At 56.6% G+C, this 230,686-nt stretch carries 157 protein-coding genes (2 of these 157 cut by a window edge); 84 read left to right on the top strand and 73 right to left on the bottom strand.

Annotated elements, in window-relative coordinates:
• Window positions 1-452 carry the 5' portion of an exodeoxyribonuclease VII large subunit gene (gene xseA, locus ACIX8_RS03965; protein ID WP_223295459.1) on the bottom strand. 1,264 nt of this gene lie to the left of the window's left edge, so only the first 452 of its 1,716 coding nucleotides appear in the window; its start codon is at window positions 450-452; its stop codon lies off the left edge, out of view.
• On the opposite strand from xseA, the gene ACIX8_RS03970 reads away from it, so the two are divergent.
• Window positions 451-1,668 (top strand): potassium channel family protein, encoded by a 1,218-nt coding sequence (locus ACIX8_RS03970; RefSeq protein ID WP_014264030.1) that lies wholly within the window; start codon window positions 451-453, stop codon window positions 1,666-1,668. The two genes, xseA and ACIX8_RS03970, sit on opposite strands and share 2 nt — an antisense overlap.
• A gap of 151 nt (window positions 1,669-1,819) precedes the next feature.
• On the opposite strand, the gene ACIX8_RS03975 is transcribed toward ACIX8_RS03970, so the two are convergent.
• Window positions 1,820-2,563, bottom strand: coding sequence for a tetratricopeptide repeat protein (locus ACIX8_RS03975; RefSeq protein WP_044176132.1), 744 nt, complete (start codon window positions 2,561-2,563; stop codon window positions 1,820-1,822).
• Between the two features lie 385 nt (window positions 2,564-2,948).
• On the opposite strand from ACIX8_RS03975, the gene ACIX8_RS03980 reads away from it, so the two are divergent.
• Window positions 2,949-3,698, top strand: a complete 750-nt coding sequence (locus tag ACIX8_RS03980; protein WP_014264032.1) for a GvpL/GvpF family gas vesicle protein — start codon at window positions 2,949-2,951, stop codon at window positions 3,696-3,698.
• 61 nt (window positions 3,699-3,759) lie between these two features.
• Here the strand turns inward: ACIX8_RS03980 and pgsA are convergent, their stop codons facing one another.
• From pgsA to ACIX8_RS04005, 5 genes are all read right to left on the bottom strand, one after another.
• Window positions 3,760-4,413 (bottom strand): CDP-diacylglycerol--glycerol-3-phosphate 3-phosphatidyltransferase, encoded by a 654-nt coding sequence (gene pgsA / locus ACIX8_RS03985; RefSeq protein ID WP_014264033.1) that lies wholly within the window; start codon window positions 4,411-4,413, stop codon window positions 3,760-3,762.
• Window positions 4,414-4,673: 260 nt separating this feature from the next.
• Window positions 4,674-5,939 (bottom strand): Glu/Leu/Phe/Val family dehydrogenase, encoded by a 1,266-nt coding sequence (locus tag ACIX8_RS03990; protein ID WP_044177738.1) that lies wholly within the window; start codon window positions 5,937-5,939, stop codon window positions 4,674-4,676.
• Window positions 5,940-6,594: 655 nt separating this feature from the next.
• A complete protein-coding gene (locus tag ACIX8_RS03995; protein ID WP_014264035.1) occupies window positions 6,595-7,539 on the bottom strand; it encodes a hypothetical protein in 945 nt (314 codons plus the stop codon).
• A 27-nt stretch (window positions 7,540-7,566) separates the two neighbouring features.
• Window positions 7,567-7,995, bottom strand: a complete 429-nt coding sequence (locus ACIX8_RS04000; protein ID WP_014264036.1) for a hypothetical protein — start codon at window positions 7,993-7,995, stop codon at window positions 7,567-7,569.
• Between the two features lie 8 nt (window positions 7,996-8,003).
• The gene (locus tag ACIX8_RS04005) at window positions 8,004-8,417 is read right to left on the bottom strand and encodes a hypothetical protein (RefSeq protein ID WP_014264037.1); all 414 of its coding nucleotides are present in this window, start codon (window positions 8,415-8,417) and stop codon (window positions 8,004-8,006) included.
• Window positions 8,418-8,912: 495 nt separating this feature from the next.
• Here ACIX8_RS04005 and ACIX8_RS25835 point away from each other — a divergent pair, with 495 nt between their 5' ends.
• The 3 genes from ACIX8_RS25835 (at window position 8,913) to ACIX8_RS25440 (ending at window position 12,574) form a co-directional block, all read left to right on the top strand.
• Window positions 8,913-9,062 (top strand): hypothetical protein, encoded by a 150-nt coding sequence (locus ACIX8_RS25835; protein WP_014264038.1) that lies wholly within the window; start codon window positions 8,913-8,915, stop codon window positions 9,060-9,062.
• A gap of 54 nt (window positions 9,063-9,116) precedes the next feature.
• Window positions 9,117-10,631, top strand: coding sequence for an anthranilate synthase component I (gene trpE / locus ACIX8_RS04015; protein WP_014264039.1), 1,515 nt, complete (start codon window positions 9,117-9,119; stop codon window positions 10,629-10,631).
• Window positions 10,632-11,140: 509 nt separating this feature from the next.
• Window positions 11,141-12,574 carry a hypothetical protein gene (locus ACIX8_RS25440; protein WP_014264040.1) on the top strand — a complete coding sequence of 478 codons (1,434 nt, stop codon included), beginning with the start codon at window positions 11,141-11,143 and terminating at the stop codon, window positions 12,572-12,574.
• 369 nt (window positions 12,575-12,943) lie between these two features.
• On the opposite strand, the gene ACIX8_RS04025 is transcribed toward ACIX8_RS25440, so the two are convergent.
• Window positions 12,944-13,249, bottom strand: coding sequence for a hypothetical protein (locus ACIX8_RS04025; protein ID WP_014264041.1), 306 nt, complete (start codon window positions 13,247-13,249; stop codon window positions 12,944-12,946).
• 7 nt (window positions 13,250-13,256) lie between these two features.
• Here ACIX8_RS04025 and ACIX8_RS04030 point away from each other — a divergent pair, with 7 nt between their 5' ends.
• The 7 genes from ACIX8_RS04030 to ACIX8_RS04060 all read left to right on the top strand — a co-directional run bounded on the left by ACIX8_RS04030 (window position 13,257) and on the right by ACIX8_RS04060 (window position 18,647).
• On the top strand, window positions 13,257-13,838 hold the full coding sequence (locus ACIX8_RS04030) for an anthranilate synthase component II (RefSeq protein WP_014264042.1): 582 nt from the start codon (window positions 13,257-13,259) through the stop codon (window positions 13,836-13,838).
• A gap of 39 nt (window positions 13,839-13,877) precedes the next feature.
• The gene (locus ACIX8_RS04035; protein WP_150110484.1) at window positions 13,878-14,813 is read left to right on the top strand and encodes a nuclease; all 936 of its coding nucleotides are present in this window, start codon (window positions 13,878-13,880) and stop codon (window positions 14,811-14,813) included.
• Window positions 14,814-15,110: 297 nt separating this feature from the next.
• Entirely contained in the window at window positions 15,111-15,671 is a 561-nt protein-coding gene (gene efp, locus ACIX8_RS04040; RefSeq protein WP_014264044.1) for an elongation factor P, read from the top strand.
• Window positions 15,672-15,689: 18 nt separating this feature from the next.
• Window positions 15,690-15,971: an acylphosphatase gene (locus tag ACIX8_RS04045; RefSeq protein ID WP_014264045.1), complete on the top strand. Its 282-nt coding sequence runs from the start codon at window positions 15,690-15,692 to the stop codon at window positions 15,969-15,971.
• Between the two features lie 7 nt (window positions 15,972-15,978).
• A complete protein-coding gene (locus ACIX8_RS04050) occupies window positions 15,979-16,518 on the top strand; it encodes an adenine phosphoribosyltransferase (RefSeq protein WP_014264046.1) in 540 nt (179 codons plus the stop codon).
• A gap of 6 nt (window positions 16,519-16,524) precedes the next feature.
• Window positions 16,525-17,541 carry an energy transducer TonB gene (locus ACIX8_RS24335; RefSeq protein ID WP_014264047.1) on the top strand — a complete coding sequence of 339 codons (1,017 nt, stop codon included), beginning with the start codon at window positions 16,525-16,527 and terminating at the stop codon, window positions 17,539-17,541.
• A gap of 62 nt (window positions 17,542-17,603) precedes the next feature.
• A complete protein-coding gene (locus tag ACIX8_RS04060; protein ID WP_014264048.1) occupies window positions 17,604-18,647 on the top strand; it encodes an NAD(P)-dependent alcohol dehydrogenase in 1,044 nt (347 codons plus the stop codon).
• Window positions 18,648-18,721: 74 nt separating this feature from the next.
• Here the strand turns inward: ACIX8_RS04060 and ACIX8_RS04065 are convergent, their stop codons facing one another.
• Both ACIX8_RS04065 and ACIX8_RS04070 read right to left on the bottom strand, forming a co-directional pair.
• Window positions 18,722-19,885 (bottom strand): lactonase family protein, encoded by a 1,164-nt coding sequence (locus tag ACIX8_RS04065; RefSeq protein WP_014264049.1) that lies wholly within the window; start codon window positions 19,883-19,885, stop codon window positions 18,722-18,724.
• A gap of 52 nt (window positions 19,886-19,937) precedes the next feature.
• A complete protein-coding gene (locus ACIX8_RS04070) occupies window positions 19,938-20,384 on the bottom strand; it encodes a hypothetical protein (RefSeq protein WP_014264050.1) in 447 nt (148 codons plus the stop codon).
• Window positions 20,385-20,594: 210 nt separating this feature from the next.
• Here ACIX8_RS04070 and ACIX8_RS04075 point away from each other — a divergent pair, with 210 nt between their 5' ends.
• From ACIX8_RS04075 to ACIX8_RS04085, 3 genes are all read left to right on the top strand, one after another.
• Window positions 20,595-21,755 carry a DUF481 domain-containing protein gene (locus ACIX8_RS04075; RefSeq protein ID WP_014264051.1) on the top strand — a complete coding sequence of 387 codons (1,161 nt, stop codon included), beginning with the start codon at window positions 20,595-20,597 and terminating at the stop codon, window positions 21,753-21,755.
• Between the two features lie 407 nt (window positions 21,756-22,162).
• Window positions 22,163-22,909, top strand: a complete 747-nt coding sequence (locus ACIX8_RS04080) for a hypothetical protein (protein WP_014264052.1) — start codon at window positions 22,163-22,165, stop codon at window positions 22,907-22,909.
• A 50-nt stretch (window positions 22,910-22,959) separates the two neighbouring features.
• Entirely contained in the window at window positions 22,960-23,220 is a 261-nt protein-coding gene (locus ACIX8_RS04085; RefSeq protein ID WP_223295460.1) for a hypothetical protein, read from the top strand.
• 468 nt (window positions 23,221-23,688) lie between these two features.
• On the opposite strand, the gene ACIX8_RS04090 is transcribed toward ACIX8_RS04085, so the two are convergent.
• The 5 genes from ACIX8_RS04090 to ACIX8_RS04115 form a co-directional block, all read right to left on the bottom strand.
• Window positions 23,689-24,465 carry an SDR family NAD(P)-dependent oxidoreductase gene (locus ACIX8_RS04090; protein WP_014264054.1) on the bottom strand — a complete coding sequence of 259 codons (777 nt, stop codon included), beginning with the start codon at window positions 24,463-24,465 and terminating at the stop codon, window positions 23,689-23,691.
• A gap of 255 nt (window positions 24,466-24,720) precedes the next feature.
• Window positions 24,721-25,467, bottom strand: a complete 747-nt coding sequence (locus ACIX8_RS04095; protein WP_014264055.1) for a DUF6624 domain-containing protein — start codon at window positions 25,465-25,467, stop codon at window positions 24,721-24,723.
• Window positions 25,468-25,800: 333 nt separating this feature from the next.
• The gene (locus ACIX8_RS04100; RefSeq protein WP_014264056.1) at window positions 25,801-26,286 is read right to left on the bottom strand and encodes a nuclear transport factor 2 family protein; all 486 of its coding nucleotides are present in this window, start codon (window positions 26,284-26,286) and stop codon (window positions 25,801-25,803) included.
• A 580-nt stretch (window positions 26,287-26,866) separates the two neighbouring features.
• The gene (locus ACIX8_RS04110; protein ID WP_014264057.1) at window positions 26,867-28,408 is read right to left on the bottom strand and encodes an OmpA family protein; all 1,542 of its coding nucleotides are present in this window, start codon (window positions 28,406-28,408) and stop codon (window positions 26,867-26,869) included.
• Window positions 28,409-29,030: 622 nt separating this feature from the next.
• Window positions 29,031-30,581, bottom strand: coding sequence for a fumarate hydratase (locus ACIX8_RS04115; protein WP_014264058.1), 1,551 nt, complete (start codon window positions 30,579-30,581; stop codon window positions 29,031-29,033).
• A 505-nt stretch (window positions 30,582-31,086) separates the two neighbouring features.
• Here ACIX8_RS04115 and ACIX8_RS04120 point away from each other — a divergent pair.
• The 3 genes from ACIX8_RS04120 to ACIX8_RS04130 are packed head-to-tail and all read left to right on the top strand — an operon-like array spanning window position 31,087 to window position 33,976.
• Window positions 31,087-32,043: an ABC transporter ATP-binding protein gene (locus tag ACIX8_RS04120; RefSeq protein ID WP_014264060.1), complete on the top strand. Its 957-nt coding sequence runs from the start codon at window positions 31,087-31,089 to the stop codon at window positions 32,041-32,043.
• Between the two features lie 19 nt (window positions 32,044-32,062).
• A complete protein-coding gene (locus tag ACIX8_RS04125) occupies window positions 32,063-32,923 on the top strand; it encodes an ABC transporter permease (RefSeq protein WP_014264061.1) in 861 nt (286 codons plus the stop codon).
• Window positions 32,924-32,971: 48 nt separating this feature from the next.
• The gene (locus tag ACIX8_RS04130) at window positions 32,972-33,976 is read left to right on the top strand and encodes an NHL repeat-containing protein (protein ID WP_014264062.1); all 1,005 of its coding nucleotides are present in this window, start codon (window positions 32,972-32,974) and stop codon (window positions 33,974-33,976) included.
• 22 nt (window positions 33,977-33,998) lie between these two features.
• On the opposite strand, the gene ACIX8_RS04135 is transcribed toward ACIX8_RS04130, so the two are convergent.
• Window positions 33,999-35,012 (bottom strand): YpdA family putative bacillithiol disulfide reductase, encoded by a 1,014-nt coding sequence (locus ACIX8_RS04135; protein ID WP_014264063.1) that lies wholly within the window; start codon window positions 35,010-35,012, stop codon window positions 33,999-34,001.
• A 121-nt stretch (window positions 35,013-35,133) separates the two neighbouring features.
• Here ACIX8_RS04135 and ACIX8_RS04140 point away from each other — a divergent pair, with 121 nt between their 5' ends.
• Both ACIX8_RS04140 and ACIX8_RS04145 read left to right on the top strand, forming a co-directional pair.
• The gene (locus ACIX8_RS04140) at window positions 35,134-36,453 is read left to right on the top strand and encodes a hypothetical protein (protein WP_014264064.1); all 1,320 of its coding nucleotides are present in this window, start codon (window positions 35,134-35,136) and stop codon (window positions 36,451-36,453) included.
• Between the two features lie 64 nt (window positions 36,454-36,517).
• Entirely contained in the window at window positions 36,518-37,294 is a 777-nt protein-coding gene (locus ACIX8_RS04145; protein WP_014264065.1) for a tetratricopeptide repeat protein, read from the top strand.
• A 287-nt stretch (window positions 37,295-37,581) separates the two neighbouring features.
• On the opposite strand, the gene ACIX8_RS04150 is transcribed toward ACIX8_RS04145, so the two are convergent.
• A complete protein-coding gene (locus tag ACIX8_RS04150) occupies window positions 37,582-40,326 on the bottom strand; it encodes a DNA translocase FtsK (protein ID WP_014264066.1) in 2,745 nt (914 codons plus the stop codon).
• A gap of 202 nt (window positions 40,327-40,528) precedes the next feature.
• Here ACIX8_RS04150 and ACIX8_RS04155 point away from each other — a divergent pair, with 202 nt between their 5' ends.
• The 3 genes from ACIX8_RS04155 to ACIX8_RS04165 all read left to right on the top strand — a co-directional run bounded on the left by ACIX8_RS04155 (window position 40,529) and on the right by ACIX8_RS04165 (window position 43,277).
• Window positions 40,529-41,665: an alginate lyase family protein gene (locus tag ACIX8_RS04155; protein WP_014264067.1), complete on the top strand. Its 1,137-nt coding sequence runs from the start codon at window positions 40,529-40,531 to the stop codon at window positions 41,663-41,665.
• Between the two features lie 641 nt (window positions 41,666-42,306).
• Window positions 42,307-42,783 carry a PA2169 family four-helix-bundle protein gene (locus tag ACIX8_RS04160; RefSeq protein WP_014264068.1) on the top strand — a complete coding sequence of 159 codons (477 nt, stop codon included), beginning with the start codon at window positions 42,307-42,309 and terminating at the stop codon, window positions 42,781-42,783.
• Window positions 42,784-42,890: 107 nt separating this feature from the next.
• Window positions 42,891-43,277, top strand: a complete 387-nt coding sequence (locus ACIX8_RS04165) for a DoxX family protein (protein ID WP_014264069.1) — start codon at window positions 42,891-42,893, stop codon at window positions 43,275-43,277.
• Between the two features lie 306 nt (window positions 43,278-43,583).
• Here ACIX8_RS04165 and ACIX8_RS04170 read toward each other — a convergent pair whose 3' ends face one another.
• The gene (locus ACIX8_RS04170; RefSeq protein ID WP_014264070.1) at window positions 43,584-44,489 is read right to left on the bottom strand and encodes an undecaprenyl-diphosphate phosphatase; all 906 of its coding nucleotides are present in this window, start codon (window positions 44,487-44,489) and stop codon (window positions 43,584-43,586) included.
• Between the two features lie 113 nt (window positions 44,490-44,602).
• On the opposite strand from ACIX8_RS04170, the gene ACIX8_RS04175 reads away from it, so the two are divergent.
• The 3 genes from ACIX8_RS04175 to ACIX8_RS04185 all read left to right on the top strand — a co-directional run bounded on the left by ACIX8_RS04175 (window position 44,603) and on the right by ACIX8_RS04185 (window position 50,801).
• Entirely contained in the window at window positions 44,603-45,358 is a 756-nt protein-coding gene (locus tag ACIX8_RS04175) for a ZIP family metal transporter (RefSeq protein WP_014264071.1), read from the top strand.
• Window positions 45,359-45,548: 190 nt separating this feature from the next.
• Window positions 45,549-47,006, top strand: a complete 1,458-nt coding sequence (locus ACIX8_RS04180) for a DHA2 family efflux MFS transporter permease subunit (RefSeq protein WP_014264072.1) — start codon at window positions 45,549-45,551, stop codon at window positions 47,004-47,006.
• A 135-nt stretch (window positions 47,007-47,141) separates the two neighbouring features.
• Complete coding sequence (locus ACIX8_RS04185; RefSeq protein ID WP_014264073.1) at window positions 47,142-50,801, top strand: chemotaxis protein CheB; 3,660 nt, start codon at window positions 47,142-47,144, stop codon at window positions 50,799-50,801.
• A 133-nt stretch (window positions 50,802-50,934) separates the two neighbouring features.
• Here ACIX8_RS04185 and ACIX8_RS04190 read toward each other — a convergent pair whose 3' ends face one another.
• Window positions 50,935-51,348 (bottom strand): helix-turn-helix transcriptional regulator, encoded by a 414-nt coding sequence (locus ACIX8_RS04190; protein ID WP_014264074.1) that lies wholly within the window; start codon window positions 51,346-51,348, stop codon window positions 50,935-50,937.
• 339 nt (window positions 51,349-51,687) lie between these two features.
• Here ACIX8_RS04190 and ACIX8_RS04195 point away from each other — a divergent pair, with 339 nt between their 5' ends.
• The gene (locus tag ACIX8_RS04195) at window positions 51,688-54,174 is read left to right on the top strand and encodes a TonB-dependent receptor (protein WP_014264075.1); all 2,487 of its coding nucleotides are present in this window, start codon (window positions 51,688-51,690) and stop codon (window positions 54,172-54,174) included.
• Window positions 54,175-54,535: 361 nt separating this feature from the next.
• Here ACIX8_RS04195 and ACIX8_RS04200 read toward each other — a convergent pair whose 3' ends face one another.
• Window positions 54,536-55,483, bottom strand: a complete 948-nt coding sequence (locus ACIX8_RS04200; RefSeq protein ID WP_083836619.1) for an extracellular solute-binding protein — start codon at window positions 55,481-55,483, stop codon at window positions 54,536-54,538.
• Between the two features lie 532 nt (window positions 55,484-56,015).
• Between ACIX8_RS04200 and ACIX8_RS04205 the strand changes: the two genes are divergently transcribed.
• The 4 genes from ACIX8_RS04205 (at window position 56,016) to ACIX8_RS04220 (ending at window position 67,439) form a co-directional block, all read left to right on the top strand.
• The gene (locus tag ACIX8_RS04205) at window positions 56,016-59,510 is read left to right on the top strand and encodes a TonB-dependent receptor domain-containing protein (protein ID WP_014264077.1); all 3,495 of its coding nucleotides are present in this window, start codon (window positions 56,016-56,018) and stop codon (window positions 59,508-59,510) included.
• Between the two features lie 332 nt (window positions 59,511-59,842).
• A complete protein-coding gene (locus tag ACIX8_RS04210; RefSeq protein ID WP_223295462.1) occupies window positions 59,843-62,362 on the top strand; it encodes a beta-mannosidase in 2,520 nt (839 codons plus the stop codon).
• Window positions 62,363-62,599: 237 nt separating this feature from the next.
• Complete coding sequence (locus ACIX8_RS04215; protein WP_014264079.1) at window positions 62,600-66,004, top strand: DUF5107 domain-containing protein; 3,405 nt, start codon at window positions 62,600-62,602, stop codon at window positions 66,002-66,004.
• Between the two features lie 4 nt (window positions 66,005-66,008).
• Window positions 66,009-67,439, top strand: coding sequence for a sugar porter family MFS transporter (locus ACIX8_RS04220; RefSeq protein ID WP_014264080.1), 1,431 nt, complete (start codon window positions 66,009-66,011; stop codon window positions 67,437-67,439).
• A 290-nt stretch (window positions 67,440-67,729) separates the two neighbouring features.
• Here ACIX8_RS04220 and ACIX8_RS04225 read toward each other — a convergent pair whose 3' ends face one another.
• Window positions 67,730-69,967, bottom strand: a complete 2,238-nt coding sequence (locus ACIX8_RS04225) for an alpha-galactosidase (RefSeq protein WP_014264081.1) — start codon at window positions 69,965-69,967, stop codon at window positions 67,730-67,732.
• 160 nt (window positions 69,968-70,127) lie between these two features.
• Between ACIX8_RS04225 and ACIX8_RS04230 the strand changes: the two genes are divergently transcribed.
• Window positions 70,128-71,222 carry a LacI family DNA-binding transcriptional regulator gene (locus ACIX8_RS04230; protein ID WP_014264082.1) on the top strand — a complete coding sequence of 365 codons (1,095 nt, stop codon included), beginning with the start codon at window positions 70,128-70,130 and terminating at the stop codon, window positions 71,220-71,222.
• Window positions 71,223-71,236: 14 nt separating this feature from the next.
• Here ACIX8_RS04230 and ACIX8_RS04235 read toward each other — a convergent pair whose 3' ends face one another.
• A complete protein-coding gene (locus tag ACIX8_RS04235; RefSeq protein WP_014264083.1) occupies window positions 71,237-73,237 on the bottom strand; it encodes a glycoside hydrolase family 97 protein in 2,001 nt (666 codons plus the stop codon).
• Window positions 73,238-73,566: 329 nt separating this feature from the next.
• Between ACIX8_RS04235 and ACIX8_RS04240 the strand changes: the two genes are divergently transcribed.
• Window positions 73,567-74,520, top strand: a complete 954-nt coding sequence (locus tag ACIX8_RS04240) for an aldose epimerase family protein (protein WP_014264084.1) — start codon at window positions 73,567-73,569, stop codon at window positions 74,518-74,520.
• Between the two features lie 465 nt (window positions 74,521-74,985).
• Here the strand turns inward: ACIX8_RS04240 and ACIX8_RS04245 are convergent, their stop codons facing one another.
• From ACIX8_RS04245 to ACIX8_RS04280, 8 genes are all read right to left on the bottom strand, one after another.
• Window positions 74,986-75,402: a cupin domain-containing protein gene (locus ACIX8_RS04245; protein WP_014264085.1), complete on the bottom strand. Its 417-nt coding sequence runs from the start codon at window positions 75,400-75,402 to the stop codon at window positions 74,986-74,988.
• 57 nt (window positions 75,403-75,459) lie between these two features.
• Window positions 75,460-76,464, bottom strand: coding sequence for a zinc-binding alcohol dehydrogenase family protein (locus ACIX8_RS04250; protein ID WP_014264086.1), 1,005 nt, complete (start codon window positions 76,462-76,464; stop codon window positions 75,460-75,462).
• A 136-nt stretch (window positions 76,465-76,600) separates the two neighbouring features.
• Window positions 76,601-77,440: an oxidoreductase gene (locus ACIX8_RS04255; protein ID WP_014264087.1), complete on the bottom strand. Its 840-nt coding sequence runs from the start codon at window positions 77,438-77,440 to the stop codon at window positions 76,601-76,603.
• Complete coding sequence (locus ACIX8_RS04260) at window positions 77,440-78,078, bottom strand: TetR/AcrR family transcriptional regulator (protein WP_014264088.1); 639 nt, start codon at window positions 78,076-78,078, stop codon at window positions 77,440-77,442. The genes ACIX8_RS04255 and ACIX8_RS04260 overlap by 1 nt, the downstream gene beginning before the upstream one ends.
• Window positions 78,079-78,524: 446 nt before the next feature.
• A complete protein-coding gene (locus tag ACIX8_RS04265) occupies window positions 78,525-79,655 on the bottom strand; it encodes a lactonase family protein (RefSeq protein ID WP_014264090.1) in 1,131 nt (376 codons plus the stop codon).
• A 256-nt stretch (window positions 79,656-79,911) separates the two neighbouring features.
• Entirely contained in the window at window positions 79,912-81,363 is a 1,452-nt protein-coding gene (locus ACIX8_RS04270) for an efflux transporter outer membrane subunit (protein WP_014264091.1), read from the bottom strand.
• Window positions 81,360-82,565, bottom strand: coding sequence for an efflux RND transporter periplasmic adaptor subunit (locus tag ACIX8_RS04275; RefSeq protein WP_014264092.1), 1,206 nt, complete (start codon window positions 82,563-82,565; stop codon window positions 81,360-81,362). The genes ACIX8_RS04270 and ACIX8_RS04275 overlap by 4 nt, the downstream gene beginning before the upstream one ends.
• 14 nt (window positions 82,566-82,579) lie before the next feature.
• Entirely contained in the window at window positions 82,580-85,759 is a 3,180-nt protein-coding gene (locus ACIX8_RS04280) for an efflux RND transporter permease subunit (RefSeq protein ID WP_014264093.1), read from the bottom strand.
• 260 nt (window positions 85,760-86,019) lie between these two features.
• Here ACIX8_RS04280 and ACIX8_RS04285 point away from each other — a divergent pair, with 260 nt between their 5' ends.
• Window positions 86,020-86,922: a LysR family transcriptional regulator gene (locus ACIX8_RS04285; RefSeq protein ID WP_014264094.1), complete on the top strand. Its 903-nt coding sequence runs from the start codon at window positions 86,020-86,022 to the stop codon at window positions 86,920-86,922.
• A 24-nt stretch (window positions 86,923-86,946) separates the two neighbouring features.
• Here the strand turns inward: ACIX8_RS04285 and ACIX8_RS04290 are convergent, their stop codons facing one another.
• The 9 genes from ACIX8_RS04290 to ACIX8_RS04330 form a co-directional block, all read right to left on the bottom strand.
• Window positions 86,947-88,557: a glycoside hydrolase family 43 protein gene (locus ACIX8_RS04290; protein ID WP_014264095.1), complete on the bottom strand. Its 1,611-nt coding sequence runs from the start codon at window positions 88,555-88,557 to the stop codon at window positions 86,947-86,949.
• A gap of 527 nt (window positions 88,558-89,084) precedes the next feature.
• Complete coding sequence (locus tag ACIX8_RS04295) at window positions 89,085-91,814, bottom strand: TonB-dependent receptor (protein ID WP_014264096.1); 2,730 nt, start codon at window positions 91,812-91,814, stop codon at window positions 89,085-89,087.
• A gap of 90 nt (window positions 91,815-91,904) precedes the next feature.
• On the bottom strand, window positions 91,905-93,053 hold the full coding sequence (locus ACIX8_RS04300) for a PepSY-associated TM helix domain-containing protein (RefSeq protein WP_014264097.1): 1,149 nt from the start codon (window positions 93,051-93,053) through the stop codon (window positions 91,905-91,907).
• 174 nt (window positions 93,054-93,227) lie between these two features.
• Entirely contained in the window at window positions 93,228-93,677 is a 450-nt protein-coding gene (gene cynS / locus ACIX8_RS04305) for a cyanase (RefSeq protein WP_014264098.1), read from the bottom strand.
• An 82-nt stretch (window positions 93,678-93,759) separates the two neighbouring features.
• On the bottom strand, window positions 93,760-94,920 hold the full coding sequence (locus ACIX8_RS04310) for an NAD-dependent formate dehydrogenase (protein ID WP_014264099.1): 1,161 nt from the start codon (window positions 94,918-94,920) through the stop codon (window positions 93,760-93,762).
• 541 nt (window positions 94,921-95,461) lie between these two features.
• Window positions 95,462-96,373, bottom strand: coding sequence for a LysR family transcriptional regulator (locus ACIX8_RS04315; protein ID WP_014264100.1), 912 nt, complete (start codon window positions 96,371-96,373; stop codon window positions 95,462-95,464).
• Window positions 96,374-96,449: 76 nt separating this feature from the next.
• Window positions 96,450-97,694: an MFS transporter gene (locus ACIX8_RS04320; RefSeq protein ID WP_044176147.1), complete on the bottom strand. Its 1,245-nt coding sequence runs from the start codon at window positions 97,692-97,694 to the stop codon at window positions 96,450-96,452.
• Between the two features lie 204 nt (window positions 97,695-97,898).
• Window positions 97,899-98,819, bottom strand: coding sequence for a carbohydrate kinase family protein (locus tag ACIX8_RS04325; protein WP_014264102.1), 921 nt, complete (start codon window positions 98,817-98,819; stop codon window positions 97,899-97,901).
• Window positions 98,816-99,616, bottom strand: coding sequence for a GntR family transcriptional regulator (locus ACIX8_RS04330; RefSeq protein ID WP_014264103.1), 801 nt, complete (start codon window positions 99,614-99,616; stop codon window positions 98,816-98,818). The genes ACIX8_RS04325 and ACIX8_RS04330 overlap by 4 nt, the downstream gene beginning before the upstream one ends.
• A gap of 395 nt (window positions 99,617-100,011) precedes the next feature.
• Here ACIX8_RS04330 and ACIX8_RS04335 point away from each other — a divergent pair, with 395 nt between their 5' ends.
• Complete coding sequence (locus ACIX8_RS04335) at window positions 100,012-103,386, top strand: TonB-dependent receptor (RefSeq protein WP_014264104.1); 3,375 nt, start codon at window positions 100,012-100,014, stop codon at window positions 103,384-103,386.
• A 384-nt stretch (window positions 103,387-103,770) separates the two neighbouring features.
• Here ACIX8_RS04335 and ACIX8_RS04340 read toward each other — a convergent pair whose 3' ends face one another.
• Window positions 103,771-104,073: a hypothetical protein gene (locus ACIX8_RS04340; protein WP_014264105.1), complete on the bottom strand. Its 303-nt coding sequence runs from the start codon at window positions 104,071-104,073 to the stop codon at window positions 103,771-103,773.
• Between the two features lie 663 nt (window positions 104,074-104,736).
• Here ACIX8_RS04340 and ACIX8_RS04350 point away from each other — a divergent pair.
• The gene (locus ACIX8_RS04350) at window positions 104,737-105,684 is read left to right on the top strand and encodes a carbohydrate kinase family protein (RefSeq protein ID WP_014264107.1); all 948 of its coding nucleotides are present in this window, start codon (window positions 104,737-104,739) and stop codon (window positions 105,682-105,684) included.
• Between the two features lie 133 nt (window positions 105,685-105,817).
• The gene (locus ACIX8_RS04355; RefSeq protein WP_044176149.1) at window positions 105,818-106,987 is read left to right on the top strand and encodes a DUF481 domain-containing protein; all 1,170 of its coding nucleotides are present in this window, start codon (window positions 105,818-105,820) and stop codon (window positions 106,985-106,987) included.
• A 47-nt stretch (window positions 106,988-107,034) separates the two neighbouring features.
• Here ACIX8_RS04355 and ACIX8_RS04360 read toward each other — a convergent pair whose 3' ends face one another.
• Complete coding sequence (locus ACIX8_RS04360) at window positions 107,035-107,589, bottom strand: TetR/AcrR family transcriptional regulator (RefSeq protein WP_014264109.1); 555 nt, start codon at window positions 107,587-107,589, stop codon at window positions 107,035-107,037.
• A gap of 139 nt (window positions 107,590-107,728) precedes the next feature.
• Here ACIX8_RS04360 and ACIX8_RS04365 point away from each other — a divergent pair, with 139 nt between their 5' ends.
• The 3 genes from ACIX8_RS04365 to ACIX8_RS04375 all read left to right on the top strand — a co-directional run bounded on the left by ACIX8_RS04365 (window position 107,729) and on the right by ACIX8_RS04375 (window position 113,495).
• Window positions 107,729-108,529, top strand: a complete 801-nt coding sequence (locus ACIX8_RS04365) for an SDR family NAD(P)-dependent oxidoreductase (RefSeq protein ID WP_014264110.1) — start codon at window positions 107,729-107,731, stop codon at window positions 108,527-108,529.
• Window positions 108,530-108,770: 241 nt separating this feature from the next.
• Window positions 108,771-110,105, top strand: a complete 1,335-nt coding sequence (locus ACIX8_RS04370) for an alpha/beta hydrolase family protein (protein WP_014264111.1) — start codon at window positions 108,771-108,773, stop codon at window positions 110,103-110,105.
• Window positions 110,106-113,495, top strand: coding sequence for a glycosyl hydrolase (locus ACIX8_RS04375; protein WP_014264112.1), 3,390 nt, complete (start codon window positions 110,106-110,108; stop codon window positions 113,493-113,495).
• A 489-nt stretch (window positions 113,496-113,984) separates the two neighbouring features.
• Here the strand turns inward: ACIX8_RS04375 and ACIX8_RS04380 are convergent, their stop codons facing one another.
• Window positions 113,985-115,901, bottom strand: a complete 1,917-nt coding sequence (locus tag ACIX8_RS04380; RefSeq protein WP_014264113.1) for a M56 family metallopeptidase — start codon at window positions 115,899-115,901, stop codon at window positions 113,985-113,987.
• Window positions 115,898-116,281, bottom strand: a complete 384-nt coding sequence (locus tag ACIX8_RS04385; protein ID WP_014264114.1) for a BlaI/MecI/CopY family transcriptional regulator — start codon at window positions 116,279-116,281, stop codon at window positions 115,898-115,900. Before ACIX8_RS04385 ends, ACIX8_RS04380 begins: the two co-directional genes overlap by 4 nt.
• A gap of 799 nt (window positions 116,282-117,080) precedes the next feature.
• Between ACIX8_RS04385 and ACIX8_RS04395 the strand changes: the two genes are divergently transcribed.
• Window positions 117,081-118,094 carry a LacI family DNA-binding transcriptional regulator gene (locus tag ACIX8_RS04395; RefSeq protein WP_014264116.1) on the top strand — a complete coding sequence of 338 codons (1,014 nt, stop codon included), beginning with the start codon at window positions 117,081-117,083 and terminating at the stop codon, window positions 118,092-118,094.
• A 5-nt stretch (window positions 118,095-118,099) separates the two neighbouring features.
• On the opposite strand, the gene ACIX8_RS04400 is transcribed toward ACIX8_RS04395, so the two are convergent.
• Window positions 118,100-119,116, bottom strand: a complete 1,017-nt coding sequence (locus tag ACIX8_RS04400; protein ID WP_014264117.1) for a LacI family DNA-binding transcriptional regulator — start codon at window positions 119,114-119,116, stop codon at window positions 118,100-118,102.
• A gap of 536 nt (window positions 119,117-119,652) precedes the next feature.
• Between ACIX8_RS04400 and ACIX8_RS04405 the strand changes: the two genes are divergently transcribed.
• The 4 genes from ACIX8_RS04405 to ACIX8_RS04420 all read left to right on the top strand — a co-directional run bounded on the left by ACIX8_RS04405 (window position 119,653) and on the right by ACIX8_RS04420 (window position 132,598).
• A complete protein-coding gene (locus tag ACIX8_RS04405; protein WP_014264118.1) occupies window positions 119,653-123,291 on the top strand; it encodes a TonB-dependent receptor in 3,639 nt (1,212 codons plus the stop codon).
• An 81-nt stretch (window positions 123,292-123,372) separates the two neighbouring features.
• Window positions 123,373-127,506 (top strand): IPT/TIG domain-containing protein, encoded by a 4,134-nt coding sequence (locus tag ACIX8_RS04410; protein WP_014264119.1) that lies wholly within the window; start codon window positions 123,373-123,375, stop codon window positions 127,504-127,506.
• 147 nt (window positions 127,507-127,653) lie between these two features.
• The gene (locus ACIX8_RS04415) at window positions 127,654-130,257 is read left to right on the top strand and encodes a beta-mannosidase (protein ID WP_014264120.1); all 2,604 of its coding nucleotides are present in this window, start codon (window positions 127,654-127,656) and stop codon (window positions 130,255-130,257) included.
• A 106-nt stretch (window positions 130,258-130,363) separates the two neighbouring features.
• Window positions 130,364-132,598, top strand: coding sequence for an alpha-galactosidase (locus ACIX8_RS04420; protein WP_014264121.1), 2,235 nt, complete (start codon window positions 130,364-130,366; stop codon window positions 132,596-132,598).
• A 352-nt stretch (window positions 132,599-132,950) separates the two neighbouring features.
• Here ACIX8_RS04420 and ACIX8_RS04425 read toward each other — a convergent pair whose 3' ends face one another.
• Window positions 132,951-134,594, bottom strand: coding sequence for a uroporphyrinogen-III synthase (locus ACIX8_RS04425; RefSeq protein ID WP_014264122.1), 1,644 nt, complete (start codon window positions 134,592-134,594; stop codon window positions 132,951-132,953).
• An 834-nt stretch (window positions 134,595-135,428) separates the two neighbouring features.
• On the opposite strand from ACIX8_RS04425, the gene ACIX8_RS04430 reads away from it, so the two are divergent.
• From ACIX8_RS04430 to ACIX8_RS04450, 5 genes are read left to right on the top strand one after another with little or no spacing between them, the layout of a single operon-like run.
• Window positions 135,429-137,186, top strand: a complete 1,758-nt coding sequence (locus tag ACIX8_RS04430; RefSeq protein WP_014264123.1) for a NirA family protein — start codon at window positions 135,429-135,431, stop codon at window positions 137,184-137,186.
• 4 nt (window positions 137,187-137,190) lie between these two features.
• Entirely contained in the window at window positions 137,191-138,975 is a 1,785-nt protein-coding gene (locus tag ACIX8_RS04435; protein WP_014264124.1) for a diflavin oxidoreductase, read from the top strand.
• Window positions 138,976-139,003: 28 nt separating this feature from the next.
• Window positions 139,004-140,602 carry a DmsC/YnfH family molybdoenzyme membrane anchor subunit gene (locus ACIX8_RS04440; protein ID WP_014264125.1) on the top strand — a complete coding sequence of 533 codons (1,599 nt, stop codon included), beginning with the start codon at window positions 139,004-139,006 and terminating at the stop codon, window positions 140,600-140,602.
• Window positions 140,599-142,860, top strand: a complete 2,262-nt coding sequence (locus ACIX8_RS04445; RefSeq protein WP_014264126.1) for a molybdopterin oxidoreductase family protein — start codon at window positions 140,599-140,601, stop codon at window positions 142,858-142,860. The genes ACIX8_RS04440 and ACIX8_RS04445 overlap by 4 nt, the downstream gene beginning before the upstream one ends.
• 18 nt (window positions 142,861-142,878) lie before the next feature.
• The gene (locus ACIX8_RS04450; RefSeq protein WP_014264127.1) at window positions 142,879-144,159 is read left to right on the top strand and encodes a nitrate/nitrite transporter; all 1,281 of its coding nucleotides are present in this window, start codon (window positions 142,879-142,881) and stop codon (window positions 144,157-144,159) included.
• A 78-nt stretch (window positions 144,160-144,237) separates the two neighbouring features.
• Here the strand turns inward: ACIX8_RS04450 and ACIX8_RS04455 are convergent, their stop codons facing one another.
• Window positions 144,238-144,522, bottom strand: coding sequence for a hypothetical protein (locus tag ACIX8_RS04455; RefSeq protein WP_014264128.1), 285 nt, complete (start codon window positions 144,520-144,522; stop codon window positions 144,238-144,240).
• 45 nt (window positions 144,523-144,567) lie between these two features.
• Window positions 144,568-146,160 (bottom strand): DHA2 family efflux MFS transporter permease subunit, encoded by a 1,593-nt coding sequence (locus ACIX8_RS04460; RefSeq protein WP_014264129.1) that lies wholly within the window; start codon window positions 146,158-146,160, stop codon window positions 144,568-144,570.
• Window positions 146,161-146,352: 192 nt separating this feature from the next.
• Between ACIX8_RS04460 and ACIX8_RS04465 the strand changes: the two genes are divergently transcribed.
• The 3 genes from ACIX8_RS04465 to ACIX8_RS24345 all read left to right on the top strand — a co-directional run bounded on the left by ACIX8_RS04465 (window position 146,353) and on the right by ACIX8_RS24345 (window position 147,785).
• On the top strand, window positions 146,353-146,745 hold the full coding sequence (locus tag ACIX8_RS04465) for a hypothetical protein (RefSeq protein WP_014264130.1): 393 nt from the start codon (window positions 146,353-146,355) through the stop codon (window positions 146,743-146,745).
• A 51-nt stretch (window positions 146,746-146,796) separates the two neighbouring features.
• Entirely contained in the window at window positions 146,797-147,060 is a 264-nt protein-coding gene (locus tag ACIX8_RS04470; protein WP_014264131.1) for a hypothetical protein, read from the top strand.
• A gap of 101 nt (window positions 147,061-147,161) precedes the next feature.
• Complete coding sequence (locus ACIX8_RS24345; RefSeq protein ID WP_190273744.1) at window positions 147,162-147,785, top strand: TetR/AcrR family transcriptional regulator; 624 nt, start codon at window positions 147,162-147,164, stop codon at window positions 147,783-147,785.
• Window positions 147,786-147,894: 109 nt separating this feature from the next.
• Here the strand turns inward: ACIX8_RS24345 and ACIX8_RS04480 are convergent, their stop codons facing one another.
• Window positions 147,895-148,674: an SDR family NAD(P)-dependent oxidoreductase gene (locus tag ACIX8_RS04480; protein ID WP_014264133.1), complete on the bottom strand. Its 780-nt coding sequence runs from the start codon at window positions 148,672-148,674 to the stop codon at window positions 147,895-147,897.
• Between the two features lie 130 nt (window positions 148,675-148,804).
• On the opposite strand from ACIX8_RS04480, the gene ACIX8_RS04485 reads away from it, so the two are divergent.
• Complete coding sequence (locus tag ACIX8_RS04485; protein ID WP_014264134.1) at window positions 148,805-149,695, top strand: AraC family transcriptional regulator; 891 nt, start codon at window positions 148,805-148,807, stop codon at window positions 149,693-149,695.
• A 29-nt stretch (window positions 149,696-149,724) separates the two neighbouring features.
• On the opposite strand, the gene ACIX8_RS24350 is transcribed toward ACIX8_RS04485, so the two are convergent.
• The 6 genes from ACIX8_RS24350 to ACIX8_RS04515 form a co-directional block, all read right to left on the bottom strand.
• Complete coding sequence (locus ACIX8_RS24350) at window positions 149,725-150,522, bottom strand: class I SAM-dependent methyltransferase (protein WP_014264135.1); 798 nt, start codon at window positions 150,520-150,522, stop codon at window positions 149,725-149,727.
• Window positions 150,519-151,988, bottom strand: coding sequence for a B12-binding domain-containing radical SAM protein (locus ACIX8_RS04495; protein ID WP_014264136.1), 1,470 nt, complete (start codon window positions 151,986-151,988; stop codon window positions 150,519-150,521). The genes ACIX8_RS24350 and ACIX8_RS04495 overlap by 4 nt, the downstream gene beginning before the upstream one ends.
• A complete protein-coding gene (locus ACIX8_RS04500; RefSeq protein WP_014264137.1) occupies window positions 151,985-152,809 on the bottom strand; it encodes a class I SAM-dependent methyltransferase in 825 nt (274 codons plus the stop codon). The genes ACIX8_RS04495 and ACIX8_RS04500 overlap by 4 nt, the downstream gene beginning before the upstream one ends.
• Window positions 152,806-154,215 carry a B12-binding domain-containing radical SAM protein gene (locus ACIX8_RS04505; protein ID WP_014264138.1) on the bottom strand — a complete coding sequence of 470 codons (1,410 nt, stop codon included), beginning with the start codon at window positions 154,213-154,215 and terminating at the stop codon, window positions 152,806-152,808. The genes ACIX8_RS04500 and ACIX8_RS04505 overlap by 4 nt, the downstream gene beginning before the upstream one ends.
• A 71-nt stretch (window positions 154,216-154,286) precedes the next feature.
• Window positions 154,287-155,834 carry a B12-binding domain-containing radical SAM protein gene (locus ACIX8_RS04510; RefSeq protein WP_014264139.1) on the bottom strand — a complete coding sequence of 516 codons (1,548 nt, stop codon included), beginning with the start codon at window positions 155,832-155,834 and terminating at the stop codon, window positions 154,287-154,289.
• Window positions 155,828-157,354, bottom strand: a complete 1,527-nt coding sequence (locus tag ACIX8_RS04515) for a B12-binding domain-containing radical SAM protein (protein ID WP_014264140.1) — start codon at window positions 157,352-157,354, stop codon at window positions 155,828-155,830. The genes ACIX8_RS04510 and ACIX8_RS04515 overlap by 7 nt, the downstream gene beginning before the upstream one ends.
• 269 nt (window positions 157,355-157,623) lie before the next feature.
• Here ACIX8_RS04515 and ACIX8_RS04520 point away from each other — a divergent pair, with 269 nt between their 5' ends.
• Window positions 157,624-158,643 carry an aldolase gene (locus ACIX8_RS04520; RefSeq protein WP_150110486.1) on the top strand — a complete coding sequence of 340 codons (1,020 nt, stop codon included), beginning with the start codon at window positions 157,624-157,626 and terminating at the stop codon, window positions 158,641-158,643.
• An 89-nt stretch (window positions 158,644-158,732) separates the two neighbouring features.
• Here ACIX8_RS04520 and ACIX8_RS04525 read toward each other — a convergent pair whose 3' ends face one another.
• Window positions 158,733-159,275 (bottom strand): TetR/AcrR family transcriptional regulator, encoded by a 543-nt coding sequence (locus ACIX8_RS04525; RefSeq protein ID WP_223295463.1) that lies wholly within the window; start codon window positions 159,273-159,275, stop codon window positions 158,733-158,735.
• Window positions 159,276-159,574: 299 nt separating this feature from the next.
• Here ACIX8_RS04525 and ACIX8_RS04530 point away from each other — a divergent pair, with 299 nt between their 5' ends.
• Together ACIX8_RS04530 and ACIX8_RS04535 are read left to right on the top strand one after the other, a co-directional pair.
• Complete coding sequence (locus ACIX8_RS04530; protein WP_014264143.1) at window positions 159,575-160,327, top strand: SDR family oxidoreductase; 753 nt, start codon at window positions 159,575-159,577, stop codon at window positions 160,325-160,327.
• A gap of 92 nt (window positions 160,328-160,419) precedes the next feature.
• Window positions 160,420-161,175, top strand: coding sequence for an SDR family oxidoreductase (locus ACIX8_RS04535; RefSeq protein ID WP_014264144.1), 756 nt, complete (start codon window positions 160,420-160,422; stop codon window positions 161,173-161,175).
• A gap of 222 nt (window positions 161,176-161,397) precedes the next feature.
• Here the strand turns inward: ACIX8_RS04535 and ACIX8_RS04540 are convergent, their stop codons facing one another.
• From ACIX8_RS04540 to ACIX8_RS04570, 7 genes are all read right to left on the bottom strand, one after another.
• Window positions 161,398-161,922 (bottom strand): class I SAM-dependent methyltransferase, encoded by a 525-nt coding sequence (locus ACIX8_RS04540; RefSeq protein WP_014264145.1) that lies wholly within the window; start codon window positions 161,920-161,922, stop codon window positions 161,398-161,400.
• 41 nt (window positions 161,923-161,963) lie between these two features.
• The gene (locus tag ACIX8_RS04545) at window positions 161,964-162,716 is read right to left on the bottom strand and encodes a DUF899 domain-containing protein (RefSeq protein WP_014264146.1); all 753 of its coding nucleotides are present in this window, start codon (window positions 162,714-162,716) and stop codon (window positions 161,964-161,966) included.
• A gap of 132 nt (window positions 162,717-162,848) precedes the next feature.
• Entirely contained in the window at window positions 162,849-163,301 is a 453-nt protein-coding gene (locus ACIX8_RS04550; protein WP_014264147.1) for an SRPBCC family protein, read from the bottom strand.
• Window positions 163,301-163,678 carry an ArsR/SmtB family transcription factor gene (locus ACIX8_RS04555; protein ID WP_014264148.1) on the bottom strand — a complete coding sequence of 126 codons (378 nt, stop codon included), beginning with the start codon at window positions 163,676-163,678 and terminating at the stop codon, window positions 163,301-163,303. The genes ACIX8_RS04550 and ACIX8_RS04555 overlap by 1 nt, the downstream gene beginning before the upstream one ends.
• A gap of 54 nt (window positions 163,679-163,732) precedes the next feature.
• Window positions 163,733-164,467: a YqcI/YcgG family protein gene (locus ACIX8_RS04560; RefSeq protein ID WP_014264149.1), complete on the bottom strand. Its 735-nt coding sequence runs from the start codon at window positions 164,465-164,467 to the stop codon at window positions 163,733-163,735.
• Window positions 164,464-165,438, bottom strand: a complete 975-nt coding sequence (locus tag ACIX8_RS04565; protein WP_014264150.1) for a sterol desaturase family protein — start codon at window positions 165,436-165,438, stop codon at window positions 164,464-164,466. Before ACIX8_RS04565 ends, ACIX8_RS04560 begins: the two co-directional genes overlap by 4 nt.
• 154 nt (window positions 165,439-165,592) lie before the next feature.
• Window positions 165,593-167,668, bottom strand: a complete 2,076-nt coding sequence (locus tag ACIX8_RS04570) for a winged helix-turn-helix domain-containing protein (RefSeq protein ID WP_014264151.1) — start codon at window positions 167,666-167,668, stop codon at window positions 165,593-165,595.
• 249 nt (window positions 167,669-167,917) lie between these two features.
• Between ACIX8_RS04570 and ACIX8_RS04575 the strand changes: the two genes are divergently transcribed.
• Entirely contained in the window at window positions 167,918-172,522 is a 4,605-nt protein-coding gene (locus ACIX8_RS04575; protein WP_014264152.1) for an Ig-like domain repeat protein, read from the top strand.
• Window positions 172,523-172,822: 300 nt separating this feature from the next.
• The gene (locus ACIX8_RS04580) at window positions 172,823-175,171 is read left to right on the top strand and encodes a Kelch repeat-containing protein (RefSeq protein ID WP_014264153.1); all 2,349 of its coding nucleotides are present in this window, start codon (window positions 172,823-172,825) and stop codon (window positions 175,169-175,171) included.
• A 155-nt stretch (window positions 175,172-175,326) separates the two neighbouring features.
• Here ACIX8_RS04580 and phnX read toward each other — a convergent pair whose 3' ends face one another.
• The 3 genes from phnX to ACIX8_RS04595 all read right to left on the bottom strand — a co-directional run bounded on the left by phnX (window position 175,327) and on the right by ACIX8_RS04595 (window position 178,657).
• On the bottom strand, window positions 175,327-176,133 hold the full coding sequence (gene phnX / locus ACIX8_RS04585; protein ID WP_014264154.1) for a phosphonoacetaldehyde hydrolase: 807 nt from the start codon (window positions 176,131-176,133) through the stop codon (window positions 175,327-175,329).
• Between the two features lie 110 nt (window positions 176,134-176,243).
• Window positions 176,244-177,518 carry an MFS transporter gene (locus tag ACIX8_RS04590; RefSeq protein ID WP_014264155.1) on the bottom strand — a complete coding sequence of 425 codons (1,275 nt, stop codon included), beginning with the start codon at window positions 177,516-177,518 and terminating at the stop codon, window positions 176,244-176,246.
• Window positions 177,515-178,657 carry a hypothetical protein gene (locus ACIX8_RS04595; RefSeq protein WP_014264156.1) on the bottom strand — a complete coding sequence of 381 codons (1,143 nt, stop codon included), beginning with the start codon at window positions 178,655-178,657 and terminating at the stop codon, window positions 177,515-177,517. The genes ACIX8_RS04590 and ACIX8_RS04595 overlap by 4 nt, the downstream gene beginning before the upstream one ends.
• Window positions 178,658-178,884: 227 nt before the next feature.
• Between ACIX8_RS04595 and ACIX8_RS04600 the strand changes: the two genes are divergently transcribed.
• The 4 genes from ACIX8_RS04600 (at window position 178,885) to ACIX8_RS04615 (ending at window position 186,738) form a co-directional block, all read left to right on the top strand.
• On the top strand, window positions 178,885-180,177 hold the full coding sequence (locus tag ACIX8_RS04600) for an MFS transporter (RefSeq protein ID WP_014264157.1): 1,293 nt from the start codon (window positions 178,885-178,887) through the stop codon (window positions 180,175-180,177).
• A 174-nt stretch (window positions 180,178-180,351) separates the two neighbouring features.
• Complete coding sequence (locus tag ACIX8_RS04605) at window positions 180,352-183,849, top strand: carboxypeptidase regulatory-like domain-containing protein (protein ID WP_014264158.1); 3,498 nt, start codon at window positions 180,352-180,354, stop codon at window positions 183,847-183,849.
• Between the two features lie 20 nt (window positions 183,850-183,869).
• Window positions 183,870-185,618: an amidohydrolase gene (locus tag ACIX8_RS04610; RefSeq protein WP_014264159.1), complete on the top strand. Its 1,749-nt coding sequence runs from the start codon at window positions 183,870-183,872 to the stop codon at window positions 185,616-185,618.
• Complete coding sequence (locus ACIX8_RS04615) at window positions 185,605-186,738, top strand: 2-aminoethylphosphonate--pyruvate transaminase (protein ID WP_014264160.1); 1,134 nt, start codon at window positions 185,605-185,607, stop codon at window positions 186,736-186,738. Before ACIX8_RS04610 ends, ACIX8_RS04615 begins: the two co-directional genes overlap by 14 nt.
• A gap of 121 nt (window positions 186,739-186,859) precedes the next feature.
• Here ACIX8_RS04615 and ACIX8_RS04620 read toward each other — a convergent pair whose 3' ends face one another.
• The 5 genes from ACIX8_RS04620 to ACIX8_RS04640 all read right to left on the bottom strand — a co-directional run bounded on the left by ACIX8_RS04620 (window position 186,860) and on the right by ACIX8_RS04640 (window position 190,989).
• The gene (locus tag ACIX8_RS04620; protein WP_014264161.1) at window positions 186,860-187,498 is read right to left on the bottom strand and encodes an FMN-dependent NADH-azoreductase; all 639 of its coding nucleotides are present in this window, start codon (window positions 187,496-187,498) and stop codon (window positions 186,860-186,862) included.
• Between the two features lie 39 nt (window positions 187,499-187,537).
• Window positions 187,538-188,314 carry an alpha/beta hydrolase gene (locus ACIX8_RS04625; RefSeq protein ID WP_014264162.1) on the bottom strand — a complete coding sequence of 259 codons (777 nt, stop codon included), beginning with the start codon at window positions 188,312-188,314 and terminating at the stop codon, window positions 187,538-187,540.
• Window positions 188,315-188,628: 314 nt separating this feature from the next.
• On the bottom strand, window positions 188,629-189,501 hold the full coding sequence (locus ACIX8_RS04630; RefSeq protein ID WP_014264163.1) for an NmrA family NAD(P)-binding protein: 873 nt from the start codon (window positions 189,499-189,501) through the stop codon (window positions 188,629-188,631).
• Window positions 189,502-189,586: 85 nt separating this feature from the next.
• Window positions 189,587-190,360, bottom strand: a complete 774-nt coding sequence (locus ACIX8_RS04635; protein WP_014264164.1) for an SDR family NAD(P)-dependent oxidoreductase — start codon at window positions 190,358-190,360, stop codon at window positions 189,587-189,589.
• A gap of 41 nt (window positions 190,361-190,401) precedes the next feature.
• Window positions 190,402-190,989 carry an SRPBCC family protein gene (locus ACIX8_RS04640; protein WP_014264165.1) on the bottom strand — a complete coding sequence of 196 codons (588 nt, stop codon included), beginning with the start codon at window positions 190,987-190,989 and terminating at the stop codon, window positions 190,402-190,404.
• 102 nt (window positions 190,990-191,091) lie between these two features.
• On the opposite strand from ACIX8_RS04640, the gene ACIX8_RS04645 reads away from it, so the two are divergent.
• Complete coding sequence (locus tag ACIX8_RS04645; protein ID WP_014264166.1) at window positions 191,092-192,027, top strand: LysR family transcriptional regulator; 936 nt, start codon at window positions 191,092-191,094, stop codon at window positions 192,025-192,027.
• Between the two features lie 69 nt (window positions 192,028-192,096).
• Complete coding sequence (locus ACIX8_RS04650; RefSeq protein WP_014264167.1) at window positions 192,097-193,296, top strand: diphosphate--fructose-6-phosphate 1-phosphotransferase; 1,200 nt, start codon at window positions 192,097-192,099, stop codon at window positions 193,294-193,296.
• Window positions 193,297-193,318: 22 nt separating this feature from the next.
• On the opposite strand, the gene ACIX8_RS04655 is transcribed toward ACIX8_RS04650, so the two are convergent.
• Entirely contained in the window at window positions 193,319-194,230 is a 912-nt protein-coding gene (locus ACIX8_RS04655; RefSeq protein ID WP_263053387.1) for a carbohydrate kinase family protein, read from the bottom strand.
• Window positions 194,231-194,388: 158 nt separating this feature from the next.
• Between ACIX8_RS04655 and ACIX8_RS04660 the strand changes: the two genes are divergently transcribed.
• The 3 genes from ACIX8_RS04660 to agaR (ACIX8_RS04670) all read left to right on the top strand — a co-directional run bounded on the left by ACIX8_RS04660 (window position 194,389) and on the right by agaR (ACIX8_RS04670) (window position 197,896).
• On the top strand, window positions 194,389-195,570 hold the full coding sequence (locus ACIX8_RS04660) for an SIS domain-containing protein (RefSeq protein WP_014264169.1): 1,182 nt from the start codon (window positions 194,389-194,391) through the stop codon (window positions 195,568-195,570).
• A gap of 9 nt (window positions 195,571-195,579) precedes the next feature.
• Window positions 195,580-196,854 carry a D-tagatose-bisphosphate aldolase, class II, non-catalytic subunit gene (locus tag ACIX8_RS04665; RefSeq protein WP_014264170.1) on the top strand — a complete coding sequence of 425 codons (1,275 nt, stop codon included), beginning with the start codon at window positions 195,580-195,582 and terminating at the stop codon, window positions 196,852-196,854.
• A 280-nt stretch (window positions 196,855-197,134) separates the two neighbouring features.
• On the top strand, window positions 197,135-197,896 hold the full coding sequence (gene agaR, locus ACIX8_RS04670; RefSeq protein WP_150110488.1) for a transcriptional repressor AgaR: 762 nt from the start codon (window positions 197,135-197,137) through the stop codon (window positions 197,894-197,896).
• A 5-nt stretch (window positions 197,897-197,901) separates the two neighbouring features.
• Here the strand turns inward: agaR (ACIX8_RS04670) and ACIX8_RS04675 are convergent, their stop codons facing one another.
• Window positions 197,902-199,875, bottom strand: a complete 1,974-nt coding sequence (locus ACIX8_RS04675; protein ID WP_014264172.1) for a hypothetical protein — start codon at window positions 199,873-199,875, stop codon at window positions 197,902-197,904.
• Between the two features lie 165 nt (window positions 199,876-200,040).
• On the opposite strand from ACIX8_RS04675, the gene ACIX8_RS04680 reads away from it, so the two are divergent.
• Both ACIX8_RS04680 and ACIX8_RS04685 read left to right on the top strand, forming a co-directional pair.
• On the top strand, window positions 200,041-201,111 hold the full coding sequence (locus ACIX8_RS04680) for an amidohydrolase family protein (RefSeq protein ID WP_014264173.1): 1,071 nt from the start codon (window positions 200,041-200,043) through the stop codon (window positions 201,109-201,111).
• A gap of 95 nt (window positions 201,112-201,206) precedes the next feature.
• Entirely contained in the window at window positions 201,207-202,658 is a 1,452-nt protein-coding gene (locus ACIX8_RS04685) for a PQQ-dependent sugar dehydrogenase (RefSeq protein ID WP_014264174.1), read from the top strand.
• A gap of 162 nt (window positions 202,659-202,820) precedes the next feature.
• Here ACIX8_RS04685 and ACIX8_RS04690 read toward each other — a convergent pair whose 3' ends face one another.
• A complete protein-coding gene (locus ACIX8_RS04690; RefSeq protein WP_014264175.1) occupies window positions 202,821-204,020 on the bottom strand; it encodes an acyltransferase family protein in 1,200 nt (399 codons plus the stop codon).
• Window positions 204,021-204,366: 346 nt separating this feature from the next.
• On the opposite strand from ACIX8_RS04690, the gene ACIX8_RS04695 reads away from it, so the two are divergent.
• The 14 genes from ACIX8_RS04695 to ACIX8_RS04760 form a co-directional block, all read left to right on the top strand.
• On the top strand, window positions 204,367-205,719 hold the full coding sequence (locus ACIX8_RS04695) for a Gfo/Idh/MocA family protein (RefSeq protein WP_223295464.1): 1,353 nt from the start codon (window positions 204,367-204,369) through the stop codon (window positions 205,717-205,719).
• A 117-nt stretch (window positions 205,720-205,836) separates the two neighbouring features.
• Complete coding sequence (locus tag ACIX8_RS04700; protein WP_014264177.1) at window positions 205,837-207,255, top strand: DUF4832 domain-containing protein; 1,419 nt, start codon at window positions 205,837-205,839, stop codon at window positions 207,253-207,255.
• A gap of 198 nt (window positions 207,256-207,453) precedes the next feature.
• A complete protein-coding gene (locus ACIX8_RS04705; RefSeq protein ID WP_014264178.1) occupies window positions 207,454-208,635 on the top strand; it encodes an SIS domain-containing protein in 1,182 nt (393 codons plus the stop codon).
• A 106-nt stretch (window positions 208,636-208,741) separates the two neighbouring features.
• The gene (locus tag ACIX8_RS04710; RefSeq protein WP_150110489.1) at window positions 208,742-209,065 is read left to right on the top strand and encodes a class II D-tagatose-bisphosphate aldolase, non-catalytic subunit; all 324 of its coding nucleotides are present in this window, start codon (window positions 208,742-208,744) and stop codon (window positions 209,063-209,065) included.
• Between the two features lie 550 nt (window positions 209,066-209,615).
• Window positions 209,616-212,819, top strand: coding sequence for a TonB-dependent receptor (locus ACIX8_RS04715; protein ID WP_044176169.1), 3,204 nt, complete (start codon window positions 209,616-209,618; stop codon window positions 212,817-212,819).
• Between the two features lie 104 nt (window positions 212,820-212,923).
• A complete protein-coding gene (locus tag ACIX8_RS04720) occupies window positions 212,924-214,345 on the top strand; it encodes a Gfo/Idh/MocA family protein (protein ID WP_014264181.1) in 1,422 nt (473 codons plus the stop codon).
• Window positions 214,346-214,869: 524 nt separating this feature from the next.
• A complete protein-coding gene (locus tag ACIX8_RS04725; RefSeq protein WP_014264182.1) occupies window positions 214,870-218,112 on the top strand; it encodes a TonB-dependent receptor in 3,243 nt (1,080 codons plus the stop codon).
• 125 nt (window positions 218,113-218,237) lie between these two features.
• Window positions 218,238-219,359, top strand: coding sequence for an amidohydrolase family protein (locus ACIX8_RS04730; protein ID WP_150110491.1), 1,122 nt, complete (start codon window positions 218,238-218,240; stop codon window positions 219,357-219,359).
• 176 nt (window positions 219,360-219,535) lie between these two features.
• The gene (locus ACIX8_RS04735) at window positions 219,536-222,028 is read left to right on the top strand and encodes an alpha-galactosidase (protein WP_014264184.1); all 2,493 of its coding nucleotides are present in this window, start codon (window positions 219,536-219,538) and stop codon (window positions 222,026-222,028) included.
• A 128-nt stretch (window positions 222,029-222,156) separates the two neighbouring features.
• Window positions 222,157-223,503: an APC family permease gene (locus ACIX8_RS04740; RefSeq protein WP_014264185.1), complete on the top strand. Its 1,347-nt coding sequence runs from the start codon at window positions 222,157-222,159 to the stop codon at window positions 223,501-223,503.
• Between the two features lie 74 nt (window positions 223,504-223,577).
• Window positions 223,578-224,384 carry a glucosamine-6-phosphate deaminase gene (locus ACIX8_RS04745; RefSeq protein WP_014264186.1) on the top strand — a complete coding sequence of 269 codons (807 nt, stop codon included), beginning with the start codon at window positions 223,578-223,580 and terminating at the stop codon, window positions 224,382-224,384.
• Between the two features lie 130 nt (window positions 224,385-224,514).
• Window positions 224,515-225,840: an MFS transporter gene (locus ACIX8_RS04750; RefSeq protein WP_014264187.1), complete on the top strand. Its 1,326-nt coding sequence runs from the start codon at window positions 224,515-224,517 to the stop codon at window positions 225,838-225,840.
• 262 nt (window positions 225,841-226,102) lie between these two features.
• Complete coding sequence (gene agaR / locus ACIX8_RS04755) at window positions 226,103-226,894, top strand: transcriptional repressor AgaR (RefSeq protein ID WP_014264189.1); 792 nt, start codon at window positions 226,103-226,105, stop codon at window positions 226,892-226,894.
• Window positions 226,895-227,267: 373 nt separating this feature from the next.
• A protein-coding gene (locus ACIX8_RS04760) for a TonB-dependent receptor (protein WP_014264190.1) crosses the window boundary here: on the top strand, window positions 227,268-230,686 show its 5' portion. Its footprint extends 286 nt past the window's final position; only the first 3,419 of its 3,705 coding nucleotides appear in the window; the start codon lies at window positions 227,268-227,270; its stop codon lies off the right edge, out of view.

The raw sequence follows: 230,686 nt of genomic DNA on the forward strand, positions 1-230,686 counted from the left end.
CGCTCGACGAGCCCCCGCACCTCGCGCACGAGATCGCCGACGGTCCAGACGCGAGCCTCGGCCTGTGGGGTGCTGGCTACTGGCAGCGGTTCAGGGCGTGCGATTCGGATCGTCGTGTTCAGGCTGCGGGATTGTTCGGCGATGATGTCAGCCGCCGACACAGCCTGTTCCTGCTGCGGTTCGGCCATTTCGTTTGGGGCGTCATCGAATGCCGGCAGCGTGTCGAACAGCGAGAGGGCTTGTTCAGGCTGCGGGGACTTCGGGCGAGCGGGGCGGCGGCCCGCGCCGCGGCGCAGACTGGCAAAGCTCGGCATGTCGTCGGAATCAGACATCGTGAAGATGAGTTTACTCCGCCAGGCGAGAGAGCTCACTTGTGGAGAGCGCGATGAAAATCGATAAAGTTTCGCAATCCCTTTGCCGTCATGCGCTGGAGCCGTTAGAGTGAAATCCATGCACCCCACCGCAATTGTCTTCGGCTGCCTGTTTCTGGCCGGCGTCCTGCTGGATGCCTTCCAGACCATCATCCTGCCGCGTCGCCCGGTGGGCCGCTTCCGCATTACGCAGCTCTTTTTCCTCTTCACATGGCGCCCCTGGGAATACCTGATCGAACACTTCATGCCGCGCCGAAAGCGCGACCAGCTTTACAGCTTCTATGGGCCGCTCTCGCTGTTGATGCTGTTCGGCCTCTGGGCGCTGCTGCTGGTGACGGCCTATATGCTGATCTACTTCGGCCTGCATACGCCGTTCTCCGATCCTACCCATCCAACCACGCCCTTTGAGTATCTGCGCAGTTGTTTTTACGTCAGCGGAACGACCCTGTTTACGCTGGGCCTGGGAGATGTTCAACCCACAACGCAGATTGCCCGAATGCTGCTCGTGCTCGAGTCGGGAACGGGGCTCGGCTTCGTTGCGCTGGTCATCGGCTATGTGCCGGTGCTGTACACCGCGTTTTCACAGCGTGAAATCTCTGTCGCGCTACTGGATGGGCGGGCCGGTTCGCCTCCCGCTGCCGGGGAGTTATTGCAGCGGCACAACTTCAGCGGCGGTCATCAGGCGCTCACGCTTTTGCTTGCCGAATGGGAACGATGGTGTGCCGAGATGCTCGAGACGCATATCTCGTACCCGATTCTCTGCTACTACCGGTCGCAGCATGACAATCAAAGCTGGCTTGCCGGGCTTACCGCCGTGCTCGATACCTGCGCTCTGTTGATCACTACGATCGAAGGCCCCAGCACACGCCAGGCGCAGCTCACCTTCGCTATCGGACGGCATACGCTGGTCGATCTCGGGCACGTCTTTCGACTAGAGAAGAACGAGCAGCGCTATCGAGAGGCGCCTCCGGTCCGTCTTCGCGACGAGGAGTTTGCGCGTCTCTGCGAGATGCTGACAGGAGCCGGTTTCTCGCTCTGCGGCGATGTCGAGTCTCATGAGCGGCTCAGCGCGATCCGCAAGCTCTATGAGCCGCATGCCTGCGCCCTGTCGGATTATCTTCATCTGCCGCTTCCATTCTGGGCGCCCCCGCCCCCCGATCCCCTGCGCAAGCACGATGGATGGACGACGGTAGCCAGCCTCCGTACGCCCGCAGCCCTCGCCGACCGCCTGGCAACGCATGTCAGTGTGCGCTCGACGGCCTCGCAGTTGCACGACAATGAATTGCATCCGCTGTAGGAAAAGGGATTAGGAAACAGGGATTAGGGATTAGGGATTAGGGAAAAGCCGGCCCCTTGTGGTTTCGCCTATCGCTACAGCAACTGCAAAGGCCACCCGAAGGTGGCCTTTGTTGTAACTAATCCCTAATCCCTGTTTCCTTATCCCTGCTCTACTGTGGTCCACCTGGCTGGGGGTTCAGCTTCTCAGCGGCGAGTGCGCCGGCGGGGCCAGGATTGCCCTTGGCGTCCTTGTCTTTGTCCTTCAGCTTGGCGTAGATCTCTTTGGCCTTGTCGGCCTTGCCTTCGGCGCTGTACAGCTCGGCGAGCTGGATCTGAGCGAGGCCCGGAGGGACAGTGGAAGCCTTGCCGTTCGAAAGCTCGTTGTAGAGGTCGACGGCCTGGGCATCGCGGTTGGTCTGCTCATAGATCTGTGCGAGTGACATCTTTGCGAGAGCGGCGAGGTCGTGGTTCCAGCTTCCGGCAACCTTCTTGAAGGTGTCTTCCGCGGGACCGTTCTGGCCCTCTTCCATGTAGGTCAGGCCAGAGAAGTAGAGCGCGAGCTTGCCGGACTCCGTCAGGCCGTAGTGCTGGGCAACGCTCTGGAACTGAGTGTTGGCAGCGGCTGCGCGCTCACTGATCGAGGCATAGCTCTTGGTGCCCGGAGGCAAGGGTTGGCCGGGCATGGCCACAGGGGTCTGATAGGTCTGCATGGCCTCGCCGAAGGCCGTAGCGGCGGCCGTCGAGTGATGCTGGAACAGGACATAACCGCCGACGATGGCGAGGATCACCACTACGGCTGCAACGCCAGCGCCGATGGCTGTCTGACGATTGTTCTTGGCCCACTCGGCGCCGTGCTCGGTGAGGGTAATGAACTGGTCTGGCTGCTTCAATTCACGCTTGGTCGCGTTATCCACTTGAATTCCGTCCTTAAAAACATCTGCAAGAGATCGCGGGCCCACCGTCCACGCATCCATCCAGTCTAGCAGTTCGCGGAGCCTGGAGCCCCAAATTGGCGCAAAAGCAGGAAAACAGGGGAGGATAGGCGTTTGCTGCCAACCGGAGGCTATTGACACATTAGTTAATAAGTTTTTTATTCCCTCGGTAACGGTTTTCCAGCTCTTGCCAATCGTATGAATTAGGGCATAGTATCTGCTCGCAATCGGTTCAGTGCACAATTCCCAGGGCACGCGCCAGGTTGCGCTCGTTCACATGCTTTTTGCTGTTTTGACGTTTGAAAACAACAAATTACCTGACAGGGCACTTGACCCCCTCAGCGTTTTCAGGAGCGACATAAATTTTATGGCATGGTATGCCTACTGCATCGCCGAACGTAGTGCGTTTCCCGAACTGGCACGTCATCGCCGTCCGACCCCATTGACTGGAGTTACCGGTCTTTTTGGAAACCAAACCTTCCTTTTCCCAGCAGCCGATCTTGCGGTCGTCGTCTCCGAGCATCAGCCCGAAGACGCTGCCCGCATGGTGGGGGCCGATGCCCAGTTGGCGGCCCGCGACCATTGTCGTGTGATCTCCAGTTGTTTCGCCAAATCCACGGTTCTACCGTTCCGGTTTGGAACCACGTTTGAGGATGACGACGCCCTGCGCCGTTCCGTCCGTTCCAATCAGCGGCATTTCCTGGCTAACGTCGAGCGTCTGCGCGGCAAGGCCGAGATGCACATCAAGCTCCTGGTGGACGATATCTGTCCGGAGACCAAGGGGATGGGGCATCAGCCTGCGACTGTCGGTCAGCAGTATCTGTCGCACCTGCGCGAGTCGGCGAGCCGCCAGCGCGAGCGCCAGTCGCGCGCACGGGCGCTCTCCGTGCAGATGCACCGGATGTTCCTCCCGCTAGCCGAAGAGGTCACCTGCAAGCGCATGGACTCGGGCAAGATGCTGCTGGACATCGCTCACCTGGTGGACAAGAAGACCGTGGAGCGCTATCAGAACAAGTACAGCACCGCTACGCAGCAGATGAAGGACTGCAACATGCAACTCTCAGGCCCCTGGCCGCCGTATCACTTCGTGCATCGCGATCAGCGCACGAACGCGTAGGCTGTGATTCGACACACGCAAGAATGCCCCGGCGATCGCCGGGGCATTCTTGCGTGTGTTCTTAAACTGTTGGGGCGATCTCGCGTTTTTTGCGGCTCAATATCGAACTGCGGCGGCGGCGCTTGCCGGTAGAGGCGCGGTCGATCTTCTTCCAGAAACCGACGAAGTAGTCCACCGCCGAGATGATCGATACGATCGACATCCAGTAGATCGCGGTGACGGCGATCAGGTGCACGCCGATCGGGAAGCCCCACAGGTTCCAGTAGTCCCAGCGATGATTCAGGATCGCCGCCACGACCGAGACGATCTGGATGACGGTCTTCAGCTTGCCCAGTTCGCTGGCCTCGATGGTGAAGCCCTCGGAGGACGCAATCGATCGCAGGCCGCTCACGAGGAACTCGCGGCCGATGACCAGCACCGCAATCCAGGGGGGGACGATGCGGGGGTTGTAGGCCACCAGAACGATATAGGCGGCGGTTACCATCAGCTTGTCCGCCAGCGGATCGAGCAGGATGCCCAGTGTGGTGATTTGGCCACGCTTGCGAGCCAGGTAGCCGTCGAGGCCGTCCGTGATCGAAGCCAGAATGAACAGTGCCGAGGCAAAGAGCTCCTGCTCGCCGTGGAACCCCTGCAAGGGGAACTTCGGCGACAACGCCCAGATCAGCAGCGGGACGCTGGCGATGCGGGTGAGCGTGATGGAGTTGGGCAGGTTCACGGAAATGGGCCTACGGGTTCACGGAAATGAAGGGTGCGTGAACACTGTCATTCTCCCATACAGCAGAGTGTAGAGAGTAGAGGATAGCGTGTAGAGAAAAACTGCGCTGCTCTCTACACTCTATCCTCTAGAGCATTTTCCCTGTTGCTGGGAGTCCGAAAGCGGGCGTGCAGTGGCGTTTTCATTGGGGAAAACGCCCATAAAGATCGAGGCACCGCTCTACCCTACAGGGAAAATCCTCTACCCTCTACACTCTGCCTTTACGCGTAGATTCCGCGCTGTTTAGTCGTATAGGCTACGCGGTCGATCGCCAGCATGTAGGCGGCGATGCGGTTGTTGACCTCGTGTTTTACCGCGTATTGCAGAACGTCGTCGAAGCTGTCGATCATGATGCGCTCGAGCCGCTGGTTGACCTCGTCTTCAGTCCAGAAGTAGCCCATGCGGTCCTGGACCCACTCGAAGTAGCTGGTGGTGACGCCGCCGGCGTTGGCCAGGATGTCCGGGATGACGAAGACGCCCTTGTCGGCGAGGATCTCGTCGGCGACGGTTGTTGTCGGTCCGTTCGCGCCCTCACACAGGATGCGCGCCTTGATGCGGTCGGCGTTTTTGCTGGTGATGACGTTTTCCGTCGCGGCGGGGATCAGCACGTCGCATTTACGGGTGAGCAGGTCGTCCTTGTCGGCGGCGTCGGCCCCGGGGAAGCCGTGGATGACGCCGTGCCGGGCGCGATACTCCAGCAGTTCGCTGATGTCGATGCCGTTGGGGTTGAAGAGCGCGCCGTCGTACTCGCCGATGCCGATGACCTTATAGCCCTTGTCCCAGAGCAGCTTGGCGGAGTTCGAGCCGACGTTGCCGAAGCCCTGCACGATGACGGTCGTGCTCTCGGGGGTCATGTTCAGGTACTTCAGCGCCTGGTCGCAGACGATGCTGACGCCGCGGCCTGTGGCCTCGCGACGGCCGCGCGAGCCGCCGATATTAACGGGCTTGCCCGTTACCACGCTGGTTACGGTCTGGCCCATGTGCATGGAGTAGGTGTCCATGATCCAGGCCATGGTCTGCTCGTTGGTGTTCATGTCCGGCGCCGGCACATCTTTTTCCGGCCCTATGAACTCGATCAGCGAGGCGGTGTAGCGGCGCGTCATGCGCTCGAGCTCGCCCTGGCTCATCTTCTTGGGGTCGCAGATCACGCCGCCCTTGGCACCGCCGAAGGGGATGTTGACCACGGCGCACTTCCAGGTCATCCAGCTTGCGAGCGCGCGTACTTCGTCCAGCGAGACGTCCGGCGCGTAGCGGATGCCGCCCTTGGCGGGGCCGCGCGCCACGGAGTGCTGCACGCGATAGCCGGTGAAGACTTCAATGCTGCCGTCGTCCATGCTGACCGGAATGTGCACGATGATCTCGCGCGAGGGATAACGCAGCACCTTCCAGATTCCAGCGTCGAGTTTCAGTCGTGTGGCGGCTTCATCGAAGCGCGCCGCCTGCGCCTCCCATGGATTTGTCTCTTGCTCCAGCGTGAGCGTTTGCATCGTGTTTCTCTTCCTCTCGGTTACAGGTACCAGCGATTCCTCGGCCATTGCGCTCGCTCCTTGAATCCGTCTTTTGCACACTCAAGGACAGCATAGACCCGATAGGGTCTTTGGCCAGGCCGATCCGTGGCCAAACATTGGATCATAGGCCTGTATTTCAAGTACATGCAAGGCGGGAGGTGCTTCTTTTTGTTCACATTATCTTCCAGGGCGTGTCTCTAAAGTTGCAGCATCAGTCAAAGCTGGTTCGAAATATAAGCTGCTGGAAATGGTGGGGTGGCTCTCTTGCCCGTAAGAGTGCAGCTACGCGTTACGAGGCATCTTCTGCGACGCGCTGCTGCATGAAGACACGCCCGCCTTCATGGCAGCGATGAAGACACTCAAACCATTGGAGCCGCCATACCGAACCGTTCGGACAAGCAAGTTCTCCCCGCCGGGTACACCGTGAACAGCTGGACCTGTTGCCCGGGGACGGGTACAAGCGCATCCGGGGAGGCGACGATGCTGATGGACTGGGTGTGGATGTACCGGTAGAGGTCGCGCTAGAGCAAATTTCCTGTTACTGGGAAGTTGAATCGGGCGTGCAGTACCGTTTTTCTGGGGGAAAACAGCCATAAATGTCGCGGTTCCGCTATACACCTACAGGAAATTTGCGCTAGCGGTGGCCGCCGATGGGGGGTGAGGGCAAGGTGGACTGGATCATGTGGGCGGGGATGGAGCCGGTCTGCTCTGCGCTGGACTGGGCGTGGGGGTGGTTGCTGAAGAAAAGTTTGTGCGCTCCCCAGCCGCTGAACCAGCCAGCACCAGCACCGGCGATGGCGGCAACGGCAAGAAGGGTGAGACCGCCGGTTTCAGGGGCAAGGACGAGAAGGAGGGCGACGGTGCCCTCCGAGGCGAGGGCGCCACCGGCCCAGCTTGCGCCTTCGACGCCAGCAGTCTGGAGTTTTTCACCCTTGGGGGCTTTGTAGACGTTGTAAGCGGAAGCGGCGATGCCGAGGGGGAGGAGGATTTTGCCGCCGACGCGAAGATACTCGCCCGCGCGTGCGGCGCTGCCGCTAACGACGCTGTTGGGGCGAACGGAGCCGGAGATCAGCCACTCATCCATGGTGGCGCCGGACGCTTGGAATTTGGGGTTGCCGAGGGCTTTGCGAATAAGGTTTGCGTCAGTTCGACCACCGATGCCGTAGCCCTCAAAGCGCTTGAGGGCGGCAGGCATTTTCTGGGGTAGCCAGTCGCGGGCTTCAAGCGCGACGGTTGCGGCCGGGCCTTGGCGGATGCGGAGGCCACGTGCGATGCGGGTGCGCTCGGCGGTGGCCCACGGCGCGATTTCAGCGTCAGAGACGCCCGAGGCTCGTTTGGCGTCGATTTCGACCTTGAGCTGACCGACCTGCTGGTTGTAGCTGTCGCGGATCTTGTCGACGTTTGTGAGGAAGGTGGTGCCGACGCCGAGGGTGGAGCCACTGCCGATGGCCTCGAGTGTGCGGACGGCTTCGCCGTGGTCGCGTGCGGGAACTTTGATGGTGCGGGCGCGGCGGTGGTGGCTGTCGGGGTGGGCCTGGGCTATGGAGTTGGGCTGATGGTTGGGCTGCGGGGTCGGCATAAGGCTCCGGCTTCTGGTTGAGCGGGGTTACAAGGGCGTGGGCGGGAAGACGGCGGGGTCGAGGGGGCCCTGGAGCTCCCAAGGGAAGTCGGCTGTGGGGATGGATTCCGGGGGCGCGACCTTGGGGCCTGGGCTTTGGAGCATGCCGAGGATGCCGCCCGTCATCCAGCGTTTGGGCGGCCAGAAGATCTGCGCTTTGAAGTAGCCGCGATTGCCCTGAAGGTGTTGGGCCCATGCCTTGTGGGTGGGGAGGCCGATGTCGTCGGGGATGACCCAGAGGGCGTCGCCGAAGTCCATGAGGTCGAAGCGGCCGTCGTTACCGTGGAGGGGGGAACCGAACTCGACCTCAATGACCCGGCGGAGGGCGGCCAGGGGGCGCTCGGCAGCGATGCGCCCGTCGATGCGAAAGCGGATGAGGGGTGGGTCGTAGAGGATGGCAGGCGTTTGGGCGGCCATGGGATACGTTAGTTGCCCATAGCGACGTTGATGAAGTTTTTGCCGTCGAGGGCGGGCTGGATGCTAAGCGACAGGGTGTGATTGCCGCCGCCGCCGCTGCCGGTGGTGAAGTTGGAAATCCAGCCCTGGAAGGTGTAGGTACAGAGGGCGTCGGCCTGGTTTTCGTCCTGCCAGAACTCGATCTTGATGGTCTTGATCTTTTCGCGGGTGACGCCATTGGCCAGGTCGTAGAGGGCCTGGAGGGTGGCGTAGGTGAGGTTGACGGTGTCGTGCATGTCGGCGGTGCACTCGATGGCGCAGCGGGTGGAGCCTATCATGGGCATGCCCATGTCGTCGTGGACGGTGGCGAGGGAGACGTGGGCGGCGAGGGCATTGAACTTGTTGCCATCAATGGTGATGGTGGTGTTAGAGGGCTGAGGCATCGCGGAGAGGGTCCCCTTCGGGGTGGATTATACCCTGCCAGAAGGGGTTGGGTGGTCCGATTTCGTGCTTGGGGATGGAACGGGGAGCAGGAGGTTGCGGCATTCACTCCAGCTAATTCGACCAGAGTGCTCGTTCTGTCGACTTGTGACTGAAAGGGGCGAATGTTGTAGTCGTGCCATCGTAGTGCGTCATTCGTTCGTTGCAGAATGAGGGGCGAGCAAGCCTTGGGCCTTTTGTTCGCAGCCGAAAAAAGCCCGGGTCTAAAGGCCAATTTCTACATGGTCCTTATTCCGTAGCCTAAGGCTACGGCTATTCCGTCTTCTTGACGCTGAAGCGTCCGGGCGTGCGCTTCGCGCTGTGCTCGGAATGACAACCAGAAAAGCAAAAGCAAAAGCAGAGGTAACGCTTTGCGCAATTTGATGACAGGCCTACACCTGTTGTCTGCCTTGCATCTCACTGCATTGGGATACGTCCTGAACGAGGAGAGATACTGAATGACGAAACTGAAACCGCTTGCAGCCTTTCTTTTGGCTGGTGTGGTCATGCTGGGGCTGACGGGTTGCCCGCACCATCATCGCGATCATTACCCACCACCGCCTGATCACCACGATATCGATCATGACCACGACGGGGATCACCACTAGGTTCTTCGGAGTTCATTAGAGCGCCTGTGGGCATCTCCTCGGTATCATGAGGAGATGCCTACGCGCACGATTACGACACCGTCCCTCCGCGACTTCCAACGGCTTGCCCGAACCCACTCGCTGGTCCCCGTTACGCGCACCGTCGCCGCCGATCTTGAAACCCCTGTCTCGGCCTTTCTGCGTGTTGCCGCGAAAGAGCCTGAGGCCTTTCTGCTGGAGTCTGTCGAAGGCGGCGAGCATGTGGGCCGGTATACCTTCATCGGGATTCGACCCTACAAGAAGATGATTGCGCGCGACGGCCAGATCACCGTCATCGAAGGCCGCAAGCGGCGCACCTATGACGCCGATATCTTCAGCGAGTTGAAGACCGCTCTGGAAGGCGAGACGCCGGCCAAGCTGCCCGGTCTGCCGCCTTTTACCGCCGGTGCTGTGGGCTTCTTTGCGTATGACGTCGTGCGTCGCATTGAGAAGTTGCCGGAGCTGGCTGCCGACGAACTTCATGTTCCGGACGCGTACCTGATGTTCTTCGACGAGGTGCTGGCCTTCGATCATGTGAAGAAGGCGATCCATTTGATTGTGACGGCGGGGGCTCGGGCGCGGCTGAACACCGCGGCCTATGCCGATGCGAATAAGCGGCTCAACCGGCTGGAACGCCTGTTGAACACCGCGATTCCGAAGCTCCCTGTCTCCAGCGCGAAGGGAGCGCTCAAGCTGAAGCCGCGCACGAAGGCTGCCGACTTTATGCGCGCCGTCGAGACGACGAAGGAGTACATCACGGCGGGAGACATCTTCCAGTGCGTGCTCTCGCAGCGCTTCGACTGCGTGCCGGGTGTCGATGCGTTCGAGATCTATCGCTCCCTGCGCATCGTGAATCCCTCGCCCTATCTGTACTTTCTGCGCTTTGGCCTGGGAGGGGAAGGGAAGAAGAGCAAGAAGCGGGAGGCGCATATTGTGGGCTCGTCGCCGGAGCTATTGGTCCGTGTGCACGATGGCAATGTTGAGTATCGTCCCATTGCAGGCACGCGTCCTCGCGGTACGGATGAAGCCGCGGACCGCGCGCTTGAGGAGAGCCTGCGCTCCGACGCCAAGGAGGTGGCGGAGCATGTGATGCTCGTTGACCTTGGCCGCAACGATGTAGGCCGTGTCAGCGAGTACGGCACGGTGCGGGTAAAGGACCTGATGTTTATCGAGCGCTACTCGCATGTGATGCATTTGGTGAGCGCGCTCGAAGGCAAGCTACGCTCGGACCTTGCGCCGGTCGATGCCTTCCGGGCCTGCTTCCCTGCGGGTACGCTGAGTGGTGCACCGAAGATCCGGGCGATGGAGATTATCGAAGAGCTTGAGCCTGCGCGGCGCGGTGTCTATGGCGGCGCGATCTTCTATGCGGATTTCAGCGGCAACCTTGATTCCTGCATTGCGATTCGCACGTTGTTTATGGATGGGGAGAAGGGTTATATCCAGGCGGGTGCGGGGATTGTTGCCGATTCGGTGCCTCTGAAGGAGCATGAAGAGTGTGGGAATAAGGCTAAGGCTGTGGTGAGAGCGATTGAGCGGGCGAGAGGTGTGTGAGCTTTAGGGGTGGCGGTAATTCGTTCCCGGTTTAGCCAAATGGCTTTGAAGGGGCGGGGCTTCAGCCCTGCCGTTGAGATAGCACCTAAAGCGGCTTCAGCCGCAGAGGGTGGCAGGCGAGAAGTGCACGCTTATTCCAGCATCATTCCCTCAGTGGCTAAAGCCACTGCATATAGCGACTTCTAACGGCGGGGCTGAAGCCCCGCCCCTTCAAAGCAAAAGCGGGCTGTAGCCCTGAGGAGCGACCTATCGTGGCTGCACGATATACCGCCCCTTCAGGGCTCAATTTCCTTTACTACTTGACCCAGGGTTCCTGCACCGCAGCGAGCAAAGAACGCTCGCTGCGGATGCATCCACCCTGGGCTGGGATATACCGCCCCTTTGGGGCTTTACCCGTGGCTGTCTTTGCATTTTCCCCGTTGATCGAAATGACAGGCTTTGGTGGGTAGGTTTGTCAGTACATCGGTAGTACTAAAATGCATTCAGCGGCACGAGTACGAGAGGAATGAATGAGCGCCAACCACTCGCCTGTGCCCGCCGAGACTTTACCGGGACAACGCAAGCGGCACATCTTCGCGATCTTCTTTGCTGCTATCGGCCTGTGTTGGCCGGCGTTCCTCAATCGCTATCCGCTGCTGTATCCGGACTCCATCACGTATATCGGTGATGGCCGTGCTATCGCTGCTGCCCTTTTCCTGCATCGCTTCGGGCACTTCGGCTGGCAGCGCTCGGCTTTCTATAGCCTTGGCATTCTGCCGCTCCATTGGAATCGCTCGCCGTGGCCCATCGTCGGGCTTCACGCGCTGCTTACGGCCTGGGTGTTGTGGCTTGTGGTGCGTTCGATCGTTTCGCGAGGGCGCACTCGCAGTTACCTGTTGATCGTCTGCTTTCTCAGCGCGCTCAGTAGCGTCGCCTGGTTTGCCAGCTTTGTTGTGCCGGATATCCTTGGCCCCGCGCTGTATCTCTCGATCTATCTGCTGGTCTTCGCGCGTGAGACGTTGTCGCGCACCGAGCGTTGGCTGCTGGCGGCGCTCGTTTGGTGGGGGTGTCTCGCGCACTCCACGCATTTGCTGCTGGGAGTGTGCGTGTGCGTGCTTCTGGGGGGATTGCTCGTGTTGAGCCGGAGAGCTCGAATGCGGTTTTGGAGAGGAACGGCGCAGGTGAGTGCGATCGTTGTGCTCGCTGTCGCTTCGCAACTGGCGCTCAATCTTTTTCTGTTTGGAAGACTCTCGCTCGACGCCGGACGTCCGCCGCTGCTGATGGCTCGCGTGATCGCGGATGGTCCCGGCCGTCTGTACCTGGAGCAGAATTGTCCGCACCTGCCTTGGAGCATCTGCAAGCACGTCGCTAACCTGCCGGAATCCGAGGACGATTTTCTCTGGCTGCCGACGGGCATCTTTTCCGGTGCCACCGAGGCGGAGAAGCAACAGCTCAGGAGGGAGGAGATGCCGCTGGTGCTCGCTACCGTGCGTGCGTTTCCGCGGGAACAACTACGGGCCTCTTTGAAGAATGCATGGCAACAACTGCTCTACTTCGAGATTGCCGATTTTGGGAATAGTTCGTGGATGGAGAGCTCGTTGAATAGGGTGATGCCCGGGGCGGAAGCGAGCTATCGGCGTTCGCTGCAGTCGCGTAATGAGGTGCCTTCGGATTTCTTTTCGGATCTGGCGGAGTGGACGGTAGGGGGCTCGCTGCTGGTTGTCGTTGGCATGATGCCGCTGTTGTGGCGGTGGAGGGCCTGGCGGCTGTGTGGCATGGCTTTGATCGTTCTGCCAGTGATTGGGTTGAATGCCGTTCTTACGGGGGCGCTGTCGGGGATTGATGCCCGATATCAGGCTCGGGTAGTGTGGCTGGTGCCGTTGCTGGCGGTGATGGTGGTGGTGTGGGGGATGGAGCGGTATTGGGTGGGGCGTCGCGCGGCATCATCTAAGGGTGTTCGGTAGGGCGCTGGAAGGCGTGACCTATCGATAGGTGCCTGCTTTCTGATGTGATTACCTTGGCTTTTGCTTTTCTGGTTGTCATTCCGAGCGCAGCGAGCGAACCTGCTGTCTCCCGCTCTTTGCCAGTGTCTGCACAAACGATAGGCGTTAGTTCAGCTAAGCTAGGCTCACATATTTTCTGGGTGGTACGAACGAAAAACGGGAGACAGCAGGTTCGCTCGCTGCGCTCGGAATGACAACCAGAAAAGCAAAAGCAAAAGCAAAAGCAGATTCCCTGCGGGAATGACAAACCAGAAAGGCAAAGACAAGAACCCGCACGCCAGCAGAAGCCTTCGCTGCACTGGTTCGTATCGGTTCTATCTGATGTTCGCGCTAATCCGCTTCGTCTTGATGCAGCGCCCAGCAGATGCCGCCGATGATCTGCGCTACGCCAATAACGCGCGTCAGCGTAGGGCGGTTGGAGAGATCGCCCATCAGGGAGTGCCACAGCTTGGGACCGGTCTTCCAGGCCCTGGCGTCGTTCCTTGGGTTCACGATCGCCATGACGCCGTCGCCGATCAGAACCATCGCCGCAAAGTGTTTTGCCCGTTTTGGATCGCCTAGAAACATACTCAGTAAGAGCGCATCGGCCCTTCGTCCGTTGCCCGCAGCCGCCGCAATGCCGCTTCGCGCTACCATAAAGACTATGGTCTTCGTTCTCGACAACTACGACTCCTTTACTTACAACCTCGTGCAGTACATGGGCGAGCTGGGTGCCGAGGTGGTCGTGCGCCGCAATGATGAACTGACGCCGGAAGAGGTTGTTGCGATGAAGCCGGAGCGCATCCTGCTCTCGCCCGGCCCGTGCACGCCGCAGGATGCCGGAATTCTCATCCCGCTGATCCAGCACCTGGCGACGCTTCCGAAGAAGCAGCAGATTCCGGTGCTCGGCGTCTGCCTGGGGCATCAGGCCATTGGCGCGGCGTTTGGCGGCGAGGTGGTTCGTGCGCCGCAGCTCATGCACGGCAAGACCAGCGCCATCGAGCATGATGGCCGCACCTTGTTTCGCGGCATCCCGCAGCCGATGACCTGCACGCGCTATCACTCGCTGATCGTGGCGGAGGACTCCCTGCCCGATGAGCTAGAGGTCTCTGCGCGGGTTGCCGGCGAGTCGATGATCATGGCGCTGCGCCATCGCACGCTGCCGATCGAAGGGGTGCAGTTCCATCCGGAGAGCGTGCTGACCGATCACGGCAAGCAGCTCATCGCTAACTTCCTGAAGCAATAGGGCCTTTCTTTTTTCGTTCCCGAAGGGAATCTGCTTGTGATGCCGTTGACTAAGCAAAGCTTCATTCTCATGGCCGGAGTCGCAATGCTGAGCCTTCCTGCTGTCGCCCCTGCGGTGGCCCAGGATGTCCCGCAGAGCATGGGGTCGGTTGCGACCCATGATGCCCTGGTTACAGGTGGCCTCGAGGTTCGGGGGGAGAAGGCGAACCTGGTCTCGAACGCCTCCATTACGGCCTACGATCGCACGGCTCCGATTAGCCTCCAGAGGGGCGGTGAGGTTCTGGTGTGTTCGACCAGCCAGTTTCACCTGCTGCATAGCGGGAGCGGGGAGTCGCTGCTGTTCGGGCTCGATCGCGGTTCGATCGAGATTCACTCGCCCTCGCAGTCGCAGGACGTCATTCTGACGCCGGATCTGCGATTCACGCTGGTGACCCAGGGCAATCTCGATCTCCGCATCCGGGTCACGGGTAATGGCGATACATGCGTGGACAATGCCGGTGCCAAGGCTCCCGAGCTGCAGATCTCCGATGTGTTTTCGAGTGAGAGCTACCGGCTGACGGCGGGGCAGCATGTGCTGTTCGAGCACGGCAGCCTGCGCGAGGTGGTCGATCGCGAGAGCTCGTCTTGTGGCTGCCCGGAAGCGGTGCTGCCCGTTACTGAGGTCGCCGCGGCTTCGTCCGGAGGCTCTACACCGGCTGCGGTGGCTGCCCAGAACCCGTTTCCCACGGCGGTGAGCCAGGGGCTTGCGCCGCCTCCACCCCCTGCAAACTCTGCCCCGGTAGGAGTGGAGCATGTGCAGGTTTCGGACTCTCTCTCCTATAACGCAGGTCAGACGACCGCGGTTGCCGCCCCCGCGGCCCCACCGGTGAAGGCGGTGCCGGTCTCTATGGAGCCTCCGCCCTCTCCGCCGGGTGCCGGTGAGATCTTCCACGCGGTGGGGCGGTTCTTTCATAAGCTCTTCCACCCGGGGAGTTGATGGGCGGGGAATCGCCTTTGGTTTTTAGTATGTCGGGCGTATGTGTCGGGGGATTGAAGAGGCGGGCTATTGTGCCGTTGCCGATAGGTCGCCCCTTCAGGGCTCGGAGTTCTAATTGCCTGTAACCCAGGGCTACGCCCTGGGCTGGTATGACGTCGCCCCTTCGGGGCTTGGAGCAGTCGCCTGCTCCACCTCTACACCTCCAGGGGAATGCTCCAGCTGTCGCTGAGCTACAATCAAAAGGTTGGGCTGCGATCAACGCATGCCCCCAATCCACCGTATTTCAGGAGTTTTTCTATGGCGATTCCCGCCACGCAGATGCGCCCCGGCATGATTATCAAGTTCAAGGACGAGCTTCACCTCGTCTTCTCCGTAGAGCACCGCACCCCGGGAAATCTGCGCGCTTTCATCCAGGCCAAGCTGCGTAACGTCCGCACTGGCGGCATGTTCGTCGAGCGCTTCCGTTCGCCCGACCCCATCGAGCGCGTCATCGTCGACGAGATCAAGATGGAGTACCTCTACAACGACGGCGACGACTACTACTTCATGGACCAGCAAACGTTTGAGCAGACCAACCTGAAGCGCGAGACGCTCGGCGATGCCGTCGAATACCTCACGCCGAACCTGCTGATCTCCGTCAGCATTCATGACGGCAAGCCGGTCGGAATCGAACTGCCGACCTCGGTCGAGATGACGGTCGTCGAGACGGAGCCAGGCATCAAGTCCGCGACGGCCAGCTCGGTGACGAAGCCCGCCAAGATGGAGACGGGCCTTGTGGTGCAGGTGCCGCCGTTCATCAACGAAGGCGAGAAGATCCGCGTCGACACGGCTGAAGGCGCTTACATGAGCCGCGCGTAGTCTCGGAGCCTATCCCCGATGGTTGTCCACTTTCTCATCCGCGGGCGTGTGCAGGGCGTCGGCTTTCGCTGGTTCGTTCACCGCGAAGCCGCCGAGCTCGGCCTGCGCGGCTGGGTGCGCAATACCGATACCGGCGAGGTTGAAATCGTCGCCGCAGGCGATGCGGAGACGCTTGAAGATCTCCGCGTCGAGCTGCGCAAGGGCTCGCGCGGAAGCCGCGTCGATGCCATCGTCGAACACGAACTGGCCGAGAGCGAAGGTGAGTCGCTCGGAGCGTTTCAAATTGAAGGAGCCTGGTAAATACCGCATGTCTCAACCGATTAATTGTGAGCCGCTCAAGGCACTCGTCCGTGGTGTTCCCGATTTTCCCAAGCCCGGTATCCTCTTTTACGACATCACCACGCTGCTCAAGGACCAGACCGGCTTTGCTCAGCTGATCGATGCGTTTGCGCAGTACTACATCGACAAGCATGTGGATCTCGTCCTCGGTATCGAGGCGCGCGGCTTCATCTTTGGCCCGGCGCTGGCCTATCGTCTGAACGCGGGATTTGTGCCTGTGCGCAAGCCCGGCAAGCTACCCGCAGAGACCGCGACCATCAAGTATGACCTCGAGTACGGCTCGGACTCGCTGCAGATCCACAAGGATGCGATCCAGCCCGGACAGCGCGTCATCATCGTCGATGACCTGCTGGCTACCGGCGGCACGATGCTGGCCACGACGCAGTTGGTGAAGCAGCTTGGCGGCGAGATCGTGGGTCTGACGGTGGCGATCGAGTTGGACTTCCTGAAGGGACGGGCCAAGTTCCCGGATATGGATGTGTTCAGTCTCATGCACTATGACGAATAGAGGTCTATGCGTGCTTATTGCTTCACTGGTGTCATTTTTGCTTTGCTGTTTCCCGGGATGATTGCGCAGAGCTCTGCGCAATCGCCTGATCCACATCAGCGTTTCGATCAGTTGGTCGCTGCGACCTCTCTGGATAGAGAAGGCCAGCATCCATGGCATCTCCGCATGTCTTTCGACCTCTATGACCTGGAGGGAAAAAAGAAAGAGAGCGGTACGGCAGAAGAATGGTGGGTCTCTCCAAAGAGTCATCGATTGGTTATCACTAGTCCTTCTTTCAACGAGACAATTCCATCCGCGAAGAATGAGCCGGCGACTATAAACCGCGAGGCCTATTTAGTTCACAACCTGCTGGATCAGGCCATCCATCCTATTCCTCACTTTGGTGGGCCTACGAATTTAAAGGTGGAGGAAAAACCTTACACCGTTGGCAAAGTAAAGTTATCCTGCCTTGTCGTCACGTCATCCGTTGCTAAGGATAAAAAGGAGTCGGCACAGGCTAAACCCATCAATTCACAGTTCTGCACTGAGCCTGATCGTAATGTGCTCCGCATCCGCTTTGATGACGGTTATGGTCTTGAGATTGTTCGCAACCGTTTGGCGAATTTTCTGAATACTTCAGTGGCCCTGGAGAACGGTGTTTCGTACGGGAAGTTGGCGATTACGGGGCATGTCGATGTTCTTGAAACCTACGATCCTGTAAAGACGCCTGTTGAGCTCGAGACCTCTTCCAGAGAGCCTGAGAGGATTTCGGGTCTGGTCATTGCAGGGCATTCTTTGAGTAAAACTGTTCCCTCATACCCACAATATGCCCGCGATCAGCATATAAGTGGGACTGTAGTCCTCTGCGCTATTATTTCGAAGCAAGGAACGATTAGTTCGCTGGATGTTGTTGCCAGTCCTGATCCATCGCTTTCCCAATCTTCTCTCGAAGCTGTCAAGCACTGGACCTATTCGCCTTATCTTCTAGATGGGGTTCCAACTGAAATCGACACGACTATTACAGTGAATTACGCACTTCGATAACGTAACGTCTCGAATCTGCATTTCATTCCAAACATCCAATCGCTAAGGAGATCTTTACCCCAATGATTAAGACTCATGGCTATGCAGCCCAGTCCTCTACTACTCCTCTTGCGCCTTTCGACTACGAACACCGTAGCCCTGGCCCCAAAGACGTTCATATCTCCGTCGATTTCTGTGGCATCTGCCACTCCGATATTCACCAGGCCCGCAATGAGTGGGGCAATTCGCTTTATCCCATGGTTCCCGGTCATGAAGTACTCGGCACCGTCAAAGCTGTTGGCTCTGAGGTGACGAAGTTCAAGGTTGGCGATCTGGCTGCCATTGGCTGCATGGTCGACTCCTGTCGCGTCTGCGAGAGCTGCAAGGCTGGCGAGGAGCAGTACTGTAACAACCAAGCAACGGTGTTTACGTACAACTCGCGGGACAAGCAGGGCAACCTGACCTTCGGCGGCTACGGCAACAACATCGTTGCGGACGAGAGCTTCGTCCTCAAGGTGCCGGCGAATCTTGATCCCGCCGCAACCGCGCCGCTGCTCTGCGCGGGTATCACTACTTACTCGCCGCTGAAGCACTGGAATGCAGGACCTGGAAAGAAGGTTGGCGTTGTTGGACTGGGCGGGCTGGGCCACATGGCGCTCAAGTTCTCGCACGCCTTTGGAGCCCACACGGTGCAGTTCACGACCTCGGCCTCGAAGGTGGAGGACGCGAAGAAGCTCGGCGCGGATGAGGTCATTCTGACCAAGGAGGAAGGCTGGGCGGCCAAGCATGCGGGTAGCTTCGATCTCATTATCGACTGCGTCTCTGCGGACCATGATGTGAACAGCTATCTGAACCTGCTCAAGCGCGACGGTGTGCTCTGCACGGTCGGCGCGCCGGAAGATCCGATCAAGATCGCGGCGTTCTCGATCCTGGGCCGCAAGACTCTCACCGGTTCCATGATCGGTGGGATCGCCGAGACCCAGGAGATGCTCGACTTCTGCAGCAAGCACAACATCGTCTCCGACATCGAGATGGCCAGCTTCGACAATCTGGAAGAGGTCTGGGATCGCGTTGTCAAAGGCGATGTGAAGTACCGCTTCGTGCTCGACCTCAAGACGTTGAACTAACGCAATTCGATTGCACATAAGAACGCCCCGCTTATTCAGGCGGGGCGTTCTTGTGTGGCGTTAGAACTCCTGGCTTATATCCACTGCACAAACATGGGAGTGTCTGCGGCGAAGGTCTTGGGGGTCTCGCTGAGGCGTCCGGTTTTTGCGTCGTGTGCGAACACGGTCACGCTTCCGGGGGCAGTCTGGTTGCAGCTGACGAGCCATTTGCGGGTCGGGTCGAAGGCGATGATGCGGGGAATCTTGCCACCGCAGCTCAGCCGCTGTTGTTCGGTCAGCAGTCCTGAGGTTGCATCCACGCGGTAGACGATGATCTCGTCCACTCCGCGGGAGCAGGTGTAGACGAAACGGCCATCGTCGCCGACGATAATCTCGCAGCCGGAGTTGCCGGCGAGAGAGGTTCCAGGCGTGAGCGTGAAGACTGTGCTGCCTTCGCGCAGCTTCATCGATGCCGTATGTTTGTGCGCGCTCCAGTCGTAGAGGTCGATGGTCGCGTCGAGTTCGTGGACGCAGTAGACCCACTTTCCATTCGGGTGGAAGGCCACGTGCCGCGGTCCGGAGCCGACGCGTGCCTGCACCCGTGTCGGCACGCCCAGCGGAGCTTTCTTGCCCGGCGAGATGGGGAAGACTTCAATCGCGTCTTCCCCGAGATTGCATACCAGCAGGAACTTGTTGTCGGGCGAGACGGTGGTGCAATGCAGATGGGCGGCTTCCTGCCGGTCCGTTACGGGGCCGAGTACGCCGCAGGAGGGGTTGTTGCGGCAGTCGAGTCCGCCTGCGTCGCTGATCTCTCCTGCGGAGCCCAGCGTGTAGGCCGACATGCTTCCGCCGCCGTAGTTCGCGACGAAGGCGGTCTTGCCGGTGTGGTCTACCGATACGTAGCAGGGACCGTTGCCATGGGAGCTTACCCGTTGTACGAGTTCCACGGTTCCCTGGGCTGCGTTGACGCGAAAGCTGGAGAGGCTGCCATCGCCTTTGGCTGCTTCGTTCGCGGCATAGAGCAGGGGCCGCTTCGGATGCATCGCCAGGAAGGTGGGGCGTTCAGTTGCGACCGCGAGTTCTATGGCGCCAAGTTCGCCGGTGGCTGCATTCCAGGGCGCGCGGTAGATCCCTTTTCCGTCGCCGGTTCCGAGGAGGACCCAGCGGGGTTCGGTTGACGATTGCGCAAAGCTCCGCAACGCGAAGGGAAGGGCGGCGGAGGCGACGAGGAACTGGCGGCGTGTGGATTTGGTGAGCATGGGCAGCAGCTCCTCCGCGATGGAATGGCAGTGCGAATAGAAGAAGCTACAGCTAGATTGTCTCGGCCACGGTGTGCGGTTCGCCGGGGAGTTTGAAGTCGAGTTCGGACGGATGCGTGTCCTGGTTGATGACAGGCAGGCTGGGCAGGTTGTCGGTGCGGCCGGCCTCTTTCACCACGGCTGCGGCGTGGTCCAGGACCTCGTCCACCGTCATGGTGTACATCTCGCGGCCGTTGTCGTAGCCGCTTTCGATGGCGTGCTTGAGATAGCGTCCGGCGATCTGCGCGGCAAGGTAGTCAGTGATGACCTTGCCGTTGCGGCGCTTCTGTTCGACCCATGCCATGTTGGGCATGGCGACCCAGAGGGGACGGCCATTCACGGCGAAGCGAATGTCGGTTGCGTCAGCATGGCGCGTCGCGATGGCGACGACGGTGCCCTTCCAGACACAGTGCTGAGGTTCTCCAGTCCAACGGTCGGTTGCTACGAAGTCTTCATACATGGCCTTCTCAGGTTAGAGCATTTCTCCTGTTCCTGTAACCCGGATAAATTTCGGAGTTCGTTTTTCAGAAGAAATGGCAGTTTTTAGCGCGCAACGGCGGGGGAAACGGTCGAGTTGGTGGGGTGCGGACCGGGACGCGGTAGCGGCAATGACACTTGGAGAAGAGCCGACCGACGTTTATCCTAAGTGGCTAAAGGAGACGAACCCCCCTTGCGTCGATTCCCGGTCCTCTTTTCTGCTGCAATCCTCGGTTTATCCGGCCTGATCCAGGCCCAGGCCCAGACCCCCGCACCTAAGCCCACCCCCGATGTGTTGGTCTTCTCCAATGGCGACCAGCTGACAGGTAAGCTTGAACGCGTTGCCGGCGGCAATGCCGTCTTCAAAAGCGATATGGCTGGGGAGCTCACGATCTCCCTTGACAAGGTGAAGGAGCTGCGGTCCGGCGCGAAGTTCGCCCTGCTTCGCAAAGGCGTTCCGGTTACGAAGGCAGACGCCCCGACCGGAACCGTGGATATGGCGGGCGGCAATGTGGTGCTGACAAATCCCGGACATGAGCCCGATACCGTTGCGACCAAGGATGTCAATTACCTGATCGACAAGGACTCTTTCGACAGACAGATTGCGCGCAAGACGAAGTTCCTGCAAGGCTGGAATGGCACCGTCACCGGCGGCGCCACGGTGGTGCGCGCTACAGACAACGGGACCACGTTTACGGCGGCCGTCAACCTCATTCGGGCGACCCCCGTGGTGCCTTACCTTCCGCCGGATACGCGTACGACCGTTAACGTTGCGGAGAGCTACGGCAAGCTGACTACGCCGGTGATTCCGCCGACCGATCCACCCACGCCAGCTTCGGTCGCCAAGACGAGCATCTTCCATACCGATGCCGAACACGACAAGTATTTCAGCCCACGTTTCTATGCTTTGGCCGATCTCTCTTTCGATCACAACTTCTCGCAGGGCCTGCAGTTCCAGCAGGTCTACGGTGGCGGTGTCGGCTGGACAGCCATCCAGAAACCCAAGCAGCAGCTTGATCTCAAGGTCGATCTGCACTACGAGACGCAGCAGTTCATTCAGCAAGTGGGCGTTCCCAACGTTCCCAATGTGAACCTCATCGGTTCGACCTTTGCGGAGACGTATCACTACAACCTTCCGCACGGCATCCTCTTTACCGAGACCGGCGATGTCCTGCCGGGTTGGAATGACATGTCGGCGTACTCGGCGAATGGGACCGCGACGCTGGCTCTGCCGGTCTACAAGCGTCTGAGCGCCTCGTTCTCGACCACCGACAACTTCATCAATAACCCCCCGCCGTTCAATAAAAAGAACTCTTACCAGTTCGTCACCGGCGTCACGTACACCCTGCACTAGAGGCTGCTGCAATACTCGCAAGGAATGGCGGAAGGGCGTGGCTGAGGCCATGCCCTTCCGTTTTAGAGAAAAGGTGCAGAGGCTTCCGAGCGAGAGGGAGTATTGAAAGTACGATCCACAGAGCCATGGTGATATCGATAGATCGCGCTTACAGCGCTCTGCATCCTATGGCACTTTTACCCAGGGCTATGCCCTGGGCTGTTATGGGGTCGCCACTCCGGGGCTTGGAGGAGTCGCCTGTTTTCACTGAACTACCCTCCATTTGGGGCTTTCATGCCTTTGTGCTCCAAGGGATTCCCTACGTGAACCAATCCTGCGAATGGACGCCCTCTCTGCCCTCCAGAGATGTTCTAATGAAGGGATGCGGGCTTTCCTAGCCTGTGAGTGTTTCCAGGAGTTTGAGATCGATGTGTGATGTGCGGAAGTCTGTAGTGCGTTTGATGGTGATGGGGTTGGCAGCCGGGTTGTTCTCCGGAGTTTTGACTACGGCGAATGCCCAAACGAATAAGCAACAGCAGCAACGTCACGCTCGCCGCGAGACGAATGCCAGCCGTCAGGCCCGCATCCAGCGCACCATCGATTACACGTACTCGCATCGCTGGGAGGTCTTCGGTGGCGGCGGCTACCTGCGCTTCAGCAGCGGCGACCTGACCAAGAAGCTCAACGAAGTAAGCTGGGCAACGGCGGCCAACTACTATCTGAACCCCAAGTTCGCTATCGTGGGCGACGCCCGCGGCTCCTTCGGCAATGCGAAACCGCTCGATTTCAACAACAATATCAATCTCGCAGTTCACAATCCTCAGATCAACGAGTACACCTTCATGGGAGGCGGAAGCTACCGCTTCTATGCCCAGGAGAAGTACGCTCTTAGCGTGGAGGGACTCGGCGGCGTGGGCTGGGGTATCTTCGGCGGTGGTGCCAAGGGCTTCACCGGTCCCCAGGTCGGCTTCTGGCAGGACGGATTCAAGCCTGCTTTCTCGATCGGCCTCAATGCGGATTACAACGTCTATCCGAATATTGCTGTCCGTGTGACGCCTACCTATGTTCTGACTGACTTTTCTTCTCTGGACGTAACAACCAATAAGAGTTCTGGCAAAATCCAGAACAATTTCGGGTTCAATGCCGGAGTTGTTTATCGCTTTGGACGCCGGTAGGGAAACCGGCGAATTTCGGTTCTGGTAAGTTCGCAGCGTAAAATAGATTTATGTCTAAAGGCTGGGAATCGAAGAGTGTCGAAGAACAGCAGGCGGAGGCTGTGATGCCCAAGGCCGCCCGCCCAGAGGATGACCCTGCGGTCAAGGCTGCCGAAGCGGATCGCAAGCGCCGTATCCAGGCCCTGGAGATGACGCGCGAGCGGGTTCTTTCGGAGCGCACATCGAGCCCGCATCGTCGCAGTGCGTTGGAGCTTGCACTGGCGACGATCGAGCGCGAGTTGGAGCAGTTGGGCTGGTCGATTAAGCTTTAGGGTGTGGCTTCAGTTTTTTGTTTTACGTCTGCCCGCAGAAGCGTCACCCTGAGCGAAGCGTCCCGGTCCTTGGGGACGCGGAGTCGAAGCACCCCGAAGCTTGCAGCCCTGCCCATGTCCTTCGCACCTTTTCTACCTCAAGCGCCTGAGCCTGGATTTTCGTGCTGGAAACGATCCCAGCATCATGGGGAGATGAAGTCCCTCGGGGTCCTTCGACTGCGCACCTCGCAAAAAGCGCGAGGCGCTTCGCTCAGGATGACGATTCTGTGGGAAATATGTGATTCGTAGGTGCCGGGCAAGATTCTTGCATACGGTAGAGTTTGGGCTCGCTCCGGAAGCATTCCCTCGGCGGCTAAAGCCACTGCATGCAGCGACTTCTAGCGGCGGGGCTGAAGCCCGCCCTTTCAAAGCCCCCCGTTTCAAAACCCTACCGTTTCAAAACCCTGCCCCTTTCAAAGCACGGCTGGCTTAGCTCTTCCGTGTGAGAACGAATGGGTTGGCCTGGGAGACGCATGTCAGCACAACCGTCTGGATACCTACATGGGCTGGCCGGGTTGCGGCCCACGCGATCGCGTCGGCGATGTCTTCCGGCTGGAGCGGATCGATGTTCTGATAGGTCTTTGCCGCCCGCTCTTCATCTCCGCGGAAACGCACCTTGCTGAAGTCCGTCTCCACCATGCCAGGATCGATGGACGTCACGCGTACCGGCGTTCCGTTCAGGTCGAGGCGCAGGCCATCGCTGATGAAGCGTTCCGCGGCTTTCGTCGCGCAGTACACGCCGCCGTTAGGATAGGCCATATGCCCGGCGATCGACCCGAGGTTGATGACGTGTCCGCTGCCGCGCTGGACCATGCCGGGAACGACGATGCGGGTCACGTAGAGCAGCCCCTTGACGTTGGTGTCGATCATCTCCTCCCAGTTCTGAATGTCGTCCTCGTAGAGCTTGTTCAGCCCACGGCTGAGGCCGGCGTTGTTGACCAGGATGTCGATCTCGCTCCAGGAATCGGGCAGGGTCTGGAAGGCCATCTCCACGGCGTTGCGGCTCTGGACGTCGAGCTCAAAGCTGAAGACAGAGGCCGCGCCCGCCGCGAGTAGGCTGGGTTCCATCGTGTGCAGCAGGTCGCGCCGGCGAGCGCAGAGCAGAAGCCGCGCTCCAAGTTTTGCAAACTCCATGGCCGTTGCCGCGCCGATACCGGCGCTTGCGCCAGTGATCAGGACTACCTTGTTTTTTAGCGAAATGCCCAAACGAACCTCCCAGGCTTGTTCATCGGATGGATGCAGACCGAAGGATTCGCGGTCTGTGTGTCTTTATTAGTTTGTACGATTTTGCGGATATTTACTTCGTGCTCCGTGGTCTGTTGCTGCTCCTTAAAGATGACCTGGTGGTCAGCCCATTAGAAATGTCAGTATAAGTGCTTCTTGTTATGAGTAGCAGCGGACTATGGAAGGGGGAGACTGGACAATTTCGTTGTCCGGTCTTCAGCGTTTCCTGCCGGACCGTCATTTCGGGGATACGTCCGATGAAGCATTGGAGCTGTTGGGAGGGATAGTTTCGTTGCTGACTGGGATGTTGTATGCCGCGTAGAGCATCTGTTTATATACCTCTATGGGGGGAAGCATTGAATCAGTGCGTCGTGCGTCCAGCGTTGCAGGCTGTTCTACCGCATACATCGCTATATGCCCAGGAGTGAACTTAAACTGAGTTCCATACATTTGCAGCTTGCCGGATGCGACAAGTTCCTTATCGATCAGTAGCGCCAGCTGTGAGTTGTCGATCTTGCTCGCAGAGGCAAGTTTTTCGAGTGAGGGGAGCATCTGAAGTTGCCATGCGCGATCTTCTGAGTGGGTCAGAATTAGCATGGCTGCATGCGAAGCATCGAAGCCTACAAGATGAATGGTAGGCCAACCGGCGCGGGCGACAATCTCCTTCAGCTCAGATGTCAGCTTTACATCGGTAGCATGAAGTTGTGTCACATCGGGTTGTTTGCCCGCGACTTTTGCTGCCTGGACGACTTCCGTCCGGATTTTTTGATCGGCGTCCCCCATGTCCAGCAATTGAGCACGCAGAGAAGAATCTATACCAGGACCATTGAGATCGATGAGTTGTTGGTGACGATGGCCGATAGCATCCATCCAGGCGGATGTTTCAACTTCCTGGCTACTGCTTGTGGGCGTTGGCGCAGTGGCTTGAGCGTGGCCGACGTTTGTGATCGAGGTGAATAGCAAAAGCAGGCAGACTACCTTCATGATGTGATCCTTTTCTCTTCTAGACGATTACACGTAATGCATGGAAGTAGCTCTAATCTCTGGAGATCCACGATTGTCATTTAGGTTGAAGTCCAATAGCAATCAACAGAAGGATGAAGCCCAGTGTACATAGCACAGGAGCCCACGCTGCGGGGCGGGCGAGGTTCTGCGTGTATCCGTACCAACCCGGTTTAGCACCAGAATGGCTGAGTCCTTCGAGTTGTAATGCCAAAGTTCAGCAGATCGCTCCTACAGCGCTCTGCAGCCTATAGCACTCACGACCCAGGGCTTTGCACCCCAGTCCGGTATGGGGCGCCCCTTAGGGGCTGGAGTTTATTTTGCGCTCCCGTGGTCGTAGCTGATGACACGCGTTATCTGCCATACCCCGTCTTTGAGGCGCCAAAGATGAATGAACTTGGCCTCTCCGACGACATCACGGTCCTGGACGCCGATGTGGTGGAAGCGATGAACTCCAATTTCGACGGCTCCGTAGCCTTGAATCGGATAGACCTCAAGCGAGCCGGGTACCAGCTCCCGTTGGATCTTGCCACAGAGATTGTTCTTGATGCCGTCGACGACTGTCTTGCGTCCGTACTGCGGATCGTTCTTGTCGTGATAAAACTCCAGGTTTTCGGCAAATTTGCTTTCTACCGTGGGGAGATCGCAGGCGTTTACGGCGTTAAACAACACACTGTCTTGCGCGGAGATTGTCTGGAATAGCGTCTGGCCTGATTCTGGCGTTGATTGAGCAAAGCTGCGGGTGAACGGCATGATGCAGAGAATGAGAGCCAGACCGCGCAGGACGATGGGTGTGTTCATGAGGAATGCCTCTTTGAGATCGAGATGAGTGCAGTACGTGGGCAGAGGGAGGCAGGTTCCATGGGGAAGAGGGCAACGTAGGTGTGCTGCTCTTTGCGTCTTAGGCGGAGCCGGGTTTGAAGGGGGAAGTCTTGATCTTTAGGGCCAAGGGCCCGTTTCATCCCAGCCTGGGGTGGAGCGCAGCAGCGAGCGGTTTTTGCTCGCTGCAAGCGTAGCCCCAGGTACAGGATCAACTCGAAAGCAGAGGGCTGTAAGCCCGACTCATCTTCCATGCAGGGCACGATAAATCGGGCTTACAGCCCTCTGCTTTCTTCTCCTGCACTAACCTGGGGCGTCGCTCCCGGAGCTACCACGCTGTCGCGTGTTGACCCGGGTTCGCTTTGCCCCAGGCTGGGATGAAACGGGCCGTTGGCCCTAAAGATCAAATGAAGCCTTTTTTCGCAGCCTGTGAAGGCGTGCTCTTGCAGCCTGTGAAGGGCATGCTCTTAACGAAACAGAGTTATTTCAGCCAACTGCTGCTTAACGCACGAAGGCCGCGATCTGAATCGCGGCTTTCGTGGTGCTTCAAGCGGTGGTTCGCTTATTCGGGGTTGGTGGTTTGTACGCCGATCGCATCGCCTGAGACGACCAGGTTTACGCGGCGGTTCTGTGCGCGGCCAGCGGCTGTGCCGTTATCCGCTACAGGCTTGTTTTTGCCGTAGCCGGCAGCGGTTACGTTTGCCGCAGGAACGCCGTTCTGCACCAGGAAGTCGTGCACTGCGTTCGCGCGGTTCTCGCTCAGCTTCTGGTTGTACTCATCGCCGCCGACCGAGTCCGTGTAGCCCTCGACCTGTACCTTCAGCCCAGGATAGAGCTGCAGGATCGTCGCTACCTTTGCGAGGCTTACCTTGGTGTCGGGCTTCAGGGTGAACTTCGCGGTGTCAAAGAGCACATCGCTCATGTTGACGATCAGGCCGCGTGCGCTCTCACTGGTGGCGAGGACCGAGTTCAACTGTGCGCGCAGTTTCTCGCGCACAGCTGAGGCGTCCGCTTCGCTCTTCTGGGCATTGTGCTGCGACTCTGCCGCCTGAGCACGAGCGTTGGCCGCATCGGCCTCAGCGCGAGCCTTTGCAGCAGCGGCTGCTTCGGCCTGGGCGTTGGCGTTGGCGGCTGCAATCTGCGATTGCGCGGCGTCAGCCTGGGCCTGTTCCTTGTCTGCGCGCTCCTGCTGCTGGCGTTCGGAAGCCTGCTTGCGCAGAGATGAGATGCGGGCATCCTCGGCCTTCTGGACGGCTTCACGAGCGTAGGTGATCTCCATCTTCTGATCGCGATGCTTGGAGCTGTCCATTGTGTCCGCGTTCTGCAGGTCGGTTGCAACGTCCTGCATGATGTCGGGAGCGTACTTGTCCGCGTGGTTCATACGGGCAATGCGCGCGGCGTTGTGCGCTTCATACAGCTCGAGCGGGCTGTGCTCGTTGCGCGTGATGGGATTCAGCTCCGACTTCGATCCGCCGGTGTCGGCGTAGAGGCCGCGGGGCAGCAGGGAGTAATGCACGTTCACGTGTTCCAGCACGCCCTGCGTTTTATCGCTGAAGACGTTCTGCAGCACGATGACATCGCTGGGCATGGAGACCGAGAAGTACGGCTCAGCCGTGACGATCAGGCCGAACGACTGGAGTGACGTCGTTACCTCGATGTTGTTCTTTGTGCCTGCGGGAAGGACTTCTCCGAGGTTCTGGGGACGGCCGTCGGCGGAGATCGCCCAGAGGACGTAGGTCATGTACTCAGGCCCGAATCCGTTGGCCGGAGTGAGTCCTTTGAACTCCGCGGAGATGTGCAGACCGCCGCGTTCACTGACTACCTTGGCTTCGCCTTTGGCTCCGGGGAGAAGGTTCGTGCCTGTAAAGTTGATGTGCGTTGAGCCGCTGCGATGGAAGTAGTTCACGGCATCAAGATCATGTTCCACGACCTTGATGCGATAGACGTATGTGCCGTCCGGACCCTGTGCCGTTACCTGGCCCGTGCGGGCTCCTGGAGCGACGGTGGTTGGATTGGGTTCCTGGCCCGTCGCACTAAGGCACACGATTCCAAGAATCGCTGCGAATGAAGCTGCAGTTGTAGTTTGCTTCCACGTGCTGAGCATTGTCCCGTTCTCCTTGCTGACTGGCCGTTGCTAAAGATGCAACGGCTCTTGGCGATAAATCGCTACAACAAGGTCGGATGCCCCACATAGGACAAAAGGTATCCGCAAAATAAATGTCTAAATCAGGCAACCAAAGGGGTTTGCGTGGGGGTTGTATGGGTGATTGGGAAGGGTGAAGTTTTATGGGAGTGTTATTCAATCGCGCGAAGAGCGCAGCTGGATGGCATGTGCCCTGGAGGCTTGGCACAAAGCTAAGCCCCGCAGGGGCGACGCTATCACAGCCCAGGGTGAAACCCTGGGTAACAATGCCCCATAAAGAGGGGTAGCCCTGAAAGGGCGATCTATCTCGTTGGACATCGATAGGTCGCCCTTTCAGGGCTTTATTCTTTCTCTTCGCTACGGAACCCAGGGTTTCACCCTGGGCTATGATGAGGCCGCCCCTGCGGGGTTGGGTTCGGTGGCATGATTTGCCCCAATCGGGACTCCGTTGCTGTCTGTGGCTCATGGCAACGGTGCTGTGGCGACAGACAGCAGATTCCCTGCGGGAATGACAACCAGAAAAGCAAAGGCAACAGCAACAAAGGCAAAGACGACCTGCAACAACAAAAGCAAAAATGACCGGCTACTGCCCGAGAATCGGCACGCCGCCTACGGCCATGCTTTGCGCGATGCGTTCCTTCCACTCTGCGGGGCCGGTGATGTGGACGCTGGAGCCTTTGGTGTCGACCGCTACGGTCACCGGCATGTCGACGACTTCGAACTCGTGGATCGCTTCCATGCCCAGGTCCTCGAAGGCGATCAGACGGGAGTGCTTGATGGCCTTTGAGACCAGGTAGGCCGCTCCGCCGATGGCGATGAGGTAGGCTGCCTCATTGTCACGGATGGCGTCGATGGCCGCGGCGCCACGCTCCGCCTTGCCGATCATGCCCAGCAGTCCGGTCTGTTCGAGCATCTGGCGGGTGAACTTGTCCATGCGGGTTGCTGTGGTCGGGCCGGCGGGGCCGACGACCTCGTCGCGTACCGCATCGACCGGGCCGACGTAGTAGATGAAGCGGTTGCGGAAGTCGACCGGCAGTTTTTCGCCGCGGTTGAGCATGTCGGTCATGCGCTTGTGGGCGGCGTCGCGGCCGGTGAGCAGCTTGCCGTTGAGCAGCAGCACCTCGCCCGGCTTCCAGGTCTTTACCTCTTCGTGTGTCAGGGTGTCGAGGTTGACGCGCTTCGCGCCGTGCACGTCATAGGTCAGCTTGGGCCAGCTCTCGAGCGATGGGGGATCGAGCGAGACAGCGCCGGTACCGTCGAGCACGACATGCGCATGGCGCGTAGCGGCGCAGTTGGGGATCATCGCGACCGGCAGGTTGGCGGCGTGCGTGGGCCAATCGAGGATCTTTACGTCGAGCACGGTCGTCAGTCCGCCGAGGCCCTGCGCTCCAATGCCGAGCGCGTTGACCTTGTCGTAGATCTCGACACGCAGCTTCTCGATGTTGGTCTGGGGGCCGCGCAGCTTGAGCTCCTGCATGTCGATGTCTTCCATCAGGGCCTGCTTGGCCAGCAGCATGGCTTTTTCGGCGGTACCTCCGATGCCGATACCGAGCATTCCGGGAGGGCACCAGCCCGCGCCCATGGTGGGGACAGTCTTGAGAACCCAATCGGCGACCGAGTCCGAGGGGTTCAGCATGACGAACTTCGACTTCGCCTCGCTGCCGCCGCCCTTTGCCGCGACGGTTACGTCTACCGTGTTGCCCTTGACCAGGGATACTTCGACGACGCAGGGGGTGTTGTCTTTGGTGTTCTTGCGGCTGAAGGCGGGGTCGGCGAGAATGCTGCCGCGCAGCTTGTTGTCAGGATCGAGCCAGGCGCGGCGTACGCCCTCGTCGCACATCTCCTGCAGGCTGAGGGTGGCGGGGCCGCCGTCCTGGCTGACGAGGTGGCACTCCAGCCCGAGCTTGATGAAGATGGTGACGATGCCGGTGTCCTGGCAGATGGGGCGATGTCCCTCGGCGCACATGCGCGAGTTGACGAGGATCTGCTTCATCGCGTCCTTGGCGGCGGGGGACTGCTCCAGCTCGTAGGCGCGGGCGAGGTTTTCGATGTAATCGACGGGATGGTAGTAGCTGATGTACTGCAGCGCGCCGCGCACGCTTTCGATAAGGTCGTCCTGTTGGATAGTCACCATAACCAGAACATGATAGCTGCGCGGAAATCACGTTGTCCCGGAGGTGGCTCCGATAACCGCGCTAGCCGTGGGCTGGGTAGTGTCGGGACAACATATTTTGTTCCCTCCACAGGAACGTCATCCTGAGCGAAGCACCTCGCGTTTTTGCGAGGTGCGCAGTCGAAGGACCCCGAGAGGCTTGATCTTACCCTTGCTGTTAGGACCTTTTCCAGCACGAGAGTCCAGGCTCGAGCGCTTGAGGTAGAAAAGGTGCGAAGGACATGGGCGAGATGGAAACCCTCGGGGTCCTTCGACTGCGCGTCCCCAAAAGACGGGACGCTTCGCTCAGGATGACGATTTTGTGGGAGACGCAAAACAAAAACTATACGTGCGACGACCCTGATTCGTTCTGGAAGCGGGATCTCTGATTCATCAGACAGTACCTAACGGTGATGGTTGCGCGGCGGCCCAACTCACGGGCGCTCCTTATAATGGTCTGGATCACGGGCTGCGGGGGAAGAGACATTTGAGCGATACCATCGTTGAAATCAAGGGCCTGCGTAAGGTCTACAGCGGCAAGAACCCAGTCACAGCGGTGGATGGCATCGACCTGCGCGTGCCTGCTGGCGAGATCTATGGGCTGCTTGGGCCGAATGGCGCGGGGAAGACCACGACCATCTCGATTGCGACGACACGGTCGATACCGACTGCCGGTTCGGTGCGGATCGCAGGGATCGACGTTGTCGCGAACGCGGCTGTCGCACGGCGGTCGATCGGTGTGGTGCCGCAGTACAACACGCTCGACCGCTCCTGCACCGTGGAAGAGAACATCTTCTTTCACTGCCTTTACTTTGGGATGTCGCGTGCGGAGGCTCGCGCGCGCACGGCGCAGTTGCTGGAGCAGTTTCGTCTGAGCGACCGTGCGAAGGCGTATCCTCAGGCGTTGAGCGGGGGACTGGCGCAGCGTCTGCAGATTGGGCGCGCTATCGCACATCGTCCCAAGGTGCTGTTTCTCGACGAGCCCAGCGCGGGTCTCGATCCGCAGAGCCGCATCGCCATGTGGGAGGCTGTGAGCGGTCTGCGCGACGAGGGCATCACGGTTGTGCTGACGACTCACTACATGGAAGAGGCGGACGAGCTATGCGACCGGCTCGCGATCATCGACCATGGAAAGATTCTGGTGGAGGACACGCCGGCGGCTTTGAAGGCGAGTGTCGGCGGGGACAAGATCTATGAGCTGCGTCTGCAGGATGGCGACCGCAGCGGGCATTTGGAAGCGCGCTTGCGGGGGATAAGCGGCGTAAACGGTGTCGAGCCAATTCATCATGGAAGCGGGCTGCGTGTGCTCGCGAAGGCGCAGGATGGGCTGCTGGCGAGTGTTGTCACGACAGCGAATGAATTCGGGCTGCGCGATGTGACGACGGCTGAGCCGAGCCTGGAAACAGTATTTATTCGATTGACCGGACGCGATCTGCGCGAGTAACGATTTGAGGGTGAGCGATATGGCAGCAAGCGTTGCAGTGATGAGTGAGACAGGCATAAGCAGACGCACGAGCTACACGCGAGCGTTTGGCGGGCTGATGCTGCGTGATCTGCGTGTGTTGATGCGTGAGCTTGGGCCTTTCCTGGTTCGTGTGGCGATGAACCCGCTCTTGTTTCTGTTCATCTTCACGTACGTCATGCCGCACATGAGCGGCGGGGCGGCGCTGAATCCGACGGCCCAGATGGCCGGAGCTACCGGAGGCAGTTTTGGCACGGTCCTTCTGCCGGGACTGATGGCGGTGGCGATCATGTTCTCCGGGATCGCCGCGGTGGCGCTGCCACTGGCACAGGAGTTCGGCATTACGCGTGAGATCGACGACCGCGTGATGTGTCCCTTGCCGATTGCAGCAGTGGCAGCGGAGAAGATCATCTTTTCGGCGTTGCAGAGTCTGATCGCGGCGGCGGGCGTCTTTCCGCTGGCCTATTACATCCCCAGTACTCCTGTGATGGTGCATGTGTCGAACTGGTTCTTTCTGGCAGCGGTTCTGGTGCTGGCGAGTTTGCTGGCGGGTGCGCTGGGGCTGACGATCGGTACGTCGGTGCAGCCGAAACAGATTGGCCTGATCTTCGGCGTGGTGGTGATGCCGATTACGTTTCTGGGCTGTGTGTACTATCCGTGGGCTGCGCTTGCGCCGATTCGGTGGATGCAGCTTGGGGTGCTGGTCAACCCGATCGTGTATATGAGCGAAGGTCTGCGCGCGGCGTTGACGCCTACGCTGGGTCACATGCCTGAGGCGATGATTCTCTTGATGCTGTGCTTTTTCCTGGTGCTGCTGACGTGGCTGGGGATGAAGGGCTTTCGGCGGCGGGTGCTGAGCTAATCTACAAGAGATTTGCTCTAGCGCCAACTCGATTGAGGTCCCAAGGCTATGCTGGTTGATCGTTCGTCCGTTGGTCGTATGGGAGTGTTTCGAGGTGCTCTCCTTGTCCTGATCCTGGGAATGGCGGTACTGTGTGTGGGCTGGTTTTTAATTGCAGGCTCTCATTACATCGCTTACAGAATGGGACAGCGCGTTGTGGTCGATAAGGGTCTGTATTATCCCTACAGCGTAGCTGTTGATGGCCATGGGAATGTTTATGTCGCCGACTCTCGCCACAACCGTGTGTTGAAAGAGACGCCTTCCGGTGAGGGTTATATCCAAAGCAATGTCGTGGTTGGCCTGGCCCTCTCCTTTGGCACTGCCCTGGACAACGATGGCCATTTGACAGAAGGCGCGAAACGCGGCGAGGTGGATCGTCCCTATGGTCTTGCGGTAGATGGCGATGGAGATGTCTATATCTCCGACTACGGCAACGATCGTGTGTTGAAGGAGACGCCTTCCGGCCACACCTATACCCAGACCGTTGTTACGACCGATGTGCAGAGCCCCTATGGTCTTGCCGTAGATAACCACGGTTCGGTCTACATCGCGGATTATGGACGAAATCGTGTCACGAAGGAGTCACCCTCAGGGGGTAATTACGTCGAGAGTGTTGTAGCCGGTTCCGGCCTGAGAGGTCCCGAAGGTGTAGCGGTGGACCGCGAGGGGAACGTCTATATCGCCGACTCCGACAACGACCGCGTCTTGAAGGAGTCGGTGTTGGGCACAGGTTATGTGGAGAGCACGCTGGTTGACGATATGGCCAGTCCACGTGGGGTTGCCGTGGACGGCAGCGGGAATGTCTACATCGTCAGTTACGAAGACGGCAATGTGTACAAGGAGGCCTTCTCCAACGGTCACTATGTGCAAACCCGGTTAGCCACGATGGTGAGTCTGTATTATCCCCGCGGTATAGCCGTGGATGGCAGCGATCGTCTCTACATCGCTGACTCCGGACACCATCGCGTGGTGATGCAGCAGCGTACGCAGGGCTACGCGTGGGTCGCCAGGTAAGAACCGCGAGGGTGCTGCTCTGCTAATTCATCTTCGCAGCAAGATCTTTTGCAATCAGATCGCCGTGAAAGCGGCCGTTCTCGATGAAGATTTCGTTGGTGCGTTCGCCCGCAACGATGACGCCCGCGAGATAGATTCCGGGCACATTCGATTCGTGCGTTGCAGGGTCGCAGATAGGGCAGCGTGCGTTGGATTTATCGAGCCGCACGCCCAGTGATTCGATGAAGCCGAAGTCCGGGTGATAGCCCGTCAGCGCGAAGACAAACTGGTTGGGAATCACCTTCGGGCCGCCTGGAGTGAGCAGTGTGACGGCGTCTTCGGTGATCTCTCCGACTGTCGATGAGAGGTGCGCTGTGATCTCGCCGTTCTTGATGCGGTTCTCGATGTCGGGCTTGATCCAGTACTTGATGTGGCGATGCAGCTCCGCGCCGCGATGCACCAGCGTGACGCGAGCGCCATGCCGCCAGAGGTCAAGTGCTGCGATGGCCGCGGAGTTTTTGCCGCCGATGACCAGGACGTCCTGCGCGAAGAACGGATGCGGCTCGTGGTAATAATGCTTTACCTTGGGCAGGTCTTCGCCGGGGATGCCGAGGTAGTTGGGCAGATCGTAGTATCCCGTGGACACGATCAGCTTGCGCGCACGGTGCGTGAGCTGGCGGCCGAACTGGTCGGTCGTGTGAACGGTGAAATCGCCGTCTGAGCCGCCGATGCGGTCGACGTTCTGATACTGCCGGATGTCGAGCCGATAGTGCTCGGCGACCTTGCGATAGTACTCGAGGGCCTCGGAGCGCGTAGGCTTCTGGTTCGGGGAGGAAAACGGCATATTGCCGATCTCGAGCAACTCCGGCGTGGTGAAAAAGGTCATATGTGCCGGGTAGTGGAAGAGCGAGTTGGTGAGGCAGCCCTTGTCTACGAGAACAACGCGCAGACCGGCGTTCTGCGCGGCGATGGCACAGGCAAGGCCGGTAGGACCGGCGCCGATGACGAGAACATCTACGAGGCCATCGGGGAGAACGTCGTGGGGGGCTTCACTCATATCGTTGTTTTTTACTCATTCCTTTTCTTATTGTATGGATGCGCGAACCGGAAAGACGCTTCACGGGATTGCCGGAGAAGGATAAAGTAAGGGCCATGAAGGACATGCGGCGGTCGCCACGATGAAGACACTCCTCGCGCTGGTGGCGACGCTGCTCTTGCAGATGGCGAGCGTCTCCGCTGGCCCGGTCGCCGAGCCGCAGCACCTTCGCTATGAGCGCATGGTGGAGCTGCCGGGCGACGCTTCGGGGCAGGCCTGCGTGACGCTGGATTCCACGGTGTTTGCCCACGCTGCTACTGAGTCGCTGAATGATCTGCGGCTCTATGCGAAGAATTCGACGGTAGAGGCTCCCTTCACCCTGACGGAGAGTGAGCCGCAGCACCCGGAGGATGAGTCGGCCCAGGTGCGAAATGTAGCGGGTGGCAAGGGCGAGGTGAGCTTCGATATCGTGATGCCGCCCCGGCCTTATACGGCTGTGGTGCTCGATCTTGCGGCGAAGAACTTTTTTGCTACGGCACATGTCTCCGGCGCGGAGGGAATTGGGAAGAGGACAGAGCTGGGCAGCTTTGAGCTGTTCGATCTCAGCGCGCAGCATCTGTCGCGCTCGACGACCTTGCCGCTGCAGGAGTCGACGTTTTCGGAGCTGCACGTAGAACTGCACCTGACGCCTGCTCCAGGTTCGCGGGGTTCTGATTTTGGCCCGGCCATCGTGAAGGCGGCGAGCGTGCCGCCGAGCCGCGAGGCCCAGACGCTCTACACGACCGTTGCCGAGACGGATTCGATCTCGCAACGCGGTCACGAGACCCTCGCGAAGATCGCTATTCCCGCGCATGTCCCGGTAGAGCGCGCATCGTTCGTGCTGGACCCCGGCTTCGACAGGAACTTTGCGCGCGAGGTTCGGATTACGGCAACGCCGCGTGCAGCAAGGGATCGCGAGTCGATTGAAACGATCGAGGGAGAGATCTCCCGGGTGAAGTTGCCTGGCACTCAGTTCGGTGCTCCGATCGACAGCCGCGAGATGAGCGTCGATGCCGTGCTGGGAGCGAATCTCCGCAGCAGCGCAATGGTGGAACTCGCAGTTGCAGATGGCGAGAAGCCGCTGCCTCTGCGGTCTGTACGGTTGGAGATGCGGCAACGCAGGATCTGCTTCGATGCTGCTGCGAGCGAGGCTCCCTATACCCTGAGGTATGGCGATGCGATATTGCATGCCTCGCTCTATGACTATGCGCGCCGGTTTGTTCCTGCCGCGAAGCCGCTTGTGGCTACTTTGGGTGCGGAACGGGTGAATCCTGGTTTTGTCGCGCGTGTGGACAGACGGCCTTATATCGAGAGGCATCCCGAGCTGGTTTGGGTGGTGCTTCTGGCGGGGATTGCCGTTCTGGGCAGCTTTGCCCTGCGCAGTACCCGCAGGCATAGCCAATCAAGGTGGGAAGAGAAATAGACTCATAGGTGTCGAGGCTCACGAGTGGCAGTGCGCAGAGTCATTCAAATGAGGGATGAGAAGCATGCAGGTTGTTGGTCGGTTGATGGTGGCGATGATGCTGGCGGGAACGGTTGCGGCACCCACCCATGGAGCAGCACAGATGAGTGCCGCTCCGGCACAGAGCGCCCTCGTCGAAGGCAAGCGCGCGTTGGCGGCGAAGCAGTTCGTGCAGGCGAAGAAGATTTTTACGGAGTTTTTGCAGACGCATCACGATGACGTCGAGGCCCAACTTGGATTGGGAGATGCGGAGCTTGGGCTGCATGAGTATGAGGCTGCCGAACTGACGTATCGCCGCGTCGTCTCGGCGCAGCCGGAGCTGTGGAATGCGCACAAAAATCTGGTCATCGTGGAAGCGGCGCTGGCTCGGTGGGAGGAGTTCGACCGCGAACGCGCGCTGCTGCGTGGCGCTCGCGAACGGGGCGCTCCGGGGATCTCCGCTCGCGAGAGCGATGTGATCGACAGCTTCACGGTGCAGGGGCAGCACTGGGTGGTGCGCGAGTACTTCGAGCCGGTGGGGCGCTCGCTGACGCGGTACAACTTCGAGCACTTTTCACCCGATGGCAAGGCTGCGGAGTACATCTCGCTGGAGTCCGCCGAGGCTGCCCAGAAGGCGCTTAAGCCGGGAGATGTCCGTATCGGTACGGAACAGAGCAGCCGGTTGAGCGTTAAGGATTTTGCTCTCAACTGGTATACGAGCAAGGCCCATGGAACGGTGGCGCGCTATGCTGCTGGTGAGCCGAAGTATGAGCGGGTGCGTGCGGATGTTCTGCGATGGTTGCATCGCGCGGGTGCGAAATAGATTGTTCTTCTGGGAGCGTTAACCGTGACTGGGTGCCCCATCCTCGACGCGCGCTTTTGCGCGGCAGGGTGGGGTATAGACGCTAAGCGAATCCCACAGATCTTCGAAGCGCGCTCTGCGTCAGGGGTATCGTGCAAAGCACGAACGCCTTTGGCTTGTAGCGGCAATCGTGCCCCGATGAGGGAGTACGGTCGTTTGCTACCGCAAACGATACCCCACCCTGCCGCGCAAAAAACGCGCGTCGAGGATGGGGCACCCGGTTCTGTTGCGCTTCGTGATTTTGGAGCTTATCGCGATGCTGCGTCTACCTCGGCGAAGTAGCCGGGTGACTTGAGGATCTCGCGGGGCTTTGAGCCGTCGGCGGGGCCTACGAGGCCGTCGCGCTCCATCATGTCGATCAGGTGTGCCGCGCGGCCGTAGCCGATGCGCAGTCTGCGTTGCAGCAGCGAGGTTGAAGCCTTTCCGAATTCGAAGACCAGGCGCACGGCATCGTCGAACATGGGGTCGTTGTCCTCGCCGTCGTTCGCGCTTCCGCCGTCTGAGCCCTTCTCGTCTTTCGGCCCTTCGAGGAAGCCTTCGACGTACTCGGCTGTACCCTGTGCCTTCCAGAACTCGGTGACGGCGGAGATCTCTTTCTCGGTGACGAACGGCGCGTGGACACGCTGCAGCCGTGAGGTTCCGGGAGGCAGGAAGAGCATATCGCCGCGGCCCAGCAGGCTCTCCGCGCCGTTGGAGTCGATGATGGTGCGCGAGTCCACCTTGGTGGCGAGGCGGAAGCTCATGCGCGTGGGGACGTTGGCCTTGATGAGGCCGGTGATGACGTCCACGGAGGGACGCTGTGTCGCGAGCACGAGGTGGATGCCGACGGCGCGAGCCATCTGGGCCAGACGGGTGATCGCCTCTTCCACGTTGGCGCGGTCGAGCATCATCAGATCGGCGAGCTCGTCGATGATGATCATGATGTAGGGCAGCGGCTCCTGGTTTACGTCCTCAAAGAGGTAGTCGCTGCCGTGGTCGAAGAGCTTGTTGAACTGGTCGATGTTGCGGACGTGGTTGGCGGCGAGCAGCTTGAGCCGCCGCTCCATCTCGCGCACGGCGTTTCTGAGGGCGTTGGCGGCGAGCTTGGCCTCGGTGATGATGGGCGTGAAGAGGTGCGGGATGCCTTCGTACATGCCGAGCTCGACGCGCTTGGGATCGACCATGATCATCCGCACCTGTTCGGGGGTGGACTTGAAGAGCACGCTCATGATCATCGCGTTGATGGCGACCGATTTACCGGAGCCGGTCGAGCCGGCGATGAGCACGTGCGGCATGCTGGCCAGATCGCCGGTGACGATGCGGCCGCTGATGTCCTTGCCCAGAGCGATGGGCAGCTTCGACTTCGACTGTGCAAAGCTCTCGCACTCGACGACGTCGCGCAGCCAGATGGTCTCGCGATTGTGGTTCGGGACCTGGATGCCGACGGTGGACTTGCCCGGCATGCGCTCGATGAGGATGGACTCGGCGGCCATGGCGAGGCAGAGATCGTCGGCCAGACCGGTGACGCGCGAGTACTTTACGCCGGCGTCGGGACGGAACTCGAAGGTCGTGACGACGGGGCCGGGGTTGATCTGCTCGACGTTGCCGTCGACGCCGAACTCGGCGCATTTTTCGACCAGGGTGCGGGCCTCCTGGCGGAGCTCGTCCTCGCGTACCTGCGCGTGCTCCTCGCTGCGATACAGCAGGGAGCTGGGCGGCAGCTTGTAGCCGCGGATCGATTTGGTGGTCATGGCAACGGCGCGCATGTCCGCGTCGGCGCGCTTGCCGAAGGCGATGTTCTGCGCGGCGATGTCCTGCGTGGGTGAGGGCATCGGCGGGAGCGGCGGTTGTGCCAGTTGCGGGCGTGGCGTGGGGATGCGCGCCGGTGGCGGCTCGGGGATGTCGAACGCGGCCAGTGAAGGCTTCGCAGTGATAGGCGTGCTGCGCTCAGGAGCATCCAGCCAGCCGTCGTCGTGGGCCTGGGTCTTCCTGATGGGCGGATTGCCGGTGTGGGGAAGGTCGGGATCGCTGCCGGGGGTGCGCAGGGGGACGGACGCGGCGGCGAGCTGGGCGGCGTAGGGTGCGGCGGCAGCGGCGGCTGCGCTCAGGCCGGTCAGGGGCACCTCGTCGACCATGGTGCGCGGCATGGTCTGCCACATGGAGGGCGCTTCAGCGGCAAAGTCGGCGCGGTCGCGATCGTTCGGGTCTACATCAAGGTCGGAGCCATGATTTTTGCGGCGGCCAAACCAGCCCAGGAAGCTGGAGAGCAGGGAGGTGCTGGCCGGCTGAATTTCGCTGACGGCTACTGGGGCTTTCCCGGCGCGGCTGCGGGCCTTGGCGATGGCGCGCTCGCGCTTGGTCTCATAGGCGCTGACGACCTCTTCGGTCTCGTTCTTCTGGCGGCGTTCCTTCCACGCGGTATAGCGTTCGCTGGCGTTGCGGATGAACGCGAAGTGTGAGGTGAACCATTCGCGGGCTGTCGAGAGCGTGAACGTGGTCGTCAGATAGAGCGCGAACGCGACCATCAGAATGCAGAGGATGATGGTTCCGGGCAGGTTCACGAATTGGATCAGGCCATCGGAGAGCAGGCGACCCACTACGCCGGAGAGCGGCAGGGTATGTTTCCAGAGCGGATGCCAGGGGAGCAGGTAGATGGAGGCCGGGGCGAACATCAGCCAGAGCACAAGTCCGAAGACCTTGGCTTTCGTCGAGCCGACGGCCCGCGAACGCATCCACGAGAGGCCCAGCCGGATCATCACCAGGGGCAGGAAGAGCACCGAGATGCCGAGCGTCTGGAGCAGCACGTCGGAGACGTAAGCGCCGATCAGGCCGGTCCAGTTGTGCGCCGCATGGGGGCCGGTAGCTCCGCTCACGGTGTTGAACGAGGGATCCGTTGGAGTGTAGCTAAGGAGCGAGAGGAGGAGGAGGCCGGCGGCGACCAGGACGACGAGACCTAGCATCTCGTTGAGACGGCGGCTACGTGTGGGCGAATAAACGAGTCTCTGAGGCTTCATAGGTGGATGGACGCACACGATCACGTTCGCCTGCCGGTGCCAGACCTCGGCGCATGGACGGGGACAACGAGACCTGGAACCACCAGAGCACTTTTATTGTTCCATAGTGCGCTGTGCGGTGCGCAGAGGCTGGGGGTGGAACCATAGTGGTGACGGGTAGGCGCAAAACGTTAGGATGGAAGCGTTTGACAGGAGACTGCTTATGGTACGAGGTTTTTGGCTCGGATTAATGATCGTGATGGGTTTTACGGCCGCATCTGCCACGCCAGCCAGGGCAGATGCTCCCTGCGGGCAGCAACTATCACCGACGGTCTCCGGGCATGGAGCTTCGTGGGCGATCTTTCCGCCGGAGAGCCTGGCGGGGTTAAAAGCGCAGGCCGGGACAGAGACTGGCCGCAGCGTCGTGCGCATGGCCACGACGTTCCTCAGTGAGACGCCGCATCCCATGGCTCGCATCCACACCGAGGGAACGCTGCCGCATCATGGGATTCGCGACGAGAGCGTGGCGGCGGAGAAGGACTGGGATGGGATGCTGGCTCTCGGGCTGGCCTATCGCCTGACGGGCGACAGGAAGTATCTTGCGGCGGAGGACTGCTATCTTGGCGCCTGGACGGCGGTCTATCGCGTGAGCCTGAACCCGATTGATGAGACGAATCTGGACAAGTGGATGATGGCCTATGACCTCACCCGGGGCAGCCTTTCGGCAAAGACAGAAGAACAGGCAGCTGCTCTGTGGAAGGCGATGGCCGCGGGCTATATCGACTGGATGGAGAAGAACGGCCAGAAGGATACGGGGAACTGGTCGAGCCATCGGGTGAAACTGGCGGTGATGGCGGCTTATGAGGCTGGTGATTCTGCACTGGAGGCACGGGCGGCGGCGGTCTTCCGCGAACAGGTGAAGCGGAATATCCGGCCCGACGGCTCGGTGGAAGACTTCTACAAGCGTGATGCTTTGCATTATGTGGTCTACGATCTCGATCCGCTCCAGATGGCGGCACTGGCGGCGAAGGTGCATGGTGAGAGCTGGTTCCATGAAGGAGCCGGTGGGAGGAACATCGCCCATGGTGTCGATTGGCTGGTGCCCTATGCGGTGGGCCAGACGAAGCACATGGAGTTTGTGCACTCGACGGTTGCTTTTGATGCGGCACGCGATAAGGCGGGCGAGAAAGGCTACTCCGGCGAATGGGACCCTGCTGCTGGGGTGCAGACGCTTACACTGGCGGCGCTGCTCGATCCTCAGTATGCGTCGGCTGCGCGACAGTGCGTTGAGCATAGCGGACATAACCCTCAGGCCTGGCTGACGCTGTTCGGGGCTGTTGTGGGTGGTTCTGTGCAGTAGTGGGTGGTGTTCGGCTTTCGTCCGAAACGAAGATCGATATTTCCATAGTGCTTTGGTTTTATCCCACGGAATCGTCATCCTGAGCGAAGCGTCCCGGCCTTTGGGACGCGGAGCCGAAGGACCCCGAGAGGCTTTATCTTGCCCATACTCTTCGGACCTTTTCTGCCTCAAGCACTCGAGCCTGGACGTCCGTGCTGGAAAAGGTCCCAACATCATGGGCGAGATCAAGTCCTTCGGGGTCCTTCGACTGCGTAGCTCGCAAAGTGCGCGAGCTACTTCGCTCAGGATGACGATTCCGTGGGGATGTGAACAAGACCTGTGGTTGATGACGATTCTGTGGGAATGCGAACAAGACAGTGGTGAAAGTTGGTGTCAGGCATGACCTGACGGCTGCTCTTCCGCTGCCAAATTTTCTGAAATCTCGTGCAACCTTCAATTACGAAAATCACGAGCTAACGCGGGATGCGAGGTCTGCATCTAGTGGTGTGAATGGGATTGCGTAACTCTGCAAAGAGCAATTCCCGACACAGGGATTGGGGGAGCGGGATTTTCGCGATTTCTCCCGCTTGCTGCCGGTGCAGGAGAATCGCGCACAACCGGCAGACCCCGATCGCTGTCTAAATCACTCAACCGAGGACATTATGGCAAACAAGCTGGATGGATCGACTAAGAACCAGGAGATGGAGAGCGTACTCCTGGATTTGATCAAGTCGCTGCAGGATGGTCAAAAGGGCTTCGCCGAAATTGGAGAGCACTTGAAAGATGCCACCCTCAAACGTTATTTTCTCGCCGAGAGTCTGAAGCGCGCGAGCTTTCGTGCTGAACTTGAGGGCCAGCTGCATATCGCCGGTATGGCGGATGTGAAGGAGTCGGGTAGTGTGGCCGGTGCCTTGCATCGTTCCTGGGGCGAGTTGAAGGCGAAGCTGGGTGGCGGCGATCATTCGCTTCTCGAAACAGCCGAGAAGGGTGAAGACGAGGCAAAGGATGCCTATAAAAAGGCATTGGAACATGAGCTGCCGCTGCCGATCCGTAGCCTGCTCTCAGAGCAGCAGGCGCATGTGCTGACTTCGCACGACTATGTGCGGAACCAGAGGGATGCACTGGCAGCAGCAAAGTAGCCTGTCTGGATCTTTACTCTGTGCTGTGTAAGAGTTGTTGAACTCCCTCGTTATTGGCGATGCCATGCATTGTCGATAACGAGGGATACGACTTTAAGAGGGACTCAATGCGCGCCGGTCTAATCGTGATGGGAGTGTTTTACGTGGCAGCGGGTACGGCGCATTTTATTGCGACCCGCGTGTATGAGAGCATCATGCCCGCTTACCTCCCGGCGCATCACGAGCTTGTATTGCTGAGTGGAGTTGCTGAGATTGCGGGTGGGCTTGGCGTCCTCATTCCGAGGACCCGTCAGGCTGCGGCGTGGGGGATTGTTCTGTTGCTCGTTGCGGTGATGCCTGCGAATGTTTGGATGGCCCAGCACCCGGAACTCTATACGAATATTCCGCGTTGGGTGATCTGGTTTAGGCTGCCGTTGCAGTTGCCGTTGATCTGGTGGGCGTGGCTGTATACGCGCAGTTCTGTTGAGTTCGATTTATTGGCTCAGGAGCAATGAGGATTGCGAGTATCAGGGTGCGCCTCAGCGCATACCGAATCCCAAACTCCAGCCCCGAAGGGGCGGTCCCATCACAGCCCAGGGTGAAACCCTGGGTAACAATATCTAGCAAGAAGATGATGAGCCCTGAAAGGGCGATCTATAGGGCGCTGGCCTCGATAGATCGCCCTTTCAGGGCTCATCTTTGCCACGTTCCGCAACCCAGGGTTTCACCCTGGGCTATGATAGGTCGCCCCTTCGGGGCTGGGATTTGTGCCCTGACTGAATCATTTTGCAGGTTCATTACGAATGAAATTGCACTAATCGCTAATACCCGATGTGATGCAGATAGAACACCACGCAGCTCGCGACCAGGCAGTAGATCCCGAACAGATACCAGCGTCCGTTCTCCAACCACGAGCTCAGCCACCGCAGCGCGGCGAGTCCGGCGAAGAACGAGAAGACCATGCCGAGCAGGGAAGCGATCAGGCTGGCGTGCAGGTTGATCGGCATACCGGCGGCGGCAGCTTCGTGCGAAGCCTTCAGCAGGCGATGAGCTTCGACTGCGATCACCGGCGGAGTCAGGATGACGGCGAGCGCGAAGGAAAAACGTTCGGCACGCTCGCGGTTCGCTCCGGTTAGCAAGCCTGCGGAGATGGTCGCACCCGAGCGTGAGAAACCGCGGAACGGCATGCAGAGACCCTGCACGGCTCCCATCCAGCCTGCCTGCGAGAAGGTGACGTTATCGCCGGAACGGGTCACGGAGCGATCGTAGGCGGTGGTGCTGGCCGTCTCGGCCGCACGTTCTTTCATGCCTGCCCACAGAATGATCAGGCCTGCGGCAAAGAGCGCGTAGGCGACGAGGTCCAGCCGCGAAAAGAGCAGTTCGATCTCGGCCTTCGGGGCACCCTTGAACGCTGTCTTTTCGATGATCTTGATGATGGGATAACCGATCACGGCGGTCAACCCCGTTGCCCAGATCGCGCGGATGGCGAAGCGCTTGAAGGCGTCGGCGGTGGCGAAGTAGGCACGTTTCCACTGCGCCCAGAAGTAGAAGATGACGGCAAACATGGTGCCGGTATGCAGCATCACGAGCACCAGGGTCATCTCTGGCGAGGAGGGATCGAGCCCCAGCAGTTTTTCCGCGACGACAACATGAGCGGAGCTGGAGACAGGCAGGAGTTCGGCGAGTCCCTGAACGATGGCCAGGATTAAAACCTTCAGTAGAGGCATAAGTAAATTCTAAATTGGTTCCAAATTCCCTGTGTTGCTGGACGCGATCCACAAGGATGGTGTTCTGAAGTACAATCACGGATGTAATTATTGAGAATGTATTATCAATTGTGATGCATTTTGCAAATGAACCGATTCCTCTTTTACTTCTTATCGTTCCTGTCTTCGCAACTCTTCTCGGCGGTCTCCTGGCACTTCAATTTCGCAGGTCTTTAGCGCTGTTGATGGCGCTGGGGGCGGGCCTGCTGCTGGGAGCCGCTTTTCTCGATCTCCTGCCTGAGGCCCTCTCTCTGGGGGCGCTGGTAGAGATACGTTCCGCCGATATCCTGGCGCTGGTTCTGATCTCCTTTCTTCTTTTCTGGAGCATCCAAAGCGGATTGGATGGATTGGCTGCACGCTGGGGTGGAGGATCGGATGGCTCGGGGAGGACGCTCGGGAAGATCGGCGGCGGCATGCTCATCTTCCACAGCCTGCGAGATGGCATGGCCATTGGCCTCTCCTATGCGGCCTCGCATCCGGCGGGCTACGCGGTCGCTGTGGGCATCGCCGCGCATGATATCGGCGACGGCATGAATACGGTCATCCTTACGACAAGCGGCGATCGACCGAGATTGAGCGATTATCTTTTTCTGGCTGCCGATTGCCTCGCTCCTCTCGCGGGTGGTCTCCTGACGGTCTGGTGGACATTTTCTTCAGGGAGTTCGGCGATGCTTCTTGCCGTGGCCTCCGGCTTCTTCCTTCAGATGGCAACCAGCGATTTCCTTCCGGAAGTGCGTCAACACAAGGGATTGAGATACATGCTCCCCACGGTGCTTTCAGGCTCCGCGCTCATCTATGTGGCCAATCTGTTGGTCGACCGCTTTCACTAAGTCCGAATGGTTTGCTTTGAAGCTTGCCGGGTGGCTGGCGTTGGCAGCTTGCCTGTTCTCGATCTCGTTGGTGTGACTTGGAAAGAACCCCGCGCGAGTGTGCACTTGTTTGCGTTGGTCCTTTAAACTGCATCGAATGGAAAGCGTTGCCGTGTTTTCATTGATCTGAACCTTCTTTCCCTCTTCCCCTATGAATGTGCCCGATTCGATCACTGCTCCCTCGCCGTTTTTTCATCCCTCCGAAGCCAGCAAGCGGCTTTTGCCGTGGCTGGTGGCGGTCGCATTCTTTATGGAGTCGTTGGATACAACGATCCTGAATACGGCGGTGCCAGCGATCTCCTCCGCGCTCAAGGTGGCGCCGCTGAGCATGAAAGCCGTGTTGGCCAGTTACACGTTGAGTCTCGCGGTTTTTATCCCTATCAGCGGCTGGATGGCAGATCGCTTCGGAACTCGGCGGGTCTTCGCATCGGCTATCGGCCTCTTTACGCTTGGATCGTTTCTCTGCGGTATATCGAGCAATATCCATGTCCTGGTAGCGTGCCGAGTTTTGCAGGGCTGCGGCGGGGCCATGATGGTGCCGGTGGGCCGGCTTACCCTGGTGCGAACGTTCGCGAAATCGGACCTGCTGCGAACCATGAGCTTTGTGGCGATTCCGGCGCTGGTGGCTCCCATGCTTGGGCCGATCGCTGGTGGGTTGATCGTCGGCTACCTGCATTGGCGGTTCATCTTCTTTCTGAACCTTCCGATTGGCCTCGCCGGCTTGTTGATGGTCTACCTGCATCTGCCGGACTATCGAGAAAAGAATATTCATCCTCTCGACATCGTCGGACTGATTCTCTTCGGGGCCGGTGTGGCGCTGCTGTCGTATGTGCTGGAGATCTTCGGGGAACATGCTCTGAGCTCACGCGAGATTTCGGGGTTGCTGGTGCTTTCGCTCGTCCTGCTTGCAGGCTATGGGCTCCATGCAAAGAGCATTGCTTATCCGCTGCTGGAGTTGAGTCTCTTTCGTATTCGTACCTTCCGCGCCTCGGTGAGCGGCAGCTTCTTCACGCGCCTGGGAATCGGTGGTGTGCCCTTTCTGCTGCCGCTGCTCTATCAGGTCGGGCTTGGTTTCACGCCGATTCAATCGGGGTTGCTCATCATGCCGCAGGCCGTGGCCGCGATGAGCATGAAGCTGGTCATGCCTCGCCTCCTGTCCTTCTTTGGCTATCGTGGGGTGCTGATCTCGAATACCGTGATCCTCGGATTTCTGTTACTGCTATTTGCGACCATTGGCATACATACGCCTGTCTGGCTCATCGTTCTGCAGGCGTTCTCTTATGGAGCGTTTACGTCGCTGCAGTACACGAGCATGAATACGCTCGTCTATGCCGACATCACGGAGGAAGAGACCAGCAACGCCAGCTCCATCGCGAGCACGATGCAGCAGATGTCGATCAGCTTCGGTGTTGCAGCCGCTGGACTGGCTACGGCTTTCTTTATTCCTGACAGCGTGCGATCTAATCCAGCGGGGATGATCCATGGGATTCATGAGGCGTTTCTTGTGCTCGGTGGGTTGACCATCCTCTCTACGATCGTCTTCCGCAGCTTGAAGCGTGGCGATGGGGATGCGGTGAATCAGCAGAAGATCCTTCACCCTGGTGGATGAGGCTTTCGCCCGCAAAACGGCTGCTGTCAGGGCTTCACTTCAGGGGTAGCGTACACTTGGGACGGCCATTGGTTGAAGAAAGATCAAGCCGAACCGTTTCGACGGACGATATCCCCGGAGGGATTCCGGTGCCGAATGCCCTCTTCTCCCGTACAGAGACCGCCCCCGAAGAAGACATCCCTGGAGATTCCAGTCGTAGCTATTGGGGCTTCGGCAGGCGGGCTGGAGGCTCTTACGGCGATTCTGCGGGCTCTTCCCACAGACATCGCCATGGCGTTCATGCTGATTCAGCACCTCGACCCTAAACGCCACAGCATTCTGCCCGAACTGCTTTCAAGAGCGACCAGAATTCCCGTGTTGGAAGCCGTCGATGCGATGAAGGTCGAGTCGAACCACGTCTACGTTATGCCAAGTAACGTGGATATCTCGATTACAGATGGCCACTTCGGGCTGGCTCCGCGCGCCGCTGACCACAAGCAGCATTTGCCCATCGACATCTTCATGCGTTCTCTGGCAGAGGTTCGCAAGAGCAAGGCGATTGGCGTCATTCTCTCGGGTACAGGATCGGACGGCACTGCGGGGATTAAAGCGATTCGCGCTGAAGGAGGGGTAACCTTCGCGCAGAGTACAGAGACCGCCAAGTTCGATGGCATGCCTCGGAGTGCGATTGAGTCCGGATGCATCGATTACGTTCTATCGCCCGAAAAGATTGCGGCGGAGCTGGCCCACCTGAGCAGCCATCCTCAGGTGCGGCAGAGGCCGAAGGTTGCGCGTGAAGAGCCAAAGTCCGATAGCGACGTATTCGATTCAATCCTGAACCTGGTTAGTATTTCGCAAGGCTCCGACTTCACAAAATACAAGCCCAACACGATTCATCGGCGAATTCAACAACGCATGGCGGCTCTGCGGATTCTCTCTCTCTCTGCTTACCTCACCTATCTAAGAGAGCATCCGGAAGAGGTGGCAAAACTCTCTCATCATGTCCTGATTCCTGTGACCGAGTTTTTCCGCAATCCGGAGACCTTTGAAGATCTCGCGAAGACAGTATTCCCAGCGATGATTGAAGAGAAGGCCGGAGAAGCGCTTCGGTTATGGGTGGTCGCCTGCTCCACCGGAGAGGAAGTTTATTCGCTGGCGATTACGTTGCTGGAGTTTCTAGGGACGAGAGCCGAGGGGATGCGCATCCAGATCTTTGGCACGGATATTAATGAGAAGGGGATCGCGAAGGCGCGCTCCGGCATTTACTCCGAAAGCGCGATGAAGAACGTCTCAGCAGAGCGCACTGCAAATTTCTTCACGAAGGTGGCGGGCGGATACCGGGCCAACAAAGTCATCCGTGATCTGTGTGTCTTTGCACGCCAGGACGTCACCAAAGACCCACCCTTTTCGAGCCTGGATCTTATCTCCTGCCGCAATTTCCTGATTTATGTCGAGCCGGAGTTGCAGGAGAGGATTATCTCGACACTGCACTACGCTTTAAATCCATCCGGCTTTTTATTGCTGGGCAATGCCGAGAGCGCAGCTTCTTATCCGCAGATGTTTACGCCATTGAATAAGAAGAGCAAGATCTATTCGAAAAAAGTCGGCGATCATCGTCAGCAGCGTACGTTCAAGACAAGTCGGGCTCCCTTGCAGGCGATTGACTCCCCCATAGAGAAAGCGCTGCCCATCAGCCGTGCCAGTCAGAATGAGCAGGAGTTGCAGCAACTCGCAGATCGAATGGTGCTGAGGGAGTGTGCGCCGCCGGGCGTGATCGTGAATGACGCGCTTGAAATTCTTCAGTTTCGCGGGCGAACCAGCCCTTATCTGGAGCCCGCATCCGGACGCGCGAATCTCAATATTCTGAATATGGTTCGCGAGGAGTTAGCGATTGCTCTGCGTACCGCCATCGCTTCGGCCAGAAAAAAGGCCGCTCCGATCAAAAAGAAGAACGTCGCCTTTGAACATAACGGTAAAAAGCGTGTCGTGCATTTGTCCGTAGTTCCCATGGACGAGCTCGTTTCAGGAGTGGGCAGATGCTATCTCATCCTCTTTGAGGATGTAGCTTCTCTGATTGATCCGAATGGCAAGGCGGACCGGCCATTACCTCTGCAACCAGGCGATCTTTCCCGGAGAACACTTCTTGATCAGAAGCGTGAGTTGCAGGCGACACGCACTCTGCTCAAAGAGCACACACGCGCGCAGGAAGCGCTTCGCGAAGACTATCAGTCTGCGAACGAGGAGATGCTCTCCGCAAACGAGGAGCTGCAAAGTACCAACGAAGAGCTCGAGACTTCTAAGGAAGAACTGCAGGCTACGAACGAAGAACTCAACACCGTCAACGATGAGTTGAACAGCAATAACGCAGCTCTGCATCTATTGGGGAACGACCTGAAGAACCTGCTCGAAAGCACGGTCATCCCCATCGTGATGGTGGATGGCAACCTCTGTATCCGTCGCATGACCCCAACGGCAGAGGCTGTCTTTAAAGTGCTTCCGTCCGACATTGGACGACCTATCACCGATATCAATCCGGATCTCAATATTGATTTGAAGCCTTTGCTTACCACTGTCCTTCGGGACGTCGTGAGCCTTGAACGAGAGGTACAGGACCAGCAGGGGCATTGGTATCGATTGCAGGTAAGGCCCTATGAGACGCTGGATAATCGCAGCGATGGTGCGGTCCTGGTTCTTATGGATATCGATGTCATCAAGAAGCGCAATCAGGAACTGGTGCTTGCGAGCGAGTTCACCAAGTCCATTATTGAGACCATGCCGGAACCTGTGCTGGTGTTGAACGCGAACTTGCATGTGCTGATGGCGAACTACTCCTTCTATAAGGCCTTTGAAGTAACACCAGAGGCAACATTGAACCGGTTCGTGTATGGCCTTGGGAACGGGCAGTGGAATAAACCCGACCTGCGAACCCTGCTGGAAGAGGTTCTGCCGCACGACAGGGATTTCCTGAATCATGAAGTGATCTATGATTTTCCCGGCATCGGCTGGAAGTCTTTCATGCTGAGCGGACGCTATATGGTGCAGGAGCCGGAGGCTGCGCCCCTGATTCTCCTGTCGCTTACCGACATGACCAAGCGCAAGAAGATTGAAGCAGCGCTTGTCCAGGCGGAGAAGCTCACCATTGCGAGCCGCCTTGCCGCGACCATTGCGCATGAGATCAATAATCCGCTGGAAGCGATTACGAATCTTCTTTATCTCGCCTCAACCGGCGACGACGCCGCCGCGGCAAAGACCTATGCTGCCCAGGCGCTTGAAGAGGTAGGACGCGTGTCGCACATCACGCAGCAGACGCTCAAGTTCTATCGGCAATCAACTGCTCCATCCTCTGTGCAGGTCTCGGAGATTCTTGATTCACTGCTGGTGCTGTATCACGGAAAACTTCTGGCGAATAACATCACGGTCCATCGCCAATACAGAGAGGGTCCCTCGATCCTTTGCCTGGCGGGAGATCTTCGTCAGATCTTTGCGAACCTTCTCTCAAACGCGGTCGACGCGATGAGGTTTGGAGGTTCGCTTACGATGCGGGTGAGCAGCTCCTACGACTGGCGCAATCAAGAGCGCCGTGGCATACGGGCTACCATCTCTGACTCCGGTACGGGAATGACTCCCAAGACGCTCAGGAAGATCTATGAGCCGTTCTTTACGACTAAAAATGAGACCGGCACGGGGCTTGGAATGTGGGTTTCTGCTCAACTCGTCGATCGCTTGCAAGGCGATCTAAGGGTGTCCAGCACGATGCGCCGGGGTAGGAGTGGGACGACCTTTTCTTTGTTCCTGCCGCTTGAGCTATCGGCGTAGCGCAAGAGCTCAGGCGGGAGCGTCGAGAGCAATCTCCTGTTACTGTGAAGTGGTATCGGGCGTGCAGCGCCGTTTTTCTGGAGAAAAACGGCCATAAGTGTCGTGGTTTCGCTATACACCTACAGGAGATTTGCTATAGCCGTTCAATCATGACGTCGGTGGATTTGATGAGCGCTGCTGCTGCATCACCCTTTTTCAGCCCAAGCTCTCGAACGGCGCTTGCCGTAATGATCGCGGTGAGATGGGTGTCCCCGGTGCCGATGATGACTTCTGCAAGAAGACCCTCGATGCGGATGCTGACTACTTTTCCGGAGATCTGATTTCTGCCGCTTACGCGACGGTAGCGCTCTCGCGATTCCGCAGAGGGCTTCGTCTTGTCTTTGGCTATAAAAGGCTTCAGCGCTGATTCAGAGATGCGATGATGGCCGCCTGGAGTCGGGTTGGTCTTCAGCTTACCCGCCAGAATCCATTGCTTGATGGTGGGATAGCTAATGCCCAGCAGTCGAGCTGCTTCGCGGGGAGTCAACATGGGATCGAGTTTTGCCATGGACTATAGATTTAGCACCTTTGCGTGAGATCTGCATCGCAGCCTGCTGCGTTGTCCTGCTTGTCTCGCGGTTTCTCAGAGAGCAGTTCGGCGCAGGGACGATTTGGTGAAGCAGCCTTGAATCTAGTCCGCTAAACGGATTGTGAAATTGACCCTACGTTTTGATTCGTATAAATTCAAGAAATTAGAACTATTGTCCTTATAGGCAAACGGAGTAGCGGCTCTGTGCGCGTGTAGCCGTCTAGCTACAGAAGATAGTCCCTCACCACCCAGCTTCTCCAAAGTGGTCTTACGCTTTAGATACGTCGAGACCGGGAGAGCCCACTCTTAAGGAGCCCGATGTATCGCCACTCCGTTCTTCCCCTGCCCTTTTGCAAGAGCATTCGCTTCCATCTTTCGTCCTTGGCCTTGTTTTTGCTGCTGGTATCCTTGCCGGCTTTGGCCCAGTCAGTTCAAGTGAGCGGTACGATCAAGGACCCTGACCAATCGGTGGTGGGCAACGCTGTTGTGTCCCTGGAAAACCTGCAGACGACCCGCACTTTCCAGGCGACTACCAATGAGTCAGGGCAATATATCTTCCTCTCCGTGCCCCAGGGAACTTACAGGCTTGAGGCGCATAAGCCGGGGTTTGCGGCGATTGTTCTTCCTTCCCTGGCGATCTCTGCCGGACAGAATCTTACGCGGGATCTTTCATTTGCTTTAGCTGGAACAAGCGCGTCCGTTACCGTCAATGCGGGACAGACGGGCACGGCGGCAGAGGGTTATTATGTGGACCACGTCAACCAGGGCGTCCTGGGCAATGCCCCCATTGTGAACCAGCCCTATACGATCACGGTGCTTCCAGCCGACCAGATCGTCAATACCCAGGTGAAGAGCTTCCGCGATGCGATGAAGTATCTTCCGCTGGTCTCGTTCACAGAGCAGCAGGGCTCGGAGATCCTTCGTCCGGCGACGCGCGGTGTTCAAGGCAGCATTGCGCAGAACACTCGCATGGATGGCATGGCTATTGCCATCACCGGCGGCAACGCGATGGAGCAGTACCAGAGCCTGCAGGTGGAGAACGGCCTCGGCGCCTCCATGTACGGCCCGGCGAATCCTTCCGGCATGTTCGATTTCGTGCTCAAGCGCCCCACCGAGGAACGCTTCACCAATGTCTATCTTGAGCAGGACAGCAGCTCCATCGGCACGATCTACGCCGACACAGGCGGAAGGCTGGGACCGCACAAGATTTTCGGCTATCGCAGCAATCTGCTCTTCGGCGATGGAACGGCCTTCGTGGACCAGAGCCGTCTTCGCCGCCGATTGGCGGAGTTCGCTTTCGATCTCCGGCCTACCGATCGGACCGTGATCGACGCCCACTATAGTGCGTACGACATTATTCAGCGTGGTTATCCGGGCTGGTTTACGTATGGCCCGGACAAGAGCGACAAGACCGATACTCCGCCGCGTACGTTGCTGTTACCCGCCGCACCTGACCCCACGCGTGTGGGTTATGGACAGGCCTATGCCGGTGTGAACCTGACCACGCAGAGCACCAGCGTCCGCCTTCTCCACGACTTCTCTCCGAACTGGCATGCCATGGCCGGTGGACTGGCACAGCGGCTTGATCGCTTCATCGATACGCCGGTCAACAATCTGACGGATAACACCGGGGACTACAGCACCTCTCTGGCTACTGGATTTGCACCGCGCTTCGGTGTGGAGAGCGATCTCGGCTACATTACCGGAGTGATTCAGAAGTGGGGCATCAAACAGGACGTTGTTGCCGGCAGCGAAGGTTACCGGTTTAACCAGTACGCTTACACCTCACCAGCGGCTGCCAGCGTTCTTCTCGGTACGGCGAACATCGCGAATCCAAAGATCTTTGCTCCACCTGTCGTGGGCCTTCCTCAGAATAAGGGGCTGTATCAGTCCTCCGTGGTGCATCAGCAAGGCTTCAATCTCGGCGATCTGGTTTCGTTCCGCAATCGCTTTCTCGTGCGTCTCGCTGCCAGCCAGGACTGGATCGGTGTGGATAACAACTCGGCAAATGCGCGTACGAGTGGTTCGAACAAGCAGGGAATCAGCCCTTCGGCCAGCGTGATGTATAAGCCGACGAACTGGTCGACCGCCTATGCCACGTACGCGAGCAGCCTGCAGCAGGGAGACATTGCTCCCGGCGGCGCAACTCTCGTGAATGCGAACCAGGCGCTCGCTCCCTATCGCAGCAAGGAGTGGGAGCTGGGCTTCAAGACGGATGCGCATCCGATCGCGTTTACGACCGCGTTGTTCCGGTTGGAGCGGCCTTTTGCGGATACCATCCCATTCAATAACAGCCCTACCCAAACGATCTTTGCGATCGTCGGCCAGCAGGTCAACTATGGCGCCGAGATCTCCGGTCAGGGCACGCTCTTCCATAGCCTGCTGCTGGATGGCGGCTTCACCGCACTCAATGCGCGGTTGAACAATACCAACGTAGCTTCGACCGAGGGTAAGCGCTTTGTCGGTATTCCCGACTATAAGTCGAACCTGTTGGCGGAGTATCGTGTGCCGGGCGTCGCGAACCTGAATATTACAGGCGATTGGCAGTTTGTAGGCCAGCGTCCGCAGGACGATCAGAACCTGCACACTACGGTTGGCTACAACACGTTTGATTTCGGCTTCCGCTATTCGCACGCGCTCTTCACGAAGGTGGCAACGCTGCGATTCACCTGCGACAACATTACCGACACTCGTTACTACTCGACGATTGCTGCCGGCGATATCACCGGAACCAATGCGAGCAGCAATACCGCTCACCTGGGCGCGCCGCGAACGATCTCGACGTCCTTGCAGTTCGCGTTCTAGAGCCTGTGATTAAACTCGCATGTTCACGCAAGTTCTTGCTTTGAAGGGGCGGGGCTTTCAGCCCCGCCGTTAGAAATCGCTATGTGCAGTGGCTTTAGCCACGGAGGGAATGATTCCGGAGCAAGCCTGCACTCTTCCGCCTGCAAGAGTTCTTGCAGGGCACCTACGATGGTCTTCTTGAATCGGAAGAAGGCAGGCTTCGATCTGCGGGCCGAAGATATCTCGAGGGACAGATTGCTGGATAGGCATCGTTCCCTCCGCGGCTAAAGCCGTTTTTGAGGTTGTTCCAACGGCGGGGCTGAAGCCCCGCCCTTTCAAAGCAAGAACTTGGAACGAAGTTTGATGACACACCTAGCAGACCTTATGCGTGGAGTGCGGTCGCGCTTCCCGGTGGATCGTATTGGCTCTGCCGGAACAAGGCCTGAGCCTCGTTTCCTTTGAGCCAGGCTGTAAATGCTGCAGCGCCCTTTGGGTTGGCGGCGTTCTTTAGAATCGCAGCGTAGTAAACCAGCGGTTCTGGATAGAAGGTCTTGCCGTTGAGGGACAGGCGTACATTCGGATGCTCCTCGTGGACGTTCTGGCCGCTCAGGTTGATGTCGCTGGGCAGGGTGATATAGGGCAGGTGAGACTCGCCGGGCCCGATTTTGTAAGAGGAACTGGCGTCTAACTCGCCGCTTTGCAGGCGTGCCTGATTGTTTCCTCCCGTAAGGATCTGTTCGGGATTAAGGGTCGGACCGAGAACTTTCTCCACCAAGTTCGGCTGTTTGTATTTCTTTGCGGCCAACATCATCGTGAAGATGATGTTGCGTCCGCCCGGATCGCCGGCAGGATTGCCGCGCGCGAAGCGCAGGCCTGGTTCCTGCAAAATCTCCCACCAGTTCACCTGGCCTTTGGCGGCTGCGTCGAATCGGGATGCGAAGCGGCTCTTCGGACTGTAGACGAGGACCATCTCCGTGCGGGCTATTGGTTGTGCAACGTCGGCCTTGCCGGCGCGCATGACCGTGTACATCGGGCCAGGAGTGATGGGGATGAATACGTCGGCGTGCAGGCTGCCATCCACAATCGACTGCGCTACGGCATCGGCTCCCTGGGCGTGACTGTGCAGGTCCAGCTTCAAGGCTGTTGCTATTGACGCCTTGATGGGGTCTTCCAGAATGGGGCGAATGGAACCAGCAGAGGCAACGTCGAGCACCGTCAACTCTTCAGCCAGCAGGCGAGCAGGAATTCCAGCGGCGATGGCTCCGGCGACAAGAGCACTGCCGCCTATCAAAAGCTCTCTCCTGCTAAAGCTGTTTCTCTGGCGTTGCATCGTGCTCCTTCTTTAGCTCTGTCGCAAACAGTAACGCGAGATAACGATTTTATACGAGTAAGAACGATATTTCTGGTTCCTGTATTAGAGCTGGCGAGATTGCTGGGAGCGGCAATCTGGCTTCGCCCGTCCAGATCGCATTCGCACAGGCGAGGTTATGGATTTCTTTTTCGGTGGACGTACACGGAAGGGATGGCCATGTTTCTGGTCATTATCTTCCGATACCCCTTTCTCGATATTTCATCGTGAACTTGGGAGACTAGAGTGTTTTTGAGTGCCAGGCCAGGAATTTTTCATTGGTGTGACAATTCCCGCTTGACAATGCATTGCGCAGGCGTCTAGTGTGAATTTCCGGTAACGTACACGAAGTTCGTGGATGGGTCTACAAGCCATCGCTCACAGTTCGCCTGTTCGGCGGGCCAGCGGTTTCTTGCGCCTTACTGAGTGTTCCACCGATTGAATATTCGATTCCGAGGGGCCAAAGGTTATGAGAGCAAAGAAAACGAGATGGATGGATAGAAGGAGCACTGAGATGACGGAAAAGAATTCGCAAAAGGGTTCTGCACGAGCCCGATATTATTCGCTGTTGTTGATCTTCCTGCTGGCCCTGACCTTTACCGGCCAGAGGGCAATGGCCCAGGTAGACCAGGGCGCTATTACAGGTGTCGTACAAGACGGCACAGGCGCGATCGTTCCCGCGGCTAAAGTCGTTGTGAGGAACATCGACACGGGGTTGGTGCTGGAAGGCACGTCCAATGGAAGCGGCGTCTATGTGTTTTCGCCTTTGAAGATCGGAAACTATACGGTCAGCGCGACAGCGAAGGGTTTTCAGACCACCATGCAGGAAAACATTCACCTCGATGCTCAACAGAGGCTGAATATTGTCATCGCCCTTCAGCCTGGTGTTGTGTCGGAAACTGTAACCGTCACGACCGCTCCCCCCTTGCTTGAGACTCAGACCAGCGAAGTGGCGCAGGTGATCAGCAGCGAGACCATCAACAACACACCTCTGAATGGCCGTAACTTCGTTTATATCGCCCAGTTGACCGCCGGCGTTGCACCTCCTTTCGGAAACACTCGAGGCGCAGGCACCGGCGACTTTGTCGCGAACGGACAGCGGACATCGCAAAACAATTTCATCCTGGATGGAGTCGACAACAATACCAACCTGGTCGACTTCCTGAATGGGTCCAGCTACGTTGTTCGTCCCCCGCCTGATGCCTTGTCGGAGTTCAGTCTGCAGACGAGCAATTTCAGCGCGGAGTTCGGACACTCTGCCGGCGCTGTTTTGAGTGCCAGCATCAAATCGGGTACGAATCAGATTCACGGAAGCTTGTGGGAGTACATCCGCAACACGGACCTGGACGCGACAAACTGGAATGCGCTGACCACACCGCCGTACCACCAGAATCAATTCGGAGCTACGCTCGGACTGCCGATCTGGAAGGATAAGCTCTTCTACTTTGGCGATACAGAAGCCAATCGAATCGCTTACAGCAACCCCGGCACCTATAGCGTGCCTACCGCCCTTGAGCGGCAGGGAAACTTTACGGAGCTTCTGGATGCGAACCTGAATGGTCAGAGCGTTCAGCTCTATCAGCCGAATTCAGGAGGCGGCGCAGCCAATAAGTTGTCTTGTAACGGTCAAAATAACGTGCTTTGCCCTGGGCAGATCGACGCGGTGGCCCAGAATATTTTGAACCTGTACCCTGCAGCCAATGCGAATGGCGGGAAGACCTTCAATAACTACACGGTCAACACTCCCACGCATAACAATACGTATCAATGGGACCAACGGCTCGATTGGAACATCAGTGCCCGGGACCAGGCCTATGCGCGTTACAGCTATGTGCACCAAATTACAGTGAACGGACTTCCTCTCGGCAACCCGCTTGACGGCAGTGGATATGGTGGAGAAAATGACGTCAATCTGGCGCAGAATTTTGTCGGCAGCGAAACGCATTTTTTCACCCCTACCCTCACCAATGAGTTCCGCTTTAGTTTCAATGCAGGGCGGTTCTCCTTCCTTCAGCCAAATGCGAATGTCGACCTGGCCCCAACTTTAGGTCTGGGTGGTGTTCCTTTCACTCCGAACGAAGGCGGATTGCCGCTTGGCAGTGTTACCGGTATTAGTAACTGGGGCTCGCAGGGTACATCGAATGAATCGCAGAATGTTTACCAGATCCTCGATAACGTGTCGAAGACGCTGGGTAACCATTCTCTGAAGGCCGGCGTATCCTTCCAGGCGATTCGGTTTTTCTACAGGTACGCTCCGTCAAACCTCGGGAACTATTACTTTACCGGTCTATACACAAGCGATCCTGCTGTAAGCGCGGTGACGGGCTCCGGCGTGGCCGATTTTCTTGCCGACCAGATCAACACCTCTGCCATCTCCAGTGCTCCGAACGTGAACGATGCCTTGTGGTATAACTCGGCATATTTTCAGGATGACTGGAAATTGACCCCACGGCTGACACTCAATCTGGGGTTGAGGTATGACTACTACCAGCCCTACAAGGAAAATTCCGGTAGCCAGGAGAACTTTATCCCTGACGAAAGCTCGCTTGGAGTAGGGACTGGATCCGGCACTTTGATCCTGCCCAAGAAGATTCAGAACTCAGTTTCTCTTGGCAGCGTCTTCCCGGGGATTCTGGCTAAGGACCATATCGGCATTCAGTATGTCGACAATGAACGTCTGGCTACAGGTCAGAAGACGAACTTTGCGCCGCGTGTGGGAGTTGCGTATCAGGTGGACCCACAGACGGTGCTTCGCGCCGGCTTTGGTATTTTTTATGGCGGCCTGGAGAGCAATGGCGGCAACAATCTGGGGGATAACTTCCCTTTCAGAGGGCAGATCAATATCAACCCCAAATCCTGTACGTTGGGTAATTGCCCTTCGAATGGAACTACGTTGGAGACAGGTCTGTCAGCCTATCTTGGCAACGGCATTCTGGATGCTGTCAATACGCCGGGATTCCATGCTGTTGATAGCCAGATCAAGACCCCGTACACGATGAACTACAACGTGTCGTTCCAACAGCAGCTATCGACCAATATAGCGACAACCATCAGCTATGTTGGAAATGTGTCGCGCCACCTGGGTACCTACATCGATCCGAATACTGTTCGCGCGCTCTATCCGGCCGGCACGAGCACGCAGCAGTTGCAGCCGTTTCCCGATCTGGGTGGCGTCGGCACGATCCACTATGGCGGGGTAAGCACTTATAACTCACTGCAGTTGAAGGCGGAGAAACGGGCCTCTCACGGCTTGAGCTTCCTGGCTACTTACACCTGGGCGCACTCACTGGATGACACCGGCTCTGCTGGTGGCCTCTCAACCGGAATCGGAGACCGGCAACGGGCGATTATTCCGATCATTGAGGAGTACACCAATTCGGTCTATGACGTTCGAAATCGCTTCACGCTGAATGGCAACTATGTTCTGCCTTTTGGCAGAGGACAGGCGTTCTTGAATCGTTCGGGATTGTTGGACCGGGTTGTTGGTGGTTGGTCCAGCAGCTTGACCTTCGCGGCTCAGAGCGGAACTCCGTTTACCGTCAGCGCCAGCAATAGTGGGCCGGCTGGGTCGACAGATACCAGGAGAGCGATTCAGATCGCGAATCCCTTCGCCTCTGGTGGAGGCCCCGGATGCCCCACTGAAACCAGGACGAAGTTGCACTATTACAACCCGTGCTCCTTTGCAGATCCTCTGTCCGGCAGCCTTATCACTACGCCGATCACGGATGCTGCAACAGCAATTCAATATCTCGGCGGAAGGGATAACCAGATTTATGGACCTGGATACTACGGCGTGAATATGTCGATCTTCAAGAACTTCACGACGTGGCACAAGCAATACTTCCAGTTCCGTGCTGACTCCTTCAACGTTCTCAATCACCCAACTCTCGCGAACCCCTCCAGCTCGAGCGATAGCTCAAGCGGCGGCCAGATCACGGGACCCAAGACGTTCCAGAACAATACTCCAGATGCTCGATTCTTCCAGCTATCGCTGAAGTACGAGTTCTAACCGCAGGAGAATGGCGATTGTAGCGAGGGAATAACTTTAAGGGACGAAGGGAACTGTATAGCACAGCCCTTCGTCCTGCCTCGCTGCAAGCACGCTATCGGGGGGTGAAACTCCAGCGCTGAATTATGATGGCTGGTACCTATTGAGTCCGCTCATGGATCTCAATTGCGCCTATCTTCCACCTTGATGCTGAAGGGATATTAATGGTCAGTCGCGGTCGAGTACTTCTCTGTCTTCTTGCCTGTGCGTTGGTTGCCCCGAGTTCCTGGGCTGCGACAGAGGCACGACCTCGAGTACGAGTTCCTCTCGACAGTCAGTGGACCGTTCGTCAGTTGCCGGATGACGGTCTGGCGGCGAGCCGGGATAGCAAGCCACCTCAGGTGGATGGCGGCTGGCTTCCGGCAACCGTGCCGGGTGATGTTCACCTGGACCTCCTCCATAACGGCAAGATTCCAGATCCGTTCTATAGAGACAATGAATCCAAGCTGCAATGGATTGAGAAGGTAGGCTGGGAGTATCAAACTTCTATCCATGCAACACCGTCAGTTCTGTCACGTGAACACATAGAGCTGGTATTCGAAGGACTCGATACGGCATGCACGATCTTTCTTAACGGGCAACGTGTTGCTTCCCCTGACAATATGTTTCGCGAATGGCGGATCGATGTTAAGCCGCTCCTTCATGCCGGCTCGAACGATCTGCAAATCGTTTTTCCAGCGCCCATGAAAGCGGCGGAAGCTGTAGCGGAAAAAGATCCCTGGCACTCACGCACCCACACCGACCCCAAGGGATATATCAGGAAGGCCGTCTATGAGTTTGGCTGGGACTGGGGGCCGCGGTTCGGTACCAGTGGTGTATTTCGGCCAGCCTATCTTGAGCTTTGGGACGATGCGCGCGTAGACGACATCTTTGTCGAGCAGGAAAATATAGCGGCGGGGTCCGCACACCTGGATGTACATACGGATATTCTGGCCTCCAGCCAGATCAAAGCGCTGGTCAGCATTAGCTATGGCACAGGCAAGACGGAGCTGCATGCGGATCGTGCTGTAACGCTCACTCCCGGCAACAATCGAATTTCGATCCCGATAGAGATTACTCATCCGCAGCTTTGGTATCCGTCGGGCTATGGCGCTCAACCTATCTATCACTTTCATGTTTCGGTGAAGGAGAATGGGCGCGAGCTCGATGCCAAAGAGGCAAAGACCGGTCTGCGGTCGGTTGTCCTGCGGCGAGATCTGGATAAGTGGGGACGCTCCTTTGAGTTCGTCGTCAATGGCATTCCTGTGTTTGCCAAGGGCGCGGATGTCATTCCATTCGATAGCTTCCCGAGCCGGGTTACCAGCGCGAACTATCGGCGCATCCTGCAGTCGGCGAAGGACGCGAACATGAACATGGTTCGTCTGTGGGGCGGCGGATATTACGAGACGGAGGAGTTCTACAATCAGTGTGATGAGCTGGGACTGATGATCTGGCACGATCTGATGTTCGGCAACAACTGGCAGCCCGGCACCTACGCGTTCAAGCAGGATATTGAGAAAGAGGCGGAGTATCAGATGACGCGCCTCCGCAATCATCCAAGCATCGTTCTCTGGTCGGGTAACAATGAGACCGAGTTACTGCGGGACTGGAATGGGAACGGACAACTCCCAGCCCCGGTCCACGAGCGTATCTGGGAGGACTACCTTACGGAGTTCAGCGGAATTCTTGCCCGGGCCGTCGCGCGTGTAGATCCGCAGACGCCCTATTGGCCCAGCTCGCCCAGTGCCGACTACGAAGAGCTCAGCGATACCTATCAGAGTGGCGACAATCACGACTGGACGGTGTGGCACGGGAATGCGGACTTCAGCGAGTATGAAAAACGCCCCTGGCGCTTCGTCTCAGAGTATGGCTTCCAATCTTTTCCTGAACTGAAGTCGGTAGAGTCTTTTACTCTGCCGGAGGATCGGACCAGTATCTTCACACCGGTCATGTTGATTCATCAAAAGAATAATGATGGCAACAAGATCATCCACGATTACATGACGCGCTACTATGGCGAGCCGAAGGACTTCCCGTCCTTCCTCTACGCCAGCCAGGTACTGCAGGCGGAAGGCATCAAGGTGGGAGCGGAGAGCTTCCGGCGCAAGAGGCCTGAGACGATGGGCTCGATCTTCTGGCAGCTTAACGACTGCTGGCCAGTGGCCTCATGGGCAAGCATTGACTACTACGGACGCTGGAAGGCCCTGCAATACTACGCGCGCAGATTCTATGCGCCGGTGCTGGTTTCGCCGCACGTTGAAGACGGCACGCTGGCGATCTATGTTGTCTCTGACAGGACGAAATCCGAGTCCGCCAACCTCCATCTTCGGATCATGCACTTCGATGGCAGTGTTGTGAAAGAGATCAAGCAGGCGGTGGATGTGGCGCCGTTGGCTTCAGCGGTCTATCTCAAGGTTCCGCTGGCAGAGCTGAAGGAGCAGGACGGAAAGAGTGTGGACCTGACGAAGGTCTTTGCTTCGGTAGAACTTTCTGCTGAGGGTGAAACACCCTCTTCGAACCTTGTTTATTTTGCGCCCACGAAGCAGATCAAGTTGCCGCAACCGGACATCAATACCGTTCTGACGAAGGATGGCACCGGCTATGATCTTGAATTGAAATCGGCTGTACTGGCGCGAAGCGTGTTTGTTTCGTTCGACCATCTGGATGCCCAGCTATCGGACAACTACGTCGATCTGTTGCCAGGACAGGCTGTGCGGCTACATATCAAGAGCGATGCGGGGCTCAACCAGGTCAAGTCGGAGATGAAGATCATCTCGCTGGCAAACGCCTTCGCACCGCAAGCAGAGGGACATGTGGTCCGTTCCGGACGTTAGTGTTAGTTTACGGGCTGTAGCGAATGAAACGCGCTGCATCCCTGTGGCAGGCGAAGTCGAGTTGTTGGAAGTATTTTCGCAGAGGGTCAATATCTTAATTCGGTAAAGTCCTGAGAGTAGCTTGTAATCTGCTCAAAAGTCCTTTACGGTAACGTACACAGTCGGTACGACGCATAGTCGCAGCCGGAATCTTGTCCCGCCGCTCAGGCGGGTACGGAAGCCATTCCTGGAGAACACATGGTGCTGGACGAGATCATCGACAACAAGGGGCGCGCCGAGGGTGTAGCTGCGGCAAAGCTGGAGCTGCCGATCGCGCCTGTATCTGAACAAGGCCCCGTCAAAGTGTGGGAAGAGCCGGTGACGATGCTCACCTATACTCCTGCGCCTCCGGATAAAAATCCTCTTTTCCTGGAGAAACGCGTGTACCAGGGCAGCAGCGGCCGTGTGTATCCGCTGCCCGTCATCGATTTTATTGAGACGAAACCGCATCCGCACGAGTGGAAGGCGGTCCATCTGGAGAACGAATTTATTCGCCTGATGGTATTGCCGGAGATCGGTGGCCGCATCCACATCGGAGTCGATAAGAGAAATGGCTACGACTTTTTCTATCGGCAGAATGTCATCAAGCCGGCGCTGGTCGGTCTGGCGGGGCCGTGGGTGTCGGGAGGCGTGGAGTTCAACTGGCCCCAGCACCATCGGCCGGCGACTTTTATGCCGGTCGAGGTGTCGATCGAACGCGACGCCGATGGCTCGGTGACTGTCTGGTGCTCCGATCACGATCCGATGGCGCACATGAAGGGGATGCACGGCGTGTGCCTTCGTCCCGGCAAGGCGTTTCTTGAGGTGCGCGTTCGGCTCTACAACCGTACGCAGGACACGCAGACCTTCCTGTGGTGGGCGAACGTGGCCACCCGCGTTCATGAGAAGTATCAGTCGTTCTTTCCGCAGGACGTCCGTTTTGCCGCCGACCATGCGAAGCGGGCCGTTACGGAGTATCCGCTGAGCCAGGGTTCTTACTATGGCATTGACTATGGAGAGCGCGCGCGCCATGGAGTGCCGAAGGAAGAAGAGCCCAGCAACTTTGTTCCGGATGGGTCTTATGCTCCGAACGATCTGAGCTGGTATGCGAATATTCCGGTGCCTACCAGTTACATGATCGTCGGCTCTCGGGGGGACTTCTTCGGTGGCTACGACCATAAGCATCATGCGGGCACGGTGGCTATCTCGAACCATCACATTGCCCCTGGCAAGAAACAGTGGACGTGGGGCAATCACGATTTTGGCTATGCGTGGGACCGAAGCCTTACCGACTCCGACGGGCCGTACGTTGAGTTGATGTCGGGCGTTTACACCGATAATCAGCCGGACTTTTCTTTCCTTGCTCCGGGCGAGACGAAGACCTTTAGCCAGTTCTGGTATCCCATCGGCGATATCGGCGTGCCGGATCTCGCGAATCTCGATGCGGCATTGCGGGTGGAGAGAATAGACGCAAGTGTGCGTGTGCATTTTCAGGTTACGAACGCGCGGCCGCAGAGCACGATCGTTGTGCGCCTTGAGGGTAAGGAGATCGGCCGCTGGCAGGGAGACCTGCAGGCGGAGGAGCCCTGGCACCACGAATTCTCGACAGGAACGGGTACAGGCTCTTTGCAGGTATTGCTGGAGCAGGGAGACGATGTCCTGTTACGGTATGTTCCCGCGGAGATCATTCCGGTGGAGTCGTGCGATGTTGCTACCGAACCTCCACTGCCGGAGGACGTTGCCAGCAACGACGAGCTCTTTCTGAACGGGCTTCACCTCGAGCAGTACCGCCATCCGACGCGGTCGCCCGAGACATATTGGATCGAGGCTATCCGCCGCGATGCCGGTGACAGCCGCTGCAACCACGCGCTTGGCCGCTGGCATCTGCGGCGGGGCGAGTTTGAAGAGGCGGAAAAGTATCTGCGTGCGTCGATTGCGCGGCTTACGCGGCGCAATCCGAATCCGTACGATGGCGAGCCTCACTACAACCTCGGCGTAACACTGCTTTATCGGCAGCGCACCGTCGAGGCTTACGAGGCCCTTTATAAGAGCACCTGGAATGCAGCCTGGCGTGGGCCTGGGTATCATCGCCTCGCTGAGATCGACTGCAGCCGCCATGAGTGGAAGACGGCACTGGAGCATCTCAACCGCTCACTGCGTGCGGAGGCTGACAACCTCAACGCGCGCAACCTGAAGGCTGTCGTGTTGAGTAGACTTGGCCGCAAAGAAGAGGCGGTTGCGCTTCTGGAAGAGACACGAGCGCTTGATCCGCTGGATATATTCAGCCGTCTTCTGGCGAAGAATGAAGTGCCTGCGGAGGGGCAACAGCGGCTCGACCTGGTGTTCGATTTAATGCGGGCAAGTCTCTTGGAGGAGGCCCTTGCGGTGTTGTCGGCTTCGCCTTCGAGCGTGAAGGATGGCACGGAAGCCTTGCTGCTCTATGCGCAGGCTGAGGTGCTGCAGCGCCTGGGGCGCAAGCAGGAGAGCCTGGAGATCTACCGGAAGGCTGCGGCGGCTGATTCGGACTATGTCTTCCCGAGCCGGCTGGAAGAGATGCTCCTGTTGCAGAACGCCATCCTTGCTAATCCGGAGGATGCACGGGCGCCGTACTATCTCGGCAACCTGCTCTACGATCGTCGCCGCTACCTGGAGGCGATTGCACTCTGGGAACGCGCGACGGAGCTGGATCCATCGTTCCCCACAGCATGGCGCAATCTTGGCTTTGGCTATTACAACGTGTTGCATGACCGCACGCGTGCGCTGAAGGCCTTTGAGAGTGCCCGCGCTCGCGCACCGCAGGACGCACGCATCCTCTATGAGGAGGACCAGTTACTCAAGCGCACGGGAGAATCGCTCGAACAGCGACTGTCACTCCTTGAAGCGCAGAGAGAGCTTGTAGAGAAGCGCGACGATCTGTCGGTTGAACTGGCTTCGCTGTACAACAGTACGGTGCAGCCTGAGAAGGCGCTGGCGATTCTGCTCTCGCGGCAGTTCCAGCCCTGGGAGGGCGGTGAGGGACTCGTGCTCTCACAGTACGTTCGCGCCTACATCCTGCTTGCTCAGCGCGCGCTGCACGCAGGCGATGCACAGGGTGCCCTGCAATCGTTGCAGGCTGCGTGGAATCCGCCGCATAGCCTGAGCGAAGCCAAGCACTTGCTCATGAATCTGAGCATGATCGACTACTGGCTCGGCGTGGCTTATGCCGAAGGTGGCGACCAGGAGAAAGCTGTCGCGCACTGGGAGCGTGCGGCCAATCAGAAGGGCGACTTCCAGCAGATGCAAGTGCAGTCCATCTCGGAGACGACTTACTGGAGTGCCATGGCTCTTCGGAAGCTCCATCGCGAGCAGGACGCAACGGCGCTCTTTCATCGGATCTTCGACTATGCCCGCTCGCTGGAAGGGCAGACGCCGAAGATCGACTACTTCGCGACTTCCTTACCTGCCATGCTGCTGTTCGACGAAGACCTGAAGGAGCGGCAGACGATTACGGCACGTTTCCTGAAGGCGCAGGCTATGCTGGGGCTGGGCGAAGAACAGAAGGCATTGAGTTTGCTCCAGCAGGTTCAGGAGCTGGACCGCAGCCACACAGGCGCTATCGATCTGGTAAAGACATTCACAAGGTGAAGCAATGCAGGGACCGATGATCACAGGGGCGCAGTCTGCCTCCACGCCCGCTGAACGCACGACCTACGTCTGGGGCATCGCGATCGTCGCTGCCCTGGGCGGATTGCTCTTCGGTTACGACTGGGTAGTCATTGGCGGCGCGCGGCAGTTCTACGAACAGTACTTTCACCTGACTTCACCGGCGCTGGTGGGCTGGGCAAATAGCTGTGCGTTGGTAGGCTGTCTGATCGGCTCACTGGCGGCGGGTTTCTTTGCCGACCGGTATGGGCGACGCCGCGTGCTGCTGGTTTCGGCGGTGCTGTTTGCCGTCTCCTCTGCGCTTACGGGGTGGGCCTACTCGTTCAACAGCTTTATCGTGTGGCGCATTCTTGGGGGCACGGCTATTGGGCTTAGCTCCAATGTTTCGCCGCTGTACATTGCGGAGATCAGCCCGGCTGCTATTCGCGGTCGCCTGGTCAGCCTGAACCAGTTCGCGATTGTCATCGGAATTCTGCTGGCACAGGTCGTCAACTGGCTGATCGCGAGGCCTGTGCCGGCCAATCTTTCCGCGGACGTTCTCCTGCATTCGTGGAATGTCCAGTATGGCTGGCGATGGATGTTTATGGCGGTTGTCGCTCCTGCCATCGTCTTCACGATTGCCTCTCTCTTCATCCCTGAGAGCCCTCGCTGGCTGTTGACGCGCGAGCGTGAGGCGGATGCTCGCGAAGTCCTTCAGCGTATTGGCGGGCAGCTCTACGCGAGCGCAGAAATTGAGAGCATCGAACGGGCGATCCGCGCCGAAGCCGATACGGAGCCTTCGTCGTGGCGAGAGCTATTGCGGCCTTCTGTTCGGCGTATCGTGCTTGTCGGTATTGGGTTGGCCGTGCTGCAGCAGTGGACGGGGATCAATACGCTCTTCAACTATGCGGCGGAGGTCTATCGCAGTGCCGGGTATGGGGCGAACGATATTCTTCTCAACATCGTGATTACCGGCGCGATCAACCTGGTGTTCACGGTGCTTGCCATGCTGCTGGTGGATCGTCTCGGCCGGCGCTGGATGATGCTCTTTGGTTGCGTCGGCATTGGAGTCTCGCACCTGCTCTGTGCCTTCGCTTATCGGGCTGGATGGCGGGGAAGCGCTGTGCTGGTGCTGACGCTCAGTGCGATTGCCTGCTATGCGTTGACGCTTGCGCCGGTGACGTGGGTGTTGATCTCTGAGATCTTTCCGAATCGGGTGCGCTCGCATGGAGTCTCCGCGGCTGTAAGTGCGCTCTGGGCGGCATCTTTTGCGCTGACGTATACCTTTCCAATCTTGAATCGGAGTCTTGGCACCAGCGGTATTTTCTTTTGCTACGGCTTGATCTGCCTGCTTGGATGCGGGTTGGTGGCGATGTTTGTTCCTGAGACGAAGGGGCGGACGTTGGAGCAGATTGAGGCGAGTGTTACGGGTGGTTAGGGTAGGGCAGGTTGTCTTTGCTTTGCCTTTCTAGTTGTCATTCCGAGCGTAGCGAGGAACCTGCTGTCTCCCGTTTTTCGCTTGTGCTACCGCAAATGTTATAGATCAGCTCAAGTCAGACCTCAGCTCTATCCCATATGTTTCCGGGTAATGCGAACGAAGAGCGGGAGACAGCAGGTTCCTCGCTGCGCTCGGAATGACAACCAGAAAGGCAAAAGCAAAATACAGGCACAGCCACTCTGGGCTGTGCCTGTAACGTTCTTTCGAGGCTGAGTGTGATGGAATTCTCTCTAATTGCTCCGCGTCAGCGTAAACGCCGCTGCCTGAAAGTCGCCACGCAGATCGAGATCGAGGCCGTGGTGCATCCAGTACGCGCCGCTGGCTTGGGCAGGAGTATCGCCAGCCAGCTTGCCTGCGAACGCATGAGCGCTGTACATCGCGTTCTCATCGAGTCCACGCAGGAAAATGCGCGGGAAGGATGAGTACTCGGTGCTGGAGTGAAGAAACGCAAAGGTGACCGCCTGCTTTCCATCGCGTGAGACGGTCTCCGTGACGGATTGCTCGCTGTTGTTCTCGGGCGTGATCAGGCGATAGAGCTCTCCGCGCTGCACTGTTTCGCGAATGGATTTGTACTGCGTCACCATCTGCGTGGCCTTCGTGAGCTCTTCGGGAGTCCACTTGTTGAGGTTGGCTCCGATGCCGAGTGAGCCCTGCATCGAGGAGAGGAACCGATACTCCAGCGAGAGCGTGCGGTTGTTCACCCAGGTGGGAGACTCCGTCACCCAGGCCATCATGACTCCCGGCGTATACGGATAGCTGAAGCCATTCTGGATCTGCAGACGGTCGTAGGCATCGGTGTTGTCGGAGGGCCAGACCTCGTCGGTGTACTGCATCACACCCAGGTCGACGCGGCTGCCTCCGCCGGAGCAGGACTCGATCTCTACGTTCGGATGATTCTGCCGCAACTCCGCAAGGATCGAGTAGAAGTTACGAGTGAAGTCGACATAGACATTCTTCTCCTGGTCCTGCGGAACAGCGGGCCAGCCGGGTTCGGACCAGTTGCGGTTGTAGTCCCACTTGAGAAAAGAGATGTCATTTTCCTTGAGCAGCTTGTCGAGAAAGCCGTAGACATACGCCCGCACGTCAGGCCGGGCGAGATTCAACACGAGCTGGTTGCGTCCCTCGGTGCGTGGGCGGCCGGGGAAGTTCAGCACCCAGTCCGGATGCTTGCGATAGAGGTCGCTGTCCGGGTTGACCATCTCGGGTTCGACCCATAGGCCGAAGTCCATGTTGAGTGAGTGCACTTTGTCGATCAGCGGCTTGAGGCCGTGCGGAAACTTCTGCGGGTTCACATACCAGTCGCCCAGTCCCGCGTGATCGTTCTTGCGTCCGCCGAACCAGCCGTCGTCCATCACGAAGCGCTCTACACCAAGGCTCGCAGCCTTTTCTGCAAGCGCGATCTGTCCTGGCTCGTCAACGTCGAAGCCGGTGGCCTCCCATGAGTTGTAGAGCACAGGACGCAGCTTCGGCGTGGGATGATGCGGCAGCAGGGAATCGATCTCAAAGCGGTGCAGCAAGCGAGAGGCGCCACCGATTCCATGAGCCGAGTAACCGCCATAGAAGTAGGGTGTGGTGAACTTCTCGCCCTTCTTCAGCAGGTATCCGAAGTCGAAGGCATTGGGGCCGCCGGTTACGCGCACCTGCTGCTTCATATCCTGTTCGATCGCAATCTGCCACGAGCCGCTCCAGCCGAGCGCGCCAAACCACACGCTGCCCTCGTCCTGGTCCGCGCTGACATTGTGGTCGATAGCAAACCACGGATTGTTCTGGGCCCCCGTGGTGCCGCGGCGGCTTTCAAGAATGGTCTTGCCGGGCTGAATGGGTCGCTCCTGGAGATTCCACTCGGCGGCCCAGCCGCCGGTGAGATAGCGCAGCCGGTAGTCGGTGCCGTGCGGCAGGTTCCACGTGCCTGCGGCAACCTGCTCGATCGTGAACGGCGCATCGGTACGATTCTCGATGGTGGCTGAGCGCCGCAGGATGCCGGTCTCCGCGTCAGGCTGATACTCGAGCGTGACATAGACTTCGCGTGAGATGTCCTTCATGACAACCGAGAGCATATTGCCGTCGATGCGGTGCGAGACATACTTCAGCACCACGTCGCGATTGCCGTCCGGAAAGGTGATCTTCAGATCGGGCTCAACGGTGAGACCTCCGCCCCAGCTAACAAACTCCTGGGGCGTGTTGGAGGTCGAGAGATCGAAGCCCCCACCGGACGTAGCTTTCGCGGCTGGAAAGGGATCGTTCGCGGTGAGCCGCTTTCCCCAGTAGAGTGTCTGCAGTTGACCGTTTTCGTTGATGCCGAGGACGTACGTGCTGTCCGCGGCATCGATACGAAAGACCCGTGACGAGGCGTCGTATTGGGTGGTGGCTGGCGCCGTCTGGGCCACTACGGTTGAGGCGCAAAGGCTAGTTGAAACAAGAAATGCACAGGCGATCAGGCCCCATTTCGTCTTCGATCGGTCTTTCATTGGTCTCCTTAAGAAGCTGTCAAAAATAGAGGTGGAAGGTTTCAGAGGCTCAAAGGGATGAAGATGACTTTTTCCATCCTCGATGAACAAGATTCACCTGTGCCGCAGAGATGAGAGAATGGTGCGGTAATCTTCGTGTTGAAACCACGCAAGGCAGGCCATGCAAAACGGAAACGCCGGAATCAAGGATATTGCAAAGGCACTGAAGATCTCGATTGGCACGGTCGACCGGGCATTGCACGAACGGCCTGGTGTAAGCGCCAAGACGAAGGCGCGCGTGCTGCAGATGGCCGAGCAGCTCGGCTACAAGCCGAACCTCGCGGCGCAGGCGCTTAAGCTGAATCGCCGGCTGTCGATCGGCGCGGTTCTGCCGAAGCATATCTCGCACTTCTTCGATCCTCTGCGTGCCGGCATTCGTGCTGCCGCCGCCGCTGCTGTTGGAATGCAGGTGAGCCTTACGTTCCACGAGTATCCCCGGCTTGGCGTCGGAGATGTCGAAGCGATCGAGAAGGCTCTGCGGCAGCACTATGACGGGATTATTTTTCTGCCGGGCGATACCCGCAAGTTCGATCCGTTGATCCGAAAGCTCTCTCGCAGCGGAACGGCGATGATGTGCGTGGGGAGCGATGCTCCGAATACGGATCGGGTCGGCTCCGTGGCGGCCCACGCCTATGTCAGCGGCGCGATTGCGGCGGAGCTGCTGGCGCATAAACTTACACACAAGGCGAACGTGGCTGTCTTCAGCGGCGAGCTGTTCACGCTGGATCATGCCGAAAAGCTTCGGGGTTTTGCGGCGACGCTGGCGGTGCAGGCTCCTCATCTGACTCTGCTGCCCGCTCTCGAGAGCCACGAACGGCCTAAGGAGGCCTATCGTCAGGCGCTCACGCTCATGCAAAGCAAAGACCGGCCGGAGGGCCTTTACCTGAGCACCGCGAACAGCATGCCGGTATTGCGCGCCCTCGATGAACTCGGACTTCTGGGCAAGGTTCAGATCGTTACGACGGACCTCTTCCAGGAGCTGGTGCCGCTGATTGAGTTTGGGAAGGTGCTCGCGACGATGTACCAGCGGCCCTACACGCAGGGCAAGGTCGCCTTCGAGAGCCTGTTGGCTTACCTGAAGGAAGAGAACAAGCCGAATCCCGTGATCCGGCTTGCTCCTCATGTCATCTTTCGCAGCAACCTGTCGCTCTTCTCCGGTCTTATCATCGACACGGACGAAGAGCTTGAAACAGAGTTCAGGTCGCGCAAGAGTTAGGGACTCCATACGAATTACCGCAATTTCCTGAGCGGCAGGAAACGAATCGCGCATCCGCCTCCCTCGGCAAGCTTGAGGGTGAGCGTCTGGCCTCTGCGCACGGTCTGTTTGCGAATCACGACGTGCTTCGGATTTGTATTGGCGTCCGCACCGTCTTCATACAGCTCTGCCGTAAATTCCCCCTCCGGAAGAAAGCTGAGAGGGACCTGCAGCGTGCGCGAGGTCCAGTTCGTCATGCTGCCCAGGTACCACTCATCTCCGTGCTGGCGTGCGATCGTGACGAACTCGCCCGGCGTTCCGTTCAGCACGTGGGTGCTGTCCCATGAGGCAGGAACGTCTTTGATGAACTGGAAGGCGGGCTGGCCTGCATACATCTGCGGGCTGTCGGAGACCATCTGGATCGGGGTCTGGAAGATGACATACAGCGCAAGCTGCTGCGCTCTCGTGCCCATCACCATGGGGCTGGTGTCCTGGGGGAGGAAGCCGTCTTCCGTTGCATTGTTGAAGCCGCCGGGGGTGTAGTCCATGGGGCCTACGAGCAGGCGGGTGAAGGGGAATACGGACCTGTCCACCGGGCTGTCGCGACGACCCATCTTATTGTTTTCGAGGCCCAGCACGCCTTCGTAGCTCATCACGTTGGGATAGGTGCGCTCCAGGCCCCACGGAGTGCGCGTGCCATGGAAGTCCACCATCAGATGGTGCTCCGCGGCCTCTCGTGCTGTGTCGTAGTAGAACTGCACGCCCTCCTGATCGTCGCGGTTGATGAAGTCGATCTTGATCCCCGCTACGCCCCATTTTTCAAAGACGGGAAAGGCCTCTTTCATCTGGTTCTTTACCGCTTCGGAGTAGCACCAGATCCAGACCTTCACATTCTTCGTTGCCGCGTAGCGCACTAGCTCCGGCACATCGACCTTTCCGTTTAGATGGGAGAGGTCACGCCCTGACCAGCCCGCATCCAGCATCATGTAAGGAAAGCCAGACTGCGCGGCAAAGTCGACGTAATGCTTCATATTCTCAGTTGTAAAGGAAGGCTTGTTGTTTTGATCGACATCGTTCACCCACCAGTTCCAGGAGGCCTTGCCGCCTTTGATCCAACTGGTGTCCTGCACGCGGCTGGCAGGATTGAGGTCGTACTGAATAGTCGATTCCACCAGCCTGCCTGGATCGTCGGCTACCAGCAGCACACGCCAGGCAGAGTGATGGGGAAGAGTGCCCACCACTGCATACTCCGGTTGATCGGCGCGGGGAGCGAGTTTGGAGACGAACCAATGTCCAGCCCAGTTTCCGGAGGGGTTGGTGACGTACATCGAGCTGTTGCCTTCAATGTCGGCTTCCATGAGAGCCAGCCAGGCTGTACCGGGTTCGTGCATGAGCAGCGGCAGGCCGATCAGGAAGTTGCTCGAAACGCCACCCTGGTTGCTCAGCGCGGAGGTCACCAGCTTCACATACTCGCTCTCATAGCTGCTGCGATAGTTCGGCAGAGCCAGCAGCCAGTCCGTCGCATCCGTGGTGAGCTTGAACTCCGTGTCTTCCTGCTTCAGGTGGAACTCTTTCTCCGAGCCCTGCTCAGGCAGCACATAGCGGAACCCGATGCCGCCGTTGTAGGCGTGTGCCTCGATGTCCATCGTGCGATGTCTGGCGCCTTCTTCGGCAACATGCAGCGTAAGGCTGTTGTAGGCATCGTGCACCTTGCTGGTCTTCTGGTTCTGCAGGGTGTAGTCATCCACTCCCTTTGCCGAGTCAGCTCCCGTGATGCGCACGTCGGAGCCCAGTGCCGGTTCGTCCCCCAACTCCAGGGCCAGCGCGGAATCGGCGAGCACGGGTTTGCCGTGGAACTCCAGGGAGTACACCAGCTTCCCGCTGCCATTGGTGCTGTTCTTCTCCGGCGACGTTTTGAAGTGCATCACCAGTTGTTGATCTGGAGAAGAGAGAGTCACAGGCGATGTCTGGCTGTACGAGTGGGAGGGAAGGACGAAAGCCACGCTGGCGACGAGCAAAGAGCTGCAAATCTTCACGGTGGTATACCTCAAACAAAGTTGAATGGACGAACTTGGTGAATCGGAAGAAGGAGCTATTATTGTGTACGTTACCGGAATCACAGTAGGCGTTTCAGGCTGATATTGTCAAATGATTTATTGCATTACGTGTACGTTACCTATTGGTGTTTTATGTATGAAAAACTTGATCCATCGAAAAGACCGATGTGGGGGATTTCGCTAAAATTACGGTGCCAGCTGTGGGGTAAAGTCTGTATTCGTAATCGGTCTAAGCCGTCGTTCTTGCTGCTTCAGAGACGATAGAAACGACAGTCAGGTAGCCTGAAGAAGGCTAGAGAGAGAAAGTGATGAGCCAACCGGAGACCTTCCTGCTGCAGAATGCTGAGCTTGCCGTTACCGTCCTGCCGGCCGAGGGCGGGCGTATCGCCTCGCTGGTAAGCCGGCGCTCCGGGCTTGAGTTCCTTACGCAGGCTCGTGTCGATCGCACACCTGTTACGCCCAGCCTGAAGGCAGCCTTTCGAGACGGGCCATGCGCAGGTATAGAAGAGTGCCTGCCTACGATTGGAGCTTGCGGAGAAGAGACAGAAGGCGGGGCTGCTCCGGACCACGGCGACTTCTGGCAACTTGGCTGGGATATAGACGGAGCCCCAGATCAAGAACATCTGCGGCTCCAGGCAACAGGATTCAGCCGTCCCCTGCGGTTCTCGAAAGAACTCTCTCTGGAGGGCAGCACGCTTATAGTACGGTACCGCGTCGAAAATCTCTCTTCGCTACCAACCTCCTTTCTCTACGCGTGTCATCCGCTGTTTGCCGTCTCCGAGGGAGATCGCGTGGTGCTGCCGGAGGAGATTCGGGAACTCGAACTGTATTACTCTCTTGGCGATCGTCTCGGCGCACCGGGCACGGCAATCTCATGGCCCCAATCTGTAGAGGGAATCGATCTTTGTGTTGTCGGTGCTCGTAATGCTGCAATCGCAGAGATGCTCTACACCGATCGGCTGCAGCGAGGCCGTTGCGGTCTGTATCGTGCTGCCGCAGGGCAGGGGCTCATCCTATCCTTTGACGCGGAGCAGCTGCCCTATCTTGGTCTATGGCTCTGTTATGGCGGATGGCCCGATCCTGGCGTGGAGCCTCTCCAGTACGCCGTGGCCCTTGAGCCTACCTTTGCGCCTCTGAATACATTGCTGGGAGCACAACGGGCAAATCTAGCCCCCGTGCTTGCCGCAGGGGAGAGCCAGGAGTGGAGCATCGCCTTTCAGATCACTACACCCGGCATCCAACTGGCAGACTTTTCGCTTTAGGACGTGTCATCAAACTATTGTTGAAATGAAGTTGAGCTATGCGAACAGTTTGTTGAGACACGAATCGGAAGGGCCCGGTTTCAACCGGGCCGCAAAAGGCAGCATTCAACGCTCTTCCTTTCTGCCGAAGGCTGAAGCGGAGACATAGCCGGAGCGACTGAATTGCTTTCTTCGATTGCGGCGAAATGGCTGGCCACATCCTCGAATGTGTCCTCGGATGGTGCTTGTGCAGCCTGGGCCGTACGAAGGAAGGCAATTCAGTCGTTGCGCCCTGCGGGCTTCACTCCGGCCTTCGGCAGAGTGGAAAGGGTCTGTAAACGCTGCTTTTGCGGCACGGTTGAAACCGTGCCCTTCGGATCTGTGCCTCAACAAACTGACTGCACACTTCGACCACACTTCAAGTGCAATTTGATGACACGCCCTAGGATTGCTGACTTTAAAGAAGATTATTTGCTGGCCAGATCCTTAGCTCTTCCCACGAATAAAACTCTCCGGCGTGCCGTCTTCAGGATTTACGAAGATGATGTCCGTAGGATTGCGCCTGGGAGTATCAACCGAAAAGAAGACGACAGGTCCTTCCAGAATGCGGGGCAGAGCGTGAACGACGCCGCGTTTGAAGAAAAGAAGATCGCCCGGGGCAAACTCTGCTCCGTTCGAGGCGTCGCCCATCCAGAAGCTTCCTCTGCCCGATAGAACATAGAGATACTCATCCGAGCCTGCGTGATAGTGGGGCGGGGTCTCTCGATAGACACGAAAGACGCGAGCACTTGCAGCCTCTTCGTCGGTCAGATAGGTGTCGAGCAGTAAGGTGTCGGCCGTATCGGGAAAGGCTTGCGCGATTTCATTTAGCTTGAAGCGTTGGAAGCTTTGCTTTTCTTCCATGAGGTTTCTCCTGGAGTTAGATCATTTAAATCGCTTGCTTCAATTGCACCAACCGAATCAAAAGCCTTCCAGCACGAGTTTGCCGCGTGCCCGGCCGCTTTCAAGCAGTGTGTGCGCCTTTTTCAGATTGGCGGCATTGATAGTGCCGAGTGTGTCGGCAATGGTGGTGCGAATGATCCCGCTATCGACAAGGTCTGCAACCTTATCCAGCAGCTGATGCTGCGCGATCATGTCGGGCGTGCCGAAGAGCGAACGCGCGAACATGAACTCCCAGTGCAGGGAAGCGGCTTTGCGCTTGAGTGGCTTTGCGTCGAGGGCTTTGGGGTCGTCAATGATGCCGATCTTTCCCTGTGGAGCGAGCACTTCCACCAATGCGGGATAGTGCATCTCGGTGGCTGTCAGGCTGGCAATGTACTCGACCTCTGGAGCGCCAAGAGCACGCAATTGCTCCGCCAGGGATTTGGAGTGGTCGATGACATGATGCGCGCCGAGATCAAGGCACCACTGTTGTGTCTCCGGCCTCGAGGCCGTCGCGATCACCGTCAAGCCGGTGAGCTTGCGTGCGAGTTGGATCAAAATAGATCCCACTCCACCCGCTCCTCCAACGATCAGTAAGTTGGCCGGGTGATCAGGAGTAACTTCCAGGCGATCGAACAGCAGCTCCCATGCGGTGATCGTAGTCAATGGCAGCGCTGCGGCGTGGGCGAAGTTCAGGGTTCGCGGCTTCTTTCCTACGATGCGCTCATCTACCAGGTGCAGTTCCGCGTTCGTGCCGGGACGAGCAATGGAGCCCGCATAGTAGACCTCATCGCCGGGCTTGAATAGCGAGGTCTCAGGGCCAGCCTCTTTCACTATTCCCGCTGCATCCCAGCCGAGGATCTTATATTCACTGCCCTCGGGTTTTCCGCTGGCGCGTACTTTTACATCCACCGGATTGACGGAGATGGCCTTGACCTCGATCAGGAGATCGCGCCCTTTCGCGTGTGGCTCAGGAAGCTCGATATCGAGTAAGGATTGTGGGTCTTCGATAGGCAGTGGTGTCTTGTATCCAATGGCTTTCATGCTTCCCCCTGAGAAAGAGCATGACAGAACAACGATGAATGTGTCAGTAGGCACCTGTTTCCCAGGCCGTGTCCAAAAGTGAAGCATGGAGCGGACAGAATGATCTTCCGCTCCATGCTTCGAAGACGAGCCGATGTTAAATCGCGTCGAAGTCGGTGGAGATCGAGAGCGAGCGGTATGCCTCGATCTCAGCCTTGAGCGAGTCGAGCTTCTCTTCGACGAGCTTCACTGCATCCGGTCCAAGCAAAAGATGCGCGGGCGGATTCGGGTCCGCGAGGATCGTCAGCATGGCTTTGGCTGCCTTCACTGGATCGCCGCTCTGCTTACCATTGCGCTGCTGCCTTGCTTCACGCTGCGGCTCGAACATCTCGTCGTAGTCGGGGATGGTGCGTGGAGCGCGGCTCAGCGATCGGCCTGCCCAGTCGGTGCGGAATCCACCTGGAGCAACAGCGGTTACGAAGATGCCGAAGCCGCGGACCTCCTTGCCCAGAGTCTCGGAGAGGCCTTCCAAGGCGAACTTGCTTCCATGATAGATGCCGACACCGGGAAACGTGATCAGGCCACCCATCGATGTGATGTTGAGGATGCGTCCTGAGCGGCGCTGGCGCATGAAAGGCAGTACTGCCTGCGTGACGGCCAGGGCTCCAAAAACGTTGACCTCGAACTGCCGCCGGATCTCCTCCATCGAGGACTCTTCGATGGGGCCCTCCATGCCGTACCCCGCATTGTTGACCAGGACCTCGATGCCGCCGATGGTCTTCTCTACTTCGGCAACAACCTCCGGGATGCGAGCGTACTCCGTCACGTCGAGCACGCGGGCGAACGCTTTGCCCGGTGCCGTGGCCGTGAAGTTCCTGGCGGCTTCCTCATTGCGCACTGTGCCGACCACGGTCCAACCCTGTGCCAGGGCCTCTTGTGCCAGTGCGAGCCCAAGCCCGGAACTGACGCCTGTAATCAGAATCGTTTTGTCTGCCATTATCTTTTTCCTTTCACTGTTGGGCGGGCCGGCTCTTTGCCGACTCCGCGAAAAGCTCCCGCTATCAAGGCATCCGCTTGCGCATCGCTGAGAGGGGCATGGCCCGTCAGAAGCCGAAAGATCATCGGCCCACTGATCAGGTCGAGGACTGTATCCATCGCCAGGTCAGACTTGATGTCTCCACGATCGACGCCACGCTTCCAGATGCTCTCTATGACCTCACGGCGTGGCATAAGGAAACGTTGGAGGAATACCTCTCCGAACTCAGGATCGTTCTGTCCTTCGGCCAGGAGCTGCCGAAAGGTACGTCCGACCGGACCGGTATAGAACCGGATGACGGAACGAAGATGTAGAGCGAAGTCTCTTTCCGCCGAGCCGGTGTCCGGCGGCACAACGTTCTTCCGCATGGAGTACATCACCGCGTCGAGAGCCACGTAGGCCTTCGAGGGCCACCAGCGGTAGATCGTAAGTTTGCCGACTCCGGCCTTCCTGGCGATGGCCTCAATGCTCAGGTCACGCAGAGAGGTCTCCTTCAACAGCTCTGTCGTGGCGGCGAGAACGGCTGCTTGCGACGCTTCGCTGCGAGGCCGTCCCCGGCCTGAGCCGGAGTGTACTCCTTCACCGATCTCTGCGAGCATAGCTTCCACGTTTCTGTAGATTCATTTATTTACGAAACGATTCGTATTATTTATAAAGATACCATCAACAGCCAGCTTACTTCGATCGATCGCCGGCCAGGTATTGGCTTGGCGAAGTGGGTAGGTAGTGTCTGACGGATCGACGACTACGCTTTTGTTGTTATCTCTGAGATGGGTCCGGGCTTTAGCCCGGGCATTACAGGATAGACATGAAAGGGGCTTCAGCCCCTGAGACATGACTTCCTCCCCTTGGCATTTCTGCTCGTGGAGAGGAGGGCATATCCCAGGGGCTAAGCCCCTTTGGATCGGTCGTCGAGAATGTCCGGGCTAAAGCCCGGACCTATCTCAGAAGCAAAGAAAAAAGCAAAACCACTATCTCCAATTTGTCAGACACTACCTAACATCTGTGGCTGCGAATTGGATATTCGCAGCCACAGATAGGATGTTTACAGTGCTGCTATGCCGTTGAAGCCTGCGGATTTTGCGAAGTCTCCCGCTGTGCCGAGGTTTATGAGAGCGCCATCCTGACGGATACCGAAGACGCCAACATTGCCTGTGGCGGAGTTCAGCGTGTAAAGGTACTTGCCATCAGCGCTCACTGCGATGTCCAGATTGGTAGCGCCTTCAGGATTGTTTCCGACCACTGTTCCACCAATAGGCGTCAGAGCTCCGTTGCTGCCGATGGCAAATCCGGAGATGGTTGCGCTACCCGCGTTTGAGACGTAAACAAATTTGCCGTCCGGTGTAACTACATTCCAGCAGTTCGCAGATCCAAAGGTCGGGACGCTCTGGCTGATGGGAGATAGTTTGCCGTTTGTGGTGATCTTGTAAGAAGAGATCGCCGAACCATTGGTCGCTCCAGCTGCACCGGTTTCCGACACAATCGCATTTCCTTCAGGAGCAAAGTTGACTGAAAAAGCTCCGGGAGCAGGGCTGGGATTGACGATGATCGGGCTTAAGGTGCCGTTGGGTAGAACGTGGAAGATATCGATATTGTTAGCCAGTCTCTCTGTGACAACAAGAAACTTTCCGTCGGGGCTGAAGGCCAGCGAGGCCCCGCCGGTAACGGTAGCAGTCAAGAACATGGTCGAATCTTTAATCTGTTTCAACTGCCCGCCGAAGTCCAGCGTAAAGCCCACTACACTTCCTGCTCCACCCGAATTGAGGACGTAGACGAGGTTCTGGTGCTCCGCTACAGCTACCGGTTGGCTTCCGCCTGAAGGAACCTTGTTCAGAAGAATCAGAGCAGAATGCTGGACACTGAAGACCGATATATTTCCGCTGCCAGCATTGGCTGCAAAAAGTATTGAATGGTCCTGGCTGAGAGTCAGAGATCCCTGTGCCTCTAGCGGATCGGTGGTGCCGCCGCTTCCCCGGCCTTCTGTAGCGTAGTGCTCTCCTCCGCTCAGGAGTCCGTTCGTAGCACGTTCGTAAGAGATGATCTCGTTTTTATCGGCATTATTTGTCATGACGAATAATGCTCCATCATGCGCACGCGATTGGGCGACGGTAGGGGTTGGCGATACCAGACTAATTACCGCCGCGACCAGAGACAGACCACAAGTTACTTTGAACATTCCCAGCTCCTTGAAACAGATTGCACAATGCCGCGAAGAAATGGATCTACTCTCAAGAGAGACTTTGGCCATGCTTATTGGATCGTGCAACCGTTAGAGCTACGACGTCAGAGAAGGTTACAGCCTTCGAATTGATTAATCTGCGGTACATCTACGGATATGCTGCCCGATTAAATCGACATACATTTTGCTGTAAACTTTTTGCCGGGACAACTCTTCTCCGATCTATTGCATCGTGAGGCAGTCTGCCGGTTATTTACAGCTTAGGTAAGGTCGCAACATCCCAGCCTCCACCCAGTGCCTTGATCAGAAGGACATTGGCTTCAAACTGTCGCCGCATAATATCGATGTCGTTTCGCTCATTCGCCAGGGCTGTTGTTTGCGAAGTGACAACTTGCAGATAAGTATCGACACCGCCCTCATAGCGGTTTTGAAATAGCTGAAGGGCTTTTTCAGCAGACCCTGTAGCCTCATGCTGCTGTGCCGATTCTGTCTGGAGCACGTGCAGGACGACGATGTTGTCCTCTACCTGCTGAAAGGAGGTCAGCACGGTCTGGCGATAGTTGGCGACAGCGCCGTCGTAGCCTGCCCTGGCTGTGTCCGTGGTTGCCCGGCGTCTGCCTGCATCGAAGAGGGTCTCCGATAGTCCTGGACCGACGGCCCAAAAACGGCTGGGCCAGTTGAACCAGTTCAACAGGGAGGAGCCTTCAAAACCGGCCGCTGCTGACAGATTAAGCGTTGGATAGTAGGCAGCCTGTGCGATTCCAATCTGCTCGTTCGCCGCCGCCATGTGGCGTTCGGCAGAGGCGATGTCAGGACGTCGTTCGAGTAGTTGCGCAGGGAGAACGACAGGAATAGATGGCATAGCCGGAGGTCGCAAATTGAGAGGGATCGGCTGCAGGTCGAAGGCTGCGGGAGGCTTCCCGATGAGAATGGCCAGGGCATGTTCGTACTGCGCTCGTTGAACTGTAATCTCTGAAGCCTGAACGCGGGCGGCATCGAGTTGGGTCTTTGCCTGTGCGACATCGGACTCGGGCGCCGCACCACCCTCGAAGCGATTCACTGTCAGTTCGAGTGCCTGGCGATAGGCGGCGACAGTATCGTCGAGAAGCTTCTTCTGCGCATCCGCGCTCCGAACTTCGAAGTAGTCGATGGCAACTTCGGCATGGAGACTCAACCGCGCTGTCTCAAGATCGGCGGCGCTCGCCTGGGCCTGTTCCCTCGACGCGGTGACGGTGCGGCGCACCCTGCCCCAGAGGTCGACCTCGTAGTTGAGGTCGAAGGGGAGTGTGAAACTTCCCGTGCCGTTGTTTGCCAGGCTGGGCGAGAAATAGGGCTGGTCGGCTGAGTCGCGAACCGCTGAGATGCTGGGCGCTGTCCCAATCGTTGGAGCTTCAGCCGCGCGGTTGAAGCGGATCGCAGCCCGGGCTTCGCGGAAGTTCGCTTCGGCAATCTTCAACGACTGGTTCGAAGGTTCTACCTGCTCTTCCAACTCATTCAATTTCGGGTCGCCGTAGAGCTCCCACCACTTTCCTCGAATCAGCGTGCTATCCGGTTGGGCGACCTTCCAGCCATCCGATTCTTTCCAGTTGGTCAACTCCTTGAAGTCGGGTGCCAGGGGAGCTGTTGGCTTGGTGTACTTGGGGCCAACCATGCATCCGGATAACAACAATACGGTGGCGCTTAGGGGTAGAAGATACTTATTCATTGTCGTGCTCCGTCTGCCGGCTTCTGGGCGATCTGAACGGCGGCTCCATTCGCAAGGGAGTCCGAAGGGTTTACGATGACGGCATCCTGCGAGGAGAGGCCGCTGAGCACCTCTACGGAAGCCCCATAGTCCTGCCCAATCGTGATGGGAGTTAGCTGTATGTGACCATTGCGCACAACGCCTGCTCTTAATCCCTCAGAGCGGAAGAGCAACACATTGGTCGGAACGGAGACGGCGCTGGTGCTGGCCGGGACTTTGAGATGCACAAAGGCGTAAGCTCCCGGCATCAATCGTCCCGAGGGATTCGCCACGTCAACCTCTACGTTCAACGTGCGTGAGTTCGAGTCGATCGCGTCGGCATTTCGTACCAGCGTTCCCGTGAACTTCTCTCCCGGAAAGGCATCCAGAGTTACTGGAACCTGCTCTCCCGTCTTGATGGAGGAGGCATAGACCTCAGGGACGGGGATGTACACGCGCAGCTTCTGAACGGCGGCGAGGTGAAAGAGCTCTTTGGGGCCAGTGTTATCACCGGCCTGGATCAATGCTCCGATATCCGTGTTACGGGCCGTAATCACTCCGTCGAAGGGCGCGGTAATCCGCTCAAAGGCTTGAAGCTGTTCCAGCCGATCGACGTTGGCTTTATTCGAATCCACCAGAGCTTGTTTCGAGCCGAGATCGCTGATGGCTTGATCTGTCTCCTGTTGCGAGACGGAGTTGGTCTTGATCAGCTTCTGCCAGCGCGTTGCCGTAATCTGCGAGATCTGCAGATTGGCTTGAGCATTCTTGAGCTCCGCTTTCGCTTGTGCGAGTTGCTGGTCGAGTTCCGGGGTCTCGATCACAGCAAGAAGCTGTCCCTGCTTTACATGAGCACCGATGTCTACATACCAGTGTTGAACGTAGCCACTGGTGCGGGCATAGATAGGAGTGTCGGTAAAAGCCTGCGTGTTTCCAGGCAATTCAACCTCTTCCGCCTCGGAGTTCCCTTTGGGATAGACCACATCGACAAACGGTATGGCGGAGGCCTGGGCGACGGAATGCAACTGCTCCTCGGCTTCCACGCGTGAATGGATTCCCTTGAAGACGGCTAACCCAATACCAAGGACAAGGATGGCTCCGATGATGACGGGTCGCTTGCTGCGAGGCCGATTCTGAGAGGGCACTGGAGCGTTTGCTGCGGCAATGTTTGATTCATTCTGTGTCATGACGTAACTCCGCTTTAGGCTGTTGCGTGATCCTGGATGTCCTCAGAGGGGTCTGAGGGTATGATTTGAGTGTTGTGGTGGAACAACGTAAACACGGACGGAACAAAGACCAGGGTGGCGATGGTCGCGCAGAGCAGACCACCGATCACGGCGCGTCCGAGCGGCGCATTCTGTTCACCGCCGTCGCCGAGGCCAAGAGCCATCGGCACCATGCCGATCATCATGGCGAGAGCCGTCATGATGACAGGACGAAAGCGGGTGTTGCCTGCCTCGATAGCAGCTCTCAGAGCGTCTCCGTGAAGCTGCAGCCGTTCCTTTGCGAAGGAGACGACCAGGATGCTGTTGGCCGTCGCAACGCCGACGCACATCAACGCTCCCATCAAGGCTGGAACACTCAACGTCGTATGGGTGAAGAAGAGCATGAGAACGATGCCGGCCATGGCGGCGGGAAGCGCCGTGATGATGATGAAGGGATCAAGCCATGACTGGAAGTTCACGACGATCAGCATGTACACCAGCACGATTGCAAACCCAAGACCCAGCAGCAAACCGTTATAGGAAGCACGCATCGTGGTAATCTGGCCGCGTATGGTGATGAAGGTTCCACGCGGCAGGGACGCCCGATTCGCATCGACGATCTTCTGCACATCACGGCTGACAGAGCCGAGATCGCGGTCCTGCACAGCTCCATAGACGTCGATCACTCGCCGGATATTGTAGTGAGAGATAACGGCCATCTCGTGGGAGCGCTGCATCGATGCAACGTCCCCGAGTATCTCCGGATTATTTTTATTCCCGTCCGCGATCGGAATATTCTGAATATCCTTCACCGATTGAACGCGGTACTGTGGAGTCTGAGCGACCAGGTTGTAGTTCACCCCGTTATTCCAGTTGACGAAGAACATCGGCGTGACCTGGAAGCTGCCGCTCAAGGTGTTCAACACACTCGACGCGATATTCTGCTCCGTAAGTCCTGCCTGCGAGGCCTTCGTTCGGTCCACGTCAACGTTGAGCGTGGGATAGTCGAGAGGCTGCTGGATGTGGAGGTCCGCAAGGCCGGACACCTGGTGCAGTTGGGCCATCAGCTTTTCGGCGATGACATGGTTCGCCTGTACGTTGCTTCCTTCGATCTGCACATCGATCGGAGAGGGAAGACCGAAGTTGAGGATCTGGGTCACGATGTCCGCCGGCAGGAAGTAGAAGGTGACGCCGGGAAACTCTTGAGGAAGAGTCTTCCGCAGGTCGCGAACATAATCGGCTGTTGGACGATGGTGTTCGTTCAGTGACACGAGAATGTCGACGTCATTCGCGCCGAGTACACCGGAGGTCGAGTGCATCGTATTCAACGGGCTATACGGCAGGCCGATGTTATCGAGGATGTTGTCCATCTCGTTCGCTGGGACTTCCTTGCGAATCACGCCTTCGATGCGATCTGAGAGCTGTGCTGTCTCTTCGATTCTCATGCCCGTCTTTGAGCGAACGTGCAGGATGAATTGGCCGCTGTCGCTCTGTGGGAAGAAGTCCTGTCCGAGCCAAGGCACCAGGAGAAAGACGCAGAGACAGACCAGGAGAAAGGCGGGAATAAACAGCTTCCGATGAGTGACAAGCCGTGTCAGCAGATCGTGATAGGCGGCACGTACGCGCTCGAAGCCTCTCTCAAAACTTCTTTGAAAGTGCACGAAAGGGTTGCGTGAGTCTTCGCGGCCCTCATTGAGCTTGAGCATGTACATCGCCAGCGTGGGCACGAGCGTTCTGGAGAGAATGTAAGACGCGAGCATCGCGAAGACGACAGCTTCTGCGAGAGGGACGAAGAGATAGCGAGCTACTCCGCCGAGCAGAAAGAGCGGCATGAAGACGATGCAGATGCAGAGCGTCGAGACCAGGGCTGGAACCGCAATCTGCTGCGCACCATCCAAAATGGCTTGTTTGATGTCGGTCTCATGCCCCTCTTCGAGAATGCGGTTGACGTTCTCGATCTCAACAGTGGCGTCGTCGACCAGGATGCCGACGGCGAGAGCCAGGCCGCCGAGTGTCATGATGTTGATCGTCTCGTGCAGAAAGCTCAATACGATGATCGAGGTGAGAATCGAGAGGGGTATCGAGACGGCGATGATGATGGTGCTGCGCCAGCTCCCGATAAACAGCAGGATCATCAACCCAGTCAGAGCACCGGCGATCACGGCTTCTCGAATTACACCGCTGATCGCGCCGCGTACGAAGACCGACTGGTCGGAGAGCGGATTGATCTTCAGTTCAGGGGGCAGCGTTGCAGCGGCATGAGGCAGGATTCCGCGAATGCCTGAGACGACATCCAGCGTTGAAGCATTGCCTGCCTTCAGGATGGAGAGAAGCACGCCGCGGTGTCCGTCCTGGCGAACTACGTTGGTCTGCACGGCGAATCCGTCGCTTACGCGGGCAACCTCTCTCAGGTAGATCGTCGTGTGCCCCACCTGTTTGATCGGGATGTTATTCAACTCGGCGATGGTGCGAGGCGCTACATTCAGGCGCACATCCAGTTCGCTTTCCGCCACCTTGGCGGTGCCGGAGGGAAGGATCAGGTTCTGTGCGTTGACGGAGTTCAGTACGTCGTCAGGCGTGACTCCCTTGGACTGCATCAGGTTCTGATCCATGTTGATCATCACCTGCCGTTGTTTGCCGCCATACGGCAGCGGGATCACGGCTCCTGGAACCGTGATGAGCTGGGTTCTCAGGAAGTTGAGGGTGAGATCGTTCAACTGCGATTCGGACATCCCTTTTCCGGAGATTCCAAGCTGCAGAATGGGAACGCTCGAAGCGCTGAAGTTGATGATCTCCGGCGGCTGCACGTTCGGAGGAAGAAAGCGCTCTACAAACCCACCTGCCGCCACCACCTGGGCGTTTGCCGTATCGAGGCTCGTTCCGGGCTGAAGATAGATCTTTACTACCGCGACTCCGTTGTAGGTGGTGGACTCGATGTGCTGAATGTTATCGACCAGCGTGGTCAGCACCTTCTCATAAGGAGTGGTTAGGCGCGTCTCAAGGTCTTCAGGATTGAGTCCCGTGTAGGTCCAGGCGACGGAGATCACCGGGATATTGATGTTAGGAAAGATGTCCGTGGGGGTTTGAAGGATGATCGCTGGGCTAAGCAACAGAATGAGGAGCGCCAGGATAATAAAGGTATAGGGCCGATTGAGGGCTAATCTGACTATCCACATAATCTTGTTTTCGCTCCGGGGGGCCTATGTTGGCCTCCGCTTCGCTTCTCCTTGAGTGCTCTTTCTCTGGTTCACCTCTTCCGCAAGCCGCAATCCCGCAGAAAGGGTTATGCAGTGATAGATTCCTATCGTGCATACTAAGAATCATGAAACTTCTTAATAATCATTATGAGGATTGAGCATTCTGTGGGGCTGAAGATGGCATATAAGGAATCTTCAAGGAAGAATAAGCATCAGAAAGAGAAGAGGAGTCGAAGCGAATGAACCTGATTGATCTGGAGGCTTTCGTCTCTGTTGTAGACCATGGCTCGGTTGTGGCGGCGGCTGCCGGCCTTCATCTCACGCAGTCGGCTGTGACGCGCCGGATTCAGAACCTGGAAGACGCATTGGGGATGCCGCTACTCGATCGGCAGACACGGCCCATGCGTCCGACTCGCGCTGGGCAGGAGACGTACGAGTTTGCGAAGCCCGTATTAAGCTCTGTGAACGATCTGAAGACGGGCATCATGAACGGGGGGGAGCCCTCCGGCAATTTTCGTTTTGGAATGCCGCGCGGGCTGGGAGATCTTGCCATCGGTTCGCCGATACGATGTCTCCGCACGGAGTTCCCGAAGTTACAGATTCAGGCCTTTGTGCAGTGGAGCACGGTTCTTCTGGAGCGTCTCGCCAGTCGGACGTTAGATGCCGCCGTCGTCTTGATTCCCGAGGGAGTTGTCCCCCCGTCCTCCCTGGTAGCGGAGTGCATTGGAACAGAGCCGCTTTCTATCGTTGCAGCGAAGACGAAGCGCTTGCCGCCGTCGATCAACTTTGAAGAACTCTCTGAGGAGTCCTGGGTGCTGAATCCTCACGGATGCGGAAGTCGCCAGCTGCTTGAAGTGGCTTTTCTGCAGCGTGGATTGCCTTTTGTCTCAGCGGTGGAAGCAGAAGGATATGAGCTGCAGTTCTCTCTTGTGGCGGAGGGTGTGGGGCTCGGTCTCGCGATGCCGCAGGTGTTTCATTCCTCCCCCTTGCGCAAGCAGTTGAAACTGGTCGATGTGAAGGATTTCACTCCAAGGCAAAATATCTGGTTATTGCACTCCAGGCATATTGGCCGGTTAGCTCCGGCCGTTCGCTGTGTACGAGACACGGTGATCCAGTACCTTCACTACAAAGGCCGCCAGTAGAGGGTTTATCGCGCTATTTCAGAGCTACATCTTCGGCGCGATGGCCAGTGGCGCATAGTGTGCCCAGTCCACATCGACATAGCCCATAGCCTGAGCGTCTTCATCGGCATTGAAGGTGAAGATCGCGGGGCGAGCTGCCTTCCACCAGGTGAAGAAGATCGGGGTGGGAGTGCCCAGTGTTTGAAAGGTCTTTCCTTCGTTCGTGCTCCACGCGTAGGTGGCGGTCTCGTGGGAGACCGTCACCCGAAGTTGTACGAGGTCGGTCGTGATGGCTGGACCGTCGAAGGCCTTGCCATCCAATAGAGCGTGAAGCTGCCGTTTGCCATGGTCTTGCGTGACGAAGAGGGAGCCTGCCCGTTCCGAGAACATGGCCACTCCGGCTTGCTGTCCATCTGCCAGACCTTTCAGCTGCAGCGCTACCGTGAAGGAATAGCCTGGGTCCTGTCCCATTTCGGTGAGGGTGTTGCGTGCTTCCAGAAGGCTGTGCGCAGGCATGGCATAGAGGCGAAGGAACCCGCGGCGTTCCTCCAGGGACCAATGTGCAGGCTCGGGATTATGGTTCCATTCCCATTGCAGTCCGAGTTCGGAGCGAGAGAACTCGTCTGACGTCGCAGGACGAGCATTGGAGAGTGAACTTGCGGGCACGGGAGCGGAACTTACAGGCTCGCCCGTCACCTCATCGCTACCGGCCTTGCCGATGACGGGCCAACCGTTGTCCCATCGAACCGGTTCGAGATAGTCGATTCGTCCATACGCACCGGCGGAGTGAAAGTGCAGGAACCATCCTTTGCCGCCGGGCGTTTCAATATAGCCACCCTGATGGGGGCCATTGACGGACGTCGAACCCTGCGCAAGCACCGTGCGAACTTCATAGGGGCCCTCGATGCTGCGTGATCGGAGAACGGCCTGTGCTCCTGTGCTGACTCCCCCATAAGGAGCGAAGATGTAGTAGTAACCATCCCTCTTGTAGAGCTTTGGTCCTTCGAGCGTCGGCAGGTTTTTCGCATCCCGTTCGATCACTGTGCCGGCGTCGAGCACGGTGCGTCCATCCGGACTCATGTGATGCAGGATCAGCGGACCGGCGCCGACGCGTGAATGGATCAGGTAGGCCTGACCGTCGTCGTCCCAGAAGGGGCAGGGGTCTTCATAGCCTGGACCTGCCAGTACAGCTACGGGAGGCGTCCACGGGCCTGCCGGAGAGCTCGCCGAACTCATGAAGATTCCTTCGTCCGGCGTGGGGAAGTAGACGTAGTAGCGGCCAGCATGAAAACGGATGGCAGGCGCCCAGGCGCCTCTTCCATAGCGGTTGCCACCGATCATGCTGTAGCGGGGATCGATGTCGAGACGCGGAAATACGTGACCTACGATCGTCCAGTGCAGCAGGTCTGTTGACTTCAGGACAGGGATGCCCGGCATGAAGGAGAAGGTCGAGGCGACGAGCAGGTACTCGTTGCCTACGCGGATGACGTCAGGATCGGAGTAATCGCCCCAAAGGATCGGGTTGTGGTATTCCGCGCGGGACGTCGATTGTGCCGCGCCTGGCGATAGAAACCCGCAGGAAGGAATCAGAAAAAGAAGAACGTGGGAGAGCGTTCGGTAGGGTATGGAATGTTGCCATGTCTTCAGAATCTTCATATCGATTGCCTCCCATCTTATAGAAGGCAACTGCGGGAGGTTTGAAGCAGAGCCAGGCTAGAGGTACGCCCATGCTCTTGTTCGATCTCCCTCAGAATCGTCATCCTGAGCGTAGCGCTTCGCGTTTTTGCGAAGCGCGCAGTCGAAGGACCCCGAGGGATTTCATCTTGCCCATGGTGTCGAGACCTTTCTCACTACGAAAGCCCAAGCTCGAGCGCTCGGGGTAGAAAAGGTGCAAAGGGCATGGGCAAGATAGCAACCTTCGGGGTCCTTCGACTACGCGTCCCCAAAGGCCGGGACGCTACGCTCAGGATGACGGTTCTGTCGTGAGATAAAAACAAAAATGCTGTGGAGTGCGAGTCATCGATCCAGAAGTTCTCTGCAACGGGCCTCCGAGGCGTCTTTGCGCCAGCCCCGTTCGTCTATTGAAACAGTCGTCAGCCTCTTGGGTTGTCGATCTCGGACCTCCTCCGGTGCTTCGCCAAAAAGACAACCGGAGGGGGTCTTCCTTCACTTTTCAAAAACATTTAGAACAACAATCTAGCGCCGAACTGAAACTGCCTGGCAGGATCGCTGTTGGAGATGCCCGCTGTCGGAATCATGAAGGTGTTTGCAGGCTTGATCCCGTTGCCGTAGGTTGTCGTCAACTTTACGTAGTTACCATGGTTGAGGACATTGGAGACCTCGGCCCGGCTTTCGATGTTCAGCTTCTGCCAGATGTGAAACGTTCGCGTCAGGGCCAGGTCCGTTTGTGCCTGTACGGGGCCTCTGAAGGAGTTTCGTGAGACTCCAAAGGCTCTGTCGGCAAGAATTCCATCACCGTCGTTATCCACGCCCGAGAGCGGATTGACCGGTAGGCCAGAGGCTGCGACGGTGACTCCTGTGAGACGAACTGCCGCGGGAAGATTCAGGATTCCCGTAGCGACAAAGCGATGCCGCTGGAAGTAATCGGACGGACCGCTTTCGCCGGTCTTCACGTTCCATACGCTGGGAGTGCCGGTCGAGTTGCCGCCGGTGAAGAACACATTCGTAATGTTGGAGCTCAACAGGTACGCGGCCTGAAACTGAAACAGTCTTCCAACGTGCCGCGATAGCTGCACCTCTCCCGAAGTGTTCCGCGCGTTTCCCACGTTGTCTACCTGCTCGACGTTGGCCACGGCGATCTGTGTGCCATCGCTTCTGGGATAGAAGAGATAGGGCCTCGTAGCGTTCGCTGCTGCCGTTGTTCGCGTCTGTCCTGCGGCAGTTCGGATAAAGGGAGCTGGAGCGTTCAGATTGTCGAGCATGAGTTGATGCCTTGAACCCATAAATACGGCATCGACTTGAAGCACCCAACCTTTGGGCAACCGTTGTTCGATGCCTGTTGAGACCTCCATCGTGTAGGGATTCTTCAAGTCAGGATTGAGCAACATGATGTCGCGACGATCCGCCGCTCCTCCTACGATGGGTGGGGTGGGGTAAGACGGATTCGAAATGGTGTAGCTCGCCGCAGAAGAGTTCGGGCCGAGGTTCAAGGCGTTACGCTGCAACTGTCCGTAGATCTGATCGTAGAAAAGTCCTGCACCGGCGCGAACGAGGGTGTTGCCATTCCCGAAGGCGTCCCAGGCGAGGCCTAATCGTGGCTGGACATTGGCCACTCCGGAGCTGTTGGATTGATAGTCGTAACGAACTCCGAGATTCGCCTTGAGCCTCTGGGTTGCCTTCCATTCATCCTCGGCAAACGCGGAGACGATCTCCTGTCCATACTGCAGCACCTGGGCTCCCACCGTTTGCGTGTACTTCAGCGGCTGCTGGTTCGGAGTCGGCGCCCCCGCAGCGAAGGTGTACGTTCCGAGCGGCGTGCTGATGAAGTTGTAGTCCGTGTACTGATGGATGTAGTCTCCGCCTGCCGTAATCGCATGGGTGCCAAAGGTCTTCGAGATCGTCTCTGCCGCCTGCCACGCCTGTGCCCTCAGATGCTCGACTGCTGAGCCACCCGTGGTCGAGTAGCTGGGCCTTACGATCTGAATGCTCGCAGCCAGGGGCGTGTACCAAAGAGGCAGCGAGTTCGAGTAGGAGATTCTGAAATCGTTCAACCAGCCTCCGAACAGGGAGCGCTGTGTAATCTGTCCTGCCGCACTCTGCTGGATGTCGGTTCGCGCAGCGTTTGCCTGAACAAATCCTCCGACAATATCGTTCAGGTTATTGCTCTTGAGAAAGTCGCCATTCAACCGAACTGTCGTAAACTCGCGATCGCTCCACTTACGGTCCAACCGGACCAGGCCCATGTAGGAGTTCTGGATTCCATCGAAGAACCCCGGCACAGGGGATTGGATGAACGCACCGCGCTCCTGATGCTGCTGCTCGTAGGAGGCGAGAAAGTAGGTCTTGCCTCGTTGCACCGGACCGCCAATCGTGCTGCCCCACTGCTGCTTTGAGTTGGGCACATGAAACGTCGAGACGGGTGGCGCTGCCTGAATTCCAGAGGGTCTTACATATCCAAAGGCCTCTCCATGAAACTGGTCGGTGCCCGATCTTGTCGAAAGAAGAATGACACCTCCACTCGATCTGCCGTACTGTGCCAGATACTCGTTGGTAAGAAGCTTGAACTCGCCGATAGCAGAGATCGACACATTCTGCTGTGGTCCGTTGGACAGAATGAAGTCGGAGTCCGTGCTGCCATCGAGCTCGTACTGCGTGAAGCGGAACGACTGATTGTTGATCGTCAGCCTGGTGGAACTACGACCATCCGATCCCGAGCCGACAGTATTTCTGGCCCTCGGATCGACCATCGCAAACTGCGCGAGATTTCGATTGGTACTTGGCAATTGCGTGAGTTCGGTGGGGTCGAGCGTTCGCGTCAACTCCGGGGCCGTCACCAACTCTGAAGAGGTGTCGAAGACTGTAATCGTCTGCTGCAGGGGATCTACTCCAAGTGACAAGCTAAGCAATGTGCCGTCCGCCATCACGCCTTCGCGGGTTAGGCGGTTCATCCCGAGTGCGGTCACGGTGAGATGATAAGGGGTTCCAGCGGTCAGTGCGTGAAAGACAAAACTTCCATCATTCTGGCTCGTCGTCTCCATGCTTTTACCGGACGCATCCAGGAGGACGATGTTTCCTCCGGCGATAGCCGCCCCGGAACTGTCCTGTAGAACACCGTGAATCTCCGTCGCCGCGACTCCTTCCGGTTTCTGGGCATGGATCCATGAGAACGACGAGACCAGGATAAATCCAGTGAGACACAAGATCACACGAGCAATCTTTACGAGCGAAGACATGAGCGTACCTTTCTGTTGCAACGGAGACTTGCTTGTTGTGGGAAACGATTTTTGGGGGATTCCGGGCTAGCGCGATAGGGACGGTCTGATCTAGACCAGCTCCAGTGCTACCTTCTGCTCGACCTTGACGGTGCGCTTTCTCCACGCTGCCAGCCTGCGAAGCGCCAGCGAGAATCCGGTCCATATCAGGAGAAGCGCAGCCAGTGCTGCGATCAACGCGATCAACTGACCGGTTACCCCAAAGAGTTCGCCGGTGTGCAGGTAGCGCGCATAGAGTCGCCACTGGCGGCCGCGCGGCTGGCTGTCGAACGGCTCCCAACGCACGACCTTTGCGTTCTTCAAGGAGAGAACGAGCTGCGCTCTTTCCTGAGGGCGACCGCCCCTTCCGTCATCGATGGAGAAGGTAACGTTCTTGTCCTTCTCTCCCGGCATCCGAAGCGACAGGCTGTACCAGCGAGCATCCTGCAACTTCGCACGCGCTATCAGAGGATCAAGAAGGGTGAGATCGGAGAGGGAGCCATGCTGCATCTGTCGCTCTGCCGGAGCCGTCGGCAGAGGAGTTCCTGCCGCTCGATAGAGCAGCCCGTTGGCCCAGCCATAAGCCATGATCGAACCCGTTGCAGAGATGATGAGGAGCGGAACCGCCAACCAGAATCCAGCGATGTTATGCAGATTCCACTCGCGAGCCCTGCCCGCCAGGTTCCTGCGGAACGTAAACGCGGACTTCAGATTGGCAGCTCGCCAGCGGCGCGGAAACCAGAGGATCAATCCACTGAGCAGGAGGAAGAAGAAACCCAGGTTGGCAGCATCCTTCACGTACCGCAACCCCTCATGCTGGCCGCGGCTCAGGGCGACCCAGCGATGCAGATCACGCACGGAGTTGAAAAATATCCGAAGCCTGCTGGCACCTGGCCCGAGCACCTTGCCGGTGCAGCCATCGACGAGCAGAGTCGCGTCGCCCTGCAAGGTCACTTGCGCCGGCACGCCAGGGTCAGAGAAGAGTTGGACCGCCGTAGCAGCTTGACCGCTTTGCGCCTGAGCCGACATCAGAATGGCCGATGGAACCGTGCAAACTTCGCCTGGCGAAGGAATGTTGGGCTTGATGCCCCGCTCGGCAAAGTGGACGATCTGCGTTTGAAACGCCAGGATCGTTCCGGTAACCGCCATATAGGCGACCCCTAAACCCACCGCAATTCCAACGATCAAATGTGCCCAGAACAAGAGGCGTCGTACGCTCATACTACTGTCTCCATATGGATGGAGGCTTGTAGAGCCATACCTCTAGGGCCTGCTCGTGAGCCATCATCGCCGATCTCAAGAATTACCCGGGCGCTTCGCCAAAAGACTCCCGGATAACTCACCTTCAAATGAAGACTAAATTGGTCCTATATTTAAATCAAGCCTACCCTGGCTCTAATAGCGCTTGTAGGAAAGAAATTTTCCGGACATGTTGATCTTGACCCTGTCGCCTTTGGGGTTGGGCTCGCGTTCGATCTGCATGTCGAAGTCGATGGCGCTCATGATGCCGTCACCAAACTCCTCTTCGATCAAAGCCTTCCATGTCGTGCCATAGGTCTGCACCAACTCATGGAAGCGGTAGATAAGAGGATCGGTGGGAGGCAAGGCCGGCAGGGAGCCACGTAACGGTGGTTCGGTCAATATGGTGGCTTCTATTGCGGTCAGCCCGAGGAGCCTGGCTGCATTCTCCGCTTCAGTTTTAGTGAGTGTCATCTGCCCGAGCAAGGCTGCGGTGTAGAGAATCGGAGAGCCAGGACCGATGCCCTCTGCGATCTGCTTCCAGCTCAGATTACGGCTGCGCTTCTCGTCTTGAATCTTGAGTGTGAGTTCTTCTCTTGTTGCCATGTTGGTTCTTCCTCGTTTCGATGGGGAGCTTAACTGAAATGGGCGGAGCCTACGCTCCACCCATTCGTGATTGCCGGCAGGGCTACTTGCTGACAGTGTAAGAGTGCGCGCCGGTTCCGGCGAGTTTTCCGCCGTCGACGATGAGATATTCCTCACGGATGGGGCGCTCTTCGAACCAGCACTCCAGGATCTCTCGTGTGCCTGCCGCATAGCGTGCCTGTGCGGAGAGCGAGGTACCCGAGATGTGAGGAGTCATGCCGTGATGCGGCATCGTCCTCCACGGATGGTCCTTCGGGGCCGGCTGCGGGAACCAGACATCGCCCGCGTATCCGGCCAGTTGTCCGCTCTCGAGTGCGCGAACGACCGCATCCCGGTTGCAGATCTTGCCGCGTGCTGTGTTCACGAGATAAGCGCCACGCTTCATCTTGGAGATCAATTCGTCATTGAAGAGATCGAGTGTGCCTGGATGCAGCGGAGCGTTGATGGTGACTACGTCGCAGACCTTGACCATGTCTTCAACGCTGGGATGGTAGGTGAGGCCGAGTTCGTTTTCAACGCTCTCGGGAAGCCGATGCTGGTCGAAGTAGTGCAGCTTCACATCGAAAGGCTTCAAACGCTTGAGGACGGCGAGTCCGATGCGTCCCGCGGCAACGGTACCCACGTGCATGGCTTCGAGATCGTACGAGCGTTCCACGCAATCGGCAATGTTCCATCCGCCTTTGATCACCCACTGGTAGGACGGGATGTAGTTGCGCACGAGCGAGAGGATCATCATGACGACGTGCTCCGACACGCTGATGCTGTTCGAGTACGTGACCTCAGCTACGGTGATGCCGTTCTTGATCGCCGCTTCGAGATCGACGTGATCCGAACCAATGCCGGCGGTGACCGCCAATTTGAGTTTCTTCGCTTTGGCGATTCTCTCCGGTGTGAGATAAGCAGGCCAGAAGGGTTGGGAGATGACGATTTCAGCATCGGGAAGTTCGCGCTCGAAGACAGAGTCTTCGCCTTCCTTGTCCGACGTTACGACAAGCGTGTGGCCCAGGCCTTCGAGATACTTGCGCAGGCCAAGCTCTCCCGAGACGCTGCCCAGCAGCTCACCTGGAGTGAAGTCGATTTGTTTGGGGGTGGGTGCCGTCTGTCCGCCGGGATAGTGATCGATCTTAGGGACGTCAGCGCGTGCGTAGGATTTCGGGTAGCCGGTGATTGGGTCGTCGTACAGAACACAAAGTATCTTTGCCATTGCTTCCTCCACTTACAGAAGCAAAGCTCTCAAACCGAAAGAACGACGGTCAAACAAACTCTTTCGATGGGTCAATCGATGATTTCGATCATGATTGCATGCATGTAAAAGTCCCGTATAGCGCGTCATCAAATTGTTGTTTCGGGCTAAAGATTGAGCCGTGCAAATAGCTTCTTGTGGCAAGGACCGGAAGGGCCTGGCTTCAGCCAGGCCGTAAAGGTGAAGCTCAGTCCTCTTCCTCTCTGCCGAAGGCTGGAGCGAAGGCGTAGCCGGAGCGACTGAATTGCTTTCCTTGATGTCACCAAGACTGTACAAGGCTCAGCAGAGATGTATCCGTAGCTGGAACTGGCTTGCTTGCCGCGACCAAAGAAGGCAATTCAGTCGTTACGCCCTGCGGGCTTCACTCCAGCCTTCGGCAGAGAGGTACGGGTCTTCGGCCTGGCCTTCTATGGCACGGTTGAAACCGTGCCTTTCCGCTCTATGCCTCAACAAACTGTTTGCACCGTTCGATTTCGCTCCAGAAGCAGTTTGATGCCGCATCCTATTCGAGCCTGCGGGCAATCTCGTGTTTCGAATTCATCTCCTTCGCCATATCCAGAAAGGCGCGCGCTGCAGGAGGCAGGGGATCACGGTCGGATGCGACCAGGCCGACGGCATGAGTCGTATCCGGTTCCACAAGAGCAAGAGCGCGCACACCTTCCATCTCTCCCACGAGCGGCAGAAACGAGTGTGGCACGATGGTCGACCAGTGTCCGAAGTGGAGATGGGACCAGAGCGTGATCAGCGAGTTGGTCTCGATCATCGCGTGGACCTCCGCTCCAGCCTCGTGAAAGTGCATATCGAGGATGCGGCGGTTCTGCATGTCGGAGGTCAGAAGACACAGGGGATAGGTCGCGGCCTCCGACCAGGAGATGGTCTTGCGATCCTGAGGGTGCTCGCCATGCCTTGTGAGCAGGACGTATCGCTCCGTGTAGAGCTGCAATCTGCGGACTCGCACCAGCGGCTCGTTGTCGAGATAGGTCACGCCGATGTCGAGGCTGAAGTCGTCCAGACCTCGCTGGATCTCGATCGAGGTCAGTGACCGGATCACGGTTGTGGCTTGCGGATGGCGTTTTGCGAAAGGAGTGGTGAGAAGAGAGATCATCGGCAGCGTTACGGGAATTGCGCCGATCTTCAGTTGACCTCCCAGACCGCGGCGCATCTGCGTGAGGTTCTGCTGCAGCCCTTCAAAGTCCGTCATGACGTGCTGCGCCCACTCCAAAACCTTTGCGCCCTCGGGCGTGAGGCCGACGTAGCGCTGGCCGCGCTCCACAAGCAGGACTCCAAGGCTCTCTTCCATCTGCTTGATTCCCGCAGAGAGGGTGGATTGCGAGACATTGCAAGAGGTTGCGGCTCGTGCGAAGTGTCTTTCGCGTGCCAGTGCGGTAAGGAATTCGAGATGCCGAAGAATCATGGGATATCGCTAACGATTTAAATCATATAGTTTCACCATGCGCAGGGCGGCCGTAAAGTCCGGGTGCGTGCTTCGATCAAACAGCCAGGGGTGTCCGTTGTGGTCGCTTTCCAGGAAGCAGGGCAACCAGCAGACAGCCAATGATTGTCAGGGCGGCGAAGACCATGAGCACCAGGCGGTAGCCGCCTGTGGCGTCGACGACATGCCCGGCTCCCCATGAAGCGAAGAGCGTCTGCACCACGAGCAAGGGAGTGGAGAGCCCGATGATGGCTCCGAAGTCGGCGCGTCCAAAGGTCTTGGAGACGACGACAGGAATCATCACACCCGATGCCCCGCCGCCAGCGCCAACCAGCAGGCTTGCCAGTGCAAAAGAAGTAGAGGATCTGTCTTCGATCAGAAGCAGACAAGCGAGCAGGCAACCAAGCGGAGGCAGTGCGGCAAGCATCCACAATGGGATTCTGTCTGCAAGCCATCCGACTACCAGTTTGGCGGCGAGAGCAGCAAGAGCTAACCGGGACATGAAGAGGGAAGCGGTTCGGACATCCACACCACTCGCCTTGGCCATGGGCACGAAGTACGTGATCAGTTGATTCACGATCAGCGGCGTGAGCGTGATGATGATCGCAACCAGCCAGAAGAGCGGCGAGGGCAGGAGTGAGGCAATCGCGCGGCTTGATTCTTTCTCCGGAGTGACATCGGCGGAGAGACTGACGACTGGCTGGCCGTCCGGTGCCAGTCCTAACTCCTCCGGCCAGTCGATGACATAGCGCAGGACCAGGGGGATGAAGAGCAGGATGATGCATCCATAGCCGAGCATCGTGTTCGAGAAGCCGAAGTGGTGAATCGAAAAGGCCATGGCGGGCGCGCCCAGAAATCCCGGCACGGCGAAGCCGCAGGCCGCAAGCCCAAACGCCATGCCGCGACGGGCGATAAACCAGTGCGCAATCATCGTCTGCGCTACCGGCAGTCCTAACTGACCGATTCCAAACAGCACTCCGTAGATCAGTGCGATGTGCCAAACGTGCGACACCAGACTCAAGCAGAGATACCCGACCGCCATGCACCCATAGATCACGACGGCAAAGACGCGCAGCTTGTATTTGTGCGCAAGAACTCCAAACAGCGCTGATGCGATTCCATAAGTGATCGTCATCAGCCCAGTGGTCGCCAGAAAGATCTGTTGATTCGAGACCTTGAACATCTCACGAAAGGAGACGATCAGGATGCCGTTGAGATAGAGCTGGCCGAAGCTGACAGCCTGGGTAAGCGCCGCCAGCAGCACGATGACCCATCCGTAGAAAAATCGAGATTTCGGTTGCATGGTTTCCGGTCGTCTTTCGTGAAGCAAGGCCAGGGGCTTCTCAAAGTGAACCATACTTCGTGGCTGGCTGTTGCCGTGCTAATCCAAACTGCAACGCAAAGTGCGCGAAGGACGCCAAGTTGATGCAAGGAAACTCTGCGCAAACTTGGCGTCCTCGGCGCACTCCGCGTTTGCAGTTTTCTTCCGCTTCGTGCCCCATCCGCACTATCCACCCATCGGGTGGAGCTCTACGCGTTGAAGAAGTGCCGCGAGACGGCTGGCCGCTTCCTGTCCGGTTGCGGCGGAGAGACTGGAAAAGCTATACGACTCAATACAAAAGGAGGCCGATACCGTGCCGTAGAGCAACGCTGTGATGGGATCGTCGCCTCTGGCGAATCCGGCCAGCACGCCACCGCAAAAGGCATCTCCCGCCCCTGTTGTGTCGACCGGTTCAACGGGTATAGCTGGGATATGAATTCGCTCGCCGGCTCCTGCAACGTGAGCGATCGCACCCTCTGCACCGCACTTGATGGCGATCAACGCCACATCCGGTGCAAGGGCTCGCAGCTTGTGCAGGGCTTCGAGCGGAGTCACCCCCGGAAATATCGCGAGGATATCTTGCCGGCTCGGCAGAAAGAGATCGACGGCACGGATGAGTTCGACGATCTCCTCGAGATGCGCGCGGCCGAGGAGATCATGATCGTCGAGATCGAGTGAGATAAAGAGCGTGCCTGCCTTGCGAAGTTCTCTCGCCAATCCTATGGCGATATCGTGCGGCAGCGGAGCAATATGGGCCGCAGATTGAACGCCGGAGAGCGCATCTGCAAGCTTCGGGCTGAATGCATTCCAGTCCCTGGTTGCGCTGCGTGAGACGAAGTGCCGCCTTCCGTCTTCCTCGTAGAGGCCCCAGTTGCGCAGCGTGCGCGGCACGCGCCGGCAGCGCGACAGGTCGATGCGTTGGTCCAGAAGTTCTATTGGATAATCAGCGCCCAGGGGAGCAACGATGCTCACGCGTCCTGTCCAGAGTGCGGCTCCTAACGCCGCATAGATAACACTGCCGCCAGGAACGGCCCACCGAGTCGATCCGTCGGGGAAGACGAGATCGTCGATGGTGAGGTTGCCAAAGACGGATACAGAGGAGGTCACGCCCTCGTCCCAGGCCGTGCCAGGGTAAATTGCACCAGGGAAGAGTTGTGGTAGATCACACTGTACAAGCCACGACGGCGTTGGGCTTCGAACTGGATCTCCCGCATCAGCAGGAGAGGGAAGCCGGGCTTAACCTGCAGAAGCTCCGCATGTTTTTTGCTGGCGGCAACGGCCGTTACCGTCGCTTCGCTCGATATCAGGTGCCGTTGGAGTTTCGTTGCCATGAACTCGTAGATCGAGCCTCCGTCGAACATCTTGATGAGCGGCAGCTTCCACTCGGCATCGTCGAGAAGCGCGATGTAATCGTAGGCCACCACGAGAGGCGTTGCTCCCGCAAGCCGCAGGCGAAAGATCTCGGCGACGGGGGAAGACTCCGGAACATCCAGCGCCGTGGCAACTTCGGCGGTGGCGGCAACTTGCCGAATCTTCAAGCCATCCACCCTGGCCTCATTGCCATTCTCGCGGATCAGGGCGGACATGGAGTTCATGGTGTCGAGAGGGCTGCTCAAGTACCCCTGGCTCTCCGCGACGAACGTGCCTACGCCGTGGCGAATCGTGAGCAAACCCTCCAGGGTTAGAAGACGAGTGGCTTCGCGCAGAGTCTGCCGGCTTACCCCAAGCTCCCGTGCAAACTCCACTTCGCCGCGAAGTTGAACCCCACGCTCCAGCTTTCCCGACTGAACCTGCTCGCGGATGGCGTTCGCAACGCGCGTCGCAAGATTCTCCCGGGGTACTCCGTTCCAGATGCGTTCGTTCAGCCCCTTGGTGGAGAGCTCGTTCAGGTCCCTGTTGATCATGTTTCCCAATTATGCCAGCACGTTAAGAGCACGGTCAACGGACGTATGAGGTCAGACGTCTGTCGTGAATTAACCGTACAGTAACTTTCCATTCTCGCTGCATTTACTTACCCGACTTAGTTTCACTTCTGGCTATTCATGAAAAGGAAGGCGCATTCAAAGATGCAGGCATAGCAGAGAGGGAATCCTTCGCGGTCCAACCACTGGCCGTAGCCGAGAACGAACTGAGGACTCCATCTGTAGCACGCCTAAGATCGGCCGACCAGCTCCTCAAAACCTAAATTTGGTTCTTCGACAGTAGCCAGCAGGCAGTGGAATTCTTGCGCTCATTTTTCGACTTTACCGAGGAGTCGCGTGGCGCAGTTGGACGGTAACACCTAACCCAGGAGAGGCTTATGACAGTTAGAAAGTTAACAAGATACGTATTGATGCTTGTCTCGCTTGCGAGTGTGCATGCGCGGATGCAGGCGCAGACCGCGGTCGATGGGGCCATCGGTGGAACCGTAGAAGACAAGACGGGCGCTGTGATCTCTGGCGCGAACATCGTCATCCACAACAACGGCACCAATGCCGAGCAGAACATCACCTCGGACGCAGCCGGATTCTTTCGTGCGAACCACCTGCAGCCCGGAACTTATACCGTCACGATCTCAGCGCCGAACTTCGAAGCCTTCAGGTCGGAGAAGGTGGATGTAACCGTTGGCTCGCTCACGAACGTGCAGTCCAGCCTATCGCCCGGATCTTCCAGTGAGATGATCGACGTCACCAGCGCGGCTCCCGCGATCAACACCACGAATAACGACTTTACGAGCACCATTGATCTCAAGGCTCTCGAAGACCTTCCGGTCAACAACTACCGCTGGTCTGCCTATGCCTTGCAGGCGCCAGGTGTTGTTGAGTCCGGCGGGTTCGGTCTCCTCAGCTTCCGCGGACAGAGCACTCTGTTGAACAACATCACGATCGATGGCGCGGACGATAACCAGGCGTTCTTCTCCGAAGAGCGCGGCAGAACCAACATTGGATATTCGACGCCAAAGTCGGCGATCCAGGAGTTCCAGATCAACACCTCGAATTACTCCACCGAGTATGGAAGAGCGTCAGGTGGAGTCGTCAACGCCGTTACCAAGAGCGGCGGCAACCAGTTCCATGGAGAGGGTTACTTTCTCGACCGCGATTCGGCATTAGCTGCGTTCAATGACTTCACCTCGGAAAACGTGCAGAAGACGCCGGGTGGCCCCTTTACGTCGGTGCCCATCAAGCCTACCGATATCCGCAAACAGGAAGGGTTCGCCTTCAGCGGCCCTCTGATTCACGATAAGCTCTTCTTCTTCTTCGCACTGGACCGCTTCTACCACGACTTTCCCATCGTCACGGTACCCAGCGCGCCCTCGACGTTCTATGCGCAACCCTCGGCTACTCTGCCGGGCAACGCAACCTGCCCTGGCAGTACAAATCCCATCAGCAGCGTAACGACGTCCGCAAACTACGATCCGAACTTCTTTGCTGACAGTGGTGCCTGCACGCTGCAGACGAACCTGAAGCTTGCTACCTATGCAGCGGCGAGAACGGATTACATCTCAGGGCAGACAGGCTTGAACTCGTTGCTGGGACAGGCTGCGCGCTTTGCCGACCAGACCCTGTTCTTCCCCAAGATCGATTGGCAGATCAACGGCAAAAATCATCTCAGCGCAGAGGTCAATCGGCTCCGCTTTATCTCGCCCTCCGGTCAGCAGACCAACGCAACTGCCAGCTATGGAACCCAGAGCATCGGCAACGTCTATGCTCGCGATACCTGGGGTGTGGCCCGGCTCGACACCTACATCACCTCGGCCATCAGCAATGAGGTCCGTTACCAGTACAGCCGCGACTTCGAGTTCGCGGGTGCCGAAACGCCCACCTCCTATGAGCAGAGCACTCTGCTCAACACGGCGACGGGATATTCCAATCCTCTTGGCTTTCCTCCCAACGTCTCCATCACCGGAGCCTTTCAGTTCGGCACGCCCACCTTTTATCCAAGGCCTGCCTATCCTGACGAGCGCCGCTGGCAGGTGACCGATACCGTTCAATGGGTGCGCGGCAACCATACCTTCAAGTTCGGTGGCGATTACATTCACACGAACGACCTGAGCGAGAACCTGTCGAGCTTCTATGGCGGATATAGCTATACGACGCCGGCCACGTATCTCACAGACTTCTACCTTGCGCAGAATCCCGCCACAGTCTCCCAGGCCGCTCATTACAGCGGATACCAGCAGGGCTTTGGTCCGCTCGGATTCGAGTTCCAGACCGGTGACTATGCGGGCTTCATCCAGGATGAGTGGAAGGTGAGCCCGAGGCTCAGCGTCACCCTAGGCCTGCGCTACGAGTACGAGCAGGTCCCCAATGCGCAACTCCCCAACCCGCTCGTTCCTCAGACTGAATCCCTGCCCAGCGACAAGAACAACATCGCACCTCGTGTCGGCTTTGCCTATGATGTCTTCGGAAGCGGCAAGACGATCCTTCGTGGCGGCTACGGCATCTTCAACGCGCGTTTGATCAACTCGACCATCTACAACGCGATCGCGCAAACAGGAGCGGCTGGAGGACAGGAGCAAAGCCCGAACCTGCTGCCGGGCAATCCCGGTGCGCCGGTGTTCCCGCAGATCATCTCAGGATCTCTGGCGTCCTCGGTCACACCGAACGTGATCTACTTCGATCCTCACTTCCAACTGCCGCAGGTCCATCAGGCGGATTTGAATGTGGATCAGGACCTGGGCTGGAATACGACGCTGACCCTGAGCTGGCTCGGTTCCTACGGGCGTGAGCTGCCGAGCTTCGTCGATACCAACCTGCCTGCCCCGGTGAACGTCACTTACACGGTCGTCAACAACAACTCGTCGGGCCTGTTGACGAACGGAGCGCAGATCAGCACCCGATTCTACGGCTATCCGGTGAAGTCGCCGGTAGCAGGTGCGCCCGCGCCGCCGGCTGTAGCCGACTTCGGACGTCCTGATGTGCGCTACGGCGCGAAGACGGACATCTTCAGCGGCGTCAACTCCAACTATGAAGCGTTTGTGGCGCAGATCAATCATCGGATGAACCACAATGTGCAGTTCCAGGCGAGCTATACCTGGTCTCATGCGTTGGACTACGGCGAGAACAACACCACGTTCTCCAGCAGCAATAGTCTTCTCGATCCGCTGAACCTGCGGGCAGAGTATGGCAACTCCGTTCAGAACGTGCCGAATCGCTTCATCGCTACCGCGGTCATCGACTCGCCCTGGAAGGCGTCGGGATGGAAGAGCTACCTGGTCAACGGGTATGAGCTGTCTCCGAGCTTCTCCGCCCAGAATGGCGAGCCGTACTCGGCGACAGTGAATGGAAGCCCGACGAACCTGGCCACTTCAGGAAGCGTGACAGGCTATATCACGGGCACCAGCACTGGCTTCACGGGCTCTGGCGGATCGACACGCATCCCCGGATTCCAACGGGATACGTTTGAGCTGCCAAAGACCTACGTGCTGGACCTGCGCGGTTCGAAGAGGTTCACGATCCGCGAACGCTACAGCCTGGAGTTCCTGGCCGAGGCATTCAATCTTCCGAACCATCAGAACATCACAGCAACCAATACCCCTGCCTACGCTTTTGGCACGGCAACGGGAGCTAACGGGCAACCGTACAGCACGCTCACCCAATACACCGGGGCGGCCTTCGGATCTGTCAGCAACTCCAACAACAACATGATCTACACCCCGCGTCAGATTCAATTGGGAGTACGTTTGCAGTTCTAAGAACTCGGCGGTGTCTGGTGGATCATGGACAACGACATGTCTTGTCCAGATCCTCCCACAGAATCGTCATCCTGAGCGAAGCCCCTCGCGCTTTTTGCGAGGGGCGCAGTCGAAGGACCCCGAGTGTTGCTATCTTGCCCATGTCCTTCGCACCTTTTCCACCTCAAGCGTTCGAGCCTGGACGTTCGTGCTGGAAAAGGTTCCGACATCATGGGCAAAATGGTAACCCTCGGGGTCCTTCGACTCCGCGTCCCCAAAGACCGGGACGCTACGCTCAGGATGGCGTTTTTGTAGAGGACGTAGATAAACGCTAGAGGCAGGGGATGGGGTCTATCTCCTGCCTCTGCGAAGCACGAATCAATGGAAGCGGGTGACAGGAGACTGTCACCCGCTTTTCATCTCTGCAAGAAGCGCTTCTGTTAGGGCCTTCCACTCTGCCTCCAGGGTGGTCTGACGGAAATGACTGCCGCACCGCTGATACCAGTAATCAGCGTTCCATGATTCGCCTTCTTTGCGGTGGAGATAGGCATGAACAGCCATGCCGTTCTGTGTCTCCAACTCATCGACCAGGGCATGAGCCTGAGCCCAATCTCCCTTTGCATCCCACCACAGAGCTGCGAGTGGAGCGGGCAGATTGTTGTTTGGTGATTCGTCTGTAAGCGATTCTGTGAATTGCTTGAAGTTCATCGTGGTCCTCCGAACTACGCTCGGATCTTCAGGGCGTGGCTCTGCTTTGAGTAGCTTTCCATAGAGTCTGCGCAGTTGCTAGAACGAAGATCAAGAAAACCCATTGGTCGGCGACCATCCACACGACACCTCCGTAGACGTAAATAATCCAGGTGTTGTGAACTACATCGCTCAACATAAGCAGCATAAGCAGCGTGATTCCTAACCTCGGCCTGGCGAAGAGAAGGATGGCAACAAGCGGATCAAGAATCGTCAGCGCCGACCAAAACAGCACCGTGCCAAGTGGTTTGCCTCCATAGTTCCATCGCCAACCATGACGAGCCAGAATCGAAGCGTGACTGTAGGTACCTGCCGCAAGGCAGAGAACGTAGACAATTCGAATCCATCCCGCCCTTTTGTCGGGTAAACCAAAGGCCATGATTGGAGTTTAGGTGCCAGTCCGGCTTACGCAAAACGAAGGTTTCGCAGGGCTGAGCGCGCAGGTCAAAACTTCCGCGATTCGAGTTGAAAAGGCTGTTGCAATTGCCTCTCCATTGGATACAGGTTTGCACAATGAGTGCCAGCGATTTTCTGATGTTTGTTGTGGTGAACTCTTCCTACCCCACTTGAACGAGGTTCGAAGGCTCTGCTGACATCAGATCCTCTTAGCAATTAGCATAAGGAGTGGTCTATAAGCAGCCTCCTATAACAAAAGTCGATCTGGTCGGTGTCGGTCTCAACGCAACGGATACCGTCATCCCACTGACATCATTTCCCACTCTCGGTTCCAAGATCGAGTACAGCGAACGCAGCATTCTGCTCGGCGGCGAAATCTCTACCGCTGTGATCGCCTGCCGCCGCTGGGGGCTGCGCACCCGGTACATCGGGCGCCTTGGCGACGACTATGCCGCACGTCTTCACCGCGCTGCCTTTGACGACGTCGGCGTCGAGTCCCGCATCCTCACCGTGGAGGACGCCTCCAGTCCGCAGTCTCTCATCCTTGTCGACGGCTCGGGCGAACGCACGGTCCTGTGTCATCGCGATCCGCGCCTGACCCTGCAACCGGAGGACATGGAGCGCAAATGGATCACCTCTGCGCGAGCGCTGCTCGTCGATGGTTATCACACCACCGCGGCCATCACCGCCGCGACCTGGGCCCGCGAGGCAGGCATCCCCGTCATTGCCGACCTGGATGTCATCCGCCCCGGCATCAACGACCTGTTGCCGTTGGTGGACTACGCCTTTGCCAGCCGCGACTTTCCGACAGCGATGACGGGTGAGCCGGATCTAAAGAAGGCTCTGGCCAGTCTCCGAGACCAGTTTCATTGCCGCCTGGTGGGCGTCACCCTGGGACAGGACGGCATCCTGACCTGGGATGGCGAGCAGTCGATTCAGCGGCCTGCCTATCGGGTCTCTGCCGTCGATACCACAGGCGCCGGCGATCTCTTCCATGCTGGCTTTGTCTATGGACTTCTGCAGGGCTGGCCCCTCGAGCGTCAGCTTGATTACGCCTGCGCGGCCGCCGCGCTTAACTGCACCCGCGCCGGCGCTCGTGGCCGCATCGGAACCGTCGATGAGATCTCGCAACTTATGACAGGCGATAAGCGATACGACATTACTGAAGCGCGCTAGGACAGGCGACAACCAATTTCGGCGGCTGTGGATACACTTTCACGCAAGTTGCCATCATAAGAGAATGGTTCGACGAAATCGGTTCTCTGAGTTTTTGCATGGCGGCTTTTGTGTCTTACGGGCAATCGTTTGGGTGGCGCTGACAGTTGCGGGGGCTCCCCTGCGAGCGCAGGCAGGCAAATCCGATTCAGCCGCCAGAAGTGAAGCCAGGAGTGACAAAGACACGATCACCTTCGACAACGGGGATACGCTGACCGGCAAAGTCGGCAAGGTCGTGTACGGGAACATGAGCTTCCACAGCGACGCGCTGGGAGACCTGACGATTCCGTTGACCAAGATCAAGGCGATGCATACGACGACGGCGTTCGCGGCGGGGACAACGACAGCACCGCTCACGAAGAAGAACGTTGCGGAACAGGTGCCGGTAGGAAGAATCGAGCTTGAGAACGAGACCCTGAGCGTGATGCTGTCGCAGGGCGAGGTGCGGACGTTTCCCGTGAAGGACCTGAGGTTCATGCTGGATGAACCGGCTTACCGGCGGGAGCTGCACAACCAGTCGGACTTTTTGTATGGGTGGTATGGCACGGCCACGTTGGGCGCGAGCGTGGTGGCTTCAACCAACAATGCACAAACCTATACAGGTACGATCGGATTGGTACGAGCTATTCCGACGATCGCCGGGCTGCCCGCAGGAAGCAAGACGATCCTGAACCTGAGCGGAACCTACGGTCTGGCGAAGGACCCGGAGATCGTCTCCGGCGGCGATGTATTTCAGACGGCGTCGGTAACGAAGACAGACATCCTGCATGGCGACTTGGAGTACGACAAGTTCTTTACGCCGATGGTGTTCGGCCTGGTGAGCGGCAGCGCGGATCACAACTTCGGCAATGGCCTGGAGCTGCAGCAAGCCTATGGTGCGGGCATCGGCTGGGGCATCCTGCGCAGCCCGCAGAACGATCTCTCCATACGGGCGAGCCTGCAGTATGAACAACAGCAGTTCTATAACGGTATTACCAGCGGACTCGGAACGCCGACAGAGAACCTGGTGAGTGCTTCCGTCGGCGAGACGTGGAGCAGAACATTCCCGCACAGCATCAAGTTCAACGAGTATGTGACGCTGGCCCCGACGTTCAATGTGGTCAAGGCGTACTCGGGCGTTGCGGGAGCGGGATTTGTCTTCCCGGTCTATAAGAACCTGAACTTCTCGGTGACGACCACAGACAACTATCTCGGCGACCCGCCGGAAGGATTTCAGCGCAACACGTTTCAGCTCACGACTGGCGTTACCTATACGTTGAAATAATCGGGTGGCCGGTTCAGGTCGATTCATGCACCGGTAACGTTGAAGCTCTAGCCGATGCGCTTCCTTGTCTCGTCCAGAATCTCCCTGGCAAATACCGGGTCATCCACAGCACGCGCCAGGATAACGGCTCCGACCATGCTGCTGAATGCGTGTATCGCCAGGCCTCTCGCTTGTCGTTTCCCTCGGGCCCATGGAAAATGCTCGCTGAAGGTCGCGATCGTCTCCTTCAACTTTTCCGTGAAGGGCTTTGCGATGGCAGGCTCGCGTGCGACTTCGACGGCCAGAGCGGCTATGGTGCATCCCCCTTTGAGATCCGAAGCATGTGCGGAGCTCAGATACGTGTCCAGATAGTCCCTCCGTCCGCGCTCCGTTTTGGGATACTCTTCGAGTTCCGATGAGCCTCGGTCCATCGCGCGCGTCAACGCCTCAACGATCAGTGCCTCTTTCGAAGAGAAGTGGTTGTAAAACGGTCCGTGGGTTAGACCAGCCGCCTTCATCACCTCTCCTACTGAGACATTAAGCCCATCCTGGCGAAAGAGACGAATCGACTTATCCAGAATCTCCTCATGCTTCTTTGCGGTCTCTGCTGCTGATACACCCATACGCTCTCCCTTCGCTGCTGCACCCTTTCAGGATAACTCCATGATACTCATCATGCTCATTGCTTGACAAAGAGCATGATATATATCATGCTCTTTTTAGGAGCAATTCGGTTGCTCTGAGAAAGAAGAGGAGCACACGATGTCCAGCAAATTGGGAACAGCAGTGGTGACGGGAGCGTCATCCGGTATTGGAGCGGTTTACGCAGATCGTCTCGGCGCAAGAGGGTATGACCTTCTGTTGGTGGCCCGCAGGGTCGAGCGTTTGGAGAAGCTTGCGGCCGATCTGCGCAGCAAGTATGGGGTTCATGTAGAGGTCGTTGGTGCGGATCTGGGGAAGGCAAGTGACCTGGAACAGTTCGCCGACCGTCTGCGTGGCGACGAGCACGTGACGCTTCTGGTTAATAATGCGGGGCTGGCCTATATGACTCCTTCTGCAGAGCTCAGCGCAGCCAAGGCACAGGAGCAGATCAACGTAAACGTTACGGCGCTCGTGCAGTTAAGTCTTGCCGTGTTGCCCCGCTTCGTCGCGAAGAACGCGGGAACTTTGATCAACATCAGCTCGGTGCTTTCCATCTTTGCGATGCCCCTGTCGACCACGTACAGCGGCACGAAGGCCTTCGTCACACTCTTTACCCAGGGTCTGCAGCAAGAGGTCAAGGACACAAAGATCCGTATTCAGGCTGTCCTGCCGGCGTCTACCGCAACCGAGATCTGGGATGTCGCCGGTATCGGCGGTCATGGCGTGCTCGATCCGGCGACTGTGATGAGCACGGAGGCGTGTGTCGATGCAGCGCTGGCCGGACTGGACGCGGGGGAATTGATTACATTCCCCAGTCTTGAGGACGGAGCACTTTGGAGCCATCTGGAGCAGGCGCGATTGGCAATTCCTGCGGCGGTGAACACCAGAATTCCGGCTAGTCGCTACACATCGCGCGTCTGATCGGTACATTCTCGCAGCATCACTGCACGCGAGCCCTGTAGGGCTCGCGTGCGTTTTTGGAGGCGATTTCATCGAAGTCTGGAAGAAACAGCCTGACGGCACATGGAAGGCCGCCGACGACACCCATCATTCCGATCTGCCCGCTCAATCCTGATACCACGTTGTTGACAACGCCTCCATGCTCCGGCTACGGTTTCCTTGGAAAATTCATTTCTAATTTGGAAATTCTGGTGGAGTGGCGATGAGGAAGCTGAAGGTTCGCAAATCAATGGCTTGCATTGGCGGCACGATGCTGTTTGCCTGCGCAGCGTGGGCACAGACTGCCCCACCCACACCCAAGCCCGCACCGGATGTAGTTGCCGGTATTCCCGTGAACTATGACGAGGCCAAGGTTGGCACCTATACCTTGCCCGATCCGCTGGTCTTGAACAACGGCAAGCCCGTGCAGGATGCGAAGACCTGGCTCAAGCAGCGGCGGCCGGAGATCGTCTCGCTGTTTGAGACCGAGCAGTACGGCAAAGCGCCGGGCCGTCCTGCGGGCGAATCGTTCGAGGTCTTCGAGAAGGGAACGCCTGCCTTGAATGGCAAGGCCATCCGCCGCCAGGTGATGATCTATCTCACTAGCGACAAGACCGGTCCGGCGATTCAGCTCCTCATGTATCTGCCCGCTGGAGTGACCAAGCCTGTCCCCATGCTTCTCAGCATCAACTTCGGTGCGGTGCAGAATGCTGTCGACGATCCCGGCATCAAGCCGGAGACCGTGTGGGACATGAAGACCAACAAGCGTATCCAGGCCGTAGGAAAGGGCTTTGGCAAGCTGAACGTGGAGCCTCTGCTGGATGCCGGCTTTGGCGTTGCGACGTTCTACTACGGCGATGTGGAGCCGGATTATCGCGATGGCTTTGCGAACAGCATTCGCGCTCGCTATGCCAAACCCGGAGGGACGGAAGAGAATCGTGCCGCCGATGACTGGGGCTCTGTTGCGGCCTGGGCCTGGGGCATGAGCCGTGTGGAAGATTACTTCGAGACGGATAAGACCGTGGACAGCAAACGCGTCGCCATCCACGGCGTTTCGCGCCTGGGCAAGACGGTGATGTGGGCCGGAGCGCATGATGAGCGCTTCGCTGCTGTCATCGCGAGCTGCTCGGGCGAGGGCGGCGCGGCGCTCAGCCATCGCGACTACGGAGAGACGGTCGCGCACCTGACTGCGCCCACACGCTATCCGTATCAATTCGCAGCCAACTATGCGAAGTGGGCCGGTTTCCCGGATAAGGCGCCGATGGATGCGAACCTGCTTGTGGCGCTCATCGCGCCGCGGCCTTTATTGCTGCAGACGGGGAACACCGATAGCTGGTCTGATCCCAAGGGCGAGTTCCTCTCCGAGGTTGCCGCAGGGCCTGTCTATCGCCTGCTCGAGAAGCAGGACCTTGGCACTGAGGTATGGCCTGCGGCGAAGGTGCCTATCTTCCGCGACGGGCTCAACTATTACATGCACGATGGCGGCCACGGCATGGTTCCTAGCGACTGGGATATCTACGTGCAGTTCCTCAAACAAGCTCTGCACCCGGAGCGGTAGATGAGACAGTCCTCCTTCTTATTGGCTGCGATCGCGCTGGCATCACTCAGCGCAATAGCCGTTGCGCAAACCGCAACCGACCCGCTGGCTGCAGGATTCAGGAATCCGCCTGAAGCAGCGCGGCCGCGCACGTGGTGGCACTGGACGAACGGCAACGTCACGGAAGCCGGTATCACCAAGGACCTCGAGTGGATGAAGCGGTCCGGCATCGGAGGCTTCCAGTTGGTAGATGTCGCCTCCGGCGGCGGGCAGACGGTTGAGCCGAAGATCCACTTCGGCACCGAGGAGTGGTACCGCGCGGTGCGGCACTCTGCGGAAGAGGCCAAGCGGCTTGGGCTGGAGATGTCGATCTTCAGCTGTGCGGGTTGGAGCGAGGCGGGTGGGCCCTGGGTCACGCAGAGCATGGCGATGAAGAAGCTCGTATGGAGCGAGACTCATGCCGACGGACCTGCGAAGTTTTCGGGACAACTTCCCGAGCCTCCCTCGAACGAGGGACCGGTGCGTGATGCGAGTGCTCGTCCCGATGGACCGCACTTCTATCGTGACTCCGCGGTGATTGCCTACCGCACGCCGCAGGATGCGACTCCGATCAAGGCGCTGCATCCCCGCGTGACCGCAAGCAGCGGCGCGATCGACGCTGCACCGTTGCTGGACGACAGCCTCAATACCTCCGTGACGATACCCGCACCGAAGGACGGCTCACCGGCGTGGCTGCAGTTCGAGTTCGCACAGCGTTATACCGCGCGTGCTCTCTCCTTCGGAGCGCACGGACGCATTCCGGTAGGCAAGATTCTTGCCAGCGACGACGGCACCGCCTTCCACTCGATCCTTGATATGCCTGGACCGCAGGGCTATCACGGTGCTTCGATCCGCACCTTCACCTTCCCGGCGACGACAGCGCGATTCTTTCGCATCGAACTCGACGGCGCGGGTCTTACTCCGGCTGCGGTGATCCATGGTGGACCGGTGGTTGCCGCGAACGCGTACACCGTGACCGAAGCGATCCTGTTCTCCGATGCGCGCATCAACCGCTGGGAGGACAAAGGCGCCTTCGGCAGTTTGATGGACGTCTACGATGTTGTCCCCACACCAGCCGCGCCTGACTCCGCTGTCATTGCCCGCAAGGATGTCATCGACCTGACCTCCCACATGAAGCCTGACGGCACGCTCGACTGGGAGGTCCCTGCGGGGCACTGGACGGTGCTGCGCATGGGCTACTCGCTGACCGGCGCAAAGAATCGTCCGTCCGTTCCCGCTGGCAGCGGCTATGAGGTAGACAAGCTGAGCGCGGACTATGTGCGCCAATACTTCTCCGGTTACGTAGACCCGCTGCAAAAGCACCTGGGCTCACTGCTTGGATCGACGCCGCACTACATGACGATGGATAGCTGGGAAGCCGGCATGCAGAACTGGACCGACGAGATGATCGCGCAGTTCACGCGGCGGCGCGGCTATGATCCTCGGCCTTACCTGCCCGCGCTTGCAGGGCGCGTCGTGGGCAGTGCCGATGTGAGCGACCGCTTTCTCTGGGACTTCCGCCGCACCCTGGCCGACATGTACGCCGATGAGTTCTACGGCACCATGACCGATGAGCTGCACAAGCGCGGCATGGAAGACTACTCCGAGGCCTCAGGTGTCGCGCTTGAGCTTCCCGAAGACACGCTACTGAACAAGAGCAAGGTCGATATTCCGATGGCTGAGTTCTGGGTGCATGCCCTGCATCCGGAGTCGATGTACTACGTAGACGTGCGTGGCGCTGCCTCTAGCGCACACGTCTATGGCAAGCCCATCGTTGCGGCAGAGTCTTTCACCGGTGGCGGCTACGAGTCGCCGTTCACGTTGAAGAAGATCGCCGACTACTGGTTTACACAGGGCATCAACCGCCTGGTCTTTCACACCTCTGCGCAGCAGCCGCTCGATACGCCACCGGGCAACACCATGGTAGGAACTCATCTCAACCGCAACATCACCTGGGCCGAGCAGGCGAAGCCGTTCATGGACTACGTAGCGCGAGTCTCGTACATGCTGCAGCAGGGAAGTCCCGTTGCCGACCTGGCCTATCTGCTGCCGGAGGGCGCGCCCTCGACCATGCCGTTCTGGGGGGCAGGGCTCGAACCGGCTCCGCCCGCGGGTTACGACTACGATTACATCAACACCGACATCCTGCTGCACCATACCTCGGTCGATGCCGATGGACGGCTGCAACTCGATAGCGGAGTCAAATATCGCTTGCTGGTACTGCCGCCGACAACGCAGATGACGCCTGAGGTATTGCGCAAGTTGCATGAGCTGGTTGCGGCTGGAGCTTCGATCTCGGGTCCTCGGCCGACGGCTTCTCCCAGCCTCGCGAACTATCCCGCCTCCGATGAAGAAGTAAACACGCTGGCCTCCGATCTCTGGGCAGATATGGATGGCGTCACGAAGAACCAGCACAGCCTTGGCAAGGGGATGGTGTACTCAGGGCTTGCGCTCAACGAGATTCTTACCCGCCTTCATGTAGAGCCGGACTTCTCCGCCAGCGGCTCGCCGGAGAATCCGCCTGCGTGGATTCATCGCCATCTCGCGGATGCGGATGTCTACTTTGTCGTGAACCAGTCCGATCGTCCCGAGTCGATGGAAGCGCGTCTGCGCGTTGCGGGTAAGAGTGTGCAGCTATGGCGTCCGATGGAGGGTTCGCTCATTAATGCAAGTTACACCTCAGGTGCACCGGTAGAAGAGCGCTCCGGCAACAGGCAGCCTGGGCTTCAGCCGGCGGTCTATGTTGCACAGGCAGACTTCACGAGCGTCCCACTCAACCTCGCTGCCCGTGAGGCGCTCTTCATCGTCGTGCGTAATACCGCACAGACTCCTCCAGTTGTCTCTTCGCCGGTAAGCCAGTTGCTCGCCAGCCTGCACGGACCATGGACTGTCACCTTCCCCGCGCACCTCGGCGCGCCGGCCAGCGTGCAGCTCAGCAAGCTCAGCTCCTGGACGGAGAGTGAGGACCCCGGTGTGAAGTTCTTCTCCGGCACAGCGACGTACAGCACTACATTCGCGGCTACTGCAGAGATACTTCACCGCAGGTCCGCCGCAGGAAAACATATCGTGCTGCACTTTGAGAATGTCCGCGATATAGCCGCGGTGAAACTCAACGGCAAGTCCACCGATCTCACCTGGGCACCGCCTTATGAGGTCGATGTCACCGACGCCATTCGCCCTGGCGTCAACAAGTTGGAGATTGCCGTCACCAATGAATGGACGAATCGTATTCTCGGAGACCGCGCTCTTCCGGCAGGCCAGAAGATTCTGCCCGACGTGCCGCCATCGCGCCCGGGTGCGCCCGTGCCGGGACTGCCGGAATCCGGCCTCATCGGCAACGTAACGCTGCTCAGCGTTACCTCGGTGGATTAGGTAGAGCAGATTCCGCGGAAGTGTAGAGGATCTATTTTCGAATTCACCACAGAACTGTCATCTCGACCGGAGGCGGCGTACTTCGCCGCCGCAGTGGAGAGACCTGCAGTTTGCTTATGCTAGCGATATTGCCTCCATAGGCAAACCTGCAGGTCTCTCCGTGGCGTACCCCCCCCAGATTCGTCATCCTGAGCGAAGCGCCTCGTGCTTTTGCGAGGCGCGCAGTCGAAGGACCCCGAGGGACGTTATCTAACCGATAATGTTGGGACCTTTTCCACCACGAAAGCCCAGGCGCGAACTTTAGAGGTAGAAAAGGGTGCGTAAGAAGCGGCACAAATCCCAGCCCCGCAGGGGCGGCTCCATCACAGCCCAGGGTGAAACCCTGGGTTACGGGCGATAGAGCTCCGAGCCCTGAAAGGGCGATCTATAGGTGGCAGCACAAGAGATCGCCCCATATCGACTAAAACGTCCTATGCCCATCTCCCATGGCTAGTTCTCCGAAGGCCGCTCTACATGATCGATCACCAGCACCTTCAGCGGGGCTTTTCCCGGTTTCAGCTTCAATCCAAGCTGCTCCTTCACTGCTTCCTCAAATGTCGTTCCCTGCGGATCAGACTCAGGTTCGCCTGAAGATGTCCGTGATCTCTGTCCGAAATCGCCACGGGCTGGCGTCCACTTCAGTATGAAGTCATACTTCCCGATTAGTCCGGTCGCATCCACCACTGACCGGCCCAACCTGCCAATCTGAAATGACTTGGCCATCATCTCCATCGTCGTGTCTCGTGACCCCATCAGAATTGTGTGGTCCGGTCTGTTCTCTGCCTCGACTCCACCACATTGCGCTGGAAAGATATCCGTCTCTTTCAGCTCCGCCCCATGAACCGTTGCGACCTTGGCATCGCAGGCTGGCCCATCCTCATGCCGATGCAGTTGCGGCCCCAGGGCTCCGGGCTTCATCAAGGTCATCTCCAGCACTGGAGTCTCCTGCATTTCAAGATGCGCCACCAAACCAAACCGCTCCTTCAACAGCGACTGCATCATCAGGCGCATCTGGTCTTTTGTCGGGTTTTTCGTAGGGGCTCGCGCATGGATCTCGTAGTTCTCTGTCTGTACCCACTTCGGAAGCTGGCCAAAGAGTGTCTGAAACTGTTCACGCGTTGGCATGATCTTATATGCGAAGAAGATGTAGGTCGGCAGCGGAGCATCCGCAGTCAGTAACCCGCCCGTGGGCGCATAGGCGTCATCCGGGCTCAAACGAAAATTCGACGGCGCACCAGGCCCTGGATTCAACCGCACCGAAGCCACTTCAAACTCCATCTTCCCTCCCGCAGCCTTCTGCCAGTCTTCGGCTATCGCTTGCTGAGCCCTCACCTCTCCATAGCGCGCTCCAAAGAGGAAGGGGCCGGCAATAGTAGCCAGCATCAGCAGGACCAATACGGATCTCCGCATCAGGCCCAGCTTCTCCAGTCGCGGAGTCATAATCGAGCGAACTCGCTTGCATAAATCCGCGCCGGTAACTCCTGAAACACAAGCCAGAGGAGACCCAATACAAAACCGGCAAGCCTTCAACAGACCCTCTGCATATGTCTCCGCGCAGCGGCCCATCGCCACCACAGCCTCGTCGCATGCACGCTCGCGTTCCTCGATCAGCCGCCGCTCTAGCCACCACACCATCGGATGAAACCAGAACACTGCCTCCACCAGCATGTGCAGTGCGGCACTCATGTTATCGCGCCGCCGAACATGCATCAGCTCATGCGCCATAATTGCTTCGATATGCTCGTCCCCCAACTGAGCCGATAACTGCTCCGGCCAGATCAGTACCGGTCGAAACACTCTGAAGATTCCCGGCTCCATCAACTCCTGCGATAACAGCAGCGAAACTCTTCTGCCGCCATTCATCCATTGCAGGATTTCAAACTCGCGCCCTGCAACCGCCTGTATCGCCTGTCGTACTTGTTGCTGCACCTGCCGCCAGCGCAGGCCCCACATCACCAGCACCGCCGCAGTGCCGCAAAGCCATATCGCCGCCAGCATGAGCGGCACATCAGCCTTTGCCTGTTCCACCAAACTCGTGCGATGCGTGGAAGAGTCCGCCGCCAGAAAAGTAAAATCCGCAAACGGCTGTCCCATCGTATCGACTGCGGAATAGACCGCCGTTGGTATCTGCCCGGTGGCGTGGTGCTGTCTTGGCAGCAAGCTGCCCAGCCCAATCAGGAGAGAGAAGGGAACAAGAAACTTGACCGAAGCCGCCAGCCAAAGGGAGAACCTCACCCGCGCAGCGTTCCTGCGCAGCAGCAGAGTTACTAGCCAAACTACCGCCGCAAACAGCGTCGACTGCCATAGATGGTTCGCGAATGCAGGGCCAAAGCTCGCCAAGGTATGAGACAAGAATTCCGTTCTCATACCTTGCCTCCTTTCCCTAAGCTCTTGAGCGTCTTTTCGGCATACTCCACATCATCGAGCGTCAGTTTGCCGGTGTCGATCAGGTGGGCAACGACGAGCCGGGATTGACCACCGAACAGCGCAAGAAGATCGTCGACCAATCTGCGTTGCGCGGCATCGCGCGATATCGTCGCCGCAAAGATGTGGAAGTTGCCAAGCTTTCTAATACGCTCCAGGGCTTTCTTTGCTTCCAATCGATAGACGGTCGTCTGAACGGTTGCATACGCTGGCCGCTGCTTCGCAGGGAAGGCTTCCTGAATCTCTCGGATGGATGCCTCTCCCCGATTCCACAAGACTTCCATGATCTGGAGCTCCAATTTCGATAATTTGACTTCCTTCATCCCTGCCTCCCCATGGCTGCGTCTATTAGTAATACAGGTGTCTGTTTTAAGCAAACATCATGTTTGTTTTCGCGCGATAGCGATGCCGGCTCTGATTGTCTCGTCTCGAGCAGGGCTGAGTGATAGCCGAGTTTTATAGGATTTGGTGAGCAGGTTGAGAAATAGATATTCGAGTGGAGCGGCAAACCTTCCAGCCTGGGTTGAGCGCGTAATTCCTGAAGACATGCAGGCTCCTCGACCTACTCCGTTTGCTCGAGGAGAGGGCGTTCGGGTTCGGCGAAGGCGAGTTCGTTGAGTGTGAGGAGTTGGAAGCCGCAACGGCTAAAGCAAATCTCCTGTAGGTGTATAGCGAAACCACGACACTTATGGCCGTTTTTTCCCAGAAAAACGGTACCGCAAGCCCGATTCAACCACCCTCCTAACAGGAGATTTGCTCTAAAGGCGGCAATGATCTCAGCCATTGTGAGCAGGTTAGCGGAAAGCTCAATGCGCTTGCCATCAAGATAAAAACAGCGAATTCAATTGCGCTGTGCGCCGTTGTGGGATGCATGTTGGAGAAGGGGACGTGTCCGGCAAAGCTGAGGATGCGAGCACACTCATCTGCATCGATCGCATCACCCTGCGTGAAGCTGACAGAGGCAGCACCCAATGCATAGAAACATGCCGCTCATCGTCACGATGCTGGGGGGCAACTCTGGCATAGGATAAAACAGAAGAAGTCCGCGAAGAGACGCATCGGCCCACACGAATGACGGCAAAGAAAAAACGAGCAGTACCGCACGGAAAAAAACCGGCGACGATGAGGGATGTTGCACGCCGGGCAGGTGTATCCGTTGCAACCGTCTCACGCGCTCTCGATGGATCTTCGACTGTTGCGGAAGAGACCGCTCTGCTGGTTCAGAACGCGGTGGAGGCCCTGGACTTTGTCCCGAATATCTCCGCTCGAACCTTGAAGTATGGTCAGAGCAGGGCATTAGGCGTCATTATTCCCGATCTCTCCAATCCCTTCTTCTTCGAGTTCCTGCGTGAGTTCGAAGCTCTTGCCTCGGCAAACGAGCAGGTGGTTCTGCTGGCGAATGCGGAGACAAGCACAGGCGGCCCGCGAAGCTCCGTTCGCCAGATGCTTATGCGGCTTGTGGATGGGGTCGTGGTGATGCCGTCCATCGACGAACTGGAACCCTATCAGTTGCTCACCCTGCGCAAGGTTCCGACGGTAGCCATCGACAGCCGCCGCGTTGGACCTTATTTCAGCGATGTGAGCCTGATGCACGAAGAGGGGATGCTACAGGCGGTAGGGTGCCTGAAGGAGCTCGGACACAGACGCATCGCGTTCATCGCCGGCTCCGAGGGACTTTTCATCTCCAGTATCCGGCTTGAAGCTTTCAGGTCGGCACTCCGGAAACACCTGATCCCTGAACGTGCGGGATACATTCGCGCAGGTAACTACCGCGTGGACGGCGGCGATCGTGAGATGAGAGCGCTTCTGGAGCTTCGCGACCGCCCGACCGCCGTGATCGCCATTAATGACATGACTGCCCTAGGCGCGCTAAGGGCCGCCAGGGCTGCTTCCGTCTCCGTTCCGGGAGATGTGTCGGTGATTGGCTTTGATGGAATTGAGCTCGACGAGGTGGTAAGTCCTACGCTGACCACCATCAGTGTCTCCCGCGCACATATGGCGAAGAGTTGCCATACGGCTCTCAAAGAGTTGCAGACCGCGCGGCATCATGAGGGAAGACAGTTCCAGGTGCCGGTTGAACTGGTTCGCAGGCAATCCACGGGGCCAGCCCGCAGACTACGCAAGGCCGTACTCTGATTCTTCTAAGGCACCAGGTAATTGTGTGTTCCACACGAACGCCGCACGACGAGTTCCGCCGGCAGGACGATTCGCTTCGGTTTGCCTTGTGGCTCTGTTGACGTCAGCTTCGAAAAGAGGAGTTCAGCGCCGATACGCCCCATGGCATCGCTTGGTTGCCGTACAACGGTGACGGCCGGTTGAATGATATCCGCCATTTCGAAATCATCGAAACCTATAAGAGCGATCTCCTCGGGAACCCTGACCTTCAGGCTGGAAAATGCATGCAGCGTGTTGCGTGTCGTGAGGTTGTTGCTGCAGAAGATGGCTGTGGGTGGGGATTTGCGGTCGCGCAGTGTACGTATCGTTTGCAGTGTTTCCCACGGTGATTCGGTTACGACATGGGAATCTTCCTTCAGCCCTGCTGCTTCCATCGCGGCGCAGTAGCCCTGTAGCCGTTGCCGCATCGTCCAGAGTTCGAGGGTAAGGCCGATACAGGCGATACGACGATGGTGATGATCGATGAGATGTTGCACGCCCAGTTGAGCCCCGCGCTTGTTCTCCACAACGACAGAATCAAAATGGCTGCCTGCAATCGGACGGTCGAGGGTCACAATCGGCGTTTGTGTGAACTCGGGATCGTTCAGAAGGGTCTTGCCTCTTGCGGGGATAATGATCAGGCCCTCAACATGGCGGCGCAGCATTCGCTTGGCTTCCATTAACTCTGTCTGAGGATCTTCGTCGGAGGTCGTGATGACAGTCGAATACGAATGCTGTTTGACCACCAGGCTGATCGCATCCGCGCAGACGGCGAAGAACGGATCGTGGAGATTCGGAACAATAATGCCAATCTGATGGGTACGCTGCTCGCGCAGGGACCGGGCGATCTCGTTGGGCAGATAGTTGAGCTTCGCAACCGCGTCCAGCACTCGGCTCTTGGTCTCTTCACTGACTGGGACGTTGCCCTTGAGGACGCGAGATACGGTCATCGTGCCGACACGTGCCAGCTTGGCTACATCACTCATGCGCACGGGACGATTCAAATAGCCTGCCTCCAGGTGATGATTCTGATGGTTCGAGCGCGTTTTGATTTTACGCGATAAAACCGCTCATCGTGTCCATCACGAGGAGTTCTTCGCCGCTATACGGTCGACAGCTTCTCAGGAGCAACTGATTGATAGATAAAGAGTCTGAGGCTTGTATCGTGCCATGTGGCAGTCCGATTTCTCAGCATGATTGAGCGCTCAAATTACACGCTTGAACTCTGAAGCGAGCGTCTGATGGCGTAGTTTGGATAGTCCCCGAATTTAAAAAACGAAAAACTTCTTGACAGTGATTCCGGAAAATATGTATATAGGTTGACGTCTTGATATCGATATCATATAGAAATTTGAGAGGCGAAGGTTTATGTAACCGGATACATAAGACTGCCCAAAAACAATCAAAGTAAGAACTCTTCAATGCTGCGCTCAAATTTGTGACGTCTTAGTCGCGAATCCTGCAAGCGCTGAAAGTTCACGACAGTGCCCCAGCAGAGGGCATCAGTTTCCGGGTACTTACCTGGATCGAAAGGACCTTTATGTCTAAAAATATTTCGATTAAAGCTGCAATCAATACGTTTAGCGTGGCCAGCGCTGCTACAAAATATGCTTCGGTCAGGAATATTCTTCGTCTCCTCTGCCTGGCAGTTCTTTTTCTGTCCGCTTCCACCGTGTTCAGCCAGGAGTTTACAGGCCGCGTTACGGATCCATCCGGCGCAGCGGTATCGAAGGCGAAGGTCACCGTAACAAACCAGGACACAGGGGTAGCTGTTACGACAGCGACGACCGGTAGTGGAGACTACACGGTGCCTTATCTGCGCCCGGGTTTGTATTCCCTCAGTGCGGAAGCGCAGGGGTTCAGCCAGGAGGCACGCACACAAATCACCCTGCAGGTGGGGCAGACCGCAGTCATCAACTTCACGTTGAAAGTGGGTTCGATCAGTGAGACGGTGACTGTTCAATCGGACGAAGCCTTGCTGGCGGGCAGCGGTGATGTTGGCGAGGTTGTGGAGAATACGCGCGTCACGGAGCTTCCTCTCAACGCCGGAAACGCAATGACGCTTGCCACTCTCAGTGCCGGTACAAGCTTGTATGCCGACCCGAAGTATCAACGTCCCTTCGATGACATTCAGGCCGATCTGTCTATCAATGGCGGCGGTGCAGGTAACAGCCAGATTCTCCTGGACGGCGTCTCGAATGAGGCCGCCCATGGCGATGCTTACAACGGCACGAATGGACAGATTGGCTACATTCCGCCTACCGAAGCCGTTGGAGAATTCAAGATCATTACCAACCCTTACAGCGCCGAGTTTGGCCGTGCCTCTGGCGGCGTCATCGATATGACGCTGAAGAACGGAACAAATACGGTGCATGGAAGTGTGTATGAGTTCGCGCGCAGAACCTTCCTCGATGCGAACAGTTGGGCAAACAATTTCAGTGGCAATCCCAAGACTTCACAGCGGCGAGACCAGTATGGTGCCGAACTGGATGGTCCTGTCGTATTTCCAAAGCTCTACAACGGTCGCGATAAGACCTTTTTCCTGCTCCAGTTCGAAAACTTTACGAACACCGACCCCGGTACATTGATTGTTTCCGTGCCTCAGCCGGAATGGTTTAATGGCGATTTCAGCAAGCTGACCTACTATGACGTAGCCTCTAAGTCTTATAAGCCGGAGATCATCTACGATCCGCTGACGCTGCACGATAACGGTTCAGGTGTTCTGGTTCGTGATCCATTTCCAGGGAATATCATCCCGGCCTCACGTATCAATCCTGTTGCGCAAAAGATTCTCTCGTTTTACCCCTCGCCAAATCTTCCGTCGACAGCAGGCCTGAATACCTGGGTTAGTAACTATCAGACACCGCAGCCTCTGGTGGATGTCTACAGAAACGTTCTGGCTAAGATCGACCAGAATATCTCCAGCAAGGATCGTCTGACCCTGCGTTATGGCTATTGGGAACGCTCTGAGACGCAAAACTATAACGGCATTCCGGGAGCTGCAGCTCAAGGCGAGTATCCCCATGGCGAGCGCAGCAATACCTTCGCCACGGATTGGGTGCACACCTTCACTCCCAACCTGCTGTTTGATTTCAGAGCATCGGTCATCGTTCGTGGCAATATTGCCGAAACAGGCCCTGCCAACTTCGACATTACTTCTCTCGGACTCCCTCCGTCGCTCGTATCTGAGCTCGGAATCTTTGCGAACCACTTCCCCTCCATTGGGGCGAATGAGTTCACCACTTTGGGTAACTCAGGCGGCCAACTGACGATTGGCAACTCTTTGGCCATGTTGCCGAGTGTGACGTGGGTCAAAGGGAAGCACACGATCCATGCTGGAATCGATTGGCGCATCCTCCAGGACAGTACGCGTGGTGTCCAGGGTGGCATGTCACTTAGCACCGATCGCACCTGGACACAGAAAATTTACAACACGGGTGATCCGGGCAGTGGTAACTCGATCGCCTCGTTCCTGCTGGGTACCGCGAACTCAGGCAGTATCAATATATCTCCGAACATATTCTTCTCCCAGCACTACTACGCACCGTTTGTTCAGGACGACTGGAAAGTCACACCTCGGCTTACATTGAATCTTGGAATTCGGTATGACCTGAACGAACCACCCGTCGATCGTCATAACCGGGCGGACTACGGCTTCGATACAGAGGTGGTCAACCCTGTTAACTCTCAGATCGACCAGAGTGCCTTGCCGAATGGGCCGGTGAAGGGCGGGATGACCTTTGTGGGTGTGAATGGAAATCCCCGCGCCTTCTATTCCGCCACGAAGACAGATGTGCAGCCGAGGTTTGGTTTTGCCTTTGCGGTGGATGATCGCACCGTGCTGCATGGTGGTTTTGGGGTGATGTACAGAAACCCGAACCCCGGTCCGAATCAATATGGTTTCTCGTCTACAACTTCGTATGTCGGGTCGAACGACGGAGGAAAGACCCCCATACCGCAGAGTGTATCGAATCCGTACCCAACCGTTATTCAGCCGACAGGATCATCGCTGGGATACCTCACTGCCCTCGGACAGGGGCCCTATTTCATCAACCCGCATTACAGGACACCTCAGTTCCAGACATTCTCTGTTGGTATGCAGCATCGTTTCCTGAAGAACGACACCCTGGAGATCAACTATGTCGGGACTCGGACCTATCACAACGACAGCAACGACAATATCAATCGCATCGCGACAACAGCTTATGCGAACTGCAACATCTTGTTGGGTGGAGATCCCAGCCGTTGCGACAGCGCTGCTGGCAGCTATGTAAAGAACCCCTTCTATCAAGCTCCCGCCTTCCAGGGGACCGGCTACTATACGGCTTCTACGATCCAGGCCATCCAACTCACCCGTCCTTTCCCCCAGTTCACTGATATTCAGGAGTACCAGCTGAATAACGGCCGCTCCTGGTACAACGCCATGCAGGCGACAGCGATGCATCAGTGGAACAAAACCCTGACGCTGCATGCGACCTATACCTGGTCAAAGACCATGGATTCGGGCGGCTATGCCGATCAGATCTATCGCATTCCCTCAAGGAATATCGACTCATTAGACGCCACCCATGCCGTCACCCTCTCAGGTGTCTGGCTGCTCCCGGTTGGCCGGGGTCAATATTTCCTGGGCAATATGAATCGGGTACTGGATGAGGTCATTGGCGGTTGGGAGTTTGGATCGCTTTATGTGTACCGGTCAGGTTTTCCATGGCAAGTGAATGCAAACAGTCAAAACACCTTGTATTTGTCGAACGCCTGGGTTCCGAGGCAAAACGACCCGTCGATTGCGAATGCCATACGTGGGGTGAAGCCCTGTGCTGCCCAATATGTACAGCAAAGCGATAACTCCTATGTGTTGACGCCGATTCAAAGCAATTGCGGAGGAAACTACAACTTCATCGTGAATCCCCGCTATGCCGCAACGCAAAACAATATCTACTCCGGCATTCGAAATCCCGGCACCTGGGACTGGGACATAAATCTCGCAAAGAACTTTGCGATCTATGGACGTCTTCATCTCCAGCTTCGCCTCGAGGCGTTCAATGTCCCAAACCACCCAATCTTCGCCGGAAGTTACGACAATGGTCCGCTGGATGCAGGCTTTGGAACGATCAACAAGACTTCAGGGCAAACCAATCAACCCAGGCAAGCTCAATTGGGAGCGAAGTTCCTCTGGTAGTGACCGGGCTATAGCAAAGAATGACGCGGGATCCGTACCGCTACGCATCGACGTGGCGAAAACGCTGGACAGGAGATAGTTATGAAAACTACGAAAACAACTCAATGCGGACAACCAGTCCAAAAGATGTGGAACTACACGTTTGTTCTTGCGGCCTGGATCTGTTCGCTTTTGATGTTCAGCCAACTGACAGCATGCAGCGGCGGTGCAACTACTGGAGGCCCACTGACGGTGGCCTCCATGTCGCCGCTGCAACTCACAACAAATGGCGGACAGGTCGCTTTTGCGGGCACCAACTTTACACCGGACACTACTGTAAAGTTTGGTGATGCCGCAGCCCTGAAGGTGTACTTTCAGAGCTCTACGCTCATCACAGCGGTGTCGCCCGCGGTTGGTTCACCCTCGACTACGGATGTGACCGTCAGCAGCCCCAAAAACGGATCGGTTACACTCTCCGGCGCCCTGCAATACGTCCCGCCACCCCCTCCCGTGGTCGTTGGTTCCTGCACAACGTTCCCCTGCACCTATAAGGCCACTGATCCAGGGAATACGCTGGTGGGCGGCGCACAAATATCAGCTTGTGCGGGTTGCCCCGATGGAATTAAGGTCGGTAGCCTCGGCTACGGCAGCGATGTCATCATTAATCATATTTATGCACCCACTACAGGAAATTACACACTGACGATCTCCGGTTGTGAGGGCGGAGGAACACAAAACTACCAGGTGATTGTGGATGGCGCACCGCCCGTCATTGTGCCACTTAGCGGTAGCAACTGGTTTGCACCGGCTCCGCCTGTTTCTATTACGGTCCCATTGCAAGCAGGGGCGAATAATACGATCGAGTTAGGCAATGCGACCGACTATTCTCCGGATGTCGTTTCCATCCAAATCAATTCTTTGGTGCAGACACCGCCTATTACAGTTACTGCGATCAGCCCAACCCAAGTGTTGCAGTCGGGTGGCACGGTACAATTCACCGGCACAAACTTCACCCCAGATATTTCTGTGAAATTTGGCGGGGTCGCAGCGACTTCATTTACTTATACAAGTCCGACTCAATTCACTGCGGTTGCGCCTGCAGCCACAGCAACTGGAGCGGTAGATGTTGTGGTCTCTTCTCCAAGCGGCGGCACTTTCACCCTGCCCAAGGGCCTGACGTACGTTGCAGAGTGCACCACGCTCCCATGCACCTACGCGGCGACGGACCCCAACAACACACTTGTTGGTGGCGCAAAGATCGGCACTTGCTCTGGATGCCCAGGCGGCGTGAAAGTCGGCAATCTGGGATATGGTGCGGATGTGATCATCAACAACGTATTCGCTCCGGCGAATGGCAATTACACTCTGACGATCACTGGGTGTGAGGGCGGAGGTACGCAGAACTATCAGGTCATCGTGGATGGAGGAACGCCTATCCTTGTTCCTCTTACAGGCAGCGACTGGAATAATCCAGCAGCACCCGTGTCAATTACGGTACCCCTGCAAGCCGGTGATAAAAACACGGTTGAGCTGGGTAATGCGACTGAGTATTCCCCTGATGCCGTCTCGATCATGATCAGTGCCGCTAATCCAGCGACAGTTCCCACCATTACATCGATCACTCCAAACCAGTCGTCGATTACAGGTGGCCAGGTTGTGTTGCAAGGCACGAACTTCGAACCCAACTCTACGGTCACCTTTGGAGGCATCGTTGCGCCTGGTTTCACCTTCCAGAGTTCGACCCATGTTACCGTGAATGCGCCTGCCAGTCCGACGGCAGGAGTAGTGGACGTAGCCGTGAACACGCCGACTAACGGTGATGTAACGGATGCGAAGGCCTTTACTTATACAGGATCGGCGGCCTGCACGAGCGCAACCTGTGTCTATCAGGCCTGGGACCCAGCCAATACCCTTAGCGGTGGTAGTAAGACTGCGACCTGCATCGGCTGCCCCTATGGTCTCAAGGTAGGAAACCTGGGATACGGCGCAACGGTGACGATCAACAACGTGTATGCGCCGGCCGACGGTAACTACCTTCTAACCCTGGTTGCAAGTGAAGGTGGAGGAGATCAGAACCTCTTAGCCATTGTGAATGGTGGAGCTGCAATTACTCTCCCTTTCACAGGACACAACTGGTATCTTGCAACTCCACCCGAGGCCGTCACCATCCCGCTGAAGAAAGGTAGCTCCAATACCATTCAGCTGGGCAATGCTTCCAACTATTCCCCGGATGTCGTCTACGCCATTGTGAGTCCGGCAAATACACCCGCCACGCCACCGACGCCTCAAACCGTGGCCATGCAAAGCGGTTCAACGACGGTGACGTATGACCTGAGCACGGGACTTGCGACGTTCAGCTACAACGGCGTTGACAAGATTTCTAACTTCTATGCGCAGGGCTATAACGGCTTTACTTTGTACCAGTCAATATCGTCGGTCTATACCCGCACCGCCGCTAATCTTCCCAACGGTGAGACGGATATCACCCTTACTGCTTCAGACGGATCGCCAACCCTCATTCAGCGGTTCTTCTTGAGCAATAACCATTTCACTACCCAGCTCGAGATGGATGGTACGGGGCTGAGCAGCAACGAAATGTCACCCATCGTTGTGCGTGGAACTGGAGCGGTCGATCTTGGCAGCTACGCGGACACGCGGTTCCTGCAGGTGCCCTTCGACAACGATAACTTCGTAAGTTATAACGCAGGTTCATCGAATGGATGGGCAACGACGGGTTTCGAGGTCGGTGCCTTCTACGACAACACCAGCCGTAACGGTCTCGTGATCGGCTCCGTCACGCACGACAATTGGAAGACGGGCATCTCGATGTCCGGCAGCAGCAGCAAGCTGGATGCCTTGACAGCCTTTGGCGGTGCGAATACACCGTCGGACCAGCTGCCACACGCAGCGGTGATCGGCAACAAGATCACATCTCCGACTGTGCTGGTTGGCTACTATAGCGACTGGCGCGATGGCATGGAAGATTATGCCAACGCAAATGCGCAGGTCACACCGATGCTGGCCTGGTCGAAGCCTGCCCCAATGGGTTGGGGCTCGCTTGGGCCAAACGAAGCCGGCCTCACGATGACTCAGGCTACAGCGGTTGCCGATTACTTCCACACGAAACTACCGCAGTTCAACGACCAGGGAGTGCAGTACATCAACCTGGACGCGGAGTGGGCGAATAGTAGCGATGCGGATCTGGCAGCGTTCGTCAGTCACGCGCATAGCCAGGGCCAGAAGGCGGGCGTCTACTGGACGCCATGGGTCGTCTGGGACTGGGCGGATCTGACGGCAACCCTTGACGGAGTAACCGGATATACGAATAACGATGTCATTCTGAAAGATCATTATGGCAACCCGATGGCCCCAGTAGATGGCGCCTACGGCGTAGATCCGACTCATCCTGGTATAAAGGCGAGGATCGACTACTACAGCAACAAATACCTCACACTGGGCTTCGATTACGTCAAGATGGACTTCTTGAGCCATGGCGCGCTGGAGGGTGGATCAAACAACGGAGTGCACTACGACACGACCGTGCAGACCGGCGAACAGGCTTACAACCAGGGCATGGCCTATCTCTACACGAAGATTGGAACATCGGTGTTGCTCGACGAATCGATCGCTCCTATCTTCCCCTATCAGTATGCTCATGCTCGCCGTGTCTCGTGCGATACGTACGGTTCGATCGCTAACACGAGCTACGAGATGAATTCGGAAAGTTATGGTTGGTGGCTGGCCGGCCGCCTCTATAACTGGAACGATCCGGATATGATCCATCTCGAGAACACGGACACTTCGGGTACGCCTTATACTTCAAACGAAAATAAGAGCCGTGCGACTTCGGTCGCTGTCACTGGCTATATGTTGAGCGGCGATGATGTGACAGACACCATCGCTCCACCATTGGTCCAGCAGTGGCTTACCAACGCCAACATCAATGGCCTGCCGGCACTCAACCTGAAGTTCCGTCCTGTAGAGGGAAATACGGGTACTTCAGCGGTGAATGTGATGGTGGCTCAAAGCGGAACAACCTACTACCTCGCGGTGTTCAACTACGATGGATCGAATGCGTCCAATCAGACTATTGATCTTGGCCGGGCCGGTCTAAGCAGCTCCACACAGTACGATGTAACGGACCTCTGGACAGGCGCGACTTCATCGGCCACCGGTAGTATCACCGTCAACCTCAACCAGGCAGAAAGCACAATCCTGAAGCTACTGCCTCACTAGAAGGCAGGGTTTTCCAGGAGAGACCGCGCCATATTTTATGGTGCGGTCTCTCCGCATATCTCTATGGTTTGTAGCTATATTGCTCAAGCCAGATAGCATCTTTCGCGATGAATGCTATGACAACGACAAAGCAAAATGGAGAAATGGATGTCCGTCCATAAACATGTATTTTTGACTTTGCTTTTCAGCCTATTCCTGCCGATGAGCCTGGCTGGACATGCTCAAAGCCTGACGCGACAAAGCCTGGACGGAGCATGGCAGTTCCGACAAGTGGTATCGGACTCGGACACAAAGTCTCCGGCACCGTCCGTTGAGTGGATGCCGGCCAAAGTTCCGGGCGATGTGCATCTGGATCTCATCGCGAACAAGCGTATTCCCGATCCGTTCTATCGCGACAACGAGTCCAAGATCCAGTGGATCGAAAAGGCAGCATGGGAGTATCGCCGGAATATCGATGTAACTACCGCGACGTTAAAGCATCAGCACCTCGAGCTTGTATTCAAGGGGCTGGATGCAGCATCGAAGGTATATCTCAATGGGGAAGAGATCGCTGCTCCTGCCAATATGTTTCGCGAGTGGCGACTGGACGTGACAGGCAAATTGAAGAGCGGAAGCAACGAGTTACGTGTGTTCTTTCCATCTCCCATCAAGGCAGCGGAAGAGGTTGCCGCGAAAGATCCCTGGCGTGTTCGTACTCATACCGATGCCAAGGTGTATGTGCGCAAAGCTGCCTACGAATATGGTTGGGACTGGGGCCCGCGTTTCGTCACGAGCGGTATCTGGCAACCTGTCTCTCTGGAGATGTGGGATGACGCCCGGATTGAGAATCTCTTTGTAGAGCAGAAAGATATCTCCTCCACTGTTGCCCATCTGGATGTGCAGACAGAAGTCGTGGCTTCAAAGCCTGGCCTGGCGACGCTTTCACTTAGCTATGGACTAAAAGATGCGGAGCAGAAGACCGAGCAGAAGGTAATGCTTAGCGCAGGTCTGAATCGTCTCTCCTTGCCGGTGAACATCGACAAGCCCGCGCTCTGGTATCCATCCGGCTACGGAGAGCAGCCACTCTATTCGTTCCACGCCAAGGTAAGCCTTGATGGGCAGGTGGTAGACACGGCAGATACAAAGGCAGGTCTCCGCTCTATCGTGTTGCATCGAGATCTCGATAAATGGGGCCGCTCTTTTGAATTTGTAGTCAATGGTATTCCCGTATTTGCCAAGGGCGCAGACGTTATTCCCTTCGATAGTTTCCCCAATCGCGTAACCACCGCGGACTATCGTCATATCCTCCAGGCAGCGAAAGACACGAACATGAATATGGTCCGGCACTGGGGCGGTGGCTACTATGAGTCGGACGAGTTCTATTCCATCTGTGATGAACTGGGCCTGATGGTGTGGCAGGATCTGATGTTCGGCAATGATTGGCAGCCTGGAACCTACGACTTCAAACAGAATATTCAGCAAGAGGTTGAATATCAGATGCGAAGGCTGAGGAATCATCCCAGCATCGTTCTCTGGGCGGGTAATAACGAAACTGAGCTGGCTAAAGAGTGGAACGGAAGAGGCAATTTACCTGCCGATGTGCATGAGCATATCTGGCAGGATTATCTTACGGAGTTCAGTGGTGTACTCGCCGTCACGGCTGCACGTGTCGATCCTCAGACACCCTATTGGCCAAGCTCCCCTTCGGCGGACTATGAAGACTTAAGTGACTCCTTTCAGAGTGGCGATAACCACGACTGGAGTGTGTGGCACGGCCGCGTAGACTTCGCCGACTACGAGAAGCATCACTGGCGGTTTGTCTCTGAGTATGGCTTCCAATCCTTCCCGGAGATGAAGACGATCGAAAGCTTTACTACACCGGAGGATCGCACCAGCATCTTCACGCCTGTGATGCTCGCGCACCAGAAGAATGGAAGCGGCAACAGCCTGATCCAGGAGTACATGCGCCGGTACTACGGAGACCCAAAGGACTTTGCTTCGTTCTTGTACTCCAGCCAGGTACTGCAGGCAGAGGCCGTAAAGACCGGAGCGGAGAGCTTTCGCCGTGAGCGGCCACGTACGATGGGTTCGCTCTTCTGGCAGTTGAACGATTGTTGGCCTGTAGCTTCGTGGTCCAGCATCGACTCTGAGGGTCGATGGAAGGCCCTGCAATATTATGCGCGCCGTTTCTATGCTCCCGTGCTGGTGTCGCCGCACGTTGAAGATGGAAGCGTGGCAGTCTATGTTGTCAGCGATCACGTTCAAGCGGAACAGGCCGAGTTGTCTTTACAGGTGATGAAGTTTGATGGGTCCATCGTTAAACAAAAGAACCTCTCGGTCCAGGTAAAGCCGCTCAGCTCCGAAGTTGTGATGAAGATACCACTCTCCGAGTTGCTGGATGCCGGAACAGATCCAGCCGACGTAGTGGTTGTAGCTAGGCTGCACCAGGGGCGCAAGGTGATCTCCTCCAACCTCTTGTATCTGACGCCGACGAAAAAGATTGTTCTCCCCAAAGTGCCTATCGATGCCACCTTGGCGAAGGCGGCAACAGGGTTCGACGTCACCTTGAAATCTGCGGCGCTTGCACGAAGCGTATATCTCTCCTTCGGCGAGCAGGATGCAACCTACAGCGACAACTATGTGGACCTGTTGCCTGGAGAGCCTGTAACGATTCACGTTACGAGTGAGGCCTCGTTGGCTGCATTACAGGCAGGCATGCAGGTAAGAAGCCTCGCCGATGCCTTCAGCCCCACGACGAAAGGAAAGGAATAGTCCTCTGCGGGTCCAACAGCAAATCTCATGGTCGTGGAATAAGTTTCATTTCCCTAAAACCAATGCAAATGCAGTCGAAGATCATGCCGTTTCCAGAAGAGTTCGTATGATGAGAAATTTTGCATGGTTATGCCGTGCAGTTGTTTTGTTGGGTATCTCCGTTGTTGCAACGTCCCAGGCTCAAACGAAGGCAGCGCCGGCGCTTATCGGGTTTGATCCTTCCACGAAGGTCTTTCGTATCAATGCGGCCGACACGACTCTTGTGATGGGGATCAACGAGAGCGGCCAGGTGCAAACCCTGTATTGGGGTGAGCACCTCTCGGCAAAGGACCACTTTGCTGTAGCAAAAGCAATGCCAGGTGCTTCATCCTTTGATCTGCCAGTGACGACCACGCCGCAAGAGTTTGTGGCGTGGGGTGGAGGCTTATTTGTCGAACCTGATCTGAAGATCACATTTCCGGATGGCAATCGGGATCTTGTGCTGAAGTACGTTTCGCATACGATCGATGCCAACAGGCTTTCAATCGTGATGAAAGACATCTCGCGTGAGGTGTATGTCACGCTTCAGTATGAAGCCGATGCGGAGACCGGCATCCTGCGGCGCTCTGCCGTTGTAGAGAACCGCACGGAAGCGCCCTTCACGATCGAGCAGATAGCGGCAGGGACATGGAACCTGCCGCGTGGAACAGACTATCGTCTGCGCTATCTGACTGGCCGCTGGGCTGGTGAGTGGAGCCTGCAGGAACAGCCCGTGAATCCGGGCAAGGTAGTTCTAGAGAGTCGGCGCGGCACTACTGGCGCGCAGAACAACCCATGGTTTGCCATCGATCGCAGTGGAAGTGCGGATCAGGATGAGGGTGGTGTCTGGTTCGGCGCACTGGGCTGGAGCGGGTCGTGGCAGATCTCTGTAGAGCAGGATGCCTTGCAGCAGGTCCGCATCACGGGCGGACCGAATGCCTTTGACTTCGGCTATCTCCTCAAGAAAGGCGAGCGCTTTCAGACACCCTGTTTTTATGGTGGCTATTCGGCGCATGGCATAGGCGGAGCCTCGCGTTTGCTGCATCGCTTTGAGGTGAATTCACTCCTGCCGCATCATCCCGATTCTAAGCTGAGGCCTGTGCTCTATAACTCATGGGAGGCGACAGGGTTTGACGTAGATGAAGCAGGGCAGATGTCTCTTGCAGAGAAGGCAGCGAAGATCGGTGTCGAACGCTTTGTCATGGATGACGGCTGGTTTGGTCAGCGTAAGAACGATCATGCGGGTTTAGGCGACTGGTATGTCAACCCACAAAAGTTTCCGCACGGATTGAAACCGCTGATCGATAAAGTCCACTCCCTGAAGATGGACTTCGGTCTTTGGGTTGAGCCCGAGATGGTGAACCCCGATAGCGATCTCTATCGCAAACACCCGGATTGGGTACTTGAATTTCCCGGGCGTCCCCATACAGAGGCACGTCACCAACTGGTGTTGAATCTTGCGCGGCCTGATGTGCGCGCTTATGTGTATGGATTCCTCGATAAGTTACTTAAGGAAAACGATATTTCTTTTCTCAAATGGGATTACAACCGTAACTGGTCCGAACCTGGCTGGCCTGCGGTCCCTCAAGAACAAGAGAAGAATGTTTATATCGATTTTATTCGCAACTATTATTCGATCCTCGATGAACTAAGGCACGAACATCCGAAGGTAGAGATTGAGTCCTGTTCCGGTGGTGGCAGTCGGGTGGATCTGGGAGTGATGCAATATACCGATGAGGTGTGGCCTTCAGATAATACGGATGCCTATGACCGGCTGCTGATCCAGAACGGTTTTACTTACGCCTACACTCCCGCAACGATGATGGCGTGGGTTACAGATTCGCCGAACTGGGTCAACAACCGTGCGCTTTCGCTGGAATATCGTTTCCTGTCCTCGATGCAGGGTTCGCTTGGGATTGGGGCGAACCTGAACCAGTGGAAGCCGGAAGATTTCGCTACAGCCAGGCAGATGGTGGAACGATATAAATCTATTCGCGAAACGGTGCAGAGAGGCGCGCTCTATCGCCTTCTGACTCCTGAGCATAATAGCGAGCAGTCTATAACGGAGACGGTCTCGCGCGATGGAGATCAGGCGGTAGTCTTCGCTTTTCTTCACTCCAGCCAGGAGAACTATCCGTTTCCTCGAATCTTCCTGCGTGGTCTGGATGAGGGAGCGACTTATAGCATCAGCGCCTTTGCAGGCAAATTAGCGGAGGGAACTCCAACGCAGGCCAGTGGTTCGTACTGGGAACACCACGGTATCGATGTGGATCTGCATGGAGATTTTCAGGCGATGGCCTTCACGCTGAAGCGTAGTCGCTAGAACAAAGGATTGTGCGATGGTATGTCATCTATCTTTAGGGCCAACGGCCCGTTTCATACCAGCCTGGGGCAAAGCGAACAGGGCCACCACGCAACAGCGTGGTGGCTCCGGGAGCGACGCCCCAGGTTAGCGCAGGAGTAGAAGCAGAGGGCTGTAAGCCCGACTCATCGTGCGGGCACTATGAATCGGGCTTACAGCCTTCTGCTTCCCGTATGGCCCTGTACCTGGGGCTACGCTTGCAGCGAGCTAAAAACCGCTCGCTGCTGCACTCCACCCCAGGCTGGGATGAAACGGGCCCTTGGCCCTAAAGATGGATGACACACTAAGGTGACGACGCCTGGCTTGAACAGGCTCATCCTGTCGATCGCCTGAAGTCTTCCGCCAGGAGAATCGCCTCGGCGATCTCTCGCATGGACTTGCGGCGCTGACGGCTCTCGCGTTGCATCATCTGGTAGGCTTCTTCTTCGTTCAGAGATAGATCGCGCTGCAGCACGCTCTTCGCGCGGTCTACCGCCTTACGGGTCTCGAGCCTCCCCGTGAGCTGCATGTTCTCCGACTCCAGCCTGGCGCGTTCGATCTCCGCGCCGACCAGAAACCCCAGCGTAGAGAGAAGCCTGACCTGCTCGGTGGTGTGCCGGTATGTCATGCGGTGCTGAAGGTTGATAACGCCGACCACGCGACCGGCGCAGAGAATTGGCGTGCAAAGCATCGCTTCGAAGTGATCTTCCGGAATGTTCTTGAAGGCCTTGAAGCGGGGATCGTTGGAGGCTGCAGAGGCAATCGCTACAGGTTGCCGGTGCTTCGCAACCCAGCCCGTGACGCCTTGTCCTACCTGGACGCCGATGTGGTCGATAAGCTCCGCGTGCGGATTCTTAGAGGCACGCAGCATGAGTTGTTCGCCTTCGAGCACATAGATGAAACAGGAGTCGCAGGGGATCACGCCGGAGATAAAGTCGACGATACGATCGAGTACGAGATGCAGAGAATCGGCCGCCGCGATGCGGCTACTGATCTCGTGCAGAAAGTCCATCTCCGCAAGCCCATCGCGAAAGCCCGCCATGGTCGGGGTGGAGACCGCTACGCGACGCACTCGTTTGGCAGGCGCAGTCTCGCCTTCCGTTGCAGGCTGCGATGCGACCGCTTCCATCTCGCCGTTTCGCTTCTTTACCAGCAGCCCTGAAGAGTACTGCGCTGCCTCGTTGACCATGAAGCCCATCTTGGGGCGCGAAGGTTCAAAGTCCGGCTCGAGGCCGTAGTGGGTGAGCTCTTCGGAGGTTGTAGGTCCTATCGAGACCACAACCGCCTTGCCCAGCGCCTCGCGCAACTCGTTCCGGACGCCCATCTGCTCCGCCACGCGAAACAGGTGAATAGCCTGGACGGCCGTCATGAACAGCACCACATCGACGGATCCGCTCAGGATGCCGAGCACACACTCCCGCAGTGGTTGCAGGTCTTCGGGGAGCGCCCATTGATAGACCGGCACCTTGGTCAGCTCGCGGGTGCGGCTGCTGAGCTCCGCGAGCAGTTCGGGATTGGAGGCTCCGTACTCCTGCACGGCCACGCGCATATCTCCCAGAGCATCGCCATAAGCTGCATCGATGGCTTGCAGAAGCTCATGCCAGGTACTCGGTTCCTCCGAGACGACATCGGCGTTTATCTTCAGTTCGCGCAGCGCCGAGTTCGGCTTGGCCCCACGCACTGCAATCTTTATCTTCCGCAGGGCAGCCAGAAAGTCTTCGCGGTCGTATCGTGTTTGCACGATCTCGAGCATCGCCCGCACGCCGACACCCGTCATGAAGATGAGGAGGTCGAAGCGTCCTTCCAGCAGATGAGCAGCAAAATCCAGAACGTGCTGGTTCGACTCGAGGCCCACCTCACGCATGGCGGGCACGACGATCGGCTCGCCGCCGTAGGTGAGGATCAGCTTCTCGACCTCTTTGGCACGACGCGATTCCAGCGCCAGTACCCGAAGTCCATTGAAGCTTGCATGTGCCAACGCTTCCTCCACGTTTGTAGTTGTCAGAGTCCAGGCTCTTACTCGAGCATCGCACTTGGGCGGTGCTCGGAATCTTCGATTGAGCGAGAGTCCGTATCCTGATGATAGACGCGACTCTGAAAAGCGGCCAATAGAAGGCGGCTTAGAACACGACCCGTCCGGTCGAGACGAGGGTGGGTCATCAAACTTCGTTCCAGGTTTAGTCAGATCGCTGCTTTGACGGGGGCCAGATCTCCGCTTTGAAAGGGCGGGGCTTCAGCCCCGCCGATGGGACAACCTCTTAAAGCGGCTTTAGCCGCGGAGGGGATGATGTCTATCCAGTCGGCGATCTGTCTCTTCGGCCTGCAGATTGAAGCCTGCCTTCTTCCGAGCAGAGACCATCGTAGGTGCCCTGCAAGAGCTCTTGCATACGGGAAGTGCGGCCCTGTTCCGGAATCGTTCCCTCGGCGGCTAAAGCCACTGTAGGCGGTGGGCTCTAATGGTTGGGCTGAAGCCCCGCCCCTTCAAAGCAAAGACATTGAATCCTTCTGTTTCCCCACAATTTCAAGCTCCATCTTGCATTGGCACCCGATTTGCCCTACACTCTGCTCATCGAGCCGTTCTTTAGGACCTCTCGATTCCGTTGCGGCACTCCGACGTGCCCGGCACTTAGAACACCTCGTACATTCCAAGCTCCACGAAGAGCCTTGATCGTAATCAGCAATCCCTAAAGGGATCTCTGCTGTACGCACTCTGGCTTGCGCCTCTTTCCGTCGCCCTTCTCTGCGACAGGAAGAACCGCATGAATACTCCGCGCCTTTGCGCACGGACGATCGCTTCACGAGGACCTTCGGTATGGACACGAGCGCCATCGTCAATTCGGCTGAGTTCACCAGCGAGCAGAAGGAGTACCTTCAGGGCTTCTTCGCGGGAGTAGCCCAACGCGGCCTCGCCCCTTTCGTGGGCCACACTGCGGATGGCCGCATCACCAGCGACCCGAATCAAGCCGCTGAGTCTCTCTGGTTCAATACCCCGGTTGAAGATCTCGCTCGCGAAGAACGCTGGAAGCATGAGCAGGATCCCTTCTCCCTCTGGGACAAGCTCCTGCAGTATGCGAACCGGAATGAGCCGCCTACTGACGACGATCGCTTCCGAATCAAATACTTCGGGCTCTTCTACGTCGCTCCCGCGCAGGACTCGTTTATGCTTCGCCTGCGTATCCCGGGCGGCATTCTCTTTACCCATCAACTCCGCGGGCTGGCCCAGATGGCCGAGGAGTGGGGCTCCGGCCGCGCGGACCTTACCACTCGCAGCAACCTGCAGATCCGTGAGTTTCAGCCCAAAGATATCGTTCGTGTGCTCAACCGTCTGCAGTCGCTCGGAATGACCTCACGCGGCGCGGGCGCGGACAACATCCGCAACATCACCGCCTCGCCCACGACGGGCCTCGATCCGCAGGAGTTGCTGGACGTCGCTCCGCTGGCCGACGCGATGCAGGCTTACATCTCGAACTCGCCGGACATGTACCTCCTGCCGCGCAAGTTCAATATCGCGTTCGATAATGGCGGGGCGATCTCCGTTGTTGCGGACACCAACGATATCGGCTTCATCGCCGTCGAGGTCAGGGGAGACCAAAGCGTTCCGGCTGGTGTCTACTTCCGCGTGCTGCTCTGCGGCATCACCGGACACCGCCAGTTTGCTACCGACTGCGGCCTGCTTTTGCGCCCCGATCAGACGGTAGCGGTTGCGGCTGCCATGGTCCGCGTCTTCACCCAGCACGGCGACCGTACCGACCGTAAGGAGGCACGGCTGAAGTATCTGGTCGACCAGTGGGGCGTAGAAAAATTCCTCTCTGAGACAGAAAAGCTCCTCGCCTTTCCGCTCATCCATGTTCCGGCCTCCGAGTGCGAACCACGTCGACCCATCGACCGCGCCGGCCACATCGGTGTCCACGCACAAGCACAGCCCGGGCTGTACTACATCGGCGTCTCCGTCCCGGTCGGCCAGCTTCCTGTCTCGCAGATGAAAGCCTTGGCCGATATCGCGGACCGCTACGGTAGCGGCGAGTTGCGTCTTACCGTTTGGCAGAACCTGCTGATTCCCAACATCTCTGGCGAATATCTTGAAGCGGCAAGGGAAGCTTTAGTTGCTGCAGGCCTGAACTACACCGCCAGCACTGTTCTTAGCGGAACGATCGCCTGCACCGGCAGCCAGGGTTGTCGCTTCGCGGCCTCCGATACCAAGACACACGCTGTCGCTCTTGCTCGGCAGCTCGACAAGAACTTTCCCTTGCTTGACCAGCCGATCAACCTTCATGTCACGGGTTGCTCTCACTCCTGCGCCCAGCACTATGTCGGCGACGTTGGCCTGATGGGCGTCAAAGTCGGTGGCGAAGAGGGCTACCAGGTTCTCCTCGGCGGCGGCACAGACCAGCAGCAGGGAATCGCTCGCGAGCTGATTCCTGCCATCAAGTTTTCGGATCTGCCTCCGGTCATGGATCGCCTCTTTCAGGCCTATATCGGCAAGAGAAATAGCGACGAGTCTTTCCTGGACTTCACCCGCCGTCACGATCTCGAAGCGCTCAAGGCCTTCTGCGTTCATGAGGAGAACTGAACGAATGTCCCATCAAGTTCCATTCATTCCGGACAACGCTCCCTTCACTCCCGAGCAGCGTGGCTGGCTCAATGGCTTCCTCGCGGGCCTGTACTCCAACGCGGCGAACCAGACTGCGGACGTCCCGTCGTCGCTGAAGATTGCGGTGCTCTACGCTTCGCAGTCCGGCACCGCCGAGGGGCTGGCTCGCAAGGTCGTCAAGGACCTCAAAGCCAAGGGCCACATCGCGTCGCTCATCTCGCTGGAGGGCTATACGCCCGCAGCACTTATCGCCGAACGCTATGCCATCTTCATCGCCAGCACTTATGGCGAAGGTGACGCACCTGACGCCGTGCGTCCCTTCTTCGAGCAGCTTTGCCTCGAGCACTTTCCCTGTTGCGAGAACCTCTCCTACTCCGTGCTCGCACTGGGCGATTCCAGCTACGAACACTTCTGCAAGTTCGGTATCGATCTCGACTCCAAGCTCGCCGCACTAGGCGGCGTTCGCATCGCCAACCGCATTGATTGCGACGTCGATCTCGATGAGGCCTTCGCTCAGTGGAAGCAAGCTCTCTACTTTGGTCTTGATGACATGGCCTCCGCTCGCCCTGTTCGCTCTGCACTGTCGGCCTCGATCACCTCTGCCAGCAAGGTCGATGAGCCCGTCGCCGCTACGCACACACGCGAGAATCCTTACCTTGCGCCTCTCGTCGATAAGCGTCCTCTCACGCAAGATGTATCCAGCAAACTCACGCTGCACTTGGCCTTCAACATCAGCGGCTCAGACGTTACGTACGACGCCGGCGATGCCTGTGGAGTCATCCCCCAGAACGATCCCGGCCTCGTCGAAGAGATTCTCCACGCGCTCAACTTCAACGGAACGGTTCCCGTACAACTCCCAAAATCCGGAGCTACCAATCTCTACGATGCGCTCCTCAACCATCTCCAGATCACCCGCCTGACCCGCAAGATGATCGAGGCCTACGCCACGATCGGAAAGCAGTCGGTGCAGTGCCACACGCTCACCAGCCTCCTCGTCCCCGAGCAGCAGGGATTTCTAGAAAAGTACACCTACGATCGCGGCCTCATCGACCTCATCCACGATTACCCCCACATTCTGCACGATCCTGCCGATTTAGTAGCCATGCTGCCGCGCCTCTCCCCGCGCCTCTACTCCATCTCATCCAGTCCCTACGCCCACACCGGAGAGATTCACACTACGGTCGCCGTCGTCCGCTACCGCTCGCACAACCGCGAACGTGGCGGCGTCTGCTCGACTCTCTTCGCGGATCGTACGGCTACGGGCGAGACTCTGCCTGTCTACATCCAACCGAATAAGCGCTTCCGTCTTCCCGCAGATTCTGCGGCACCCATCATCATGATCGGCCCTGGCACGGGGATTGCCCCGTTCCGCGCGTTTCTACATCAGCGTCGCGCTCTCGGCCACACCGGCTGCAACTGGCTTTTCTTTGGCGAACGCAGCGCCGCCACTGACTTCCTGTATCGCGATGAACTGCTTGCCATGCAGGCTGACGGCCATCTCACACGCCTCGACCTCGCCTTCTCCCGCGATCAGGAACACAAGATCTATGTCCAGGACCGCATGCTCGAGCAGGCTGCGACTTTTTACCAGTGGCTCGAAGGAGGCGCGAGTCTCTACGTCTGCGGCGATGCCTCGCGCATGGCCAAAGACGTAGACGCCACGCTGCATACCATCGTCGAGCGGCAATCCGGTTTGTCCGCGGACGCTGCTTCCGAATACATCAACGCACTCAAGGATCAGCACCGCTACCACCGCGACGTCTACTAGCACCTCTGTCTGCGCTAAAGGAAATCGAATGTCTCTTCCGCTGCACGAACTCGCGCACAACGATTCCACGAACTCCATCGTGCGTCTGACGGAGAATGGTATCGAGTTCTTTCCTGCGCCTACAGCGGAAGTAAAGACCAGCCTCATTCCTGCACGGCCTCTCGGACCGGGTGAGCAATATCGCTTTCACTTCGACATGACCAAGTGCATTGGCTGTCGCTCCTGCGAGGTCGCCTGCAATGAGCAGAACAACACGCCACCGGATCTACGCTGGCGGCGCATCGGCGAGATTGAAGGCGGCACCTATCCCAATACCGACCGCTTCTATCTCTCCATGGGCTGCAACCACTGCCTCAGCGCCGAATGCATCAAGGGCTGCCCGGTCGACGCCTACACCAAAGATTCCATCACCGGCATCGTCCTGCACTCCGCCGACGCCTGCATCGGCTGCCAGTACTGCGTATGGAACTGCCCCTACTCCGTCCCGCAGTTCAACCCCGAGCGTGGCGTCGTCGGCAAATGCGATATGTGTCATGGCCGTCTTACCGACGGCCTCGAACCGGCTTGCGTCAACGCCTGCCCTGAGGCCGCTATCGAAATCGAGATCGTCGATCAACTCGAGTGGCGTAGCGACTATGCTGCCGGCAATGCACCCGGCATGCCGAATGCGGGCGTCACCATCTCGACCACTCGTATCACTCTTCCGGAAGGCGCTCAGGCCAGCCTGGAACGTGTTGATATCGAGACCCTTCGTCCTGAGCATCCGCACTGGTCTCTCGTCTGGATGACCTCACTCATCCAACTCTCCACTGGCACTCTCGTTGCCGCTCTGCTCTCTCATCACGACAGTCCCATCACTCTCACGCTCATCCTCGCGCTCACCGCGTTTACGTTCAACATCTCTGTGCTTCATCTTGGACGCCCCGCCTATGCCTGGCGTGCTCTCAAGATGTGGCGTCGTTCCTGGCTCTCTCGCGAGGTACTGCTCTTCGGCCTCTTCTTTGGAGCGTTAGCCACGCTCACGGCAGCCACGTGGATCGACAGCCTGCATCTGTTCTTCATTGCGCCTATCGTCCTGTTGTCACTCAAGATCTGCGCGCCTGTCTTCGGCATCGCCGGCATCCTTGCCAGCGCCTACATCTACCTCGTCCCCGCGCGCCCCGCGTGGAATATGCTTCACACTCCCATTGATTTCCTTCTCAGCTCCGGAGTGCTCGGCTCCGCGGCAGCTCCCTTACTCCTTCGAGCCACCAACCTTCAACGGGTCATCCCGCAGCTTCACTTCATCGCTCCATCACTCACCGCAAAATCCTTTCCCCTCTGGCCGCTGGTTCTTTGTTCTGTTCTCTGGATGCTGAACCACATCACCCGGGCGATTCGACTCCATCACTCTGAGACCTACGAGCACCGCGCAGCCGCGTCGTTGCTCAACACGGATAGCCTGCGCGGTACCTTCCTCGTGGGCTTCGCCTTCATCGGTATTGCCATCATGCTTTCTCTTGCCGGAATGCCCCTGCTAGCCCTGCCTGCTGCGCTCGCCGGAGTTCTTTCCGCGCGCTATCTCTTCTTCGTGTCCGTCGTGCCACTCAACATGGCACTCACCTTCGTCAGGAGCGTCCACGCATGAGCTCTCTCCTCACCCAGTTCAAACGCCTCGTCGGTATCGACATCCGCAGCGAGAAGTACACCTACGCCAAGGATGCCACCTTCGGCTACACCGCCACCTCACGAGTCCCTGACAAGTGGGTGAAGACCACCTGCGGTTACTGTTCCGTAGGCTGCGGCATGCTCCTCGGTGTGAAGGACAATAAGGCCGTTGCCGTGCGCGGCAATCCCGATCATCCGGTCAATCGCGGAAAGCTGTGTCCTAAAGGGCTCTCCGAACACCACATCCTCGAGAACCCCGGCCGCTCCAAACAGCCCCTCCTGCGCAAAGACGGTGTCCTTACTCCCGTCTCCTGGGATGAAGCACTCGACACGATGGTCGAGCGCTTCCGCGACATCCAGTCTCGCTACGGCAACGAGTCCCTGGGCGTCGTCGGCACTGGCCAATTACTCACGGAAGAGTTCTACACGCTTGGCAAGCTCGTCCAGCTTGGGCTTCGCACCCGCAACCATGATGGCAACACGACGCTTTGCATGGCAAGCGCTGTCTCCGGTTACAAGTTGTCTTTCGGTTCGGATGGGCCGCCGGGTTCCTACGCCGACATGGAGCAGGCCGACCTCATTCTCCTCATTGGCGCCAATATCGCCGACAACCACCCCATCCTCTGCCATCGTGTCGATCGCAGTCCCGGCACCAAGCCGCGCAAGCTCGTCGTCGTCGATCCGCGCGTGACCAAGACTGCGATGATGGCTGACATCCATCTCGCCATCAAGCCGCGTGGAGACATCGCCCTCATCAACGGCATCGCCCATGTTCTCATCCGCGAAGGCCTCATCGATACTGAGTACATCGCCCAGCACACCAACGGCTTCGCCGAGTTCGCAGAGTTCGTCTCCACCTTTACACCCGCTCACGTATCTGTTGTGACCGGCCTTTCCGAAGCTCAGATCATCGAGACGGCGCTTCTCTACGGTCGTGCCAAAGCCGCTTTCATCGGCTGGACGATGGGCGTCAATCACTCCACTCAGGGAGCGGTCACCGTTGCCGCCATCAACAACCTCGCGCTGATCACGGGCAACATCGGTCGCATCGGAGCCGCTCCCTTCTCCATTACCGGCCAGTGCAACGCCATGGGCACTCGTGAGAGCGGCTTCACCTCTTCACTTCCCGGGTATCGCAAGTTCGACAATCCGCAGGACCGCGAAGACCTCGCTCGCATCTGGAACATCCCTGTCGATCGCATCCCCACTGCTCGCGGTCTTGCTTATCCTGACATCATTGAAGCTGCCGTTCAGGGCCGCATCAAAGCTCTCTGGTTCATCGCGACCAACCCCGCTGTCTCTTTCCCCAACTACAAGCTGCTCGAGCAAGCACTTCGTTCTATCGAGTTCCTTGTGGTGCAGGATGGCTTCCACCCCACGCCCACCAGCGAGTTTGCGCACCTCGTTTTACCCGCCGCCATCTGGGGCGAGAAGGAAGGCACCTATACCAACTCCGAGCGGCGCGTCTCCAAGGCCAATCCCGCCGTTCGTCCTCCCGGCGAAGCTCGCCCTGACTTCGATATCTTCCTCGCCCTGGCCGAAAAGCTGGGCGTGCGTGATGAGCTTTATCCGAACTGGAAGACTCCCAGCGATGCGTACCAGGAGTGGCAGCGCGTCTCCGCGGGACGCATGTGCGACTACAGCAAATTTTCGTGGCAGCAGATCGACGATGCCAACGGTATTCAGTGGGGAGGGGAATCGCTCTATCGCGACGGCGTCTTTCCGACCGCCGATGGCCGCGCCAAGCTGCATCTCGTCCCCTGCGAACCCTTCGTCGAGCAACCGGATGCCGAATACGACTTCATCTTGAACACCGGCCGCACCGTGGAGCACTGGCACACCCGCACCAAGACCGCAGAGGTAGAACTCCTCGACAACATGGTGCCCAACGCCTGGCTTGAGATTAACCCTGCCGATGCGGCGCGTCTCGACCTCAAGCCTCATGATCGAGTCACCGTCCATAGCCGCCGTGGCGCTGTCGCGGACCTCGAACTCCGCATCACCGGCATTGTCGCTCCCGGCCAGGTCTTCATGCCCTTCCACTTTGCGGAGACCAACTCCAATATCGTCACCCTTGGCGCATTCGATCCCATATCGCGCGAGCCCAACTTCAAGCAATGTGCCGTTCGCATCGAACGAACACCCATGCGTGACCGACGCAAACAGGCCTCAAGAAGGCCAGCTCCTCCCAACCTCAACCCTCACAAGCTGCACGCATCGTCACCCAAAAATCTCTAACGGAGCGACCCCCAAGTTATGGCAAATATGAAAGCCTTCTTCAAATCGGGCCATCCCCCAACCCTCTTCGCGGCCTTTCTCTACTTCGATTTTTCTTTCGCCGTCTGGGTTCTCAACGGTGCCATGGGGCCCTTCATCTCCGAGCAGTTCCATCTCTCGCCTGCCCAGATCGGCTTGATGGTCTCCGTGCCCACTCTCGCCGGTGCCTTTATGCGCTTCCCACTCGGCGTCCTCTCTCAATACATCGGGAGAAAGAAGGCGGCCATCGTGGAGATGTCGGCCATCGTATTGGCACTCGTCTTTGGCTTCCTCTTCGTCAAGTCCTACAACGATGTGCTCGCGATGGGAGTTCTGTTGGGCATTGCGGGAGCCAGCTTCGGAGTCGCCTTATCGCTGGGCTCGGGTTGGTTCCCGAGGCAATACAAGGGCCTCGCCATGGGGATCGCCGGGGCAGGCAATAGCGGTACAGCTTTAGCCGCTCTCTTCGCTCCACGTCTCGCGATGCACTTCGGCTGGCAGCGCGTCTACGGCTTCGCTGCCGTGATGATGCTCCTTCCGCTGATCGTCATGATCGTTCTCGCCAAAGAGCCGCCCGATATCGAGCATCAGACTCTTCGGCAGCATCTCTCCTGCCTCTTCGAGAAGGATGGCTGGGTCTTCAATCTCATCTACATCATCACGTTTGGTGGATTCCTCGGCCTCGCCACCTTCCTGCCGTCCTTCTACTATTCGCAGTTTCACGTCACCAAGGTTCAGGCCGGCAGCCTCACCGTACTCGCGACTCTTACCGGCTCGCTTACCCGCGTCGTAGGCGGCTGGTTCGCGGATCGCGTCGGAGGCATCACCACTCTCTCGGTCGTCTTCCTCATTGCGGTCGCAGGACTCTTCGGCCTCATGACCGCTCCCTCTCTTCTCGCGACAACCCTGCTCTTCATGCTCTGCTTTGCGGCTCTTGGAGCAGGCAATGGCGCCACCTTCCAACTCGTTCCGCTACGCTGGCCCCTCACCACGGCGGTCGCCGGAGGCATGATCGGCGAGATCGGAGCCCTTGGTGGCGGCATCCTGCCTAACCTCCTCGGTCAATCCAAACAACACACTGGCTCTTACCGCGCAGGGTTCATTCTGTACGCCGGCCTCGCCATCGTTGTTCTGATCGTGATGCGTCTCGTCGCCCGCGTCTGGACTCGCACCTGGGTCACGACCGGTGGTCGCGCTATTCCATCTGCTTCGATGTTTGTCGCAGAAAGTGTGAGACATGGGGATCTGGGAGAAGCCGTCCACGCTGAAGCCATCGTGTAGGCAGCATCCTGGCAAAGATGAAAAGTTGCAACGCTTTCATGCTCGCGCTGGCCGGGCCAACTGCGGGGTTTCTGACCCTCATGGATTTAGTGAACGCTGGACGACTCTGGAGGCCAGGCAGTTGGCGGCGACGATAGACACATGGCGCCAGTTCGGGATCGTTCCTTCCATAGGCCAATCCATAGTCTCTACCTCTTCTATCCAATCATGTGCGGCCTTTCTAGCTTCCTCTGAGCCATACCTTCCAGCAATCGCCCCATAAAAAGCTCCTAACTCTCTTTCTGCCGTCAGCAAGAGATCGGCAACCATCCCAACAGATGTTTGTTGAGCTTCAATCATTGAATTCGTTTTTTCGTCATACATCGGAATCTATCTCCTAACTGGAACGGCTTCGTAACTCGTGTGTTGCTAGTGCATTGCTTCTCCTTTAGGAGCTCCCTCGCCGGGCTTGTTCTTACTTAGAATGAAGGCGCACGCTATCATGCCGATTGCCATCCAACAAAGCAGACGGTAGATGTCCTGATACGCCATGGCGGCGGCCTGCTGATTGAGTTCCTGATAGACCTCAGCTCGTGCCATGAGGCCGGGCCCCGGCCCTTTCCCGCTTCCGCCGAAGTAAGCGGTAAGTGCGTTGATCCGGCTGACGAAGGCAGGATTGCCAGGTTGCATGTACTCCTGCAGATGTGCCTGATGGAAGAGTGAGCGGTTGGTGACAATCGCTCCGGTGGCAGCAATGAAGATGCTGCCACCAACGTTGCGGACGAAGTTGATGATCCCCGAGACCTGGTTGCTCGCCTCTTTCGGAAGCCCGACATAGGCTGCGTTGGTGATGGCGATGAAGGCGAAAGGAATCGCGAACATCTGAAGAATTCGCAACCAGGAGGCAAAACCGAACGTCATCGTCAGCGTGAAGTGCGTTGAGGTGTAATAGAACGCACCGGCAAAACAAGCGAACCCGAACGCAGCCATGTTCCTTGCCGGGAACTTGCCGGTAGCCACTCCTGCCAGAGGCATAACGACGAGCAGGGCAACACCTCCGCCCGCGAGCGCTTCTCCAGCGCGGGTTGCCGTGTAGCCCATTAGCTGCTGCAGGAATTGCGGCTCAAGTACAGTGGCAGCATTCAAGACACCGCCGACCAGGATCATGAGCAGGCAGCAGATGGCGAAGTTCTTGTACTTGAAAAGCCTCAGATTCATGATGGGATTCTTAGCCCGCCACTGCCACCAGATGAGGCCAGCCATCCCAGCAACGAACAGCAAGCCACAGGTGAGGATTAAGTTGGAGGCAAACCAGTCGTTCTCTTCACCCTTATCGAGCATGATCTGCATGCCGGCCATGGCAACGGTCAGCAGACCCAGGCCGATGTAATCCAGTTTCCTGAGGTTGGAGCGGTCGGCTTTGATCCAGGGTGGATCTTGAACCAGCCGGCTCACCAGAAAGAAGGCAAGAATGCCAACTGGCAGGTTGATATAGAAGATCCAACGCCACGAGTAGTTGTCCGTGATCCAACCGCCGATCGTCGGGCCGAGGGAGGGCGCAAGTACAGCGACGAGGCCGTAAAGCGCGAAGGCCTGGCCTCGTTTCTTTGGCTCAAATGAATCTGCCATGATGGCTTGCGCCATCGGCTGAAGGCCGCCACCTCCGATGCCCTGAAGAACACGTGCCAAAAGCAAGATCGGAAGTGTTGGCGCAATACCGCAGAGAAAGCTTGCGGCGGTGAAGATCGTAATGCAGAGCAGAAAGAAGTTCTTACGGCCGATGACACTCGATGCCCACGCACCAACTGGCAGAATGATTGCGTTGGAAACAAGATAGCTGGTGAGTACCCAGGTTCCCTGACTGGTGCTGGCGCCGAGGTCGCCGGCAATGTGAGGAAGGGCAACATTGGCAATGGAGGTATCGAGGACCTCCATGAAGGCAGCCAGCGCAACCGTTGCAGCGATGAGCCACGGGTTGACGTCAGGTTTCCATTGCCCGCTACTAGAGACCTCTGCTGCCATTACATTCCTTTCCAGTGAAGCGATTTTCCGCACACCGACTATGTCCGCCGATGCCCATTCAGGCGCCTATAGATTTCGGTACCGAGATGTCGACCTTCCATTGCAATTTCATCTGTCAACGTCATTCGTCATTCAAAGACAAACTGTATCTGAAGGCGTATTGTATGTAAAGAAGCGTCACTGGAGGGACCGATGATGGCTGACTCAGGCGCAGGCGGAATATTGGCGGCCAAAGGCATTTCCACGATTCACGATGGGACCAGCAACTCTCGTGGAGCTGCCAAGGGCCTCGATCATAAGCACACATCGAGTGCCGGACAGGGGATATGGAAGAACGGAGAGGATGAGCGAAAGGACTCCCGCTTCAAACTGATTGTTGCTATCGAGCAGTGGATCTGCCTGGTGCTGGGCATCGTCTGCATCGTCTCAGGGGTCTGGGGAACCTTCCTGGAGGCCAATCAGAATGTTTCTCTTGCATACCTTGCATGGTTGGGATCGGCTTACGTGCCGACGTTGCGGCTAACCGCAGCCGGGTGCCTCGTTATGGGATTGGTGCTCGTCCGCCGTGGAGTGACGCGGTCTTGACTCCGCTCTGCGAACACCTTATCTGCGCAAAATGGCTAAGGAGGAAGCAGTATGAAAGACGACGTTGAAGACATTCCGATGGTCTATTTGTTGTATGTACTTCTCGCGATTGCCGGGGCTGTGTGTATAGCAGCCGTTCTGGTGATGCAATTGTTTGACGCTTCCAGTCATTCGCACAGGTCCCAGGATGTGGAAGTGTATCGACGCGGCGGCATTGAATGTTCGCCCACGGAACTGGTGTTGGCGAGTGCTCTACCGATAGGCTATAAGTGTATCTGGATGCAGAGTGTTCATTCTGTCCAGACTGGAATCTGAGCGATGTGAAGGTGCTAGGACATCCGCAGTGTCCGCATATGACCTCAGAAACAGTTGATGAATTGCGGGAACAACCTGGAGGGCCAAGGAACCGAATGCCTGTGAGCAGAGCAAAACCACGGAAGCGGCTCACCCGAGAGGAGAGCCAGGCACAGACCCGCGCCGCACTGATCGCCGTGGGGCGCAAGCACTTTTTGCGTTACGGGCTTGGCGGTGCCGTGGCGGAGAAGATCGCGGAGGATGCCGGTTATTCTCGGGGCGCTCTGTATTCCAATTTCGGCGGTAAAGAGGAATTGTTTGTCGCTGTCATCCAGGAGGAGCAGGCGCATCGGCTGGATTTTTTCCGGTCTCTGCTGAAGGAGGAGCCTTCAGGGAAGAAACGGTTGAAGAAAATGCGGGACGCCATCGCCGAACTGATGACGGACCACGATTGGATCGTACTCCGTGCTGAATTCGAGGTCGGAGCTCTTCGAAGCGAACGTATCCGGCAAAGCTTTGTTGAAGTGCATCGGCAGCAGATTCGCGACGGAGGTGATCTCATCAGAGATCTCGTGAAAGCTCCTGACGTCACTTCGAAATTGATGCCGGATGATTTCATCGCGGTTATCATCAATCTCGCTCACGGTCTGGCAGTTACCCAGAGAATCCTTGGCGCAGAACAGTCGCAGAGAAGCACACGCAACCTGATCCAGTCTCTGTTTGATCATTTGATATCGTCTGCGTGATCGACTTTGCGTTTTACCGATCTGCAAGTCGAACGAGTGCAATCTTCGTCGGCTGAATGTCCTCGCCGAAGACCGTGGTTACGGTCTTCGGCGAACTGCGGCATCCTGGTTAGATGGACATGCCCCCGGAGACCTCAATGCGCTGGGCGTTCACCCAACGATTGTCGTCGGAAAGCATGGACGCGATCATTGGTCCGATGTCGTCCGGCATGCCTACACGTCCGAGCGCCGTCATCGCCGCAACCTGCTTATTGACCTCGGGATTATCGCGGACCATACCGCCGCTGAAATCGGTAGCGACCGCTCCTGGAGCGATGCAGTTGACTGTAATTCTGCGTGGGCCTAATTCCTTCGCCATGTATTTGGTAAGAACTTCAACTGCGCCTTTCATGGATGCGTAGGCGGAGCTGCCGGGATAGATGATGCGGGTCAGGCCTGACGAGATGGTCAAAATCTTTCCACCATCCTTGATAAGCGGAAGGAGCTTCTGTGTCAGGAAGAAGACGCCTTTAAAATGCACGTTGTAGAGTCCGTCGAAATCTTCCTCTGTCACCTTGTCGAAGGCGGCGTGGTGCGAAGTGCCGGCGTTGTTGATTAGAAAGTCGAAGCTCTCCGCACCAAGCTTCGGCAGCGCGTCTTTCACGTTCAGCACGAACTGGTCGAAGGTGCCAATTTTTCCAGCGTCAAGCTGCAAGGCAATGGCCTTGGCTCCCAGCTCGCTGGCTTTGGCGACGACCTTGTCGGCTTCTGCACGATTGGAGTTGTAAGTAAAGATCGAGTGAACTCCTCGCTCGGCGAGATTGAGTACCGTATTGCGGCCGAGCCCGCGGCTTCCACCGGTTACGATAGCGATCGTTCCACTGCGAAATGAGTTGTTTTTTGTTGCCATGCTCTGCTCCTTAATGCCTTCCTGTGATTGAGGATAGGTTCAACGTGCTTAGAAGAGAATGCCGAAACTCTCCCTTTTCTTGCCTATTCCTGCTAAGAAGCCTAGGGTTGATCCAGGAGTAAGGGCGAACATGCTTCGTGATTTGGTACAGGCGGTCAAGCATTACACGGACGCGCAGACTGGGCAGAGCCCGTTTGTTACGGAGATCGCAGGGCTTACCATTCTTCGATCGGATCACGAGAAACGTCCGAACCACCTCATCTTCAAGCCTGCTCTGTGCATCACCGTTCAAGGCGCCAAGTCCGCCATGTTTGGCGACCAGCGGTTCGATTATGCTGCCGGGCAAGCGCTGGTGGTGAGCGTCGAGATGCCGGCGTTTGGCACCGTCGTCGAAGCAAGTCCAAGCGAACCGTATCTAGGCATCATTCTTGAGTTCGACCTCGCGATCATGCGCGAGGTCATCGATGAGACAGAAGCGCCGCCAACGGCGAGTTCGAAGGTGAGTAAGGGTGTGTGTGTGGCTGACTTCGACGGACCCCTTGCGGACTGCGCTTTGCGTATGGTGCGCCTGCTTGGCACGCCGAAGGCAATTCCGATGCTCTATCCGGCAATCATGCGCGAGATCTGCTATTGGCTACTGACGGGACCACAGGGCGGTGACGTGGTAAAGATGACGCTGACCAATCCCCACACGCAACGAGTCATCAGCGCAATTCATACTTTGCGTGATCGCTTTGCGGAGCCCGTTCGCATCGAGGAGCTTGCCGCGATAGCGCGAATGAGTCCTTCTGCATTTCATCGCCAGTTCAAGGCAATCACGTCCATGACGCCGCTTCAATACCAGAAGCAGCTACGGTTACTTGAAGCGCGGCGACTGATGGTCTCCTCTGGAGCAAACGTGGAAACAGCCGCATTTCAGGTCGGCTACGAAAGTCCCTCGCAGTTCAGCCGCGAGTACTCTCGCATGTTCGCGATGCCCCCTCGTCGCGATATTGCAGCGTTCAAAGGAACTGCAGCATGATGCTCTCAGCTCCCTTTACCTCATGCACATCATCGTCTTAAACGCCGATCGACGAAGGACGGAGTAACCTCCGAAGCCGGCTTCCCAGAAGTATCGGCGCGTCCCTCTGTGCGGTTGGCGAGTTCCGTAACAGACTCGTTGCCTTCCGCAGCTTTCAGAAACTTCATGAGGTAGATGGCGGGGACGGAACGCAGCGCATCGTACTCCGCGAGCTTGTTCGTTTGCTCGAAGACATGACGTTCGGGTTCGGCGAAGGCGGGTTCGTTGAGTGTGAGGAGTTGGAAGCCGCGACGGCTAAAGGCGGCGATGATCTCAGTCATGGTGAGTGGGTTGGCGGGAAGCTCAATGCGCTTGCCCTCAAGATAAAAACAGCGAATCCAATGGCGCTGTGCGGCCGTTGTGGGGTGCATGTCGGAGAGGAGGAGGTGTCCGCCAACGCGGAGGATGCGAACGCACTCGCCTGCGAAGGCATCCAGATCTGCGAGGTAACTCAAGACGAAAGAGGCGAGGATAAGATCAGTCGACGCGTCGGCGACGGGCAGGGTGGTGGAGTCGCTGAGGTGGAGGGCGGTGGTGGGAGCGAGCGTGGCGCGTGCCTTCTTCAGCATCGCGTCGGAGGCGTCCGTGCCGGTGAGGGAACTGGGGGCGAGGAGTTCCATTTGCTTTAGCCAGCGCCCGGTACCGCAGCCTACGTCGAGGACATCAAGGCCTTCGATCGGCGGCATCATCGGAGGGAGAGTGCGCTGTTCGAGTAGAAGCAGGGGATTGGGCTGAATGTCATAGACCTCAGCCCAATCATTGAAGAGCGCACGTGTGGCGGTGTTCACAGACTTTCCCGTTTTGGTCTACGCAGAGCGATGAACTGGTTAGCGAGGTGGAGCTCGAACGGAAAGCGATAGAGGTGCAGCGTATAACGCCACGCGCTCAACACTTGAAGGAAGATACGACTCCAGCGTGGCGCCCGGATGTCCTGAACCGTGGGCCAGCGGGATGCGACGACGGTCTCGAAGTTGTCGATGAGGAGCTTGGTCTTCCGCTTGAGCCAGGGTGCGTTGGTATCGATACGAAGGGTGAAGTTCATCCACTCTTCGGTGGCCCAGCCAGCGGGGGTATCGGGGAAGGGGACCTCGATGTTGCCATACATCCCATCGCCGGCCTGATGGGGCTGAGGAGTGGGAGTGTAATGCTGGATGATGATCTCGGAGTCCGGATTGATGCGCTTGATCTTGCGAATAAAACGCAGAGTCTCGTGGGTATCGCGGTCGGGATCGTTGGGGTTGCCGATAACGAAGGAGAACTCCGGGATGATGCCAAACTGGCGGGTGCGGCGCGCGATCTCGAGAGTCTGAGCCGTGGTGATGCCTTTCTGCATCTCCTCCAGCACCCAGTCGGAGCCTGACTCCGCGCCGAAGAAGATCATCGCGCAGCCGGCGCGTTTGATGGAGGCCCATGTCTCGTCTGAATAGCGAGACATGATGTCGACGCGGGCTTCACACCACCAACGAAGGTTCAGATGGGCCATGCCGTCGCAGAGTTCGCGGGCCTTATCTTCGCGAAGGAAGAAGTTCATGTCGTAGAACTGGACGGAGTCCGCGCCGTAGTTCTTTACGAGATGGGTGAGTATGGCGACGGTGCGCTCGGGAGACTCGAACTTTTCCTTGTTGCCGTAGGCTGCGTGAACTCCACAGAAGCTGCAGTTGAAGGGGCAGCCGATGCTGGCGTGATGTACGGCTGTTCGCTTTCCGAAGAAGGATGGGCGAAGGTATTTTTCAACGGGGAGGCGGTGGAAGGGGGACCAGGGGAACTCGTCCGGCCCCTTCATCGGACGCTCACCGTTGTCGCGGCGCAGGCCGAACATGTCTTTGTACAGGAGCCCCTTAATGGTGTCGAGTTCGCGGTTGCCGCGAAGGGCGTCGAGGAGTTCCAGAAGGGTGTCTTCGCCCTGGCCGCGGACCACGTAGTCGACATAACGGGCGTTGAGGGCGGCGTCGGGATAGATAGAAGGGAAGTAGCCGCCCCAGCAGATGGGGACCTCGGGACGGAGCCGGCGGATCTCGCGAGAGGTCTCCATGGCCGCGACCATCTGGGGGCCGGGCATCGCGGAGACGCCGAGGAGCTCAACGTTGTGGGTGGAGATGAGGTCGAGGATGCGTTGGGTCGCATTGTCTTCCGCGTTGCCGTCTACGATCTCGTAGTCGACCTTACCTTCGAGAACGGCGGCGAGGGCAAGCACTGCCAGAGGCAGCCGGCTGTTGCGTGGCTTCGTGGCGCGGGGATGAAAGAGGATGATCATTGCGAGACTTTCTCGAAGCACAGCAAAACGTGGTCGCCTGTAGTGCGCAGGAGCGGCACACGGGCGAGAAAAGATTCAAGACGGCAAAGAAGCCGAAAGGCAGTCGGATGATTGCGAGCCCATGGTTCCAGGTAGGAGGGGGGCACCGCGACACCGATTCCAGTGGTGGAGCTGAGCCGGAAGTGCGGGCTGAAGCTACGAAGGATCTGCTTGAGGCTCGGATAGTAAACATCGAGCGAGACGCCGTCGATGGTGGCCTGTGTGTGACCGCTCAGTCTGCGAAGCGCTTTTTTCTTCTGGCCGAGAGCAAGGTAGTAGAAGATCTCCGTCAGACAGACGCGGGTTGAGAAGCAGAGCAGAAGCCGGTCCCCATCCTTGACGAGAGGGGCGAGCGATGCGGCGACAGGTGCGAGGTCCTCAATGCAGTTGAGCCCGGAGAAGTTGGAGAAGACGCCGTCGAAGCGACGGGCGGGGGCAAATTCGTTGATACGCTCCGTGGGGAGATGGCAGAATACGACGGACAACGGAACGGGTTGAGCTTTGAGCCGCTGCTCGGCGTGCGTGATCATCTCTTGCGAAGCATCGCAGGACAGGACAGAGATGCCGTGCTGGGCGAGGAAAAGGGCGTCCTCGCCGGTGCCGCAGTTGAGCTCCAGGATGCTGTCGCCAGGACGAAAGGTTTCGAGCAGGACCTTCCAGACAGAGTTGCGCTGAGCGCGGCCAATGAGAGTCTCGGTGAACTTATCGTCGTAGACGGGGGCGAGACGGTCAAAGGCGGCTCCGGCAGCATGAACCGTAGTTGAGAGAGGAGAAGCGATCATGCCTCTACCTCGTACTGCGTGGCCAGAAGGCCCTGGCGTGAGGCTGTAATGCTCTGTGCGAGATTGTTGATGAGGGCTATGTCTTGCCCTCCGCCGTCTGTGAGTTTGGCGAGTTCTACTTCGTCGCGGAGAAGCTTGTCTGCGTGGGCATAATAGGCGCGGGAATGACGACCCTTGATTTTGATCTCGCGGTCTGAACTCTTGCCCCACGGACCGAGTTGCACCAGCTTGCTCTGGATCTGCTGGTAATAGGGCGTGCCTTTGATGGGATAGGAGACGGTGGTGAAAAAGATGTCAGGTTTCGATTTGCTGACATGATGAATGGTCGCCTCGATGTCCTCCATCTCTTCGCCTTCATAACCCCACATCAAGAACATGCCGCTCTGGATGTTACGCGCGCGGGTCTGCTCGATGGCGCGTTGGACCTGTTCTACCTTTACGCCGCGGTCCATGGAGTCGAGCAGCCGCTGCGAACCTGATTCGGACCCGATCCAAATGCGGAAGCAGCCAAGCTCTGCGAGCAGATCCAGCATCTCTTCATTGAGCCGGTCGGCTCGCGATATGCACTCGAAGGGGATGTGTATATTGCGGCGACGCATCTCGCCTGCATATTTGCGGATCCAATCGTGATTGATCGTGAAGACGTCGTCCGAGATCCAGGCGATGTCCGGTGTGTACTCATGGAGGAGGAACTCAAGTTCGTCGACGACCTTGAGCGGATCGCGGCGGCGGTGAGTCTGGCCGTAAACCTGGTGGCTGCACCAGCGGCATTTATACGGGCAGCCACGCGCGGTGATGAAGTTGACCGAACCCTGTTGGTGATGGGTTCGCCAGGTATCGACATAGCGATGAAGATCGATGGCGTGACGCGCGGGCCACGGCTGTGCGTCAAGATCCGCGATCTGGGCTCGTGGCGGATTCTGATGGTAGTGCCCGGACTCATCGAGAAAGGCTACCCCGGCGATCTTGGATCTCCAGCCGGCGTCGGTCTGGTCTGCGCGTGCGCGCAGGGCGGTCAGCAACTCCTCCATGGTCGCCTCACCTTCGCCGAAGACCACGAATTCCGCGCCAGACTCCAGGTATTCCTGCGCATAGGCTCCAGGTTCCGGACCACCGACGACGACACGCCAGCCGGCTTCGCGCGCGACTGCCATGATCTCTACGGCGTTTGTCCGCGTCATCAGGTTGGCATAGATGCCGAGCACCGTTGGAGTCTCGGTGCGCAGGTGATGAATGAGGTCTGGCTTGCTGGAGAAGGTTGTGTCAAATACGTCGACGTCAAAACCCCGCGCGCGCAGATGGGAACATAGATAGAGAATCCCCAGTGGAGCATAGGGCTTCATGATCTGGATCTCTTTCGGATCATCGAAGAGAAAATAACCGTGGGTAAGCAGAAGGTCCGGCATCAAGCTCTCCTTTCTATGTTTGGCCATTGCTCGATGTTATATGCGAGTGTGTGAGCAGGACGCTGACCCGGTCAGCAGACATTGGCCGGCTCCTGTTTCGACGCGGGCGTAAGCACTGGCAACGGCTGCCCTGTGACAAGGGAACGGCGCCTGACTAAATACTCCGAGACATGCGAAAGCCACAACTCCCAAGGGAAAGAGAACTGGGAGGAGTCGAGCCGCCAGCGTATTGGCCGGCTAACGAGGCGGGCGATACGCTTCTGTATATTGCTTACTCCAGACTTGTGGCGAACCTGATTGAGTAGAAGAAAATACTCGAGCATACGATCGAGACGTGCAAGCTCACGTCCTCTGAGCCAAGGGAGAAAGTTAGCTCCCAGTGGCATAGTCATCCAGTCTTCGAGAGTCTGAGGCTCTACGACACCGAGTTCACGCAACTGCGGCCAGATTGGAATGCCTGGATAAGGGGTAAAGATATTTGGGGAGAAGCGTACATTCGGGAACTGCCTACCGATATCGGACATCGTTCGGAAGGTCTCGAGACGATCTTGTTCGGTCTCACCTGGGTAACCGAGTATGAGGTTGAATGTAACGCGTATACCCGCAAGCGATGCTTTGCGCGCGGTCTCATACATCTCATCCACTCGCTGATGGCGCTTGTTCATCAATTTGAGAACAGCCTTGGAGGTAGACTCAGTGCCGAAGCCCATATAGCTGACACCACTGTCGGCAAGTAACTGCACTTCATCCTGACTCATGCGGCAAATGAAGTCAGTGGATGCCTGAAAGGTCCAGGTGAACTTGACGCCAGAGTCGCGGATTCCCTGGGCGATAGCGATGGCGCGACGGAGGTCAACGGGGAAGTTGGAGTCAAGCAGGGCGACATTGGAGATACGGTACTGTTTGACGAGGCCCACGAGTTCGGCGACGACGTGCTCGGCAGCGTATGCGTTGAAGCGGCGTTTGTAGACCACCATGTCCGTGCAGTAGTTGCAAGCATAGGGGCAGCCAACGCTGGTGGCATACGCGAGTTCGCGTTTGCCGGAGATGCGTTCATAGCTGTCAAAGTCCGTGGCCTCGTAGGCCGGCGGTGCAAAGGCGTCGATGGGCTGGACGCGGCGCTCGAAGTTTTCGATGAGACGTCCGTTCTTCTTCCAGGAGATGCCCTGTATAAAATCGAGCGGGTTTCTGTCGGCGAGGGCCTTCGCTAATTCAACGATGGTAGCCTCGCCCTGCCCACGCACGACGATATCGACATAAGACTCACGCAGGGTGGACTCTGGACAGAGCGTCGGGTGCCAACCTCCGAAGATGACGGGGACGGTGGGTGTGTGCTCCTTGACACACTGCGCTGCTTCGATGGCGCCGCGAATCATGGGGCCCGTGAGGACTGAGATGCCGATGCAGACTGCATGCTTGCAATGTTCACGGATCTTATCGAGGTACTTTGGCTCGATTGCAGCGTCGATCAGCACAACCTCAAAGTTGGCCTCCTTCAAGGTGCCGGCAAGCGCGAGCAGAGAGAGGGGGGCACCGAGAGGCGGCCCATCATAAGGTGGATAGAAGAGAACCACCTTGCCGCGGCTTGGAGCGACGGTTTGATCGAAGGCCTCTAGCATGCGGCCTCCGCAGGTGTGTTGGCGAGGCGCTTGGCATCGACGGCGGGTTTGTGTGCCGCTGATAGGCGTTTCTTCAGCTTGTTATTGAGCCAGATCTCTACGGGGTACTTGTAGACATCATTGTCGAGGCGCCAACGGGCCGGAAGAGAGAGACTTTTTTGGGCGATGCGGGTGATGGGGCCGCGAGTGTCCGTCGCGATGGGGATACGGTCGAAGGCGATGCGGAGATAATCCCGCGTTATCTGGAGGCGCTCGTGCTCTTTGCCCTTGAGCCAGGGAAGCTGCGTGTAGCGCGGGAAGTAGTCGGCCCATCCCTCGAGTGTCTTGGGAACTTCTATGCCCATCTCTTGGGCGCGTTTCATGATGGGTGAGCCGGGATAGGGAGTGAAGATGTTCGTCCAGAACTCCGCGCCAGGAAAGCGGCGACAGACGTCCATCATGAAATTGATGGTTTCACGGCGTTCCGTCATACCCTCGCCTGGGAAGGCGAAGATGATATTGAAGGAGGGCCGGATGTCCGCGGCAAGGCAGCGTGCGGCACTCTCGTAGATCTGGTCGAAGTCCTGGAAGGTCTTATTCATCAACTGCAGGACCTTGGGGGAGCCGGAATCAACGCCCTGGCAGATTTGCTGCAATCCCGCACGGCGAAGCAATGTCAAATCCTCATGGGAGAGCCGGGCAACCATATTTGTCGTGGCTTGCACGCTCCACTTGAATTGCGACTTCTCGCGCACAAGGCCCTCCGCGATACCTCGTACACGGTCGAGATCGACCATGAAGTTATCGTCGACCACCCACAACATCTCCAACTGATAGCGCCGGGTGAGATCGACTGTCTCTTCGACGAACTGTTCGGGTGGCAGGGCGTTCCACTTGCGGCCATAGACACCGGCGTTCGTGCAGTAGCCGCAGTTGAACGGGCACGCAAGGGAGGAGGTATACATGGCCCAACGTTTGCCGCAGCCGCGCTCGTAGGCGTCGAAATCAGCAATGTGATAAGCCTTGGGAGGCATATCCATGAGTGGCTTGAGGGGGCGCTCAGGCGTCATGATGAGTTTACCGCCGCGTTTGAAACCAATGCCTGCTATGAGGTCCGGGGCAGAGTGACTCTGGAGGTGCTGCACGAGCTCAAGGAGAGCATCCTCGCCCTGCCCGCGAACGACGTAGTCCACGCAGTCAGCCTGAAGAGTCTGGTCGGGAAGAAGAGAGGGATGCCATCCGCCGAGGATAATGGGAAAATCAGGGTTCCATTCCTTAACCGCACGCGCGATCTCTACCGTCTCGCGAATCATGGGACCGGTGACGAGCGAGATGCCCAGGCAGACGGCGTCACGAACCTCTTCAAGTACACGCTGTTTGAAGTTGGGGGTGATGGTGGAGTCAATGAGAACGATGTCGAAGCCAGCTCGTATGAGCGGGGTTGCGACAGCCAGGATCCCTAGAGGCGCCGTTGCTTCTGAACTAGCGAAGGAAGGGAAGAAGAAGACGATTTTCCTGGATGAGACGGAGTTCTTGGGCATATAGACGACGCTCCTCTATTGAGATCTTGCCGTTTCGCTGTTAAGAGCGTGTCACATCGGTGTCTATGAATTGTCAGGAGTTTGTCATTTATGTCCAGAGCGAGTTGAAGGCTCTTTTCCAGGAAGTTCGTTCGTGGAAATGGTGACGAAGCGCGGACAAAGTGGTGACAAACCAATCACCCATCCTTCCTACACTTTGTTAGTCAACCGGTAATGCAGAAGATGGAAGTTTTCAGCTTCAACCAGCCAGGTGCAGGAAAGGAAAATTGTTGACGACCGAACTTCTTAAACACGGATCTCCTGAGGCGACTATCGCTCCAAAGCCAGTCACGGCAGAGGAGACACTCCTTTGCAATATGGAGTTGCCGCTCCGTGGCGTCTTTTATCCTCTTGGCTTTCCCGTCGAGATCGTCACCAATGAGCAAGCCGTTCTGGACGCCGCTAACGATAGTTGGGGCTATCTTCGTCCTCGGCAGATTGATTCTGTAGTGCAGCTCCGCATCAGTGTTAGTGAAGGAGGCGGGTCCGAGTGCCCGCCCACGCCTGCTTCTCGGGCTAACCGTCACTTGTTATCGATTGTGGCGGACGCAGACAATCAGGCGATCGTCGATCTTAAAGCAGGCTTTGCCGCCGTCTGGCTGAATCAGGCGACGATACGTCACAGTCTGTATCTTCGCTATCACTTTCTTGAAGGCGCTGCGTATGTTCTTCTCTGCACGTCAGCCGTAACAGCTCTGCACGCAGCCTGTGTCAGCCGGTACGGACGAGGTATTCTTTTGTGTGGAGACTCCGGGGCGGGCAAGTCTTCTCTGTCCTATGCCTGCGCGCGTGCCGGATGGACCTATACTTCGGACGACGCCAGTTATCTTCTACACGGCACGGATGATCCCCGGGTCGTCGGCAACTCGTATCAGGTGCGTTTTCGACCGACGGCCAAGACACTCTTTCCAGAGCTGGAAGGTCGTGCACTCACTCCACGAGCAGAGGGTAAACCCTCCATTGAAGTTCCTACCTCCGAGTTGCCCGGGCTCATTACCGCGAGCGAGGCGAGAATCGACTTTATCGTCTACCTCAATCGAGGGTCGTCAGAGACGGGAGAACTGCTACCGCTACCCGATGGCGTTGCGATAGAGCGCATTCGAGAAAATTTATATCCCATCGCCGAAATTCGTGCGATCCATGAAGAGGCGGTGCAGGTACTATCAGGCGTTCCTGCCTATGAACTGCGATACCGCGACTTCGATCACGCCATCGGACAACTCGACCGGCTGGTCCGCTCCCACGCGTAGGCTCCAGGTTCTGGACCACAGGCGAGGACACGCCAGCCGGCCTCGCGCGCGGCTGCCATGATCTCCACAGCCGAACGTTTATGTCAGATCTAGCGCTTGCTGATTTCAGTGCCGGCCCCGTATCGCAGGCCATCAACGATCAGCTCGACCATTCTTTTCGCATAAGCGGTCCCTTCGCCGTGAGGGCCCTGACACAGCGTTGCCACGGCTCGAAGCAGCTCGCCAGCCTGGATGCCGGGGCGCACCGCTCCTGCTGTAACCGCCGCATCCAGCAAACCTTCCAGCACTGGCCTGAGGTGTTTGTCAAAGTAGGCGGGCAGCGCGCTGTAAGCCGGATCGCCTGAGTGCAGCGCTTTTGCAAGCCCTCGCTTCGTAGCAATGAAGTCGACAAAGCGTTGCATCCAGCGAGCCAACGCCTCGCCCGGCTCGTACTTTTTCGCTATGGCAACGGCCGCCTCTGCGCAGGTGTCCACCTGACTCTGAAAAACAGCCACGATGAGATCCGAGCGCTGCGGAAAATGCCGGTAGACCGTGCCAAGGCCCACGCCCGCTTTTTCCGCGATCTCGCGGACAGGCGCGTCTACTCCTGACTCTGCAAAAACCTCCATCGCCGCCTGAAGAAGGGAACTCATCTTGCGCTGTCCATCGGCGCGCATCTGGCGAGGCTTGCCGCCATCGGGGCTCGGATGATCCGTATTTGCTGGAGTTCTTTTTGGCATAAGTAGCGGCTTGCAAGTGGAACAATGTTCCGTTTAGTATCTGGAACGTGGTTCCGTCTGTGCCTTCCAGAATATCAGGGCAACCGGGCATTCCAGGCTGGCATTCGTCTTTCCATCCGTAGCGGCTTGCAAACGGAACCGTGTTCCGTTTAGTATCTGGAACATGGTTCCGGATAGTAGGAGCTCAGCCGCAAACCGTAAAGGAGGATCACATGCAGGACAAACAGGTCGCCCTGATCACCGGGGCCAACAAGGGAATTGGACTTCAAATCGCGAAGGATCTTGCGAAACATGGCCTCACCGTACTCGTCGGCTCGCGCAACCTCGAGAATGGCGAGAGGGCGGCAAAGAGCATTGGAGAAGGTGCCCGCGCCCTTCAGCTGGATGTCACGGATTCGGCATCGATCGTCGCTGCAGCCGATCTCATCCGGAATGAGTTCGGTCGGCTTGACGTGCTCGTAAACAATGCCGGCATCACGAGCGTGGTGCCGCCGGGTACTTCGTTCGAGGAACGCATGAAGACGAATATTCCCAGTAGCTCGCCGCTCGACAACGTACGTGGGGTCTTTGAGACGAATGTCTTTGGCGTAATCGCTGTTACACAGGCGATGCTGCCGCTGCTTCGCGAGGCGCCGGCGGGACGCATCGTTAACCTGGGAAGCTCGTCCGGTTCGCTGACTCTGAACTCAAATCCCAGCTATGAATATCGTCATGTCTTCGGAGCCGCTTACAGTCCGTCGAAGACAGCCCTGCATGCGATCTCGCTGGCCTTCGCGCTTGAACTGGAAAAGACCAACATCAAGGTCAACGTTGCCTGCCCAGGCTACACGGCGACCGATCTGAACAACTTCCGTGGCATACGCACGGTCGAACAGGGCGCTCGTGAAGCCGTACGTCTCGCGCTGCTTGGTCCGGATGGTCCAACCGGCACATTCTCGGACGAGGACGGCCCTGTGTCCTGGTAATGTATGCGGTCAGACTCTGACGCCCTGTGTTTACAGGGTGATCGCAACCGCTATCTGGATGTCAACCGCGCACATCGGTAAAGGAGATGATCATGCAGAACCAACCTGTCGCCCTGGTAACCGGGGCCAATCAAGGAATCGGTCTTCAAATCGCAAAGGATCTGGTGGCACACGGTTTCACTGTGCTTGTCGGGTCGCGCAATGTCGAACGCGGCGAGGCCGCAGCCAACACGATCGACGGAGACGCCCGCGCTCTCCAACTCGACGTGACGGATCAGGCTTCGATTGCCGCGGCGGCGGAGCGCATCCGAAAGGAGTTTGGCCGCCTCGATGTACTCATCAACAACGCGGCTATCTCGAATACAAGTAAGCTGCCCGGCATGTCCATTCAGGAGTACGCGAAGACGACCCGGCCGAGCGCTGTGTCCCTCGATGAAATGCGTGCGGTGTGGGAGACCAATGTGTTCGGCGTCATCGCTCTTACCCAGGCGATGCTGCCGCTTCTGCGCGAGGCGCCGGCAGCCCGCATCGTCAACGTCTCGAGCGGCGTTGGCTCGTTGACTGCGAACGCGGATCCGGCCTTCCCCTGGCGCTCGATCTTCGGTCCTGTCTACCCCGCGTCCAAGACGGCTCTCAACGCTATCACGCTCGCCTTCGCGATCGAGCTGGAGCCGACGGGAATCAAGGTCAACGCCGTCTCCCCGGGCTTCACCAAGACGAACCTCAACGGCTATGAGGGGACGGAGACTGTCGAGCAAGGTGCCGCCGAAGCGGTGCGCGTTGCGCTGCTCGGGCCGGAGGGTCCGACGGGTACCTTCACCCGCACAGGAGGCGTGATCCCGTGGTGATGTAGTCTCAAGCGCACGGCCGAAGGGGGCCAGAAAGATTCGGCGGAAGAAACTAAGCGTTCCGATGGCCGCGCTCCTGGCGTTGAAGATCATGAGCAGGCGAGCGTCATCCTTTCTAGCGTGCCGGGGACGATCAATTGTCGGTTCGAATACAGCGCTGTCAGCATAGTGGTCTTCCATGATCGCGCGGGGGGAGGCCCGGCCTCAGAGATATCCGTAACTTTATGCTCTGGACTGCTCGGCAAAGGCCGAATACATCGTGCCCCCAAACCGCGATGGATGTGTCGCCAGTCTCTCCACACGCTCCACTCCTGACTCACGGAAGAGTTCGCGAAGCCTTTCGAAGTCGACCGGATAGGGTCCCCACGGATTTGGTCTGGATCGCTCATACTCCACAATCAGGAAGCGATCTGTCACGGACAAAAGCCTTCTCAAAAACAGGTGTTGCTCCTGAATGAAGTGCAGAGAGTTTGCCATGAGAACTCCATCGACCGATGGAAGGCGGAGGCTCGGGCTCCGCAGATCTCCCAGGATCTTACGAATCTCGACTCCGTCATACTGATCCGGAATTCTCTCCAGCGCTCTCTGGTCCAGATCGACGGCATGAATCGTGCTCCCGGGAGCCAGCAACTGCGCAAGCGCGGTTGTGAACGTTCCGCTGCCGCAACCAAGATCGCACCACGATTGCGGTCGCGACCATTCGATGAGGGGTGTGCGAATCAGCGCCGTGGCCTGACTGGTCTTCATCTCTCCACTGTACTTTTAGCTGACGCGAGGCCGGCTTGCCGTTACAGTTTCAGCGTCACCACCGCGTTATCGACCACGGTGTTCCACCTGGCATCCTCGTTGCCGTAGGCGTCGTGCCAGCGCCACCACTTGTAACGAGGCGTCTTCGGATAGCCCTCGGGAGAGTCCTCCCAATCCTCTTGCCGTCCTAATGGCGTGACGTCCAGGTAGTTCCACACACTGCCCATGGCTTCATCGCCGCGATTGTTGATGAAGTATGTGCGGAAGATCTTGTCGTTCTCGTCGCGGAAGAAGACGTTGTGCCCGTGCCACTGGTCGACGCCGAAGTCCTTATCGAAGTCGTCGGTGAGGGTGTACCAGGGGATTTTGTCCCAGCCCATGCGCTGTTTCAAGCGGGCAAGGTTTTCCTGCGATCCGCGCGAGGCGTAGGCCAGCGTGGTATCCCGCGCGTGCAGGTGCGAGAGGTGCGAGACCTGGTCTGCGCCGAGCGAGCAACCAACGCAGGCGTGGTCGGGCCAGCCATAGACATTGGAATCGTAGAAGGCGCGATAGAGTACGAGTTGCCGCCGGCCGTCGAAGAGATCGAGCAGCGAGACCTTTCCTTGCGGACCTTCGAAGACGTACTCTTTCTCGACCGCGAGCCACGGCATCCGCCGCCGCGCCGCCGCCAGCACATCGTGCAAGCGGGTGTGCTCCTTCTCTTTGACCAGCATCTCCTGCCACTCCTTCTGCCACTCCTCAGCCGACACGACCGGGGGCTTCTTCATCGCTGCGATCTGCTCATTGCTGTTCATGACTTCCTCCCTGTTCGCGCTTGCGCGCTTTCCTGTTCCAGAACTTCGTCACGGCGAGCGCGGAAACACTGCCTGTCGAGACAGCGCCCGCGGCAATCCATATCGCGATCCCTGCACAGAAGGGACACATGGCTACTTGCCTGCCCGCTCCGCGGCTGCTGTGCGGATACGTCCGATCAACTGGTTCCAGCCTCCGTCCACGCCGTGCTCCTGCTCGCCCACCCAGCCCATCGCGCGATGGACGAAGTGCATGCGCGTCACTCCGTCTTCTTCGGTCAGGCGATATTGAATGTTCGAGACAGCAGGGTTGGACATAAAGAGCGGCCCTGAAATTTCGAGCAGCGATGGAGTCTTGATGGCCTGTACCGTGCCCCAGAAGTGGCCGGTATTGTTGCCCAGGTCGCGATACCAGCGCCCGCCGGGCCAGGCCTCAAGCACCATTGGCATCGGCTTCTCTGGAGTGGAGTTCAACGGTCCCATCTGTTCGAGAATCGTCTCAAAGACGATCTCGATGGGGGCGGCGATCTCCTCTTCCTTGATGATCTCGAAGGCGTGCAATACGCCTTCCATTACGGTGGCTGCCATTATTCCTCCTCCTTTGGGTTTGAGCCCTCGTCCAGGCGAATCATTCGTTCCAGCGCCTTGCGCTCGGCGCGCTGCTTGATCTGGTCGACCTGATGCGTCCAATAGCGCTCGAAGACCTTCACCCAATCGTGCACCGGCTTCAGGCCCGCAGCGTTAAGGCGATACATGCGATGTTGCCCGCGCTTGACCACCGTCACCACGCCGGCCTTGCGCAAGGCACCCAGGTGCTTGGAAACAGCAGGCTGGGCAATCTTCATACGCAGGACGATCTCGTTGACGGCGTACTCATGGCCGTCAGACAGCACGGTGATGACCTCGCGCCGCCGTGGTTCGGCAATAGCGCTGAAGACATCCGTCGGGTAGGCCTTTCGCGTCATGGACTCAATATATTCCGATTTAGGAATATGTCAAGGAGCAAAAAAAGGATAATTTCAAGGCCTTCGAGTGTGAAAGGGACAGCTTCCAGTCTCGGGCGAATTGTCATCCGGAAGTGCGTATTGCTTCCACTCACGATTGGTGGGTTGACCATAAAAGCCTATGTCTGGATGGACAGACATTTCGTCATAGGACAGCATCCGCCTGTGTATCCTGTGGCGCACTTCGGCTGCAATGGGCTGGGAGGTAGCGGGATCGATAAAGAGCCTTCGGGGCTGAAAGATAAGCACGATACCGGGGCCGAGATTTCTGCTGCGGCGTTGGATATAGGTTGGTGATGACCCTACAACAAACATCTCGCATCCCTCAAAGGAGAACTCCCAGAGTGGATCATTCGGCGTTCTCTCAAGCGCGGGGTGACGGTCATGCTCATGAAGCATCTGCAACAGTTCCCAGAAGCGATCGACAAAAGCGATGTGCGTCGTAATCTTTGGATCTGGTTCGCAGAATGCGACCAGGCTGCAACGCTCATACTCCGCTGTGTTCAGCAGCGTGACGAATTCCTGCATGTCTCTTACAAACTGTTGCGGGAGGTGTTGTGAGATGAAGGTATAGATCATCTCGCCGCGAATCTCACCTGCCTGTCCAAAGAAGCATGGGAAGTTCGCTGCTTGCAGTTTCGTTCTGTAGGATTCATACGCTTGGAGCTTCCAACTCTCCTTCGGTGTGATGCCTAAGACACCATGATGAAGAGCTCGACTTATCCATGGCGATACTTCGGGATTGATCATGAGGTGACCTTTGCGGCGTCTGCTTTTCTGGCACGCCGAGCCAGCCGAACCATTCGGCGGAAGCCTGCAGCCTGCTGTTCTCCCCACGAGCCGGTAACCATCGCAGGCTCTGCCCCGGCGTCGCCGGTCTCGACGGTGCTGTCGTGGAATTTGGCTGTTCTAAACAAAATGTCCCACCAGGACAGAGCGGTACCAAAGTTACAGCTGCGCCGTCCTGCTGCCTTCAGTGCATGGTGCGTTCGGTGGAAACGAGGGGAGATAAAGATGTGGTCGCCCAGCCATCCATAGCTGATGCGTGTGTTGGAGTGCGCCATGCTCCCTACAAGTCGAAATCCAAGAATGACAAAGGGGAACTGAAAGGCCGGAACACCAATCAACAGGCCCACCACAATCAGCCATAGATAAGTGATCGTGTCTTCCAGTACATGCGATCGCTCATCCGACCAGAACGTCATCTGATCTTCGGCATGGTGCACGGAGTGGACACCGTACCACCAGCCATACCTGTGAGACAGGCGATGCCTCCAGTAATCGGAGAGGTCGAGGATGGCGAAGTATAAGAAGAAGACTAGGAGTGGCCACGAAGCCAATGCAGGCACGAGCACAGTCAGCGACGGTGGACTGATCGAATGTGCGAGGAAGAATCGATCAAGTTGCTGTTGCAGCCAACTGTATTCAAAGAAGGCGACAAGCGGAAAGAGTACCAGGCGGACGAAAAAGGCATACGCCACATCGGCTGCAATCGGATTCCGTGGGGACCAGCTCGTAAGCGGCCAGTATCGCTCGATGGGCGTACAGACCAAAAAGCTCAGGCAGAGTTGTAATACTCCACAACCCGCAAAGAAGAGCCAGAGGGCCACCGTATGACCGTGCTGGCTTACGCCGAGGCTACTGAGAAATGACTGAATTGAAGTCACGATCCAATCGATCGTGACTGTACCTGTCGGGGTTGCGTGGGCTATCCAGGACATCTGTCCCCTCCGCGTTCCATCACTCTCTTCTTAGAGAAGACGGATGAAACATTCGAGAGGTTTGCAGGGAATAGGGGTTTTCCTGCAGGAAAAGACGTTTATTCTGCCGTCAAAGAACTAGCTGCGAGGTTCAACAGGGGAGGTTAAGGCACCTCTAACGTGGACTCCGGTGCGAGTAATTGGGAAGGGTCAGCCCCACCTGGTGGACAAGTGATTGAAAGCGTGGATCGTCATGAAGATTGTCGAACATAGGATTTACAGCTAGCAGGATAGCCTCGCCATCGTGCTCTGTGACGACACGCTGGAGGGACGCGATCGCTTTGTCGCGTTGACCGGTAAAGGCATACCACTCGGCGGGTTCAAAATCGTTTCCGCGACGGGTCGTTTCGGGGGACCGCTGTTCTATGGCTGCAAGACGTACCAAAGCGTAGGCCACAATCCCTTCGTGATGGTAGGCTTCACGACCACGTTCCTCCAGGGCGATGCGAGCTGAATCTTTGTCCATCTCGGCCATTCGACCCCACTCGGCCAAGGCTTCGTCATAATGTTTGGCACAGAAATAAGCCCACCCAAGCTGGTTATGGCTTTCGGGAGAATCGGGAACCAGAGAGACATACTTCTGCGCGAAGGCGATCGCCTGGTTGTTATCGTGAGCCATGCCGGCAACATAGGTAGCCATACTGTAGACCAGAGGCCAGAGTGGATCATCTGCAACAGCGCGATCGATCTCCGATAGTGCTTCATCGAAACGGCCTTCATAGACCAGCAACGAGGCCAGCCACGCATGATAGGTCGACTTGTGGGGGTCGAGTTCGATGGCGCGGCGCAATTCACTTTCGCCAAGAGCGAAATCCCACGCTGAGCGCAGAGCAACGTCGCCAAGAGCCGCATGGGCCTCCGCCAGCTGCGGATCGAGTTGCAAAGCCTGCTGAGCCAATTGCTTGGCTGCATTCTGGTGTTCTGTGGCATTTGAGAAGTAGCGGAGCGCGAGATGGGTGGCAGCCATGCCGGCATAGGCCTGGGCAAATCTTGGATCGCGCAGAATAGCGGTCTGATAATGACCGAGAGCCTGATGCAGAGCTGTAGGATCACGGAGCCGCGTCAGTTCGCGGCCCTGCAAATACTCCCCATAAGCCTGGGAGTCATCCGTGCTGCCATGGATGGATTGCATGGACTTCCCCTTGCCCTGGAGATTCAGGAAGATATCGCGTTGCAGCTTATCGCGAATGCGGGCAAGTTCGTCTTTGCTGCCTTCATATTGAAACGATGCCAGATGGAGGGAATCGCGACCCCGAACAAGTTCGAACTGAACCGTGCAGCGGTTGCCCTGTACTCGTAGGGTACCGAGCAGAAGCATGTCGAGATGGAGTTTCTCGGAGATGCTGCGAATGCCGTTGTCGTCGCGGCTGATGTTGTTGAGCGAGTTCGTTGCACGGATTTGAACGATAGGAAGCTGCGAGAGAGCGTCGGCCAAATCGAGGCGAAAGCTCTCTCCCATCTCTTCCGCTCCTGGGCCTTCGGATTGGAAAGGGGCGATTCCGAGTGAGACGACATTCGTCTCCACGACCGTCGGTTGACGCCGATGTCGATAGAGTCCAGCGATGAGAGCCACGACGATCAGCAGGGCAACGCCACCACCAAAAAGCCAGCGATATCGTCGCAGGGGGCGCCTGGATGTTTGAAGAGGCGGCAGAATGGTGATGGTCTGCTGCTGGCTTTCCGCAACGGGGAGGGAAAGAAAGGAAGCTGGCTCGACGGACGGAATCTCCATCTCCGATGCGGCAACTGCAAGTTCTTCCGGCGGAGGCTCCGCCTCAGCACTGCGAGCAGGATTGAGCAGCGGCGTTGTCACTGGGACTACGACGATTTGGGGTAGAAACCGGTATCCACGTTTGTGAACGGTTTCGATGTACTTGGGATTCTTAGGATTGTCCCGAAACACGGCACGCAAATCCGTGATCACCCGGTTGATGGCGTGCTCATGGTCTAAAAACTCGCCTTCTGGCCAGAGTAGCTCCTGAAGTTCGGCGCGAGTGACCACCGCGCCCGGACGCTCCAGAAAAATTCCCAGAAGGCGTGAGGTCTGTTTCGGTATCCGGAGCCGCTTGTCTCCACGAAGAAGATCGCCGGAAGAAAGATCAAACTTGAAGTCCAAAAAGGACACCAACTCCAGCTTAGCCATAAGAAAAAACTTTACATGAATGGGATAGAAGATTTCCAAGAGTGCCATGTCACGGCCTGTATGAAGGCATGTAAATAGTTCATTACAGAAAAGTTACTTGCATATAAATTGCGAAGCTATTGATGACCTTCCAGGTATTGCATCCTCCTTTATCCACGGCTAAACTCCACGTGTTTCCACTGATATTTTTTCGACCAGAGTCAGGAGTCTTCTCTTTTTCTGACGGAGGTTGGCCCCGACAACGTTCGCCGAAGGACTTTGTCTTCACCCTGGCTCTCGATGCCTATAGGAATCCTCATGCTGCTTAAGAAGCTCCCCTTCCGGCCTTTTCCCCTTATGGTGACTGCCTTTGTCCTGGCAATTTCCTCGCTGGCCACGGCGCAAACTTCCTCTCTGTCTGCCGAAGCGAAACCGGTGGCAAATCGGCTTACGCAGCCTATTAACGAGACCAGCCTGGTGAGCCTGCGCGGAACTGTTCATCCGCTGGCCCGTACGGCCAACGATAGTGGCGCGGCGCCGGATGGCATGCGGCTCGATCGCATCCAGATCGTTCTGAAGCGCAGCGATGCCCAGGAGTCTGCTTTAAAGCAGTTGATTGGCGACCTTCATAAGCCGGGTACCGCCAGCTACCATCGGTGGCTTACTCCGGAGCAGTTCGGGCAGCAGTTTGGCCCCTCGGATTCCGACCTTGCCACGCTCGAGACGTGGTTGCAATCGCATGGATTCGGCGACATCAAGGTCAACCCCGGCCGCCAGACCCTGGAAGTTGCCGGTTCCGTCGCCCAGTTTCGCGAGGCCTTTCATGCGCAGATTCACAAGTACTCGGTAAAGGGCGAGACTCACTACGCAAACGCGACCGACCCGCAGATTCCGGCAGCGATCGCACCGGTCTTCGGTGGATTTGCCTCGCTGAACAACTTTCGCCTCACGAGCCACAGCAAGGTGATGGGCAAGGCTGCCTACGACGTTAAAAGCGGAAGCGCTAAACCCCAGTGGACCATGAGCGCCAGCTACGGAAATTCGTTCGTGGTCTCTCCCGGCGACTTCGCCGTGCAGTACGACCTGAACCCGCTATACAGCGCTGGAACGAACGGCACAGGGCAGACCATTGCCATTGTCAACGAGTCGAACATCGACCTCACCATTGCCAACAGCTTCCGTAGTCTCTTTGGTTTACCCGTCAACCCACCGCAAGTCATCATCGACGGCAACGATCCTGGAATCGATGGGATCAATAACCCCGATGGTCTTAATAATGCCTCCGGGGAAGCTTATCTCGACGTGGAGTGGGCCGGAGCCGTGGCACCGAACGCCACCATCGATCTAGTGATTGCAGCCGATACTACATTGAACTCTGGTCTTATTCTTGCGGCAGGCCATGCTGTATACGGCAATATCGCGCCCATCATCAGTCTCAGCTTCGGAGCTTGTGAAGCGGATCTCGGCACCGAAAATCAATATCTCAACTCCTTGTGGGAGCAGGCAGCGGCACAGGGGATCACTGTTGCGGTTTCGACCGGCGATAGCGGGTCGGCCAGTTGCGATAACCCTGATACTCAGGATTATGCAGTCAACGGTCAGGCTATAAGCGGATTTGCTTCCACGCCTTATAACGTCGCTGTTGGCGGCACAGACTTCTATTACAGCTCGTTTCAGCAAGGCGAGACAGCGATCAACGCCCAACTCGCCACGTATTGGGATACCAAGCCGACCAACAGATCCCCTGGCGTTTCCATCAAAGGCTTCATCCCCGAGCAGGCCTGGAATAACAGTCAGTACGGTTCGAATATTCTGGTCAGCGCCACTGCCGAAACGACCATTGCGGCAGGCAGCGGAGGAGCCAGCACTCTTGGACTCGTCACTGGTCCCTATCAAAAACCAGCTTGGCAGATAGGGAACGGCGTTCCCGCAGATGGCGTTCGCGATATTCCAGACGTTTCGCTCTTTGCAGCGTCGGGATTCAATGCCAGCTTCTACCCGGTTTGCGGCGCGGATGGCGATTGCCAGCCGGTTTCCAGCGGAAGCACTGTTCAAATCGAAGGTGTTGGTGGAACCTCTGCGTCCACGCCTGCTTTCGCTGCGATGATGGCTCTCGTCAATCAGAAGTATGGACGTCAGGGGCAGGCCGACTACATCCTGTACCCGATGGCGACACAATTTCCCGCCGTCTTCCATGATGTGGTGCAGGGAACGAACTCGGTGCCATGCGCAACAGGTTCGACAGGCTGTATCACGGTAGCAAGTCCCGTGATCGACATCGATGGTACGCGTGAGGGGCAAATTGGCACGGGCTCTGTATCTGAGTACAACGCCACAGCGGGTTACGATCTGGCCACCGGACTCGGCTCTCTCGACGCGAACGCGCTGCTCACCAACTGGCAAAATGTTAAGTTCGCCAGCTCCACTACGACCCTCACACCTTCTTCCACCAACATTACGCATGGCCAGACAATCACCTTTTCCGGAGCGGTGACAGCGAGCACGACGCCTACCGGTTCGGTGGCATTGATGTCCGACAGCACAGAGCCTCTGCAGGGCGGGCAAACGCTTTTCGAACTTAGCAATGGAACGTTTAGCGGTACGTACAACGCCTTGCCGGGCGGAACCTACAACATCTGGGGCCAATACAGCGGGGACGGAGTGAACGCCGCAAGCAAGTCGACGACGACTCAGATCACGGTCGTTCCTGAAGCCAGCCAGGTACAGTTCGGAATCTTCAACGTAATTGGCCAGAGCACAAATTCAGGTGCACAGGTTCCTTATGGAACACAACTCATCCTCACTGCTCAGCCATCGCCATCATCCGGTACCGTCACCTACGGTATCCCAACAGGAAGCGTTACGTTTGCCGATGGAGCGAGCAATCTCTCCACTGTGCAGGTCAACTCCAATGGCGAAGCTGCCTACAATGCTCCGCTCGGTATCGGCGCGCACTCTCTTGTGGCGAACTACTCCGGTGACGACAGCTACTCCAAGTCTTCTTCGCCGAAGATTGCTCTAACGGTTATAAAAGACACGCCTGAAATCGTGTTCTCCAGCACTGCGCAGACTGGACCCACCACCTTTCAGGGAGGTGGACCGATTGTCCTCACCCTCAAGGTCGAAAATGAAGCCAATAATCAGATCGAACAGGTCTATGGGGCTTATCTCTATACTCCTGCGGCTCCACCGACAGGCACTCTGACCATAAGCGGCCTTCCCGCCGGTGTACCCACCAATGCTCCTTTACAGTCGACGCTCGACCTTGGCACTGGCTTCCCCGAAGGTGTCGGCGCCATTACAGCGTCTCTCCCTGCTGGAAAGTACAACATCACGATCAGCTATCCGGGAGACGCCAACTACAACGCCATCAGCATCTCTGCCACTATCACTGTTGTGGGCAGCAATCTCCTGGCATCAACAACAACAGCGAGCTCTTCAGGTATTTCGACCTCACCTACCGCTGCAGTGAGCATCACTACGACAGTGACAGGTCAGACCGGCAAGAGCGCTCCAACGGGGACCGTGACCTTTGGCACCTCCGGTTATGAGATCGCGCAAGTCAGCCTGGCTGCAGCCGGTGGTGATGTGTCATCAGCAGTTGCCTCATTCAATAGCGCTATGCTCTTGCCTGGACAGAACCTGCTGACGGTGCAGTACTCCGGCGACTCGGTATATCAGGCCTCGTCCACCACAATCTCAATCACCAACGGCAGCGGTCCAGGAACACAGGGCTTCGCTTTGGCTGCTACGCCTGTCAACATCACAACGCCGGGCTCCAGTGCGGCCTCGACCGTTACCGTTGCTCCCAGCAATGGGTTCACTGGCAACGTAGTGCTCACCTGCACGGTCACTCCATCCTCCGGCGTAACGGACGTTCCCACCTGCTCGGCTGCCTCGGTCACAGTTACAGGAGATCTGTCGGTCAACGGCACGCTCACGATCAACACCGATGCGGCATTGCCACCCGGTACGTATACCCTCAACATTCTGGGTACTTCGGGAGCTCTGACCGCCAGCACAAGTATTCCGGTGATCCTGACTGTTCCAGCGGTTCCGGGTTTTGCATTGAGCAGCAGCCCCATCACGATTGCAACGGCTGGAATGACCGGCACGTCCACCATCACGGTTAAGCCGAGTAATACTTTCACGGGCACGGTGGCTCTTACCTGTTCCGTTGCGTCCAGCACCCTGAATGATCCGCCCACGTGCTCCGTTTCAACTCCCCCGGCCATCACGGGGACCACAGCCGTAACAGCGACACTCACCGTTGCAACCTCCTCGGATACGGCCGCAGGAACGTACACCGTCAATGTCAGTGGAACGTCAGGCATGCTCACGCAAGGTACGAGTGTCCCTGTGACAGTAACCGGCCCGGCCCCTGTCCCGAGCTTTGCACTCAGCGGTACTGCGATCACGAATGTCACGCCGGGAACGCCGGCGACATCGACGATCACTGTGACACCAAGCGGAGGTTTTACAGGCGCGGTTGCACTTGCCTGCTCAATTACAGCGAGCCCGACAGGCGCAACGGAGCCCCCGACCTGCTCCGTGACGACGCCGCCCGCGATCACGGGAACAGCGGCGGTAACGGCGACACTCACCGTAAACAGTACAGCCGCGACGACAGCAGCTTTGGAAGATCATCTTCCCCGGAGCTTTGCCATTGGAAGCGGCGTCACCATCGCGTCTCTCCTCTTCCTCTTTCTTCCGGGCCGTCGTAGACGCCTGAATCTGCTGTTGAGCCTGATGGTTCTTGCCGTGTCTGCCGGACTAGTGGTTGGCTGCGGCGGCGGATCGAAGGCGTCTTTATCAACCGGCCCCGGCAATGCCGGCACGACGACAGGGAGTTACGTCATCACCATTACTGCCACCAGCGGCACTGTTTCACAAACAACGATGGTCAACGTAAGCGTGAACTAGAGGTCGCTTCAATGCCGGTCGAGCCTTCAGAAAGGGGAGTGGACGTGCAGAGGACGCAAATGGCTTTCGGTATTCCGTCAAGCGTTCGTTGTCATCTGGCGATCCACGAACCCTTGCGCTAACGATCAACACTCCGTGCCTGGGAACGCAATGGCAACCGCGTGGGAGGTGCATCCCTCGCCCTTGCGGCGCTCCCGGCACTCTCACTCAGACTCAAACCCTCGCGGTCGCTGTCATTGCAGCGACTGCGCCGCAAGCAGAACTTTGTGCCATTTCACTGATTCAGGAGGCTGGAACAAGATGAGAATCTGCAATAGATTAGGTGTCTTTACGTTATTCGCCACGGCGTTGATCTCCGTTGTTGGTTGCGGAGGCAAAGGCGGAGGTGGCAATTCGACTACGACTCCACCCCCACCCGCTACCTACACGATCGGCGGTACGATCTCGGGGCTTACTGCAACAGGGTTGGTCTTGCAGGATAACGGCGGAGACAGCTTGACGGTGGGTGCAAACGCGAGCAGCTTTACCTTCGCTACTCCGATCACGAGCGGCGGCGCTTACAGTGCCACGGTGCTCACCCAGCCGGCAGGCTTGAACTGTACGGTGACCAGCGGCAGCGGTACGGCCAGTGCGAATGTCACCACTGTGAGTATTGTCTGCGTTCAGGCGTATACGATCGGCGGTTCGGTCTTTGGGCTCAGCGGCACGGGGTTGGTGTTGCAGGATAACGGTGGCAACAACCTGACGGTGGGCGCGAGTGCTAAGAGTTACGCCTTCGTCTTTCCCAATACGATTCCCAGCGCTGGTGTGCCCTACAGCGTCACGGTGCTCTCCGATCCCGCCGGTCAGTCTTGCACGGTCGCTGGCCCCATTGGAACAGCCAAAGCGAGTGTCACGAATGTCGATGTGTCCTGCACGGCAAACTCATCGGCCTCCTACATCATCAGCGGCACGGTGACAGGGCTTAAGGGGGCGGGGCTGATTCTGCAGGATCAAGCCGGTGTCAACGACAATGACCTCTTGCCGGTGGACGCAAACGGCAACTTCACCTTCGTTGATCCGATTCCCGCTGGCGGTACTTACAACGTAACGGTGCTAACCCCACCCCCAGGCCGGCACTGCGTGATCACCAATGGCACTGGCGCACCCATTGCCGATGTGTCGAACGTGAGTGTTGTCTGCCTCGGTGAGTGGACCTGGATAGGTGGCAACAACATCGTGGGAAGCAACGGCGAGCAACCCGGAGTGTACGGCACTTTGGGAACGCCGGATCCTGCGAACATTCCCGGAGGACGCCAGCAGGAGCTGACCTGGACCGATTCGACGGGTAAGTTCTGGCTCTTCGGTGGGTATGGCGAAGACTCGACCGGAGTCGGATTCGGCGGACAGCTCAACGACCTTTGGAGGTTCGATCCGGCACTGGGCACGGCAGGTGAGTGGACGTGGATGGGGGGCAGCAATGTGACGCCGCCCAGCACAAGCCTGGGTGCGGCCGGCGAACCCGGGTCCTACGGGACGCTCGGAGTCACCTCACCCCTGAACAATCCGGGAGGACGCGAGCAGGTCGCAAGCTGGCTCGATGCGTCGGGTAGTCTCTGGCTCTTCGGCGGGGAGGGTATTGACGAGACTGGCGGCACGGGACAGCTCAACGACCTCTGGAAGTTCGACCCGACCAAGGGGCCGACGGGGGAGTGGACGTGGCTGGGAGGAAATAGCCATGTCCCCTTCGTATTCGGAGGTCAAATCGGAGTCTATGGGGCGCCGGGAACGCCAGATCCCGCTAATATTCCTGGGGGACGATATGGCTCCATGACCTGGAAGGATGCGTCGGGTAACTTCTGGCTCTTTGGCGGACAGGGCACCGACGTGGCCGGAACGCAAGGATATCTCAACGATCTTTGGCAGTATGCTCCGAGCACGGGTGAGTGGACGTGGATGGGCGGGAGCAGCAGCATCGGGGATAGTCAGGGGCAGTCCGGAACCTACGGAACGCAGGGCACGCCAGACCCCACCAACATACCCGGCGGACGAGATGCCGGTGTTACCTGGACCGATGCGTCGGGTAACTTCTGGCTCTTTGGCGGACTTGGAATCGATGCGGCCGGGAACCTCGCCTACCTCAACGACCTTTGGAAGTACACTCCGAGCGCAATCGGGAATACGGGCCAGTGGACATGGATGGGCGGCGGCACCACAGCCCCCCAGGCCTACTCAGGCTTGTCCGGAGTCTACGGGGTGCAGGGCACGGCAGATCCCGCGAACATACCCGGCGGACGGTACAGCGCCATAAGCTGGACCGATGCGTCGGGTATGTTCTGGCTCTTCAGCGGAAGTGGCTACGACTCGATTGGATTGCAAGGATCTCTTAACGACCTGTGGAAGTACACTCCAAGCGTAACCGGGGATACGGGGCAGTGGACGTGGATGGGGGGTAGCACCATCGTTGGGCATGCCCAGGGTCAGGGGCAATCCGGAATCTACGGCATGTTGGGCATAGCCGGGAGTAACAACAATCCCGGAGGCCGATTCGGATCCGCAAGCTGGATCGATTCGACGGGCAATCTCTGGCTCTTCGGTGGGGATGGCTTCGACTCTACCTTAACCGGCATGCAAGGGAACCTCAACGACCTGTGGAAGTATCAGCCGTAGGGAAGAGCGCTTGGACGAAGCGAACGGTTTGCCGGTGCGCGGATACAACGCGCTGGCAAATCGTTCGCTTCGACTTTTGAAATTCTAAGCTCTGGGAAGTTGAACTTTGTGATCGTCATGAGTCGTAGCTCTATAGTCTCGTCTATTTGTTCGAGCTAGGTACCGGCCTGCAATCTTGCCTCGATCTGTGACAGGATTTGATCGCAGGCCGAAAGGTCCTCTGCCACAAAGTCGGCGCCCGCCTTGAGCATCTCGGATGAGGCTTGCTTGAGGAGACTCTCTTTTTGTGCGACCGGAAGCTGGTCTAAGCCGACGGCATCGAGTCCAATCATGTTGCCCGTCCGGGTCAATCCGATCGTCCACATTCCAGCGTTTTTTCCTTCTTCAATATCGCTGAGGGTGTCGCCGATCTTGACGCAGGAGGATGGAGGGTACACGTTGAGGAGTTGCGCGTTGCGTGCCAGCATCCAGGGAGCGGGCCTGCCGGCACCGACCTCGTCCGGGCATACCGAAGCATCCGGGCGATATCCACCGGCAGCAGCCTGAGCAAGAACCGGCGCTAACATCTCACGGGTGTAGCCTGTGGTGCTCCCTATGAGGAGTCCACGATCCTGCCATTTCTTTACGGTGTCGATTACACCTTCGATGAGTTGTGAGTGCTGGGTGATGATATCCATCTGCACTGGGCCAAACTCCGCGAAGAGGCGTGTGACCTCTTCCATGCCAGGATGTTTTCCAAAGAGAGCATTCCACTCCGCACTGATATTGGGCAGCGCGAGAATGGCCTGGATATGGTCACGCTTTAGCAATCCCATATCCCGTCTTGCATCCTGCATCGAAAGAGCGATTCCATGGCGTGCGAAAAGAGTGGTGAGGGCCAACACGGGAGCGACAGAACCATGGTCCACCGTTGTCCCGGCCCAGTCGAGCATGATTGCGCGGATGCGAGGAGATTGGTTCATGCCGCACCTCGGCCGGATAGAAGGTCCAGAGGCTGTGCCGTGATTCCGAGGCCTGAAGCTACGCCAGTTCCGATAAGGATGTCCGAATTTTGTTTCTGCATGTGCGGAGACTACAACGGAGAACTCGCAGTCTCAAGGATTGAACGGTTAGGCCGGGACGTAAATTGCGTTTCCTTGCGGGCTCCGAACACGCAAATCGTGCCAGCCACAAGGGCAAAGAACACAAAGAGGTCGAATAGTTTCGTCCAGCCGAGATGGGAGACATAAACCGTTATGAGCAGGGGAGACAATGCCTGACCGATCGATCCGATGGCGTTAACCAGGCCAGAGGCGCGTCCATGCAGTTCGTGTGGAACGGCATCGAGGACAGCCATTCCCGACATGAGGATATCGGCTCCATGAATCAGGATGCCTGTCAGCGCAATGGAGAGTACCAGCCCCGCGCCGCCACTGCCCGCCAGCATGGGATGAATCAGGCAGATAAAGGCGAGAGCAAAGAGCATGCAGGCGCCAAGGGTCATCCTGCGCCGGCCGAAGTGGCGCTGAACGGCATATCCCACTGCCAATGGCCCGAGAAAACCGAAAAGTTCAAAGTAGGAGGCCATATGTTCCGCGGAAACAGTCCGGTAACCAAGATCTGAGATCAGGTAGTTGGGAAGCCAGAATAGAAGGGTATAGCGCGTCATCTTCAGGAAGAAATACATAGCTGCAATGAGACGAATTCTAGGATTTGCAAGGAGTTGACGCCATGGACGGTCCTGCACTGCAGGCTCTGAGGGCTGCGGTGCAGGAGCAACTCCAAGAGGTGCGACAGGCAGGCGGGCGGTCTCTTTCAGAAAGAAACATGCCGAACACAGTAGGACCGCCGATGAAATAAGGTAAGCGGGATGAAAACCACTGTGTGTGGCCATCCCGGTATTGAGAACAAGCCACTCAGTAAGAGCGCTTGCGAGGAGACCGCCGAGGATATAGCTGGTGCTCCACCAACCAAGTACTACATCTCGTTCTCCAGCCCGGAACCAACCTCCAAGCAATTTGAGCAGGGCTGGCCAACCGAAGCCCTGGCCGAATCCATTGCCCAGCTGGAGCAAGAGGACCAGAACAGGTTGATCGCACCAGACCAATAAGATTGTGCAGGCTATCGAGATTCCTGCGCCCATCAGGGCTGTACGCCGCGCGCCGATACGGTCTGCCAGGGAACCGCCCACTAACTGACCTACGGCGTACATTCCTCCGAAGCACGCCAGGCTAACGGCGAGGGAAGAGATCGCGCCTTTTCCCGTACCCATATCTTTGCGGCACGCATAAAAGCCTGCATACAACGTCCAGGCTGCGATAAAGACGCGCCCTCTCCATCGCGCCCAAAAGGCCTTCTCGATGTTCATGGTGTCTTTCCTATAGGAGTCTGTGTCCGAGGGGGCGCATCGCGAAAGAGTATCGGCTGAGAGGATGGGCCCATGGGGAAGATGGCCTGGGTGGTAAGGGAATCTGACAAACCGTCGGCCAGACCTTCCGGAAAGGTGTCTCGTTCGCACAGCAGCTTGACCAGAGAGTCGATCGAGCTTTCATCTGTGCCGTCAATCCGTATGGAGCGAACCGGTCTGGTGGAGATCGTCAGCAACGCGGCCGAGCCTCCGGGCACGGGGTATATCTTTGACGCAATGCGATCGAAGACCCGGCGGCCGTTTGCGGTATTGACGATCGTAAACCGTTTTGAGTCAGACGATGCCGCACTATCCATCGAAGTTTGAGAACTCTTTGTGTCAGCCGGACCTTCGGCCATCGGGCCGATTGAGATTGTAGTTTCTTCTCCTCTGGCCGCAGCTTCCCCAGTAAGGTCTAACTCCCCATGAAATTGCCCGGCAAGATTAAGTAGAGGCGTCGTCGCCCGAATTTCATTGATTGCAACGAGTTCACGTCCATCATTATTTTCTGCCGGCGGAAGATAGAGCCTGACACTATGGCCCTGAAAGACACTCTGCCAAAAAGTCGTAAAAGGATGTTCTCTAGCTATCTGCCATCGAAGGCAGACGATGCATAAGAAGAGTGCAATAAAGGTTGGTGCGGCCAATTGCTGAAGCGTGAGTGGCACTTGTACTTCGTACAGGTCAGACCTACTCTGTCCAACCTCACTGTCCGTGTCGATCGGGGTGGATAAGGCTGCCCTCGTCAGAAAACGGGGCACATAGGAACCGGATGGCAGATCGAGAGTAAATCTATTTTCTATCTGTACCTTGTTATAGGCTCCGAGCCTTTTGCGCACATCGTTCGCGCGGACACGCACGCCCGCGTCGGAGCCTGTGTCATAGGTGGCTTCGCGGCCTAAAAGGCTCATGCCAATCAGGCGTTCTTTTAATTCATCTGTATCGCCGCTAAGAGCTCGACTGACGATATGCCGTAGGAATTCGCAACTCTTTGGGCTGGTCTTGAAGGCGGGGCTTTCACACACCGCTTGAAGAGTTTCCCGAAAGTTGGTTGCGTAGGGAGATAGCTCCGAAAGTGGAATCTCTGTGTAGCTATGCATGTCCACGATCTGTCCCTATCAATATAGGTACTTTATTCGGAGCCTATTACAAGGTTGTAAAAAACATCGGAATCGCAGCGGTTTTTACTCGTCAATTGATGGTCATTCGGGCGTAACGGTTCGCCTAACGGTAAGACGAAGCCTGCTGAACCTGCCAAACGTGTCGGGCCGGGAGGATGCATGCGACGCTTCAATGCGTAGAGCCCACCTGAAAGAAGCCAGACCTAATGAGTATGACCGCCGGTCAACGAAAGACCTTTGGTGTCACCTGGATTACCTATGCGGGCTTTTATTTGTGCCGCAAAAATCTCAGCATCGTTCTCCCCCTGCTTGCCGTCGTCGCGGGGCTGCACAGCTATCAGTTAGCAAATATTGTCTTTGGCTACAGCTTTCTCTATGCAGTGGGACAGTTCGGTTTCGGATTTCTATCCGACAGAATCGGCCCGAAGCGAGTCGTCGGTGCTGGCCTGCTGACGATCGTCGTCTGCAACGTAATGATGGGGCTTCATGCCTCTGTCATCTGGCTGTTGCTGTTTGCATGCCTTAACGGGGTGGGGCAATCCACAGGATGGTCAGGTCTCGTCAAGACCATGGCCAATTGGTTCAGTTATGAGAATCGCGGGGTTGTGATGGCCTGGTGGGGAACAAATTATGTCCTTGGGGGATTTCTGGCAACGACCTTTGCGACGTGGTCGGTCTCGCCGCATTCCCCATTGCCACAGTTCGGAGGAGCCCGTGGATTTCTGTTTCCCGCGTTGCTGCTCGCCCTGATTGTTCCGGTGTTCTTCCTCAACGTCTCCGATGCGCCTGTCGATGGAGAGAAATCCTCCGGCGAGCGCGAAGTTTTACGGCGTGCAACTCTAAGCCAGACAAGCTGGACCGACCTGGGAATGCTGCTGTGCAAACCCTCTTTGTGGACGATCGGCATCTCTTACTTCTTCCTGGAGGTTTGCCGGTATGCCCTTATGTTTTGGCTGCCCTACTACATGGTGCGGCAACTGCACTATGGAGTACAGACTGCAGGGTACCTTTCTTCTCTGTATGAGCTGGTAGGCATCGCCGGGGCTCTTGCCGCAGGGTATATCTCGGACAAATTCAATCAGTCGCGGCGGGCTCCTGTCTCCGCCATCATGCTTGGTGGCCTGGGTTTTGTCATGCTCTGCCAGCCAATGTTTGTACATGCGGGGCTCGCTGGTATCGGGGTGGCAATCTCATTAGCCGGCTTTCTTTCTTACGGGCCAGATACCTTGCTCTCCGGAGCCGCTGCCCAGGATGTCGGTGAGACCAGAGCCGCAGCTACAGCAACAGGGCTGATTGACGGTATCGGACATCTTGGAGCAATTGTCTCTCCCTACCTCGTCGTCTTTGTCAGTGAACGTTACGGGTGGGATCGCCTCTTTTTTATCTTCGCGGGCACAGCTTTCCTTGCGGGCCTTGTCCTGCTTCCTCTCTGGAACCTGCGGGCTGCTACTCAGACCACTAGTCGATTTACCGAACCCGCTTTGCAGGAGATCTTCTAAAGGCAAACGCTCAATGTTCCCTCTTCGTCATGCAAAAGCAGTACTTGCAAAAGGTTCAGACCTGTTTCTAAACCGTTAGGGGCCCGGTAGATTCAACACCTTCATCTCGCATTGATTGACAGAAACCATGGCAACGCTACTTTCAACTCATCTCGGATATAAATGGAGTAAGGAATGCGATATATAAGATTCACTGGATACCTCCTCGCACTTATAGGTCTTTCTTCGCCACTTCTTGCGCAGAACGCCAGTGTCAGCGGTCAAGTCGTCGATCCTCAACATGCGGTGATAAGCGACGCGACAGTGACCTTGATGAACACTGAGACTCAGGTGCAGGCACGAACCAAAACGAATGCAAAAGGTAACTTCATTCTGCCCCCTGTTGTGCCTGGACACTATGAGGTCAAGGCCGCAGCTCAAGGGTTTACTTCTACCATCTTGAAGGGAGTTACGCTCGAGTTGGGCGAATCCAAGGTGTTGACCCTGGAGTTGAAGGTAGGTGCTGTACAGCAGACAGTAGAAGTCACGAGCACTCCGCCGGAACTGAACACGAGTAGTGCGGACCGCGGTCTTCTTATCGAACCTACTTTTGTTCAGAGCATTCCACTTAATATTCGAAATCCCTTGCAGCTTATTGACTTTGCCGCCGGTGTGACGAAGGGTGATGATGGCCTCTCCGGTCAGGACTCCACCAGCGAAAGCCGTACCAACACCTTTCGTATCAATGGTGCTAAGTCCGCAACTACGGATGTGCTGATCGATGGTGCGACCAATACCACCGCCTACTACAACCAGGATGCAGGCATCCCGGGAGTGGAATCGGTCCAGGAGTTCCGCGTCTATACAGATGCCTACGCTCCGGAGTTCGGGCGTACCAGTGGTGGATTAGTAAGTTATGCCCTGCGTTCGGGAACCAACCGACTGCATGGATCGGTCTTCGAGTTCTTCCGTAATGAAGATCTCGACGCGAATGGTTATAACGCGAACAACAGTGCAACTCCTACTCCGCGAGGCCATTTCAGCAGGAACCAATATGGCGCTACGCTTGGAGGCCCTGTTGTGATTCCTAAGCTCTATGACGGTCGTGACAAGACTTTCTTCTTTGTTTCGTATGAAGGATTGCGGGACACTAGCGCCGGTTCGTTCCTGGGAACTGTGCCCACAGCGCTGGAAAGAACCGGTGATTTTTCGCAAACGAAAGATGCCAATGGCAATCAAATCGATATCTATGATCCCAGCACGACAAACACTGTAGGGCCTGGGTACTCCAGGACGAAATTAAATGCGAACACGCCTAACGCAAATAAGATCACAACGCCTCTTAATCCAATCGGCGTCGCGATCGTCAATCTTTACCCGCTTCCTAACAGGCCTGGAACGGGTGGGAGCGATCTGGATAACTTCTTCTCCAATGCTCCAGGGACGGACGATAATAATAGCTTCGATATCAGGATCGACCATAAGTTTAGCGAGCACCAAAGCATCTTTGGGCATATAACGGATTTCACAAACCACATCAATTACAACGATTACTTCGGCAATGGGCTTTCGCCTGAAGATGCAAATGACCGCATTCCGGGCAAGAACATCACTGTGGATCATACCTGGATCATCAAGCAGAACCTGATCTTCGAGCACCACTTTTCCTGGGCGCACAGTGAGTCGAACAGAGCAGAAACAGTGCTGAAAAGCCCAGCCTCTCTTGGATTCAACGGTAGCGTAGCTCCTGGGATTACAGCGAACCTGACACCCTCCATCAGTATCAGCGGCCCTGGGGCTGTAGGTGGCTACAGCTCGCTGGGAAATGATTATCCCTTCGAGGCGAATTTCTCTTCTGTCTACCAATATGCGGCTGCGATGACGTGGGTCAAAGGGAACCACGCGGTAAAGTTCGGCCTTGACTGGCGGCGTTACCCGACCCAACTCTGGGACCCTGAACAGATGTCAGTCAGTGGCGGAGCAGGCCTGACAGACGGGTTCACAAAAGGCACGACTACAGCGCTTACAGACTCCGGCAACGGCGTTGCGGAACTGCTCCTCGGTTATGGATCTGTAAGCTCTGGCTATGAGCCGGAGACGCAGTCTGTCCACGATTACCGTGCCGTCTATGTCCAGGATGCATTCCAGGTCAATCCTCGTCTGACGGTTACCTACGGACTCAGATACAGCTACGAGACCGGTGATGTTGAGAAAAATAACTTATTGAATTATCTGAATACCACGGCAGTTTCACCGCTCCAGGCGCAGGTCCCCTCGTTGAAGCTTACAGGGGGTGTGGGTATCCCCGGCCTGGGAGGCACAAGCAGACAGTTACAGAATCCGGAGAAGACGAGCTTCGATCCACGCATAGGCGTTGCCTACAGGCTTAACGATAAGACAGTAATGCATGCCGGATTTGGCATCTTCCGTCATCCTGCCGCCGCCTGGCAGCAATTCCCCAATGCAGATGGTGGAATACGTACTTCTACTTCGGTCGACACGGAAGCGGATAAAGAGACGCCTCTCCCCGGCTTCCAGCTCAGCAACCCCTTCCCTCTCGGACTTCCTGCCCCTGCTGGTAACGCGGCTGGACTTGGCATTGACGTTGGAGATTCCGTCGAAGGGCCCTTGCGGCACCAGAGTGTTCCTTACCAGGAAAACTGGTCACTCGATATCCAGCGCACTCTGCCTGGTGACTTCGTTGTGACAGCCGCCTATGTTGGGAACGAAGGCGTGCATCTTCTGGTGAACGAGCAGTTGAACCAGCTTCCTGATGCTGATTTGGCACTGGGTTCTAAGCTGCTAACCCTTGTTCCGAACCCGCTCTACGGTCTTATCGATCCTGTCTCCAGCATCAATACACCGACAGTTCAAAATATGCAGTTGCTTCGCCCGCACCCGCAATATCAGAACTTCGAAGCGACCGGTGTCGGAGCAGGGCACTCTACATACCATGCCGGGCAGTTGACGGTAGAGCACCGGCTTAGGCATGGGCTTGCAGTTGTCTTCGCCTATACCTATAGCAAGGCGATAGATAACGTAGGCGAGATGACCAGCGTTGCCGGTACCATGGGCGCTGTTACGGACACGTATTGCCCGCGATGCGATAGATCCCGTTCCGACCAGAACGAAACTCATGTGCTTCGCTGGAGCACGCGCTATGAACTGCCTTTTGGCAGCGGAAAGGCTTTCCTGAATCAGGGCTTTGTCAAACACATCGTGGGCGGCTGGGCTTTGAGTGCCATCTACCAGATCGATACGGGACGTCCGCTGGCGGTCAGTTATACCGATGTCGCCAATACAGGCAGCTCCAGTACTCTCTCCCGTCCAAATATCGTTCCCGGAGTCTCCGACAAGGCGCCAGGAGGCCCCCAAATCAAGCTCAAAGGGATCTATTTCAATAAGGCCGCTTTCGCGGCAACGCCCACCTATTCTTTCGGCACGGCGAATCGCTACCTGCCTGATGTAAATAGCCCTACGGCCTGGGACCTCGATTCAATGCTCGAAAAGAGTACTCAGTTGTCCAATCGCTTCACGCTTTCCTTTAGAGCTGAGATGTTCAACGCTCTCAACAATGTGACCTTCTCTGGACCTACAACGAGCTTCACTTCCTCGACCTTTGGCCAGGAAGCCACTCTAAGCCAGAGCAATACACCGCGTAACGTTCAGCTCAGCATGCGCCTGGCGTTTTAGTACCGGGCAAAGGAGAAATTATGATCAAGAAGCTATGTTTATTCCTGGCACTTATCTCGAATATCGCGTTCGCGGCCGATACGATCGTTATCAACGCCAACGTGATTACAGTGGACAAGGACCATCCTATTGCCCAGGCCTTCGCTTTCGACAATGGCCGCTTTACGTCCGTTGGGACGAATGCTGAAATCCTGAAACTTAAAGGGCCGGCAACGAAGGTCATCGACCTCAAGGGAATGACTGTTACGCCCGGGTTCAACGATGCTCATCTGCATCCGCAAGCCATCTTTGCGGAAGGCACACCACACTACAGGGTGTGGCTAGGCGCCGACCGAGTGAAGACGATGGATGAGCTTGTCGCGGCACTCAAGCGGCAGGCCGCGGTTACGCCTCCGGGCGCGATGATCAGTGGATATGGCTATGACGATGTTTTGCTGGGGCGTCATCCCAACCGTCATGATTTAGATAAAGTATCCACTACGCAGCCAGTTGTGATCACCCATGGTTCAGGCCATATCACCGCAGTAAATAGTTTTGTGCTGGAAGCTTCAAGCGTCACAAAAGATACCCAGGATCCATCTGGTGGCGCCCTCGACCGTGACGCCGATGGAACGCCCAACGGTGTAATTCGTGAGAGTGCTCGTGGCCTTATCCGGCGCGGAACGGGCGGCGCTAATCGGGAAGCCATTCCGCTGGACGAAGAGCTGAAGGGGTATATGAACTGCTTTCGGCAGTACTCCGCCAAGGGAATCACCAGCGTAGGCATTGCGGGAGGCAGCCCCTCTTCCTTCCAGATCATGCAGCAGTTGCGCGATCGCGGGAATCCGGTGCGTGTTGGATTCATGTTCAGTGCGGACTCGTTCGACAAACTCCAGGGAGCCGGTATAAAGCGCGGCTTCGGCGATGATCATCTACGCATCACAGCTCTTAAGACCTACCAGGGAAACTCGTTGAGCGGCCGTACTGCATGGCTCAGCGAGGCTTACTCGGACCGTCCTGACTACTTCGGTATCCCGCCCGCTCGTACTCAGGAGAAGCTGGATGAGGATTACCAAAAATGGTGGGATGCCGGTTGGCAGGTTGCGACGCACTCCAATGGAGATCGCGAGATCGATATGGTTCTCACCGCAATCGAACGTGCCGAAGCCAAAAATCCTCGTCCTGATGCCCGCTGGCGGATTGAGCATGCGAGCGTAATGAATCAGGCGCTATTGGACCGTGCGAAGAAGGATGGTGTCATCCTGGTCTTTCACTCATATATGTGGGAGTACGGAGATATCCTGCTTTCTTACGGACCAAAGCGACTCTCGATGATGCATGCCTATCGTACGGCAATTGATATGGGCATTCCCGTGGCTGGTCATTCTGACTCTCCCATCTCCGCGGCTGATCCCTTGCTCAGAATTCAGGATATGGTTACACGCACGAGCAATCAGGGAAGTCTTATTGGAGAAGTTCAGCGGGTCAGTGTGGACGAAGCTATTAAGGTCTGGACATTGGATGGTGCTTACGCCACCTTTGAAGAAGATACGAAGGGTTCGATCACGCCAGGGAAGTTGGCGGACTTTGTAGTTCTTCAGAAGGACCCCCACCAGGTTGCGCCGAACAAGATCAAGGACATTCTTCTTGAAGCGACTTATCTGGGTGGACAAAAAGTGTACACAGCGCCACTTAAAACAGTTGCGATGATCCCTCCTCCGCCGATCAATTACGGTGATGGAAATTACGGAGATGGAGACGAGGAGGAGAATCAGAATGTACCCAACTAGTCCAGATAAGTTGCTGTTTACCCCCGGCCCTTTGACCACGAGCGCTACGGTCAAAGAGGCTATGCTCAGGGACCTGGGATCATTGGATCGCGATTTTCTGGCGACTGTCCGCAATATTCGAACACGCCTGCTCGACCTGGGCCCCTACTCGCATGAAGACTATGAATGCGTCCTCATGCAGGGAAGCGGAACGTTTGTCGTTGAGTCGGTGATCTCCTCCGCGATCCCCCGCAATGGCAAACTGCTGGTTCTGGTCAACGGTGCTTATGGGAGGCGGATAGCACAGACAGCACGAGTACATGGTATCGAGCTGGATGTCTTCGAGGTAGTTGAAAATAGAAAGTTCACTTCTGAACTTGTTGCAGAATATTTGTTCTCTCGCCCCGGTATCACTCATGTGGCGGTGGTGCATTGTGAAACGACGAGCGGCATCCTGAACCAGGTGGAAGAGATCGGACACGTAGTGCATCGTGCGGGCGCGAGTTACATCGTGGACGCAATGAGCAGCTTTGGGGCGGTTCCCATCGATATGGAAGCTTCACATATCGACTATCTGATTTCTTCTGCAAATAAATGTATTGAAGGAGTTCCTGGGTTCGGTTTTATTCTCGTCAATCGCCGAGCTCTGGAATCCGCGAAGGGACAGGCCCGTACGCTAAGTCTCGATCTCTATGATCAATGGGCAAGTATGGAAGCGAATGGGCATTTTCGCTTCACCCCTCCGATCCAAACCCTACTGGCCTTCGAGCAGGCACTCAATGAACTCGATGAGGAGGGTGGAGTCCATGCACGTGGGGAGCGCTACAAGGCGAACCACATTGCCTTATGCCGAGGCATGAAGGACATTGGCTTTGAGGTCTATCTCGCTGAAGAGGATCAGAGCTTCATCATCACGTCGTTCCGATACTCTACCAACCCGGCATTCCGATTTACGGATTTCTATGAAAAGCTTTGGACCGCAGGGTTTGCAATTTATCCAGGGAAGTTGTCCCACGAATCATGTTTCCGCGTTGGAAGCATTGGAAGGATTGCGGTCGTTGAGATAGAGGCGCTTCTTGAAGCGATTCGGCGAGTACTCCGCGATATGGGAGTTCATTGGGTGCGTGAAGAGGTGGGCTAGAGTCTGTTATGGACTTTGAACCTGCAGGGGAAGCAAGACTCTAGGGGTTATCCGAGGGATGTGACGTTGGGCAGAGGCTGTATCTGCCCAACGATCTGCCACCGCAACCCTGTCTCTACGACTAGTTAAGAAACCACTCAACCAGTTGTTCCAAAGTCGCTTTGCCCTTCGCCAGGCTCACTTCTGATTCCTGACGATCTTGATTCCACGCGTTGTCAACAATTACGCTCCGAAGATCTCGAACACCTACAAGCTGCAACCAAAAGTCCAAATAGGTTGCTTGGTGGTCGAATAACGAGGGCGGTATAGGAGTACCCTCCAGGAAGCGTGAACCGCGTGTATAGACGACGACTGCTTTTTCCACGTTCAAGAGAGGGCCGTACTGTTTGCCGTCGTAGGTAAACAGATAGTTTCGCTGTGCTACGAGATCAATCAATTGCTTGAGCTTGTAAGGCAGGCCGAAGTTCCACATTGGAGTTCCGATGACGATTCGATCAGCGTTCTGAAAGCGTTGGATCAACGATTGAATGTGCTCCCATGCTTTGGATTCTGCCTCAGTCATCGTTTCGTGCTTCACTGCTTTGTACTTCGCTCCAATGGCCTCGTAATCGAACTCCGGTAGATGTTCATGCCAGACGTTCAACGTATCCACAACGATCGAGGTGTTGTCGGATTTGCACGCCTCGATGAACGATTGGGTGAGGCTGATTGAATCGGAAGATTCGCCTCTTGGCGAGGACTGAATTTCGAGAAGTTTCACTTGCTTCCTCCGGGGCTGGGGACTTTTGCGGAGTCCGAACTATTTCGAAACCGAACGTGCGGCACTCTCAATTACATCTGCGACCTCTTTGGGATGCGAGACGTAGACTGAGTGGCTGGCGCCTGCGACTTCGACCGTGTGGCTATGAGCTCGTTTGGCATAAAAGCGTTCGAGGTCGGGATTGATCGTTCTATCCGCCCCGGCGACGACCATCCAACTCGGCTTTTCTCTCCATGCAGCCTTGGTGATGACTGCCTTGAAGTTGTCCGCAGCGTTCAGCACCTGCGAGCGCGCCATGAAAGCGGCCTGCTCCGCAGAAAGATCGGCTGCAAAGTATTCATGGAACCGAGTGGGATCGAGGTACGTGAAACCATCTGCCGTCTTCTTGATCGCACCAGACCTGCTGAGGTCACTCGGGAAGCGCTTCCCGTCGTCCGCTTCGTTCTCTCCAGCGTCTGGCATGTGCGCTGCAACGTACACCAATCCAGCAACGGATGGATCGGTGCCCGCTTCCGTAATTACGGCTCCCCCATAGCTGTGCGCGACAAGGATGCTCGGTCCATCTTGCAGTGCGAGGATACGCTTCACGGCGGTCACATCATCCTGGAAGGTCGTCTCCGGCTCCTGGACGATGCTGACGTTGTAGCCATCCCTGACAAGATTGTCGTAGACGCCCCTCCAACCCGAACCGTCCGCCCAGGCTCCGTGGACGAGGACAATATTTTTTACTTCGGACTTCTGAGCTTGTAAGTTTGGTGCGGTCGACAGGGCGGCAGCACATAACATTGTGGTAAATACGGCGAATCGATTGAACATACTAGCTCCTGTTTGCTGCTGTTGAGTCCAGCGGTGCGTTTCGAAGACCAAGAACCGTCACTGCTGGCGCGGCTCTCATCCAGCGGATGTGCTTTTGTGCCTCACGCTACGTTGGACTCTTCACAGGTGATTCGCGATTGTTGTTTGTTCTTATGACCGTGATAGGAACGACTCATCATGGCTCCCAAGTAGTTGGCTGCACTGGATTGACGTGAATAAAATCTTCCGCTTCGTGGCAAAGCTCTGTTGCAGGCAGCATCGTCGATGCCGCCCGCAACAGAGCTGAGGGATCAGTCGAATTGAGGACCGTGGCGTTAACCGCGAGTCACGAGCTGAGTGATCACCTCATGAAGCGGCGTTACTCCATCCACGTGTTCTGTTCCGGGTACGCCAAAGTGAATCCAAGTGGAATTGAATCCATCGACCATCTCCGCCCGAGGCGCCGTCCGCCCCTCCGGCATTCCCTGTGAGACCCATAGCGTCTCCCATTCCGCCCTGGGAACGGCGATTGCTTCGACGGGGTGCCCAACAGCATCCGCGAAAGCCTCTGCTATGTCGAGTGGACTGTAGCCCTCGGGGCCCGCAACTTCGATATGGCGAATTCCGGTCCAGCTTTGGGTGATCGTCTCTGCACCTACCTTGCCGATGTCCTCAGTCGCGACCAGAGGAAACTTCCGGTCAAGCGGATGGAGCTGAAACAGGATCTTGCCTTCATCCCGCGCGCTCGCTACGTCACCGGCTGAGTTCTCAATGAACCAGGCGGCGCGCAGAAATGCATGAGAGATTGGAAGATCGCCCAGCGTCTCTTCGAGAAGATGAGAGCTCGTGATCAAACCCAATCCGCTGGCCTGTTCCGCTCCGATGGATGACAGATAAACCGCCTTCGACGGCAGAGCTCTTGAGAGTGCCTCACGCAGGACCTTCAAAGTTGCCTTGGTCTCGGCGAAGCCCGGTGTTGGTGCGAAGTTTGGAGGAACCATTACGAACGCGCCAGCGACACCGGTGAACGCTGCTGTAAGCGCATCCACGTCGTCGTAGTCGGCTTTGAAAAGCTCCACACCTTGTTTCTGCCACTCTGCTGCTTTCTCGGGATTTCTTACGATCCCTCGAACCTTTTCGCCCTTTGCAAGAAGAGTGCTCGCAACGGCGCCGCCTACCTTCCCTGTGATTCCCATGACTGCGTACATGTTGATCTCCTTATTTCTATCGTTGTTATGGGTGGCATCGACCAACAGAAGCGGCGTCTGTCACCAAAGATTCGGATTAATCTTGCTACTCGGGCAGAGCAATGCCGCTGAGGCGTTCACAGATCGCAAGCAGCCGATCTTGCCTGGCAACGTCGTGGGCCGCTGGAAGGGTACCCCACTTTCTCAGGTGATAAAAATACTCTCCAGTTACGAGTGCCTCAAGTTGATCGCTTGCAGCCAGCCAAACCTGGGTGCGATGTGCCTCATCCAGATCATCTGTTGCCTCGGCGCCACCCATCTTCGTCGGGACCCAGCCTGGCTCTAGTGCATTCGAGAGGACTCCAGGCCAACGTCGTGCGATGCCAAAGGCCAGGAGTACGTCATGTAGCTTCGTGTCGGAGTAGGCTTGTTCTCCGTCCCACGCGCGAGCCTTCCATGTCAGGTCCTCCAGGGTCGAATCGCCGTTCTGGTGAAGCCCGGAGCTGAGATAGACGAGTCGCTTCGGCTTCGCGATCAGGGCTGTCAGGATGTAGGGTGCAATCGTGTTGATCGCGAAGACATGCGGGAGACCATCTTCCGTCTCGATTCGCTTCGGCTCCTTGTAGCCCACGGCAGCGTTGTGGATGACGGCGTCGAACGTGCCGAGCGCATTGACCTGCTCTGCGACCTTTCGAGTCTGGGCAATGCTGCCTAGATCGCCGATAACAACCGCCTCCGCCTGCGGGACGTTTCTCTTTGTCTCGTCGGCGCGGGACTGGCTTCGGGCGTGCAGGACGACCCTGTGACCCTGCTCAATCAGCAACTCCGCCGCCATCCTGCCGAGGCCATCAGTAGATCCGGTGATGAATATGCGTGCCATAGTCTTGCTCCTTCCTCTCTGGAAATGATTTGTTGCGAGTGTCAGTGCTTCTCCGACCGGTCCTTCAAGGTCGTCAGCCAAAGCTGATGCCCCTCGTGCATGGTGTTCGGTTGCTGCTCACGGAACTGAATGGCACCAGGGCCCTTCACAACCTCTTCCGTGTCGATGTGGCACCCCTCAGGGGTTTTGGTAAGAAAGAACGTGTGATAAGCATGGACGTCCTTACCGTCTCCGAACCATCCGAGGCGGCGATTCGGCTCAAACTCCCACACGCGGCTCTCGATGTGGAATCCGAAGGTCTCCCACGAGATTCGTGCGTTCTTCCGAAGCCGATGATCCGGTGTGTTCAAGACCTTGACGTCCTTCGAGTTCGAGTACCAGGAGGGCCAAGCCTCTGCATCGACAAGATTGGTGAAAGCGATCTTGCATCCTGCCTGGATGTCGATCTCATTGTGCGCAAAGAGGTCCGCCTGGCTGGGCTCGAACCCCTTGGGCCAATGAATCTGGTTGTTACGCAACGCGCCGTCGCCGTTGAATGTAAGTCCCTGATGTGCCGGCACCTGCGCATGACCGCTTATGCCTAATATTGCTGCAGCGAGCAGCACCGCCCATGTCCTATGAATTGCCATGTTCCTTACCTCTCTCTCTGTGCTTCCAACTATCTGACTCACGGGGATTGATTCGGAACTAATCTTCTCGGCATTTCACTTATAACCAATTAGCATAAGTACATGAGTTTCGATGACCGACTTCTGAATGGCGTGAGCGCCCTTGCAGCCGTGGTGAGATCGGGAGGCTTCGCGGCCGCGGCGAGATCCTTGAATGTCTCCCAGCCGGGCATCAGCCGTGCAGTAGCTCGGCTCGAGGCGCAGGTTGGAATCCGGCTCCTGGAACGGACGACGCGCTCCGTCTCCCTTACGGACGAAGGCAGGCGGTTTTACGAGACCATTGGCCCGATTGTGTCGGCGCTCGAAGACGCCACCTCCGCTCTGGCCGAAGGTAAAGTGACCGTCCGGGGGAGACTCCGCGTCAACATGGACCCTTACTTCTCGCAGCTCATTCTCGGACCGCAACTCAGTGGATTTCTCAAAGCCTATCCGGAGCTTAAGGTGGACCTGGTCACGCGGGAGGGCCTCGGAGATCTGATCTCGGATGGATACGATCTGGGAATTCGCTTCGGCGAGCCGCGCCCCTCCACGCTTGTCGCCCGAAGATTGCTGGATACGAGAGTTCTTACCGTGGCCTCGCCCGGCTACTTGAAGAAACACGGCCACCCTACCGACCCACAGCAACTGGTAGCGGAACGACATCGGATGATTGATTTTCGAGACCCGGAGACGGGCCGTTCCTTCGAGTGGGTATTCCGTAAAGGTCGAAAGGAGATCAAGGTTGAGACGGAAAGCCAGCTCATGCTGAGTGACGTCGCAACAATGCACGCTGTATGCGTGGCAGGATATGGGATCGCTCAAGTTCTCGAACTCGGTGTGGACGCCCATCTCTCGAGTGGACGACTGGTGAACCTCTTTCCGGATTGGGAGGATGAACGTTTTCCCCTGTATGCCTACTATCCCTCGCGCCAATACCTCGCACCGAAGACGCGCGCGTTTCTTGAATTTCTATCTGCGACGGTCCAGGCCTCGCACTCGCAGGCCCGAATAGCAAAATAGATGCAGTCAGTCCTAGACTTCAATAAGGACCGAAAAGAATCATCTCAGTCCGCCCTGGAGGAACATCGAATGTCTGCTCAAAATCTATTGATTATCCAGGGAGGTGGCCCTACTGCTGTCTTCAACGCCAGTCTTGCGAGCATCATCAAGGAAAGCTTTCACCAATCTCGCATTGGGGACATCTACGGAGCTCGAGCCGGTATGAAAGGCCTATCCTCCGCGGATATTGTCGGCTTGAGTCATCTGGGTCCGGGTGATCTTTTGTCGCTTCGGAACAGTCCTGGGGCTGCTCTGGGTTCATCCCGTTTCCAACCATCGGAGCTGGACCTCGAACGCAGTGTCGAGCACCTGCAGCGATTTGGTATTCAATACCTCGTCTTTATGGGAGGCAATGGCACCATGAGGGGCGCGGATCTCTTCCGAAGATTCTGCCGGGAGCAGAATTTAGACATTCAGATCATCGGGATTCCAAAGACGATTGACAACGATATCTCCGCGACCGATCGCTGCCCAGGCTTCGCGAGCGCGGCTCGGTTTGTAGCGCAATCCACGCTCGATCTGAGTATGGATATTCGTTCGCTTCCGCAACCCGTCTCGATCTTCGAGACTCTGGGCCGGGATGTTGGTTGGCTGGCGGCGTCCTCGACGCTTGCGAGACGCGATGCGGACGATGCTCCACACCTCGTTTATATCCCGGAAACTCCATTCTCACTGGAGGCGTTCTTAAGCGATCTTGACAACGTAGTCAGCCGGATCGGCTGGGCGGTTGTCGTGATCTCCGAAGGTGTCCAGTATGCGGATGGAAGCCGCGTCTTTGAGCAGAAGAACGCTTCTCAATACAGTTCATCGAATCGTCCGTTGATTGGCGGTGTAGCGCAGTACTTGTCGGGTGTTGTGGCGGATCGCCTGGGAATCCGCTGCCGCAGCGAAAAGCCCGGACTGATCGGCAGATCCTGTACGGCACAGGTTTCCAGGCGAGACTTGGAGGACGCGGAGCTGGTTGGCCGGACAGGAGTTCGCGCTTTAGTGGCCGGTGAAACCGATAAGATGGTGGCCCTTTGCTCGCTTGATGTCCGATCTGAGCAGGCTTTCAAACTAGTACCACTGAGCGAGGCCGGAGGGTCGCATCGCGAGATTCCCGCAGACTGGCTCAGCAGCGATACGCTGGCGGTAACAAATTCCTTCCGTGATTACCTCCGCCCGCTTGTAGGCGAACTCTCTTACTATCCGGCACCACTCAGCACCCTCCCTCGATATGAGCCGGTGTAGCTTTTGCTCCCTCCTGAAATAGCTAGGAGAGGGCGTGCGTGCCGAGGAACTGCGTTCGTAGCGAAACATCACGATGTGCCTCTACGCCGCCAGGTCTCAGTGTGGAGAGCGCTCCTGTCAGGTTTCCCATGGTAGCCGCGCGCATGGGGTCTTCTCCTGCAAGCCACGCGTTTAGAAATCCGGCATTAAAGCTGTCACCCGCGCCGATCGTGTCAACTGGTTCGACGACGAACGGAGGAACCCACTTCCGCTCTTTGCCCCGTTGCACAAGAGCACCGCGCGTGCCGCATTTGACGACAATCAAGGGCAGGCGTGGCGCCAGTTTATCGAGCGCCTGTTCTGTGGTGGCGGCGTCCGCGATCTGAAGGAGTTCGTCCTCATTGGGCAGTAGTATGTCTACCTTATCCAGTAGCTGATCGAGAACGCCATGCCAGGCGCCCGTCGGGTCGTCGTTCGTATCGAGTGACACGGTTAACCCAGCGGACTTAAGGTCGTCGAAGAGTTGAGGCAGGCCGGGATGGAGGCCAGTCTGTAGAAACAGGGAAGAGAGATGAAAGTGGCGGGCCGAGGTCAGATAGGCGAAGTCGAGATCCTCCACCCTCAGTTCCGACATAACCCCAGGATAGGTCAGAATATGACGCTTTTTCCCATGGGGAAGCAGCAGGGTGACCCCCGTCTTCGCCCCAGCTTTTTGCCGGAAGTGTGAGAGGTCAACGCCGCTTCCTTTCAGGTAGTCCTGTGCGATGTCTCCCATAGCGTCGTTCCCGACCTCGCTGACAAAACCCACTCGAGTGCCAAGGACGGCTAGATTGTGCGTCAGGATCGAAGAGGACCCCCCTAAGGTCATTTCGAACCCGCTGCCAAGGAGCTCCCGCTCGACGGGCATCTCCTCCGGGAGTCCATAAAGGACCAGATCCAGGTTGGTTTCTCCCACGATGCAAATATCTAGCGGTTTTCGATGGTTGTTCTTGGAGTTTGCGTTCATTTCGACCTCTATTGTTTCGATGTTCTCATTCGATCCTTGCATGTTATTATTACTTAGTTTAAGTTTCGATTTCGCCCCTTTGGGTGTTTTATTGTGAGGTTCTGATTTTGACCGCTCTCTCGAGCTTTGTCGATCTACCGTTTGAACAGAAAGAAGCTCTGGGCCTGCTCTTCACTCCTGCCGAAATCGCCCAGCAGCCAAACACATGGCGAACGACACTGAGGATCTTCGAACAGCACCAGGCGCAGATTGCCGCCTTCCTGGATGGCGCTGGTGTGGGTGCCTCGGTTGAAGATCGTCCTTCCGTCGTACTCATCGGCGCTGGTACCTCGGACTATGTCGCTCAGGCCCTCGAATCTCTCCTGCGCTCCAAGTGGGGCTGCGAAGTCTCTGCGGTAGCGAGCACAGACCTGCTGCCAAACCTGGATGAGTATATTGTTCCCGGCCGCAAATACCTCTGGATATCGTTTTCGCGCTCAGGGGATTCGCCCGAGGGAGTGGCGGTTCTGGAGCAAGTGCTTCAGCGCTACCCGAGTATCTCGCACATCGTAGTTACCTGCCACGCAGAGGCGCGTATGGCAGCTCTGTGCGAGGGCGTGCCCCACGCTTATGTCATCGTCCTGGATGACGCGGTGAATGATCGCAGTCTGGCCATGACGAGTTCCTTTACGAACATGATCGTTATGGGGCAGTGCCTTGCCAACGCGTGGTCGATCGCAAGCTATAAGCCGCTGCTTGAGCAATTGGTGCTTGCCGGCGACGACCTTCTGTGGAGTGCGGCACGGCAGGCTGAAGAAATTGCTCAGCATCACTTTGCGCGTATCTGTTTCGTCGGCGGCGGGTCCCTCGCGAGTGTTGCGAAGGAGTCAGCGCTGAAGGTGCTGGAGATGACCGCAGGGCAGATCAAGACGATGTCGGAGACAGTGCTCGGTCTGCGTCACGGCCCCATGGCAGCACTGGACAAAGAAACACTGTTCGTTTGTTTTGTGTCTGGAAATACGCGCCGGGCGCAATATGCTCGCGACCTGCTGCGGGAGATTGGGGAAAAGAGCCTCGTTGCCCAGCGCATCGCTGTGGGTCCCTTGTCTGCGGAGGAGAAGTTCTCTCCTGATTGTGACTTCTATCTTCCGATCAGGGTTGACGTGGATGATGCGTATCGGCCGGTCCTGGATGTGTTCTTCGGACAGCTCCTTGGGTTGTATTGCTCGATTGCCCATCAATTGAAGCCGGACTCACCGAGCGCCGGTGGTGTCATCAATCGTGTTGTTCAGAAATTTCGTATCTACTAGGGGGCTCTTATGTCTCGTGTTCTTCACCAGCACCTTCTGAAGCAGCGTAGCGGCGTTCCCTCTGGAATCTATTCGGTGTGCTCTGTACATCCCTGGGTGATTCGCGCAGCCGCAGAGCAGGCAGCCCACGACGACTCGCTTTTGTTGGTGGAAGCGACGAGCAATCAGGTGAACCAGTTTGGCGGTTACAGCGGGATGCGCCCCGCTGCATTCCGCGATTTTGTATTGGAGCATGTAAGAGCCGCTGGATTTAACGAAACGAAGCTTATTCTCGGCGGAGATCATCTGGGGCCTAACCCTTGGCGCAAACTGCCGGCGGCAGAGGCCATGGCTCATGCCGAGACGATGGTGGCCGAGTACGTAGCGGCAGGGTTCACGAAAATTCATCTCGACGCCAGCATGGCTTGTAAGGACGACCCTGGCCCGCCATCAGATGAACTGGTTGCACACCGTGCCGCCGCGCTATGCAAGGCGGCTGAGTCTGCCTATGTCGCGGGAGATCATCCTGTGTACGTCATCGGTACGGAGGTGCCTGTCCCTGGCGGGGCCACGCACTCTGTGCATGATCTCCCCGCAACGTCGACCGAGGCAGCCTCCCACACTCTTGCGGTTCATAAACAGATCTTTGAGCAGCAACTCCCGGGTGTGTGGGATCGCGTCATCGCGCTTGTCGTGCAACCGGGGGTAGAGTTCGATCACGATGCTGTGGTGAACTATGACTCTACAAAGGCTGCGCAACTCACTGCATGGCTGCGCAATCAGCCGGAATCTATCGTCTTTGAGGCGCATTCAACCGACTATCAGCTCCCTCCCGCTTACCCGAAGCTTGTCGATGACGGATTCGCCATACTCAAGGTGGGGCCCGGGGTGACGTTTGCGATGCGAGAGGCGCTTGAAGCGCTTGAAGACATTGAGTGCCAGCTCATAAACGAGTCGCGGCGATCACAACTGAGCGAAGCGATCGAGCGCACCATGTTAAGCGAGCCGGACAACTGGCTGCCTTACTATACGGGGACTCCCGAGCAGCAGAAGTTGCTTCGCCGCTATAGCTATAGTGACCGTGTCCGTTACTATTGGGGATATCCCGAGATTGCGAACGCAGTCGACTGTCTCATGACGAATCTTGCCTCTGTGGAGATCCCTGAGAGTCTGTTGAGCCGTTATCTACCCGCGCAGTATCTGCGCCTGAGGGAGAAACAGATTTCAGGAGATCCGGAGTCGCTCGTCCTTGACCATATCCGTGATGTGCTGCGTTCCTATGCTGCAGCCTGTGCGATTCAGTAGCGTTTAAAGCAAATCTCCCGTTGCTGCGAAGTTGAATTGGGCGTGCAGTACCGTTTTTTTCTGGGGAAAAAACGGCCATAAGTGTCGTGGTTTCGTTAGACACCTACAGGAGATTTGCTATGGAATATTTCCCTTCGAATCCCCTTTCCAATTGCAATTAGATAAGGTGCCATGTAGTCTTCGTTGAGCAACAAGCAGAGTAGAGGCACATATGCCGTCAAAAAAAACATCCGTTGAGGCAAGATCCGTAATGCTTCCGGGGGCCGAACGTGGTTCCGAAATGCTTATCGAAGAGCGCCGTCAATATATCGTAGGGTTGGCCCAGAAGCACGGCCGTGTACTTGTCGAAGAGCTCTCAGATTCCCTCGGGATTTCGCGCATCACCATTCGCAAGGATCTCGATCATCTCCAGAGTCAGGGATTGCTGCAGCGCACGCATGGCGGCGCTCTACTCCCAAGTAACGGAGCCATCTCTGATCCGTCCTTGCGGGAGAAAGAAGGGCGTCATTCGCAGGAGAAGCTGCGTATCGCCACGGCCGCTGCCAACCTGGTTCAAGAGGGCCAGTGCATTCTGCTTGATTCCGGCACGACCACGACGGCCGTCGCCAAGGCCCTCAGGCGCTTCTCGCGTCTGACCATCATCACGAACGCAGTCAACGTTGCCAGCGAGCTCCGTGATACCGACTTTGAGGTACTGTTGACCGGAGGTTCGCTGCGTAAGAACTCGTTCTCCCTCGTTGGTCCTCTGGCGGAGGATATGCTGCACGAGATGTATGCCGATATCCTCTTCCTCGGTGTCGATGGCTTTGATCTTGAGGTCGGTCTTACGACGCCAAATGTCATGGAGTCACGCGTCAATCGTGCGATGGTGAAGGCTTCCTCGTTGGTGGTGGCCGTATGTGACTCGACCAAGTTCAACCGGCGCAGCCTATCCAAAATCGTAGATGCCACGGCAATCCACCACATCATCACGGACTCCGGCCTGCCGTCTGCAACGGCCGATGCGCTCCGTTCGGCCGGGATCAATCTCACTCTCGTTTAGGCGCATTAGCGAAGCGGATCAGCCTGAAGTGTCAGTACCTCGAACGGTGCCAGCTCAACATCCAGCAGTTTGCCGTTTTGTACTGTCCGCTGCTCTCCAAAGTGTGAGTTCCTGCCGGAACTCCAGGCGTTGTGTAGCTTGTAGGCAGTCTTGCTCTTATTGGGCAGTTCAAAGGTATCCGCAAGGTTCAGGCTGTAGTGCTGGGTCTTCGTGGAGGGGTTTCGTAGCGTCACGATACCCACCTCCGGAGTCCACGCCGCCCATCCGTAGACCTCCAGCTTGTCCGGATCGCCACCAATCCAATGCGTATCTTTCAGTATTTGCGAGTGCGCCCGGCTCCAGCGTGCACCCTCCGCGAGTGTGTTCCAGTTGGCCTCGGTGAGCAGCGCAGGAGTAATGTACATCTCCTGAAGTTGCGTACCGCTTCCAAAGTAAGAGTGAACCTCGTCGGCAAAGTCATTGCCCGGATCGGTCTTCAGGTCTTTCGCCTGTTTGGCATAGATGATGCCATGCAGCATCAGCGAGTTCAGTGGGAAGAGTGGGCCTTTGACTACGATGTTCTTGTACGTTTGGGCATCGCGATAGGTAATCCAGCGCTGGCGCGAGTCACCTACTCCGGAGAAGTCATGATCCTCGCCGCCGCGCCATATGGAGTCTGCATAGAACAGCCAGAACGGTGAGGCGGTCGTTCCTGTCGTCAGGTTGACGAACAACTCCGGCTCCTCCTTTCGCAACCGTTCGATGAGATGAATCGCTGCGTCGAAGTCGCTGTCGAACGCGCTGCCCGGAAACACACCATTGGCATTTCCCGTACCGTCGAACTTGAACTGGTTGACATGGTACTTGTTCACCATCTCCAGGCATATCTGCTCAAAACGGTCGAAGTACTTCGGTCCGGAGAGCGCGTAGCCGTCGTTCTGAATTTCGAAGCCATGGGATCGGCCATAGGCAATGCGCTCGCGCTTCTGCTCTGCATAACCACCCCACGGAGAAAGCCATACGCCAATGCCTGCGTTGTACTTCGCAGCCGTCTCACCGGTCTTCTTGAAACCGTTTGGGAAACCCGAATTGAACCCCCACAGCGTCTTGGGATCGTCCCATCCATCGTCGAAGAGGAAGGAGTCGAGCTTCACGTGTCGTTCCACCACCAGATGCCGGCCAAATTCGTTTACGCGGTTCATAGCTCCCGCTTCATCAAAGCGGTTCTCATATCCCAGATCAAACCACGAGTTGTAGTGCAGAAACGGTTCATACGCCCGCGGCCGTTCGTTCTCCAGGTAAGCCAGGAACGCACGTCGCATCTGTCCCGGCTGCGATGTTCCGACGACCGCCGAGTAGGTAATCGCCTGTCCTGCACGGAGCGGGAGATCACGGAACAGAGAGGTCCTCACAACGCCGCCGTTAACCACACTGACGGACAGCGGATGCTCGAACCCAAAGAACAAATTGCCATCCACAACAGGCGAACCCTTCACCGAGCCGTCAACTTTGGCACCCGCATCGGCAAACTGTAGCAGCCGCACTTCGGCGATCGGCAGGTCTGTATTGCCTGCTGAGATTCGCAGTAACTCACGAAAATAGTTGCTGCCTGGGCGAACATTCAAGCACCAGGCAAAGCTGCCTGACGATGCGGCCGAGGTGAACTGCCAGCACTCCTCCGTCCTGGCGACCTTGTCCGAACTTCTGCGCAGCGCCAGATGAGGGTCGGACACGCTGGCTGCTTCTGGGATGGGGGAGACCTGCATCTCTGTTGACCGCAGCTCCGTCCTGTCCTTCATCACGAGGACGAACGCCTCCTTCATGGAGAAGCTTCGTCCGGAGATGGTGTCGGTTACTGACACACCATCGAAGCGTCGGTTATGCACGGCAACCCTGGTCCGCAACATGCCAGCTTCAGCGTCATACGTTTGTGGGAACATCGCTGGAGCGGTGGCGAGCGCCAGAAGCACAACGGCACAGGAGTAATCGAAGCGGATCATAGGGTGACGCCTCATCTTAAGTAACGTGTTCATAATAAAACGAAATATATAGAAATGTCTTTATATTTCGTTCTACAATTCAATTCTGCATTTGAAGCGCTGCAAGAAGAAGCTTGGCGGTCAGGGAAACGGCCCCTGGTTTCCAGGGGATTTGAGGAGACAAGCATGTCAGAACCGAATGCGCAGGACAAATTTATCGCGATGGTCTCGGCTAAGGCGAACGTATCGTTGCCCATCAGCGAATTTCACCCGCGCAGCATGTTGCACAATGTCGTGCATGCAGTTCATCATCCTCGCTTTTCTGTCATCGATTACCACAATCATCTCGATGCGCAAGATCCGGCAGAGGTCTTGAAGATTATGGATGCCTGCGGCATCGAACACATCGTTAACATCACGATGAAGGTCGGCGAAGAAGCTATAGAGCAGATCGAACGTTATCGCACCGCCGATGCGAAACGATTCTCTACGATTGGCTGGATGGATTGGAACGGTGCGGATTCACCGGATTTTTCAGGCTTTATCAAGCTTACGATGGAGCGGATCGACCGGCTTGTGGAGCACGGTATCGTTGGCTTCAAATTCTGGAAGGACCTTGGACTGACAGTGCGTGATGCCAGCGGGGAACTGATCCGCATCGATGATGAGCGCCTCGCGCCTGTCTTTGAGCGGCTTGGCTCTCTCGGCATTCCCGTCATGGTGCACCTCGGCGATCCTGAGGCATTCTTCCTGCCAATCGGCGCCAACAACGAGAGGTATGAGGAACTCGCCGCTCATCCGGACTGGGGATTCTACGGCGCACAGTACAGTAAAGATGCTTTGCTGCAACAACGGGATCGCGTCTTTCAGCGACATCCCAACACAACCTTCGTAGGTGCTCACATTGCCGAGAACAGCGAGGATCTGCAGAGGGTTTCCGCCATGCTGGAAGCTTGCCCCAACGTGCTCGTCGATATCAGCGCACGCGCCTCCGAACTTGGACGCCAGCCCTACTCATCAAGAAAGTTCTTCCTCCGCTACGCCGACCGTATTCTCTTTGGCGCAGATCTTGTGCCGGAGATCGAGATGTACCGGCTCTACTACCGATTTCTTGAAACGGACGATGAGTATTTTGAATATCCTACGCACGCTTCGCGCCAAGGCCGCTGGAATATCTACGGGCTCTATCTGCCGGAGGATGTTCTACGAAAGGTCTATCGCGAAAACGCTCTGAAACTTCTTCCGCAGCTTCGTTGAGGTGTTCTCAACCCGGCGGCGAGAGCTTCACGGCGCCAGGCAAGAACCCTCTGTCCGTCCTTTAACCTTGTATCTACGATCAACTGGAGCCCACCATGATTAAGGTCATTGTCGCCGTCGCCATGATTGCCTCGTCCGCTATCCCTGCTGCCGCTCAACAAGTCGTGACCGGCCAGGCGGCCTTTGCCGATTGGAACCAGCAGCAGCCTGGCGTGCGCCGTAAAATTACCGCTGCCGATCTGCCCGCACCAGCCCCGAAAGAAGCCGTAGATAATGGTCCGCACCTCATTCCTCGGCCGAAAGACGCATGGCCTGTAGCACCTGCCGGCTTCAAAGTTACTCTCTATGCGGGCGGCGATTTCACACCCACTGCGGCCTCATCTTCGCAGGATCACAAGCCAGCCGCTGTTCCTGTTGCGCGTAGCACCTTCCGCGAGCCACGACTGCTTCGCACCGCTCCCAACGGAGACATCTTCCTGTCCGATTCGCATGGCGACAAAATCTTTGTTCTACGCGGCGTTGGCCCCGATGGGAAAGCCAAAACCATTTCTACCTTCGCGACCGGCCTGAACTTGCCTTTCGGGATAAACTTCTACCCCGCTGGACCTAACCCAAAATGGGTCTATGTCGGCAATACCGATTCCGTCGTTCGCTTCCCCTATAAGTCTGGTGACCTCGTTGCTACCGGCCCCGCGAAAACGGTCATTGCCCAGCTCCCCGGCTTTGCCCAGCTCCGCGGTGGTGGCCACTGGACCCGCGATATCGTCTTCACCCCCGATGGGAGCAAGATGCTCGTCTCCGTAGGATCTGCCTCAAATATTGATAACCCCGACACCTCTTCCAAGGAGTTTCACCGCGCCGATGTTCTTGAGTACACCCCTGAAGGTAAATTCCTCAAAGTTTACGCATCGGGCATACGCAACTGCGTTGGCGAGGCCATCAATCCAACTACCGGTCAGCTCTGGTGCTCGACCAACGAGCGCGATAATCTTGGCAACCACCTGGTCCCGGACTATGTTACTTCCGTGAAAGAAGACGGCTTCTACGGATGGCCCTGGTATTACATCGGCTCCCATTCCGACCCGCGGCTCCCCGCACCCTGTGCCGACGGTATTGCCGCCAAACAACAGGCTGCCGCGATCTCCCCTGACGGTGGTTCCTGCAAGCGCGTAGACCTTTCCAGCAAAGTCATCGTCCCGGATGTCCTCGTACAGCCTCACATGGCCTCTTTAGAGATGATTTTTTACACCAGCCCCTCAGGTTTTTCGCGGGAGTATCTTGGCGATGCTTTCGTGGCTGAGCATGGAAGCTGGAACCGTGCCAATCGCGCGGGCTATGAAGTCATTCGCGTCCCTATGCACAATGGCAAGGCCGATGGTACCTACGAAGATTTCCTAACCGGATTCGTCACGAAGGACGGTGGGGTCTGGGGGAGGCCTGTAGGCATCACAATCGCGCAGGATGGCAGCATGTTCGTTACGGACGATGGTTCCCGCTCCGTCTGGCACGTCACCTACACAGGCAATAACCCTCAAGAATCGCACTGACGTGAGTGAAGGTTGTAATTGCCGGCTGGGGTAGCAATCCACTGCCCCAGTGGTTCTCGTTTGTTTTCGATTGCCTTCTGGCCTTCTGGCCTTCAGTTGAAGGCCAGAAGGCCAGAAGGCAAGGAGATGAAACAACGCACTCTGAAAAGAGGGATGCTTAGCCTATATGCGAATAAAAATCTTCTTTCGAAACATCCAGAACAGAAGTACCCAATAGGTACCGAGCGTAAGTGCGCCGAGCAGGATCGGTTGCAGATTGCTCCCGAACATATTCAGCACAGACTCTCCAAGGTTGATGCGAAAACTATTTTGGATGAAGTTATCTGCTAAGTAGGACATCAAATAGGCAGCGATTGAATTCGTTCCCACAACGATCAACGGAAATGCAAGGCGATATTGTTTCTTCACGTCGACAACCCATGAAAAGGCGGCGAGAAAGAGGAAGCACACACCACCGCTGAAGAGAGTCCATGAAGGTGTCCAGATGCGCTTCACGATGGGACAGATTCCGGCGAAGTGAAATAGAAGACCGCTGCCGAGTAATACCGCCGCCGCAAGCAAAAGTTTTTTAAACGGAATCTTCGGGGTAGCTTCAAGCAGCCAGCGCCCTGCGGCAAGACCCAGAAGCATGGTTCCAAGCGTGGGGATGAAGCTAAGTGTTAGATATCCACCATCGTTGAACTCAAAGGGAGTGGGGCGGGGGAAAAGATTGAGAAACCATACGTCGAAAGCTTGTCCGAGGTTACTGTTTTTATTCCAATGCGACATGAAGCCTGTGAAGAGGTGTTGATGCCATTCAGACGGGACGCCAACGGAGCTATACGGGAAATTGGGGCCGGGAGCTGGGTATAAAGCCCAGGCTAGCCAGTAGCTAAAGAGAACTGTTCCAAGCGTAATCCATAGCCAACGAGCAGGGCGCAGTGCCACCAGAAAAGCGAAGGTATAGCCCAGTCCGATCTGGGTCAACGTATCTTCGAAGGTGAAGTCCGTCGCAGTGCTGTGAATGGAACGAAGAAAGATACCAAGTGCGACGAGTAGAAAACTCCGCCAAATGGTATGCCCCAGCATGTATTTGAAGCTTTCGCCTTTGCGGCGGCGGCTGCGCAGCGAATAGGGCAGCGCAACCCCCACGAGAAAGGTGAAGGACGGCTGGATCATGTCATGCAGACTCATGCCTGTCCACTCGACATGCGATTGGTTGTAAGCCAGAATATGCAGCAAAAAGTTATCGGGGAAGGACTTCGCGACAAAGGCAAAGCGAAAGACTTCAGCGAGCATAAGTGCCATCACAAAACCACGATACGCATCGACCGCAGAATTACGCTGTTGCAGTCCTGTTGCAGGTGTGCCCAATTCACTCATGCTTGCCTCTTGTTCGGATCAAAAAATCAAACAGTTGGGGAAGATCACTTCCGAAAACCTTGTATCCAAATCGCGATAGAGTTTTCTGCGGACACCAGAAAGGTAATATAAGGCAGGCATGATGAGCAATGTTTTAAGTCGATTGCAATCATTTTATTTCGTTTATCGTCGAAAAATCTTGACAGTGCTGATTCTGCCCTCTAAGCTGTCGTTCATGGCAGAGGGGTATGAGCTTCTGTGATGGCTAGCCTTTGAAGCTCGCTTTCGATTCGCCAACATACTTATCCCGTGTTTCCGATCAAGAGTAAAGACGCACAATCTACAGATCGAGGAATTTCAAATGACTATGGATGAACCGACTCTCGAATCATGGACGCGGCGCAGATTTGTCCAGATGGCTGCGGCGAGCGCGGCGAGCATTAGCGTGGCACCTCTTGCACATGCTGAAGGCGAGACCGAGCATCGCACCATGATCGATGTTCCATTTGAGAAGCGAAACCCTCGCATCGCATTGATCGGTTTAGGCGGACGCGGAACTTCCTTGTTGGGGAACCTGCTTGCAGCGGATGGGCAGGTCGTTGCTTTGTGCGATATTGTTCCGGCAAAGACGGAGCATGCTGCCTCGCTGGTTGTCGCTGCAGGACAGCCGAAGCCCAGACTTTATACCCATGGGCCTCATGACTACGAGACCATGCTCACGGGCAATGACATCGATCTCGTATTGGTCGCAACGCCTTGGAGTTGGCACGCTGAGCAGGCGATCTTTGCCATGAAACACGGTAAGGACGTCGCTATTGAAGTTCCTGGAGTGACTACGATCGAGGATTGCTGGAGGATCGTCCGTACTTCGGAAGAGACGCGAAAGCATTGCATGATGCTGGAAAACTGCTGCTATGGCTACAACGAGACGCTCGTGTTACGCATGGCTCACGACGGTTTATTCGGTGACCTTCTATATGGCGAGGGTGCTTATTTACACGACCTCCGTAAGATACTTTTTTCCGATGAAGGCGAAGGCTTGTGGCGGCGCGCCGAACACACCAAGCGCAATGGGAATTTGTATCCTACGCATGGACTGGGCCCGGTCGCGAACTACATGGGTATCCAGCGTGGAGACCGGTTTGGCTATATCGTCTCGATGAGCAGCAGGGAAAGATCATTCGATGAATATCGCAAAGAACATTTACAGCCAGGCGATCCGCGGATGGCAGAACGCTATGTGACCGGTGATATGAATACCTCTCTGATCAAGACGGCGAATGGGCTGACCATCACGGTTAAACATACCGTCTCGACACCGCATCCCTATGACCGGGTCAATATGATTGCGGGCACCAAAGGCATATTTCAAGATTATCCTGCGCGTATCTACTTCGATGGCCAAAACAGTGATGAGTCCTGGGAATCCATTGATGCATGGAAGAAATATGCGCATCCTCTCTGGCAGCGGGAGGGAGGGACAGCCACAAAAATCGGGGGCCATGGTGGCATGGATTACATCATGCTCTATCGCTTGCTGCAATGTGTCAAAGAAGGCTTGCCTCCGGACATGGATGTGTACGATGCAGCGGCCTGGTCGGCTGTGGCTCCGCTTAGTGTCTCCTCAGTGAGTCGCGGCAGCCAACCGGAAGAGTTCCCAGACTTTACGCGAGGGAAGTGGCAGCAGAGGAAGGTTTCCGCTATCGCGATGCAAGCGTAGAGTTTCTCCTTTTGAGGTCGCGCTGCTGGTTCGAGATGCTCCTGGCGTCTGGGAGCTTGTAGAGCTTCGGTACCCGTTCGTTTGCTGTCGGTCTCTGAAAGATTGGTGGAGTGATCGATGAGAAGCTTGCAGAGCTCGAAAAGAAGACCAATTGGGGAGATCGCTGCGGCGCTCGCCGTGGCATTTATAGCTAGCTCCTTCGTTGGCTTTGCACAGGAAGTTACAACTGTTGTAAGGCCGGTAGAGACTCACGAGATCCTGATCAACCCTGGTATGGGGATTCAAACCTTTCAGAGATACAACGGCGATTCATTGAATCCCGGTGTGACATGGTCGGAGGAAGGGCCTGTGGGCACTCTGAAAACAGAGGAGAAAAAACCGGATTTTCCTGGGTCCTCTGTTGCCTACGTGCGGTGGCATTGGGCAACACTTGAACCGGTGCAAGGCAAAGTTCGCTGGGAAATCATCGACCTTGCACTTGCTGAAGCTAGACGGCACGGGCAACGGCTCGCGATTCGTCTCATGCCGTATGATCCAAAACACCCATTGCCCAAGTGGTATCGCGAGTCGGGCGCGCGGCGCGCGAACTCGAACGATGGAAATATATGGGAGCCTGATTTTAGTGATCCGCTGTATTTCAAGGATTGGAGTGCTTTGATCAACGAGGCCGGTCGACGCTATGATGGCCACCCTGATCTGGAGAGTGTCGATATCTCAACGGTAGGTTATTGGGGCGAAGGATGGAGTAGCTACATGCCCGAATTCCCGGTTCAGAAAAAATTGATCGATATCTACTTCAAGGCGTTTCATAAGACTCAACTCTTGATGAACTTTGATGAGCCCGAAGCCCTGGTGTATGGAACTTCCCATGGGGCTGGCTGGCGCTTCGACTGTCTCGGTGACATGAAGGAACATGAGCCGGAAATGCTTGACCAGTATCCTGAAGAAATTGCGGAGACAGGCATTCAGGATGTGTGGAGATCGGCGCCTGTTTCCATGGAGACCTGTGGTGTGCCTGAGTCGTGGCTTCGGAACGGTTGGGATGCGCACTATATTCTCAGCGAAGCATTGCGCTGGCACGTGAGCACTATCAATGTAAAATCCAGCGCCATTCCACAATTGTGGGGAAAAGAATTCGAGGACCTCGAACGAAGGATGGGGTATCGCTTTGTCTTGAGGCGAGGCGAGTGGCGGACGCAAGCTCGAGCGGGTGAGGCACTTCATCTAAAAACATGGTGGGTCAATGAGGGGGTCGCCCCGGTCTACCGGCCATTTGTGTTGGCGTTTCGGCTGAGTTCGCCAAACCAATCGAGAGTGATCCGGACCGATGAGGACGTGCGCAAGTGGATTCCTGGGGATGCGGTATTCGAAGACCCTGTCTTCGTACCAAGCGATCTACCAGCCGGAGAATATCAAATAAGCGTCGCACTTCTGGATCCTGTGACTCTCTCGCCGGCGATACAGCTGGCAATCGAGGGCCGAGGGAGAGATGGCTGGTACAGCTTAGGGAAAATTCGGGTCAGTGATGGCTATTAATGGAAGGAGCTTTTCAAGCAATGCGATCACATACCATTTGATATTGTCCATTTTGAGCCGCGTCCCCCTAATGAGTAGCAAACATAATAGATCTATCGTTATTTGCGATTGCCTTCGTCTCCCCTGTGTTACTATTCGTTGTGTTTCGTTTCTATTTGTCGAGTTTCGTGTGCGGAACGTGTGTTGTAGAGGATTAGCGTGACATCTCTTTTAGATTTTGTTGATTTACCGGTGGCAGAGCAGAAAGCCCGCGGGCTACTTTTTACTCCCCGCGAGATTGCCCAGCAGCCTCATACGTGGAAGAAAACGTTACAGATATTCAAAGAGCATCAGACGCAGATTTGCAGCTTTTTAGAGAAAGCTGGACTGCGGGATGAGTTAGAACTGCGACCAGTTGTCGTGCTGGTCGGAGCGGGAACTTCGGATTACATCGGCCAGGCATTAGAACTCCTGCTCCGTCAGCAGTGGAGTTGTGAGGTGTTGGTGTGCGCGAGCACGGAGCTGCTGCCCAACCTCGATGACTACATTGTTTCAGGGCGCAGATATCTCTTCATTTCGTTCTCCAGGTCGGGGGATTCGCCGGAGGCTGTGGCCGTTGTAGAGCAGGCTGTGCGATTGCATCCCCGGATTGCCCACCTGATTGTGACTTGCAATGCTCAAGCCCGGCTGATTGAAGTTTGTGGGGCTGCCGAACTGTCGTGCGTGGTGGTGTTGGACGACGAAGTGAATGATCGCAGTCTGGCGATGACAAGCTCTTTCACAAACATGATCGTGATGGGGCAATGCCTGGGACACGCATGGTCGATCGAGGAATACTCGGAGATTGTCGAGCGGTTAGTGGCCGCTGGACAAAGCTTTTTGTTGCGCGCCGAGGAAGAGGCAGAGCGCACTTCGTTGCTTGGATTCTCTCGCGTGTGTATGGTTGGCATCGGATCGCTTGCCAGCATTGCTCGGGAGTCCGCATTGAAGGTATTGGAAATGACGGCAGGCCAGGTAAAGACAATGTCGCAGACTGTGCTTGGACTTCGGCATGGACCTATGGCGGCGTTAGACTCCGAGACGCTTTTTGTATGCTTTGTCTCCGGTGAGGCTCGTAAAGTTGGGTACGCAAAAGATTTGCTGCGAGAGATCGGAGAAAAGGGGATTGCTGCGGAGCGAATCGCCGTGGGAGTTCCTTCGACGCATGCTGAAATCGAGCCCTACTGCGAGTCCTATCTTTCCGTAGAAGTCGATGTTGCTGATGCGTACCGTCCGATTTTGGATGTGATGTTTGGCCAACTCCTTGGTCTGTACTGTTCGGTGGCTCGCGATTTAAAGCCAGACTCGCCCAGCCCGGGTGGTGTGATTAATCGAGTCGTACAAAAGTTCAGGATCTATTAGAGATCGTGTCTTCTTTGCTTTAGTTGCGCTTTGCCTAACGAAAGGGCGGCATTTCGGCTGCCATCTACTCGGGATGTTCTGTGCACGTACACACTTGGGGCGACTCGTGTGGCGAATCGAGCAAGCCGTAGAGGCAGGATTGTTGGTATTGGTTGAAGCGACCAACGGCCAGGGTAAGTCAATTTGGCGGCTATCCCAGAGTGCAGCCTACAATCTTTCGCGAATGAAAATTTCAGAGAGCATGTCTAGTCGCTACCTGCCAATAGAGTACTGTCGGCTGGGCAAGCAGGAGATTGCGAGCGATCCAGTTTCTTTGATTATTGATCTTATCGGAGATATAAAAAATGCCTATACTTCGGTTTGCAGCAAAGGCATAGACATTCCGAAGCTGTTCAAAGCGACAGGTGTGTCAAACTCGCATCGCTTGTAGCGAGTAGAAGATAGATTCCAATTCCGTGCATTGTTCCAGCCTGCTGTGGCGATCTCTGCCGAGATTGCGCCAGCAACTAAGAGGAACATCGAAGAACCTCTCACTCCAGCCTTTTGCCTGTCTAGTCCGATCAAAATCGATTTGCCACGCTGATAAGACCATTAGGCTCTTCGCTGCGCTTAAAAGCGACTCTAAAATTCAACGAAAACCTGGCTCATCAAATCGAAGTCGTGGTTGCGGAGTCAGAAATTTCTTTCTAAAAAGAGCTTATTGTCTTCATCTCCTCTTGACATTGGAGGGTAAAACGATCATAAATGACTATCAACGATATTAAACGTAATTGCAGGGGCAGGAAAAGCTAATGCTCAGCCTGAGTTAAGGTCTCAACCAAAAATCTAGCAGCCGCAAAAAATAAGCTCGGTGAGGGAACGCCATGAAATTAGAAACCAGCGGAATGGTAAGCAGATTTCAAAATTTGAGGAGGGCGCCATCCCAATCCCTTCTCGTGCTTTCGCTCTTCCTAGCGATATCGTTGTTGTTTACGAGGTCATTGTCGGCTCAGTATACGACGGCGCGACTTGCTGGAATCGCAGTTGATAATTCGGGGGCCGCAGTCGCAGGGGCGACGGTAACCGTCAAGCAAGTCACAACCGACTACAAGCTGACGGTGAAAACCGGAACTTTGGGCGAGTATGTGTTTCCAAGCCTCCCTGTTGGTAGCTATGAGCTTACAGTTCAGATGGCCGGCTTTGACACGTATGTTCAACACGGCATTGTTCTGACGGTAGGTCAATCGGCTAACCAAAATATTACGTTACGTGTTGGAACAGTCACTCAAGATGTGACTGTCAATGAGAATTCATCTCTGGTTACGACTTCGGATGCCGCAGTCGGACAGTTGATCAATCAGAAGAGCATGGAAAGCTTGCCCATGAATGGGCGTGAGGCTCAGCAGCTCGTATTCCTGGTGCCGGGCGCTGTGAATGTTTCGACTCAGAATTGCGGTGCAGACTGCGAAGGCGGCGTTCTCCCAGGCGAGCAATATGCCAAGGTCAACGGTGGCGGCGCCAATGGCGTCTACTATCTGCTCGATGGCGTTGACTACAACGATACCTACATCAACACAAATCTTCCGTTCCCCAGCCCTGACGCGCTTCAGGAATTCAATGTTCAGACCAATAACCTTAGCGCCGCTTATGGAAATGCAACGGGCGGAGTCGTCAACATTCTGACTAAGTCGGGGACCGATCAGATACATGGAGATGTTTTTGAATATCTCCGCAATTACGCAATGGATGCGAAGAACTATTTTGCTACTTCACCAAATCCTTTGAAGCAAAACCAATTTGGAGCCACGATTGGGGGGCCGATCCTCAAAGGAAAGCTGTTCTACTTCGGATCCTACCAAGGAACGCGGACCAACACGGCTACTAATGGACAGATCGCGTTCGTGCCGACGATGGCCGAGCGTTCAGGAGATTTTTCAGATCTCCTGCCTGACACCCAGCTGGTGAACCCGACCACGGGGGCACCGTACAACAATAATCAGGTTCCGGTCGACACGGTCGCGTCCTATCTTCTTCAACATATCCCAGCCCCCAATGGCCCCGGCCGTCAACTGACCTACAACGGTGCGCCCCTCGTTCAAGACACTGATGAATTCCTGATCAAGGCTGACTACAACACTGGTAAGCACCACTTGAGCGGGCACTATTTTCAGCTGAATTACCGGATTCCTGTTATCTTGCCGCCCACGACGAACATCCTGGCGGGAAACACAGAAACGCCCCAAAATCTGGCTCTTAAGCACATTAGCGTAGTGGACATCTATACGATTTCCAGCAACGTTTTGTTGAATAGCTACTTCGGATATACAAGTCAAACAGGGGCAACGTTGTCACCCGCTCCATTTAGTATTGCGGACGCGGGTGCCGAGATCGCACAGCCGACCAACTTCAAGCCAACGCTAAATATTGATATCAGTGGTAATTTTTCAATTGGTCAACAGCCTGCAACTGGAACGTGGAACCGCGGAGACCAATCGCTTCGTGAAATTCTCACGATCATAAGGGGCAACAACCAGATCGAGGTTGGTGGCGAAGCCGTGCGGGTTCGGGCACCGATGGGAAACTCCTATCAAGCAGATGGTAATTACACCTTTGACAACAGTCTCACCGGCGATAACGTGGCCGACTTTGTTTCGGGTAATGTGTCCAGCTTCACGCAGGGCGGTGGACTGTATCTCAATTTCACCGGAATCAACTGGAGCGCATTCGTCCAAGACGATTGGCGAGTAAGCCCGCGCCTCACCTTGAGTGCCGGCCTACGTTGGGATCCCTTCATTCCCTACAAAGATAGTGAAGGACGAGTGGGATGTTTTCTGCCAGGGGCACAATCGGTGCGCTTTCCGAATGCGCCTGCAGGCCTCATCTTTGGAGGAAGCGATCATGATGCAGGCTGTCCGCAGTCCTCTATCTATAACAACCTTGGTAATGTGGGACCACGCTTCGGATTTGCTTCGCAACTTACGGCAGATGGGAAGACCAGTCTCCGTGGCGGAGTTGGGTACTACTATCAGTCCCCCAATCTTGTTGCCTTTGAAGATGTCGTTGGGATTCCACCATTCGCGCCTATCGTCAATCTGACGTCGGTGAACTTTACTGATCCCTATGGAAGCGCGGGGGTTGCAAGTCCCTTTCCCGCACAATTCGGACCTTCCAACCCTGGTCCCACTGCCACCTTTCCCCAAAATATATCCTTTACTCAGATTTTCTCGAGTCACTATAGACTTCCGCAGATTCTCATGACGAACCTGACACTCGAAAGAGGAATAGGTGCAAGCTGGCTGGCACGTGTGGCCTACATGGGCGTGAAGGGGACTCATCTTGGTGGAACCGGTGACCAGGAGGCAGGACTTCTTCAGCTGAATCCAGCGATTTACATTCCGGGGCAGTCCAGCGAAGCAAACGTCCAACAACGTCGACTGTATCCATCGTTTGGATTTGTCGATTCAATCAACTCCGGAGTGAACAGCAACTACAACGCGTTGCAGCTATCTATGGAAAAGCGCGTCAGCAAAGGCCTCTCTTTCCTCGCGAACTTCACTTGGTCCCGGGCGCTGGACGATTTCGGTCCTAACGGAGAGCCCGGCGGACTGGCGACGAACACTTGCAGCTGTGGACGCTATTTTGACTATGGCCCCGATGCAGGCGATGCCAACAAAGTGTTCAAATTTTCGGGAAATTACGACTTTCCTCCGGTGCCCGTGAAGGGACTCGTTTCAAATGTAATCAACGGTTGGAATTTGTCGGCGATTGCAACCTGGCAATCAGGATTTCCATTCACAGTCTTCAGTGATGACGACAATTCCTTCAGTTCGATTGGAGCTGATCGAGCAGATCTAACTGTCTCAAGTATCAAAAAGGCCGTATTGAGCAATGGTCGTTCACACTCACAACTGATCAACGAATGGTTTGATACATCTGCGTTTGCACCAAACCAAATTGGTACTTTTGGCGATACAGGTAAAAACGCCCTGCGAGGGCCGAGATATTTCGATCTGGATCTGGCGCTGCTAAAAACGTTCAAAGTTAGCCAAAGATATTCAGCGCAATTTCGAGCCGAGTTCTATAACTCTCTAAATAATGTGAACTTCGGTATGCCTGATGGCGGTTTGACAGATAGTAGCTTCGGCCAAATTACATCGGCCCAAGATCCTCGTATTCTTCAAATGGCCCTGAAGATCATGTTTTGAGCTAGGATCCTGAAGCCCCTGGTAAATCCCCAGGGGCTTTGATTCTAACTAACTAAAAACATTGCATGTTTCAAGATGCAATCCAGCCGAGTAAAGGATCGCTTGTGACAGACAAATCATTTCCGCTAGTGGACAGACGAACGTTTGTTAAACAGGCTGGGGTAGCGATTGCCTCGGTTGGTATGACTGCAAGTTCATATGCGCGAGTCATTGGCTCGAACGACAAAATCAGGATCGCTCAGTTGGGCTGCGGAGATCGCAGTGAGGGTCATGTCAACATGGTCCGATTAGCTTCTAAGGAAATGCCGGTCGAAACCGTAGCAGTGTGTGACATCTGGAGTCTGGCGCGCGAGCGACGCGCTGCACAGGTTAAGAAGGCCTTCAATCTGGAGCCGCAATCCTTCAAGTACTCCGAAGATATGCTTAATCGCAAAGATATTGACGGAGTCATGATCGCTACTGGCGACTTTCAGCACGCCAAGCTTTGTGTAGAGGTCGTAAAAGCGGGCAAAGATTGTTATGTCGAAAAGCCATTTGCCAATGTGCTGTCGGAGGCTAAAGAGGCGAGAGACACCGTAAAGGCTTCCAAGCAGGTGGTCCAGGTAGGATCACAGCACAGAAGCGAGCCGTATCAACTGGCCGTTCGCGACATTATTCGCTCCGGTCGTATCGGAGGTATCGTTCACATTGAACAGGAGTGGAATGTGAATGAGGAGCGGTGGCGCTTTGTCCCTATGGATACGGGAAGATCCGCTGAGATGGAACAAGACAGAAACATGGAGTGGCGCAAGTGGATGTTCGATCGAAAGTCGAAGCTCCGGGAGGAGGACACAGACTGGAAGCGATGGTTATTAGGTAAACCGTATCGGCCCTTTGATCCGCATACCTATTTAGAGTTCCGTCTCTATAAGGACTTTTCCTCGGGAATATTCGACCAGTGGATGAGCCACGGTAGCGACCTGGTACATCTTTGGACAGATGAGACCTATCCGGAGAGCATTGTAGCAAATGGTGGAGTCTATGCATGGAAAGACGGTCGTGAGAATGCGGACACATGTGTAGCGGCCGTCACTTACCCAAAAGGATTTCTTTATACATACAAGACAGTATTTGGAAACAGCTTCCGTAGCTTCTCTCGAATACAAGGGCGCGATGGCACAATCGTGAACTACGGAGGAGAAGGAGCCTCGCTATTTTCGGTAAGTCGTGAGGGTGGTAGAGACGAATACGCGGGATCTGTGAAAACAGACAGGTTGCCGATCGTTGCTCCTGCTTCCGATAAAGAGGAAATAGTACGGGCCGCCGGTGCACAACCTGCAGATACCGAAGGACCGGGAGACGATAGTGTGGTTCATGTTACGAATTGGTTCAAAGCGATGCAGGCAAGAACTGAGCCTAATTCAAATGTCAATCACGGATTTTCTCATGCAATCGTCATCATTATGGCTGCGCAATCTTATTGGAGTGGGAAAAAACTTTACTGGAATCCGAAAACTGAAGAAATCGTCGACCAGCCCATTAGCTAGAGGCTAATCAAACACTGTAGTCGCGACAAGCGAATGCACCAACTGGAATGGCTAGCGGAGTTTAATTGGTATTGTACAAACGCTACGCTGGGTATAAAACCGCTCGGGGTAGCGTTTGCACTTATAGCGTTATTCTGCAGTGCAGCGATAGTCCTTTGTCTCGCGATCCTAGCAAGTTGGATCATGAGTTCCATCAGTCAATCGCATTTGTCTATCCACGTTATAAGTCGTCCGCTTTGGCGTTTACATCCTTGGATATGACGATCAATCTCGTATCACGCAGATTGTCCAGTTCGTTGGCCGCGCCTTTCTCTCGCGAGTGATGCCGAACCTGTTTGAATGTCGGATTCCAGCTATTTGACTTTTGCTGTTTTTAGGTTGACAACTAGATTAAATAAATATAAAAAGATATAAATAAATTTAAAACGGAACATTGAATTGTTTCTAATGTGGGCCCGGATCTTATAAGGATTTGTGTAGATCGCAATCGATACAGAACGAGCAAAGATACCGATGGAGGCGTCATGCGCTGTAGATCGCTTTTCTTCCCACTTTTAGTTCTTGCCCTGAGCACGTCCCCCTCCATTGCACAGCTCACATCAGCCAGCATCTCCGGAAAGGTTACAGACGCATCCCAGTCGGCTATCCCCGACGCATCGGTTACTGCCGTAGATGTTGCGACAGGGAATACGGTTACGGGACGGACAGATGGCGAGGGCAATTATGTGCTTACCGGTCTCCTGCCGGATACATATCGCCTCAAGTTTGGCAAGACGGGCTTCGAGTCGAATATCCAGGAAAATCTTGTGATTACGGTGGGTGAGCGTGCGACCGTCAATAGCGTGCTTCAGGTGGGTTCCGTCTCTGACAGTATTACGGTTCAAGCAGATTCAGCAGCAGTCAATTTGCAATCTCCCACTGTGTCAACGGTAATTGATAGCAAGCTGACCCAGGAGTTGCCACTGAATGGTCGCAACGTGCTGCAACTAGCTCAACTTGCGCCTGACGCCGGTCCGACGGCGACGGGTCCCTACAATCAGGGTGCATCGAGACCCGACCTGGCTAATTCCTATGTCGGGGCAAGCGGTGGAAGAGGAGATTCCACGGCCTTTTATCTTGATGGAGCACTCAACGAAGATGTGCTCACGCAAATTCCTAATGTATTTCCGGACCCCGATGCTATTCAGGAGTTCAGCCTCGACACGAGCTCCTTCAGTGCAAAATTCGCCGGGCTTGGCGGCGGAGTGATGAATGCTGTCACACGCGGTGGTACGAATCAGATTCATGGTGTACTGTTTGAGTTCCTCCGTAATAGCGCGTTGAATGGAAGAAATTATTTTGCAACCGCGCAAGATGGTCTCAAAAGAAACCAATTTGGCGGGACGATTGGCGGTCCGATTCGAAAAGATAAGACATTCGGCTTTTTTTCTTATCAGGGCACGACCATCAGGCAGAATCCAACGAGTTCTGCAACCGTATTGACTGCGGCCCAACGAGCGGGTGATTTCTCGTCCGATAGCAATCAGCTAGTCAATCCAACCACTGGTGCTATCTTCCCCAAAAACTACATTGATCCTTCTCTTTTTGATCCGATAGCCAATAAAATTCTGGCTCTACTTCCGGTCGGTGCACCGGGAACGGGATTGGTGTTCTATACATCGCCGTTGGTAGAGAACGATAAGCAATTCGTGGGTCGCGTTGATGAAAATGTCACTTCAAACCTGCACCTATACGCGAGCTATCTGTATGACGCTCTGAGCGAACCTGCCAAGACGATTCCGAATAATATTCTGACCGCATCCAATGCGTCGGGTACGGGGATTAATGATTATTGGCAGAGCCAATTTGCTGTTCTCAATACGACATATGTCTTTAGCTCCAAATTAACGACTACTGTTGTTACGTCAATGAGTCGCCGTACAAATCTCGCCAAGTCAGCACCAGGATTTCCTGGCTGGACCGATCTCGGCGCCAACATTCCAAACCTGGTAGCTAAGGGCTACAGCAGCTTGCCGCTGACGATCAATAATTACTTCTCCGTGGCATGGGACGGCATATACGAAATTCCTGCTACCGAAGGGGGGCCTGCGAACCAATGGACTTGGGTTAAGGGAGCGCATACCTTGGAGTTTGGCGGTGACATTCTATGGAGTAAGGTCATCAAGAATCAGGATTACGAGGGCGATGGATCTTATACGTTTAGCAACGATCTTTCTGGAGATAACGCTCTCGACTTCCTTTTGAGTAAGCCGTCCAATTTCGTTCAGGAAGCGTCCTACTACGAGACCCCCAGTCGAATGCTGCCTGCCGCCTATTTCGTTGATACGTGGCGTGTTACACCGCGGTTGGTCCTGACCCTTGGTATCCGATGGAATCCTTTTGTCCCCGTATTTGATAACACCTATCACCAGGCCGGAGTTTTCAGTCCGGCTGCCTATGCAAATAACATTCACTCTACTCAATACCCAACCTTACCGCCTGGTCTTTTGGTCGCAGGAGATCCCGGAGTTCCAGCGCGTGGAATTGATTCGAACTATCACATCATCGATCCGCGAATCGGTTTTGCCTATGATGTTTTTGGAAATGGTCACACCAGTTTGCGCGGCGGCTATGGCATGTATCAAGATCAGATGACCGCGAACATGATCAACCTGAACTACAGTCCTTTCAATGTGAGCGTATCGTTCACGAATCCCGCTAGTATTGAAAATCCCTATCAAAGGCAAGTCAATCCCTTCCCGGTCGTCAAGCCTACCCCGCCGAGCACGCCGTTCCAGATTCCAGAGGCGGCAGGACCGTTCGTTTTGGGAATGAAGGCGCCCACTATCCAGCAGTACAATCTCACATTGGAACAGCAAGCGCCCTATAGCTCCCTTGTGAGAATCGCCTACGAAGGCTCGTCGGCCGACCACCTGTTTGGGGCCGTTGAGGGAAATGCCGCAGTCTACAATCCAGCGGAAACCCAGAAGCAGAATGTGGCAAATTACAATATTCGTCGTCCGATGGGAACTTATTACCAGGGGCTTTCTCTCAACGAGAACGTTGGGACGGCAAACTATAACTCGCTTACCGTTTCGGTGCAACGGCAGGCAGCACGCGGATTGACGTTACTGACGGGATATCGGTGGTCCAAGTGCATGGCCGAGGCTGATCCAACGGGCTTCAACTCCGATGTTTACGCAACGCCCAACCCCCATGATGATCGCTCACGCTGCAGCTATGACACAAAAAACCAGTTCAAAGCTTCCTTTGTATGGGAGTTACCCAAGTCACACTTCGATAGTTCAGTAGTGAATGCAGTTCTGTCCGGGTGGATGATCAATGGCCTTGTTACATTTCGCTCTGGCCAGCCATTCACAGTTCTCTCTGGCGTCGACAACTCGACCAGCGGAATTGGGAAGGACCGGGCAGACCTGATTGGAAATCCCAATCTTCCTGGCGGTAGAAGCCATGCACAAGTTGTAAAGGCATACTTCAATAAAGCAGCTTTTACCGCCAATGCCCTTGGTACATATGGAGACACGTCCAGAATGTTTCTTACGGGCCCTGGATACTCCGACATAGACCTTGCAATTACGAGATCTTTTGGCATACCACTCAAGAGCCGGGAGCATGATCGCCTGGAGTTCAGAGCAGAGTCTTTCAATCTAGCAAACAGAGTCAATTTTTCAAATCCAAATGCCACGATCTCATCGAGCAGCGCCGGCACAATTACCTCGGCGCAGGATCCAAGAATTCTGCAGTTTGGACTTAAGTACATCTATTAGATGAGTTGTTTGGCTTGCTGGGTGGTGCGCCACTGCGGCGAGTCCGTTATCTCTGTTGGGATTGCCGTTTTGATCTACGAACTCTTGTAGCTCGCAGTGTGATTTTCGGTTCGAAAAGGTGACTTGTGTCTAAATTTTCATCGCTGGCAATCTTGCTCGTATTATCGGCTGGAAGTATGGCGTCTGTATCGTATACACAGGTAGGGCCTTATCCGACTAAGGCAATCGATGGTGGGTTTCGTGAGGACGAACTCCGGAGATTTACCGCACTTGAGCCGATCGATACTCACACTCATATCTACAAGAGCGATCCGGTTTTTTTTGAGATGTTGCGAAAGCTTCATTTGCATACTCTCGATATCGTGGACGTTTCAGACAACGGCAACGCTGAACGGAAAGATCTGACAAAAGAAAATAATGATGTGTTCGAGGTGGCGAGAGAAAGTAGCGGGCATGTGTCCGTTTGCACCACATTTGACCCCTATTTGATTAGCCAACCTGGCTTTACAGAAGCTGCCATCCATCAACTCGATGAGAGTTTTGCTCGGGGCGCAATTGCGGTAAAGGTTTGGAAGAACGTTGGGATGGAGGTCAAAGATTCGAAAGGGAACTATATCCTTCCCGATAATTCATTATTAGAGCCGATTTACAGAGATATAGAGTTTCACCATAAGACCCTGGTCACACACGTTGGAGATCCTAATACCGCCTGGGCCGCACCAAATCCGAGTGCAACTGACTTTTCATACTTCAAAAACAATCCGCAGTGGTATATGTACAACATCAAGGATGCACCGCCGAAGCAGAAAATACTCGATGCGCGTGATCATCTCCTCGAGATGAACCCTGATCTGCGGATGGTCGGAGCACATCTCGGGAGCATGGAAGCAGACATTGATCAAGTGGCCCGGCATTTTGACCGCTATCCAAATTTCACAGTGGATCTAGCGGGTCGAATGCCCTATCTAATGCTGCTGCCCCGCGAAAAAGCAATTGCGTTTATAACGAAATATCAAGATCGGTTGCTGTATGGCACGGATAATACGATCTACCCGGAAACGGAAGTCAGTACGTGGGTATTCAGGGCCGAGGATTCCTATGCCAATGACTGGAGATTTTTGGCAACTGATCAAACAGTGGAATATGGTGGCCGCCGACTGAGGGGACTGGCTTTGCCGAATTCAGTCGTAAAAAAAATCTATCACGACAATGCAGTTAAATGGATTCCCGGTATTGCAGACCAATAACCGATAGCGCAAGTTGACCAGATGGCTATCCGATGTGATCTCAAAGGTTCAACTTCTTATATAACGCGTGTCGACGATTCAGCCTTATGTTGCATTCTTCACGAGGTTGAAGATCCCGTCAAAAGACATCATCACTATCAGATCATCACTGGTCTCTCAAACGAAACGAGTGTCAAATGAAGCAGCCAATTCTTTATCGTATCTTAGGTCTAACTCTCGCCATTCCTTTCGCATTCACAGCGAGCGCGCAGCAGCAGGACGCGCCGTTACAGTTGAAGACCGATGCAACCGATGGCAGTTATTCCATCAGTGCGCCGGGCATCTCGATGCCTATTCTTCGGGCGACGGCTGCGGCGAAGGTCAATGGAAAATGGCTTCATGCCGCAGATTACCCAAAACACCTGGTCAGCACTAAGATCGCAAATGGTGAACTCGGCACTAGCAAGCTAATCACGATTCAATACACTGGACGTGCTGATGCTCCAGATCTTCTGCTATCGTTGAGGACCTATGATGCCTCGCCTTTCGGCGACATGCAGCTCACGGCGCACAATACGACAAGCCATGCGATCGAAGTTCAAGAACTCCGTGTTCTCGAATCGGAAAAGGGTAAAGGCGATAGTGGAAAAGATGACCTCATTAACCTTGGTGGTCCGGCCTCAGCCGATCGTGTCTTAAACGATAGCTTCAGTGAAGACCGCCCCGCTATGCAGCTTCACGATCTCAGTGACGCTAAGACAAATGTCCACCGTGCGGTTGGTGTCCAACTTCTCTATAACCAGCAGAGCAAGCAGAGCTGGTTTATCGGTGCTCTTACCTCAAATAAGTTCCTCAGCGTTCTTCGACTTCACATGGCCCCGGCTGGTGTTATGAATGCCTACGAGGTTGATTCCACGGGAACGACCGAGCTTCTCATTGAAAATTCCCTGCATCGTTCCTCTGAAAAGGACCGTGTGGAGCTCAGCCTTAGCGTGCCTCCAGGTGGTGAACTCTCGTCGGAGCGGATGCTTTTCGGAGTTGGCACGGATTATCATGGCCAGCTCGAAACCTATGCTCATCTTATCCGTGACATCCATCATGCACTTGTGACCGCACCCACGCCTATCGGCTGGTGGAGCTGGACTGCCTACTATTTTGGGCTGGACCAGGGGACTGCATTGACCAATGCACAGTGGCTTTCTCAACACCTTAAGCCTCTGGGGTATGATTTCTTTCATATCGACGAGGGCTATCAGTTTGCGCGTGGAGAATATGCCACGCCGGACGCATCACTGTTCCCTGAAGGTATGGGGTCCCTGGAGCATAAGGTCATCAACGAGGGACTCACCCCAGGCATTTGGACGGCTCCCTTCGAAGTATCCGAGCGTTCCTGGGTTTATACCCATCATCCAGAGTGGCTTGTACACAATGCCCAAGGTGAGCCCATCCATATTGGCTTCGTCACCAATAATCTCGATCATCTCTATGCCCTGGACACAACTCACCCAGGTGCGCAGGCCTATCTTCACTCGACTTATTCCAAGCTGACAAGGGAATGGGGTCTCCGCTACATCAAGTTGGACTTCATGGAAGACAGCGCTATTGAGGGTTTTTATCACGTTCCCCAGACCACCGCACTAGAGGCTCAACGCATCGGCATCCAGACAATTCGGGATGCTGTTGGCCCCAATGTGCTGCTTGACAAGGATGGTTGCGAACTTCTCAACCCCGTTGGCCTGGTTGATACCGGCCGGATTTCACAGGATACCGGGCATACCTTTTCCTCCAGTAAAGACGCGGCTACTGGTATAGCCGCGCGTTACTATATGAATCGTAACTACTTCCTTGCTGATCCAGATGCTTTCTCCGTCTCGACCCAGACCGTTGATGATCAACACTGGCATGGTGGGACGAAGCAGCTCACGCTCGATGAAGCAAAAATCTCGATCGTGCTCTCTGCTGTGTCTGGTGGATTATACGAGATCGGAGACGATCTTCCGACGCTAGGAGAAGCTCCGGATCGTCTGGCATTGGTAGAAAACCGTGATCTGCTCGACATGGCGCGCCTGGGTCGTGCGTCTGTTCCTTTGGATCTCATGACGTACGATCCTCTAGATCTGCAACCCAGTATTTTTGAGCTGCAGCAAACACGCCATCAGTCTATTGTCACCGTGTTCAACTGGTCGGAGATCTCCCGGGCACATAGCCTTACGCGAGCTGCTCTTGGGCTCGATCCGAAGGCGAATTACACGGTCTCCGAAGTTCTGACCACGCCGAGCGATTCTACGTCTCTCTCCGCTTCGCTCGATGTAAAGCAGCCAGCTCACTCGGTTCGGGTCTTCAAAATCATCAATACAGATATTCCGGCAGAGGCCCCTATGGTTAACGCAACAGTAGCGCTTTCCGGAAAGACGGCTGAACCGATGAGCTTTAGCGCGGTCGCCAAAGATGCGGGCAACCCGATCCTAAATTGCACTTGGGATTTTGGTGATGGCATCACTGTGGCGGGAGTGAAGACAACCCATAGCTATACGCATGCAGGTAGCTATACAGTAGGTCTGCGGTGCTCGGGTTTTGCACCTCAGCCGGCTGTCCAGACATTTGCTGTGAAGACGACCGGGTCTGTCGCGACGAAATTTGTACCGACACGTCAACGTCGTTTCGAGGAAGAGGGAGAACCAAAGCAATAGTGACTTGTTTAACTCCTTTAGCTTCATAGACGCCTCATTCGATTATTCGAGGGAATGCTTCTGTAAGGCACAATTGAAACTGTTTACGAAAAGAAGTATTCCATCTTCATGTTTTGAAAGCGATCACGATGCAAACCCTAGAAGCCGATGTGCCGGCCCCTCAACTGAAGCGATCGCTTAAGCTCTGGCATCTCATCGTGTATGGGATTGTCATTATTCAACCCACTGCCCCCATGGGGATCTACGGAGTTGTCAACAACGTAGCGCGTGGCCATGTGGTTACGACAATCCTTATTGCGATGGTCGCCATGCTCTTCACGGCCGTTAGCTATGGCCGCATGGCGCGCATCTATCCCAGCGCAGGATCAGCCTATACCTATGTAGGACGCGAGATTAACCCTCTCGCCGGCTATGTCGTGGGCTGGTCCATGTTGATGGACTATCTTCTGAATCCAATCATCTGCGCAATCTGGTGTAGCGCTGCGGCTGCTAATGTTTTACCTAATATTCCTTACGCTGCCTGGGCTGTCGCTTTTGTATTGCTGTTTACGCTACTCAATCTGCGTGGTGTTAAGGCTTCAGGACAAGTGAATGCCATCCTTGCCGTCGGCATGAGCCTTGTTGTTGTGGTCTTTCTCGCGTATGCCATCCGCTATCTTGCCTTTATTGCCCGTCCCATTGGCGGTCAATGGCTCACACCTTTCTACGATCCAACGACCTTCTCTCCGTCGCTTCTTCTTCGTGGAACATCCATTGCTGTTCTGACTTACATCGGTTTTGACGGTATCTCTACCATGTCTGAGGAGGTTGAGAATCCACGCCGTAACATCATGCTCGCGACCGTTTTTACCTGCCTGATTATTGGCATTCTCTCGGCCGGGGAGGTCTACGTTGCTCAACTCGCATGGCCGTACCACGGGCCTTTCCCCGAGGCGCAGGTGGATACTGCCTACGTTCACGTCGCGCGTCGCATAGGTGGCAGTTTTCTCTTTCAGCTGCTCAATGCAACTCTCTTAATTGCCAATCTAGGCTCTGGAGTCGCCGCTCAGTTTGGAGCGGCGCGTCTTCTTTACGGAATGGGACGTGGTGGCGCTCTGCCACAACGGTTCTTCGGTGCACTCAATCAAAAAAACTCGATCCCGCGCAACAATGTGCTCTTAGTCGGAGCCATTACGCTCGTTGGAGTTTTTGTGCTGACCTACGAGCGCGGCGCCGAGCTGCTTAATTTCGGCGCCTTTATCGCCTTCATGGGTGTCAACGCCGCTGCCCTTATCCACTATCGCTTCCGTTCGACAGAGAAAGTCCTGCTCCGCACGACCATACCGCTTGCAGGCCTTGTCGTGAGTGCCTTCATCTGGCTCAACCTGGGTAGAAATGCCCAGATTCTGGGCTTCACATGGATCGCACTCGGACTTGGACTTTATTGGCTTCGCCGGAATGGCAGAGCTGATGCCGCTGCACCCTCTTTCGAATAGTTAAGCTGTCACGAGTTGAGCTTTCAACCCCATTCCGCCATCACTTATCCGCCACATCCAAAGGAGTTTAAAGAGTGAGTACTCAAGCCAACATCGATACCATTAGACGCTTTAAGGTTGGAACCATGAATGTGGAGGTTTATCCATCGCGGGAGTCGATGGGGGCCGCGGCGGCCCGCGCTACTGCAGAGGCAATGACGCAGCTCGCACTATCCCAAGACATGATGGGGGTCATCTTCGCTACGGGTGCGTCGCAACTTGCAACACTGGACGCACTAACGAAAATCGACGGATTGCCCTGGAGCAAAGTTTCCGGCTTTCACCTCGATGAGTACGTCGCGCTTCCGATAGAGCATCTGGCTTCCTTTCGTGGCTATCTACGTAAAAACCTGACCGATAAGGTGCCTATCGGAACGTTCAATGAGGTCGATGGGACCGCCGCTGATCTGGACGAGGTTTGCCGCTCCTATGCTGAAAAACTCCGAGCTGCGAATCCACAGCTTTGTCTGCTGGGTATCGGAGAGAATGGGCACCTCGCGTTCAACGATCCTCCTGTTGCAGATTTCAATGACCCACTCGATGTGAAGGTCGTCAAGCTGGATGAGGCATGCCGTATCCAGCAAACGGCAGAGGGCTGGTTTAAGACGGCCAACGACGTTCCAGAACGCGCCGTTACACTGACGATCCCAACGATGCTTCGCGTTCCCAAATTGATCGTTTCGGTTCCGGGCACTCGCAAGGCGGGTATTATGCGGCGCTCGTTGACAGAAGAGATTTCGACCGCATGCCCCGCTACTATTCTCCGCACACATCCTGACGTGACAATCTATCTGGATAACGACTCCGCCTCCGAATTGGCCGACTTTTTGCCATCTTACTGAGAAGATTGAATGGCAAGATCGATGCCAAGAGGCGAACCTTGTCGTGAATATTTTGCCGCTCATGTAGACAGTGGAGTTAGGACAGTAAGCACAACACACAGACCTGTCCTTCTGTGTTGAGGATCGCCTGATGACGGCATGGATCAAGCTACCGGAATCGAAAAAGACACGTGCTGTTGGGCGGACGAGATGGTGGATTGTCTGGACACTGTTCTTTTCCACGGCAATCAACTACATCAGCCGTCAAACCTTTTCGGTACTTTCTCCTGTTATCGCGGCGCAATATCATCTCAGCCACACTGATCTTGCGAAGATCATTGGAGCTTTTCAGATCTCTTATGCTCTTACCTGGCTCGTTGGCGGCATTTTCCTGGATGCGGTCGGCACACGTATTGGCTTGATTGTCGCTGTGATTTGGTGGTCTCTTGTCAATATGATGATGGGCTTCGCCGGTTCTGTCTTCAGTTTTATGGCTCTGCGCTTCATGCTCGGGATCGGCGAGGGATTGAACTGGCCGGGTGCGAGCAAGACGGTTGCAGAGTGGTTTCCAAGCCAGGAACGCAGTGTCGCAGTCGCCATTTTTGATAGCGGATCCAGCGTGGGAGGAGCGCTGGCGGCGATGGTCATACCATGGATCGCAATTGAATTCGGTTGGAGATGGTCTTTCATCTTCTCAGGACTGCTGGGATTCCTGTGGCTCATTGCGTGGCTTTTTGTCTATCATCCACTGGATCGTCACCCCAGGGTTGGACAGCCGGAGCTTGATCTCATTCGGGCTGGACAAGAGATGCCCTCCAAATCTCAGGAGCAGGGGCTGCAACGCTGGCTTCGCCTGGCCAAAAATCGAAACGTCTGGGCTATCGTTCTTGGGCGAGCGCTGACCGATCCCATCTGGTGGTTCTATGTATTCTGGCTACCGCAATATTTAAGTGATGTGCGCGGATTTAGCCTGAAGCAAATCGCCTATTTTGCGTGGCTCCCATTCGTTGCTGCAGACCTCGGTAATTTCACCGGCGGCTTCTTATCGGGATACTGCATCCGTCGTGGCCTCTCGATTGTGCGCGCCCGGACTGCGGTTTGTTTGGTAAGCTGCCTTCCTATTCTCGCTGGTATACCCGCGGCAAGGGCTCATAATCCCTATGTTGCCTTGGCACTGATTTGTGTAGCTCTTTGGGGATATGCCGGTTGGGCCACCATGGGACTTACATTGCCCTCGGATCTCTTTCCCCAGGACGTCGTCGCAACCGTTACAGGACTAAGTGGTTTAGCGGCGGGCATCGCTGGTGTGTGCTTCACGGCTGTTGTGGGGCTCACGATCGACCGGTTCTCCTATACGCCAGCATTCTTCATAGCGGGTCTGATGCCGTTAGTGGCTACGGCGTGCCTTCTCTTACTACTTCGTTCTCCCGCTTCAGAAATCTCAGCTCAGACTGAGGTAAATCTCAATGCTCTCTGACGTGAAGTGGTTTAGGTGCCAGAACCACGCCAATAACAATGGCGAAGGGAACAGATCAAACTATTATTGGATTTTAATGGTTCTCTGGTATTGATTCCCGCCGCAGACGGCTCCGCAGGGTCGCTGCGCTTTTGTATGGAACGCTCAATCTACCCATCAATTTGCTACACTTCTCGCAATACGAATCGGCTAGAGCAATCGCGTTATATCTCCTTTCGTTGAGAGCTATAGCATTTCGAATCAGAGTGCCGATTAGAAATTGATGATGATGAAGAAAAAAGCGAAAGCGCCCATGCTCATCGAGGAGCGCCGGCAGCACATCCTTTCTTTGATCCAGAGTGAGGGTCGCGTGCTTGTCGATGAGCTGTCGAACAATCTTGATATTTCGAAGATCACGATTCGGAAAGACCTCGACTATCTCGAAGCGAAGGAACTGTTGGTCAGAACTCACGGTGGAGCCTTGCCGTCCCACGCTGGAGCCTTATCCGATCCAACGATCCAGGAAAAAGAAGAGCTTTACCACGATGAAAAGGTGAAGATTGCGAAGGCCGCAGCGGCGATGGTTTCCGAAGGCCAGTGCATCATTCTCGATTCAGGGACAACCACTACGGAGATAGCTCGTTCACTCTCTTCGCTGAGGCACCTTACGGTAATTACCAATGCGTTGAATATTGCTGCGGACCTGGCCAGGAGTGATTTCGAAATCATCATGATTGGTGGCACATTACGTAAGAATTCCTTATCGGTCGTAGGTCCTCTCGCGGACGACGTCCTGAAGGAGATGCATGCAGACATTGTGTTCCTCGGTGTTGACGGCTTCGACTTAAAGACCGGGCTCACAACGCCGAACGTTCTTGAGGCGCGCGTCAACCGTGCCATGGTGACAGCTGCGGAGAAGGTCGTGGTGGTCTGTGATTCCAGCAAGTTTAACCGGAGAAGCCTCTCCTTGATCGTGGCGGCTTCCGAGATCGATCACATTGTTACCGACAGTCAGCTTCCGGAAAGAGATGCAAGAGCGATTCGTGAAGCAGGTATCGAACTCACGATTGTGTAAACTCATCCGCCATAAAATTTTCGACCTGATGCGCTGAAGAGGCGGAAAGTGGGTCGCGCTCCCCGGTTTCCAGAACAATCTGAACTGCACCGGAGCTGCGCTTCTCAAGCCTTACTTCGTCGTATCTGTCTCAGAACAAACGTCGCGAAGCTTTCGTTTCCGGTGCGCCTCTGCTGTCTCCAGAAAGCATAGGGAAGGGTTTGGATCTTGAGGCGCATCCTTAATGCGCGCGCTCCACGGCCTCCGTGCTGCACCCGAGGAAATGCGTTGACTTTCTGTTAACAACTTCGTACAGTCAAACCTTCACTATATCGAGCCTTCAATATACCGCAGTCACTCCACCTCAACCGAGGCGCCTCAGGGGGGTTAGACCATGAAGCATATGAAGTTTTCGGCAGAGTGTTCCCAATCGGTAGAAGCCGCTGCCGGCACAAAGATCCGCAAAGCCTTTTTCCTCCTCATCCTCTGCTTCATCGCGCTGGTGAGCTCGGCCCCGTTATATGGGCAAGCTGCTGGAAGTTTCTCCGGGAATGTTCTCGACAAATCCGGATCGAGTGTCCCCGGGGCTGACGTCACCGTGGTCTCTCAGGCTATCGGCCTCACTCGTGTGAGCAAGACGGACAGTGCCGGACACTATCTGATTCCACTGCTCCCCTTCGGAACCTATACCGTACGCGTCGACGCGGCCGGTTTTCAAAGCGCTGTCTCCAAAGAGCTGCAACTCCAGGTCCAGGAAGCCCGCGAACTGGATTTTTCGCTCTCACCCGCTACTGTGAACACCACGGTGGTCGTCACCGGTGACGCGGTCGTTGTCGAGACCGGCAATTCCTCTCTTGGTCAGGTCATCACGTCGCAGCAGGTATCGCAGCTTCCCCTGAATGGCCGCAATTTTGTTCAACTGGCCACACTCACCGCTGGCGCTACGGCAGAAACGAACCCCAACAGCTTCTTCGTGTCTGGCGCTGACAGTGAAGTGGCGGCACGCGGTCCCCTTTCTTTGTCGGTGGGTGGCTCGCGCCCCAACAGCACCGACTGGATACTGGATGGTGTAGATAACAATGAGCTCACCTCAGGCGGTATCGGCATCTACTCCTCGATCGACGACATCCAGGAGTTCAAGGTTCTGACCTACACCTACTCAGCCGAGTATGGTACCCGGGCGGGCCCGACCGTACTGGTCACCACGAAGTCCGGTACCAATGACATTCACGGGTCGCTCTTCGAATTTGTGCGCAATACCGACCTCGACGCCAGGAACTACTTTGCAACCACTCCCACTAAGTTCAACCTGAACCAATTCGGCGGCTCAGTCGGTGGCCCCATTCGCAAGGACAAGACCTTTCTCTTCGTGGATGGCGAACAAAAATATCAGCGGGAGGGCATTACCTTTACAGGCCTGGTGCCTTCGCTGGCTATGCGCTCCGGTGATTTCTCCAACGACGCTTATGGCCGTCCCGCCACCGTCAACATAGCCGGGGTACCACAAGCGGTCCCTGGAATCGTCAATCCGAATATGATAGGCGCGTCCACGAATCCAGCCATATACCCCAACGTTTATTTCCAGTGCAACGCGTCTGGGGCTCCGTTACCTGTCAATCCCGATGGAAGCCAGGCCCAAGGCATTCCCTGTGGCAAGATTCCAACCGGCCTGATCAACAATATCGGGCAGGCGATGATCAACCTGTACCCCACACCGAACGCCAATAATCCCGGTCAGAACTACAACTATGTCAACGCGCCTGTGCGCAGCCTGAACGAAACCAAGTTCGATACACGTTTGGACCAGACGTTTTCCAGCAAAGATACGGCTTTTGCTCGTTTCAGCTACGATCAGGCCACGTCCTATGTGCCGGGTGGCGCTCCGGGATTTGCTGAGGCTAGCGCCTTCGGCAGCAATCAGCGGATCGCCAATCACGCACGTAACGTCGCTCTCAGCGAAACCCATGTGTTCTCGCCTAAGATGCTCAACCAGGCTAGTTTTGGTTACAATCGCATCTTCGACTACATTTTGTCGCAAGGCACGGGGACGTGTGCTTCAAACACGATCGTTCCCGGTGGGATTCCTGGTGCCAATCTTGGATGTGGCAGCGGCTCTACCTGCGCTGCCGGCGCTTACAGCTGCGGGCTGACCTCGACAGAAATGACAAACGGCGGCTATTGGGCCCTTGGCGATCGCGGCTACTCTCCGTTCCAGGGTGGAACGAACATCTACTCTTTCAAAGATTCCTTTGATCTCATCCTGCACAAACATGACCTCAGAATGGGACTCGACTTCCGAGCCAATCAGATGAACGTGGGCTCGGAGGCCTTTGGGGATGGCTTCTGGCTTATCGGCAACGGCGGTAACTTCACTGCTACCACCGCGCCTTCAAGCCTGTGTACTTCCTCGAGCACTGCTAATTGTGCCATCCCCGGCAATTCGGAGGCCGATTTCCTGCTCGGCCTCTCAGGCGGGGGAATTCATGACCAGACCTACGATGGCGCTGTCACAGGCCGCCGCTGGAAGATCTATCGCCCCTTCATCGCGGATGATTGGAGAGTTACACCCTCTCTCACGCTCAACCTCAGCCTGGCCTGGGACATGACGACTCCGATTACCGAAGAGCATGGGCGCATGGCTGACTACATCCCCTCTACTGGCCAACTACTCGTCGCCAATCAAAACGGTGTAGGCGCGTCAGCGGGCATCAACATGGACTGGACAGCCCTCGAGCCCCGCATCGGTGCTGCCTGGAAAGTTTTGGGCAGTGAGAAGACGGTGCTCCGCGCCGGCTACTCGCTCTACCACGACTCTGCATGGAGCCAGGGCGCACAAGGCCTGTGGCAGAACCCGCCCTTCCTGGGTGAATCCGACCGCTTCACCGGAGCCGGCTGCGCCTTTGCAACCTCCTACTGCGCCTCTCCGGCAGGAGGAAGCCAGACGCCCACTGGATACAGTCTCTCCGACGGATTTCAACTTCTTCCAACGCCGCCCACTGTCTCTAACTATCAGGGTTCGTTCACCTATGAACCCACGAACCTCAAACTGGGCCGGGTCCAGCAATTCAACGTGAACGTCGAACGCCAGTTGTTCGGCAACCTTGTGCTGACTGCCGGCTATGCCGGTTCCCGCGGGACCCACATCCTGATGCTCGGCAACGATCTCAACACATCAAGTCCGTCCGGATGCGGCACGGTGACCGGCTACACGCTCGGCTGCCTTCCCAGCGGAGCTCCTTATATTCCCCCCTACAACGTGCCGAATTTCAACGCGATTTTGCTAATAGGCGATGTGGGTAAGGCCAACTATGACTCGCTTCAGATCAAGGCGGAGACCAAGACGCCGAAGTACGGCATCTACGCCCTGGTGGCCTACACTTACTCCCGCACCTATGACAACGGGTTGAGCGACGGCCTGGGTTCTGAACTGAGCGCTCCCTACTTTCCTCTTCCGAACTGGCAAAACCTGGACTGGTCCCTATCGCAGATCAATCTGGATAACAGCCTCACGGCCAGTGTCATTTATGATCTGCCCTTCGGTCGTGGCAAGCAGTTCGGCAGCAATTGGAACAGCGTGACCAATACCTTTTTGGGCGGCATCCAGGTGACGCTTATCGAAAGAATCTCTTCGGGATTCCCCGTCCCCTTGATCGACACCTCTAACAACTCAGGTGCTTTCTTCGAAAATGGTGGTAATAGCAACAACTGGAACCGTCCTGACCAGGTGGCCGGTTGCGATCCCTACAAAGCAGACCACAGCAAGCATCAGTGGCTCAACCAAGCCTGCTTTACTTCTCCCGTTGCTGGCGAGCT

Source organism: Granulicella mallensis MP5ACTX8 (assembly GCF_000178955.2).
Lineage (GTDB): Bacteria > Acidobacteriota > Terriglobia > Terriglobales > Acidobacteriaceae > Granulicella > Granulicella mallensis.

Coding starts and splice junctions, on each gene's coding strand:
- ACIX8_RS04080 (WP_014264052.1), top strand. CDS start 22,163: ATGTGTGATGTGCGGAAGTCTGTAGTGCGTTTGATGGTGATGGGGTTG.
- ACIX8_RS04230 (WP_014264082.1), top strand. CDS start 70,128: ATGCAAAACGGAAACGCCGGAATCAAGGATATTGCAAAGGCACTGAAG.
- ACIX8_RS04575 (WP_014264152.1), top strand. CDS start 167,918: ATGCTGCTTAAGAAGCTCCCCTTCCGGCCTTTTCCCCTTATGGTGACT.
- ACIX8_RS04665 (WP_014264170.1), top strand. CDS start 195,580: ATGTCTCGTGTTCTTCACCAGCACCTTCTGAAGCAGCGTAGCGGCGTT.
- ACIX8_RS04115 (WP_014264058.1), bottom strand. CDS start 30,581: ATGGTGACTATCCAACAGGACGACCTTATCGAAAGCGTGCGCGGCGCG.
- ACIX8_RS03990 (WP_044177738.1), bottom strand. CDS start 5,939: ATGCAAACGCTCACGCTGGAGCAAGAGACAAATCCATGGGAGGCGCAG.
- ACIX8_RS04570 (WP_014264151.1), bottom strand. CDS start 167,668: ATGGCACTCTTGGAAATCTTCTATCCCATTCATGTAAAGTTTTTTCTT.
- ACIX8_RS04155 (WP_014264067.1), top strand. CDS start 40,529: ATGGTACGAGGTTTTTGGCTCGGATTAATGATCGTGATGGGTTTTACG.
- ACIX8_RS04505 (WP_014264138.1), bottom strand. CDS start 154,215: ATGCCGGACCTTCTGCTTACCCACGGTTATTTTCTCTTCGATGATCCG.
- ACIX8_RS04190 (WP_014264074.1), bottom strand. CDS start 51,348: ATGGCAAAACTCGATCCCATGTTGACTCCCCGCGAAGCAGCTCGACTG.
- ACIX8_RS04405 (WP_014264118.1), top strand. CDS start 119,653: ATGTCTAAAAATATTTCGATTAAAGCTGCAATCAATACGTTTAGCGTG.
- ACIX8_RS04195 (WP_014264075.1), top strand. CDS start 51,688: ATGTATCGCCACTCCGTTCTTCCCCTGCCCTTTTGCAAGAGCATTCGC.
- ACIX8_RS04735 (WP_014264184.1), top strand. CDS start 219,536: ATGAAGCAGCCAATTCTTTATCGTATCTTAGGTCTAACTCTCGCCATT.
- ACIX8_RS04650 (WP_014264167.1), top strand. CDS start 192,097: ATGTCTGCTCAAAATCTATTGATTATCCAGGGAGGTGGCCCTACTGCT.
- ACIX8_RS04430 (WP_014264123.1), top strand. CDS start 135,429: ATGGACACGAGCGCCATCGTCAATTCGGCTGAGTTCACCAGCGAGCAG.
- ACIX8_RS04380 (WP_014264113.1), bottom strand. CDS start 115,901: ATGAGAACGGAATTCTTGTCTCATACCTTGGCGAGCTTTGGCCCTGCA.
- ACIX8_RS04125 (WP_014264061.1), top strand. CDS start 32,063: ATGGCAGCAAGCGTTGCAGTGATGAGTGAGACAGGCATAAGCAGACGC.
- ACIX8_RS04540 (WP_014264145.1), bottom strand. CDS start 161,922: ATGAAGACCAGTCAGGCCACGGCGCTGATTCGCACACCCCTCATCGAA.
- efp (WP_014264044.1), top strand. CDS start 15,111: ATGGCGATTCCCGCCACGCAGATGCGCCCCGGCATGATTATCAAGTTC.
- ACIX8_RS04590 (WP_014264155.1), bottom strand. CDS start 177,518: ATGAACATCGAGAAGGCCTTTTGGGCGCGATGGAGAGGGCGCGTCTTT.
- ACIX8_RS04680 (WP_014264173.1), top strand. CDS start 200,041: ATGTCAGAACCGAATGCGCAGGACAAATTTATCGCGATGGTCTCGGCT.
- ACIX8_RS04300 (WP_014264097.1), bottom strand. CDS start 93,053: ATGAGCGTACGACGCCTCTTGTTCTGGGCACATTTGATCGTTGGAATT.
- ACIX8_RS04110 (WP_014264057.1), bottom strand. CDS start 28,408: ATGCTCAGCACGTGGAAGCAAACTACAACTGCAGCTTCATTCGCAGCG.
- ACIX8_RS04560 (WP_014264149.1), bottom strand. CDS start 164,467: ATGATCAATCCCGAAGTATCGCCATGGATAAGTCGAGCTCTTCATCAT.
- ACIX8_RS04750 (WP_014264187.1), top strand. CDS start 224,515: ATGACGGCATGGATCAAGCTACCGGAATCGAAAAAGACACGTGCTGTT.
- ACIX8_RS04605 (WP_014264158.1), top strand. CDS start 180,352: ATGCGATATATAAGATTCACTGGATACCTCCTCGCACTTATAGGTCTT.
- ACIX8_RS04495 (WP_014264136.1), bottom strand. CDS start 151,988: ATGATCATCCTCTTTCATCCCCGCGCCACGAAGCCACGCAACAGCCGG.
- ACIX8_RS04050 (WP_014264046.1), top strand. CDS start 15,979: ATGTCTCAACCGATTAATTGTGAGCCGCTCAAGGCACTCGTCCGTGGT.
- ACIX8_RS04445 (WP_014264126.1), top strand. CDS start 140,599: ATGAGCTCTCTCCTCACCCAGTTCAAACGCCTCGTCGGTATCGACATC.
- ACIX8_RS04100 (WP_014264056.1), bottom strand. CDS start 26,286: ATGAACACACCCATCGTCCTGCGCGGTCTGGCTCTCATTCTCTGCATC.
- ACIX8_RS04260 (WP_014264088.1), bottom strand. CDS start 78,078: ATGCTCGCAGAGATCGGTGAAGGAGTACACTCCGGCTCAGGCCGGGGA.
- ACIX8_RS04365 (WP_014264110.1), top strand. CDS start 107,729: ATGTCCAGCAAATTGGGAACAGCAGTGGTGACGGGAGCGTCATCCGGT.
- ACIX8_RS04035 (WP_150110484.1), top strand. CDS start 13,878: ATGCCGTTGACTAAGCAAAGCTTCATTCTCATGGCCGGAGTCGCAATG.
- ACIX8_RS04480 (WP_014264133.1), bottom strand. CDS start 148,674: ATGGCAACAAAAAACAACTCATTTCGCAGTGGAACGATCGCTATCGTA.
- ACIX8_RS04295 (WP_014264096.1), bottom strand. CDS start 91,814: ATGTCTTCGCTCGTAAAGATTGCTCGTGTGATCTTGTGTCTCACTGGA.
- ACIX8_RS04385 (WP_014264114.1), bottom strand. CDS start 116,281: ATGAAGGAAGTCAAATTATCGAAATTGGAGCTCCAGATCATGGAAGTC.
- ACIX8_RS04740 (WP_014264185.1), top strand. CDS start 222,157: ATGCAAACCCTAGAAGCCGATGTGCCGGCCCCTCAACTGAAGCGATCG.
- ACIX8_RS04000 (WP_014264036.1), bottom strand. CDS start 7,995: ATGGCCGCCCAAACGCCTGCCATCCTCTACGACCCACCCCTCATCCGC.
- ACIX8_RS04005 (WP_014264037.1), bottom strand. CDS start 8,417: ATGCCTCAGCCCTCTAACACCACCATCACCATTGATGGCAACAAGTTC.
- ACIX8_RS04450 (WP_014264127.1), top strand. CDS start 142,879: ATGGCAAATATGAAAGCCTTCTTCAAATCGGGCCATCCCCCAACCCTC.
- ACIX8_RS04225 (WP_014264081.1), bottom strand. CDS start 69,967: ATGAAAGACCGATCGAAGACGAAATGGGGCCTGATCGCCTGTGCATTT.
- ACIX8_RS04510 (WP_014264139.1), bottom strand. CDS start 155,834: ATGCTAGAGGCCTTCGATCAAACCGTCGCTCCAAGCCGCGGCAAGGTG.
- ACIX8_RS04330 (WP_014264103.1), bottom strand. CDS start 99,616: ATGATCAACAGGGACCTGAACGAGCTCTCCACCAAGGGGCTGAACGAA.
- ACIX8_RS04205 (WP_014264077.1), top strand. CDS start 56,016: ATGACGGAAAAGAATTCGCAAAAGGGTTCTGCACGAGCCCGATATTAT.
- ACIX8_RS04565 (WP_014264150.1), bottom strand. CDS start 165,438: ATGTCCTGGATAGCCCACGCAACCCCGACAGGTACAGTCACGATCGAT.
- ACIX8_RS03980 (WP_014264032.1), top strand. CDS start 2,949: ATGGCATGGTATGCCTACTGCATCGCCGAACGTAGTGCGTTTCCCGAA.
- ACIX8_RS04500 (WP_014264137.1), bottom strand. CDS start 152,809: ATGATCGCTTCTCCTCTCTCAACTACGGTTCATGCTGCCGGAGCCGCC.
- ACIX8_RS04695 (WP_223295464.1), top strand. CDS start 204,367: ATGGATGAACCGACTCTCGAATCATGGACGCGGCGCAGATTTGTCCAG.
- ACIX8_RS04460 (WP_014264129.1), bottom strand. CDS start 146,160: ATGGCAGCAGAGGTCTCTAGTAGCGGGCAATGGAAACCTGACGTCAAC.
- ACIX8_RS04320 (WP_044176147.1), bottom strand. CDS start 97,694: ATGCAACCGAAATCTCGATTTTTCTACGGATGGGTCATCGTGCTGCTG.
- ACIX8_RS04515 (WP_014264140.1), bottom strand. CDS start 157,354: ATGCCCAAGAACTCCGTCTCATCCAGGAAAATCGTCTTCTTCTTCCCT.
- ACIX8_RS04045 (WP_014264045.1), top strand. CDS start 15,690: ATGGTTGTCCACTTTCTCATCCGCGGGCGTGTGCAGGGCGTCGGCTTT.
- ACIX8_RS04165 (WP_014264069.1), top strand. CDS start 42,891: ATGCGCGCCGGTCTAATCGTGATGGGAGTGTTTTACGTGGCAGCGGGT.
- ACIX8_RS04085 (WP_223295460.1), top strand. CDS start 22,960: ATGTCTAAAGGCTGGGAATCGAAGAGTGTCGAAGAACAGCAGGCGGAG.
- ACIX8_RS04530 (WP_014264143.1), top strand. CDS start 159,575: ATGCAGGACAAACAGGTCGCCCTGATCACCGGGGCCAACAAGGGAATT.
- ACIX8_RS04690 (WP_014264175.1), bottom strand. CDS start 204,020: ATGAGTGAATTGGGCACACCTGCAACAGGACTGCAACAGCGTAATTCT.
- ACIX8_RS04285 (WP_014264094.1), top strand. CDS start 86,020: ATGAACCTGATTGATCTGGAGGCTTTCGTCTCTGTTGTAGACCATGGC.
- ACIX8_RS04635 (WP_014264164.1), bottom strand. CDS start 190,360: ATGGCACGCATATTCATCACCGGATCTACTGATGGCCTCGGCAGGATG.
- ACIX8_RS04290 (WP_014264095.1), bottom strand. CDS start 88,557: ATGAAGATTCTGAAGACATGGCAACATTCCATACCCTACCGAACGCTC.
- ACIX8_RS04370 (WP_014264111.1), top strand. CDS start 108,771: ATGAGGAAGCTGAAGGTTCGCAAATCAATGGCTTGCATTGGCGGCACG.
- ACIX8_RS04410 (WP_014264119.1), top strand. CDS start 123,373: ATGAAAACTACGAAAACAACTCAATGCGGACAACCAGTCCAAAAGATG.
- ACIX8_RS04555 (WP_014264148.1), bottom strand. CDS start 163,678: ATGACGCGAAAGGCCTACCCGACGGATGTCTTCAGCGCTATTGCCGAA.
- ACIX8_RS04275 (WP_014264092.1), bottom strand. CDS start 82,565: ATGACACAGAATGAATCAAACATTGCCGCAGCAAACGCTCCAGTGCCC.
- ACIX8_RS04375 (WP_014264112.1), top strand. CDS start 110,106: ATGAGACAGTCCTCCTTCTTATTGGCTGCGATCGCGCTGGCATCACTC.
- ACIX8_RS04265 (WP_014264090.1), bottom strand. CDS start 79,655: ATGTTCAAAGTAACTTGTGGTCTGTCTCTGGTCGCGGCGGTAATTAGT.
- ACIX8_RS04315 (WP_014264100.1), bottom strand. CDS start 96,373: ATGATTCTTCGGCATCTCGAATTCCTTACCGCACTGGCACGCGAAAGA.
- ACIX8_RS04465 (WP_014264130.1), top strand. CDS start 146,353: ATGATGGCTGACTCAGGCGCAGGCGGAATATTGGCGGCCAAAGGCATT.
- ACIX8_RS04420 (WP_014264121.1), top strand. CDS start 130,364: ATGATGAGAAATTTTGCATGGTTATGCCGTGCAGTTGTTTTGTTGGGT.
- agaR (WP_014264189.1), top strand. CDS start 226,103: ATGATGATGAAGAAAAAAGCGAAAGCGCCCATGCTCATCGAGGAGCGC.
- ACIX8_RS04250 (WP_014264086.1), bottom strand. CDS start 76,464: ATGAAAGCCATTGGATACAAGACACCACTGCCTATCGAAGACCCACAA.
- ACIX8_RS04220 (WP_014264080.1), top strand. CDS start 66,009: ATGCAGGGACCGATGATCACAGGGGCGCAGTCTGCCTCCACGCCCGCT.
- ACIX8_RS04170 (WP_014264070.1), bottom strand. CDS start 44,489: ATGCCTCTACTGAAGGTTTTAATCCTGGCCATCGTTCAGGGACTCGCC.
- ACIX8_RS03970 (WP_014264030.1), top strand. CDS start 451: ATGCACCCCACCGCAATTGTCTTCGGCTGCCTGTTTCTGGCCGGCGTC.
- ACIX8_RS04175 (WP_014264071.1), top strand. CDS start 44,603: ATGCATTTTGCAAATGAACCGATTCCTCTTTTACTTCTTATCGTTCCT.
- cynS (WP_014264098.1), bottom strand. CDS start 93,677: ATGGCAACAAGAGAAGAACTCACACTCAAGATTCAAGACGAGAAGCGC.
- trpE (WP_014264039.1), top strand. CDS start 9,117: ATGCCTACGCGCACGATTACGACACCGTCCCTCCGCGACTTCCAACGG.
- ACIX8_RS04645 (WP_014264166.1), top strand. CDS start 191,092: ATGAGTTTCGATGACCGACTTCTGAATGGCGTGAGCGCCCTTGCAGCC.
- ACIX8_RS04255 (WP_014264087.1), bottom strand. CDS start 77,440: ATGGCAGACAAAACGATTCTGATTACAGGCGTCAGTTCCGGGCTTGGG.
- agaR (WP_150110488.1), top strand. CDS start 197,135: ATGCTTATCGAAGAGCGCCGTCAATATATCGTAGGGTTGGCCCAGAAG.
- ACIX8_RS04135 (WP_014264063.1), bottom strand. CDS start 35,012: ATGAGTGAAGCCCCCCACGACGTTCTCCCCGATGGCCTCGTAGATGTT.
- ACIX8_RS04610 (WP_014264159.1), top strand. CDS start 183,870: ATGATCAAGAAGCTATGTTTATTCCTGGCACTTATCTCGAATATCGCG.
- ACIX8_RS04160 (WP_014264068.1), top strand. CDS start 42,307: ATGGCAAACAAGCTGGATGGATCGACTAAGAACCAGGAGATGGAGAGC.
- ACIX8_RS04335 (WP_014264104.1), top strand. CDS start 100,012: ATGACAGTTAGAAAGTTAACAAGATACGTATTGATGCTTGTCTCGCTT.
- ACIX8_RS04140 (WP_014264064.1), top strand. CDS start 35,134: ATGAAGACACTCCTCGCGCTGGTGGCGACGCTGCTCTTGCAGATGGCG.
- ACIX8_RS04025 (WP_014264041.1), bottom strand. CDS start 13,249: ATGGTAGCGCGAAGCGGCATTGCGGCGGCTGCGGGCAACGGACGAAGG.
- ACIX8_RS04485 (WP_014264134.1), top strand. CDS start 148,805: ATGCTTCGTGATTTGGTACAGGCGGTCAAGCATTACACGGACGCGCAG.
- ACIX8_RS04470 (WP_014264131.1), top strand. CDS start 146,797: ATGAAAGACGACGTTGAAGACATTCCGATGGTCTATTTGTTGTATGTA.
- ACIX8_RS04070 (WP_014264050.1), bottom strand. CDS start 20,384: ATGTATGAAGACTTCGTAGCAACCGACCGTTGGACTGGAGAACCTCAG.
- ACIX8_RS24335 (WP_014264047.1), top strand. CDS start 16,525: ATGCGTGCTTATTGCTTCACTGGTGTCATTTTTGCTTTGCTGTTTCCC.
- ACIX8_RS04060 (WP_014264048.1), top strand. CDS start 17,604: ATGATTAAGACTCATGGCTATGCAGCCCAGTCCTCTACTACTCCTCTT.
- ACIX8_RS04310 (WP_014264099.1), bottom strand. CDS start 94,920: ATGGCAAAGATACTTTGTGTTCTGTACGACGACCCAATCACCGGCTAC.
- ACIX8_RS04150 (WP_014264066.1), bottom strand. CDS start 40,326: ATGAAGCCTCAGAGACTCGTTTATTCGCCCACACGTAGCCGCCGTCTC.
- ACIX8_RS04415 (WP_014264120.1), top strand. CDS start 127,654: ATGTCCGTCCATAAACATGTATTTTTGACTTTGCTTTTCAGCCTATTC.
- ACIX8_RS04435 (WP_014264124.1), top strand. CDS start 137,191: ATGTCCCATCAAGTTCCATTCATTCCGGACAACGCTCCCTTCACTCCC.
- ACIX8_RS04675 (WP_014264172.1), bottom strand. CDS start 199,875: ATGATCCGCTTCGATTACTCCTGTGCCGTTGTGCTTCTGGCGCTCGCC.
- ACIX8_RS04395 (WP_014264116.1), top strand. CDS start 117,081: ATGAGGGATGTTGCACGCCGGGCAGGTGTATCCGTTGCAACCGTCTCA.
- ACIX8_RS04595 (WP_014264156.1), bottom strand. CDS start 178,657: ATGCATAGCTACACAGAGATTCCACTTTCGGAGCTATCTCCCTACGCA.
- ACIX8_RS03995 (WP_014264035.1), bottom strand. CDS start 7,539: ATGCCGACCCCGCAGCCCAACCATCAGCCCAACTCCATAGCCCAGGCC.
- ACIX8_RS04725 (WP_014264182.1), top strand. CDS start 214,870: ATGCGCTGTAGATCGCTTTTCTTCCCACTTTTAGTTCTTGCCCTGAGC.
- ACIX8_RS04030 (WP_014264042.1), top strand. CDS start 13,257: ATGGTCTTCGTTCTCGACAACTACGACTCCTTTACTTACAACCTCGTG.
- ACIX8_RS25440 (WP_014264040.1), top strand. CDS start 11,141: ATGAGCGCCAACCACTCGCCTGTGCCCGCCGAGACTTTACCGGGACAA.
- ACIX8_RS04360 (WP_014264109.1), bottom strand. CDS start 107,589: ATGGGTGTATCAGCAGCAGAGACCGCAAAGAAGCATGAGGAGATTCTG.
- ACIX8_RS04130 (WP_014264062.1), top strand. CDS start 32,972: ATGCTGGTTGATCGTTCGTCCGTTGGTCGTATGGGAGTGTTTCGAGGT.
- ACIX8_RS04180 (WP_014264072.1), top strand. CDS start 45,549: ATGAATGTGCCCGATTCGATCACTGCTCCCTCGCCGTTTTTTCATCCC.
- ACIX8_RS04525 (WP_223295463.1), bottom strand. CDS start 159,275: ATGAGTTCCCTTCTTCAGGCGGCGATGGAGGTTTTTGCAGAGTCAGGA.
- ACIX8_RS25835 (WP_014264038.1), top strand. CDS start 8,913: ATGACGAAACTGAAACCGCTTGCAGCCTTTCTTTTGGCTGGTGTGGTC.
- ACIX8_RS04545 (WP_014264146.1), bottom strand. CDS start 162,716: ATGAACAGCAATGAGCAGATCGCAGCGATGAAGAAGCCCCCGGTCGTG.
- ACIX8_RS04340 (WP_014264105.1), bottom strand. CDS start 104,073: ATGAACTTCAAGCAATTCACAGAATCGCTTACAGACGAATCACCAAAC.
- ACIX8_RS04700 (WP_014264177.1), top strand. CDS start 205,837: ATGAGAAGCTTGCAGAGCTCGAAAAGAAGACCAATTGGGGAGATCGCT.
- ACIX8_RS04640 (WP_014264165.1), bottom strand. CDS start 190,989: ATGGCAATTCATAGGACATGGGCGGTGCTGCTCGCTGCAGCAATATTA.
- ACIX8_RS04600 (WP_014264157.1), top strand. CDS start 178,885: ATGAGTATGACCGCCGGTCAACGAAAGACCTTTGGTGTCACCTGGATT.
- ACIX8_RS04095 (WP_014264055.1), bottom strand. CDS start 25,467: ATGAAGGTAGTCTGCCTGCTTTTGCTATTCACCTCGATCACAAACGTC.
- ACIX8_RS04615 (WP_014264160.1), top strand. CDS start 185,605: ATGTACCCAACTAGTCCAGATAAGTTGCTGTTTACCCCCGGCCCTTTG.
- ACIX8_RS04550 (WP_014264147.1), bottom strand. CDS start 163,301: ATGGCAGCCACCGTAATGGAAGGCGTATTGCACGCCTTCGAGATCATC.
- ACIX8_RS04630 (WP_014264163.1), bottom strand. CDS start 189,501: ATGTACGCAGTCATGGGAATCACAGGGAAGGTAGGCGGCGCCGTTGCG.
- ACIX8_RS04685 (WP_014264174.1), top strand. CDS start 201,207: ATGATTAAGGTCATTGTCGCCGTCGCCATGATTGCCTCGTCCGCTATC.
- ACIX8_RS04280 (WP_014264093.1), bottom strand. CDS start 85,759: ATGTGGATAGTCAGATTAGCCCTCAATCGGCCCTATACCTTTATTATC.
- ACIX8_RS04185 (WP_014264073.1), top strand. CDS start 47,142: ATGCCCTCTTCTCCCGTACAGAGACCGCCCCCGAAGAAGACATCCCTG.
- ACIX8_RS04455 (WP_014264128.1), bottom strand. CDS start 144,522: ATGTATGACGAAAAAACGAATTCAATGATTGAAGCTCAACAAACATCT.
- phnX (WP_014264154.1), bottom strand. CDS start 176,133: ATGAACCAATCTCCTCGCATCCGCGCAATCATGCTCGACTGGGCCGGG.
- ACIX8_RS04535 (WP_014264144.1), top strand. CDS start 160,420: ATGCAGAACCAACCTGTCGCCCTGGTAACCGGGGCCAATCAAGGAATC.
- ACIX8_RS04240 (WP_014264084.1), top strand. CDS start 73,567: ATGAGCCAACCGGAGACCTTCCTGCTGCAGAATGCTGAGCTTGCCGTT.
- ACIX8_RS04580 (WP_014264153.1), top strand. CDS start 172,823: ATGAGAATCTGCAATAGATTAGGTGTCTTTACGTTATTCGCCACGGCG.
- ACIX8_RS04215 (WP_014264079.1), top strand. CDS start 62,600: ATGGTGCTGGACGAGATCATCGACAACAAGGGGCGCGCCGAGGGTGTA.
- ACIX8_RS04145 (WP_014264065.1), top strand. CDS start 36,518: ATGCAGGTTGTTGGTCGGTTGATGGTGGCGATGATGCTGGCGGGAACG.
- ACIX8_RS04065 (WP_014264049.1), bottom strand. CDS start 19,885: ATGCTCACCAAATCCACACGCCGCCAGTTCCTCGTCGCCTCCGCCGCC.
- ACIX8_RS04625 (WP_014264162.1), bottom strand. CDS start 188,314: ATGTTCAATCGATTCGCCGTATTTACCACAATGTTATGTGCTGCCGCC.
- ACIX8_RS04200 (WP_083836619.1), bottom strand. CDS start 55,483: ATGCAACGCCAGAGAAACAGCTTTAGCAGGAGAGAGCTTTTGATAGGC.
- ACIX8_RS04270 (WP_014264091.1), bottom strand. CDS start 81,363: ATGAATAAGTATCTTCTACCCCTAAGCGCCACCGTATTGTTGTTATCC.
- ACIX8_RS04245 (WP_014264085.1), bottom strand. CDS start 75,402: ATGGAAGAAAAGCAAAGCTTCCAACGCTTCAAGCTAAATGAAATCGCG.
- ACIX8_RS04440 (WP_014264125.1), top strand. CDS start 139,004: ATGTCTCTTCCGCTGCACGAACTCGCGCACAACGATTCCACGAACTCC.